The organism is Pseudomonas putida, from assembly GCF_028682175.1.
GTDB classification, from domain to species: domain Bacteria; phylum Pseudomonadota; class Gammaproteobacteria; order Pseudomonadales; family Pseudomonadaceae; genus Aquipseudomonas; species Aquipseudomonas putida_AD.
The window spans coordinates 57,089-284,550 of the sequence record NZ_JANHKS010000002.1 but is presented as its reverse complement, the minus strand read 5'-3'; the positions used below and the strand labels follow the sequence as shown (position 1 = coordinate 284,550).

The window sequence follows — 227,462 nt, the reverse complement described above, 5'->3', positions numbered from 1 at the left end:
TTAGCTGGTGCTCCCGCCGAAAGGGGCATGCATGGGATTGCCGACTTGATTACTGCGATAGTGTGCAGCACCCTTGAGGCCAGTGCAGCCGGATCAGACAGGCAGTTCATGTTGCTCGAAACGTTATCCCAGCAGAGGTGGGAATACCACTTGAACGCTTTCCAATCACGTCGCACAAGCTCCCCGTTTGATCTGGCCATCAATTCACTCAGTACGTCGTTGTCGACCACCTTGCCTTGGGCAAAGCCTACGAGTCCGTAGTGCAGGGCCTCGCTCGCAACTTCGATGCGCAGCAGAACACCTGTGACGCCAATGTCAAAAAATCTACCTACGTTCTGTAGTTTCAATGGCTTAGGCATGAACCAGCGGCTGCAAATTGCCTCGCTGTAGTCATGCCCGGCAAAATCAGCCGGAGCTGGCTTCGGCTCACAATGCGTCGACAGTGCAGCTTCCAGCGCCATGAAGAATTCGTGCAGTACCTTTCCTTTTGCGTGTGGAAGCGCCTGGGCGATGGCTTCGGCAGCCATCAGGTTATCCTGCTGAGTAATCAGATCAACCAATGCGTTGCGTGTGATGTGAGTCATCGTCCGTCCTGTGATTTTCTGGACCAGATTCTTGTACTGAATCAATGCGTGCACCAGTGCCGGTGTCTGGCTTGAAGCGTTGATGCACTGCTCAAGCCAGTCGAGGATGTGCTCCTGATAAGACATTCGACGGTACGGCACGCCGCAGTGGCTGGTTTCCAAGGCGCTCGTGCCCTTCTTGGTCAGGTACCACAAGTGCCAACTCTTCCCCGACGCTTTGCCAACTTCGCCGTAGCGCCAGAGCTGCTCCTTGCCGTCCAGGGCATCAATCTTGTTCTCAATCAGAATGAGGTGATCCCGCAGGCGAATCACGATGTCAACACGACCATATCCTGCAAACGCCTGCTCTTTGTAGACCTTGGCTTCAGCTATGGGACATTGGTGTTCAAAACCCATAGTCGACAGGAAAAGCTTTAGAAAGCATTCGCCCTGGCCGTGACGACCACGAGGATTCAACAGCTCTGCGATCATCGCAGAATGGGTGTTGACCTCGTCCCGTTCGATCCGGGTAATACTGAAAAGATTGAAAAGCTCACCACTGGCTGTGAGCCTGGCATTTGCGTCGCTAACCAGATCTGCAGATTGACCCAGCAGCGCTACCACTGTTTCTGCGCTTACTGGAACAGATTTCTCATCGGAGCCAGATGCTGAGCAAGTGCCGCTTTCCCGATTGAAGACAACCATGCGCTAATCCCTGCACTTAAAAAATGCGTCAGCATACCCACAGTGCTGGCAAAAGAAAGCTCTTGAGGAAAAGACTTGGCAATTTGCCACGTCGCTTGATGAAGGGGCATCGGCTGCTAGTCAGCGGTACTTGCCTTCCGTAGTTCAAAATTTGAGTAGCCCCCCGCGCATCCGTAGAATGTCGCCGCTCTAAAATCAAAGGACTGATCTCATGATTACTTGCCACGTCAAATACGTCATCGACCCCTATCAAGTCGCTGCCTTCGAACGCTATTCGCGCCAGTGGATCGGGATAGTGACTCGCCTGGGCGGCTACCATCACGGTTACTTCCTGCCGGCCGAAGGCGCCAACAACATTGCCTACTGCATGTTCAGCTTCGCCAGCCTGGCCGACTACGAACGCTACCGGCAGCAGTCGGCACAGGATGCTGAATGCGTGGGGCTGGTGGAGGAGGCGACTGAATTGAAGTTCATCGTCAGCTACGAGAGAAGCTTCCTGCGGCCTGTGCTTGAGTGACGGCTGACTGATCGGTGGCGCGCTGGCCCGGAATTACGCAGGCGCGCCCGGATCGGCCCTGCAGGCCCGGGCCAGCTCGATGAATGCCCTGACCGCTGCGGAAGGATTGCGGCGGTTCGGGTAGTACAGGCACAGCCGGTCTCTGGGCGGTGTCCAGTCATCGAGAATCCGCACGAACTCTCCGGCTGCCACTTCATCTTGAACGTCCTGTTCCATGAAAAAGCCAAGGCCGATGCCTTGGCGCACCACCGCCTTGACCACGCTGGACTCGTCCAGGGTCAAGGGCCCGCTCACATCGAGGCGGGTCACTTCTGAATCGCGTTCGAAATACCACGGAAAGATCGCCCCGTTCGGCAGCCGCACACGGATACATCGATGCTGGAGCAAGTCCGACGGCGTTCGCGGTGTGCCGTGTTTTTCGAAGTAGCCTGGTGAGCCGACCACGGCGTAGCGTTGCGGCGGTCCGAGGGGGATGACGATCACGTCGCTGGGCACCAGGCTTTCCGAGCGCACGCCGAAGTCGAAGCCGTCGGCGACGATGTCCACCAGCCGGCCTTCGGTGACCAGGTCAATGTGCACCTGTGGATGCTGCGCCAGGAACTCCACCACCAAGGGCAACAGCGCCGAGCGGGCAGCGCTGGCGAAGGCATTGATGCGCAACGTGCCCGAGGGCCCGGCATTGTGGGACCGTACGGCATCCAGTGCTGCGCGCAAGTCCTGCAGGGCAGGGCCTACCTGCTCCAGAAATACCCTGCCTGCTTCGGTGATGGCCACGCTGCGGGTCGTGCGGTTGAACAGCCGCGATTCCAGGCGCGCTTCCAGTTGGGCAATGGTGCTGCTCAGTGCGGTGGTCGAGACGTTGAGATCGATGGCAGCCCGCCGGAACGAGCCTCGGCGTGCGACTGCCAGTACCGCGTCCAGCTCACTTAAGCCCAGGCGTGCGAGCGACATGGATTGTCCTGAGATTCGGGATGGGTCATTAGGTTTTGTCCCAGTTGAACAAAGTATCACCCTGGCAGCAAGATCACTTCGACTTAATCCATGCAGGAAACAGCGAAATGAACCTTGATTTGAACGGCAAGCGATTCCTCGTCACCGGTGGCACCAAAGGCATCGGCAAGGCGGTGGTCGAACTGTTGGTGGCGGAAGGCGCAACGGTAATGACTGCAGCCCGGCAGGTGGACGTTCAACTGCCCGGCGCGCTGCTGGTAGCGGCGGATCTTTCCACCCTGGAAGGCTGCCACGCACTGGTGAGGGAGGTCGAAGAGCGACTGGGTGGGGTAGACGTCGTGATCCATGTTCTGGGCGGGTCGTCGGCACCCGGCGGTGGTTTCGCGGCGCTGGACGAGGAGCAGTGGCAAGCCGAGCTCAACCTGAACCTCTTGCCGGCGGTGCGCCTGGATCGCGCCTTGCTCCCGGGCATGTTGGCGCGCGGGGAAGGGGTCGTGATCCATGTGACCTCCATCCAGAGCCAGCTTCCGTTGCCGGAATCGACCACCGCCTACGCCGCAGCCAAGGGCGCGCTCTCGACCTACAGCAAGAGCCTGTCCAAAGAAGTCTCGCCCAAAGGTGTGCGCGTGGTCCGGGTTTCACCCGGCTGGGTCGAAACCGAAGCATCGGTCGCACTCGCCGAGCGGCTCGCGCAGCAAGCCGGAACGGACTATGAAGGCGGCAAGCAGATCGTCATGCAGGCACTGGGCGGCATCCCGCTGGGCCGTCCGGCGAAGCCGTTGGAGGTGGCCGAACTGATCGCGTTCCTGGCATCACCTCGGGCGGCATCTGTCACGGGCACTGAGTTCGTGATTGATGGCGGGACGGTGCCAACGGCCTAGCCGTCTCTTTTGCCGGAACCTTCAGCGCAACCCCTTCGCCTCGAACAACTCCACCAGCCACTCCACGAAAACCCTGACCCGGGCGCTGAGGTGGCGGTTGGGGGAGTAGACGATGTAGATCGGGTTGGGCTCCAGTGACCAGTCTTCCAGCAACCGGACCAGGGCGCCGGACTTGAAATGGGGTTCGGCCATGAACATCAGCGTCTGCAACACGCCCATGCCGGCCAGAGCAGCGGCGAGCAGGGCATTGGAGTCGTTCACCGAGACGAAGTAATTGGCGTCCACCGAGATGCGCTCGTCCCCTCTGACGAACTCCACGGGCAAGCGCCGACTGGTTCCGGCGAAAAAGTAGCGAACCATCTGATGATTGGTTTCCAGATCCTTTGGATGCGATGGCGTGCCATGGGTAGCAAGGTATCCGGGCGTCGCGCAGGTGACGGACGTGAGGCTGCCCAGGCGCCTGGCGATCAGCGAAGGATCACTCAAGGTGCCGCCACGGATGACGCAATCGACCCGGTCGCCGAGCAGGTCCACCGGCCTGTCGCTGACGCCAATGTCCAGTTGCAGCTCGGGGTAGCGTTGCTGGAAATTCGGCAGCGCGGGCAACACCAGCATCGTCGCCATGGTCGAACCCATGTCAACCCGCAAGCGACCATGGGGACGGGCCTGGGCGCTGACCAGATCCGACTCGGCCTCCAGCCACTGATCCACCACCCGCACCATGCGCTCGTAATAGGCGGTTCCATCGTTGGTAAGCGAGATGCGTCGCGTGGTGCGGTTGAGCAATTTCACCCGCAGATGACTTTCCAGCGACTGGATGTGCTTGGTGACGGTGTTGCGTGGAAGGTTCAGCGTTTGCGCCGCCTTGACGAAGCTGCCGGCTTCCACCACCTGGATAAAGGCTTTGACTGCCGTGAAGTAGTCCACGAGATGACCCATCCATCTAGATCAGGGCCGAAAGTATTAGCCCGTGTTTGGGAACAGTGGTGTCATTTTTAGCTAATTTATCCCGCATTGGCTATCTCATACATTGATCTCACCGAAACGAAGCCACCCATTCCGGTTGGCCCCAGGTGGAGATCAGACAGATGACTCAGCAACTTCAAGGCAAGGTGGCACTGGTAACCGGCGGCTCGCGTGGCATTGGTGCCGCCATTGCAAAACGTCTCGCGGCAGACGGCGCGCACGTCGCGTTCAGTTATGCAAAATCCCCTGAGCAGGCGCAAAACGTGGTCGCCGAGATCGAGCGTCATGGCGTACAGGCGCTGGCGGTTCAGGCCGACCAAGGCGACACGGCGCAAGTGACCGCGCTGGTCAAACAGGTCCATCAGCACTTCGGTCGCCTGGACATCCTGGTCAACAGCGCTGGCGTGTTCGTCACCGGCCCCGTGGGAGATCCCGATGCCGACATCGCGGCATTCGATCGCCAGCAAGCGGTCAACGTCGGCGGTGTCGTGACTGCTGTGCGCACTGCAGTCGGCCTGATGAACGATGGTGGACGCATCATTTCCATAGGCACGACGGGCGCCGACCGCGTGCCGTTCCCCGGCGCTGCCGATTACGTCGCGACCAAGGCCGCCGTGGCCGCTTACACCCGTGGCTGGGCCCGCGACCTGGGCCCGCGCAACATCACCGTGAACGTCATTCAGCCGGGTGCAATCAACACCGAGATGAACCCCGCAACCGCCGACCATGCGCCCTTCCTTGCAGGCTTGGCAGCCCTGGGGCGTTACGGTCAGCCGGAAGATATCGCCGTTGCCGTGTCCTTCCTGGCAGGCCCCGAGGCGTCGTACATCACCGGCGCCACCCTCAACGTCGATGGCGGCCAGAGCGCCTGATCGATCTTACATCCAGCGACCCGATCGGCACTGCCGCGCTCCATCCGTGCGGCAGTACTTACCTCCGGGATTCAGGTTCTCGCCAATTACGTTTTCAATCGCCGAGGCAGTCATGACTCAACGCATCCGGATTTACCAGCAAGGCACACCCGCAGTCCTTCACCACGAAACCTTTGACCTGGAGTCTCCTTCCCGTGAGCAGGTGGTGATACGCCACGAAGCCATCGGCGTGAATTTCGTTGATACGATGTTCAGGGACGGCACCTTCAAGGTCCCACTGCCGTTCAGCATGGGCGTGGAGGCAGCGGGCATCGTCGAGGCTGTCGGCTCGCGTGTGCAGCATTTGAAAGTGGGGGATCGCGTCGGTTATTTCTTCTCGTTCGGCGCCTACGCGGACCGGCGGGTGATCGATGCCAGTGCGCTGATCAAACTCCCCGACGACATCTCCAGCGAACAGGCCGCAGGGCTTCTGTCGAAAGGCCTGACGGCGTGGGCTTTGGTCAGGCAGGTGCATGGGGTTCAAGCCGGCGAAACCCTTGTCGTGCACGGCGCATCCGGTGGGGTGGGAAGCCTGCTTGCACGCTGGGCCAAATCCCTGGGCGCCACCGTCATCGCCACGGTCGGCTCAGCCGGCAAAGCCCGAATCGTCGAGGGCTGGGGGCTGGATCATGTGTTGCGTTCCGACGAGCCGGACCTGGCTGCGCGGATCAAGGCCGTGAACAGTGGGAGGGGCGTCGATGTGGTGTACGACCTGGTCGGTCGGCAGACGCTGGACGCGTCAATCAGCGCGTTGCGCGACGGCGGTGATCTCGTCCACGTCGGCAACGCCTCGGGCAGCGTCACCGCAGACACCGCACTGCTGGCCGCGCGGGGCATTCGCTACGTCCAGCCGTCAACGCCGCAATACGTCAACCCGCAGAATCAGGACAGGGCAGCCTCGGAGTTGTTCGAGCGCTTCCGCGAAGGGGCGCTGGGTCATCTGGAACTCACGCGGTATCGGCTGGAGGAGGCAGCGTTGGCTCATGAGGCCATGGCGGCACGTAAACACGTCGGGTCGATTGTGCTGGTGCCTTGAAGTCTTTGCGCGCTGGCTGGCAGTTGTGATGGTGATTCAGACCGTACGCCCCGTGCGCAGAAAGTCAGCCCATTTGCGCACCAGGTAGTTGTGTTCGTCCATCACCGAGTTCCACACGGCGATGTGGCCCATGCGTTGCGAGTAGGTGCCGCCTTCGCGTACTTGGCCTGGCTCGATGAGCGGCGCGTCATCGCTGCCCAGCAGGTGCTCGGAGGCGGGTTTTCCGTCGTACCAGTAATCCCACTCACTGGCTGCCAGGTGCTCCCTGACTCGCGCGGGGTTGGAGAGGTAAAAGCCCTGGCGCGCCATGACTGCACCGGGCCAGCCTGAGAGCCACCAGTTCAGATAGGCATAGGCCGCATCCTTGACACTGCCCTCGGCGCATCTGGACAGGGACAGCCCGCCAAACCATGCCCGATAGCCTTCCTTGGGTACGGCCAGACGGTACTCGATGCCTGCGCGGTGCAGTTGCATCAGTGTCGGCGACCAGAGACTCTGGATGTGGACGTCCGGGCCGAGCATGAGCTCTCCCGCTTCCCGGTCATCCGACCAGAACGCGGCAAAGTGGCCGCCGCGCCGGCGTGCAATCAGCACTCGGGCCAGCGTGTCGATCTCATCGAGCCTCAGATTTCCGACGTTATCGAATCTGGCGAGGCCAGCAGCCTGCACGGCAAGCGCGGCGTCCAGTGCGCCAATGGCGGCGTCGCTCTGCAGGGCGATGTGCCCGGCCCATGCGGGGTCCAGCAGCCATGACCAGCTCTCTGCCTTGCCGCTCAAGCCTGAGGGCAGGTATTCCGGGCGATAGGCGAAACTGTCGGCATTGTGGGTCAAGGGCAACATGCTGATGCGTTCGGTGGGTGTGCTGCCCAGGCTGTTGTCGTGCTGAACGTACAGCCTGTCACACGGCAGGCTGCCGGTGGCGAGCCTGTCCCCGGGATTCAGGCGACCGAGCTTGGGCAGGTCATTGATCTCATCCCACAGGGCGATGCGGGTGGTGTCTATGGGCTGGATAGCCCGTGCTGGCCAGACGAAATCGACGTTGTGGAACCACTGATCGTAGAGGTCGTAGCTCTGGGGGTGCATGACGGCGATGCGCTGCGCGGTCTGCATGTCATGGATCTGGTATTCCAGGCTGATGCCCAGATCCTCTTCGGCACGCTGACGAATGCATTCGAGCAAGGTAACCGAGGTGCCCAGTACCCTGAGCTTGATCTGAGAGGTCATGCAGCGATTCCAGTATTGCCAATGAATGCGTTGAAGGAGCGGCGAAGCAGATTCGTGTCCAGGTCCCGGACAATGAACACCAGCCGGGAGCAGCGTTCGTGGCTGGCGGGCCAGGCGCTCAGGTGAAGTGGCGCATGAAGCGTGTGTTGCACCCCATGGATGACGATGGGATGGGGTGAGTCGATCACATCGAGAATGCCTTTGACCCTGAGTATGCGATCGCCGTGGCATCTTAGCAGCATCGATAACCACACCCCAAAATCGACCCAGTCCAGCGGCGCGTCAAAGGTCAGGCAGCAGACCTCTGCGTTGCCGTGGCGTTGCTGGTTGACCGGGGAAAATAGCTGCCAGCCTTGCACTTCGTCTGCTGCCGAGGCGCCTCGCGCACCTTCCCCCAGTAGCATCTGATCGCCTTCGTGGATCTCATGGGTGAACGCCTGGGAGGCGGTCGGATTGAGTGCGCGCAGCCTTGATTGCAATACCTCGATGGCGGGAGCGTCCACCCGATCGGCCTTGCTCAGCAGCAGGCGATCGGCGGCGGTGACCTGGACCAGCCATTCGGGGTGAAGGCGTTGCTGCATCGACGCATGCTCGGCGTCTACCACCGTGATCAGCAGGGCGATGTGAAAGCGGCCGCGCAACTGAGGGTCGCGCAGCAGGGTTGAGAGAATAGGGGCCGGATTGGCCAGCCCGGTGGTCTCCAGCACCACCCGCTTGAACGCAGGCACTTCACCTCGTTCACGGCGGGCGTGAAGGTCGAGCAATGCCTGTTTGAGATCGCCTTGCACCGAACAACAGACGCAACCTCCCGGCAGCAGCACCGTGCCGGGCGCGACTTCCTCGACCAACAGATGGTCGATGCCGATGTCGCCAAACTCATTGATCAGAAGCGCGGTATCACCGAACGACTGGCCCGCCAGCAGACGGTTGAGCAGCGTGGTCTTGCCGCTGCCCAGGAATCCTGTGATGACACTGACCGGCAGGCTCATGCGGGGCGCTCCAAGGCTGTGAGGATCGTTTCGGCGAACGGATCGAGAGGACGCCCGATCAACAGCTCGGCCTGTTGCCACAGTTCTTCCAGACCGTTCGCCAGCGCCTGCCGCCCCGTCGCTCCCTGCAGAAGATACGAGGCGCCCTGGACGTCGGATACCGTCAGCCGGAAGGGCTTGAGTATCCGGTTGATTGCCTGAATCCTGCGCAGACGTTCTCGCCTGCGGGGCAGGGTTGCCATCAGAGGATCACTCCAGTGACTCTCTTCGCCGATCAAACCGCACAAGCCGCACATCGTGGTTCTCCTCAGGGCATGACGTCGCCGGAGTTGGGGCCCAAGGTCTGACCGACGAACAGATTGCCGCCCGGTTCGCTTGCCAACAGCACCGCGATGGGGGCGACCTCATGGGCTTTGCCGAAGCGGCCCAGGGGCAGTTCCTTGGCCTTGGCCTCTTTCCAGGCCTGGCTGATGCCATCCACCAGCGGGGTTTCGATAGGGCCGGGCGCGATTGCGTTGACCAGCACATTCTGTTTGCCCACTTCCAGCGCCAGCGACTTGGTGAACCCGATGACGCCGGCCTTGGCCGCTGCGTAATGGCACAACTCGGCGCCGCCCTTGATGCCCAGTTGCGAAGCCACGTTGATGATGCGCCCCCACTGCTGCGAGAGCATGTGGGGCAGGGCGCGCTGGCTGGCGATGAACACGCTGGTCAGGTCGATGCGCAGCATGTCGTCCCACATGGCCTGGGTCAGGTCGACACAGGGGGCCTGGGTCAGCATGCCGGCGTTGTTGACCAGAATGTCGATGCCCTCGTAACGGGCAACGCAGGCATCGACACCGGCACGGGCACCGTCGACCGTACCGACATCCGCCACGCATTCCTCAACGTCGACACCGAGGGCTCGGCATTGCTGCGCGGTGTTGGCGAGCCGCTGGGCATCGCGGTCGCACAAGACCAGGCGTGCGCCTGCTTCGGCATAGGCCAGGGCAATGGCGGCGCCGATGCCGCTGGCCGCGCCGGTGATCACGGCGCGGCGATTGTGTAGAGCTTTCATGAGCGGTTCCTATTCAGGCCAGCGGACGGTCAGGCCGCCGTCGATGATGATGCTTTGGCCGGTGATGTAGGTGGATTCGTCACTGGTCAGAAAACGCACCAGGTCGGCCACTTCCCGCGCCTTGCCAACCCGGCCAAGGGGAATGGCGCGGGCGGCCTGTGCCAGGCCCTCAGGCCCCAGGGAGTTCTTGGCATCCAGCGACTGCGGTGTTTCGATCAGCCCCGGGATCACGGCGTTGCAGCGAATACCGCGTCCGGCCAGCTCCACGGCCAGTGAGCGGCACAGGCCCGGCACGCCGGCTTTGGCGGCAGCGTAATGCGCGTGATCCTGCCAGCCATAGACACCGCCGGCGATGGAGGAAATGGCAACCAGCGAGCCGCCTTGCATGTGTCGCACGGCGGCTCTGAAGGTGCGCATCACGCCGGTCAGATCCACGTCGAGCATTTCGTTCCAGCGTTCATCGGTCATTTCCAGCAGCGGCGCCCGGCGCAGCAAGCCTGCGTTGGCCACCGCGCAGTCGAGGCGCCCGAAGTGTTCGATGGCGGCAGCCGCCAGCGCATCCAGCGAGGCGCTGTCGGTCACATCGGCTGCCAGCATCAGGCATTGTCCGCCGGCCGCTTCGACCAGGTGGCGGGTGTGCTCCGGGTCATGGGCGTCGCCCGCGAAGTAGCCGCCGACCACGCGTATCCCGCGCTCGGCGTAGGCCACGGCCAGCGCCTGGCCGATGCCGCTCGCCGCGCCGGTAATTAATGCGACAGGTGAGTGAGTTTTCATCTAGGTCTCTCCGATCATTTGACGCTGGAGGGTTCGACGTGGCGCGCAGCCAACATCACCACACCAGACAGGAAGCAAGGCAGTGCACCGAACCACAGGGCAGCGCTGTGCCATTGGCCGCCGGTGGACAGCACGCTGGTGATGCCCAGGCCTGCGAGGATGGCACCGACCGGCCCCATGGCATGCACGATGGCGCCGCCCGTTGCACGGATGCTGGTAGGGAAGCTTTCGCCCATGAAGAACAGCATGGCCGAATAAGGGCCTGTCAGGAAAAACAGCCCCAGGCTGTAGAGCGTGACCACGATCACCAGATCACTGGGCGCCTGAATCATCGCGAAGAACGCCAGGCCGCCCAGCATCCAGCCGATCGCGACAGTGTTGCGTCGGCCAATCCGGTCGCCTAGCCAGCCGTGGAACAGGTAGCCGATAAAGCCGACGAGGTTGGACAGCACCAGAATCCACAACGAATTCTCGAACGACAGGCCGTGGACACTCACGATCACCGAAGTACCCAGCACGCTGAATACCTGGATCGCCGACCAGTTGAGCAGGATCGCCAGGCTCAGGATCACCGTGGGCCGAAGGGCCGCGCCGCGGAAGGCTGCCGCCACACCGGCTTTGGCGTGGTCGTCGTAGTCAACGCCATACTCGCGAGCCAGGCCGCGGGCCTGCGCATCCTGACCGGCTTTGCGCAACTGCACGATGCGCTGGTGCACCTGGAATTGCGGGCTCTCCTTCAGTTTGCGAGCCAGTATCGCGATGATGAACGCAGGCACGGCGGCAAAGATGAAGCAGCCCTGCCAACCGATGCTCGGCAGCAACAACGCCGTCAGGCCCGCAGCGATGAGCGCGCCCACCGGCCAGCCGCTTTGCACCAGGCTGTAGACGAAGCCGCGACGCTTGATCAGTTTCGGATCGGTCGAAGCGGCGTAAATCTCCGTCAGGTACGTGGCGTTCACACCTTCCTCGGCATACCCAAGGCCTGCCACCGATCGCACGCCGATCAGCGCGCCTTTGCCCATGCCGGCGCACAGGGCGGTGAGCGCCGAGCACAACGCGGCGCCGCCGATGGTGAACATGATGCCGCCACGGCGACCGATACGGTCCACGACAGGCCCGATGGCAAAGGCGATCACCGCGCCTCCCGCCGCTACCCAGGTGGCGATTTCAGCCTGTTCGGCTTCGTTCCAGCTGAAGTGCCCGCCCATGACCGGCAGCAGCGTGCCGAACAGGATGAAATCGTAAACGGCAAAGACCCAGGCAAAAAATGCGATCCAGGTCGCGTAGGTCACGTCTTTGGTCGCCAGTTGCACGGGCTTCCAGTCAGCAGAATCCATCGATTGTGTCGGCGTTGTGATGTGCGTGGTCATAGGGGCAATCTCGCAGGAGGCGTCAGGTCAGCGCTGACGGGGATTACGTTTGAGGAAGTCGTCGGCAATTTCGTCCATGGTCACGAAGCGCACACCGTCGTGGGCTTTCATGTGGTCGATGAGCCGCTCCAGCATCATCAGCACTTGCGGGCGGCCGGAGACGTCGGGGTGAATGGTGATCGGGAACACCGCGTAGTCCATTTCGCGATAGACCCAGTCGAACTGGTCGCGCCACATTTGCTCGATGTCGCGCGGGTTCACGAACCCGTGGCTGTTCGGTGCCTTCTTGATGAACATCATTGGCGGCAGGTCGTCGAGGTACCAGTTGGCCGGAATCTCCACCAGATCGGTTTCCTGCCCGCGCACCAGAGGTTTCATCCAGGTGTCCGGGTGGGCGCTGTAGTCGATCTTGGTCCAGCTGTCCTTCACGCGTACGTAGTAAGGGGTGAAGTCGTTGTGCATCAGGCTGTGGTCGTACTTGATACCTTTTTTCAGCAGCAGCTCGTTGGTCACGTTGCTGAATTCCCACCAGGGCGCCACGTAGCCGGTCGGACGTTTGCCGGCCAGTTGGGTGATCAGTTCGATGGACTTGTCCAGGACGATTTCTTCCTGTTCAGGCGTCATCGCGATAGGGTTTTCGTGGCTGTAGCCGTGGATGCCGATCTCGTGTCCGGCATCGGCCACCGCTTTCATCTGCTCGGGGAAGGTTTCCACCGAGTGCCCGGGAATGAACCAGGTGGTGCGCAGGCCGTAGCGTTCGAACAGCTTGAGCAGACGCGGCGCGCCGACCTCGCCGGCGAACAGGCCACGGGAGATATCGTCCGGCGAATCTTCGCCGCCGTACGAGCCCAGCCAGCCAGCAACGGCGTCCACATCGACACCAATGGAAACCAGAATTTCTTTAGCCATGGATCAGTCCTCCAATACCCCGGGCGATACAGGTTCAAGGGCGAAAGCCGGGCCTTTCGTCCTCAGGCAGAAAAGGGTCAGGCCGCGCGTACCAGCGGCTCGATGGCCAACGCGGCGCGCAACAGGTAATCGTCCTGGCCGCTGGGCGCCGAAAGCAGAAGGCTGGTAGGCAAGCCTGTGGCGTCTGTGCCGTTGGGGAGGGCAACGCCTGGCATGTCGAGCAGGCTGCCTGGCATGGTCAGGCGCAGCGTGGCGAGATTGGTCTTGGCAAACAGGTCGTCATCGAGCAGCAGCGCAGCCATGAGGGGCGCTACGTGGGCCACCGTCGGCGTGATCAACAGCGCGCCATCAAGCTCGGCGGCGAGTTCGGCACGCAGCCGCTCCGATGCCTGGTAGAGGCGAATCTGCTTGAAGGCAGGGAAGTCCCGGGCGGCCTCCAGCCGACGTCGGACACGCGGGTCGAGCTGCTCAGCGTCGGGGCTGTCCAGCAATGCCTGGTGCAAGCAGAACGCTTCGGCGCTACCCGGCCAGCCCACCGTTTCAATGAGCTCCATGGCCCTGGCGAAGGCGGCTACCGGGCGATCTTCGATGACGGCGCCGGCCCGCTCCAGCCGCAGGAGGGCATTGGTGAGGTTGGTGCGAACGGCAGGTTCCAGCTGCAGGTTTGCAAGCAGTTGCGAGTCGACCCTGAGCCGTATGCCCCGCAGCGGCAGGCTCGGGTGTGCCGAGCCCCAGGCACTGCCAACCAGCAGGTTGTCGATGCAGATCACGTCTCGCACACTTTTGGCCAGTGGCCCCAGTGAGTCGAGCGATCGTGCCAGTGGATACACGCCATCGGACGGATAGCGAAGCCGGCTGCTTCGATAGCCGACCAGGCCATTGAAGGCTGCAGGCACGCGAATCGAGCCTGCGGTATCAGTCCCCATGGCGATGGGGACGATGTCTGCTGCGACAGCGATTGCAGAACCCGACGAAGATCCGCCCGGTGCCCGCTCGTTCCCGGGTTCGGCCCCCTGTAGCGGGGTGCCGAAATGCGGGTTCAGACCGAGCCCCGAATAGGCGAATTCGCTGAGGTTGGTCTTGCCCACATTGACCATGCCGGCCCGACTCAGGATGGCGACCAGCACGGCATCTTCACTGGCGGCAGCCGCATGTTTGCGCACCTTGGCGCCGGCGGTGGTGATGCAGCCGGACATGTCGAACAGGTCCTTCCAGGCGGTGGGCACCCCGTCCAGCGGTGACAGCGGTTCACCAGCCTGCCAGCGAGCCCTTGAAGCCAGAGCTTCCCGCCGGGCGCGGTCGCGGCTCATGGAAATGAAGGTCGCGGGAGATTTGTCAGCCCGTTCAAACGTCGACTCGACGATTTCCACCGGATCTGCCTTGCCCGTCGCATACAGCTGTGCCAACGCCAGAGCATCTGAGTACATGGTTGTTGCCTGCAATAATGTACATTTACGAAATAGGTACATTTATTGATAGGCACAGTTCATGCCATGTCACTCATTGATATGGGTGTTTTGCTTGGGGATGCTCAACCATGCGGCTGAAGGCGGGCAGAAGGTTGAGAAGTGGCGCGGCTGGGTATAAATGTATGTGTAACGAAAAGATCCATTCGTGGGCAGTTTGGTAACCTCGTGCACCATTTGGGGTCTTCGCGGGGTGACATTTGATGTGTGATACGGAGCTGCGCCGTTGTGAGAGAATTTGCGCCTTGTCTGTCCAGGATTTCACCCATGCTCGAAACCAGCTCTGAAGATCGTGGCGCTTCGCGATACGAGATGATTCGTAACGCTCTGCGTGAGGCGATACTTGGAGGGCTTGCGACGCCAGGCCTGGTCATCGTGGAAGCACCGCTGGCGCAGCTGTTCGGCACCAGCCGGGTACCTGTTCGGCAGGCATTGACGCTGCTCTTCGAAGAAGGACTGATCCGCCGCTTCGAGGGCAGGGGATACCTCATCGATCCTGGTAACCAGGGCGTCGCGCCTCAGCGTCTGACCGTGACCAGGGCGCTGCTCGGGCTGGAGCCATCGCTCGAACTGATCGACAACCGAGCGTTGAGCGAGCGCATCCACGATGAGTTGGCCAGCTGCGTCACCCGCTTCATGGTCTTTGGGCACTATCGCCTGGACGAGCAGCGAGCCGCTGACCAGTTGGGAGTGGGGCGCGCTGTGATTCGTGAAGCGCTGATGCGCTTGAAGGATCGTGGCCTGGTTGAAAAAGAGCCCTACGCCCAATGGCTCGCGGGCCCGCTCACGGCCCAGGCGGTCACCGAGGATTACGAGCTGCGCGCCTTGCTGGAGCCGGATGCGCTCAAGCAAGGGGCAGGGCAGCTTGATCGCGCTGAGCTGCAGGTGATGCTGGAGAGAATCGTCGCTGCCCAGCAGGCTGGCCCGTCGGTCAGCCGCGCTCAGATCGAGGCGATCGAGCAAGACTTGCATGTCACCTGCCTTGCGAATCTGAGAAATGGCCGCATGGCTTCCGTCATTCGACAAAGCCAGATTCCGATGAGTATCGGCAGGATCCTCCACGAAGCGCTCAACACCAGCACTGACGAGGCCATGTTGATCGAGCACAGGCTGGTCTTCGAGTCGTTGCTCTACGGCACGGGCGAGTCGGCGGCGATCAATCTCAGGGAACACCTGCTGCGCGCCTGCGAGAGAACGCTGCAACGCTTGAAGGTGCTTTCCGTTTTGCCTGAGCCTCCATTGCCCAGCTATCTCGAGCGGCTGGCATGAAGGAGTCGAGTGCGGGAAGCTGGCCTGATTTGCTGCCGTCTTCCCGCGATGGCGGGCTAGTATTCGTACGCTATTGACGGGGCGATGACGCTGCTTGCTCCGTCCCCTGCTTCAGCAATGTCGACAGCAGGGCTAAGCAATTGGTAGTAACGGGTGTGGAACTCGAACTCGCTGATCCTGCCTCCTATCTGCGCTTGCAATGCCATGCTCAGATGCCAGTCCCGCACATTTCGCAAGCTTTCCAATTGCCGCTTTGACCTCATATTCATGTTGTTTCGGCCTTCCTGTCCGAATGATCTGATTGCACGATCAATTCTTCGGGAGGGTGCCGATGGCAGCAATATACAAACGAAGGAATCCACAGCAGGTGGGTTGTCGATTGAAGGGAAATGCCGGTTAAAGCTGCAAAAGCCGATGAACAGCAGGCGGACTCGATGTCCGCCAGCGTGCATCGCTTGGCCAGGTAGTGATACTTACCGCCGCGCCACCGCGATCAATGCGGTAGATGGAATCGGCAGCACAGGATCGTCGCCCGCCATGGCCCTGACCTCGGCAACCACTGCCGCCTTCTCTGTGTCGGTCAGACTGGTCCAGTCGGGCGACATGCCAAACAGCGTCTCAGGGTTGTCGAGCGACGTTACCTCCAGCTGATAGGCATGCGTCACACTCTCGATGACCGGCTCGCGAAACCCGGCGGCGATCAGTTCGCGGGCGAAATCCAGTGGGTCGCTCAAGGCTTTCACCGCTTCGGGCATCGCCATGCCCTGGCGATCCGGGAAAAGCTTTCGCCGCACATTGCCCAACAGCAGAAACGTCGCCGCACCCCTCTCTTGCCACGTCGCGACAACGCCATGGCCCCCGATGGCCGTGACGCGATTCATCTCGGCCAGCCCCTTGCGCCAGTCAGGAAACATGATCACACCGAAGATCGAGAACGTCGCGTCGAAGCTTGCGTCTGGCAGATCGAGCGCCTGGCCGTCCATGACCCGGGCCTGCACATTGGCAAGCCCTGCGCTTTTCACACAGGCCACCATGCCGGCGGAAAAGTCCGTGGCCAGCACCTGTGCGCCGGTTCGTGCCGCAGCCAACGCAAGGGCACCGGTGCCGGTGGCCACATCGAGCACGCGGCTGTGCGGCGTCAGGGGGACTCGTGCGAGCGCTGCTTCTGCAAAATGCGCGGTGAAGGGGTGTGCGGTTTTCTGATAATGCTTTGCCGCGACGTCCCAGTGATCGGGATTCTCGAATTCGTGCATGGCCCTGGCCTCGATATTCATGTAACTTTAGAAGTATCATGAGTGCATGCTTTCTGCCAAGCAGCAAAATGTCAAGGAGCAAATGGTGCGCAACGACAGTCGTCTTTCGCGAATGCTACATATCCTGGTGCACATGGCGCGGCACGGTGGGCCAGTCACTTCCGAACGCATAGCCGCGATGCTGGGAACCAACCCGGTGGTCGTTCGCAGAACCATGTCGGGCCTTCGGGATGCAGGCTACGTTCGCTCGGAGAAGGGGCACGGTGGCGGCTGGGTCATCACCTGCGATCTTGAGCAGGTCACGCTACTGGACATCTACAACGCCGTGGGGCAGCCCACACTGTTCGCCATCGGCAACGAGCGCGCCAACCCCGACTGCATGATCGAGCAGGTCGTCAACCTGGCGGTGGAAGAGGCCTTGCGGGAAGCGGAGTCGGTGCTGGTGGAGCGGTTTCGCGCCGTCAGCCTGGCCGAACTCAATCGTCTGTTCGATGCGCGTCGTACTGCTGGCCACCGGGAGTGAGGCGAACCCTGAGTGATTGCCGCGCAAGCTGAGGTGCAGGATCGTACAAGAGCGACGAGCCCGGGTTCGGTAGGCTGAGGACTCCAACCAGAGAGGATCTGCCATGTCTGTATCACACCCGCAACGCACTGCCGCGCCCGTGAACCTCGCGCAAAAAGCCTCGATGATCGACCAGCAGTGGAGCCCGAGGGTCGTCGCGGAAATGAACGACTATCAGTTCAAGGTCGTGCGAATCGAAGGTGAGTTCATCTGGCATTCGCACCCGGAGACTGACGAAGCGTTCCTGGTGCTCGAAGGCGTCCTGCGCATCGATTTACCAGAGGGCTGCGCGTATGTGCGGCCCGGTGAGCTGTATGTCGTGCCACGTGGCGTGGAGCACAGGACAGCGGCTGAGGGGGAGGCGAAGGTGATGATGATTGAGCCGCGGGGCGTGCTCAATACTGGTCAGGAAGGGGGTGAGCGGACTGCGTTGAATGATGTCTGGATTTGAGTTGGAGCGGGGATGGTGGGTGTGCTGTGCCAGTTTTCCAGTGAAGAGTCATCAGCGAGTACCGGCAGGTTCAAATATAGGCATCCCCTATGCAACGTACTGGAAACACCCTGTTCATTCCCCTGTGTGACTGGCGCAACAATGCTCCGCGAAGCTCGGCTTCCGAAGCTCCGGGCATCGTGAACCTTCCAGCCGGCGGCCCTGGCCGCTGGTTCTTCCGCCCGACAGGAACCCCACCCCATGAAGCTTTGCTGGATTCATCCCACCGGTCGCAATGGCGCCCTTGAACCTTTGTGGAACACCATCCAGGAAACAGTCTGCGGCGCACTGGCGCAAGGCACGGAGCTTGATTTTCGCTTCCTTGAAAACAGCGGCGGTTTTACCCGTTCGTTGTATGCCGAGCATCTGAACTCGGTACTGATGGTTGAGGCGGCTATCAAGGCCCAATCCGATGGTTATGACGGGGTATTTCTCGGTTGCTGGAACGATCCTCTGTGGGAAGCGAGGGAAATGCTCGATATCCCGGTGGCATCGGTCGGCGAGCAGTCGATGCTGGCGGCGCTGGCGATGGGACAGCGGTACGCGGTAATCACCGTGTCTCAGAAAACCGCCGCCGCCATCGAGCGGGACATCATCGGCTATGGTCTGACCGAGCGTTGCATCCCCCGGCCAGTGCGCTCGATCCAGCCATTTTCGGATGCCCAACTGCTACTGGAGGCTACGCATTCGCCGGCCGAGCGCTTCATTCCAAGACTGGAAGCGGTCGCGCATCAATGCATCGCCGAGGGGGCGGACGTCATTCTGGTGGGCTGTGCCTATTACGGGCCGCTGTTGCGCCGTGCCGGTTATGGGCACATTCGGGGAACGCAAGTTCCCGTGGTGGATTCGTCAACGGTGGCGCTTAAATACCTTGAGGCCATGGTGGGTATCGCCCAGTGCACCGGGTTGATCAAGAGCGGTGCAAACCTGTTTGCCGGCATTGCACCGTCGTCCATTGCTCAGGCGCGCAAGGCGTTGGGTTTGTTGCCTGATCATTGAAAATGCAACGATCACAGCCTCGCGCCGCAGCCCGAGGCTGTGATCATGGGGCAGACGCTGGCGCTCAGGGCTTTGATGTCATGCAGCAAAATCTGCTCGTTGTCCGAGTAGTCCACGGGGCAATCGATCACGTGAACGCCGGGAGTTTGCAGGCACCAGGTGACCAGCGGAGCGAAACCCGCCGCGCTTTCTACCCGGTGGCCGTGGGCCCCGTAGCTCTGGGCGTAGCGCACGAAATCCGGGTTGCCATAGTCCAGACCAAAGTCATCGAAGCCCATCTGTTGCTGCTTCCAGCGGATCATGCCGTAGGCGTCATCGCGCAGGATGATGACGACCAGATTCATGTTGAGACGTACGGCGGTCTCTATTTCCTGGCTGTTCATCATGAACCCGCCGTCGCCGCACACTGCCACGATTGGCGTGTCGGGGTAGACCAGACGTGCTGCCATGGCTGAAGGCAGCCCCGCACCCATGGTCGCCAGGGCATTGTCCAATAGCACCGTATTCGGCATATAAGCCTTGTAGTTGCGGGCGAACCAGATCTTGTAGATGCCGTTGTCCAGGGCGAAGATGCCATCGGATGGCAGTACTGCGCGCAGGTCCGCCACGAGACGTTGCGGATACACCGGAAAGCGTGCGTCGTCACTGCCTTCTGCGACATGGGCCTCGTTAGCTTCGCGGATCGTCAGCAGACGCTGGAAATCCCAGGTGGGCTGAACCTCGATGCTTTCCTTGATTTGCCAGACGGCGTTGGCGATATCTCCCACCACTTCGATCTGCGGGAAGTAGACCGGATCGACCTCGGCGGAACGAAAGCCGATGTGCACCACTTCGGTCCCGCCACGGACCATGAAGAAGGGTGGTTTCTCGATCACGTCGTGGCCGATGTTGACGATCAGGTCGGCAGACTCCAGCGCACGGTGCACGAAATCACCCGCCGACAGCGCCGCATTGCCGAGAAAGCGCGGGTGACGCTCGTCCACTACACCTTTGCCCATCTGGGTCGTGATGAACGGAATTCCGGTTTTTTCGATCAGTTGACGCAAGACCCGCGCGGTCATTTTGCGGTTGGCGCCGGCACCGATGACCAGCACCGGGCTGCGCGCAGCCTGGAGCTTGGCGACGGCGGCCCTGATGGCTTTGTGTTCGGCTACGGGGCGACGGCTCAGGCTCGGGGCGATGGGCGTGCTCTCGGTGTACTCGGCTGCAATGTCCTCGGGTAACTCAAGGTGCACCGAGCCCGGCTTCTCTTCCTCGGCCAGCCGGATAGCCTCGCGGATGCGCGACGGGATGTTATCCGCGGACGCCAACTGATGGGTGTATTTGGTGAGCGGTGCCATCATGGCGCAGACGTCGAGAATCTGGAAACGGCCCTGCTTGGATTTCTTGATCGGTTTCTGGCCGGTAATCATCATCATCGGCATCCCACCCAGATACGCATAGGCACTGGCAGTGACCAGATTGGTCGCGCCGGGGCCTAGTGTGGACAGGCACACACCGGCCTTGCCGGTCAGGCGGCCATAAGTGGCTGCCATGAAGCCGGCAGGTTGCTCATGACGGGTCAGTACCAGCTTGATGGATGAGCGCGATAGTGAGTCCAGCAGGTCCAGGTTTTCTTCACCGGGAATACCGAATACGTATTCCACGCCTTCGTTCTCCAGACACTTCACAACTAACTCGGCAGCTTTGAGCATGGTGGGGTCAGCCTTTTTGCGGGTCAAAAAAAGGCCGCGACAGGGTCGCGGCCTCTGTGGTGAATCGCGAACGTTCAGTCAGCGACGATGGCGTAGGTTTCGATTTCGACTTTCTGCCATGGCCGCAGCATCGAATCCACCTGGATCAGGCTGCTGGCCGGGCGAATCCCGTCGAACACTTCGCTGTGGGCCTTGGCCACCAGCGTGGCATCGTTGATATCGCGCAGATAGACCACGGTGCGTACCACGTCCTCAACGCTCATCCGGGCTTCGGACAGGACGTTTTTGACTGTGGCCAGAATGGCCTGCGCCTGCTCATAGGCATTGCTGTGTTCGTAGTCGGGAGATGCGCAAGTGCCGGAAATGTGCAGATGGTTGCCCACCCGTACTGCACGGGAATAACCGAACACCGATTCATACTGGCCGCCCGAAGATATGTTTTGCCGCGTTGCTGTTTTGCTGGTCATGTCGTGTCTCATTTTGGGAGGGGTTTGCCGGTGGAATCCTTGACGAACAGGATCGCTATCAAACCGACCACGGCACCCACGATCAGGTACCAGGCCGGGATCATCTGATTGCCGGTGGTGGAGATCAGCCAGGTGTTGATGAGCGGGGCGGTGCCGCCGAAGAGCGACACGGCAAGGTTGTAGCTGATGGCCAGGGCGCTGTAGCGCACGCGAGCACCGAACAGAGAGGTCAGGGTCGCCGGCATCGCACCTTCGAAAAATAGCTGGGACAGTGTCAGCGTCAGCAAGGCTGCGAACAGGAACCCGACCTTGCCGGTATGCAGCAGCATGAAGCAGGGGAATGCCATCACGATCAGCAGTACACAGCCGCAGATAATCATGCGGTTACGGCCAAAACGATCAGACAGATGGCCGGAAACCGGAATCAGCACGAGCATGAACAGAGTGGCTGCCAGACCCAGGGCAAGGCTGAAGCTGTTGCTGTAGCCGAGCACGTTTTCCAGGTAACCGGGGATATAGCCAAGCACGATGTAGTAGGTGACGTTGAACACGGTTACCAGCCCCATGCACTTGAGCATCTGCGGCCACTCGCTGACCATCAGGCTGAAGAGACTGGTTTTCTCGCCAGAGGTCGACTTTTGCAACGCCTCATTCTTCTGGATTTCCTTGAACACCGGGGTTTCTTCCAGACCCAGTCGCAGATACAGCGCGATCAGGCCCAGCAAGCCCCCGATGGCAAACGGTACACGCCAGCCCCATTCGCTCATCGCTTGTTCACCCAGTGCGAGGGTAAACAGGCTGACGACGGCTCCGCCGATCAGGAAACCCGAGATGTTGCCGAACTCCAGCCAACTGGTGAAAAAGCCGCGGCGCTTGTCCGGGCTGTGCTCAGCGATGAAGGTGCAGGAACCGCCGTATTCGCCACCGGTAGAAAGACCCTGTAGCAGCCTCATGAGTACCAGGAGAATGGGCGCGAATATTCCGATGCTGGCATATCCGGGAATCAAGGCAATGGCGAACGTCGCGATGGCCATCAGCGAAATACTGAGGGACAGCGCGGTACGACGCCCGTATTTGTCGCCGATCGGGCCGAAGATCAGGCTGCCCAGTGGCCGGATCAGGAAGCCTGCGGCGAACGTGGCGTAGATCGCCATCAATTGAGTGGCGTGATTATCAGAGTGGAAGAACGTTTTGCCGATGATGCCTGCCAATGAGGAGTACAGCGCAAAGTCAAACCATTCGACCATGTTGCCGAGTGTTACCCCGATGACGGCTTTTGACAGGCGTTTACGTGATTGTTCGACTGGCGCATCGTCGGAAAACTCGGGAATGGCGCTAGCGTGTATTTGGCCCATGATATTGCCCTCTGGAATAATTGTAGTGAGGCAGCAGTCAATAGGAGGAGCAGGCCCACGTCTGGCGCGTGATGCCTGCGCTCAGGTCAGCGCATGAATACACCTCCGGCGATGCATAGCGATTCGCCAGTGATATAGGAAGGTTTGGCACTCAGTTGCCAGACCCACTCTGCGATTTCTTCAACGCGCGCCGCGCGTTTCAAGGGGATGGACTCGATGGCGGCTTGGATGCGCCCGCCGGCTCGGGTTCCTTCGGTGTCAACCCAGCCAGGTGCGAGAGCGTTCACCACGATGTTGTGGTCGGCCAGTTCGATGGCAAGCGAGCGTGTCATCGCCACGACTGCGGCTTTGGAGGCGCTGTACAGCAACTGATTCTTCGAGACGGTGAAGGCATCGACCGAGGCGAAAAACACGATGGCGCCACCGCCGGCCGCTTTCAGGTGACGGCTGCCGATGCGGGCGATATTCAATGAGCCTAGTACGTTGATGTCGAAAATCTTTCGGTACAACGACTCGCTGTAGCTGTCCAGGGACGAAGTGGGGAAGATCCCCGCCGCGTTGACCACCGCCCGCAGCGGCGCCTTGCCATCGAGGGCTGCGTCGATGGCGCTGGTCAGCGTTTCTTCGCGGGTAATGTCTCCGACGACGGGCGAGAACAGAGCGCTTGGGGCTTGCAGACTCGGCGTCACATCGACGGCGACGACGTGCCAGCCTTCATTCTGGAAACGCTGTGCAACAGCCTGGCCCATGCCCGAGGAGGTGCCGGTCACGATGACGCTAGAGTGAGGTGCATTGTTCATGATTGTCGTCCGATCAGGCGATTTCAGGGAGGGAGTGGGGCAGCAGGGCCAGTTCCATGACATCCAGTTGGCGCTGGGTGTCCTGGTAGTTGCTCAGCCATTCGCGTTTGACGATATCGATGCGCGACTCGGCCGGTTGCAGCTTGGCGAATTTGGCTGCCAGGCCTTTCATGCCGGCAGCGCGCAGCTTGAGGAAACGCATGACCAGCTTGGTCTGTTCGCAATACACCGGCCATTGGGGGCCACGGGGAGCGCCCAAGCCGATATAGAACAGGCCTTCCAGATTGTTGGGCAAGGTCATCGCCGCAGTGCGTAGCGGGACGCCCTCACGCCATTGCAGCAAGCGTTCGTCGAGGAACGGCAGGCGCGTGTTGAACCCTGTTGCCCAGACGATGGTGTCGTAGTCGCCCTGGCTGCCATCCGTGAAGGTCACAGTTTTCCCTTCGATGTGCTCGATGCCCGGGGCGACCTTGATGCGGCCGTGCTGGATCCAGTACAGCAACAGGGTGTTGACTACCGGTGGCTGGGCGTCGAGGTCGTAGGTTTCCGGTTCCGGCATGCCTGGGTAATTCTTGTGCGTGCCGACGGTGGCCATGATGAGCATGTTCATGACCATGTTCTGTTGCTCGGGCGGCAGTTGCCCGAGGAAGGGCAGTTCACCACGGGGTACGCCGAAAATGGTCTTGGGCTGGAACAGCTGGCCGCGACGGATGACGATGGTGGTGTCCAGACGGGCCTGTGCGGCATCCACTGCAAGGTCACAGCCTGAGTTGCCGAAGCCGACCACCAGGACCTTGCCTTTGACCTGCTGGACGTTGCGGTATTGGCCGGAATGAATGGATGTCCCGGTGAAGCCTCTGGCCACTTCCGGAATCTTGCAGTCCCACAGGTGGCCGTTGGCGACCAGTACCCCCGCGTAGCGCTTGCTGGTGCCGTCGGCGAGCGTCACCTGCCAGCCGCCTTCGCCGGTTTCACCCAGCGGAACGAGGCTGCGCACTTCAGTGTTGAAGGTGATTTTCTCACGCAGGCCGAAGGTGTCGGCGTAATCGTTCATGTACGCCTTGACCTGGTCGCGGCTCGGATACACCGGGTAATGCGCCGGCATCGGAAAACCGTCGAAGCAGGAGCTGCTCTTTGGGGTAATCAGGTGCAAGGCGTCGTAGTCGGTATTCCAGTGGCCGCCGATATTGCCGGACTTCTCGAAACAGTCCACGTGGAAACCAGCGTCGGTCATGGTCTTCAGTGCTGCCAGGCCTGCTGCCCCGGCGCCAATGATGCAATAGTGATTGGACATTATGACTCCCCATTCCTCGAACCTTGGAAGCGCCGTTGTCGGCGTCCGTGGCTGGAGTATCCGTCCGGGAAATGGACGGATGAATGGGCTAACCCATGTGTGTCCTATAGGTAACGCCTATGGCTAGAGGGATTCCAGATGGGCGTAGAGATTCTGGATGCGGCTCAAGTGGCTGCGCATCAGATTTATCAGCACACGGGTGGGGGGCGAAATAGGGGTGTCGTGCCGATGGATGAAGCCGAATACTTCGAAGATTGGCGGGGTAATGGGCACCCAGCCGAGGCGGTCGTTGAAGCCTAACTGGTGCAGGATGGGACGGGTCGCAATGACATCGCCAAGCCCGCGTGCCGCAAGTTCGAACCCGGTGATCTGATGTTCAACCTCGATGATCGGGTCCAGCACTTCGCCGCCCTTGGCAGCAAGTTGTGCCAACAATCGGCGGATCGGGTCGCCAGTGCTCCAGCGTGCCTCGGTCAGGATAAGCGGCGCAACGGCCAGGTCACTGATGCTCTTGGGACCCTGGAGCCGTTCAGGATCGGCGCTGATGTAGCCTACCTGGGCCGACCACACCGGTTCGCTGACTGCCAGGTTCTGTTGCTTGATGGGCAGCATTACCAGGCCCGCCTCAAGTTCGCCCTGGCTGACCAGTTCAGCGATTTCTGAAGAGTTGTAGCCCACGATCTTGATGCGCATGTCCGGGTGCTGCATTCGGAACTGTTCGATCAGGTCGGTCAGAAAATAATGGTGTGCCGTGCCGAAGGTGCCAAAACTCGCCACGCCGCCGGATAACTCCCGCACCGCTTGCACCGCTTCATAGCCCTGGCGCGCCGCCGTCACCATACCTTGTGCAAAAGGCTGCAAGCGCCGCCCGGCTTCGGTGAGGACCAGGCGGCGGTTAGTGCGGATGAACACATGGGTGCCGAGGTGTTCTTCCAGTCGCAGGATCTGCTCGGAAAGCGAGGGCTGGGAAATGTGCAAACTCTCGGCTGCCCTGGAAAACGTACCGTGCTCGATGGCGGCTAGAAAGTAGTGGAGTTGTTGCAGTGTCATAGAGCAGATCCGTCATCGATTATGAAATCAACATGACACAGTTTCGTGGTATCGCGAAGCGGGTCTGATCCGTGATGCAGGATATTCGCCTGAGAGGTTCAAATTTCGTTTTGTTGCTCCTGCGCAACACTTGGGCAAGGTACTGATCGGGTTTGACCGGCGCTGACAGCACCTCGGGCTTCGGCGCGCATCACCAGCCAGATCCCCACGGCGGAGACTGCCATCCCTGCCGCCATCTGCCACGACAGCGGCTCGCCGAACATCGCCCAGGCCCAGACCAGGGTGATCGGCGGGCTTAGGTAGAGCACGCTGGCGACGCGGGTCGCGCTGGACCGGCGCAGGCACACCCAGTACAGCCCGTACCCTCCGAGGGTGGACAGGGCCACGGTCCACAGCACGCTCAGCGCGAAGCCTGCGGTGGGGATGGGGGCCAGGCTGCCTTGGCTGCCTTCGATGGCTGCGAATGCAAAGCTTGAGACAAAACACTGGACCCAGAGATTGGGCAGCAGACCCATCGGCTCTGAACGGACGCGCTTTTGCCAGAGTGTCGCCACCGCCAGCGAGAACATGCCGGCCACCGGCAAGCCGTAGGCCCACAGCGGAGCGTCGCCCAGCACCAGCGCATCATGCGTGACCCATAGCACCCCGAGCAGGCCGACGATCAGGCCCAGCCAGACTTGCCGACCCAGGCGCTCACCCAACGCCAGCGCGGCCAGCACCGCCATGCCCAGCGGCAGCAAGTCTGCACACAACGCTGCAAGCCCGGCAGGCACTCCGAGTTCGATGCCCTTCGTCACCCCGGTCAGATACCCCGCCATCGCCAACAGCCCGATGCCTGCATTGGTCAGCAAGACGGAAAAGGGCGTCTGGCGCAGTGACCGGAAAACGACTGGCAACAACAGGACGCACACCAGGACGCAGCGCCAGAACACCACAAGGAGGGCGGGGGCGTAGTCGATGGAAAACCGCGCGCCGATGAACCCGGAACTCCAGGTCAGCAGCAACCCTGCCTCAAGCAAGGGCAGCGGCAGTGTCCGACGCCTGCTGTGGCGTGTGGGAGGGTTGTCTTGAATCGGAATGTGCTGGCTCATTCCCAGACACTACGGAACAGGCGTAGTCTAATAAATCAAAATATCATGCAGTACTTCTTCACAGGTATTGAACCATGACGGCGATCCTCGACATCGATCTCTTGCGTACCTTTCATGCGGTGGTGCGTATCGGCAAATTCAGCGCCGCGGCCGAACACCTGCATAAAAGCCCGGCGGCGGTCAGTGTGCACATTCAGCGCCTGGAGGCGGTGGCGGGCGGCCGGCTGCTGAACCGCGACAACCAGTCGATTTCGCTGACGCTGCTGGGCAAGCGCCTGCTGACCTCGACCGCCGAACTGTTGCGCAGCCACGATCAGGCGCTGGCCGACCTGCACGGGACCGACCTGGCAGGGCGCATCACGGTCGGCGTGCCTGACGAATACGCGGCCCACGTGATCCGGGATATCTTGCCGACGTTCAGCGCGGCCTGGCCAAACGTGGTACTCGAACTCAGGACCGGGCCGAGCCATGCGCTGCGCGAGCTGATCCTGCGTGGAAAATTGCAGACGGCGGTCATCGCTCAGTCCCAGGGCAATATCGGGCCCGACACTCAACTGCTGATGGCGACCACGCCGGTCTGGGTGGGGCCGTCGAGCGCCGCGTTGACGCAGCATGACCCCTTGCCGCTGGCGGTTCACGCGCTGCAATGCCCTTACCGTGAGGCCATGGTCCAATCGCTGAAGGCATCCGGACGCCGCTCGCGGATCGTCCTGGAAAGCCACTCCAATCAGGCGGTCAAGGCCTGTGTGGAAGCGGGGTTGGCCATCAGCGTGATCGACCGCGCCAAGGTCACCGAGCGCATGCAGATTCTCGAAGGGTTGCCGGTCATTCCTGACCACGACATCGTGTTCATGCGCAACCCGGCCTCCCGGGAGGATGAGGCTGTGGAGTTGCTGGCGCGTGAGATGCAGCGGTCGTTCCGGATGTAGGGGCACGGCGTCCCGACCTTTAGAAAAGGCCTTGCGGCCACCGCGAATCCGAGTCTTCCGCGATGGCCCGCCCCCCAGGAAAAGTGGGCGTCAAAGCCGTCTGCTGATGGCCTCGGCAATCATGATGGTGGTCACGTTGGTCGCGACCGAAGGGATCTCCGGCATGATCGACGCATCCACCACATGCAGGCCGCTGACTCCCCGCACGGCGCCGTTCTCGTCGACCACGGCGGCGGGGTCATCGCTGGCGCCCATGGGCACCGTGGAAGTCGGGTGAGCATAACCGTCCACCGATGCGATGATTGCCTGCTTCAACGCTTCATCGTCCTGAATCTCGGTCCCAGGGGTCATTTCGAATGCGACGGTGTCGCTGAAGGGCGCTGTCCTGCCAATGCGTCGGGACAGCTTGACGGCCTCCATCATGCGCCGCAGGTCGCTGGGGTCCTGGAAGAAGTTATAGCGGATGACGGGGGCCACTCGCGGATCGCGACTGGCCAGGCGCACCGAGCCGACGGACCTGGGCAAGGTGACGGCGCACGCCAGCACGATGGCGCCCCCGGTGGGGCTTTGCGCAGGGTCGAAGATGTGTGTCCCGGAGATGTGCAGATCCAGTGCGTCGCCTTGCGCCTCGCTTGAGCGCGTCCAGATGATCGCGCCGGCAGCCGGTGTCATCGAGTTGGTTTCCGGCTTCAGGGCGTACACGTTGTAATAGAAGGGATGCTCCTTGAGGGTTTTACCCACCGGCGCATCGACGACAAGCGGGATGCCCAGCTCGGCAAGGTGGGCCGCTGGGCCGATACCCGAACGCAGAAGAATGGCCGGGCTGCCGAATGCGCCTGCCGAGAGGATCACTCGCCGCGCCGACAGTGTCTGGCCATCGATGAGGCGTACGCCGGTGGCCTGCTGACCTTCGAACGTGACCAGGTCCACTTCTGCATTGCCCAGGATGGTCAGGTTCGGGCGACGGCGAATGTCGTCAGTCAGGTAGGCCATGCCGGTATTGATGCGTTGGCCGTCCACCACGTTCAGCGGGTAGGGCGAGACGCCGTTTTGCTCGGCGCCGTTGAAGTCGCTGATGCGCTTGAGGCCGGCCGCTTCAGAGGCGAGAGTGAACGCCTGCATCGACGGGGTATTTTCTTCCATGCTGCGTTGGCGGATCGGGAAAGGGCCCGAGCGCCCGTGCCAGGCGTCGTCTCCGCTGGGCGTGTTTTCAAGCGCCTTGTAGACCGGCAAGACGTCATCGAAGGACCAGCCCTTGATGCCTTTGCGCGTCCAGTTGTCGAAATCTGCAGCACGTGCACGCATGGCCACAGCGGCATTCACCGCCGAACTGCCCCCTAGCACCTTGCCGCGCAATGCGTTGACGTCGTGCCCCAGCCCCGCATGATCCGAGGTGTGGTAACCCCAGTCGTGTGCCGGATCACCGCCGACGCGATTGGCGTTGGCGAGCACGTCCGGGTACTCGGATGGGGCGTAGGCGTGCCCGGCCTCGAGCAGCAGGATCCTGCGTGAGGAGTCCGCGCTCAAGCGGTTGGCGAGCACTGCTCCGGCAGAGCCTCCGCCGACGATGATAACGTCGAATGTCTGATCCAGCGTCTGTTCAGTTGCCATGGTCTTTCTCCTTGTTTTCAGGGCGTTTGTTCTGATGGATGAATGAGGTCAGGCCGCGCTGAAGGCGCCGCGCAGAAAGCTGGCGGCACGATCAAGGGCGCTGGCGCTGCTGTGCAGATGGGCAAGGTCAAGCTGAAACACGTGATGCATGCCTTCCCAGATTTCCAGATCGACCTGCACGCCCGCGTTTCTCGCGCGCGCCGCGAACTGGCGTGAGTCATCCAGCAGGCGCTCGTCGGATCCGGCCTGGATCAGCAGCGGCGGCAGGCCTTCGAGAGAGGCAAACAGGGGCGAGGCTCGCGGATCCGCTGGATCGGCTCCAACCAGGTAGTGGCGGGCGCATTGCTTCAGATACTCATGGCCGATCAGCGGGTCTTCCACGTTCGGATCGGTCATGGAACTGCCACTGAAGGTCAGATCGACCCAGGGTGAAAACACCACGCCCGCCAGTGGCGCAATGGCTTCGGCAGATTGGGAAAGGGTGGCCAGTGTCGACAGCGCCAGGCCGCCTCCCGCTGAATCACCCACCAGTGCGATGCGTGAGTAGCCCTGATCGATCAGCCAGCGCCAGGCTGCCAGTGCGGCGTCGGTGGCCTGAAGGAACGTGTTTTCAGGGGCGAGCGGGTAATCGATGACCAGCGCTGCGGTGCGGGTCCGTCGGGCGATCTGGCTGACAAAACCGCGATAGGCAGCTGCGCTTCCTTGAACGTATCCGCCTCCATGCAGGTACAGCAGGACCTGGCCGGGCAGGGCGTCGGCGGGAGCCACCCACCAGCCACTCGCGCCTGGGGCATCGATGGCGTGCAGGGTCGTACCGGTCGCCAGTGGCGTGGCGCCGATGAAGGCGTCATAAACGGCTCTGGGCTCACCTGGAGTGGTCGCCCAGAACCGCGCGAACTGTTCCCGCAGGGCGTATTCACGCTGGCGCTCTTCAGGCGAAATGTGCAGCGTGGTGAAGCGTTCCGGGGCAAGGATGTGGGTCATGTTCGGTCACCTGCATGAAGTTGAGGGCAAAGGGTCCCCTGCACGCGGTCAGGAGGCCGCGCGGCGCGATTGCATTGCGATCAGGCGTGAATCAGGCGGGAATCTGTCCGAAACCGCCATTGGCGTACTTGGCGAGGGTTCGACGGATGTCTTCCTCGGTGCTCATCACCAGCGGGCCGCGTTTGATGAAGGGCTCGCCGATGGGTTTGCCTGCGATCAGCACGAAGTGGCACGCCTCGCCTGCACTCATCGCCAGTTCGATCCGGGAACCGGCGCTCACAGTGGTGGCGTGACCGGCAGCAATATTGCGTTCTTCGGTCTGGCAGTGAAGGACCAGGTTACCGTTGACTGCATAGATCCAGGCCTGCATCCCCTCGGGCAGCACATGAGTGAAGGCGCTGTTCGCTTGCAGAAAACCATCAAGCAGGGTCAGTGGCTCGGGTGTGCCTTCGGCGCCTGTTGACTCGCCACTGCGGCCCAGCACCACTCGCACACGATGCCCCGGCGCGTGAATCACAGGGACCTGCTCATCCGTGACGTGAAGGGTGCGCGCCGGTGCCTGCTTGAGATGAGCCGGCAGATTGACGAACAGTTGCAATGCGTGGACGCGGGCATTGGCCGCCGGGGTTTCTTCATGGGCCGCGCCGCTGGCGGCTGCCAGCCAGTAAAGATCACCGGCCTTGAGGGCCAGGTTATGACCCAGGGTGTCGCGGTTCAGAAAATCGCCCTGTGAATCTTCGAACAGCGCGGTCACCGCAGAGATACCGGCGTGCAGATGAGGCGCGAAGGTGGGGGCGGTCATCACGAAGTGGTCCACCATCAGCAGCGGATCCATGCGCGTGGCGAACATTGCTTCTGAAAAGTGCAGCGCTGTGAAGCCTTCACCGATTGTGTGAGTGACGCCCGAAACGACTGCGCCCAGTCGTTGATCAACGAGCATGTCGGGTTCAAGCGTGGCGATGTGATTCATGGTGCAGCCCTCTGATTGGCGTCGTGTCGAAGGCCAATCTAGAGGCGAACCCGGATCCCGAGAAGCCGTCGTTTTCGGGACTCAACGTCCAGCCTCATGGACGATCTACATCAGCACCTTTTTCGGAAACTCCCGGGCCAGATGGTCGAGGAAGGCGCGCACCGACGGCAGCAGCCCCTGCCGGCACGGAATGAGCGCCGTGATGGTGGAGTCCCCGGCAAGCCATTCCGGCAGCACCCGTCGCAAGGCCCCTGATCGCACCGCCGCCCGGCAGACATAACCCGGCAACGCCACAATGCCCAGGCCACTGATCGCGGCATGCTGCAAGCCGGTCATGTCGTCGCTCTGAAGCCGTGGTTCCAGGGGGATGACCACTTCCTCGCTGGCGTGATGGGCATGACGCAGGCGCCATACCGGGGCTACGCCCGACCGGGCCATGAACAATGCGGGATGTTTGTGCAGATCCTGAGGGGTCCGGGGCTCGCCGTTGGCGTCCAGATAAGCCGCCCCGCCGAACAGGAACCAGGGTGCCGGCGCCAGCGTGCGCTGCACCAGATCCGAGTCAGGCAATGGGCCGGAATGGGCACGCACCGCAACGTCGTAGTTCTCACCGACGATATCCACGGTGCGGTCTGCCGCATGGGACACGACGTTGACCTTGGGGTATTGAGCGAGGAAGTCAGCGATGATTTCCGACATCGCATACTGCATCGTCGCGTTGCCCGCCGTGCAACGAATGGTGCCGGTGGGTTCGGTCAGGCGGTGCCTGATCGTGCTTTCGGCAAGCTCCGCCTCGCGCAGCATGGCCACGGCGTGCTGGTAGAACTCCGCCCCGGCGTCCGTCATCCCGAATTTGCGAGAGGTGCGGTTGAGCAGGCGCACGCCCAGGTTGGTTTCCAGTTGCTGGATGCGGTGGCTGAGGGTGGATTTGGGAATCTGCAGGGTTCGACCGGCGGCGGTGAAGCCGCCCCGGTCGACCACATGGACAAAGAAAAAGAAGTCGTTGAGATCCAGCACTCGTCACCTCATCGTTCGTCTGGTTGGACGCTGAGGTGGGAGTGTGCCGGTAAATTGCGGGTTGTTCCAGAGACGTTATAGGGAGTTTCAGCCACGGTAGGCCGAGGCTATCTGCCCGACCAGCGTTGCCCATGGCATGTCCAGCGCGCCATAGACGGGCCCTGCTTCGGGTCTGCCGTTGTCCTTGAGGATCTCGACCATCAGGGTCGCGTAGTCCGACAGAATCACCCCTGCCTGCATCATGCGCAACAGGCCGACCTGGTGCTTGGTGTCGCTGAATGTCCCGGACGCATCGACTGCGACGTAGGCATCGTAACCCCGCGACACGGCGGTCATGGCCGGAAATGCGGCGCAGACCTCAAGCGAGATGCCAGCGAAGATCAGCTTCCTGCGCCCGGTGGCTTCGATGGCGCTGGCCACGCGGTCATCGTCGTAAGCGTTGACCGAGGAGCGGTCGATGATTTCGATGCCGGGCAGTGCCTCGACCAGTTCGGGGAAGGTCGGCCCCCACATGCTGTCCCGCGCCGTGGTGGTCACGACAATTGGCAGCTTCAGCGCCAGTGCCGCCTTGGCGAGCGCCACCACATTGTGCTTCAGCTCGCCAGTGGAGTAGTCACGAACGCCGGTCATCAGTCCCACCTGATGGTCGACCAGAACCAGGGCGGCGTTGTCGGCGGTGAGCGGTTCATAGGTGCGTAGGCTCATTTCATCATCCTCTTGAGTAGAAATGGTTTCATCCGGCGACCCCGTTTGTGGTCGTGGTGGAACAGAAGCTACGGCTTAAGGAACGCTCTCAGAAGCCCATGAAACCCGAACTCAGCTTCTAACCTGTTGGACGATCTCATCAGGCGGCAAATTTTCCGAACCTTTGCCAAGAGCCCCTGCCTTACCTGTAAGTCCCCATGGTGACTGGCAAGGAGAGCCTGATGACCAGCAATACCCGATCAAAACGGCAAGTCGAGAGTTTGCGTCGCATACGTGAGTGGCATCTGGAAAGTGCGCTGCGGGCCCAGATGGACGGGCGCGGTGACGAAAGCAGGTTTCATATGCACCACTACCGATTGCTGGGCCCGGCGGTAGAGCACAGCGAACCCGGGATCGCAGGACGTTCGACCCTGTCGGTCACGGGTTCGCGTGTCGATTGAACTGGGAGGCGTTGATCAGTTCTGCAACGCCTGCACCGAACCGCCATCGACCCGCAGGTTGCTGCCGTTGATGAACGAGGCGCGGTCCGACACCAACAATGCAATGGCCGCGGCGACTTCTTCCGGCTTGCCACGGCGCTTCTGCACAATGCCCGGACGTTCCTCATCGAGGAAGCTTTTGATCGCCTCATCGAACGACACGCCCATTTCCTGGGCCCGCTGTTTCATCATGCCGTCAGTCATGGGCGTTTCGATAAAGGCCGGGGCCACGGTGTTGCACATCACCCCATGGGCAGCTTCCTTGTACGACAGGTTCTTGATGAAGGCTGCCAGCGATGCCTTGGCGGTGTTGTAGACCGCTTCTTCCCAATAGGGCTGGGTGGCATTTTCCGAGGTGATGCACACGAAGCGGCCCCAGTTGCGGCTGCGCATGTCAGGAATCGTGGCGCGTGCAACTCGCACGGCTGAGAAGAAGTCAGTGTTCCAGGCTTCCAGATAGTCCTGGTCGGACAACTCCAGTGGGTCGCCCTTGGCCCCCGTGACGCCGGCCGTGTGGACCACGATGTCGATCTTGCCGAACTTCGCCCGGCCCTGGCTGACGACGCGTTCGACCTGATCTTGCCGGGTCATGTCGGCGGCGACGAAGAGGGCGTCTATGTTCAAGCCCGCATAGGCCTCTTCCAGCTTGTCCTGCTTGATGTCACTCAACACCAGCAGCACGCCATCTTCGCTCAGTTGCCTGGCAGTGGCCAGCCCGATCCCTCCGCTCGCACCCGTGATCAGCGCGACGCGGCCTTTGATTCCCAGATCCATAATCACCTCGTTGTTACTGATGGTGCCGACAGCTCGGCATGCAAGTGCCCAAGGGGCGCGTGTTCATTGATCGCCAGGTGCGATGCGCCTGGCGAAGGCAAGCATCAGCTTTGCCAGGGCCTGGGGTGTTTGCAGCGGCATCAGATGCCCGGCCTCGGGAATGACTTCCAGCTGACTGTGCGGGAAGGCTTCAAGCGTGGTTGCGCGTTGCTCGTCAGGGCCGGGCACTTGCTGGTCGGCCCCGCCGCAGATCAGCAGCACGGGATAATTCATCGTCCCCAGGCGGCTGCTCCAGTCTTCACGGCTGCCATGGTCAACCCAGGCGCGCCACGCGGCCAGGTTGACGTGCTCGGCATCGGCGATGGCGATTTCCCTGAGGTGATCGGAAAGCCGAACGGCGCTGGAGTCATCCACGAACGCCTCGGCGGCAGGCCGGCTTTTATCGTAGGCACGCTGTTCGTCACGCTCACTGTCAGTCATCGGCTGCGGGCCGGGAGGAGAGGGGGCGACCAGCACCAGGCCCCGCAGGTAGGCGGGATGTCGGGACGCCAGAACCACCGCGACCTTGCCTGTCATGGAGTGGCCCACCAATACGCAATCGGTCAGGCCCAACTCGCGGATTGAGCGATCCACATGGTCAGCCATCGCTTCCACGCTGTAGCCTTCAACGTGTGCCGCATCACCGAAACCTGGCGTGTCCAGTGCCACGCACAGATGCGTGCGGTCAAGGTAGGGAAGGGTTGGCGACCAGGTGCGATGCGAGCCACCCAGAAAATGCATGAGGACGAACGCCGGTGACCCATGACCTTGAATGCTATGCGGGAGCATGACGGTTACTCGTGGATGTTTGCTAGTTGAGCGATGCGAGACTGCCAAAGTTCAAACGGATCCACTCTTCTTGCGGGTCTTCTTCGCAGGCTTGTTTTCAGCAGCCCTGAGACGAATCCAGGTCGGCGCGTGATCGCTTGGATGCTCTTCGCCGCGGACCCAGGCGTCGACACCGGCATCCTGCAGACGAGGCGCCAGGGCTGGATTGAGCAGGAGGTGGTCGATGCGCAGGCCGGAGTTTTTCTGCCAGTGCTGACGGAAGTAATCCCAGAAGGTGTAGACGCGTTCGTCCGGATACAGGTGCCGCACCGAGTCGATCCAGCCTTGAGCCAGCAGGCGGCTGTAGCATTCCCGGCTCTCGGGCTGGAGCAGGGCGTCCTTGAGCCAGGAGCGCGGGTTGTAGATGTCTTCGTCCGTCGGCACCACGTTGAAGTCCCCGGCCAGCACGACAGGGTGTTCACTGGCGTGCAATGATTTCGCGTGCTCGATCAGGTGTTCGAACCAGCGCAGCTTGTAGTCGAATTTTGGCCCGGGCTGAGGGTTGCCGTTGGGCAGGTACAGGCAGGCGACAATCACGCCGTGGGCCGCTGCCTCGATGTAGCGCGCCTGGGTATCCGCCTCCTCGCCTGGCAAGCCCTTCTGGATCAGCAGGGGTTCGGAGTCACGGGCCAGGATGGCCACGCCGTTCCACGAGGTCTGGCCCAGGTGCACAGAGCCGTAGCCTGCGGCTTCGAGGTCGCTGGCCGGGAACGCCTTGTCGGGTGCCTTGAGCTCCTGCAAACAGACGATGTCAGGCTGCTCGCGGTCCAGCCACTGCAACAGATTGGGCAGGCGGGCGCCGATGCCGTTGACGTTGAACGTGGCGATCTTCAGGTTTTCCACTCTGCGCACCTTCGACTGGTCCGAGCCTATTTATCTGAGGGTTTGCGAGTGACGGAGTTCGCGATTTATCGCCGGCGTGAGTCTTGCCAGACAACGGCGGGAATCGGCGAGGCTGTCTAGGTCATTCGCCGTTGCACGCCAGGGCTGCGTGTATCAGTGTCAAATGGCTGAGCCCCTGGGGGAAATTCCCAAGGGGCAGGTTGGAATCGGGGTCGAGCATTTCCGCCATCACGCCATGGCTGGGCGTGATCCGTTTCAACAATGCCTCGAGTATGTGCTGGCCTTGTTCTCGCTGGCCCAGCAACGCGTAGGCTTCCACCAGCCAGAACGAGCAGGCGAGAAAACACCCTTCCTTTCCTTCGGCGCCGGTGTAGCGAAAGATCAACGGGCCCCGCGACAATTCCCGGGCGACTGCTTCGCGGGTGAGGATGACCCGGTCCACGCGTTCGAATCCAAACCGCGCAGCCAGCAGCACGGACGCATCGAGGCGGTCGGTATTGGCATACATGGTGTAGGACTGCTTGCGCTCGGACCAGCAGTGCTCGTCGATCCAGTCGCGAATCCTGTCGCGCTCCCTGGCCCAGCGCTGGGCTTTGCCGTCGGGAATCTGCCCAGCGTCGGCCAGTTTGCTTGCGCGGTCCAGGGCCACCCAGCAGCCGATCTTCGAGATGGTGTAATGGCGTTGTTCCGGCAACTCCCAGATGCCTGCGTCGGGCGTCTGCCATTCATCTGCGCACTGGTCGGCAAGGCTGTGCAGCAATTGCGCCGTGCCCTCGTCGAGCAGATGACCTTTGGCGACGAACAGCGAAGCGGTTTCGAGAATGTCTCCATACAGGCTCAGTTGCAGTTGATCGTACGCCGAGTTGCCGATCACGACAGGGCGGCTGTCCATGTAGCCTGACAGAGGAATTTCCTGAACGTCGTCCACTCGATCACCGTCGAGGGTGTAACACACATGCATGCGTGGCCCGTGCTTGCGAATCACCCCGATGAGCCAGGCGAATGCAGCCTTGGCCTCCTGCAGCGCGCCGACCCGCAGCAGGGCCTTGATCGTGTACGCCGCATCGCGCACCCAGGCATAGCGGTAATCGTAGTTACGGTCGGAGCCGATTTTTTCCGGTAGCGAGCTGGTTGCGGCGGCGGCGATAGCGCCGCTTGGGGAGTAGAGCAGCAGCTTCAGCGCAAGGGCTGAGCGTCGCACCTCGGTGGCGTAGGCGCCGGTGAAGTCCAGCGTTTTGGTCCAGTCGCGCCAGGCGCCGTCGCTCAAATCGATCCGGGCGTCGATCTGCTCCAGAGTGGGGACCGCGAACGGCTCATCCTCAGAGGCGAGCAGAGCCAGCGTCACCCGCCGCCCGGCGCCGACCGTGAAGCGTGCCCTCACCAGGCGATCGGTGTACTCGGTGATCTCAACCTCGGGGCTGGTGCGTAGCATCACCATCAAGGTAGCGATGTGAAATACCTTGCCGTGCTGAGTGTCCTGAATCCAGGGACTTGCAGTGTCGGCACGGGTGCCTGGCTTGAACACCAGATCAAACCCGACTTCGCCTTCGACGCCCTCCAGGCGCCGCGCCAATTCACTCCAGGGCAAGCGCCCGGCATTGCCGCTGTTGAGCGACTCCGTCAGACGCACACTTCCTGAAGCCGTGGTGAAGGTCGTGCAGGCAACGTTGCTGTCGGGCAGATAATCACGCTCGATGGTGAAGGCCTCGCGCGGCGTCAGGCTGAAAAAGCCGCCCTTGTCGGCACTCAACACCCGGTCAAACAGCGGTGGCGAGTCCATGTTGGGCGCGCACCACCAGTCAATGGAGCCATCGGTTGCCGACAGGGCGACGGATCGACCGTCACCCAGGGCAATGTACTGGTCTAGAGGTACGTAGCCATTCTCACGGGGCGAGATGGTGCGCTGGACACTCATGGAAGTGGGTTACCGCCGGTTACGCCGAACACTTCGCCAGTGATGTAGCTCGACTCCTGGTTGGCCAGCAGCACGTAGATCGGGGCGCATTCGGCGGGCTGACCCGGACGGCCCATAGGCGTCTCGGAGCCAAATGTGGGAATCTTCTCTTGAGGCTGGCCGCCACTGGGTTGCAACGGCGTCCAGAACGGGCCGGGCGCTACCGCATTGACGCGAATGCCCTGGCTGATGACCTGTTTTGCCAGCGCCTTGGTGAAGGCGACGATGGCTGATTTGGTCGGGGCGTAGTCCAGCAGCGTTTCCGAGGGCTGATAGGCCTGAATCGATGCCGTGTTGATGATGGTCGCGCCAGGCTTGAGCAAGGGCAGGGCAGCCTTGCAGATCCAGAACAGGGCGTAGACGTTGGTCTTGAATGTTTCATCGAACTGTTCAGTGGTGAGATCGGCGATGGATTTCTGCGCGATCTGCTTGCCGGCCACGTTGACCAGGATGTCCAGGCCGCCCAGGCCTTCCGATGCTTTGCTGACCAACTCTTTGCAGAACGCTTCACTTTTCAGGTCACCCGGGATGCACACCGCCTTGCGTCCTTCGGCTTCGATCAGAGCGACCACTTCCCGGGCGTCAGCTTCTTCTTCCGGCAAGTAGTTGAGGGCGATGTCGGCGCCTTCCCGGGCGTAGGCAATAGCGGCCGCGCGGCCTATGCCGGAGTCTGCCCCGGTGATCAGCGCTTTGCGACCTGCCAGCCTGCCAAACCCTTTGTAACTGGTTTCGCCATGGTCCGCGGCGGGCTGCATTTCATGCACCGTGCCTGGCGGGGTCTGGGGTTGCCTGGGGAATTCAGGTTGTGGGTATTGGGTCAGTGGGTTTTGCATCGTGAATTGGTTTTCGGTCGCCATTACGCATTCTCCTGCGAATCATTGAAGGATCTGATGGCGTTTGCGCCAACTTGAGTCCTAATGTCCGATGGGCCGCAATGGCAAAACGTTCAGTCTTTCTGCTTTCCGATCAGGAACCCGATCAGAACTGAACCCGGCACTCTACCTTTTGGCGGCCGCCTTCAATAACACGCGAGACAGCTGATCGATCGAATACGGCTTGTGCAGAAGCTCGAAGCCGGCTGACCCGTTCTGAGCAAGCACGTGGCTGTAGCCGGATGTCAGCACCACCGGCAGGCCGGGGTAGTGTTTGCGAAGTTCATGGGCCAGTTCGATGCCGCTCATGCCCGGCATGACGACGTCCGAGAACACCACATCAAACCGGTCTGCTCCGGCTTTCAGCTCATCCAGCGCCGCAAGCGCGGTGGCAGCGAGGACTGGCCGATACCCAAGCTCAGAGAGGGCCTGAACGGCAAAGGTGCCGACATCAGGGTTGTCCTCCACCACCAGCACAGAGGTGCCATGGCCCTCTTCAAGGGCTACGGGAGATTCCGGGGGTTGCGGGGCGGGGTGCTGCGCAGCGACTCGAGGAAGGTACAGGGTGAATGTGGTGCCATGGCCCACATCGCTGGCCACGGCGATTTCGCCGCCAGACTGCTTGGCAAAGCCGAACACCTGGCTCAGGCCCAGGCCTGTGCCTTCACCCACCCCTTTGGTGGTGTAGAAAGGCTCGAAGATCTGTTCCAGGTGCGTGACCGGAATGCCCGAACCCGTGTCGCTGATGGACACCGCCACAAACGGCCCTTCCAGCGCAGGGTGAAGCCTGACCGAGGGCATCGATTCCACAGCCCGGACGGCTATCGAAAGTTTGCCTTCTCCCAGCATCGCATCCCGTGCATTGGCGACCATGTTCACCAGCGCGGTATCGAACTGGTTGGGGTCGGCATCGACAAAGCAGGGCGAATCAGACAGCTCGATCAGGGTATCGATGCGTGAGCCAGTCAACGTCCCCATCATGCTGCTGATGGCCCGCACGTTGTCGCAGACACTGAATACTTCGGGTTGCAGGGCTTGTCTGCGGGCGAAGGCCAGCAACTGTCCGGTGAGCCTTGCGGCGCGATCCACCGTTTCCGAGATGGCCGTGACGTACCTGAGCCGTCGTTCATCCGTGAGGGCAGGCCGCATCAGAAGGTCGGTTGAAGACCGGATAACCGTCAGCAGGTTGTTGAAGTCGTGGGCGACGCCTCCCGTCAATTGGCCTACCGCCTCCATCTTCTGCGATTGGCGCAACGCCTCTGCCTGCTCGCGCTCTGTCGTCACGTGGCGGCCGGCTGCATAGACGAGCCCGTCTTCAAAGGTGCCTGTCCAGCTGAACCATTTGTAAGATCCGTCCTTGTGCCGCAGCCGGTATTCATAGGGCACGGTGAGCGGGGCGTGGAAGATACCCTGGAAGGCTGCAATGGTTGCCACCAGGTCCTCGGGATGGGTGTAGTCGGCGAAATTGGCGCCGAGCAGTTCCTGCTCCGACCATCCCAGTTGTTCGCTCCAGCGCGCGTTGACCGCCACCAGCTTGCCTTCGGGGGAGGCGATCACCAGAAGCTCCTGCGAGAGGCCCCAGGCGCGGTCCCGCTCTCTGGTGCGCGTGGCCAGGGCGGCTGCCTGTTCGCGCTCTGCGGTGATGTCCCGCGCAGTGCAATAGATCTTGCCGTCTTCCAGCACGGCGACCCATGCCAGCCAGCGGTAACCTCCGTCGCGGTGCCGGTAGCGGTTTTGAAACCGTGAGACTGGGCGTCCATTGGCCGCTGCAGACAGAATGCCTCGCGTCGCGGGCAGGTCGTCCGGGTGTACGAGCGAGAAAAGGTCCGTCTGGAGCTCTTCCGGCGACCACCCCAACACGATTGTCCAGGCGGGGTTGGCTGCTTCAATCCTTGCGTCAGCGCCGATCACTGACAGAAGATCAGGGCTCAGCAACCAGGTCCGGCTACGCTCCGTGGCGCGTTCATTGACCTTGCTCTCAAGGGTGGTGTTGAGTTCCCACAGGGCTTCCTGGCTGCGGCGCAGCCTCTGGTCTGAGCGGTGTCTTTCGATAGCGAGCGCGGCGGTTTGAGCAATTACCGAGATGGCTTCGATATCACCTGCCGTGGGCGCGCGGGGTTCAACGTAGTAGACGGCAAAGGTGCCAAGCACGGTGCCATCTGCCGCCTTGATCGGCATCGACCAGCAGGAGCGCAGGCCGTGGCACAGGGCGAGCTCCGCGTAACCTTCCCAGAGCGGATCGCAGGCGATGTCATTCACATACACCGGAGTGCCGCGTGCCGCTGCGGTACCGCAAGACCCGATCCCTTCACCGATCGCAATGCCATGGATGGCTTCGTTGTACACCGCCGGCAGACTCGGCGCGGCCCCGTGCAGCATGTACTGCCCGTCTTCGCTGAGAAAGAGAACCGAGGCCATCATGTTGGTGCTCTGCGCTTCCACGGCAAGTAGCAGCTCACTCAGGACGTCAGCGAGGGGAATGCCTGCAGCAATCTGGCCGAGAACTTTTCTCTCCCGCTCTACCAGAGCGGCAGGGGAGTAGATGCCCCCGATCAGACCTGAGTCGATGGAAGGCTTCGCGCCAGAATCTTCGAACACGGTAGAACTCTCGGGATGGGGACAATTTACGCTGAACCAGGGCATCAGCGCTTGTGGCTGGAACAATCTGCAACACTGACGCCGAAGCCCGCAGATCCGGACCCGTGTCACGTAAAGGTTTGGAAGTCGAGGCGAGGGTGGCCAAGTGACAGCTCGCTAGGCCATTTGAGCATTTGGGGCTCAAGTCGTTCCATGGAACTTACGACCGGCTGTTTGACGTCATTAACCTCTATGCCGACAATTCTCGCGAAACTATTGTTCGCCGTGCGAGCAATTTCCGACGAACCTCGAGGTCTGATGGCAATGCGCATAACGGGCAGATCATAACAGCAGGATTACGATGATTTCTGATGCAACGGGTTACGAGCCAATCACCGGTAAGGTGGTGATCGTGGAAGACGACGCGCTGATGCAAAGCATTCTCGTCGATATGTTCATGGATCTGGGTGCCGATTGTGAGGCATTCCTGACGGCCGATGATGCGCTGATCCATCTGATGCAATCCAGGACTGTGTGCGCGTTGCTAGTGACCGACTACACACTCCCTGGACAACTGGATGGCCGGGAGCTTGCTTGCATGGTCCGTCAGCGCTGGCCCGAGATGCCCGTAATCGTCACCACTGGCTATGGAAGCGAGGTAGGTAAGGATCTGCCGCCTGGCGTGGCGTTCCTGCAGAAGCCCTGGAGCATTGACCTCATGGTGAATACTGCCAGTGGCCTGATGTCGGGCTTCAGCACTCCTTGACCCTGTGGCTGAGCTACCGGTTAGGGTTCAAAGAACCCCGCCCGGGTTTGGCACATCGTGAAGACGTTCGTAAACACCATGACGCGACCACTATTCGTTGTAGTGGCACCTGTGTAGATTGAAGTCGATCTTATCGCCTCAGAACTCAATGCTGCGCCTGTTTCATCGCACAACGTATTGATTTCGCCGGTGCCACCCTCACAAACGTTTGTACCCTGGACCTTTCCATGCAAGACATGTCAGCTGACGAGACGGTTCGCGCGGCGTTACAGCTCTCTCATACCCGACTGCGCAAGCAACATGAATTGGTTGTCGAGTTCGGAGTCAAGTCGCTCAAGGCCGCCGATCTTGACGATTTGCTGACCCGTGCCTGTTCCACCGTTGCTCGTGGCATGAACACGCGCTTTGCCAAGATCCTGAAGCTGGTTCCTGAGGACGGGGATTTCCTGTTGGCCCACGGGGTGGGTTGGGATGAGTCCGATATCGGATCTGCGCGCGTGGGTGCAGATGAAGCAAGCCCGGCGGGCTACGCTTTTGCGACTGACCGCCCGGTGATATCCAACCATCTAGGCCTGGAACACAGGTTCAGAACGCCGTCCTTGCTCAAGAAATACGGGATCGAACGGGCCATCAACGTCCCGATCCGCGGTACTTCAGGTCCTTACGGAGTTTTGGAAGCGGACAGTCCCGACGGTGACGACTTCATCGAGACCGATCTTGTGTTCATGGAGGGGATCGCCAACGTCATCTCGATGGCGGTCGATCGGATGGCGGCCAATGAAGAGGCGCAGGGGCACCATCTCTATTCCGAGAGCATTCTCAACGCCAGTCCCGACTGCGTGAAGATCCTGTCGGCGCGAGGTGAGATCGAATTCTTCAACGAGACAGGCTTGTGCCAGATGGAGATCGACAGCTTCGATCGGATCTACGGCCAGCCTTGGGTGGATCTCTGGCCGGAGGAGTCTCAGCATACCGTCAGCGATGCGGTTCAGCGTGTATCGGCGGGAGAGTCCGTGCGTTTTGAGTCGTACTGCCCGACGGCAAAAGGACAGCCCAAGTGGTGGGACGTCACCGCCGCCCCGATTTTCGGGCAGTCTGGCGAAATCGAAAAGATCATCGCCGTCTCGCGAGACATCACCGAGCGGCGAAACCATGAAGCAGAACTGGCCTCCCTGATCGAGCAGCAGCACAACAAACTGACGAAAAGCGACCTCCATCTGGAGGAGATTCATCATCGGGTGAAGAACAGCCTGCATCTGGTTAATACTCTGTTGTTGCTTCAGGCCAACCTGGCCGTGGAGGAGGCGGTGAAAATCCAGCTTCAGACAGCGGCTGGGCGGGTGGTGACAATCGCGACTGTGCATGAACGGCTTTACCAGAGTGCCGATGTACAAAGCGTGAGCGCAGCGGAATATCTGCAAGCTTTGCTATGTGACATTGGCAAGGCGTTTGGGGAAAGGGAGATCGTGCTGCACGTTGATGCGTTCCCGTTGCCTCCTGAACGGATGGCCCCGTTGGGCCTGGTCATCTCCGAGCTGATCACCAACTCCCTTAAGTACGGCAAAGGCACTATCACCGTACGTGTGGAGGATGCGAAAGATCACGCGCTCATCGTGGTTTCGGATCAGGGCGACGGCTTTCCGGAGTCATACCCCAAACCCAGTGGTACCGGCTTGGGTATGAGGCTGGTGAAAAGCTATTCGGGCTACGGCAATGCGGCTGTTTCCGTGGACAGGCTGGTTGAGGTGAGCACGATCCGGGTCAGGTTCAAGCTCTGACAGGACGGCTGCCGGAGACTTGAGCCTGGCCTGGCGAGTCATGGGTCTACAACCCTTGATACCACTGCGCGTACGGCGTGTTCTTCACCATGTGCCTGTTCAGGTCTGGCGCTGCGTCATCCCACCAGACCGGCCCACGCTCTCCCAGCGCCACTTTGGCAGTCTGGACCGATGCGCGGGCGGTCTTCATTTCGTCCGGGTCATCTGAAGCCTTGGCGGCCTTCACCGCTCGCCTGGCGTCCATCAACTCGTTCACCAGACGTTGCCGCGTCTGCTCATCAAGCCCAGGGTTCGAGCAGCGCCACAGCCGGCCTTTGACGACGAAGTAACGGCCATCGGGCGTGACAGGATTCATGATCCGAACCTCGCAACAGAACGGGAACTAGGCATCGCCTGCCTGGGCCACGACCTTGATGTCTGTCAGGCCGACCCGCTCTGCCTGTTGCAAGATCTCCGCTGGCGTAGCGTCTGCATTGGGCATCATCAGGCTGTTTTCGCCATCGCCGAAATGCAGTTCCAACAGGTGCATTGCAGCATCGTGGACAGAGAGTTCCGGCTCATGCAGTTCGATGGAATGGGTGCGGGGTTCATCGTTGAATCGGTACTGCAGGCTGTAGGTGTGCATGGCAACGTCCGTGGTAAGAAAGGGGATGTTGAATAACCTGACTTGCTGGTCAGCTTTAAGTTCAAGAAATCCCTTTCGGACTGGAGAAACATTTCGCAACATTCCCGCGTGCCGGGAGTCGTAGCTGTAATCCCGACTTAAGGCCGCACATGAAAACACCTCGCCCCGCCGCACGCCTGAAACCCCTCAACGAACTTCGAAATCTCAAGATGGCCCGATCTGCCCATGCCTATGTCAGGGGCAGTACGGTGCAGTTCTACGACTGGCTGCACACGCAGTCCGGGCGACGTCTCCCCAGCGGCCCGCCAGTGTGGATCTGCGGCGATTGCCATGCCGGAAATCTTGGCCCCACGGGCGATCTGAAGGGCGGCATCGACATTCACATCCGTGATCTGGACCAGACGGTCATTGGAAACCCGGCCCACGACCTGGTGAGGCTCGGCCTGTCTTTGGCCACGGCTGCCAGGGGCTCGGACCTTCCCGGCGTCACCACCGCGCGCATACTTGAAGAAATGATGCGCGGCTACGAGATGGCGTTCGAGGAAAGCGTCGAGGAAGAGCCTCCACGGCCCGCTCAAGTGAAGGCCGGGATGCGCACGGCTGTTCGGCGTACCTGGAAGCATCTGGCCCAGGAACGCATCGAAAACACCAAGCCCACGTTCCCCCTTGGCAAGCATTTCTGGCCCCTGTCCAGAGCCGAGCGATCAGCGCTGCGTGAGCTGTGCGCCACCCATGACATTCACGCGCTGGTGACCTCGTTGAAAGGCCGCTCCCACCACGACAAAGTGGAGATGCTGGACTGTGCCTATTGGGTCAAAGGCTGCAGCTCGCTGGGCTTGCTGCGGTATGCAGTGCTCATCGGGATCGGCGAGGGCGAAGATCTTGAATACTGCCTGCTGGACGTGAAGCAGGCCGTCGCCGCCGCTGCGCCCCGTTCGCCACGCATCTCCATGCCTCGGGATAACGCCAGGCGGGTGGTGGAAGGTGCGCGACATTTGTCTCCGGGTCTGGGTAATCGCATGGTTGCCGCTCGCATGATGGAGAACGGCTTCTTCGTTCGCGAGCTGCTTCCCCAGGACATGAAGCTCGAGCTGGATCAGATCAGCCAGACGGAAGCGATCCAGGCGGCGGGCTACCTGTCCCGCGTCGTCGGCCATGCCCACGCCAGGCAGATGGATTTGAGCACCCGTGCGGCCTGGATCAGGGATCTGCAACTCAACCGCTCCCAGACGCTGGATGCGCCGTCATGGCTGTGGTCGAACGTTGTGCAGTTGGTGGGGAGTCACGAACAGGGTTATCTGGAACACTGTCGACGCTATGCCCTGGGTGCCTGAGTGGACGCCCCAAGGCCCGCCCACGGACTAGGGAGACGTGGGTCGCGCTGATACAATCGGGGACGCATCCTGCGCGTATGCGTCATCTCAACCCCGAAAAAAGATTTTTGTAAGGACTGATTTATGCAGTCGGCACTGGAAACAGTCGCTCTTTTTTGCCACAAGCTGGCGTATGAAACTGAAGATCAAAGCCCCATTCTGCGTGATGACTTGGTCATGGGCGACTACCAGAGCGATGTCTTCGAGCTGCTGCTGAAAAGGGGAGATGTCGAAGCCATCCAGCAGAAGGTCAACGAGTGCCTGCTCATGGCGCTTGAAGCAATGGGCGGCGCTGAAAAGCCACTCGGGCGTGAGCTGCAACGGCTGTCGGCAGGGTTTCACGCCGCCCGGACGCTGGACTCCATGACTGCTCCGCTGGACATGATCAAGGGGTATCTGCGAGAGGTGCTGTAGGAGGGGACAGTCCGGCAGCTTTTGCCTTGGGCCATGATAATGCCACTTTGAGACGTCGGCTGGCGTATGGCGGCGCTTTTGCACTATCCGTTCGCGCAGATTCGTGCAGTACGCCCGATATCGCTATCCAAGCCTTTCTGTAACCGGCTGAATTACTGCAGGAAATTCATATCCTCTCGCTGGCACGTCCGCTGCAACATATCTGGAGTTACCGGCAGGACAGGCATCCAGACCCGTTCGCTTACCGTGTTACCAGAGGAAATAAAATGAACGCCATCGACCTTCTCAAAGCCGACCACGAACGCGTCAAGTCCATCCTGACTCAGTTGAGCGAGTCCACGGAGCGGGGTGTGAAAAAACGCACTGATCTGCTCGCCAAGTTAGAGATGGAAATCACCATTCACACCAAGCTGGAGGAAGAGATTCTCTACCCCGCGTTCAAAGAGGCGGGTTCCAAAGAGCAGGACGTCATGTATTACGAGGCCAAGGAAGAGCACCGTACAGTTGACTCGCTCGTGCTTCCGGATCTCAAGAATACAGACCCGGCAACGCCAGAGTTTTCTGGTCGGGTGAAGGTGGTCAAAGAGTTGCTGGAGCACCATATCGAAGAAGAGGAAACCGAGATGTTTCCCCAGGCCAAAAAGCTGCTCGGCAATGCCAAACTGGATGAGCTGGGTGCGCAGATGGAAACCATGAAAGCCGATTACAAGAAAGCGTCGTTATCTGGACTGGCTGCATAAACCGGTGTCAACGCGCCCGGCTCATTGCCGGGCGTTTTTGCGTGTGTTTAGCACGCATTGACATATCGGTAAATCTCGATATCCTGAGCTCATGGAACTGGTCGAAATATTCAAAGCCCTCTCGAACCCGACGCGCCTGCAGATTCTCAAAGGCCTGAAGGATCCCGTAAAGAACTTCCCGCCTCAGGATGAAGGCGACGTTCTCACGGTGGGCGTGTGCGTGAGCAGTATTCAGGAAGGTATCGGGTTGTCGCAGTCCACGGTGTCGGGCTATCTGGCGACGCTGCAGCGGGCAGGGCTGGTCGAGGTTCGGCGCATCGGTCAGTGGACCTACTACAAGCGCAACGAAGCCACCATTGGCGCGCTTGCCGAAGTCATAGGGAAAGACCTGTAGTTTTTTTTAGCGCAATATATCGAGATATCTCGATATCCCTTATTCTAGATGCGAGGATTCACCATGAAAGCGATGGTACTGAAGTCATTTGGCGGGCCTGATTCGTTCGAGCTGTGCGACGTGCCCAAGCCTGTCCCTCAAGCCGGGCAGGTGCTGGTCCGGGTGCATGCCACCTCCATCAACCCGCTGGATTACCAGGTGCGACGCGGCGACTACCCTGACCTGGTACCGCTGCCGGCGATCACCGGGCACGACGTTTCGGGCGTGGTCGAAGCGGTCGGGCCGGGTGTGACGGCTTTCGTTCCAGGCGATGAAGTCTGGTACACCCCGCAGATATTCGAAGGGGCAGGCAGTTACGCCGAGTATCACGTGGCTGACCAGAGCATCGTCGCGAGAAAACCTGCGTCGCTCAGTCATCTTGAAGCAGCCAGCCTGAGCCTGGTGGGCGGCACGGTGTGGGAAGCGTTGATCGTGCGGGCGGCGTTGCGGGTAGGGGAGAGCGTTCTGATCCACGGCGGCGCGGGCGGGGTCGGGCATGTGGCGATCCAGTTGGCGAAAGCCATGGGCGCCAGGGTATTTACCACCGTGCGCGAGGCAAATGCCGAGTTCGTGCGTGGCCTGGGCGCCGATGGGGTCATCGACTATGAGAACGAGGATTACGTCGACGTGATCATGGCCAAAACCGATGGCCGTGGGGTTGATGTGGTGTTCGACACCATCGGCGGCAACACCCTGTCGCGCAGCCCCGACGCGCTTGCCCAACTGGGGCGCGTGGTGTCGATCGTGGACATCGCCCAGCCGCAGAATCTGGTTCAGGCCTGGGGCAAGAACGCGAGCTATCACTTCGTGTTTACCCGACAGAACCGCGGCAAGCTCGATGAACTCAGCGCACTGGTTGAGCGGGGGCAGTTGCGGCCACATGTGGGCGCCGTCTACTCGCTGGCCGACATCGCGCTGGCCCACGCCCGACTGGAAAGTTCCAACAACGGCCTGCGAGGCAAGATTGCGATTGCGGTCGAGCCATCGCTGATCCCTTGAGCCTTCACTCCCCCCGTTCACGTCATTGACGAGGCACACCATGATTTACGAAATCGCGCTGCTCCCTGTTCACAAGGATCGTATCGACGCATTCAGGAATGCCTTTGCCGAGGTCGCGCACCTGCTGACCCGGGCAGAAGGTTACGGCGGCCACATGCTGGCGCAGGGGATCGAGACTCCCGAGCAATTCAACCTGATCGTGCGCTGGCGCTCCCTCGAGGATCACACGCCGGGTTTTGAAGAGAGCGAAGACCATCGGTTGTTCATGCAGGGTCTTGAGAGCTTCTTTTCCCAGGAGCCGGTGGTCTATCACATCAATGGCAACGAGGACCTGTCAGGCTGGTCGATTCCTGGCGCCTAGCTCTTGAAGCTGAAGAGATGGATGAACGCGGAAAACCCGCCCAGCACTACCCACAATGTGGAGAAAATCCAGGGCGCGCGCATCGAGAACTTCAGCGCTTCGCGGTAGCCGCCCTCGTTGGATTCACGTTTGGCGAACAGCGGGGAATCGTCGTAGACATCGCTCATGCGTGGCTGGCTGGCCAACAGGTGACTCTGCTTGAGGTACCAGTGATCGATGATTTCGTACGCCGCCTTGATCCCTGACCAGGCATGCAGCGAAGTGATCAGTCCCAGCACCGAGAGCAGTACCGAAACCACCAGTGAGAAGAGGTTGCCCCAGTCGGGATTGACGTTGGCCATCGACGATGAATAGGCAATGACCAGGAACGACTGGGCACCCAGATAGGCGTTGGTGCGGCCGGAGAGCATGGTGGTTTCGTACTGGATTTCCTTGCGGTAGAAGTCCAGGCGATCCTTCAACGAGCCGAACATGATCGCGTCGTCGTCGGTCGGTGCGTCGAGGTTGGAGCCTTGGGTGATGATGTGACTCATGGAGCGTACGCCTTCATTCGAAAGTCCAACGTGACGGCAGGGGCGTCATGGGGCCTGCACAGGTTGCTCGATATGTAGGTGAGAGAGGGATGTCGCGGATTAATTCAACGAAGTTCGCCTTCAAAGACGGGTGGCTTCCTGTGTAGGAGCGCGCTTGCCCGCGACTGCGGTGTGTCTGCCAACGGTTCGTGGGCTGATGAAACGCTTTCGCGGGCAAGCGCGCTCCTACGGGCGGGGAGCTTGGTGGAGGGTTTCACTCAACAGTTCGGCAACCCGGTGTTCCACTGTCCCCTCGCTGCCACCTGCCTCGAATACTGCGCAACAGGCCGACGCACCGCCTTCGCTGGCACGGTTGACGGCGATGACGCTCCCAGGCCCGCCGCCTGTGTGGCCGGACAATATCATTCCGCTGGCAATCGGCCCGTGCATCAGGCCCAGGCCATAACCCGGTGCGACCCACGGCCGCCCAGGAATCGGGCCGCCCAAGGTTCGGGGCGTCTGCATCTGCCGGAGCAAGGCGATGAGGAGAAGGTCATGGGTGAAGAGTCGGTCCAGCCACAGGGCAGCTTGCGAAACAGGCCCGATCAGCAGGCCATGAAACACCCAGCCCGGGTCGTAGCTGGTGGTGAATCCCATATGCGCCGGTTGCAAATCCGCGGGCGTTTTTGCGAAGCGGACATTCGATATCTCCAGCGGCATCAGCACCCGTTGAGCGACGGCATCATCAAGTGTCAGCCCCGTCAGCCGCTCAATCAGCCGTCCGACGAGCATGTAGCCGACATTGGAATAGCGCCAACCGGTGCCGGGGCTATAGCGAAGCCGGCTGCCGTCCAGGCGCTCCATCATCTCACTGGCCGACCAGGCCGGCTCACCGTTGGCGACAGCGGCGTGATAGTCGCCCAGTTCGCCGTAGTCCGCCAGGCCCGCTTCATGCCTCAGTAACTGACGCAGTGTGAAAGGCTGGTCGGGCAGCAGATCGTCCAGTCCAATCAGCCCGTCCCGCACCAGCGTCAGCGCGGTGGCGGCCAGGACTGTCTTGGTGAAACTCCACCAGGGGACCGCCAGTTCGGGGTGACTGGATGTGGTGATCTGGCCATTCAATATGAGCGATGTGAACATGGTTTCCCTTGGGTTATCTGGCTAACTCTTCGCGTTCAGCGATGGTGCTTGTCATCTGCGCTGCATTCTCCAGGTTAGGTTGGCGATCCTGAGGCAGCCACGCCGGCAAGCCGGACTGCTACGGGATCGGGGTCGACTGCAAATTCCTGAAGCACCGAGTAACGATGTAGCAGCCGGGCTTGCCCGCGAGAGCGGTCTTGAAACCGCCCCCGCCAGCAAGCCGTGCTGCTACGGGACCGGGGCCAGACGCAAATTTCCGCGCATCAGATAGCCCGGCAACGCACTGTTGATGCGATGGTTGACCCGCCAATGCGCGGATTCGTGGATGATCAAACGAGGCGATATATCCATATGACGGCCTTGGGAAGTGACGGTGAAGGGTATCACTGGCGCGCGGATGTCACGTCACCGCCTACCGATTCCCGCGTAATCCAGGCGATGGCACACAACGCCATGCCTGCCGCATTCAGCGTGACCGGGTTGAACGCGTCGATCAGCATCGATGGCTGCATGGTCGCCACATCCACCAGCAGGCCCAGCAGGATGAGTGCGGTCAACGGTAAGGGCCAGTAGAGCCTGGGCAAGAACAGCAGCACTGCCGCCCACACCAATTCCATCGCGCCAGCTGCTTGCGATAACCACGCGGCACCTTCCAGGCCATGAGCCCGCAACAGTAATTGCTCGCCGGGGCTCAGGGCGATGAGCTTGGGCACCAGGCCATGGTAGGCAAACATGAAGGCGAGACTGCCGCGAGCCAGCCAGTGAACCTGGCGCAGGGCATTCACGATCCAGCCTTGAGAAAGCGCCGCTGATGGTCCGCTGTCGGCAACAGGCAGACGTCGTGTTTGCCGAACAGCCGATAGCGGTTCAGGGCAATGCGATCGTACGCCCAGTCTCGAAGGGCTCGCGGGACTACACGCAGCAGCCCAAGTATCCGCCATGCGGCAGGCAATTGCGCCACCACTTCGAAGAACGCCTCCGAGCGCACCCAGTAATGCCGGCCGCGAATCACCGCCATGGTGTCGAACGCATCCACTGGCAACCCTGCCCACGTCAGCAACGCTTGCCCTTCGGCCGACTGCACGCTGGCCAGGCGGACGCGATGATGCCGGTCATGCCGGATCAGAAATTTCGCCCAGCCATTGCACAGCTTGCAGACACCGTCGAACAGCACCACGGTTTCACCGGGGGCCAAAAGCGGTGCAGGGGTCGGGCGGATCAGAGAGGCGGGCATTGCGGGTGCTCTGCAAGGCGAGGATGCGGAGCATTGTAGGGCGGGGCGTCGTCCTGTTTCCAGTAACGGCCAGACAAAAAAAGGGCCTGAACCACCCGGCTCAGGCCCCCGCTTGTGTTCCCTGGTCTGCCTACTGCAACGCCTGCTTCCCGACGGGAACCGCACGCTCGACCACCGCCACGTCCTTGGCCACCGCCGGCGCGGTTTCGCGCATTTTCACGGCGCACAGTGTCGAGACCACGCCCAGCAGGCTGAACAGGATGGCCGGGCCCATCCAGCCGACCTGCGAGTACAACGCTGTGGCGATGAAGGGCAGGGTGCCTGCGACCAGCGAAGCGCAGTTGTAGCCCAGGGAAATCCCCGAGGAACGCACGTTGGCCGGGAACTGTTCGGTGAACCAGCTGGCTTCCACGGCGAAGATCGGGTCGTGGCTGAGGATCAGCGCCATGGCCACTGCGACGATGATCAGCGGCACGATCCCGGTATTGATCATCATGAACATCGGGATGCCGAACACGATGGTGAACAGCGAGCCGATCAGGAACACCGGCTTGCGACCGATGCGGTCACTCAGGGCGCCATAGAACAGGTGGCTGCCCAGGCCGATGGCCGAGCCGATCATGGTGCCCCAGAGCACGTTCTGCTTGGTGGCGATGCCCGAGAGCACCACGTAGGACAGCATGAAGCTGGTCGCCAGGTAGTAGCCGCCGGTTTCGGCCAGACGCAGGCCGGCGATCTGCAGCACCTTGCGCCAGTCTTCACGAATCACCTGCAACGCCGGCTGCTTGACCAGGGTGTTTTCAGCCTTGGCTTTTTCGAACTCCGGCGATTCACTGACGCTCATCCGAATCCACATACCCACGGCCACCATTACCACCGAGGCCAGGAACGGCGCGCGCCAGACCCAGTCACCTTCGAACAGCGCTGCCGACAGCAGGAACGCGCCGTTGGCCATCAGCAGACCCAGGGGAATGCCGATCTGCGGCACCGCACCGAAGAAGCCGCGACGATGGGCCGGTGCGTGTTCGCAGGCCATCAGCACCGCGCCACCCCACTCGGCACCGAAACCGATGCCCTGAATCATGCGCAACAGAATCAGCAATATCGGTGCGATGACCCCGGCTTGCGCGTAGGTGGGCAGCGCCCCGATCAGGACGGTCGCGCCGCCCATGGCCAGCAGCGACCAGAGCAACACGGTCTTGCGCCCCAGGCGGTCGCCGAAATGCCCGGCGAGGTAGCCACCCAAGGGGCGCATGAAGAAGCCCACGGCCATGGTCGCGAACGCCGCGAGGATGCCGACGATGGGCTCTGTGGTATGGAAGAACACCTGGCCAAACCAGCCTGCGGCGGCGGTGCCATAGATGAAGAAGTCGTAGCTTTCCACGGCCGAGCCGACCATGGAGGCGAAGGAAACTTTCCCCGCCTTGCTTTCTGTTTGTGCTGACGCCGTCGAGGATGTGCTCATGGCAAACTCCGAACTTTTATTGTTGTTGTAGCGGGCAGGTCCAGCGTGTGGATTCTGCCCTGAGTGTTGGAACGGACCTTTACAACTGTATCGGGCTTACTCCCAGGTTTCGATGACCCGGCTGTCGTCGCGCCTGCCCAGCCCTGCGTCAGACGCCTGACTGAAGCGAGCGTGAGCGATGTCGAGCAACGGCACCGCTGCATTGCAGCCCTGCGCGGCAGACGCCACCAGGCCGCTGTCCTTGACGAAGATATCGACCATGCTGGTGACCTGGGTGTCAGTGCCTTCGAGCATGCGCGGCCCGCGATCGGAGAGCATCCACGAACCTCCGGCGCCTTTTTGCACCAGATCCAGCACCCGCGCCGGGTCCAGGCCCAGCGAACGCGCCAGGCTCAACGCCTCGGCCGCCGCCACCAGGTGCACAGAGCACAGGTGCTGGTTCACCACTTTGATCGCCTGGCCGTCGCCGACGTCGGCGCCTGCATCACGCACTTCGCCCATGCTGCGCAGCACCGGTTCGACGCGCTCGACGGCGGCCTTGGGGCCCGAGGCGAAAATCAGCAGGCTGCCGGTACTTGCCCGCGCCACACCACCGGTGACCGGGGCGTCGACCACTTGCACGCCTTTTTCCAGCAGACGCACCGCCTGTTCACGCACCGCAGCCGGGCCGACGGTGCTCATCACCACCCAATGCTGACCGGGTTTGAGCTCGGTGCACTGGCTGACCAGTGCGTCCAGTTGCGCCGGGGTGGCGACCATCACCACCACCACGTCGGCATCGATGGCCGCGCGCCAGTCAGCGCTGGACTCGATGCCCTGGGCCTGCGCCAGGGCACGGTTGGCTTCACTCAGTTCGATGCCGACCACGCCGTGGCCCGCCTGCTGGATCTGCCGCGCCATGGGCAGGCCGATGGCGCCAAGACCGATAAATGCAACGTTCATCTTCACGCTCCTCATGCCAGCCACTGACGGATGTTCGCCGCCATGACCTGAGTGGAAATGCCATAGCGATCATGCAAGGTCGGCAGGGCGCCGGCGTCGAGGTAGGCATCGGGCAGGGCGATCTGCTGGAACGCCGGGCTGACCCGCGCCTTGAGCAGCGTCAGGGCCACGGCCTCGCTCAAACCGCCAACCGTGCTGTGGTTTTCCGCAACTACCACCAGCCGGCCACTGCGGCGGCACTGCTCGATGATGGTGGCTTCGTCCAGCGGCTTGATGGTCGGCACGTGAAGCACCGCGACGTCTGCGCTGCCATCGCCCAACAGCTCGGCGACTTCCAGGGCGCGCATGGTCATGATGCCGCTTGCGATAATCAAAACGTCCTTGCCATCGCGCAACAGCTTGGCCTTGCCCAGCTCGAACGTGTAGTCGTACTGGTCCAGCACCATCGGCACCTTGCCGCGCAGCAGGCGCATGTACACCGGGCCGTTGTATTCGGCGATGGCGATGACGGCCTGGGCGGTGTCCAGCGCGTCGCACGGGTCGATGACGGTCAGGCCCGGCACGGCACGCATCAGCGCCAGGTCGTCGGTGGCCTGGTGGCTGGGACCGTAACCGGTGGTCAGGCCTGGCAGCGCGGCGCAGATCTTCACGTTGAGGTTTTCTTCGGCGATCACCTGGTGGATGAAGTCATAGGCGCGGCGGGTGGCGAACACGGCGTAGGTGGTGGCGAAGGGGATCAGGCCCTCTTTGGCCATGCCGCCCGCAGCGGCCATCAGCAGTTGCTCGGCCATGCCCATCTGCAGGTGGCGCTCGGGGAATTCGCGGCCAAAGATGTGCAGGTCGGTGTACTTGGACAGGTCGGCGGTCATGCCGACAATGCGCGAATCCTTCTGTGCGGCAGCGACCAGCGCATGGCCGAACGGGGCGGTTTCGGTGCGCTGCCCTTCGCTGGCGATGGAGGCGATCATCGCGGAGGTGGTCAGGCGTGGTTTGTTCATGGTTGGCGTATCCATCTCAGCGTTTCTCCGATTCCAGATGGGACTGGTAGCTGGCATCCAGAACCTTGATCGCGGCCTGCCATTCATCTGGCTCGACGCGAATGAAGTGGTTCTTCTCGCGCACTTCCAGGAAGTCCACGCCTTTGCCCATCAGGGTGTCGAACAGGATCACGCGAGGCTTGGCTTCCTTGAGCGCAATGGCCTCATCGAAAGCAGCGATGACCGCCGCCAGGTCGTTGCCATCGACACGCTGCACATGCCAGCCGAACGCCTGCCATTTGTCGGCCAGGGGTTCGAAATCAAGAACCTCATGGGAGTTGCCGTCGGCCTGCTGTTTATTGAGATCGACCAGGGCAATCAGGTTGCCGAGCTTGTGGTGCGCCGCAGACATGGCCGCTTCCCAGGTCGAGCCTTCGTCCAGCTCGCCATCGGACATGGAGTTGAACACCCATGCCGGGTTGCCCTTCATGCGCAGGCCCAGCGCCATGCCGACGCCGATCGGCAGACCCTGACCCAGCGAGCCACCGGAGATTTCCATCCCTGGTGTGTAGCTCGCCATGCCGGACATCGGCAGGCGGCTGTCGTCGGAGCCGTAGGTCTCCAGTTCGCTTTCGGGAATGATTTGCGCCTCGATCAGCGCGGCGTAGAGGGCGATTGCGTAGTGCCCGTGGGACAGCAGGAAGCGGTCGCGGCCTTCCCAAAGAGGATCGTTGGGGCGCACCTTCATGGCATGGCAGTAAGCGGTGGCCAGCACATCGGCCCAACCCAGCGCCTGGCCGACGTAACCCTGACCCTGAACCTCGCCCATGCGCAGGGCGAAACGGCGAATGCGCCAGGCGTGGTGGGCCACACGTGCGAGCGGCTCCATGGCCACTTCGGCACCTTGAGAAATCATCGTCATCTGTAAGTCCTGCTTATTCTTGTTGAGAGGCAACCGGCAACCGGTGATCGGAATTGCACTGCTGACTGATGTTCTGAATTCATCAAACGCCCTGCATCCAACCTTCAATCAAGCTACCATCGGCAAATAAGCCCTTACAAAAGACATTTTTACAGCAATGACTGAACAGAATTCACTAATCCAGCAGCTTCGCCGGGTGCCGCTTTCATCACTGCGGGTGTTTGAATCGGCGGGCCGCTCTGGCTCGTTCATTCAGGCCGCGCAGGAGCTGGGGATTTCCTCCAGCGCGGTCAGCCACTCGATCCGCAAGCTGGAAGAATCCATCGACATTCAGTTGTTCGAACGCACCACCCGCGAGATCAACCTCACGGCCAAAGGCCGCCTGCTGATGGAGCATGTGCAGCGTGGGCTGGAGGAAATGCAGCGCGGTTTCGTCCTCGCCAAGACCGACGAACCGCCGCCGTTGCGCCTGCACACCGCGCCCAGTTTCGGCATGCAATGGCTGATGCCGCGGCTGCACCGATTCGTTCAGGCCTACCCGGCCATCGACCTGCGCTTTTCCGCCAGCACCGACTACGCGCAGTTCGAAAACGATGACTTCGACCTGGACATCGTCTACGGCGAACCGCGCTCAGCCCTCAACGAAAAAGTGCCCCTGGCCGTGGAGCACCTGACCCCGCTGTGCAGTCCGGAGTTGGCGAAAAGCATTCGCACGCCACAGGATTTATACGAGCACCGGCTGATCCAGTGCGACGTGCAGATGCTGCAATGGAAAGGCTGGTTCGAGGCCAACCACCTGATGTCGCCCCATCACTACGCCCTGCGCTTCGACCGCAGCATCATGGCCATTTCTGCCGCCACCAATGGCATGGGCGTGGTACTGGAATCGACCCTGCTGGCCCAGAGCGAACTGGAAAACGGCACCCTGGTCGCGCCGCTGCGGGCCGTGACCCACGACATTCAGTACATCGGCCACTACCTCGTCTACCCGAAACGGCGGACGAGGCATGAAGCGGCGGAGGTGTTCAAGAAGTGGCTGCTCGACGAACTGGGTGTGCGGCCTGCGGTGGCGGTTCAGGGGTGAACCGCACCGCAGGCAAGCGTCTCAACCCGGCTGCGCCGCCAGGCTATTACTCACATTGCGCCCCAGCACCAGCACCGTCACAAACCCACAGCCCACCAAGGCGGTCGCGAGGCTCATCAGCACCGAGGTGCCGAGCTGGTCGACGATCTGCCCGCCGAAGAAGGAGCCCAGGGCGATGATGACCTGGAACAGGGCGACGAACAGGGGCATGCCGCGTTCGACATCCTTGGGTGCTACGACGAACATCCAGATGCTGGCGCAGGCCGGGAAGGCGCCGAAGGCGAAGCCCCAGAGTGCGATGAGCATGGCAGCGCCGGTCATGCCGGTGGCGAAGTAGGGGAACAGGGCGGTGCTGACGCCGATCATCAGCGCCACCAGCAGCAGGGTATGGCGCACGCTGCGGTTGGCGGCGAAACCGGCGAAGATGTTGCCCGCGACCCCGGCCACGCCGTACAGCAGAAGCAGCGAGCCGATCGTTGGCCCATCGAAGCCTGAGCTGTGCTTGAAGAACGGAGCGACGTAGGTGTACGCGGCAAAGTGCGCCAGGCCGATGAGCAATACCGCGATCAGGCCGACCCGGGCCTGCGGGTTGATGAACAGCGCAGGCAGGTCACTGAAGCGAATGGCCTTGTCCGGATCCAGCCGCGGCAGCAGGAAAATCTGCGCCAGCAGCACCGGCACGCCCACCAGCGCGGTGACCAGGAACGTCATGCGCCAGCCCATCAGGCCGCTGAGCCAGGTGCCCACGGGCACGCCCAGCACGGTGGCCAGCGTCACGCCGATCATGATGATCGAGGTGGCCTGGGCGACACCCACACCCTTGGGCGCCAGCCGACCGCTGAGGGCGATGGCCGTGGCCCAGAAGCCGCCGATGCTGATGCCCAGCAGGATGCGGCCGAACAGCAACAGGTTGAAGTCGCTGGCATAGGCCACGACCGCGTTGGCGATGATCATGATCAGCGTCAGGCCGATCAGCAGATAGCGACGGTCCATGGCGCCGATACCCACTGAGAGCAACGGCGCGGCCAGCGCGGCCATGATGCCGGGCAGGGTCACCATCAGGCCGGCGTGACCTGCGCTGATGCCCAGGTCGCTGGCGACATCATTGAGTACGCCGACCGGCAGAAACTCGCTGGTGACCAGGGCAAAGGCACCCACGGCGACGGAGAGAATCGCCAGCCATTGCTGTTTGACGCTCTGTTGGTTGTGTTCGGGAGGCGTGTGCGGGGCGTGACGGGCGCTTGGCATAAGACTGGGTTCCAAGGAGAGATGTCGCCTGAAGGCAGGCGAGGGGAGCGGGGGATTGGCAGGCGATTATAGGAGCCGGTTTCGGCGAGTCCGCAGGCGAGCGGTTCGATAGTAAATATCAGTAGAAATGATAAGAGGTGCTGAATAGAGCGGTCGCCTGGACGCCGGGGGTAAGCAGGGCCCACCTCCGTCCCGTAGCAGCACGGCTTGCCGGCGGGGCGATTTCATGTACGCCGTCGTAGGCAGGCGTGCTCCTGAAGGGTTGAGGTCAGACCTACACCCCGCAGATATCCGTAGCAGTCCGGCTTGCCGGCGTCGGGGCTCTTGAAGACGCCCGCAGCGAGAGCTCGAAGGACTCAGGCCGTGCGGGCGACCATGCTGCTTTCAGCCGCCGGCGCGATGGGGATCATCGGTTTCCTGGTCATGCTCAGAATCACGATAGCCCCGGTCACCAACAATGCGCCTGCGATGGCGAATGCCCAGTTGTAGCTTCCAGTGGCCGTGATGACGTACCCCGTCACGATCGGCGCGAGCATGCCGAAGACATTCCCGCCCACCACGACGAACGCCATGGCGCGACCCACGTCCCCCGAGCTTGGCAGCAGGTCGTTGAGCAACGAGAAGTTGAGTGAGGTGGTCGAGGCGATGCCTGCCAGGGTCAGAGAAAAAATCAGCACCAGCATGGCAATGTCGTCTGCGAACGGGATCAGCAGGATGCAGCTTGCAACCAGCATGGTCAGCGCGATGACGTTGCGACGTTTGCCCGACGCAGCGCCGCTGCCGTTTTTCAGGTACTGGTCACTGAGCTTGCCGATCACGATGCACAACACTACGGCGGCAGCATAGGGAATGGCTGTGAACAGGCCGCTCTTGGCGATGGTCAGGTGCCGCACTTCCTGCAGGTAGCTAGGCAGCCAGGTCAGGAAAAGATACTGGGTGTAGACGTTGCAGCCCTGAGCGATGGCCAGGCCCCAGAGGGTTGGCGTCTTCAGCAGCTTTTTGAGGCCATAAGCGGCATTGGTGGCGTTACCGGCGGTGCTGGTAGCGCGTGTGGCGACGATATGTTCGCGCTCGCCCTGGGCGAGCCATTTAACCTGCTCAGGCTTGTCGTAGAAAAAATACCAGGCCACCAGCCAGACGAAGCCGATAGCGCCGGCGATCACGAAGGACATGCGCCAGCCAAACGCGGCAACCAGTGCAGCCAGAACCACCGAGCAGATGGCAGGGCCTGCGTAGGAGCCGCTGTTGAAGATGGCCGTGATGGTGCCGCGCTCTGTGCCGGGAATCCATTCACGTATGACCTTGGCGCCCACCGGGTTGCTGACCGATTCCCCCGCACCCATGACCAGGCGCGCGGTCAGCAGGCTGGCGAAGCTTGAGGCAGCACCGGTGAGGGCGGTCGCCAGGGACCAGATAAAGATGCCCAGGCCGCCGACGCGTTTGACCCCGTACTTGTCGATCAGCAGGCCGACCGGAATCAGAAAGAGCGCATAGCTCCAGATAAAGGAAGAGAACAGGTAGCCCATCCCCACGGATGTGAGGTGAAACTCTTCAGCGATGGGTTTGGCCGCAATGGAAAGCGCGATGCGATCCATGTAGTTGATCATGGCCAGGGAGAACAGGAAGACGGCTATCCAGCCTCTACGGTATGACATGTATTCACCATTATTGTGATTGTGGTGTGTGCGTAACCGGGCTTCAGGCATGGGGTGTTCAGGCGGACACGCATGCGGTGGCTCGTTTCTTGTGGCGAATGCAAAAATGAACTTTGTAACGATATAAGTCAATCTGTGTTTTGTGAAAGGCAGATAAAGCCGACGACCAACTTGAGGCATCAGTTGTAGATCGGCGGCCAGGAGGAAGCGCACGCGACCTGGACAGATCGCGTGACAGCTATAGAAGAAGTGGGGCAGGGATTATTCGAATAGAGCGGGGTCGACCTTGTGGCGTCTTGCCTGTTCCAGATGGCGTCGCATCTGGTCTGCAGCGGCCAGTCGGTCGCCTCGTTCCAGGCAATCAAGAATCGCGAGGTGCTCTTCGGCTTGTCCTTTACGAGGGGTACGTGAGCTGGCTTGGCGGTACTCGACAAGGCGTCGCAGTTGGTCAAGACGGCGGACGGTCTGCTGCAGGAAACGGTTTCCGGAACAAGCGGCCAAGGTCTCATGGAATTGAGAGTTGGCCTCGAAAAGCTCCTGAGGCGTCATGGTCAGATAACCGCCGTTGGCGATGAACTCTTGCTGCCGACGGCAAGCTGCCAGGGTTTCGCGGTCGATCTGGAAGCTGGGTGACAGAATCCCCGACGGCTCGATAGTGGCACGAAAGGAATAGCTTTCTTCGTAGGCCTCGACCGAATCGATCATGGGCAACAGTCGCCAGCCTTGACCTGCACGCTGCTCAACCCAGCCTTCCTGCTGGATCCGCGAGAGCACGGCGCGCAGGGCTGCCCTGGAAACATCGAACTGGCGCATGAACTCGATCTCGGTAAACAGCTCTGGGAGCTGCCTGCTCAGGCGCAGTTCGGCGAACTTGAGGTACAGCGGGTCGTCGGATTTCTCCATCACTTCCGATACCAGATCGCCCAGGTCATCGCTGGCGCGAGCCAGGAAGAAGCCACGGTTGCGGTCATAGGTCAGCATGCCTTTCTCGACCAGATGCCCCATGGCGAACTTGACCGGCGTGCGCGACACATTGAGCGCCGCGGCCAGTTGTGACTCTACCAGGTGATGGCCGACGGCGAAGCGTTCACGACGCACGTGAGAGACGATGTCACGCGCAATGCGTGCTTGCAGAGGGCTTAGAGGCATTGGATCGGGAACCGGAAAGAGCTGAACCAGAGGGCTGCCATTCTAGCGCGTCATGCCATGCAACGGCAGAGACCATTTCCGGTCTTTGCCGCTTTCTTCTCGCGCACCGCCGGCGCCTCAGCGCACCTGATACAACGGGAATGCGCCAAACAGCAGACCGCCGAGCAGCAAGCCAAAGCTCGCCAGAATGGCCCATTTGAGGGCGAAGCGCTGGTGGTCTCCCAGATCGACCTTGGCCAGCGCAACCAGCAGGTACAGCGAGGGCACCAGAGGGCTCAACAGATGAACAGGCTGGCCCACCACTGACGCACGTGCAATCTCCAGCGGCGTAATACCGTACTGCGCAGCGGTTTGTGCAATGACCGGCAGGATCCCGAAGTAGAAGGCATCGTTGGACATGAAGAAAGTGAAAGGCAGGCTGACGATCGCGGTAAATAACGCCAGGAACGGCCCGAAGCTTGGCGGGATCACGTACAGCAGGCTCTTGGCCATGGAGTCCACCATACCGGTGCCCGACAGGATCCCGGTGAAGATGCCGGCCGCGAAAATCACGGCAGTGACCGCCAGGACGTTGGCCGCGTGGGCTGCAATCCGCGCCTTCTGGTCTTCGATCTTCGGGTAGTTGAGCATGATGGCCAGGGCGAAACCGACCATGAACAGTATCTGGATCGGCATGGTGCCCAGGATCAGGCAGGTGATCAGGGTCAGGGTCAGAATCAGGTTTGGCCAGAACCTCTGTGGCCGGCGATTCCCGTCGCAATCCTCGGCAGAGCCGTTGCCCAGCGCCATGGGGCCGTTGTGAACATCATCGAGATGGATGATGCCCAGACGAGCGCGCTCCTTGCGTCCCAGGATCGCGGCGGTGAACACCAGGCAGGCGGCGCCGATCAGCATCCCCGGAATCATCGGCACGAAGATGTCCATCGCATCGACATGCAGCGCCGCAGCTGCACGGGCGGTGGGACCACCCCATGGCGAGATGTTCATGATCCCGCTGGCGATGTTGACCAGGCATGTCATGCCCAGAACGCTCATGCCCAGACGCTGGTAAAGCGGCAGGAACGCCGCGCACGCGATCATGTAGGTGGTGGAGCTGTCGCCGTCCAGGGACACCAGCATGGTCAGCACGGCGGTACCGACCAACACCTTTAGAGGGTCGCCCTTCACCAGCTTCAAGATGAAGCGCACCAGGCCGTCGAACAGCCCTGCGTCAATCATGATCCCGAAGTACAGGATCGAGAAGGTCAGCATGACCCCAGTTGGGGCCAGCGTTTTCACGCCGTCGAGCATCATCGCGCCCAGGCCGGCGTAGTGCCCGCCAATCAGGGCGAACAGGATGGGGATCAGGATCAGAGCAATCAACGCCGAGAGGCGCTTGGTCATGATCAGGTACATGAAACAGATGACCATCGAAAAGCCGAGGATTGTCAGCACGGTCGAACTCCCTTTTTTCGTGAATAGGTAGGGCGCCTTTCAGCCAGACGGTCTGCAAGGCAGCCGGCGTGATTCAGGACGAGACAGGCTCGGTGCGAATGGGAGGACGAACGGAGTTGGAGCGCGGGAGCTGGGTCATGGAGGGCCTCAATTTTCTTATGTTTATTGTTGTTCCAGTACCTGTCGGATGCATTGGCGGTGCATGTCGCGACCCATCGTTCAGGTACGTCCGATCTCAGTGGCTGAGTGAACCGGATGAATCAACATTGACCTATATCATTACAAAGTGCAATATCCGCCTCACAAAAACATTGCTTGTACAGCCTGTGAGGATTAGCCAATGCCTGAGTCAAAGGGTCAAACCGTTTCCGCTAACGGAATCGAGTACCGTGTCAGCGACATCCGCGGGGTCGTGACTGACCTGGGCGGTGATTACGCAAAGCTGCCCTACAGCTTGCGCATCCTCGCCGAGAACGTCTTGCGTGGAGAGGCGGACCCTGAAGCCGCGCTGAAGGTCATCTGCGCCCGATCCAGCGCGTTCGACATTCCTTTCCGCCCGGCCCGTGTGGTCCTGCAGGACCTGCTCGGTACGCCAGCGCTGGTCGATCTCGCGGGGCTGCGTGACGCAGTTGCCGAGAAAGGTGGCAACCCACGGCTGGTCAACCCGGTCACCCCGACTCATCTGGTAGTGGATCACTCGCTCAACGTGGAGCGTTGGGGCGATGCCAGTGCCCTGGCCGATAACGAAGCCATCGAGCGCGAACGCAACGCTGAACGTTTCCAGTTTCTCGACTGGTGCAACAAGGCGTTCAGCAACCTGTCGATCATTCCGTCGGGCAAAGGCATCCTTCACCAGATCAACCTGGAACGCCTGACCACTGTGGTAGGTACTCAGCGCCGTGATGGCAAGTTGTGGGCGTTCCCCGATACGCTGGTCGGCACTGACAGCCACACCACCATGATCAACGCCATTGGGGTGCTGGGTTGGGGGGTGGGAGGTATCGAGGCGGAGGCTGCGATGCTGGGTAAATCCCTGATGCTGCGCCTGCCCGAGATCGTGGGTGTGCGCCTGGAAGGCACGTTGCCTCAGGGCTATCTGGCAACCGACATCGCACTGGCGCTGACCGAGCTGCTGCGCAAGGCAGGTGTGATCGGCGCGTTTCTGGAGTTCTTCGGGCCCGGTGTTGCGCAGTTGTCCCTGGCTGACCGTGGCACCCTGTCCAACATGGCGCCTGAGTTCGGCGCGACTGCCGCGATGTTCGCGATTGACGATCGCACCCTGCATTATCTGCGCATGACCGGGCGTGGCGGCCAGATATCCGGCCTGACTGAAGCCTATGCCCGCGCCCAGGGCTTGTGGCATGACAGCCTTGGTGCTGCTGAGTACAACCGCGTGGTAACGCTGAATCTCAGCTCTGTGGCACGTTCGATTGCGGGGCCGAAGCAGCCACATCAGCGGATCGTATTGGGTCAAAAAGCTCCGGCGACCAACCTACCAGTTGGCTTGGACAACGGCTCGGTTGTGCTCGCCGCTATCACTAGCTGCACCAACACTTCCAATCCGCGCGGTGTGATCGCTGCCGGCCTGGTTGCTCGAAACGCACGCAAGCGTGGCTTGAAGCGTGCCCCTTGGGTCAAGACGTCCTTTGCACCGGGCTCGATGGTTGTTTCTGATTACCTTGAGCGTTCCGGGCTCAACGAAGATCTCGACGCATTAGGTTTCAACCTGGTCGGCTATGGCTGCACCACCTGTAACGGTATGTCGGGCCCGCTGCTCAGCCCTGAGATCGAAGAAGAGATCCGCACCCGCAAGCTGGAAACCGTGGCGGCGACGTCCGGTAATCGTAACTTCGAAGGCCGTGTTCACCCGTTGGCTCGCGAAGTATTCATCATGTCGCCGCCGCTGATCGTGGCTTACGCCATCGCCGGTACCTACCGGATCGATCCGGAAAAAGATGCGCTGGGTCTGGACGACAACGGCGTACCTGTCTACCTGCACGAGCTGTGGCCAAGTGATGAAGAACTGACTCGAATCGAGGCGGACAACCTGACCGCCGACCTGTTCGACAAGGCGTATGAAGACGTCCCTCGCGAAGCCGGCCTGATTGCCAGCGACCTGCGCGCTGGCGTCAGCGACCAGTACCCATGGCAAGCGAACAGCACCTATATCCGCAAACCTCCTTACTGGAGCGATGCGGCAACGGCCACCAATACGCGCAAAGACCTGAGCAACATGCGCGTTCTCGCCATGCTGTCGGACAACATCACCACCGACCACATTTCTCCATCGGGTGCGATTCTCCCCGAAAGTGATGCGGGGCAGTATTTGCAATCCCACGGCATCGCCGCGCCTGACTTCAATTCCTACGGCACACGTCGTGGCAACCACGAGGCAGCGCAGCGCGCCACGTTTGCCAGCCCTCGCCTGAAGAACGAGCTCCTCGAAGACGGTCGCGAAGGCCCTTGGACGCTGCTGCTGCCGGAGAAAGAAGTCACCACGATCTTCCAGGCTGCCGAAATCTACGCGGATCGCAAACAGTCCCTGATCGTTGTCGCCGGCAAAGAGTACGGCAGCGGCTCCTCCCGCGACTGGGCAGCCAAAGGCCCACGCCTGCTGGGTGTGCGCGTGGTAGTGGCTGAGAGCTTCGAGCGTATCCACCGTACCAACCTGGCGGGTCTCGGCATTCTCCCGCTGCAGTTCGAGCAGGGTGTTTCGCGTCAAAGCCTGGGTCTGAATGGGCGCGAAACCTTCAGCGTGGAAGGCATCACCGATGACTTCCAGCCAGGCGCCAAGGTCACTCTGGTCATCGAGCGCGAAAACGGCGAAACCGAGCGCGTCACTGTCGTGAGTCGTCTGGATACCTTCGAGGATGTTCGCTACTTCCGCAGCGGTGGTCTGTTGCCGCAGTTGCTGATCGAAAGCATGAAGAACGCATCCGCCCACTGACGCGGCGCTGATTTGTCACAGGAGATAACAAATGACTCAAAGACGTATTCCAGCCGTGTACATGCGTGGCGGCTCCAGCAAGGGCGTGTTCTTTCTCGACAAGGATCTGCCGCCTGCAGGCCAGGAGCGTGATGCCATCCTGCTCCGGGTGATCGGCAGCCCGGATGTCTACGGCAAGCAGATCGACGGAATGGGCGGTGCGACCTCCAGTACCAGCAAGGTCGTGGTTATCGGCAAATCGAGCCGTGAAGATTGCGACGTTGATTACCTGTTCGGGGCTCCGGCCATCGAGACCCCAGTGATCGACTGGTCGGGCAACTGTGGCAATCTGAGCTCGGCAGTCGGCCCATACGCCATCTCTGAATGTCTGGTAGATGCGCCTCGCGATGGCATCGCCGTCGTGCGGATCTGGCAGGCCAATATCCAGAAGCGCATCATTGCCCACATACCGATGCGCAACGGCGAGGTGCAGGAGGAAGGTGACTTCGTGCTCGACGGCGTGGCGTTCCCCGCTGCGGAAGTCGTGCTGGAGTTTCTCAAGCCTGGCGGCTCGGACGGCAGCATCCTGCCGACCGGCAACGCCATTGACGAACTGGACATTCCGGGCGTTGGCAATATGCCCGTCACCTTGTTGAACGCTGGCAACCCTACCATCTTCATTGACGCAGAAAGGGTAGGGCTCAAGGGCACTGAAACCCAGGAGCAAGTCAACGGCGACTCTGAACTGCTCGCCCGCTGCGAAACGATCCGCGCACACTGCACCGTTGCCATGGGTCTGGCCGCCAGTGCCGACGAGGCAACGCGCCTGCGCCCTCACACGCCCAAGCTGTGCTTTGTGGCCAGGCCTCAGGCCTATCAGGCTGCGGGCGGCAAGTTCGTTGAGCCGGGCGACATCGACGTCATCGCCCGCATATTGTCGATGGGCAAGCTGCACCACGCAATTACCGGCACCGGAGCAGTCGCGGTTGCCGTTGCGGCCGCGCTGAATGGGACGCTGGTGAACCGTATCGTTGGCGATATCGGGGAGCGTCAGGTTCGGATGGGGCATACCGCAGGCAGCGTCGCCGTAGGCGCAAAAACTGTGCTGGAAGATGGCGCCTGGACGGTGGACAAGGCCGTGATGAGCCGCAGCGCCCGGCGGTTGATGGAAGGCTGGGTGCTAATTCCTGAAGTCCTCTGATTCAGCCTGTGCTCATGCTGGGGGCGCCCGGCATGAGCCCATCGACCCCGCGGCACATGCTGCTTGAACCGGTGATGAATGCAAAATGACCCATGACATATCTTCGCAGACTCCTCGCTTCGCTTACGTTGGATCACGCACGACCCGGGAGCGAAACGCCCGTGGCGCAGGAATCACTGTGTACCGTTATGCACCGCAAACGGGTGCGTGCACATTGGTTCAGACGCTCAGTGATCTGGTGAACCCGTCGTTCTTGACCTTCGATCACTCGCAGTCCCATCTGTACTGCGTCCACGGTGATCTCAGCGAGGTAAGCTCATTCGCCATCGATGGGAAGACCGGTGAGTTGACCCATCTCAATACGGTAGGCACCCGGGGCAGGAATCCTGTTCATCTCAGCGTCGATCCTGCGGGCAGGTTCCTGGCCGTCGCCAACTACGCAACTGGCAGCTTCGCCGTCTTGCCGATTCAGGAGGGTGGCAGCCTCGGCGAGCTTGCCCACCTTGAGTCGCTGCCCGGAGAGCCAGGTCCGCATAAAGTGGAGCAAGGCAGCTCCCATCCACACATGATTCCGTTCGACCCGTCCGGACGATTCCTGGTCATCCCCGACAAAGGTCTGGATAGCGTCTTCGTCTATCGCGTGCAGCAGAACAACGCGCAGTACGGTGTCAGCCAGGTCAGTATGGTCAAGGCTCGGGAAGGTTCAGGCCCGCGTCATGTGGTGTTCACACCAACGGGCAAACACGCCTATGTGGTGAACGAACTCGACAGCAGCGTCACAGCCTACGCTTATGACTCAGAGCACGGTTCGCTCACGGCCAGGGAGATCGTTTCGACGCTGCCATCGGAATTCACCGGCGACAGTCGCGCCGCGGCGATAGTGATGGCGCCGTCCGGGAAATACCTCTACGTGTCGAACCGCGGCCATGACAGCGTGACGATCCTCGCGATCAAGGCTGATGGAGCACTGACCGTCACGGGTCATGCGTCGTCGCAAGGCCGCAAGCCGCGTTTCATGAGCCTGACCCCAGACGGCACGCGTCTGTTTGTCGCCAACGAAGAGGACGACACCATACTGAGCTTCAACGTTAACCCGCACTCGGGTGCGCTCACTTCCAGTGGTCAGGTCATCGAGACCGGCAGCCCGGTGTGCATGATTTTCAAGACCTGAAATTGCAAAGGAGCGATTCGCTGTGGAATTTGATCTTGCTGCCGTACGAAATGACATCGCTCCGCTTGGAGAGCTGCGGGTTGCAATCAATCTCGGTAATCCGGTGCTGGCACAGCGTGACGAAAGCACTGGAGCGCTTTCGGGCGTGTCGGTGGCGTTGGCAACAGCGCTCGCGCATGAGCTCGACATTGACCTGTGCATGACGGCGTATGATGCCGCCGGCAAAGTCTTCGCTGCGCTCGAAAAGCAGGCCTGGGATCTCGCATTCCTCGCTATTGAACCAGTCAGGGCTGAGAAAATCGCCTTTTCAAGTCCCTACGTCTGCATTGACGGCACCTACCTGGTAAAAAATGAGAGCCCATTCCACCGCGCCGCGGCTCTGGATGCGTTGGGTTGCCGAATCGCTGTGGGGAAGGGCGCTGCCTACGATTTGTTCCTGTCTCGTACGCTGAACAATGCCGAGCTGGTTAGAGCGCCCACTTCGGCCAGCGCCGTTGACACCTTTCTGGACCTTGGCCTGGATGCCGCAGCCGGTGTTCGCCAGCCGCTGGAACGCTTCGCCAGAACAACATCAGGCGTCAGGGTGCTGAACGACAACTTCACCGAAATCCGCCAGGCCATGGCTGTTCCAAAAGGCAGGAAGACGGCCGCCGGTTACGTTCAAGGTTTCATCAATCGATGTCTGCGTAGCGGCCTGGTCGCCAGCGCCCTGGACGGCAGTGGCGAACGTGATGCGCGGGTTGCACAACCCGGCTCGGAATGATTCAGCAAACGTTCAAAGCGGGTGACCACCGAAAAGACTACAAGCCCCCAGAACGGAGGCTCGTGGATAAAGGCCCGAATCAGTACTTCCAGGTCACCGACGCCGTGACGTTACGCGGCGCGCCGTAGTTGCTCGCCGTGCCGCTGTACAGCGACGTCAGGTATTTGCGGTCGGTGACGTTGTTGAGGTTCAGTGCGGTGCTCCAGTTGCGGTCGATGTCGTAGCTGGCCATCAGATCGACCAGGGCGTAGGCGTTCTGGCGGATCACGCTGATGTTGTCGTTCTGGATACCGCTCTGCCAACTGACGCGGGTTCCGACGCGGGCCTGCGGCATGCCGGGCAGGCGGTAGGTCGCCATGCCGTGGAAGCTGTGGGTCGGGACGTAGCGGCGGGTCTTGTCGCCATCGTCGTTTTCGATGTGCACATAGGTGTAGCCGGCCAGCAGGTCCAGGCCCGGCAGCGCTTCGCCCGAGGCTTCGAGCTCGATGCCGTGACTCTTGTAGTCGCCGGTGAAGTAGCGGAATTGCGAGCCGACCTGAATGAAGTCGGACGACGCCACGTTGCTCTGCTCGGTCTTGAATACTGCTGCGGTGAGGTTCAGGCGCTGGTCAAACATGGTGCCCTTGACGCCCGCTTCCAGACTCTTGCCTTCGAGTGGGTCGAGCACCTTGCCGTCCACGCCGACTGTGCCGAACTGCGGATTGTAGATCTGCGTCCAGCTGGTGTAGAGCGTCCAGTCCTGGTTCAGGTCATACACCAGGCCGGTGTACGGCGTGACCTTACCGTGCTCGCGCTGGGCGTGGTCGACGCCGTAGCTTTCGCCGCTGCCGTCGGTGCTGAGCATGCGTGCGCCGGCGATCCAGTGCAGGTCGTCGGCGAGGCTGAAGCGGGCGCCGGCGAACAGGCTCTTCTGCCGGTCAACGATGTTCTGGGTATTGATGTCGCTGGTAAAGAGGAATTGCGGCGGCGTTTCTGTGCCCGCCAGGATGCTGGCGAACGAGGTGTGGTAATAGCCCGTCTCGGCGGCATCGTACTCGCGCGCTTTCTGGTGCGTGCGGCCGTAGGTGGCGCCGAAGGTCAGCTCGTGATCACGCCCGAAGAGGCTGAACGGGCCGGAGACTTTCGCCTCGCCGATCAACTGGTGGGAGCGGCCGGAGGTCTGCGCCGCGAACGCCAGCGCATCGTCATCGGTGACGCTGGCGACGTAGAGCATGCTGGAGTTCTGGTATTCGGTGATGCCGGTGCCGGTCAGTGTGGCATTCCAGCCGTTGCCGAAATCATGCTTGAGTTCGGCAAACACACGCTGGGTATGGATGTTCCAGTAGCTCCATGGCTGGCCGACGTTGGAGCTGCGGCTTGAGTAATGGATTGGGTTGTTACTGGTGTCCACCAGCGGCAGGTTGCCCCAGGTGCTGCCGTTGGAATCGCTGTCGTGCTGCGAGAAACCTACGGTCAGGGTATCGGCATCGGACAGGTCGAATGCCAGCAGGCCGGCCGCGACGTTTTTCTCGTGGCTGTAGCGGTCCATCCACGAGTTGCCCTTGTCATGGGCGTAGATGAAGCGGCCGCGCACGTTGCCGGTTTCGGTCAGGGGACCTGAGACATCGACATCGATGCGACGGCTGTCCCACGAGCCGACGCTGGTGTCGATCTGCGCCTGGAACTCCCTGGTCGGACGCTTGCGCACGAAGTTGACCGTGGCCGACGGGTTGCCCGTTCCGCTCATCAAACCGTTGGCGCCGTGCAGGATGTCTATCTGCTCGTATTCGGCCATGTCCAGGTCACCGTTGAGGATGGTCTGGGTGAACGGCATGTTCATGCCATCGAATTCGAAGCTGTTGATTTCAAAGCCGCGGGAAGTGAATTCAGTGCGGTCGCTTTCGCTCTGCTCAACGGTCACCGAGGGCGCCGAGCGCAGGGCGTCCTTGACGCTGTTGGTCTTGTAATCGTTCATCTGCGCGCGGGTGATGGTGGTGATCGCCTGCGGCGTTTCCTTGTTGCTCAACCCCATCTTGGTGGTGCTGGTGGCCGGCTTTCCTACGTATCCCACGCTCTGCGCGTCGTCCTGAGCGGCAACGTCCTGGATCTCCGTTGCGGGAAGCGTCAGGTCATCGGCGGCTTGTGCCAACGGCAAAACGCTGACGGCACCGGCGAAGAGGAAACTGGCGGGAAAACGAAGATTCACGATCAAAACACCTGAAGAAGGAAAGATTTGCGCGATTCTGAATGAAAATGAGAATGATAACTAGATGTGTCGTTAACAATCTTTTGACATTTATTTCACATGTCATGTGGGTACAGGTTTGTATCCGAACCCACACAATCAGGCCGCTTCAGTTCGGTCGATGCGGTGTGGGTGCAGCACAGGTGCCGTAGTGGGTTATTGGTCAGGAATCGAAACCGATGCCCAAGGCATCGAAGCTCTTGAGCAACAGGTCGCGATGGCCGTCGCGGTCTTCGCGAGCCAGTGAGCGCTGCGCCATCTTCACGCCGACGTAGCGCAGCGGCTCGGGGGGAAAGCGAAAGGGTGGCGTGGAGGTCATCGCCAGCTCGGTGCGTTCGGTGCGCTCACCGGACAGCAAATCGAGCATGTTCTGCGCCGCAAAACGACTCGCCGATACGCCCTGGCCGGTAAAGCCCAAGGCATAGGCGACGCGGTCCTGGTGCTCGCAGCCAGTGAACAGCGTGGTACGGGCCGAGGTGTCGATGATGCCGCCCCAGGCATGGCTGAACGAGACGCCCTGCAAGGCCGGGAAGGCCTGGCGAAATTGCAGCGCCAGGCGATTGAAACTCTCGGGGCGCTGCGTCAGGTGTTCACCCCGGCGGCCGCCGAAGTGGTAAACCGCATCAAAGCCACCCCAGAGAATCCGGTTGTCTGCCGTCTTGCGCAGGTAATGAAACTGGTTGCCGGCGTCGGCGATACCATAGCGCCCCCGCCAGCCAATCGCGTGCAGTTGCGCATCGCTCAAGGGCTCGGTGACCAGCGCGTAGTCGTAAACCGGGATCACGCTTGAAGACAGTTGACCCAGCAATGGCGGGGCGATGTTGGTCGCCAGTGCCACTTTACCCGCGCGAGCCTGGGCCTCTGCGGTGCGGATCAACAGGCCGTCGTGTTCGGGGCGCAATTCAAGCACAGGGCTGTTTTCGAACAACAGCACCCCTTGCTCAAGGCAGACGCGGCGAAGCTCTGTCACCATCCTGACCGGGTTGAGCAGCGCGTAGTTGGGTTCGAACAGACCCGCCCCGTAAACGGGGGAGTCGAGGCGTTGGCTGAGGGCGTCTGCTTCAAGCCACTCACATTCGATGCCCAGGCGTGCGTAGTTGCGTTGCATCGAGCGCAACCCTTCGATTTGCCAGGGTTGGCTGGCCAGGTTGAGTTTGCCCTCCCGTTCGAACTCGACCTGCATGCCCAGGCGACGGATGTCATCGGCCATCTCGTCGAGGTTCTGCCGGCCAAGACGAATAAGCCGCTCGGCCTCCGCTGGCCAGCGCTTGAAGGCGTTGCCGACGCCGTGGGAAATGCTTGGCGCACAGAATCCACCATTGCGCCCGCTGGCTTCGGAGCCGCAACGTCGCGCTTCGATCACCGCGATACTGCGCGCCGGCCAGCGCTGACGAGCCAGCAGGGCAGTCCACAGGCCAGTGAACCCACCGCCAACCACCACCAGATCGAAAAGCGCAGCGCCGGTCATGGCGAGGCAGGGCGGGGGTTGTGAAACGCTGTCAATCCAGTAAGGTCTGGGTTGGGCATTGGCCAGCGAAGCGTGCAACTTGGGCGCGTTCATGGAAAGCTCCGGCGGTACGTCGGACGGTGATGACTCAAGGTTAACGCGAGCACAGCGGCGTAAAACTCCAGGCGGTTATGTGCGGGCACGCGCGGAAAACAGGAGAGATGGCGGGACGATGAGCAAGCCAGATGAATGTCAGAAACCCCGGACTTCCCTGGACCCGCAGCCGTTTCGGCAGGACCCGGCCAGCGCCGACACCCACGCGCTGATCCTGCGTTATCACCAGGCCTGGCAGCGTCGGGACATCGACACGCTGCTGACGCTGCTCGATCCGCAGGTCGAGTACAACGATTTCTTCCAGGGCCGCCGCATCGCGCCCCACGAGTTGCGTGAATACCTGCTGTCCAGCATGCCGGGGCAGGGCGATGAAACCCAGCACTACGTCGATCGCTTGCGCGTGGACGGCGACACGGCCTTCCTGCAGTACCAGGTAACGTTGCGCGGCACCCGGGGGCTGGTGTCGTTCCAGGCGTGCGAGGCGTTGACCGTGCGGGATGGGCGAGTGGTGCGGGTCAATGAGCATTCGCTGCTGGTGGGGCAGCACAACGGCGCGGCGCCACAATCTGCCTCGCGTGTGGCCTCCAGCCGCCTGGGTTTGTCTGCGCGCCAGTTGAGCGTCCTGGCCGGCGACCTGCTGCAATATTTCCAGACCCGACAGCCTTACCTGAACCCCGACCTAGACATGGCACAGGTGGCCGCCGCCACCGGCTACACGCGCAATCAGATCTCCTTCTTTCTCAATCAGGTACTGGGCTGCAGCTTCTACCAGCACATCAACCAGCTGCGCTTGCGCCACTTGCTGGGTCAATTGGAAAACGGCGCAGGCGCAACGAAAGTCGACGATCTGGCCCGCGCCGCAGGGTTTCGTTCGCTGTCGACGTTCTACAAGTGTTTCCGCGAGGAAACCGGGCTGTCTCCGAAGGCGTATCTGGAAGGCCGCTCAGCGCGTCTGGCTGAAGCCGGCAGGTCGTAAGCCATATCAGCTCTCCGCCAGATCCGCTTCCAGTTCCTCGAACACAGCCGTGACATCTGCCGGGCTGGATGGGCTGTCGAGTTGCAGCATTTCCAGGTTCAGAACCCAATGCAGTCCCGAGCCACGGGACGGTGGCACGGGAAGGATGACGTTGAGGTCCTCAAGGGCTGCTGCCAGCTTGCTGGTGAACGCCGAGCTCTTTCCGGTGACGCGGTAATACGCCGTGCCCATGCCCATGGGGACCGTGCCGCTAGGCACACCCTTGACGCTATTGGCCAAGGGGAACGGGCCGGCGTTGAAGTGTTTCCACAGGACGTCGAGGGTTTCATTCATCTCTTTGAGGGTGAAGCGTGGACCGTTCTCCACCTCCAGGCCGGTTGGAGTGAAGCGATAACGAAACGGGTTGCGGCGAGCCAGCGTCTGGCATTCGATCCAGGCGTCGATTACTGCGGCAGCTTGCGTCGAGGCACTCGCCGTGTGCTGGTTCAAGTCATAGCCGATCATGAACAATGCGGCTTCCAGCGCTCGCAGTCGCAAGGCGGGCGTCGCAAGAGACGGGTCGCTGGTGAACTGGCTGGCCTGGCCTGCGGGTGTGAGCAGTACAGCTTGCAGTATCCAGCTGGCCTTGAGATTCCACTGGGCGTGAAGCGGCCCGGAGCTGAGCTTCGGAAAGGTCAGCGCACCAGAAGACGGATTGCGGTCTTTCGGGGCAGGGTGGTTGGGCGTGGATTTGGCCGGTGCCCAAGGGAAACCCAGTTCGGCGGGTACAGCGGCCAACTGCCGGGCTTCGCAGAATTTTCTGACGGCCCAGCCCAGCGTGGCAGCGACTCGGCTGTCATAGATGACGAACCCCTCGCAGAGCAGCGAATAGACTTTGGTCATTCCCGCGTTGAAGCGAAGCTGGCGATCGGTCAGGACGGCGTCGGCCGTGTCTTGCGCATTGATCGCCGCCTGCACGGCCAGCAGGTCCGAGGCGAGCTTCTGGTTGGCGTTGAGCCAGCGCACGTTCCCGGCGACCACGCCGCCCCAGATCATGACGTCGGTGGCCGCGCTACGGGCAGCCTGATCGTCGGCGGGCGAGGTGAGTGCGGCATGCAGCGCTTTGCCGAGGGATGTCAGGGTCGCTGCGCTGTGGGCGAAGGTATGGCCGCCGCGATGACGCCAGTCGTACTGGACGTAGGCGTCATACAGGCTCTTGCATTGCCAGGCACCACTGCGACGATTGATGTAGCTGTGGGCGAAGGTCTCGCTGTCGAGGTTGTCGCTCAGCCAGGTCACGAATTGTTGCACCACTGGGAGAGCCAGATAAGACGACTTCTTCACTTCGTACATCCTTGAATGAATTGATTTTTTCCGCAGGTGACGACTGTACCTGCCGAATGTAGGTAATGCCATTTCGCTATTAACCAGCACAGCAGCGTTTAAAACCTTCGCGCAACAGGGCTTCAGGTCCACTGAAGTCGGAACACGTCTTGGGCAATGAGAAGCACGGCTGGGCGTTCAGCGGGAAGAGTCAGGGCCGGCGCTTGGAGCCTCGGCGATCATGGCGTCCAGCAGGGCGAGAAATTCGTCGACGTCGATTTCGACGAACTCCCCGCAGGAAGCGGCAATCATCTGCTCGGCAAATTCGGGACTGTATTCCAGGGGGTGATAGTCAGGGTCGGTGTCGTCGAGGGTCTTGAAACACCATTCGCCTTCCTGGACTTCACCGACCAGTCGGCCGAGTTCCTGCAGGCCCAGCAGCGCCGCGTGGTACTGCGCCTGGTCCAGAAAAGGAAAGTCCTGGTCCAGGGCCTGTTTGAGGCAGATGGCGGGTATGCCGCCGACGGCCAGTTCGACGATCTTTTCCTGCAGCGATTGCGTGGGGGGCGTTGCAGCACAGGCTTGACGATTCATGGATACTCCCGTGTGCTGGCGCCATTGAGCGGGTTTGCTTGCCAGCCAGAGCATAAAAACACCAGATAGGGACAGATCGTGTCCGCAACAGGATGACCGTGGAAAATAAATCAGAGTTGTATGATCGCCGTGATTGCCTGCGCAAGATTCTGGCCGATTACAAGGAAGCCCAGCCGACGCCCGTCATTCACAAGCGTCTTTGTGCCGCGTTGGGGCTGGAGCACCACATCCTCAAGACCACTCAACGAGACCTTGAGGCCCTTGAGCGTATTGGCGAAGTCAGGCAGGTCCGGCAGGACTCGGACCAGCGAGCCAATTTCTGGGTGTGGCTGGGGCCTGCCCTCGATCTGACCCTGTTGCCCACCGAGGCCGTGACCCTGTCAGCGATGCTGGATCATGCGGCGAGGCTCGGCATGCAGGCACCGGCGCAGGTTCTGCAGAAATTGCGTGCACATGTCGACAAGGTGATGAGCCGGGTGCCGTTTCGAAAGTTCGACTGGGCAAAACGCATCACCACCGGTACCCGTTTCACGGTGCTGAAGGCCGGGCAATTCGACCCTGCGCATGTCGATAGCATTCATGACGCGCTGTTTTTCAATCAGCCCCTGAAAGTCACCTATCTGCCCAGGGATGCAGGTGGCGTCGAATGTATTTACCACCTCAAGCCCCTGGCGCTTTCCTATCAGGATTCCAACATCTACCTGTCGGCCTACGTGCTGGAGGAAGAGTGGCCCGAAGGCTGCGAACCGCAACCGGGCGCCAGGCGAGGCAAGTACAGCAGCAATGGGCCTGGGACGTTCTGTGCACTGATGTTGCACCGAGTGGTGGCGATTGAAGACAGCAGCCTGTACATCCCGGACCCTGAAGACTTCGACGTCAATTCCCTTGAAGCGCAGCGGCATCTCATGACCATTCACGCCGATGAGCCCGTGGAACTCAGACTCAGGCTGGGCGCCAACCTGCACAACAGGCTCAGCGAAAACCCGCTGGCAGACCAGCAGGTCCTCATCCCACTGGCCGATGGCAAGTGGGAGCTGCGCTGCTCGATTCTCGACACCCAGGGCTTACGCCTGTTTTTGCTGGCCAACGCGGACGAGATCGAGGTGCTTGCGCCCCCCGTCATTCGTGCCCATGTGCGGGATGCCGTGCGCCAGGCCGCGCGTTTTTACGCCGAAGATCCGACCCCCTGACGGGGCAGATGACCATTCGCGCCAACAGCGCCAGGCTTGATGGCTCCCCTGATCTGCCGTCAAGTGCGGGCAGCAGGAAGCTTCAGCGCTCGCCGCGCACTTGCAATCGGTAGGCTATGGTTCAAGCGGGCGCACGCGTCCTGATGGTTGTGAATGGAAAATAAAAAAGGACAGGTCATGCATTCATCCGCTATTTCTCGTCCGGCCGCGCCTGGCCGTTCGCTGCTTCTTTCAATGGGCCTGCTTGCGGCGGGCATCTCCTCGGCCGCCCTGGCCGACGACTACCCACACGCGCAGGAACCCATCGGGACCGTGGAGCAGATCTATGACGGCGCCATGTTCCCGGATCTGGCGGTCAGTACCTACCGCAACATCGACCGGCTGTTTCCCACGCACCTGATCAAGGCCGGCAATCATCCCTATGCGCTGGCCCGATCAGACAAACAGTTGCCCAACGTTCGCTTCACCTTCGAAGACAAGAAGTACGATCTGTATGACTACGTCGCACTCAACAGCGTGACTGCGATGCTGGTGCTCAAGGACGGCAAGATCGTGTTCGAGAACTACCAGCGCGGCAACACCGAGAAGACCCGCTGGATGTCGATGTCGATGGCCAAGTCCATCACCTCGACGCTTGCGGGTGCCGCGATCAAGGACGGGCTTATCAAGGGTCTCGATGCGCAAGTGGTGGATTACGTCCCGCAACTCAAGGGCAGCGCCTACGAGGGCGTGACCCTGCGCAATGTGCTGATGATGTCTTCGGGGGTGAAGTGGAACGAGACCTACACCGATCCGGCGTCCGATCGCCGCGCGCTGTTGAACGCGCAGATATCCCAGACGCCTCATTCGGCCATGGCGTTGATGGCCAGTTTGCCGCGCGCGGCTGAGCCCGGCACGACTAACAACTACAGCACGGGTGAAACCCAGGTACTCGGTGAAATCGTTCGTGGCGCCGTGAAGATGCCGCTGGCCGATTACCTGTCGCAGAAGATCTGGCAGCCGTTCGGGATGGAGAGCGACGCCCGCTGGTGGCTCGATTCGCCCGATGGCGTGGAAATCGGTGGCAGCGGCATCAGCGCCACGCTGCGTGACTATGGACGCTTCGGGCTGTTCTTCATGAACGGCGGCAAGATCAACGACGCCTCGATCCTGCCCGAAGGCTGGGTCAGGGAAGCGACCCTGCCGACCACCCTGAAAAACGGCAAGTCCCTGGACTACGGCTACATGTGGTGGACGGCCTGGACCGAGCCGTCGGTGAAAGACGGTGCCTATGCAGCGATCGGTATCCAGGGCCAGAACATCTACCTCAACCCGGCCAATAACGTGGTGATTGTCACCTTCGGTGCCCAGCCCAAGCCCACGGATAAAGAGCCCGTGGACCCCATGGTGTTCTTCGATGCCGTGGTCGCTGCCTTGAAGTGACAGCGCGCCTGGCAGGGCGGTGGAAGGTCATACAGCTTCGCATCGCCCTGCCATGTGCTCACATCCTGAGCACATAATGCTGCCTTAACCCTGATCCGCTGTTATTGCCTCCACGCGATCCCCGATTTGTCAGGGCCGTTGTCAGTCATTACAGTGCTGCGATATGAAACGTTACCTGCGGTTCTGCCTCATTCTCATGCTCAGTCTCGCGCTTCCCCTCACCGGGATGGCGGGTGTTCAGGCGCCAACGGAACCCTGCCCGATGAAATCCATGGGCATGGCGATGATGGATGGCATGGGGATGGACTGCTGTAACGACAGCCACGACCTGAAAAACCCTGCCGATCATGGCAAGCCATGCAAGCCGGGCCAGGAGTGCAAGACCGGCGGCATGCTGGAAATCTCGGTGTTCAAACCGCCTGTGACTCCGCTGGTTCCGGTCGTGTTTTCGCTGGTCAGCGATGCTTCTGTTACCCAGCCTCTTTCCGGGGTGTGGCGACCGCCCCGCGCCTGATTCCTGTTCGACATTGAGCCCCGCTTCGCCAAGGCGAAGCGGACTGCCTGCGCGTGTCTGTTTTTCCCGCGCAGTGAATGAACTCAGGAATCAACAACATGAACGCCAAGTGCTATTGCACCGGCTGGCCTCTGGTGGCCGGTCTGGTGGCAAGCGTGATTGCATGGCCGGGTTTCGCTGCCACCCTGACGCTCGATGAAGCGTTACGGCTGGCAGACACTCAGGCGCCTTCGCTTGTCGCACGAGATGCCAACATCCAGGCCGCCAGCCGCGCGGCCATCCCCGCTGGAGAACTGCCCGACCCCAAGCTGCTGGCAGGCTTGCAGAACTACCCCGTGGGCGGTCCGGATCGCTGGAGCGTCAACGATGACTTCATGACCATGCAAATGGTCGGGGTCAGACAGGAAGTACCCAATCGCGACAAGCGCAACGCCCGGATCGAGGTCGCCAATGCGGCCGTTGAGCGGGCTGCGGCAGAGCGCCAGGTCGAGCGCCTCAACGTGCGTCAGTCGACAGCGATGGCGTGGATCAGCCGCTATTCGGTCGAACGCAAGGACGCGCTGTTTCAGGACTTCTACAAGGAAAACCGGCTGCTGGCCGACACCGTCAAGGCGCAGATCGCCGCCGGGCGCGCGCAGCCTGCCGATGCCGTGACGCCCAGGCAGGAAGCGGCGCTGCTCGCCGAGCAGCAGGATGACCTCAACCTCAAGCGAACCCAGGCTCGTGCGGCGCTCAAGCGCTGGATCGGCGCAGCAGGTGACGAGGAACCGGCGGGCAGCCTGCCGGACTGGCCCGTCGATGGAGCCGGCTATTCGCACTCCCTGCAGCACCATCCGGAGCTGGCGGCGTTTGCCCCGATGACGCGCCAGGCGCAGGCGAGGGTGAAGGAAGCCATCGCCGAGAAACGTCCGGACTGGAGTTGGGAGCTGGACTATCAGCACCGCAATCGTCAGTTCGGCGACATGGTCAGCGTGCAGTTCTCGTGGGATCTGCCGCTGTTTCCGGACTCCCGGCAAAACCCGAGGATCGCCGCCAGGCAAGCCGAACTCAGCCAGATCGAGGCGCAACGCGACGCCTTGTCCCGTGAGCACAGTGCCGAACTGGAAAGCGAACTGGCCGACTACCAGCGACTGAGCCGGGCGGTGCAGCGCAACCGTGAAAGCCTGGTGCCGCTGGCCGAGCAGAAGGTCGAACTGGGCCTTGCGAGCTATCGGGCCGGCAAAGGCGATCTGAATGCGGTCATCGCGGCCCGTCGTGAACTCATCGAGGCGCGACTCAAGCAGATCGACGTCGAGGAACAGCGAGCCCTGACCAGTGCCCGCCTGTATTTTGCCTATGGGGAGCCGCGTTCATGAACAAGCCGTGGAATGCAGTGGTGCTGGCGGGGTTGTCCCTGGCCGTGGGTCTGGGGCTGGGAGCAGCGGGGGGATACGGGTTCGCAGGCCAGCCGGACAGTGGTCTGTCATCACCCGAGGTTGCAAGTGCGCCGCAGGAATCGAAGCAGCGCCAGGCGCTGTACTGGTACGACCCCATGTACCCCCAGCAGAAGTTCGACAAGCCGGGCAAGTCGCCTTTCATGGACATGCAACTGGTGCCCCGATATGCCGAGGGCTCAGGGGATGCGGCTTCCGTGAGCATTGACCCCGGCCTGACCCAGAACCTTGGGTTGCGGCTGGGCGTGGTGTCCCGTGGCGTCGTTGATTCAACCCTCGACGTCACCGGGGTGCTGGGCTTCAACGAGCGCGATATCGCCGTGGTTCAGGCCCGCACCAACGGGTTTGTCGAGCGGGTCTACGCCCATGCCCCCGGTGATGTGGTGGCGGTGAATGCGCCGCTGGCCGATATCCTGGTGCCGGACTGGGCCGCTGCCCAGACCGAGTTCGTGGCGCTCAAGGCCCAGGGCGACGAAGCGCTGCTGAGCGCGGCGCGGCAACGGCTTCGTCTGACCGGCATGCCGGCGGCCTTGATCGCGCAGGTCGAGCGCAGCGGCAAGGTTCAGCCCTTGCTGACCCTCACCAGCCCCATGGGTGGTGTGCTGCAGGAGTTGGATCTGCGCGTCGGCATGACCCTGGCGACGGGGCAGACGCTGGCGCGCATCAACGGGCTGGACAGCGTCTGGCTGGCGGTGGCCGTCCCGGAATCCGAAGCCGGTGCCGTCGTGACCGGGCAAAGCGTTGAAGCCCGCCTGCCGGCGTTTCCGGGAAAGACCCTGGCTGGCAAGGTCAGTGCGGTTCTGCCGCAGACCAATCCGGACAGCCGCACCCTTCGCGTGCGGGTGGAACTGCCCAATCCGGACGGGCAACTCAGGCCCGGCCTGACGGCCCAGGTGCGCCTGCACCATCCCGGCGAGCAGAGCGTGCTGTGGGTGCCCAGCGAAGCGGTGATTCGTACCGGGCGCCGGGCGCTGGTCATGCTGGCGGAAGACGCAGGCAGGTATCGTCCGGTGGAAGTGCAGTTGGGGCAGGAGAGTGACGGCAGGACTGTCATCACCCAAGGCCTGGAGGAGGGGCAGAAGGTCGTTGCCTCCGGCCAGTTCCTGCTGGATTCGGAGGCCAGCCTCAAGGGCATCACCGCGCCGTCCCGTGACATGGGGGCCCGACCATGATTGCCGCGGTTATCAGATGGTCAGTCGCCAATCGCTTCCTGGTGCTGCTGGCGACGATGTTCGTGACCGCCTGGGGGCTCTGGTCGCTGAGCAATACGCCCATCGACGCACTGCCGGACCTTTCGGATGTGCAGGTGATCATCCGCACCCCCTATGCGGGGCAGGCGCCGCAGATCGTCGAGAATCAGGTGACCTATCCGTTGTCCACGACCATGCTTTCGGTGCCGGGGGCCAGGACGGTGCGGGGCTATTCGTTCTTCGGCGACAGTTTCGTCTACGTGTTGTTCGAGGACGGCACCGATCCGTACTGGGCCCGCTCGCGCGTGCTGGAATACCTGAGCCAGGTGCAGAGCCGGCTGCCAGCGAACGCCAAACCTGCGCTGGGCCCGGATGCCACCGGTGTCGGCTGGATTTTCCAGTATGCCCTGGTGGATCGCACCGGCGGCCATGACCTGGCGCAATTGCGTGCCCTGCAGGACTGGTTCCTCAAGTTCGAACTCAAGACCCTGCCCAACGTCGCCGAGGTCGCGACGGTCGGCGGCATGGTCAGGCAGTACCAGGTGCTGCTCGATCCCGTGCGGCTGGCCAGCCTCGGCATCACCCAGGCGGACGTCAGTGCGGCCATCGGCAAGGCCAACCGGGAAACGGGAGGCGCCGTGCTGGAGATGGCGGAAACCGAGTTCATCGTCAGGGCCTCCGGTTATCTGAAAACCCTCGATGATTTTCGCGCCATCCCGCTGAAAATCGGGGCGGATGGGGTGCCTGTCACCCTGGGTGATGTCGCCACGGTCCAGCTCGGGCCGGAAATGCGCCGTGGCATCAGCGAACTCGACGGCCAGGGTGAAACCGTGGGCGGCGTCGTGGTGCTGCGCAGCGGCAAGAACGCCCGGGAGACCATCGCGGCGGTCAAGGTCAAGCTTGAACAGCTCAAACGCAGCTTGCCGGCAGGGGTGGAGATTGTCACCACCTACGACCGCAGCAAGTTGATCGACCGCGCGGTGGAGAATCTCAGCCACAAGCTGATCGAGGAGTTCATCGTGGTCGCCCTGGTGTGCGGGGTTTTCCTGTGGCACCTGCGATCCTCGCTGGTGGCGATCATCTCCTTGCCGGTGGGCGTGTTGATTGCGTTTATCGTCATGCGCCATCAGGGGATCAACGCCAACATCATGTCGCTGGGCGGCATCGCCATCGCCATTGGTGCGATGGTCGATGCCGCCGTGGTGATGATCGAGAACGCACACAAGAAGGTTGAAGCCTGGCACCTCGCCCATCCCGGGCAGGTGTTGAAGGGGCCGGAGCATTGGCGGGTGATGACCGAAGCGGCAACCGAAGTCGGCCCCGCGCTGTTTTTCTGCCTGCTCATCATCACCTTGTCGTTCATTCCGGTGTTCACCCTTGAAGCCCAGGAAGGGCGGCTGTTCGGGCCGCTGGCGTTTACCAAGACCTACGCCATGGCGGCAGCGGCGGGCTTGTCCGTGACCCTGGTGCCGGTGCTGATGGGCTACTGGATTCGCGGGCGGCTTCCCGATGAGCAGCGCAACCCGCTGAACCGGTTGCTGGTCGGGATCTACCGGCCGGCGCTGGATACCGTCCTGAATCGTCCCAGGACGACTCTGCTGATCGCAGCCCTGGTGTTCGCCAGCGTGCTGTGGCCACTGTCGCGATTGGGCGGCGAGTTTCTTCCGCCGCTGGACGAAGGGGATCTGCTGTATATGCCGTCGGCGCTTCCAGGCCTGTCGGCGCAGAAGGCTGCGCAGTTGTTGCAACAGACGGATCGGTTGATCAAGACCATTCCCGAGGTCGAGCACGTTTCCGGCAAGGCCGGTCGCGCTGAAAGCGCCACGGACCCTGCACCGCTGGAGATGTTCGAAACCACCATTGCATTCAAGCCTCGGGAGCAATGGCGGCCGGGCATGACCCCGCAGAAACTGGTGGAAGAACTGGACCGCGTGGTGCGGGTTCCAGGGCTGACCAACATCTGGATTCCGCCGATCCGTAACCGCATCGACATGCTCGCCACCGGGATCAAGAGCCCCGTTGGCGTCAAGGTCGCGGGGACGGACCTGACCCAGATCGATGCCGCGACCCAGGCCGTGGAACGGGTGGCCAAGACCGTGCCCGGCGTCAGTTCGGCGCTGGCAGAACGGCTCACGGGCGGGCGCTACATCGACGTCGATATCGACCGCAAGGCAGCCGCGCGTTATGGGCTGAACATCGCCGACGTGCAATCCATCGTGTCCGGAGCCATTGGCGGGGAAAACGTCGGCGAAACCATTGAAGGGCTGGCGCGTTTCCCCATCAACCTGCGTTACCCGCGGGAATGGCGTGATTCGGTCGGCGCGCTTGAACAGTTGCCGATCTACACGCCTCAGGGCAGCCAGATCACCCTGGGCACGGTGGCGAAGATCAAGGTCACGGACGGCCCTCCCATGCTCAAGAGCGAGAACGCACGGCCTTCTGGCTGGGTGTACATCGATGTGCGCGGCAGGGACCTGGCTTCGGTGGTCGGCGATCTGCGCCAGGCCATCGGGCAGCAGGTCACCTTGCAGCCGGGGATGAGCCTGAGCTATTCGGGGCAGTTCGAGTTCCTTGAACGGGCCAATGCGCGGCTGAAGCTGGTCGTGCCGGCGACTCTGCTGATCATCTTCGTCCTGCTGTACCTGACCTTTTCCCGAGTCGATGAGGCGCTGCTGATCATGGCCACGCTCCCGTTCGCGCTCACCGGCGGGGCCTGGTTCCTCTATCTGCTCGGCTTCAACCTGTCGGTCGCCACGGGGGTTGGCTTCATTGCACTGGCCGGGGTTTCCGCCGAGTTCGGCGTGATCATGCTGCTGTACCTGAAGAATGCCTGGGCAGAGCGGCAAAGCCTGGGCGAGGGCTCGGAGTCAGGGCTGATCGAAGCGATTCGCCAGGGCGCCGTACAGCGTGTGCGGCCCAAGGCGATGACGGTGGCGGTCATTCTCGCCGGCCTGCTGCCGATCCTGTCCGGCAGCGGATCGGGCGGCGAAGTCATGAGCCGCATCGCCGCGCCGATGGTCGGCGGCATGGTCACTGCTCCGCTGCTTTCACTCTTCGTATTACCAGCCGCCTATCGCCTGATGCGCCGCAGGCAGCTGTCTGGCAATCACTCGTCCTGACGACGGGTGTAGTGCAGCAGGCGGTCGGTTTCGGTCTTGACCACCAGGTAGCACTCGCAACTCAGGCGCTCCAGTCGCGGACGGTCGAGCACCGTAATCTGTCCGCGGCTGTATTCGATGACGCCCTGGCGTTGCAGTTTACCCGCTGCTTCCGTCACGCCTTCGCGACGTACGCCGAGCATGTTGGCGATCAGTTCCTGCGTCATGTTCAGGCGATTGCCCTGCAGGCGATCCAGTGACAGCAGCAGCCAGCGGCACAGTTGCTGGTCGATGGAGTGGTGACGGTTGCACAGCGCGGTCTGCGACATCTGGGTGATCAGCGCCTGGGTATAGCGCAGCATCAGCAGGAGCAGATCGCCGTGGCGGTTGAACTCCTTCTTCAGTTTCTGCCCGGGAAGCCTGAACGCGACCCCCGCACTCTGCACCACGGCGCGGCTGGAGGTGCTCTCGCCACCCATGAACAGCGCGATTCCGATCAGCCCCTCATTGCCCACCACCGCGATTTCGGCGGACGAGCCGTTTTCCGTGACATGCAGCAGCGACACGATCGAGTCGGTGGGGAAATACACGTGGCGCAGGGTATCGCCCGGTTCATACAGCACATCGCCCAAGGCCAGTGGCACCTGCTCCAGATGAGGCGCCAGGCGCTTGAGGTCGTCCGCCGGGAGCGCGGCGAGCAGGTGGTTGTCGCTGGGCTGGGGTGGGGCAGGCATGGCAAGGCACCGTGATCAAGGATAGGGCGTACCGGGTCAGGGTACTCCCCTTGGACCCCGGCACTGTGGGCTTATCGTGATTCATCGACGGCCTGCACGTATTCCAGCGCCTGAGGTCGGGGCGATGGGGCGCGGCAATCGACCTGAATCCAGTGCTCACCGCGTTCGCCGTCGAGTGTCAGCACGTTGCTGTCCAGGGGCTGGCCGTCGCGGATCATCGAGGTCGAGAGCGCGCTGCCCTGGCGGATGTCGAAGTGATACAGGGCCTCGCCCAGCCGGTAGTACAGGATGAACCCCGGCCAGCCGGCCGGCAGCAGCGGTTCGAGGCTGAGCGTCGTGCCGACCCGCTGCACGCCCAGCAGCGACTCGACGATCAGGCGGTACATCCACCCGGCAGACCCGGTGTACCAGGTCCAGCCGCCGCGACCGGCATGGGGCGCGGTTCCGTAGACATCGGCGGCCATGACGTAGGGCTCGACCTTGTAGGTGTCGATCCGTCCATGGTTGGCAGGGTCGGCGGGGTTGATCAGGTTCAGCACCTCCCAGGCTTTGCCGGCATCACCCAGTTGAGCGAAGGCCATGCCTGCCCAGACCGCCGCATGGGTGTATTGACCGCCGTTTTCCCGCACGCCGGGCACGTAGCCCTTGATGTAGCCGGGCTCAAGATTGCCCTTGTCGAACGGAGGGTCAAGCAGCAACACGGCGCGGATGTCGCGTTTGATCAGGTGCTCGTCCAGTGACGCCATCGCCTGGCGCTGACGTGCGGGTGACGCCGCCCCCGACAGTACTGACCAGCTTTGCGCAATCGAGTCGATGCGGCATTCCTCGTTGCTCGCCGAGCCGAGCAACTGGCCGTCGTCGAACCAGGCGCGCCGGTACCAGGCGCCGTCCCAGGCGTTCTGGTCCAGGTGACGACGCAACAGGTGCGCCTGTTCGTTGCACCGTTTGGCGAACGCCTGATCGCCCTGCAGCCGTGCCGTTGCAGCGAACTGCTCCAGCACCTGATGACCGAAGAAACCCAGCCAGACACTTTCGCCTTCGCCCAGGTGACCCACGCGATTCATGCCGTCGTTCCAGTCGCCGCTGCCCATCAGCGGCAAACCGTGGCGACCGCGGCGCAGGCTGTGCTCGATGGCGCGTACGCAGTGCTGGTACAGCGTTTCGTGCAAGGCCGAAGTGCCCGGCAGGTCGTAGTAGGACTCCTCACCAAGCGCCAGCGGGCGACCTTCCAGATAGCTCGCCGTTTCGTTGAGTACCGCAACGTCGCCGGTCATCTCCACATAACGACTGGTGGCTGCGGCCAGCCACAGGAAATCGTCAGAACAGGCCGTGCGCACCCCGCGGTTCATCGGCGGGTGCCACCAGTGCTGCACGTCGCCATCGGCGTATTGATGCCCGGCGCACAGCAACAAGTGCGCGCGCACGGCGGCAGGGTCGGCATGAATCATCGCCATGCTGTCTTGCAACTGATCGCGAAAGCCAATGGCGCCGCCGGACTGGTAGTAACCGCTGCGTGCCTGGAAGCGGCAGGCAATGACCTGGTACATCAGCCAGCCATTGACCATGACGTCCACCGATGGGGCGCAGGTTTCGATGCGAATCACGCCCAGCACCGAGCGCCAGTGCTCGCGGACCTTCTGCAGTTCCGCTGCGGCGGCCTGGCTGCCCCTGAAGCGTTGCACCAGGTGGGTCGCGGCCTGGGTCGAGGTCTCTGCACCCAGGCGCAGGATGACTTCCCTGTTTTGCCCGTCCGCCAGCTCGACCGCCACTTGCAGCGCCGCGCAAGGGTCCAGGCCGGCACCGACCCGGCCCGATAACCCGGCATGGCCCATGGCGGCGGGCGCTGCCAGGGTTCCGCTACGGCCCAGGAATTCGGTGCGGTCGGCGCTGACGCCATGCTCGACGGTGTCGGTGTCGAAGAACGCCACCCTTTCTGAAAACTCCAGCGAATAGGCATTGCGGGCGAAGAGGGCGCCTGTCACCGGGTCCGACTGGGTCACTACGTGCATCGCCGACTTGCTGCGCAGATCGCCCAGCACCCATTCCACGTAGCCCGTGACCGACAGCGAGCGGGCGCGACCGGAGCGGTTGGTCAGCAGCAATCGGGAAAACTTGATGGGGGCGTCCAGCGCCACGTAGACCCACAGCTCGCTGTGAATGCCGTCTTCTTCATGTTCGAACACGCTATAGCCGAAGCCATGGCGGGTCCGGTACGGGCCGGCGCCGGGGCAGGGCTGTGGCGCTGGCGACCAGAAATGCCCGGTTTCTTCGTCGCGCAGGTAGATCGCTTCGCCGCTGCGATCGGTGACCGGGTCGTTGTGCCAGGGGCTCAGGCGAAACTCATGGGCGTTTTCCGCCCAGGTGTAGGCGCTGCCGGCCTGCGACACCACGGTGCCCAATTGCCCGTTGGCCAGCACGTTGACCCAGGGTGCGGGCGTCGGCTGGGACGCCAGGCCGGTAATGATGTATTCGCTGCCATCGGCACTGAAACCGCCGTAGGCATTGCTCAGCAGCAACGGCGAGTGGCTGGGCCTGACCGAGCTTGACGTTGCCTGGTGCTGCCGCGTTGCCACGAACGGTCCATGCACCGGTGAAACCCTGCGCCGATGCACCTGCTCGGCCAGGGTACCGAAGCCTTCGCTCAGCACCAGCCGCGCCACGGACAGGACCAGCACACGGTCTTCGGCGGAGATCTGCTGGGCGGGCCGCACGAAGATGCCGCCCGGACGATCCAGCAGGGTCGCCTCGCTGCCGGAGGTGATCAATCCCATGATCGCGTCCTGCAACTGCTGACGATAGCCCGCCTGATCCTCGTTCCAGATCAGCAAGTCCACCACCAGCCCCTTTTGCCTCCAATAGGCGTGGGCCTGCACCAGTTGCCGGACCAGCTCGATGTTGTCCAGGCTGTAGATCTGCAACAGCACGATGGGCAGGTCGCCGGAGATCGCCTGTCCCCAGAGCCCTGACTGGTTGCGGTGGTTGGCGACCAGCACGGCAGCGTCGGCGCGCATCGAGGTGTTGGCGTAGAGCAGGGAGGAGGCCATCTGTTCGAACAAACGGGCATCGGGCAAAGACGCATTGAGCTGGCGCAGCAGCACCTGGCTATGGGTCCAGGACAGGTCGAACACGCGATCGGCCAGATGACGGTCGCGGTATTTGTTGATCAGTGACAGACAGTCGTCGCGGCTGTCGGCGGCCCCGGTCACCAGGTCGATGGTTCCTTGCTGGCCGGGTTGCAGGGTGATCCGGCAGCGGATCGCGACCACCGGGTCGAGGACCGGGCCTGCGGTGTTCGACAGCTGCCCGCTGTCGGCGTCCAGTGCCGCTGGCGAGACCAGGCTGCGTCCCCGGCCAATGAACCGCATGCGATCGGTTTCATAGGAAATCTCGTCGATGTCGACGCCATGGGCCGCCAGTAGATGGCACATCCAGGGCGTCGGTTCATCGCTGGCGCGGGGCCTGCGGCTGCACAGGATGGCTTGCAGCGAGGGCAGCAGTTCGGTCTGTACGAACAGCTTGCTGAAGGCTGGGTGCATGGCGTCATTGCTTGGGCTGGCCAGCACCACTTCGGCGTAGGTGGTGATCTCCAGCGTCTTGGCGAAGGCGGCGCGGTTGGTGACGTGCAGGCGCCGCAGTTCGATGTCGTCCTCCGGCGAGACGACGATTTCCAGGTGGGTATCGAAATCCAGGTTGCGCGCCCTGAACTCGGCCCGGGAATCACTGAAAATGGTTTCGTGGCTTTCGGGCTGATGCAGCGTGGGCTGATAGGCCGCCGACCAGACCGTGGCGGTGTCGACGTCGCGCAGATAGCAGAACATGCCCCAGTTGTCCTGGGTGGTGTCTTCCTGCCAGCGGGTGACGGCCATGTCGTTGCGACGGCTGTAGCCACCGCCGCCACTGGTCAGCATCACGTGGTAGCGGCCGTTGGACAGCAACTGCACGGCGGGGCGTTTGCGGCCGGGGTCGGCGAACACCCTCAGGCCCGGGTCCTGGCCACCGTCGCCGAGCACCGGCGATTGCTCGGTTTTAAGGTACGGCGCGGCGGCTTTGGGCACCCGTTCCTGCAACAGCAACAGCGCCGATTGCAGCGCAGGATCTGCTGCGAAGCGCCGTTGCATGGGGTGGTCGAGCAGCAGGCTGGTCAAGGCCAGCAGGCTCATGCCCTGGTGGTGCGCCATGAACGACTGGACCACGGCGAACGGCTGGCTGCGTGGCAAGCGCGCCTCGGTGTAGTCCACCGCCTCGTACATCCCGAAACGCCCCGAGGCGCCCTGCAAGGTCAGGCGTTGCAGGTTTTTGCAGGCCGCGTTGGCATCGATCATCAGCGCCAGCGCGCTGGCGTAGGGGGCGATCACGATGTCGTCGCTCAGCCCGCGCTTGAGGCCCAGGCCCTGAACGCCAAAGGCGCGGTATTGATAGTTCAGGTGCGCATCGAGGGTGTAATACCCCGATTCCGACACGCCCCAGGGAATGCCCAGCGCCTTGCCGTGTTCGATCTGTACGGCCACGGCGGCACGGCAGGTCTGGTCCAGCAGGCTGCCGTCATAGTTGGGCATCACCAGCATCGGCATCAGGTATTCGAACATCGACCCGGACCACGAAAGCAGTGTCGGCACCCCTGCGTTTTCCCCCAGCAACCTGCCGAGGGTGAACCACGCGCGCTGGGGCGTCTGCCCCTGGGCGATGGTCACGTAGTTGGTCAGCCGCACCTCGGACGCCAACAGGTCGTAATAGCCGGTGTCGAGCCGGCGCTCGTCAGCGTTGTAGCCGATGACAAAGAGATCGCGCTGACTGTCGTAGAGCAACGAGAAGTCCATCTGCGCCATCTCGCCGGTCAGCGCGCTCAACCGGTCCAGTACCTTGAGCCGGTCCCTGGCACTGTTGCGCACCTGTTCGATATCGCTGAGCTGCTCGATATTCCACTCTGCGGTGTCCAGGCTTGCCAGCTGGCGCAGGGTAAAGGGCGTAAGCCTGGGTCCGGCCAAGGGCGTCGGGAGCCGGTATCGCTGCAGTTCGTCGGTCCAGTCGGTGCATTGGCTGACGAAGGCTTGCTGCCAATAGATGCTTTCCTCATCGCCCGCCAGTTCAGCGTCTGAAACCGTCATGCGGGCTGTGTGCAGCAGGTCGGCCAGGGTGTCCGCATCCGGCGTCTGCCCGGCGCGTTCAAGGGCTGTTCGCAGTTGACTGAGCGGGTCGGATTCATTGGCGTGCCGGGCCTGGATCAAGGTGTCCAGGGTGTCGCGCAGGCCGCTGAGCACGGCCAGTGGGCTCATCGGGGTGTCAGCGATCTGCCCGAGGCCAGTACCCAATGTCAGCAATACCCCGGCCAGGTTGCCGCTGTCGACGGTCGAGACATAGCGCGGCCGCAAAGGCTCGCGGGTTTGCGTGTCGTACCAGTTGTAGAAATGCTCCCGGTGCCGTTCGAGGCTGTGCATGCTGTCCAGGGAGGCGGCCAGCCGTGTCAGCAGGCGTTCGGTGCTGAGGTAGCCGAAGTCATGGGCGGCCAGATGCGCCAGCAACGACATGCCCATATTGGTCGGCGAGGTGCGATGAGCGATGGCCGCCTTCGGTGCTTCCTGCACGTTGTCGGGCGGGAGCCAGTTGTCCTGGGGACCGACGTACTGGTCGAAGAAGGCCCAGGTCCGACGAGCCAGCACGTGCAGAAAACGCAGGTCCTGCGCCGAGGGTTTGAACACTGATCCCTCGGCGGGCGAGCTGAGACGCCAGGCGATCCATGGACCCGCCAGCCACGCCAGCAGCAGGGGGCTTGCGATCAGCAGGGTCAGCGGAGTGTCGAGCAGCGCCGCGACTGTCAGCAGTGCCAGCGTCGGCGCGATCCACATCAGTCGATAGAAACCAGGCAGCCGGCTTTGCTTCATGCGCTCGACCTCCCGCGACGGTTGCCACTGCAACAGTAGGCGCCGGCTGAAACCGAGCCGCCACAGCGAGCGCAGGATGGCGTCGGTGCTGTACAGCATCTCGAACGGCAACCAGGCGAGTGTCAGGCAGACGCGGGCAAGCTCCTGTCCCAGGTCACCCATCAGCGCCAGAAGGTGCTGCCGGTAGGGCACGCCGGCCGGTGGCTGCATCAGCTCGGTGACGCTGCGAAGCAGCGGTTGAACCACCAGCAAGCCGACAACCGTCAGCGTCCAGCCCAGCGGTTCGCTGCTGGCCAGCCACGCCCAGCCCAGCATGGTCAGGGTGGAGAGCGGCTCCAGACTGCGCCTCAGGTTGTCGAGAATCTTCCAGCGCGCCATGACACTGAGCCGGTTGTGCACCCACTCGCCGGTCGCGTTGCGGGTCCAGGGCGCGACCCACGGCAACAACTGCCAGTCCCCGCGAATCCAGCGGTGCCGACGTTTGACATCGGCGCCGTAGCCCGAAGGATATTGCTCATACAGCTGTACGTCACTGAGCAGGCCGGAGCGCGCATAGCAGCCTTCGATCAGGTCGTGGCTGAGGATCTGGTTATTGGGCAGGCAGCCATCCAGCGCGCAGGTGAATGCATCCACGTCATAGATGCCCTTGCCGATGAACGAGCCCTGCTGGAACAGGTCCTGATACACATCGGACACCGCGCGGGTATAGGGGTCGACCCCGGCGTCGCTGCCAAACACTCGCGCGTAGGTCGAACGGGTGACGCTGGTCAGGCTGATACCCACCCGCGGCTGCAACACCGCGTAGCCGGCGATGATCTGTTTGCCCATGGCATCGAACAGCGGACGGTTCAGCGGGTGCATCATGGCGGCCACGCATTGCTGCGCGGCGTCACGGGGCAGCAGGGTGTCGGTGTCCAGTGTGATCACGTAGCGGGCGCTTTGCAGTGGGGTGATGTCCCCGACGATGGCGTTGAAACACTCCCGCCCACTGCCGCGCAGCAGCGCGTTGAGTTCGATCAGCTTGCCGCGCTTGCGCTCGTGGCCCATCCACACCCGTTCGCCCGGATTCCAGCGACGGGGCCGGTGCAGCAGGAAAAACCGGTCGGTGATGCCGTCGGCGTACTTGCGGTTGAGCAGGGTGATCGCCTCCGAGGCCCGGGCAATCAGCTCGGCGTCCTGAGGCAGGACTTCTTCAGCGGCGTCGAGCAAATCGCTGAGCAGGGCGAAATACAGGTTGCTGTCGCGGTTGGCGAGAAAACGCACCTCGAGGCCTTCCACCAGTTCATCGACATCGGCCAGGTTGGCAATCAGCGTGGGAATCACCACCAGGGTGCGGGCGTCGTCGGGGATGCCATGGGCGTAATCCATCTTGGGCAGCACGGAAGGCAGCAGGCTGAACGTCACCAGCCAGTTGATCAGGCTGATCGCCAGCCGGCTGACCATGATCAGGCACGGAACTGCCAGCACCAGCAGCGCGAGGTCCGGCATGCGGTCGCGGTGCGCGGACGCCAGCAACGGTCCGGCAAACACCAGTGTCAGCAGCGACACCGGGGCCAGGTAAAACATCAGCGGCGAGCGCTGCAACAGGCGTTTCCAGCGCTCATGGACCGGCACGCGAGCCTTGAGTGCGCGCTCCAGTACAGGTAGCCCGTCGCTGATCAGGTAATACCCGACATGCCGCGCCAGCACCTCACAGGAGACCGTCGCCGCCTGGGCCGTCGCAAGATCGATGGCCACCCGCGCCACTTGAGTTTCGGAATGCTGCGCAGTGCGCCGGGCCAGGCGTTCGATGACATGCCGGTAGCTGTCCCGGGTGCGGAAGTCCATGGTCCGGTAGACCGCTGCCGGGTCTTCGCACAGCGTCTGTTCGACGTGGCTCATCGACTCGACGAACTCGCGCCAGTCCGTCGCGGACAACAGGCGCAGGCTGCCGATGCTGTTGCTGATGGACACCTGGTCGGCGGCCTGCTGCTGGGCGTCGAGCTGAACCTGACGCTCGATGCTTGAGCCTTTTTCGCCCAGCATCTGCTCGATCCAGTTCAGCGGTAACGCCAGGGCTGCGCTCTGGCCCTGCAACCGGCGGGTGAATTCGGCGACGAAAGCCGCCGTCATCGGTGGGGTGGAGCGGGCCATGTCGGCCACGGTCAGCACCACGCTCTTGATGTCGCGCTCCGAGGTTTCGATCAGGCGCTCGGCCCAGTCGTCGGCCAGGTTGCGATCATCTGCGTTGGCCATCACCCGCGAAGCGACACGGCGCAGGTTCTCGATCAGCGCCAGGCGCAACATGATCGGCACCGCCCACAGCTCTCCAAGCGCCAGCGGCATGACGGTCTGATACGAGAAAATGAAGCGGCCCAGGCTCTGTTCGTCGACCCGTCCATCGCCGTGGGAAATCGTCTCCAGGGCGATGTCGTAGACCCGCGGCAGCCCGGCGGAAGGGCCGTTGATCAGGCGTGGCAACTCACGGCTGTAGCCTTTGGGCAGGTGGGTCCTGGCGGTGCGAATGTGTTCTTCGATCAGGAAGTAATTGTCCAGCAGCCACTCGGCTGCCGGGGTGACGCGACGGCTCGACACCTGAGCCTCGGACAGCGCCGTGCAACTGCGCTTGAGCAAGGCCTCGTTGTCATCGAGCCTGCTGAGCATCGAGTCGCGGGCCGACAGCGCCGTCAGTTGATGCTGTCCGGCCAGGGCGATGCCATGGCTGGCCATCTGATCGGCGCTGAACAGCTCGGAGCGCAGAATCGGCTCGTACTCAAACCCGGAGGCGGAAAACGAACCGTTCTGGTGGATCCCGGACAAGCGAGCAACCACTCCCCGTACGCGTGTCCATGTGCTAGTCATAAGGTCGTGAGCCTGAAGCGCGTGGCTCTCATCGCGCGAATGTTCAGAGGTGCGCCGATGTAGCCCTTCAGCGCCCAGCAGCGCCTTTAAGACGTGGCTTTCCAGCGCCGAGTATGGCTATCCGGGAACAGCTTCGTCTGTGCGCTGGCGAACATAGGGCAGAGCAGGCTCAAGGCGCCGGGATGTCGTTTCAGAAACGCCAGTCCTTCGCCTGAACCACCCGACAGAAGGGTCCTGCCAGTGTTGCGTTGTGGTGGGCGATGATGGCCTCTGCGCTCAGCGTCGGGGTGTCGGAGCAGGTGTGCCCGTCGGCGATCAGCACGGCATCGAACCCGCAATCGCGGGCGGCGCGGCAAGTGCTGTCGACGCAGTATTGGGTTTTCATGCCGGTCACGACGATGCCCTCGCAGCCGAGCTCACTGAGCTGGCTGGCCAGGTCTGTCTGAACGAAGGCGCTGGGGCGGGTTTTCTGGAAGATGCGTTCGTCGCCTGTCAGCTCCAGCTCTTGCACAAGCTCGGTGAGCGGGCTGCCCGGTTCGATCGGAGAACCTGCCGGGCCGACGTGGCGTGCGAGAAAAATCGGAGCGCCGCGCTCCCGTGCATCTCTCATGAGCGCGTTCAGGGCGTCGATCACCGCCTCGCCGCGCCAAGGCTTGTCAGGGCCGTGAACGAGTCCAACCTGCATGTCGAGAATCAGCAGAGCGTACATATGCGTTTCCTTGCATGGGTGCCAGCGAAAATCGGGGCAAAAAAAAGACCCGATCCATTGCTGGCGGGTCTTTGGGGTCCTGCGTTATCACTTCACGCAACCACCCGCGACCCGCCGATGGCGGTCGTGAAGGTGGTGGTCGAGGCGAAACCTTGGGTGTTCATGGTTTGACCTTAACCTCGACCGGAGAGTGCTGCAAGTGCGGGGAGTTGCGGCGGGCGCAGGATGGGTGTCCGGCCGCAAACCCGTAGGAGCGCGCTTGCCCGCGACTGGCCTTTTCGCCTGACAGAGATGTCGTGAATGCCAACGTCATCGCGGGCAAGCGCGCTCCTACAGGGGGCGCCTTTGAGATTGCGCCCGCGGGCAAGCCCGGCTGCTACGGGATTTGCGGCGGGCGCGGGATGGGAGTCCGGCCGCAAACCCCTAGGTGCGCGCTTGCCCGCGACTGGCCTTTTCGCCTGACAGAGATGTTATGAATGTACCAACGTCGTCGCGGGCAAGCGCGCTCCTACAGGGGGCGCCTTTGAGATTGCGCCCGCGGGCAAGCCCGGCTGCTCCGGGATTTGCGGCGGGCGCGGGATTGGTGTCCGGCCGCAAACCCGTAGGAGCGCGCTTGCCCGCGACTGGCCTTTTCGCCTGACAGAGATGTTGTGAATGTACCAACGCCATTGCGGGCAAGCGCGCTCCTACAGGGGGCGCCTTTGAGATTGCGCCCGCGGGCAAGCCTGGCTGCTACGGGATTTGCGGCGGGCGCGGGATGGGAGTCCGGCCGCAAACCCCTAGGTGCGCGCTTGCCCGCGACTGGCCTTTTCGCCTGACAGAGATGTCGTGAATGTACCAACGCCATCGCGGGCAAGCGCGCTCCTACAGGGGCGCTGCGAGACACGTTCGGTGCTGCACCTCCATCCCGTAGCAGCACGGCTTGCCGGCGGGGGCGGCTTCGAGGTCGCCGATGCAGGCAAGCCTGGCTCATCACTACTGCCCAACCCCCTCAACCACTCCCTTCAAACTCTCCTCGAAGCCAGTCAGCCACGTCCTGCACCCAGACGCTGGGCTCTTTTCCCGCCTGGGTCAGCAGGTGGTAGGTATAGCCGGTGATCGAAGGCCCAAAGGGTTGTATCAGGTGGCCGGCGGCAAGTTCTTCGGCGACTAATGCAAGGCTGAGCAGGGCGATACCCTGGCCGGCCACGGCGGCCTGGATGGCGTGCCCCTCATCCGAATAGCGCAACTGTCCATGAAGCGCTGTCCCCGACAGACCCGCCTGGTCCAGCCACTTCTGCCAGGTCGGGTTGTCGGCACTTTCCCTCGCCCATTCAAAGTGGATCAAGGGCACCGAGCCAAGCGCCGACAGGTCCCTGACCTGCAGTAACGGGTTGCTCACCGGGGCATATTCGTCAGTCAACATGGCCTGTGCGTTGAATCCGGGATAGGGGCCCCGCCCGTAGCGCAAAGCGATGTCGAACGTCTGGCCGGTCAGCTCGATGGCCCGGTCGCTGGCCTGAATCTGCAAATCAATATCAGGGTGCAATGCATGAAAACGGGAAATTCGAGGCATCAGCCACTTTGCGGTGAACGCATGGGTGGCAGTGATGGTGACACGCTTGCGCTGACTCGCCTGGGTGAGCTGCTGCAACACTGTCTCGAATGCATCAAAGCCCTGTTTCAGAACGGGATACAGCACTGAGCCTGCCTCGGTCAGCGTGACCTGGCGCACGGTCCGCACAAAGAGCTGAAGCTGGGTGTATTCCTCAAGTGCCCGTACGCGGTGGCTGATCGCAGTCGGCGTCACCGCCAACTCGTGAGCGGCCTGCTTGAAACTGCCGTGCCTGGCTGCCGCTTCGAAAGCGCGCAGTGATGAGAGAGGCGGTAATCGACGCATGGACCAACCAGTCAAGACAGATGATTTCAGATCATCTTATACCTGATTTCTTATCGTTTGCCCGCCTGGCGGTGCGAGATCAGTATTGCCGCTACCGGTCATCTGGTGATCTGAACTCACCCATGCCGTGTCATCTTTCTCACTCTGGAGCCAACCATGTTCGAACGTATCATCACCCAACCCGATCCCTACGAACCCTACCTGCTGTCGCAGGGCATCAAGTTTGGAAACCTCTTGTTCATCTCCGGGCAGGCCGGAAGTGGCTCCGATGGGCAGATCGTCGAAGGCGGATTTCTCGCCCAGGGTGAGCATGCCTTCGCCAACCTCAACCGGGCGTTGATTGCAGGTGGCTCGACCCTCGCCAACGTCATCAAGGTGACCATCTTCGTGACGGACATGGGGCACTTCGATGAAGTCGTCGAGCTGCGTCGCCGGTTTTTCTCCGCCCCGTATCCCGCTGATACCATCGCCGAGATCAAGGCGCTCTACGACCCTCGCGCCATGATCGAAATCGAGGCCATTGCGGTTGTGCAACCCACAGAGTGATGTGCCGCCACCGTCAGGGGCATAGAATGGCGCGACGTGATCATCCATTCCGTCGGGAGCTCTCATGCTGGACAGTCTCAGTGGCATCATGGCCTTTGTGCAGGTCGCTGAAACACGCAGCTTTACCGAGGCCGGCCGCCTGATGGAAATTTCGTCTTCGGCGGTCGGCAAGAGCGTGTCGCGCATGGAAGAGCGCCTGGGGGTGCGGCTGTTTCACCGCAGCACCCGCAGCGTCACCCTTACCGCCGAAGGCGAGCTGTTTCTGGCGCGTTGCAAACGCATCATTCAAGAGGCCGAGCAGGCGGAAATCGAGCTGTCGCAACTGGCCGACGAGCCGCGCGGCAAGTTGCGCATCAGCGTGCCGTTGCAGAACACGCTGATCTTCCCGCTGCTCACCGGTTTCATGCAGGCCTACCCGCAGATCGAGCTGGACGTGGACCTGTCGGACCGCATGGTGGACGTGATCGAAGAAGGCTTCGATGCCGTGGTGCGTACCGGCCAGCCGTCGGATTCGCGGCTGATGGCGCGCAAGCTGGGGGAATACAAGCTGGAACTGGTGGCATCGCCCGACTACCTGGCCCGCCGTGGCCGACCCACCCACCCGGATCAACTGCGCGACCATGCCTGCCTGCTGCACAAATTCCCGGCCAGCGGCTCCCTTGAACGCTGGCCGGTGCGCGATCCGGACGCCGACACTGACCCGGAACTGGGCCGGGTCATCGCCTGCACCACCACCGATGCGCTGACCCACATGGCGCTTGAAGGTCTGGGCATCGCCTGTCTGGCGGACTTTTCAACGATTCAGGCGTTGCGCGACGGCCATCTTGAGCGTGTGCTGCCGGAGTTTACCGACCACAGAGGATCGCTGTGGATGCTGTGGCCGTCGAGCCGCAATGCGACACCGAAGCTTCGGGTGTTGATCGACTACTTCAAGCAGCACATCGCAACGGTGGCGCAGCCTTGACGCGACGATGAGTCGCCGATTGCCAACCGCGCCACGCACATTCAGAGGGATTACAGCCCAATAGTCCGAATTGTTGTGACGGTTGGGCTGTTTATCTGGTTCGGGAAAAGCCTTGTACTGGCCGCCAGTGCCCAGGCCATGAAAGCGATGCTGACTTTCGGGCGGGCAAGCGTCTATTCCTTTTCCAAACGAGGCAATCATGTCCAAGCTCCATTCCCCGGTCACCATCGGCCCTTTCACCTTTTCCCACCGCGTCGTGCTGGCGCCGCTGACCCGCATGCGGGCCGAAGAGGGCGCACGCCCCGGTCCGCTGATGGCCGAATACTACGCACAGCGCGCTTCCGAAGGCGGCTTGCTGATTGGCGAGGCGACCATAGCCGCGCCCAACGGCAACGGCTATCTGGGCGCACCCGGCCTGTTCGATGACAGCCAGATCGCCGGCTGGAAACAGGTCACCGACGCCGTGCACGCCAAGGGCGCGAAGATCTTCCTGCAGCTCTACCATGCTGGTCGTCAGTCCAACAGCGAAGTGCAGCCCCACGGCAGCATTCCAGTCGGGCCGTCGGAAGTGCTCCACGGCGGCGTCGCTTACACCCAGGAAGGCTGGGTGCCGAACACACCCAACCGCGCGCTGACCGTCGAGGAAATCGCCGAGTTGGTCGAGAGTTTCCGCATGGCAGCCGAGCGTGGCGTCAAAGCCGGTTTCGACGGTGTCGAGCTGCACGGCGCCAACGGTTATCTGGTGGATCAGTTCCTTCAGGACAACAGCAACAAGCGCACCGACCAATACGGCGGCTCGTTCGAAAACCGCGCGCGGTTTCTGCTGGAAGTGACGAACGCACTGATTTCGGTCTGGGGTTCCAACCGCGTCGCCGTTCGCCTTGGCCCAAGCGGTACCTGGGGCGACATGGGCGATGCCGATCCTGAAGGCCTGTTCACCCACGTCGCTCGACAACTGGCGCCGCTGAACCTGGCGTACCTGCACCTGATCGAGCCACGCATCCTCGGCAACGTGGAGGATGAAAACGCAGACCCGGCCCCAGTGGCTGCGCAAATGATGCGCAAGCATTTCCCTGGCGTGATCATCGCGGCGGGCGGGTTCGACGGCGAAGCGGCTGAGGCGATCATCCGCGCCGGCGATGCGGATCTGGTGGCCTTCGGTCGTCACTTCATCGCCAACCCTGACCTGCCGGAGAGATTGCGTAAGCACTTGCCGTTGAACGCCTACGACCGTCCGACTTTCTTCGGCGGCACCGACGTCGGCTACATCGATTATCCGTTCTACGAAGAAGCCGCGGTGGTCTGACACCCCAGCGGTTGCACCGGGCCGACAGCGATCATTCGCTGTCGGCTTTTTTGTGGATGAAAGAAAAGCGCCGGGCAGCGGCCAGACAGCGCCCAATAAAAAGCCCGATGCTGAACATCGGGCGTTGAGGGGAGGGATGGGGGGGAGTCAGTTCACAAGGTCACTAAGCGCTTCTGCCTCAGCGCCGTACTCGGGAAAATCGTTGTAGTCCTGCGCTGTACCACCCCAGAACGCGTCCCGCACATAAGGGGTCAGGGGCCAGTCGTGGCGCAGGCGCTCGGGCAGGTCGGGGTTGGCGCTGAAGTGACGACCGAAGGCCACCAGGTCCGCAGCGCCGGATTGCACGATCGCTTCGGCGCCGCCGCGATCGAAGCCGCCGGCCGCGATGATCGGGCCGTCGAAGAACGGTCGCAGAAAGGCCGCTGCAACCGGCGGGCGATCAGGCTCGATCTCGTCGGTGCCCTTGATGCGCGGCTCGATGACGTGCAGGTACGCGAGTCCGTACTCGTTCAGCCGGCGCGTGAAGTATTCGAAAGTGGCTTGCGGGTTGCTGTCGGAAATCGAACCCCACTGGCCACTCGGCGACACGCGCACACCGACCCGATCCGCACCCTAGACCGACACCAGCGCGTCGAGCACCTGCAAGGGGAATCGCACGCGGCTTTCGATGGGGCCGCCGTATTCATCCGTGCGTTTGTTGGTGCCGTCCTGCAGGAAGGTGTCCAGCAGGTAGCCGTTGGCATTATGCAGTTCGACGCCGTCGAAGCCCGCATCCAGCGCCCGCTGCGCGCTTTGCCGATAACTCTCGACCAACGCCGGCAGCTCGTCCTTGTCGACAGCACGGTGAGGGGAGGCCGGCACCCAGCCGTCCTGGGTGAAGGCATTGGTTTCGAACGGCACCACCGACGGCGCAATCGGCGGCTTACCGTTGCTGAGGTCGCTGTGGGACTGGCGGCCATCGTGACCGAGTTGCAGAAATATCACCCCGCCCTTGGCGTGCACGGCCTCGACGATGGGTTTCCAGGCGTCCCGATGGGCATCGGTGTAGATGCCCGGCGCACCGAGGTAACCCCGGCTGTCCAGCGAAGGGTGTGTGGATTCGACGATCAGCAGGCCGCCCCGGGAGGCGCGTTGCTCGTAGTAGCGTTGCATCATCTGGCTCGGGCTGTCGTCGCGGTCTGCGCGCAGCCGGGTCATGGGCGCGTGCACCACGCGATGGCTCAGTGGGTACGGTCCGACGACCGCATTGGATAACAGTTTCAATGGCAATGAAGGGGCCAAGGGAAGATCTCCAGAAAGGAACAGGTATTCAGCGAAAAGGGGTTCAGAGGGCGAGCAGCGTCCGGCGGCCGGTTTGCGATGACGCCAGTACGCCGTCCAGAAGCGCGTGCATGCGCACGGCATCGTCAAAGGTCGCGGCGGCGTGGGTGCCTTCGGCAAGGTCCTGGGCGTACACGTGATACAGCTCGGCGAGTTCGAGCACCGAGGACGGCAGGTCCGCAGCGGCTGGCAGGCGTGAGTAGCTGGCCGGAATCGGCAGCACTTGCAGGGGCAGGTCATCGCCGTGTGCGCCCTCGATGACATAGTCATCGCCCACGTCGCCAAACGCCGAGACGTTGCTGATGCGCAAATCGCCTTCGTGGCCGGTGATGTCGATCTGCACCCCCGAGCCGTTGCGTTTGCCGCCTTCGACGTGAACCGAGAGCAGGGCGCCATCTTCCAGTTGCCCGGCGATGACCAGTTGATCCGGCGCGGTGCCGCTCAGTCGCTCACCGGTTTCCTTGATGGTGACGGTGTCGAACTGGTTGACCACCAGCGCGCTGACGTTGACCGGCCAGCCCATGGCGGTGAACAGCATGTCGAGGAAATGCCCGGCATAAATTGAAATCACGCTGGAGAAATTCTCGACCGGTACTGTCCAGCGCAGGGCGTTGGGGCGCAGGGCCTGGAAGTAATTCATGCTGACGTGGATGCGCACCGAACGCACCTTGCCGACATAGCCTTGTTGCAGCAGATCCTGCAGGTAGCGGTTGTGCGGCGCGTGGCGGCGTTGCAAGCCGACGAGGGTGCGCACCCCGGCCTGCTTCGCCAGGCAGGCCAGTTCCTGCGAGACGGCGGTGCTGGTGGTCAGCGGCCACTCGCAGTAGACGTTCTTCTTGGCGGCGATGGCCGCGCGCACCGCTTCTTCATGTTGCAGCGCGGTCGTCAGGACCACCACCAGATCGACTTCGGGGTGGTTGACCAACTCGTCCAGAGACTCGGCCACATGGGCAATGCCGAGCTTATCAGCGGCGACCTTGGCCCTGTCCAGACGCTGGCTGTACACCGCAGTGATTTGATATTGCGGCAACAGCGAGAGCACACGAACGTGACCGTGCATGGCCCAGTTGCCGATGCCGACCAGGCCGACTCGGATGGGAGAGGTAATAGCAAGCATGACAGACTCCATGGATTCAAGGGACAAGCCTTGAAGTCTAGGGAGCGGGGGAATGGGGAAAAACGGGCTGCCGATCCGATCATTGCGGACAAAAGCGCTTCAATGGGCGATGGCCAGCCGATCCGTCTAGTAAGCCACGTCCACCAGCAGCACTTCACTGCGTTGATGGGCGAACAGGTTGAGCAGCAATTCTTTATGAACAGCGGCGCCGTCCCCAACCCTCATGACTACGCCGTTCACCTCGATCTGCCCTGACGCCACAACCAGATACACCTTACGGTCCTTCGTCAACGCATATTCGGCGTGCCCAGCGGTATCGAGGGTGGCCGCAGCCAGGCGCGCATCAGCGCGAATGCGCAGCGCCTGGCAATCGCCGTCGAAGCCACTTGCCAGGATTTCCAACGTGCCACCGCAGATCTGCCTGGGAAACGGCCGCACGGCCCATTGCGTCGGCAACCCTTTGAGATCCGGGACGATGAATATTTGAAAAAAAGCGGTCTCCTGGTCCTCGTGGTTGTAATCGCTCTGCGTAAAACCCGTGCCGGCGCTCCTGACATGCACGTCACCTGCGACCGTGCGGTTTGTGTTGCCAAGGCTGTCCTGGTGGGTGATCGCACCTTGGCGCACATAGGTAATGATCTCCATCTCCGGGTGGCAATGGGGGGCAAGACTGGTCCGGGGGGCGACCCTGTTGTCATTCCAGGCTTTGATCCTCCCCCAGTTCATGCGTTTCGGGTCATGGTACTTACCGAATGAGAAATGATGGCGAGTATCCAGCCCTCCGTCGTGTCCGCTGCCCAGATCCGCAAACGTGCGCAGTTCAATCATGTGCTGACCTCAGACAGAATATTCAAGAGAGCGAAGGCTCACGGGCTCGATAATGAACATCGGTCAGGCCGATTGGGAAAAGCCGAATAATTGAATCAAACAGATCTGATTATTCGATTTTTAATCGCCCGGCCAGCCGCTGCCTGGCATACGCTCGCAGTGACGCAGGGAAAGCGTGGGGTTTGCGAAATGCAAACCCCACGTTCGCCGTTTCAAATGGGTGGTAAAGCATGGCGCCTGGTCGTTCAACCAACGCTACGCAGCGCTTTGTTCAAACCATCCTGACACTCAAGCAGCGCTGCCTTGATGGTGTCCAGTGCGGTCTGCAGGCGCCAGACAGGGCCGACCACGTCAATCGCATAACTGCCCTGGGGCGTCTGCAAACCTACCGCCACAGCCCCAACCCCGGTGGTGTGCTCGTCAAAGTCGTAGGCGAAACCCTCCTCGCGGATAAGCTTCAGCTGGGAAAGCAGCTGGCTCATCGTGGGTGTTTTGGGTGTCAACGCCTTGAGATCCGGCCCTACCAGCTTGATGACCGCCTCATCCGTCATTCTCGAAAGCAGGATCTTGCCACCTGACGTGGCGTAGATACTGAACATGTTGCCGGCCACAGGCGATACCCGCAGGGCCTGGCCGGACACGACTGAATGCAAAATCAGCAGGTTGTCGCCGTTGGCAGTTTCGAGCACCGCCGTTTCGCCTGTCATTTGCGCCAGCTTTTCCAGGAACGGGCGAGCCTGTTGAGTGATGTCGACATGGCTGTGGGAGGCGAGGCGCATCAGCGCCGGGCCGAGGCAAACGCCGCCAGCACCGTGCACCTCCAGTAGCTCTTCGATCACCAGGGCGTCGACCAGTCGCTGCACAGTGGAGCGGGGCAGTTCGATTCGCTTGGCGATCGCTCCCAGGCTCAACCCGTTCGGTTCGCTTTCCAGGCAGCGCAGGATCGCTGCGGCTCTGGTTATCACTTGTATGGCTGCGCGACCGGATAACGGACCTGTCATGTATCTTGCCTCTCGTATCGTTGAGCGGTACAGTGTACCGAAATAAAAATCTGTTTCTAAATTCTAGCGCAAGTTTTGCGCCGGGCCTGTTCTGACATCGATTCCAGGAGCCTAGTGTGTCGCCATCCGTAACCCCACCTGTTCCCACGCCGTTTGGTTGGCGCCTTGCCATTGGTCTGGTAGGGGTTCTGATTGCTGCGCTTTCATCCGGCATCAACGACCGGGTAACTGAAATCACCCTCACCGACACACTGGGTGTCATGGGCTTGGGTCATGACGAAGGCACCTGGGTCAGCACGGCCTATGCTGCCGCCGAGGTGTCGGCAATGTTGATCGCGCCGTGGCTGGCTATCACGTTTTCGATACGCCGCTTCGCCATTGTCGCCACCGCGGCGTTCGCGCTGCTGGGCGTCTTGATCCCGTTCGCCCCCGATCTGACGACACTGCTGGCGTTGCGCGTACTCCAAGGGCTTGCAGGTGGGTCATTGCCGCCGCTGCTGATGACTGTGGCCCTGCGGTTTCTGCCCTGGAACATCAAACTCTACGGCCTGTCAGCCTATGCGTTGACGGCCACGTTCGGTCCCAATCTGGCGATGCCACTGTCGGCGTTGTGGACAGAGCACAGCGATTGGCGCCTGGTGTTCTGGCAAATCGTTCCAGCGGGACTTGCAGGCGCGGCCCTGATTGCGTATGGCCTGCCCCAGGATCCGCTACGCCTGGAGCGTTTCAAGCAAGCGGACTGGAAGGGCGCACTGCTGGGCATGGGCTGGATTTCCATGCTGGTGGTCGCACTCACTCAGGGTGAGCGTCTCGATTGGCTGAACTCGCCCCTGATCGTGGTGCTGTTGCTGGGTGCGGCCGTGTGCCTGCCACTTTTCCTGCTGAATGAATGGTTCCACCCGTTGCCATTGTTCAAGCTTCAGTTGCTCGAGCGGCGAAATTTCGCCTACGGGATCATGACGTTGTGCCTGTTCGTTATCGTCGCAACCGCGGGTAGCGCGATTCCCGCAGCGTATCTGATCGAGATCCAGAACTACCGGCCTCAGCAGGTGATGCCCATTGCCCTGCTGATTGCGGTGCCTCAGTTGATCCTGGCCCCTCTGGTCGCCTTTGTGATCAATCGTCGCTGGGTTGATTCGCGTTACGTCCTGGCAGCAGGCCTATGCCTGTTGACGGTTGCCTGCATCGGCGGGTCGCTGGTGACCAGTGACTGGGTCCGCGAAGATTTCTACGCATTGCAGGCGCTTCATGCTTTCGCCCAGCCCATGGTGGTGGTGCCGCTACTGATGAATGCCACCGGCGTCATCGCGCCAATGGAAGGACCCTTCGCTTCTGCCATGGTCAACGCCCTGCGCGGCCTGGCAGCCGTCATCGCGGGCTCCGCAGTGGAGAACTTCCTCACCCAGAGAGAGCATTTCCACTCCAACATCCTGGTGAACGCATTTACCGCCCGCCAGCCGACCCTGGCGCAGCCATTGGATCAAGGGGCGATCATGGAACTGGCCGAACGGCTGCGCGAGCAAGCGTTCGTCTTGAGTTTCAGTGATGCATTTCTGGCGCTGTTGCTGGTCCTGGCGGCGCTTCTGCTGATTTTGCTGACCCTCCCTAAACGAGCCTACCCACCGCAACCACCGGTATCGCCATGAAACATAGAACTTCTCTTTCTCTCATCACAGCAGCCGTGGCGGTGTGCGCCATTTATGGCGGTTATCGTCTATTGAGCGACTCGACGGTAGAGACCACCGACGATGCTTACGTGCGTGCGGATTCGGTTTTCGTGGCTCCGCGTATTTCGGGTCAGGTGACAAGGGTCACTGTTGAAGACAACGAATTGGTCAAGACCGGTCAGTTGCTGGCAGAGCTCGACGACCGAGATTTCGTCGCAGCCAGAGCTGCGGCGGTGGCCGGTGTTCAAGCGGCTGAGGCGGAGCTGAAAAATCTGGGCGCCAACATCGAGCGTCAGGCTGCGGTGATTGACCAGGCCGCAGCGACGACTCGCTCCACGGCAGCTTCGCTGAAGTTCGCTCAAGCCAACGCGCAGCGTTATCTGAACCTGTCCAATTCGGGCGCGGGCACCCAGCAGGAGCGGCAGAAGGCGGAGTCGGATCTGTCGAGCCTGCAGGCAGGGCGTGATCGCGACGAGGCTTCCCGCATTGCTGCGCTCAGGGCGCTGGATGTCCTGAAGGCGCGGGTCGACGTTGCCAAGGCCACCTTGGCCAAAGAGCAGGCGGCGCTGCAGCAGGCAGACCTCAACCTGTCCTACACCAAAATCACTGCGCCGCAGGACGGTATGGTCGGACAGCGTTCGGTGCGAGTAGGCGCCTACGTCTCACAAGGGCGTCCATTGCTGGCCGTGGTCCCGTTGCACGAAGCGTTCCTGGTCGCTAATTTTCGTGAAACTCAGCTCAAACACATGCGCCAGAAACAGCGAGTCGATATCCGCGTCGACAGTTTTGCCGGCCATGCCTTCACCGGCTACGTCGAAAGCGTTGCGCCAGCCAGTGGCGTCTCGTTCTCGGAAATCGCACCGGACAACGCTACCGGTAACTTCACCAAAGTGACCCAGCGCATCCCGGTGAAGATCGTCTTCGATGAGAATCAGCCTGATCTGGACAGGCTGCGTGTCGGCATGTCGGTGGTGGTCAGCATCGACACTGCGCAGGAGCTGTGAAATGAAACGCGCATTGTTGATCCTGGCCATCGCCAGTGTGAGCGGCTGTACGGTCGGGCCTGATTTTGTCGGGCCGCAGACACCGTTGCCGGACAGCTGGGAATCGCCGGCACGGACCGGTACTGCCATCGGCGCGGTCGTTGATAGCCAGTGGTGGCAGCAACTGGGCGATGCACAACTGACGTCTCTGGTGGAACGTGCCGCGCAGTCGAACCTGGATGTGCGCACTGCGAGCAGTCGTCTGGAGCAAAGCCGCGTGCTGCGTCAGGTCACGGGGAGCCAGCAATATCCGGGCGTTAGTACCGGGGGTAGCTATCAACGCCAGCGCAGTAGCGCCGAAGGGCTTCTGGACCCTTCGAACCTCAACGGCAAGGCGCCCTATGAGCTGTGGAACGCCACCGTGGATGCCAGTTGGGAACTCGACTTGTGGGGGCATGTGCGGCGCAACGTCGAAATGGCCGATGCCGACGTCCAGTTGACCCAGTCCCAGCGCGACGGCGTGTTGTTGAGCATTGCCGCGGAAACCGCCACTGACTACATCCATCTGCGCGGTATCCAGGCCAGGCTGGTGGTGGCCCAACATAACCTGGACATCGCCAGGCAGAGCGCGCGGTTGACGCAAAACCGCTTCGACAACGGGGTCACCACGAATCTGGACACGGCCAACTCCGCCGCCCAGGTCGCGACGATCGAAGCCACCATTCCGGTGCTGCGCGCTCAGGAAGAAAAACTGATCAACGCATTGAGCTATCTGCTGGGCGAGCCTCCTCGGGCCCTCGGTACCGAACTGTCCACGGTCAAGGATATCCCTCATCCGGCGCCCGATGTCCCGGTCGGATTGCCATCGGAGCTTGCCCGACGGCGCCCGGACATCCAGCAGAGCGAAGCCGCATTGCATCGGGCAACGGCAGCCATTGGCGTTGCCAAGGCCGACTTCTACCCGCGGGTCAGCCTGGGTGCCAGCGTCGGCTTTCAAGCGTTGAACGGGTCGGACCTGGGGGCGTGGAATTCGCGCCAGTGGTCATACGGGCCGAGTCTGTATCTGCCGATTTTCCAGGGTGGACGCCTGACCGGCACGCTGGAACTACGCAAGCGCCAGGAGCAGGAGGCGGCTTTGAATTATCAGAAGGTCGTCCTGTCCGCATGGCATGAAGTGGACAACGCGATGAGCGATTACGCCGCAGAGCAAGAGCACCATTCGGCCCTTGAAGAAGCGGTTCGCCAGAACACTCTGGCCCTGAACACCGCTCGGGACCGCTACAACCAGGGCGCCACTGACTTCATCAACGTGCTTACCGTGCAGCGCGCGCTGTTGGCCACGCAAAGCGATCTGGTCGACAGCGCCACTGAGGCCGCAATCGACAGGGTGCGTTTGTATCGCGCGCTGGGAGGCGGCTGGCCAAGGACTTGACCCGGCACACGCCGGAATAGCTGAAGGAATGGCACTTGAACAGCTAAATGAATCCATTGAATCGATGTCACTTTGAGGCTCTATGAAAAGCACCGATATTCTAATCGCCGGGGCAGGGCCCACGGGTTTGTCCCTTGCGTTGCGCCTGGCGCGCATGGGCGTTGGCTTTCGGATCATCGACACCAACAGCGGCCCGGGGCAGGCGTCGCGTGCGATGGTGGTCCAGGCACGGACGCTTGAGTTCTATCAACAGCTTGGCCTTGCCGAGCAGATGATCGAGCGCGGGATTAAAATCGACAGCATCCACTACAGCGAAGAAGGCAAGGACATCGCCAGTCTACATTGGGGAGATGCGGGCAAAGACATTACGCCTTACCCCTTCGTGTTGTCGTTTCCGCAGGACGATCATGAACACTTCCTCGTCGAGCAACTCAGAGCACTGGGCGTTGAAGTGGAGCGAGGCGTTTCCTTGCAGCGCTTCGAGCAGCACTGGGATCATGTGCGTGTCACGCTGAGTCGCGATGGCGTAGAGGAGCTCTGTGAAGCCCGCTATATCTGTGGATGTGAAGGCGCACACAGTGTGGTGCGCAAACAACTGCAGGTCGGTTTCCCGGGCGGTACCTACAGCCAGCTGTTTTACGTGGCCGACGTGTCCGTGACGGGACCGCCGAGCACCAACGTCTACCTGCACAGCGCCAAGCATAACCTGGTGTTCATGGCCCCGGTTCGCAGCAGCGGGATGCAGCGTTTGATTGGTATCGTTCCACCCGAACTGGAAGGCCATGAAGGGCTCACCTTTGAGGATCTGCGGCCTTCGGTTGAAGCCATGCTGGGTATTACAGTGGGTAAAGCCAACTGGCTGTCCACATACCGCGTGCATCACCGCGTGGCGGAGCATTTGCGCGTCAATCGTGCCTTTCTGCTTGGCGACGCCGGCCATCTTCACAGCCCGGCTGGCGGTCAGGGCATGAATACCGGCATAGGCGATGCGGTAAACCTTGCCTGGAAGCTGGCAGACGTTGTCCAGGGCCGGGCCAGTGAAGACTTGCTCGATACCTATGAAACAGAGCGCATTGCGTTCGCTCACAAGCTGGTCGAAACCACTGACAAGGCGTTTGAGGGCATGGTAGGAGAGGGCTGGCGAAGCAAGTTCCTGCGCAACTGGATGATGCCTCACCTGGCGCCCGCGCTCAGTCATCTCGAGAGCTTTCGCAGGTCGTTGTTCCAGACGCTCTCGCAGACCCGGATCAAATACCGGGACAGTGCTATCAGTGAGGGGCATGCGGGGGATCTCCACGGCGGCGATCGCATGCCCTGGACCGGTGACAACTTCGGCCACGAGTTTTCGCTGGACTGGCACGTCCAGCATTTCGGCGAAACCAGTGCTGACTTCGCACGCGAGGCCGAGCGTCTGGGCTTGCCGGTTGTGAACCTCCCGTTCACCAAACGCGCGAAGATCAACGGCGTCAGTGAACGCGCAGTCTATCTGGTTCGCCCGGATGGCCACATCGCTCTGGTGCTCGCGCATCAGGACCCTGATGCATTGTCAGGCTTCCTGTCTCGCATCGGGCTCACCTTGGCGTAGGACTGCGTTGCAGCCTGGGGCGGGCGATCCTGACAGCAAGATCGCCCGCCCCTTTTCAGACTACCTGGCCAGCAATTCATCCAACTGACCGAACAGGGTTGTCAGTTGCCGGGCAGCCTCTTTGCAGTCTTCGCATGTCGTCAGGTGTTTGCCCAGCGCGACATGTTCCTCCTGCGCCAGCGGTCTGTCGCGCTCGTCACACACCAGCAGTGCGGCATCGCGGCAACTGATGGTGGGATCTGGATCGTTGGTCATAAAAACTCTCCCCAGCCTCTTACCACGCACTCACGCAGGCGCAGCCGCGCACGGTGCAAAATGACACGCAGGTTGCCGGGTGTCAGGCGCGTCTGCGCGACGATCTCATCGATGTCCATGCCCAGATATTCGCGCATCAAGAACAGCCTCGCGCTGTCTCCGGGCAGGGCGTGCATGCACAACTCAACCAGTTCCAGGGCTTGTTGATGCACGGCGTCGCCTTGAGGACATTGAGTGCTGATGAATCGAGCCGGGTTCCAGCTTCCGGCTTCGTTGAACATTCCCCCCTCGTCTGGATCCTGCAGGGCAGATTCCAGAGGCTGGAAGCGGTAGCTGCGACGGAAGATATCCGTGACCTTATGCCTCAGAATTCCCACCAGCCAGGCCCGCATCACCCCACGCCCGGTGAAGCTCTCAATGGATGCCATTGCGGCCAGCAAGGTTTCCTGCAAGGCATCCTCGGCATCGGCAGGATTTCCAAGCTGCAACAGCGCCAGATTCTCAAGAAACCGGCGATGTTCCAGCAGCTCCGGTGGCCATCCGGAGCCGTCAGGTGGCATAGGGGCGTGAGTGATCATCGCGTGCGTCGGGCTAGGGATACGCCGTAGGCTGCTGCGCGCGCCTTGAAGACGCTATCCTCGGGGTGGCCTTCGATCCCTCGGGGAAGTTGAGAGGGTGTGAAAACCAGACCTTCGCACGTGTGCGGGGGCGAGAGTGCGGAGATTTTCAAGCGCCCCAGTTCAATTGCCGCCTGGGCGTTTTCAGCCCAGAGTGCCGAGGGATCGATCAGTGAGTCACCCGGTCTTGCAGGCTGAATCAGTAATGTGAATTCCACCAGGCCTTTCTCAAGACGTGATTCCAGCTCGCCCTCGAGAATTTGTCGGGCAGGCTGGCTTCCTGTTCGCCATCCAGATATTCAGTACCAGCCATTGGCCGCATTTGCAGACGCCCCCACACGCTCTCGCCCACATCATTGGTAAAGCGCATGGCATGCGTCGCGAAGTAGGGTGTTGTGGCATAGGACGCAGGCGCCGGGTGTGAGGCCAGAAGTGCCGGCTGCAATCTCCCATCAGGAAATTGTGCCTCATATGCCCTGATTTTTTCGGGGTCAGGCTTTTTGGTTTCTGGATCTGGCGTACGGGCCTGGAGGAATTGTACGAATGATTCGGGCGTGGCGGCGAAAAACACCGGCTCAGAGATCATCAGTAAGTCGAAGGTTTCGTTTGCGCCCTGCAAGCGCATAGACAGGCCGCGTACCGAACGGCTTTTGTCCGAGATAGTGGGGTTGCCGCCACCGACAGACCACCGCACGATCGCTGTCGAGGCACGAGTGAAGAGGGGCGCACCCACATAGCGTGGCGCATCGACAGCAGGTACGAAAATGCCTTCGGCGCAAAAACCCTTCGCATGGGATGCACGTGTCTTCGGGTGGCGACCAAAGACGTTGTTCAGTGAGTCGATCAACAGTTGCGGCTCAGAAAAGGCCGATGCCGCAAGGGTGCTGCATGGGGTGTTCAAGAATGCTGGCCTCCGTCGGCCGAGAAGATTGATTCAAGCTGATTTCTGTAAAAACAGCTGCGTCGATCGAGCAGCTGCAGATACGTCGCTGGACGGAGGAGATTTGTTACAGACGAAAATGAAATTTTTCAGGCCCCGGGTGCCGCATCGGCAGTACTGATCATCGAACATGACGCTAGGGTTCGATGAATTTTTCCAGCAAGCGGCGAAACTCTTCGAATTCTTCTCGGCTGAAATGCTTCAACCTTGCATTGAGTACGGGAGGAACGATGTCGGGAATACGAGTGGCGACCTCCTGGCCTTTTTCTGTGAGCGTCAGATTGACGATGCGGCGGTCGTCACCGCTGCGCGAGCGCTCCAGCAAGCCCTTGTCTTCCAGCTTGTCCAGTGTCCTTGTCATCAGCCCGGTGTCGATGCCCAGCAGGGTCGACAGTTCAAACGGGGTTTTCGCCATGGCTCGGTGAAGCGATAGCAAAATCCCCATTTGCTGGCTAGAGATGTCGTATTCTTTCAATGCGGCGTCAATCTCGGCGGTCACCAGATTACGAGCCTTGGCCAGCGTGAACCCGACGCTCTGGGTGAGCATGAAATTTCGTTTGTTGTAGTGGTTCACGGTCCCTCCAGAGGTGGTGCAAATAGCGGGCAGTGCGCCGTTGGCCAGAGAAACTCCTCTTTGGCGTTGTACGCCTGGTCGAGCGCAGCCACTTTTCGTACAAAGCCTAGTGTGCACTAACGTTCGACGCTGATGCAGTCTGTTTCTGAGGATGCGTTATCCAGATGAGCGGAACGATTGCCACGAACACCACCGCAGACAACCAGAACATGTCATTGAGGCCCAGCATGGCAGCCTGCGCATTCATCTTTGTCTCGGCGAAGGCCAGCGCCTGGTTGACGCCCACGTTCAACTGGGTTTGCACCGAAGAAATGAACGCTGTGAACGTCGGATTGTAGACAGACATCTGCTCGGCGAGCCGCGCGTGATGCTCGATGGTCCGGTTGTTCCAGCCGGTGGTCAGCAGTGATGTACCCACCGCGCCGGCAAAAATACGGACGAAGTTCGACAAGCCTGCAGCTGCCGGGATTTTTTCCGCAGGCAGCCCCGAAAGAATGATGGCTGTGAGCGGTACGAAAAACAGCGCGGTCGGGATTCCCTGCAGCAGAGTCGGAAGTACCAGGGTGAAGGCATCAACGCCGGTGGTGTAATGGGAGCGCATGAAGAACACCCCTGCGAAGCCTATGAACGCAAGCGTCGCCAAGATTCTTGCGTCCGTCTTCGGCATGATCTTGCCCATCACCGGCGCCAGTATGACGGCGAATATCCCAAGGGGCGCGGTGACCAGGCCTGCGTCCACCGAACGATAGCCCAAATAGCCTTGAATCCATTGGGGAAGCAGCACCAGATTGCCAAAAAATATGGCGTAGGCCACCGATATCGCAAGGGTTCCGCCCAGGAAATTACGTTTGGCAAACAGGCGTAGGTCAATGATCGGCCGGTCATCGGTGAGCTCCCAAATCAAGAAAAACAGGAAGCTGACCAGGGCGAATATCCCGAGTGCGCAGATTAACGGTGAGCTGAACCAGTCCAGATCTTTACCTTTATCCAGCATGATCTGCAGCGATCCAACCCATGCAATCAACGAAATCAGGCCGACCAGATCGATTGGCAGTTTGCGCCCTGAGGTGTCCCGATCACGGTAGATCGCCCAGATGACGCCCGCCGCAAACAGCCCCACCGGAATATTCACGTAGAAAATCCATGACCAGCTGTAGCTGTCGGTGATCCAGCCGCCGAGGGCCGGGCCGGCGATAGGGCCGACGGTGGCCGTCATCGCCCAAAGCGAGAGGGCACTGGAGCTTTTATGCTTGGCGAATGTTCCCAGCAACAGTGCCTGGGACAAGGGTACGAGAGGTCCGGCAGCCACGCCTTGAAGCACTCTGGCGCCGAGCAGTACCGGAAGAGTGGGGGCGATGCCGCACATCCATGACGCGAAGGAGAACAGCAAGATGGCGGCCACAAAAAGACGCACCTGGCCCAGGCGCTGCGACAACCAGCCGGTGAGCGGGATTGAAATGGCGTTTGCCGCTGCGAACAGCGTGATGACCCAGGTGCCTTCATCCACCGACACCCCCAGATTGCCTGAGATGGTGGGGATGGCGACGTTCGCGATCGAGGAATCGAGCACATTCATGAACGTGGCAAGGGAAACTGCCAGCGCACCAAAGAAAAACTTCATTCCGGTCAGCGCGGGTAACGGGGAGGGCGCAGTTGCAGAGGGCATGGGGCCTCCAGGAGAACAGGTCATTTTATCTGACTAGTCAGATATATCGTTGGAAATACGCAACTCCCGGGATGAGGGGGTTGCAGTGATTAATTGACCATGATGTTATCTGACATGTCAGATATATCAAGCATGCCGATTCTTTTCCGGATCGAAGGTTGGGCTGGCATGCGGCGGGGTTCTGATACGCGATCAGTTCATGATGCTGAAGGGGGAATTCAGGCAGGCGTGGCGGCGCCGCGAGGTGAAGTCATGGTCCAAATGACCAAGCGCGGTCATTTTGACCTTTCTGCGATGGAGTCATTACGACTCAAGCATACTAACCTGTTGAATGCCATGGTAATTTATTCTGGCATGACTTCTGCTCTTCGAAGAGTACAGGCAACGTCATCACGACGAGCCTAAACAGGATGGGAGTAACCGCCATGTTTGATTTCTTCGTTGACCCCAGGAATGTGCTGCGTCTTTCGACCCGTATTTTGTGGACCGGATTAATCATGCTCCTGACCGGCATTGTCGGGGCGTACCTGATCGAGCTGCATGCGAACCTGATTGTCCTGGTCAGCATGCACGCCATGACCATTATTGGGCCAACCCTGCTCAAGATCGGGTACGTGATGCGCCTGCTTTCGCAACATAACCTTCGGTTGCAGCATGCCTGAGTGGCGTGGCTGTGACCGGTGTGGTTTGTTGGCCCCTGAGGCATTCATGAGCTAGCCCATACGAAGCATGGGAGCGCAACACCGAAGTACGTTACGTAATACAGGACGGTACGTTCAAGAACCTGGCGCTTCGATTGCGCCGCACCTTTCACCTGAAGGCTACGCTTGCCATCATTCAACACGGAACCCTGCCGCCATGCCCCTGCATATTTCGACCCCGCTGATTGAATCCCGCCCGATGAGTGCCTTGGCCAAGCGCAACATTCTGTTGAAGCTCGACGCCTTGCAGCCCTGCGGCTCATTCAAGCTGCGCGGGGTAGGGCATGCGTGCGAGGCCCATTATCGCCGGGGTGCAAGACGATTCATCTCATCGTCAGGTGGCAATGCCGGGTTGGCAGTTGCGTACGCCGGGCGTCTGCTGGGTGCATCGGTTGTCGTGGTGGTGCCAAACACCACATCGCAAAAGGCCAGAGAGCTTCTGGCGCTCGAAGGCGCAGAAGTCATTGTGCACGGGGATTCCTGGCAGGAGGCCAATGAACTGGCGCACACCCTGCTGGCAGCGGGTGATGCCTTTATCCACCCCTTCGACGACCCGCTGCTGTGGGCCGGCCATGCCAGCATGATCGATGAAGTGGCCCTCACGTCCTGCAAGCCGGATGCTGTTGTGTTGTCCGTGGGCGGCGGCGGATTGCTGTGCGGCGTTGCCGAGGGCATGGAACGCAACGGCTGGGGCCAGGTGCCCATCATCGCGGTGGAAACCCAAGGCGCAGCGTCGTTCCGCGCCGCTACCCTTGCCGGTCGGCCGGTGGAAATCGACGCCATCACGTCAGTCGCCACCTCCCTCGGGGCCAAGCGCGTCTGCGGGCAAGCCTATGAATATTTCAAATCCCGCCCTGTCGAAAGCGTCGTGATCAGCGACGCACAGGCTCTCGAGGCCTGTGATCGCTTTCTGACGGACCACCGCATTCTGGTTGAGCCTGCCTGTGGCGCGGCGCTGGCGCTGGGTTACACCCCAACCTTGCTCAAAGAGTACAAGAACGTGCTGATCGTGGTTTGCGGCGGGGCCACTGCGACCTACGCGCAGATTGGCGCCTGGCGAGCCGGGCTGTGAATGCCGGTTAGCTGAGGCTGGCTAGCTGATACTCGGCGATCAGTTTGTCCAGAAAGGTAAACAGCTTCTGGTTCATCTCATCCCAGTCGTTGGCGCGAAGCGCAGCGGGCTGTTGCACGAAGCGGTGCCGGGTGAGATTGGCCAGCTCCGTTTCAGAGGCGGCGATCAGAAGCTCCACGACTTCGCGGGTGAACTCCATGTGGCATTGGAAGCCGTACACCAGCTTGCTGTACTCGACGATCTGGCGAGGACAACCTTCGCTCCCTGCAAGAATGCGTGCTTGAGCGGTAAGGCCGGGCATGTCGCTGTGCCAATGACCCACTTCCAGTACATGCCCAAAATGAGCGACTTTGCTGTTGGTTTTGCCTTCGGCAGACTCGCATGTCAGGTTTCCCGAGAGTGGAAGGTGAGGGGTAAAAAGAGGTCGTGTGTTCTCTGGACAGAAAAGACACTTGTCGATATTAATGACACTGCGTGTCATGATCAAGGGCGTCGTTTTCCCAGGAACCGCGAAGGAGGCGTAGCGTGAGTGAAGAACAGGACAAAAAGATCCGCAATTTCCTATCCATTTCACTGCACGGATCCATTTCCAGGGCTTCGGAGTTCCTCGATATTTCGCAGCCGAGCTTGAGCCGTCAGTTGGCGAGCCTGGAGGCCTACATTGGCCAGCCGCTGTTCAAGCGTACCGGTCGAGGTCTCGTATTGACTGATGCAGGAACACAACTTGCCTCGGTCGCAGGACCCGCCTTCATGTCGGTTGATTCAGTGGTATCGCAATTGAGGGACGCCTACGGAGTGACCCAGGGCAATCTTCGTCTGGCGACGGTGCACACCCTGACGTATTACTTTCTGGGGGAGGCCGTCTCGCGCTTTGTGCATACCCACGAAGACGTGAACGTTTCTTTCATGGCGAGAAGCTCGACCGATGTAGTCAAACTGGTGGAAAACGGTACAGCCCAGCTTGGACTGGTCTACGACAGTGAAGTGGCCTCGGCAGAGTTGGCTTCCACCCATCTCTTCAACGAAAGGATGGCGATTGTCGCCAGGCAAGGTGATTCGCTTCTGCAGTCGCCGGTCAACCTGGTTGAAACCCCGTTGCGACTGGTCGTGTTCTCCACGGGTTACGCATTGCGCAGGATGCTCGACGTCAGTGGCTTTTCATACACCGTCACCGCAGAAGTCGAGACAGTGGATGCGATGCTCGAACTGGTTGCCGCAGGTGTAGGTGCCTGCATCCTTCCGGCGCTGATTCCCGACCGGGTACTCACGCAATACGGTCTGGCGCGATCACTTGATTACTCCCCCCGATTGGCCAGGAAAGTCGTCGCCATCCAGAGGACCGACTCGGCTCCCCGGGCGATGACGAGAGCTTTCCTCGACATGGCGATTCAGACTGCGCGCGGGCTGTACTGAAAAGCAGCTATAACCCTGGCCGCATCGCACCGGCACTGGTGCCAACCCTATTCTTGGGCCGTGGAAGCCCGAGAACAGGAGATGAGTCATGAACCAGAGCCTTCGCAGCAAAGAATACTTCGATCAGCGAGCCACTGAAGAAATGGGCCGCTTGCTCAAGACCAGGGACATGTCACAGAAGGAGCGGCTGGCCTATGCGGCGCGCATCCTCGCCATGACAGGTCAGGAAGCCGGGCTTGCAGGGCAGCTCACCGCCCGTTCGGAGCGGGAAGATACCTACTGGACCCTCCGTTTTGGCCTTGGGTTCGAGGAGGCCACCGCCGAAGACTTCATCGAGGTCGACCAGGACCTCAACACGGTCACCGGCGAAGGGATGGCAAACCCTGCCACACGCTTCCATCTGTGGGTCTACCGAAACCGCCCCGATGTGATGTCGATTATCCATACCCACTCGCCATGGGCCTCGGCCCTGGCCGCTGCACGTCAGCCACTGGTCATTTCGCAAATGGACATGACTCCCTTGTTCAATGATTGCGCCTTTCTCTCGGAATGGCCCGGTGTGCCGATTGCCGACCACGAAGGCACGCTGATATCCGAAGCCTTGGGCGGGATGAAATCGATCATCCTGGCTCACCACGGCTACCTGACCGCGGGCGTCTCTATCGAAGAAGCCACCTACCTCTCTGTGTATCTGGAACGCGCAGCGCGCATGCAGCTGCGTGCCAAAGCCTATGGGGACCTTACCCCGGTCGATCCAGTGCTGGCTCAAGAGGCACACGACTACCTCCTCAAGCCTTCAATCGTCCGCGCCACATTCGAGTACTGGTGCCGCCAGACCCACCGCGCGCCGGGTATGCCGGCCTTCACCTGACCGAACTCCTACGGATGCCCCACGCTCCCGGGCATGGGTAGCAAGCAGACGAGTCAGACAATAAACCTGAAACTGCGGGCCTGAAAAATGCCAAAAACAATGAGAGACGCAGAGTGTGCAACGCGGTCCGGACGTTCCCAGACCATAACGGCCGGGCTGGCCAGTCTGATGGGCACTACCATCGAGTGGTATGACTATTTCCTGTACGGGACAGCGGCAGCGCTGATCTTCAACAAGATCTTCTTTCCGGATTTCGACCCGGTAACCGGAACCCTCGCGGCATTCGCCACCTACGCGGTCGGGTTCTTCGCACGTCCGTTTGGCGGCATCGTGTTCGGACATTTCGGTGATCGGCTGGGGCGCAAGTCCATGTTGCTGATCACGCTGTTCATGATGGGCATACCCACCATCGTCATCGGCCTGATTCCTTCCTATGACAGCATTGGTTACTGGGCGGCGGTTCTGCTCGTTGTCATGCGATTGCTGCAAGGCATCGCGGTAGGGGGAGAGTGGGGAGGTGCTGTGCTCCTTGCGGTCGAACATGCTCCCGAGGGAAAGAAGGGACTGTTCGGCAGCCTTCCTCAAACCGGGGTAGCGCCAGGTCTCATCCTGTCTTCACTGGCCATGGGCGCGGTCGCGCAGATGCCGGAAGAGGACATGCTCAGTTGGGGCTGGAGAATTCCCTTCCTGGCGAGCGCAGCGCTGCTGTTGGTAGGCTGGTACATCCGCGAGAAGGTCTCGGAATCCCCGGATTTCGTGGCGGTGAAACATGAGCCGAAGTCAATTCCGCCCTTGAAGGCAGTGTTTCGTGATCATCGGGTAGAACTGCTGGCAGTCGCGGGAGCTCGACTTGCCGAAGTGACGTGGTTCTACACGGTCGCAACCTTCTCACTGGCCTACGCCACCAAGACATTGCTCGTGCCCAAGCAGACCGTGTTGTCGGCTGTCGTCTGGGGCGCCGCAGTTGCGATGTTCACCATGCCGATATGCGGGTGGCTGGCCGACAAGATGGGCCAGCGAAGAATGTTCGCTTATGGAACAGTCGGACTTATCATTTTCGCACCGGTGTTTTTCCTGCTTCTGCAGACTCAAGACGCTGCCTGGATCACGGTTGCCATGATCATTGCGATCGGTCTGGTCTATTCGCTGCTCTACGGCCCTGAGGGGGCGCTGTTCGCTGCTCAGTTCAAACCCGAAGTGCGTTACACCGGTATCTCGGTCGGGGTGCAGGTCTCCGGTGCAATCGGCGGTGGCTTGGCCCCGCTGGTGGCCACCTCGCTGCTCGCGTTCGGCAACGGCAACCCGCTGTACATCAGCGGTTACCTCATGGCGTTGGGCGTCTTAGCGCTTATCTCCGTGCGGGCGATGAAAAGCGTTTCACCGCCTCTGGAAGTGAAGAAGGGAGAGACGGTCAAGCCGTTCGCCGCGGAGCAGGCCAGTTAATTCGACGTCAGGGATTCAAGAGTCAGTCGCGTCGACAACGCACAGGTCAGGGAAGACCTTTCTGGCCTTGGCTTATCCCTTCCGTATCAAGCATTCGCTCGGGCGCTCGCATCCTGCCGCTCATCATCGATCCGCCGCCCGTCTTGGAATGCTCATGAACGAGCGTTACCCTCCAATGACTTCATCTCCCGCAGACTCAAACAAGAAGGGGGCGCCATGAGTTGTCTGATTTGCGCAGGCCACGCTGAAACCATCGAGAGCACAGAGGGTTGGGAAGAGCGTCGCTGCGCGGAGTGCGGCCGCTATCGCATGTCCCTGGCACTGGTGCTCAGCTTGATGGAGCCGGGGCAGATCTTCGACACCGAGAGAATGCGCAGCTGGCTAAAAGCGCAGCGGTGTGCCGTTTCAGTGCCGTCCATCGATGTCGACGAAGCGCTGTTGGCTGAGTAGAGCAGTCCGTGAAGTCACTGTCCGCTCTGGAGAGAGCAAGCCAATCGTTTGAGTGGAGTTTGGGCCCGTTAGTCTAAAGTCTCGGCGTATCGTCCCTGATATCGCCACTGGTAAGAAAAGCGTCATCTGCGCTGACTAGGTTGAAGTCTCACTTTGAGCTGAGACAACAACATGAACAATTCAGCCGCCCATGACACTGCCCATCTTTCACGCCCCAAACTCGATCATGCCCTGAGCCGGCGAAGTCTGGCGCTGTTCTTCGGCCTGCTGGTCGTCGGTGTGATCGTCAGCGGATGGGGCATCGTTCAGGACGTCGATGACGCCGGAGCCGTGGCCACTACCTGGCTGCCCTATGGCCTGCTGTGCCTGGCGCTGGTGATTGCGTTGGGCTTCGAATTCGTCAACGGTTTCCACGACACGGCCAACGCGGTGGCGACGGTGATCTACACCCACTCGCTGCCGGCGAACATCGCGGTGGTGTGGTCGGGCTTCTGCAACTTCAGCGGCGTGCTGGCTTCAAGCGGCGCGGTGGCCTTCAGCATCATTGCGCTGCTGCCTGTGGACATGATCCTCCAGGTCGGTTCGGCGAACGGTTTCGCGATGATCTTCGCGCTGCTGATCGCCGCCATCGTCTGGAACCTGGGCACCTGGTGGCTGGGGCTGCCGGCGTCTTCATCGCATACCCTGATCGGCTCGATCCTCGGCGTCGGGCTGGCCAATGCCTGGATGCAGGGCCGCTCTGCATCGGACAGCGTCGACTGGTCGCAGGTGTCCAAGGTGGCCTACGCGCTGTTGCTGTCGCCACTGGTGGGTTTGGTCTGCGCGGCGGGATTGCTGCTGCTCCTCAGGCTGCTGGTCAAACAGAAAGAGCTGTATCAGGAGCCCAAGGGCCAGAATCCGCCACCGCCCTGGATTCGCGGGCTGTTGATTCTGACATGCAGCGGGGTCTCCTTCGCCCACGGCTCCAACGATGGGCAGAAGGGCATGGGGCTGATCATGCTGATTCTGGTGGGCACCTTGCCGATGGCGTACGCGCTGGACCGCGCAGTGCCGGTGACCCAGACCACCCAGTTTGTGGCGGTCGCGCAGGTCACCCATCAGGGGCTGACCAACGAAGCCAAAGGGCGCCGCGTGGAGGATCCGCGCACGGCGCTGATGGAATACGTGCGCACCCGAAAAGCCAGCGAAGACACGATTCCTGCGCTGGCCGCCGTGACCGGGATCATCGCCGACGAGGTGAAGAACTACGGGACGCTGGCCAAGGTGCCCGCCCAGGCCATGACCAACGTGCGCAACGACATGTTCCTGACTTCGGAGAGCATCCGGCTGCTGGGCACCCAGCACCTTGATGACTTTTCCGCGGACACGCGCACCAACGTGGCCGAATTCAAACGCCAGATCGATGCGGCCACGCGCTTCATTCCGTTCTGGGTGAAGATCGCCGTGGCCATCGCGCTGGGGCTTGGCACCCTGGTGGGTTGGCGTCGCATCGTCATCACGGTTGGCGAGCGGATCGGCAAGGCGCACCTGACCTACGCCCAGGGCGCCAGCGCTGAACTGGTGACCATGGCAACCATTGGCGCAGCCGACGTGTTCGGCTTGCCGGTGTCCACCACCCATGTGCTCTCGTCGGGCGTCGCCGGCGCCATGGCCGCCAACGGCAGCGGCCTGCAAATGGCCACGGTGCGCAACCTGATTCTGGCGTGGGTGTTCACCCTGCCTGCCGCCATGGCGCTCTCGGCACTGCTGTTCTGGCTGTTCCATTCCATTTTCTGAGTGCCGAGCCATGAACGCCATCCAGTCCGCCGGATTCTCTAGCCTTGATGACGACGCCATCAAGGCCGCGCTGCGTGAAACCCTGTTTCTGCGAAACAAGATGACTGCCGCCCAAGCGCGGGTCGAGGACATGCACCTGCATCCCGTGCACCTGGCCAGCGCGCAAAACCTGCTCGCCTACCTGGCACTGCGTCGCCATGACATCAGGCCCTTGCAGCAGACCCTGTCCAGGCTCGGGCTGTCGTCGCTGGGGCGTTGCGAAGCCGATGCGCTGACCGCACTGGACCGGGTCATCGAGGTGCTGCAGCGGTTAAGCGCCGACTCGCAAACACCCTCTGCCACATCGCCACAGCTCAAAGACAACGCTGAGGAACCGCTGGAGGCCCACACCCAGGCGTTGTTCGGCGGGCAGCCTCCAGAGCGTGGCACCCGGATCATGGTCACCTTGCCCAGCGAGGCCGCCGCCGACTACGGGCAGGTCAAGGATATGTTGAACGCCGGGATGGACTGCGCGCGGATCAACTGTGCCCACGACACCGCGCAAGACTGGGCGCGGATGATCGAGCACGTGCACCGTGCATCGCGCGCGTTGAGCAAACCGTGCGCGGTGCTGATGGACCTGGCCGGGCCCAAGCTGCGCACCGGCCTGATCGATCCCGCGCCTGCGGTACTGCGCCTGCGGCCGAACCGTGACGTATTCGGTCGCGTGGTCACGCCCGCCCGGGTGTGGCTGCACCATGGCGAGCACATGCCCGCACAAGAGCAACAGGCCATCCAGGTGCCGCGCAAATGGCTTTGCAGTCTGCTTGTCGGCGATGTCATTGCCTTGAGCGACGCCCGCGAGTCCAGGCGTCGCATGCGCATTACCGAGGTGAGCGACAACGGTTGCTGGGCGGCGCTGGACAAGACTGCCTACCTGGTGCCCGGCGTGACCCTCAATCTGAAAAAGCGCAACGGCCGCAAGAAGTCGGCGCGAGTGCTCGACGTCTCGCGCAAGCCCGCGCAAAGCATCAAGCTGAAAGAAGGGGACATCCTGCTGCTGACCCGGGACGCGCGCAGCGGCCGCAGTGCCATGCTCGATCAATCAGGCCAGGTCAAGGCACCGGCAACCATCGGCTGTACGCTGCCCTCGGTGTTCGCTGACGTTAAAGTCGGCGAGCCGATCTGGTTCGACGACGGCAAGATCGGCGGGACCATCCAGACGGTCGAACCCGACGCGCTTCACGTCCTGATCAATCACGCCCCTGGCGGTGCGAAGCTCAAGAGCGACAAGGGCATCAACCTGCCCGACAGCGATCTCAAGCTGGAGGCGCTTTCTGCCAGCGACATCCAGGCGCTGGAGTTCGCCTGTAAAAACGCCGATGGGGTGCAGATGTCGTTCGTCAACAGCGGCGCGGACATCGAGTCACTGGCGGGCCATCTGATCCGCCTGGATGCATTGAACATGGCGGTCGTGCTGAAGATCGAAACCCGGCAGGCCTTCGACAACCTCGCCCAATTGCTGATCGCAGGCATGCAACTGCCCAGGCTCGGCGTGATGATCGCCCGTGGCGACCTGGCCATCGAAACCGGCTTTGAACGCACGGCCGAGCTGCAGGAAGAACTCCTGTGCATCTGCGAGGCCGCCCATGTGCCGGTCATCTGGGCCACGCAAGTGCTGGAAACGCTGGCCAAGACCGGCAGCCCGACCCGCGCCGAAATGACCGACGCCGCCACAGGCGCTCGCGCCGAATGTGTGATGCTGAACAAGGGCCCGCATATCCTGGAAGCCATTCGCTGCCTGGATAACGTGCTTGGGCGCATGCAGAGTCATCGGCGCAAGAAGGTGGATCTGATGCGAAGATTGGGAGTGGCGAATCTGCGGCCGGTGGGTTAGGGCGGGCGATTGCCGAGTCTTATCGAGTTCATGTGGCGAGCTCCTGTTGGAGTGTTCTCTCGTTGCAACTTCAGGTACTGGAGACTTCCCATAAACGATGGAGAGACGAATCTCAAGTTTGAAGAATTTCGCCGATACAGTCACGGATGCAACCGGTAGCGCAAGGCTCTAGAGCGGCGCTTTCCGGTGCATGTCAGGTCAGATCACTCGACATACGCGACAGTACGGAATTTTTTATGAAACGGATTGAAAGAGACTTCGTCACGCTATTCAACTACCTCTGGTACAAAGACTTTCCCGTAGATGAATCCGCAGGTTTGGCCAATCGTGCCAACTGGACAATCCACATGGGTCTGGTCGTTCGGCAATGCTCCAGCCTGCTTGGCGCACGGGCGCTTTTTGAATCTGGCGGGCGTACTGATGCAGTGGTGCAATACTCTGATAAAGACGTTCTGACCTACGTCGAGTGGGAGTGGAAACGCGCTCACACGGATATCAATGAAATCGAGAAGTTGCGCAGCAAGGCTGCGCAGGCAGTCTTCCAGACCTTCATCGGCTATAGCCGTGTCGAAGATGTTGCCAAGGCCCTTGAGCAGACATTGCAGACCTGGACCGACGCAGACAGCCCTTTGATCTATTTTCTTATCACCTACGAGGTGGTCAAAGGAAACCGTCACTTCAAAGACCTGGTGACCTACCAGTTCACGAAAAACCGCTACAAGAAAATACGCAGCCAGCCTGCGTTGCCCTGGATGGTCAATCGCAAGAAGTTTATCAATGCTGATGAGAACACCTGAGGCGTTCTTCTTTGGTTGACACCTCGTGTACACGACGGCCGATGATTTTTTCCCGCCGGGATGAACGGCCGTTCGTGAGCGACTAGGGGATCGAGAACGACCCATCTGGATACTGGCTGGATATGAACGCCACAAAAGCCCGAACCTTCGGGCTTTGCAGACGCCGCGACGTATGCAGCACCCAGAGTTCAGTCTCGTTGTTTGCAGCACCCCACGACACCAGCTCGCCTCTTGCCAGCGAAGCGCCAATGATCGATTGCGGCAACATCGCTGCACCTGCGCCAGCGACCACGGCGTCGCGCATTGCCAGCAGCGAAGACAGTCGCAGCACTGGCCTGGGCTCGACGCTCAACAGGCCATCATTGACCGACCATAGCGTTCCGTCCGTATAGGTCGTCATCACCACGGCAGGCACCCGGCCAGGTTTATCGGCGCACCCACTCGGAATCGGCACCGATGGCGCAGCCACCAGAACCATCCGGTCCCTCGCGAAGCATCGTCCCACCAGGGTGCTGTCACTGCTCGGATTGATTCGAATGGCAACATCGAATTGTTCGTCGACAAGATCGATGAAGCGATCTTCCGATACAGCCTCGATTTCCACGTCGGGATAGATGGCCTGGAATGCGGCCGCAAGCCTTCCGAGCGCGAGCTGCGAGAACAGCAACGGTGCAGCAATACGCAGTCGGCCCCGTGGCGCTGCGACGCCTTCTTTTGCCGCATCGACTGCTTCGCTGACTTCCCGCATCGGGCCTTCGATCCTGGCTATCAGGGCTTTCCCTGCTTCGGTCAATTCGAGACTGTGGCTGCCTCGCTCGATAAGCCTGACACCCAGCGCATCTTCAAGATCAGCCATGCGGCGCGACAGTGTCGCCTTGGATCGACCGCTGGCGCGGCTGGCTTTGCCAAAGCCTGCGTGGGTCGCAACCAACTGGAAGTCACTGAGGGCATTGAGGTCCATGTCGTCTCATTTATGGTACGAGGTGTATCGATTTTAGGCTCTTCATCCAGGATATGGAACCCCTTATCGTGAGGCCATGCACACGCAATACCGCAGTGTTGCTTGAACAACCTGACTATCACGAAGGAAATCATCATGACCATTCTTGTTACCGGCGCGACTGGCAATGTAGGCGGCCAGGTAGTTGAACAGCTCGTCAAGCGCGGTGCCGACGTCCGCGCACTCGTCCGTGACCCATCCAAAGCCAACTTCCCGGCGAGTGTCGAAATCGTTCAGGGGGACCTGCTCGACGTAGACTCATTGCGTAAAGCATTCGCTGGCGTCTCGACACTCTTTCTGCTGAACGCAGTGGTGGCAGACGAGTACACACAGGCAGTGATCGCCCTCAACATCGCCCGGGAAGCCGGCATCGAGCGCATCGTCTATCTGTCGGTGATTCACAGTGATCGCTTCGTGAACGTGCCGCATTTCGCAGGCAAGTACGGGGTCGAGCGGATGATTGAACACATGGGGCTCAACGCCACGATTCTGCGTCCCGCTTACTTCATGGATAACGATCACACGATCAAGGATGTAATCACCCGCTACGGCATCTACCCGATGCCAGTGGGCAGCAAAGGCCTGGCGATGATTGATACCCGGGACGTTGGCGAGGTTGCAGCCATCGAGTTGCTGCGTCGTGAACAGTCGTCTGTACCGTTGCCAATGGAACGGATCAATCTGGTAGGCCCTGACACCCTGACCGGCACGGACATTGCCGCTCTATGGACTCAGGCACTGGGCCGTCCAATCACCTATCCGGGTGAAGACACTGCCGCGTTTGAGCAAAGCTTGCGTCAGTTCATGCCCAACTGGATGGCCTATGACATGCGCATGATGAGCGAGCGTTTCATCACAGACGGCATGATTCCGGAAAAGGGTGACGTGGAACGTCTGACCCAGATGCTCGGGCGTCCACTTCACGCCTATCGCGAGCTCGCGGCTCAAATCGCTGCCTCGGTTTGAGGTCGCCCCACATTCGCAGGGGGGAGACGGCCGATGGTGTTGATGTTCGACACCATTGGCCGCTGTTCTGCGTAAAGCTCAACGGCTAACTGTGTTTCTTGCAAACGTTGTAAACCTGATTCTGGTCCATCGATTCCACGCGCTGCCCATAGCCTGTCATCAAAACCAGTTTGCGCTCGGTAATGCCAGTCGGTTGATAGGGCATACCCTGGGCATCGAGGTGGGGAAGGAAGCCGGCGGACGTCATCTGATCAATCAATTGCTTGCGAAGGGGAACGTTAATGAGTCCCCTGTTGTTGCCGGTTGTCAGGAATACCGGGCGATCAGCTTTCAATAACCACACTGGCTGTGCGCTGACATCACCCTTGAAAATGTACATGCAGTCGGTTGAAGAACTGGCGAACTCAGCCTGACGGACATAATGGCCTTTTTCATACCCCACAAGTGTGAGCAAGCCAGGCTGAACCAGCGCGAGAGCATCCACCGTGTCCACGCCTTCCTGTTGAATGCCATAGTCGAAATAGGACCATTTCAGAGGAAGCACGCCGGTGGGTGCATGCTCCAGCTTGAGGTCCTGCTTCATACGGGCCAGATCTTCAGGTGTTTGATAGGGTCCTGTACTGCTACAGGCTGCAATAAGCGCGGCGCAGCTTCCAGCGAGCAGGGCGTTCAGGCGTTTCATTGTCACTCTCCGTGTGTTGATGTCGGCGTTGCTGACTGAGCGGGGGGGAGGGATGCTATCAGAAATACTGCAGAGTTCGTGATGTGTGCTCGGAGGCTACTGCTGGCCGTCAGTTCTTCAGGTTTCGTGGCATTCGGTTGGCTGGGACGGCGGTGACTCCGGCTATGATAAGCGTTTATCAGAGAACGAAATCAATGAGCTGGCGGCGACAGCGAAAGCAGGCAATTTACAAGGGAGACGATTGTGAGGAGTAGCCTAGGCGTCACCCTTGGAGTCCTATGCCTCTTGAGTGGCGCGGTTTTTTACACGCTTCTGTTTAATCTCGAACCGCCCGGGTTTTGTGAAAATAAAGGGCGTGTCCTATCTGACATGGAGTTTACGAAAGCCGCCTTTAACATGCTTGCACTTCAGCGTCGTGACTACTTCGTTGATGTGGGAGACCCGTTGAAAGTCAGAAGAAAATTATACGATGAAAGATACTCCACATGGTCCTCAAACTTTAACGCAGAAAATTGCTGTGCGGTCATTAGGGAGAGCGGGTTTTGGCGACGACTTTTTGGTATGCAGACAGTTGTCGTCGAGATCTGGCCTCGGCCAGAAGCGGGTGACGAAAGAATCATGCAAACCTATGACGTCTGTGGATGGCTTGGATCATCAGATTCAGGCACGCCGGATTCATTGAAGAGGCCGATTAATGTTCTTGAGCAGGGATTGCAAGATCAGCTACGACTGACTCCAAACTGGAGTGAAAGAAATTACTGATCTTTGCCTTATTGATTAAGCAGGCCGACATTGATTAAACGACCGCTCCTGGCCCATCGCAAACTGTCTACCTGAGACGACCATGCTCAGTTATCTGTGGATCGGTGCAAACGATGTCGATGCGTCCGTAGCCTTCTACGACTCACTCTTCTACGTTGCCTACCTCAGAGATCCGACCGGTAACAAAGTCGCTGTGTTTTTCAACGGCTGACAGCCGAGGTTTCGGGCGGTTATCGGGTAAACGCGAAAGGGGAGCGCGACCATCAGTCTCGTTCCCCTTTTTGTGATCAGGCCTGCAGATACACCACATGAGTATGGGTGTATTCGTACAAGCCGTGCTTGCCGTCAGCGCCGCCAATCCCTGATTTGCGAACGCCTGCGTGGAAGCCTTGCATGGCCTCGAAATTCTCCCGGTTGATGTAGGTCTCGCCGAAATCGATCTCGCGAATCGCGTGCATGGCCTTGCTCAAATCCCGGGTGTACAGGGATGACGTCAGGCCGTATTCGCAGTCGTTGGCCAGCGCAATGGCTTCGTCGAGGTCATCGACGATCTGGATGGGCAGCACTGGCCCGAAGACTTCCTTGCGCATGATCTCCATGTCCGCACGGCAGCCTGCAAGGACTGTGGGTTGGTAATGAAAGCCCTGGCCGAGATCTGCGATGTCGCCGCCGGTGATGAGGGATGCGCCTTGCTCCCTGGCTTTCCTGACCTTGGCGGCGACGCTGTCCAGGCCCTGGCGATTGATCAACGGCCCCATCTCGACCGAGGCATCGGCAAGCGGGTCGCCATAACGAGTTGCGGCCATGGCAGCGCTGATCTTCTCGATGAACTGATCGGCTACCTGACGCTCCACGTAGACGCGCTCGGCGCAGTTGCAGACCTGGCCGGTGTTGATGATTCGCGAATCCCTGATCGCCTTGACGGCCAGATCCAGGTCAGCATCCGCCAACACGATGGCAGGCGCCTTGCCGCCCAGCTCGAGGTTGAGTTTGGTGATGTTGGGCGCCGCTGCGCTCATGATCCGGGCGCCGGTCTCAACGCTGCCGGTGAAGCTGATCAGGTTGACCTGCTCGTGCGCCGAGAGTGCAGCACCCACTCGTCCGTCGCCGCTGACCACATTGAACACACCAGGCGGAAGGTCGACTTCTGCAACCAGCCGCGCGAACTCGAAGCAGTTGTTGGGGGTTTCTTCACTGGGTTTGATGACGATGGTATTGCCTGTGACCAAGGCCGGCGCCATCTTGCGAGCGATCAGGAAAAACGGGAAGTTCCACGGCAGAATGCCTGCGACGACGCCCAGCGGCTTGCGAAACATGAAGATGTTCTCGCCTGGCCGGTCACTGGTGATGATTTCGCCCTCGATCCGTCGTGCCCACTCAGCCATGTAGTCGAGGTAGTCGGCGGTGAAGTTGACCTCCACTTCAGCAAGGCCCGAGGTCTTGCCTTGCTCCAGGGTGATGGTGCGGGCCAGGTGGGGAACGTTTTCCCGCAGCTTGTTGGCGATCTTGCGCAGGTAGCTTGCCCGGTCATTTGCGGGGCGCCGGGCCCAAGCTGATTGCGCGGCCCGGGCAGCGGCCAGGGCACGGTCGACCTGATCTGCATCGGAGGCAGGGACCTTGGCCAACAGGGCGCCGGTCGCCGGGTTCAGCACTTCGAAATGTTCCGAGGCCGATACGAACTGGCCGTTGATGTAGTTCTGATAGACGGGTACTGAGGACATGGTCTGGCTCCTTCCTGATCAATAGGTTCTGGATTCGCTGCGCTGCTCGGTTTCACGGTACCGGGCAAGGTTGGCCAGGGCGGCCTGGCGCATCAGGCTGATGTCGATTGCGACAGCGATGAACTGGCAACCCCAACTCTGATAACGACGAGCGTCCTCTTCGGCCGGGGCCAGGATTCCGCTGACCTTGCCGGCAGCGAGGGTGGCGTCGATCGCCTGCCTGATTTTTTCCTGCACCTCAGGATGGGACGGATTGCCGATGTGACCCAGACCGGTGGACAGGTCGGCCGGGCCGATGAAAACCGCATCCACACCCTCAACCGCTGCGATCTGCGCAACGTTTTCGACGCCGGTGCGTGACTCCACCTGCACGATCAGGCAGAGCTCTTCATGGGCAGTGTCGATGTAGTTGGGAACACCGTCCCAGCGAGTCGCGCGGGTCAATCCACCGCCGACCCCGCGAATGCCATGGGGCGGATAACGCGTCGCCCTGACCAGCGCTTGCGCCTGCTCAGGCGTCTCGACCATCGGAATCATCAGGTTCTGTGTGCCGATATCCAGCAGCTGCTTGATCAGTACCGGGTCGTGTCCGACCGCGCGCACGATGGGGGCGGTGGAATAGGGGGCCACCGCCTGCAACTGGGCCAGGATCGATGGCACGGTATTAGGGGCGTGTTCACCGTCAATCAGCATCCAGTCGTAACCGAAGCTTGCGGTGATTTCTGCGGCGTAGCCTGTGGCGAATCCCGCCCAGATGCCGTACAGCGGCTCGTTTTTGGCCAGCGCAGCCTTGAAAGTATTGCGGGGCAGTTTCATAGCGCAACGTCCTGTGGAATGAGATAGGTCGCGGTGGCGGCCCGCCGACACCTATGGATCGGCGAGCGCTGATCCGGTCAATGCTGGTAAGGGCGGTGCAGCTGGCATTCCGGATTCAAGGTCACGCCAAAGCCCGGCTGATCGAGCTTCGACAGACGCATGCGGCCGTTCTCTGGCACAGGCTCGCCCAGCAGTTGCGGGTGGAACATGGGGACTACCTGATCTGCCTTAGGCGCCATCATCAGGAATTCGGCGAAGGGGCTATTGGTGCGCGTGGCGACGAAATGGTAGCTGTACACCGATGAACCGTGCGGCACGACCATGGCGCTGTGCGCGTCGGCCAGCGCCGAGATCTTGATCAGTTCGGTGATGCCGCCGCACCAGCCGACATCGGGCTGGATGATGTCGCAGCAGCCCATCTCCAGCAGCATGCGAAAGCCCCAGCGGGTTGCCTCATGCTCACCGGTGGTCACGAGCATGCCAGTGGGCACGGCCTTCTTCAGCGCGGCGTAACCCCAGTAGTCGTCCGGCGACAGCGCTTCTTCGATCCATTTGAGGCCGAACTCTTGAGCACCGTGGGCCAGCCGCGTGGCGTAGTTGAGGTCCAGGCTCATCCAGCAGTCGAGCATCAGCCAGAAATCCTTGCCTACCCGCTCGCGCATTACGGCCAGCTCTTCAAGATTCTTGCGAAGGCCTTCTTCGCCCTCGGCTGGGCCATGGTGCAGCGGCAGCTTCCCGCCGATGAAGCCCATCTTCTGCGCCAGATCCGGACGTGCGCCGGTGGCATAAAACTGCAGTTCATCGCGCACTGCACCACCGAGCAACTGGTGTACCGGCTCCTTGCGCACTTTGCCGAGCAAATCCCAGAGCGCCAGGTCGATACCCGAGATGGTGTTGATGACCAGGCCTTTGCGGCCGTAGTACTGGGAGGCGAAGTACATCTGGTCCCAGATGCGCTCGATATCCGTGACCTTGGCGCCCTCCACGAAACGGGCCAGGTGCTTCTCGACGATGTAGGCCGCAGGTTCCCCGCCGGTGGTCACGGCAAAGCCGATGTTGCCCTCCGAATCCTCGACCTCGACGACCAGGGTGCCGAGCACGTTGATGCCGAAACTGCGACGACTCTGGCGATACTCCGGGTACTTGCTCATCGGCGTGGCGATGTGATCGTCGATCCAGTGACCGTCGCCTTGATCGTGATAGTCAGCGCCACCCCCACGAAGGACAAAGGCGCGAACATGTTTGATGGTTGGTGTGGTCATGGTTGATTCCTTTAGATCAGATCTGGAAGGTGGGTTGCTTGTGAGGCGTGGCGACGCGGGGAGGGCGAATGCCCATGACCAGCGCTGCAGAAATCAAGGTGGTGATGGCGAGCAGATAGAGGCCCGCGGCGGGAGACTGAAACGCGCCTTCAGCCCAGTTCTTGAGGATGGGCGCAATGAAGCCGCCCAGCGCCCCGAAGGAGTTGATCAGGGCGATGGCGCCTGCAGCGGCGGATCCTGCGAGGAAACTCCCCGGGAACGTCCAGAAGACAGGCTGGACTGCAATGAAACCGGACGCGGCGAAGCACAGCGCGAGAATGCCAATCAGCGGGCTTGCAAAGCTGACGGAGGCGGCGATCCCCAGCCCGGAAACCACCAGTGTCAGCGCGGCCACAGTGCGGCGCTGGCCGGTACGGTCGGCGATGGCCGGCACCTTCCAGGCAGCCAGCAGTGCGCACAGCCAGGGCAGGGCGCTGACAAGGCCCACCATCAGCCCGACCTTGGTACCCAGAAGACCTGCCACCTGGCTTGGCAGGTAGAACACCACGCCATAGACGCTTGCCTGTATCAGCAGATAGATCAGGCACAGGTAGAGCACCGCCGGCTGCATGAGCACTTTGAGCAGGCTGCCGTGGGCTTGTTTGTGGCTGTCCTCGGCATCCAGCACGGCCTGAAGTTGGCTGCGCTCCTGAGGGGTCAACCACTTCGCGTCGCTCGGCCGATTGTCCAGATAGAAGTACGCCCAGACGCCCACCGCAGTTGCCATCAGGCCTTCCACAGCGAACAGCCACTGCCAGCCGTGAGTCCCCAGCACACCATCGAGCTCAAGCAGCAAACCGGAGAGGGGACTGCCGAAGATGAAGGCCAGCGGAGCGCCGAAGTAGAAGAAGCCCATGGCCTTGCCGCGAGCAGCACTGGGGAACCAGTAGGTCAGATACAGGATGACGCCTGGAAAGAAGCCGGCTTCCGCGACCCCCAGCAGGAAGCGCAGTACGTAGAAGCTGGTTTCGGTGTGTGCGAACACCATGGCCGCCGATATCAGGCCCCATGTCACCATGATCCGACACATCCACAACCGGGCGCCGACCCTGTGCATGATCAGGTTGCTGGGGACTTCGAGTAACGCATAGCCGGCAAAGAAGACGCCCGCACCGAAGGCAAACGCAGCGTCGCCGATGCCGGTGTCGGCCTGGAATGCTTGCTTGGCAAAGCCCACGTTGGCCCGGTCCAGAAACGCCATGATGTACATCAGTAAGAGGAACGGCAGCAGCCGCCATGAAACCTTGGCCAGCAGGGATGTGGGGAGAGAGCTCACGTCAGTTTCCTTTTCTTGGAATTATTTGACTGCGTAGGGCTGACTCTACTGCGCGTCAGTGATGCGTGACCAATCGAATTAAGCTTATAGTTGATACCTTGAAGTTATCGATAGGAGCGAGGGTATGAGCGTCGAGCGGTCACCTCAGCAGTTGTTCAGCCGGTTGCGTTACAAGCATCTGCAGATGCTGGTCGTGCTGGGGTCGAGTCTGAATCTGCACCGGGCCTCACTGAGCATGAACATGTCCCAGCCGGCGGCGACACGCATGCTGCAGGAAATCGAGGACATGTTTGATTGCGAGCTCTTCGAGCGCTTGCCTCGGGGAATGCGACCTACGGCGCTGGGGCGCGAACTGTTGCGCTTTGCAGAAGCGGCGCTCAGTGGCCTGGATCGGGCCTCCGCGGACTTGGCTGCGCGCAAGCTGGGCGGATACGGTTACCTGTCGATCGGCACGATCATGGGCGCCGCTCCGGATCTGGTGATGAACGCGGTGGCCGAAATCAAGGCGCTTCATCCTCAACTGCGCATTCGAATCATGGGCGACACCAGCGACCAGGTCGTGCAATTGCTTGAGCAAGGGCGCGTGGACATTGCAGTCACGCGGCGCAGTCCGATCAATGACCGTGAACACTACGAGTTCGAGCCTTTGGGCAACGAGCGACTGATTGCCGTCGTTCACAGCGGCCATCCTTTGGCCAAACGTCGCAAACTGCAGTGGAAAGAGTTGGTGACGGATTGGCCATGGATCCTTCAACCCGAAACCAGTCCCGCACGGATCGCCATCGAGCAGGCATTGCAACGGCTTGAATTGCCAATGCCGGCCGACATCATCGAATGCAGTTCGGTGTATTCGATGCAGCAATTGGTGCAGCTCACGGACGCGCTGATGGTGCTTTCCGAGTCCGCGATGCGTGATTACTTGAAGATGGGACTGGTCAAGGCCTTGCCGGTAACCCTTGATGCACACATGGCACCGTTCGGTTTGTTGCGCCGCAAGGATGAGCCGGTGAGTCGCGAGTTGCAGCACTTCATTGACCTGTTGAGAAAGCGTGCCTTTGAGGCGCCTTGAGCAAATCGGTGCTACCGATACCAAACAGGTATCGCTCCTAAACAAAAATCGATTAGTCACGTATCGGATAGCCACCTACAGTCGCACCCAATAACAACAAATCTGGACGGACGCAGCATGACTGCAGAGCGTTACACGGGCCCTGTCATCGACAGCCATATCCATTTGTTCGATGCCTTGCGACCTGAAGGAATACCCTGGCCTCAGCCCGGCCACCCGCTTCATGGCGTCTCCCTTCCGCAAAACTACTGGGCACTTGCCAGCCAGCAGCAGATCATCGGTGCGATAGTGGTCGAAGCCAGCCCTTGGCGTCTGGACAATACCTGGTTGCTTGAGACCCTGCGCGATAGCCCAAAGATGCTGGGCTTTGTCGGCAACCTGTCGCCCTTCGATGCAGATTTTGACGATGACCTCAGCCTTCTTGAATCAGAACCGCTGTTCCTGGGATTGCGATACGGAAATCTCTGGGACAGGGATTTGCTGGAGGATCAAAGCCGCCCGGGGTTCATCGACGCCATGAAGCGGCTGGCGGCCAGCGGTCGAAGCCTGGACAGCGCCAATCCCGATCCACGCCTGATAAAGGCTTTGCTGCGTCTGAGCGACGCCGTACCCAACCTGCGGATTGTCGTGGACCACCTCCCGAATGCCGCAGTGCCTGAGCAGCAAATGGCGGATTTTCAGCGAGATGTGTTCGCGCTGGCCGAACGGCCCAACGTGTTTGCCAAGCTTGCGGAAATTCCTCAGCAGACCGGGCAGGGCGTTGTGAACGATCCTGCCTGGTACCGGGATCGCCTAGCCTATCTCTGGGAAGCCTTCGGTGAGGATCGGTGTTTCTTTGGCAGTGACTGGCCCAACAGTGATTCGATCACCGACTTTGCGAGCACGGTTGATCTGGTCAGGAGTTACATGGCCGACAAGACGGTTGAGGTTCAGGAAAAGTTTTTCCTGCGCAATGTCGCACAGGCCTATTCGCTACCTGATCTGAAGAGGGCGGGATAATGCCGGTCCGCGCCTTTCGCATGAACCTCAATCCCGGCCAGGCGGAGGAATACCGCAAGCGCCACGACGAGATCTGGCCAGAGTTGATCGACGCTCTGCGCATTGCCGGCGTGCGGGATTATCGAATCTTTCTTGACCCCGACTCGCTGGCGCTGTTCGCCGTGCTGACCCATGACGATGAGCATCTGCTCGATGAGTTACCCCGCCTTGCGGTGATGCAGCGCTGGTGGCAGCACATGCAGTCGATCATGCCCAGTCACCCTGACGCCTCACCCATCACTGTGGATCTGCTGCCCGTGTTCAGCCTGAATCGGGACTGAATACTTTGTCACGCCAATAACAAAAAAAGGGATAGTGAACGTGGAAATCATTCTGCTCGGCGTTTTGTTGCATTTCATTGGGGGATCAGCCTCCGGCAGCTTCTACATTCCGTACAAGAAAGTGCGAGGGTGGAAGTGGGAAAGCTACTGGATCACGGGTGGGCTGGCCTCCTGGCTCATCGTTCCGCTGATCGCCGCCCAACTCACCGTACCAGGCTTTGTCGACATTCTGCGCGAGGCGGACAGCGTCACGTTGTTCTGGACCTATGTGTTTGGCGTGCTGTGGGGGATCGGTGGACTGACGTTCGGCCTGACCATGCGTTACCTGGGCCTGTCACTCGGCATGTCCCTGGTCATGGGCCTGACCTCCGCTCTGGGGGCTCTGATGCCCGCGCTGTATCGCGATCTGTTCACCGATGCCAAGGCCGGCACGCTGAGTGAAATGGTGACCAGCTCAAGCGGTAACTGGGTGCTCTGGGGCGTTGCCGTCTCTCTGGTGGGAATCGCGCTGTGTGGTCGCGCGGGAGTGCTGAAGGAGCGAGAGGTCAGCGACGAGACCAAATTTGCCAGCATCAGTGAATTCTCCCTGAGCAAAGGCGCACTGGTTGCGGTGATCTCCGGCGTGCTGAGCGCCTGCTTCAGTTACGGCATCAGCGCGGGCCGCCCATTGGCAGAAGCTGCGGTGCAACACGGTGCCAACTCCTTGTTCCAGAACAACGTGACGTTCATGGTGATCATGTGGGGCGGGCTTACCACCAACGCCATCTGGTGCTTGTGGCTCAACAAACGCAATAACAGCTTCGGGGACTACGTGAACACGCAGACGCCTCTGCTGCGCAACTACTTGCTCGTCGCGTGCGCAGGAACCCTGTGGTTCCTGCAGTTCTTCTTTTACGGCATGGGTGAGACCAGGCTGCACAACGACGCCAGTTCATGGGTCTTGCACATGTCTTTCATCATCATCGTATCCAACTGCTGGGGGCTGTATTTCCGGGAATGGCAGGGCACCACGGCATCGAACAAAGGTGTGCTGGTCTCGGGTATCGCCGTGATCCTGGGCGCCATTGGTATGGTTGGTTATGGCAATTATCTGAGCTGAATCCTGACCGGACTCAGTCTTCGCTATCCAAGGAGTTTTCTATGTTACTGGCAGGCAAAACGGTCATCATCACTGGCGCTTCCCGCGGTATCGGTCGTGCCGCCGCGAAAGAGTGCGCAAGGCAAGGCGCTCGTGTGGTCATCGGGCACAGCGGCAGCGCGCAGGGCACTGAGGCAGCGCGCAGTCTGATCGAAGAAATAGCAGCATTCGATGGGCAAGCCGTTGAAGTGGGCAGCGATGCCGCCGATCCCGATACCGGAGATCGCCTGGTGGCCGGCGCACTCAAGGCTTTCGGCAGCGTCGATGTATTCGTCAACAACGCCGGCATCTGCCCCTTCCATTCATTCCTCGACATGCCGCGTGAGGTCTATCTCAAAACCGTGAACACCAACCTCAACGGTGCTTACTTCGCTGTTCAGGCTGCTGCGAATCAGATGAAGAAACAGGGCAAAGGCGGGGCGATCATCGCGGTCAGCTCCATCAGCGCACTGGTGGGCGGCGCCATGCAGACTCACTACACGCCAACCAAAGCCGGCCTGCATTCGTTGATGCAGTCCTGCGCCATTGCCCTAGGGCCTTACGGCATTCGCTGTAACTCCGTGCTGCCCGGCACCATTGCGACCGATATCAATAAAGAGGATCTCGCAGACGAGGAAAAGCTGGCCTACATGGAGTCCCGTACGCCACTGGGGCGTCTTGGCGAGCCTGATGACATCGCAGGCCCCATCGTGTTTCTGGCTTCCGATATGGCGAAGTACGTGACGGGCGCCTCGCTGTTGGTGGATGGCGGGTTGTTTGTCAATTTGCAGTAGTTTTTGTGCAAAACGCCCGAATTTCACCCCTGGAGAGAGGCTGGCGTGAGAGAAGACGCCCGCCCGCAGCCGTCGGCGTCAGGCGCCGACGGCATAAGCGTCTCAATTGGCGGGATGTTTCGGATTCCAGAGCCGCGCTTTGGTCGTCCTCTCGTAACCCTTGCCATGGGGGTAACCTACCAGCTCCATTTCCGAGCCCCAGGGTGAGAGGAAATGCACCCAGGTTTCGCCTTCGGTATCGCCAGCGGTCATGGTCATCGGCTCACCCAATACGGTGATGCCTTTGGACTTCAGGTAAGCGACGCCGGCCTTCACGTCATCGGTATAAAAAGCGACGTGCGAAGCGCCCAGGTCCTCTGCAAACGGCACCTGATCGCTGCTCGTCGAATGCGAGTATTCAAACAGCTCGATGTTCGACCCGGTTGAGCATCGCACCATCGAGATAGAGAGGCTTTTCGCCCGTGGTGCCACAGGGGTCTTGTGATCTGCGGCCAGGGACGCAGTCATGTCGAATGGCCCGATGTGGGTCACTGGTGTACACCCGAAGGTCGTGGCGAGGAATTGCTCCGCTTGGGCCAGATCCGGGACGTTGATGCCCACGTGATCGATACCGGCGGTCTTGATGCCCGGCACTTGTGCCCACGCTGTGAAACTGACTGACAACAACATGAATACTGCTGCAATGAACTTCATTCTGGGTTCCTGTTTTCGCTAATGGCCGTATGAGCCGAATCAGTTGTGGTCGAGAAAGACATGCATGCTCAGCAACTTGCCGTCACGCACGGTGAAGATGTCTTCGCCCCGCACCTTGTCGGGTTCGCCGGCTGGGCCAAAGCCCCAACGGACGCGACCGATGTCGTGGTTCCAGGCGATGGGCTCCGGCGAGAACCTGAAGCCTTCGTGCTGAGACTGAACCCGCTCGATCAATCGGTTGACTTCGCCAAAACCTCGGGCAATGGCGGCGTAATCGGCGACGGTGAAATCGTCGGTGTAGGTCGTCGCAAACTGCTGTAGACGAACTCGGTCATCGCGTTCGTTCCAGATCGCAAAATGCTGGTCGATCAGCCTCTGGGCAGCGGCGATGTGTTGTGCATCGGGGTTCATGGTGTGTGGGTCCTGAGAATGGGCGAACGGGGCAATCAGCACGGCGATAAACAGGCCGCCAAAGCGGATGAGTTTTTTCACATCGAACATTGGAAGCCTCCTGACGGCGGGCATCGCGTTGTCGGGCCAGAACGTCAGTTGCCGACAGGTCGTCGCGCAGCGCGTCTGGTCATGGCGCTACTCTAGACTCGGACCGATTGTCGAAAAAGCGCGTACAATGGAATGACTATTCACATACGTGGATAATCCGCTTACTGGTTTCGAGGTTGCAGCGTCATGGATCAGCTGTCGGCAATACGTGCCTTCGCCCGGGTTGTTGAAGCCGGAAACTTCACCCGAGCCGCTGCGTCACTGGATATGCCCAACGCCACGCTGAGCAAGCAGGTGCAGGAACTGGAGGCCTATCTGGGCGTACGCTTGCTGCAACGCACTACCAGGCGTGTCACGGTCACTCCCGAAGGACAGGATTACTACGCCAGGGCGATGCGGGTGTTGAGGGATCTGGAAGACATCGATTCGTCCTTCAACAGCGTCCGCAAAAGCCCGCGAGGGTATTTGCGTATCGATGTAGGTGGCTCGACAGCCCGGGATGTGCTGATTCCATTGCTCCCGGATTTCATGGCGCGCTACCCGGATATCCGTATGGATCTGGGGGTGTCTGATCGCTCGGTTGATCTGATTGGAGACAACGTGGATTGTGTGATTCGCGGCGGGCCGCTGGATGACTCATCCCTTGTAGCGCGGCAGATCGGGCAGGCACCCATGGTCACCTGTGCTACGCCGGCCTATCTCGAACAGCACGGCATCCCTGCCTCTCCACTTGACCTGAAAAACGGTCACAAGCTGATAGGCTACCTTTCGACGCGCACCGGGCGGGCGTTTCCATTTCGCTTTGAAAAGGACGGCGAGGGCACCGAAATCAATACCGGGTATTGCATCGGCATCAATGAAAGCAACGCGCACCTGGCTGCATGCGTCGCCGGGCTGGGTATCGCACAGACCTTCACTTACGGCGTCCAGGCCGCTTTGCGCGACGGGATTTTGGTGGAGATTCTCAAGGCATGGCGAACTCCGCCATACCCTTTTCAGGTGGTGTACCCCCACAACCGTCACATGACCCAGCGTTTACGGGTTTTCATCGACTGGCTGGCGGAACGCTTTCCAGCGAAGTTGCGCGGAATGGAACAGAGCTGACTCTCACCTGCGCGGTGTAGCAGGGGGGATAGCTATTCAGCAGGTAGATAACGTCCACTCAGCCATCCGCGGATATAAAACATGGAACCGCCTTCGCCAGCGCTCGCCTAATGGTCAGCGTGCGGATATTTCCGCAGGCCAAGTGCCAACCTGGCACATTCCGAGAGGTGTAACGTGGCTAAAGACGATAAGAAGAGCAAAGGTGACGCTTCGAAAGCCAGTAAGGATCTGAAGGATAAAAAGGCATCGCCTGCCAAGAAATCCGCTGCGGCTTCTGCGCTTTCAAAATCTTCCGAAAAGAAAGACAAGAAAGCCAGTGAACCGAAGAAATCTGCAAAGAAGGCGGATAGCAAACCAACGAAGGCCAAGAAATCCGAAAAATCAGACAAGCCTGCAAAGAAGAGTAAGTAACACCGTAATCAGCCAGGGCTACATGCCCTGGTTTCCAGCTGGCTTCAATCGTTGCTGAGAACTGGCGTTTTCGGAGGCAACAAATGATCAGACACCGTAGAACCAAGTGATGTCATTTTGATCTTATTCTGGAGTTCGTTGGCTCTCTCAGTTGGCTGTTCTCCAGGAAGTGTTTCGTGGCAAGACGCTTGTTCGAGGTGTGTGTTGTTCTGTGTGTGACCTTGCCCTTGTCGGGCTGTGCCTGGTTCTGGAAAGAGCCTCTGACCGGCGCCTACGGGGACGGATATCGCAGTGGATGTGACGCCCGGGAGCATGGCTACGGGTATGAGGCACGGGATGCTGATCGCCGAGCGCGTTTTCAAGAGCGTTACTGGGCGGGATGGGGTCGGGGCTTCAACTCCTGTATGTCGCCTTGGGAGAAGGAACGGCAAGAGAAGTTCTTGAACGGCGACAAGAAAAAATACTGCACCAAGCACCAGAAGAAGCGAGGCCATTGCGAGGATTGAACGCCTGGCAGTGGCACCGATCCGTTCTGGTGGGCAAGTTTCTCCAATGCGTAAGCGAACTTGCCCCGAGTATCAAGGAATGAGACGTTCCCTACGCAGTTGGTCAAACACGTTGAAGAATGCCTGGTCACTGGCTTGAAACTCCGTGAAGCCCATCGCCCGGCTCTTTGACATATCCGTTACCACTTCGATGGGCCGCCCCAGGTCAGCGTCGGTGTGCCATGGCGAAACCAGGCGCTTGATGTCGGATTCTTTCAGTCCGCGCTCGGCGGCAATCTGACTCCAGATCGCCTGGTCATCGGCCATCTGAGACTCAAGTGGCGAAGGGGCAGGGGGATACGCGGCGGGGTGCAGGCCGAAGTAGTCGGCAATCCTCGTCCACATCCATTTCCAACGAAAGATATCGCCGTTGGTGATGTTGAACGCCTGGTTCGCTGCTGCTGGGGTTTGAGCAGCCCAGAGCAGTTGCTTGGCCAACTGCTTCGCATCGGTCATGTCCGTGAGGCTGTCCCACTGGACTCGCGATCCCGGAAATACAAAGGGCCGGCCCGTCTGTTTGCAGATCGTGGCATAGACGGCCAGGGTGGTCGCCATATTCATCGCATTGCCGACGGCGACGCCAGTGACAGTGTGTGGGCGGTGCACGCTCCAGGTGAAGCCATCTTTCTTGGCAGCCGAGAACACTTCGTCCTCTTGGGCATAGTAGAAATTCTCGACGTCCAGGCGACCTTGCTCTTCACGGAAAGGCGTCTGCGGCAGTGTGCCCTTGCCGTAGGCTTCGAACGGGCCAAGGTAGTGCTTGAGCCCCGTCACCAAGGCCACATGGGCAACGCTTTTTGCGGGGCGTAACGCATCCAGGACGTTTCGAACCATCGCGGCGTTGACCCGAATGTTCTCAGCCTCTGTGGCCTGGCGCGACCAGGTCGTGATGAACACATGCGTGGGTTTCAGATCCTGCAGCGCGCGGCGTAAGGATTCCGGATCCTGCAGGTCCGCTGCAACAGGTATCACGCCTGAGGCTTGGGACGGGTGGCGGGAGAGGGCCGCAACCTGCCACTGGTTGTCGAGTAGTAGTTGAGTAACAGCGCTGCCGACAATGCCGCTGGCGCCTACAACGAGTGCGAGTTGGGTCATGGAGTTTCTCCTTGGGGTCCATAGCTGACAACCCGTCAGCCGACGAATTCCTTCGTTGCAGCGGCAGATTCCCGTTCGCAGTGGCGGAGCATGCCGGGTCTGGCGCCGCGTTCGAGCGCTTCAATTGTGCGATCGTCACACTGGCCTATCAGCACTCTGACCTGTTGCTTCTCGCCGATACTGCCCAGGCGATTTTCCGTGAACCCGGCGAAAGGCGACTCCAAAAGCAGCGTCTGACAGATAACCCAAGGAGGCGGCAACGGTCGCCACGCTGTCCCGGCTTGCATACAACCTGGAGGCGGCAACTTGCATGCGCCAGCGAGTCGAATACTCGACAGGAGGATGGCCCACCCGATGCTTGAACAGTGCTGCGAAGCTGGATCGCGACATGCAAGCGATCTGCGCCATCTGCGCCAGTGTCCAGGATTTCTCCGGGGCACCATGAATGGCGCGCATCACATTGGCGATGGCAGGGTCGCGCAGGCCTCCCAACCAGGCAAGGTCGGCGACGTCGGCAGTGCTGATGTGATGGCGCAGCCCATGGACGAAAATCAGACGAAGCAGGTCGTTGCACATGGCGTTGGCGCCTGGTTGCGCTGACTGCCATTCCCGGTCCAGTTCATCCAGCAACCAGGCAAACGACGAAGCGGCACTCGAGGCTGCATGGATGATGATCGCAGGCGGCAGCAACGACAGGAGCTGGCCGGCGCCGGCATTGATCAGGCTCACACTGCCACCCAGTAACTCCACATCGTCACCGGCACCCAGGGTGGCGAGTGTGCTGGACTGGGCGAAAGCATCGGACGCATTGACCGCATCGCCCTCCGGATCGTTCGCCAGAATGAACGGGGTGCGGGAAATCACGAAGCAGTCGCCCGCCCGCAATTGACGCGGCTGGCTGCCCTCGATACGCAGCCAGCACTGGCCACGTCGCACGACGTTGAATTTGAGTTCAATCGGACGAAAACGCAGGGCCCATTGTCCACCCGCTCGCAGGCGCACAGAACAGGCAGCGCGAAGCCCGGCCAGCGCGAGGACATCGGATAGGGGATCTGAAAGCGGATTTTGGATGATCACGACAGAAACCTGGATTATCTGAACTGTTTCGTCCAGCCATCTTAAAGAACAATGGGTGCCAAAGCCATGCAACGAAGAGCCCCTCATGACAACGCCTCAGAAACCTGTTCTTTCACCTTTTTCCGCCGCCAGTACCGCAACCGAGGTCATGGCCGGAGTGAATCTCGCCGGGCATCTCGCTGTTGTCACTGGTGGGTATTCCGGACTGGGGCTGGTCACTGCCAGAAGCCTCGCCCGCGTAGGTGCCCAGGTGATTGTCCCGGCCAGAGACCCTGATCGTGCGCGCAAGGCCTTGGCGGGGGAAGAGGGTATCTCTGTCCATGGGATGGATCTGATCGATGCCGATTCCATTCAGGCGTTCACCGCCCAGGTCGTGCGGCGCGGACAACCGCTCTCGTTGTTGATCAATTGCGCGGGCGTCATGGCCTCGCCCCTGGCACGAGATGTCGATGGGCACGAAAGCCAGTTCGCGATCAACCATCTGGGGCACTTCCGTCTGGTGTGCGGTCTGTGGCCAGCACTGGTTGCGGCTCGCGCTGCCCGGGTGGTTGCGGTGTCATCGCGAGGTCACCAGATCGCCGGTGTCGACTTCGATGACATCGACTTCATCCATCGTCCCTATGACAAATGGGCGGCGTATGGTCAGTCGAAAACCGCCAACGCACTGTTCGCGATGGGGCTCGACCAGCGCGGTTCTGGCCAGGGCGTGCGGGCTTTCTCCCTTCACCCCGGTCAGATTCTGACTGACCTGGGACGCCATCTGAGCAGCGCCGAGATCGCAGCATTTGATGTGTTTGATGAGCACGGCCAGCAAAAGGTCGTACCGGAGGTCGGCCTCAAGAACCTGGAGCAGGGAGCGGCAACGGGCTTGTGGTGCGCAACCAGTCCCGCCCTGAATGGCAAGGGCGGCGTCTACTGCGAAGACTGCAACATCGCGCCGGTCAACGACGCCGAATCAGGTCGCAAGGGAGTGGCAAGTTGGGCCGCCACTCCGGAATTCGCCGAGCGTCTCTGGAGCATTTCCGAAGAGTGGACGGGGATGTCGCTGTGAAGGGAATTCGGTGCGCCAGTGCCTTCCACAGCTCTGGACTCTGCGATCAAGTGGATGAGTCATGTGAGTGAATCCAGGGGCGGCTTTTGGCCGTTACCTGGCGCCAGCCCGCGCTTCTATCTGACGCAGTCAAGCCTGCTGGCCGAGGCTCTTTTCCATGATGATCGTGCGCTCGGCGCCGTGGAATGCGTCCCGCACCTTCACGAAGCCTAGAGAAAGGTAGAAGCCTTGCGCAGTGATCGAAGAGGGGAGACGCAGTCGTTCGATGCCGCTCTTCACCGCCACTGACTCGATAGCCGCCATCAGAAGACTCCCAATGCCTTGTCGCTGATAAGCAGGATCGACGAATACGCTGCGCACCGTATTTCCTGCAAGACTTGCAGTGGCCACGACATGGGTGTCGATGCACGCGACGTACACTTGGCGCAGGCTCATGAGTTTCAAGACTTGCGAGGGCGAAAAGCCTTGCACCACTTGCTCGATAACGTCCGGCGGGTAATCCTGGGCATTGGATTTTCGCAACGCGGCCTCGACGATCAGGCTGATCGCTGGTGCATCCGTGCTGTCGGCTTTCCTGATCAAGCAAGCCATTGGATACTCCTGGCCGATCTCAACGAGCTCGACGTCAGTCTAGGGTATCGAGGATCGCGCTGCGACTTTAAGGTTCTGGCCGATAGCTTACGGCCGCCCCTCCACTCACATCGCCAGTTCACTCTCCTTGATGTTCGCAATTGGCCCCAGAATCGACGCATCGAACCCTGACAGCGTACGGCCCTCGGCGAGGCGGTTCGGGTAGTCGGGGTTGGCCAGTGCTGCCTTGCCGATGGCCAGGATATCGACTCCGTCGTTCAGCACGGCGTTGGCGTGTTCTTCCTCATGCAGGCCGCCGTTGGCAAGCAGTACGACGCCGGGTGCATGGCGACGGGCCAAGGCAGCGAGGCTTTGGGTGGTGCTGGCGAAAGCGGGTTTCCATGCTTCGAATTCGGTCACGTGGATGTAGTCGACGCCGGCGTCCTTGAGCGAGCCGAAGATGATTTCGGCGTCGTGCTCACCGTTTGCCCATTTGTGTCCGAAGTCGTTGACCTTGCCTTGGGAGATGCGAACGCCGACGGGGACGCTACCTACCGCCCCACGGACGGCCTTGATCACTTCCAGAATCAAGCCGACCCGTTGTTGGGTGCTCCCGCCCCAGCGGTCGTTGCGTTGATTGCTGAAGTCGGTGAGGAACTGGTCGAGCAGGTAGCCGTTGGCGCCATGGATCTCGACGCCATCGAAGCCTGCATCCAGCATTGCGCGCTTGGCTGCCTGGGCGAACCCGGCGATGGCGTCGGCGATGTCTTCGTCGGTCATGGCAACGGGCACCGGGTACTGGCCCTCCCCGAAGTAGAAGCGCATTTGCTCGCCTTTCGGGCGGACTGCGGAGGGCGCTGCGGTGTGCTGGGTGAAGCGATTGCCCTGGCTCAGTGCCCCGGCATGCATGAGTTGCGCGAAAACAGCCGCTTCCTGAACGTGGATTCGGTCTGTGACTGTGCGCCATGCCTGGGCCTGTTCGGCGTCTGTCATGCCGGGCTGGAAGGGGTAGCCCTGGGAGAAGCGCTGGTCGGTGTAGATGCCTTCGGTGATGACCATGCCGAACCCGCCTTTGGCGAAGCGTTCGTAGTAGCGGACCATCGCGTCGGTCGCGACGCCGGTTTGCGTGGCGCTGACGCGAGTCATGGGGGCCACCGCCAGGCGGTTGCGCAGGGTGAGGTTCTTGATATCGAAAGGCGTTAGAATCGATGGGGTCGAATGGTTCATGGCTGCACCTCGTCTTCAAGCGTAGTGGGCGTAATTGCCTGTTGTTAGCGATACTACGGAGGTGCCAGGGCCAGACCAAGCCGGTCTGGGGTGAAGCCGGCATAACCTGAAAGGATATAATCATGCTGACAACCGACCTGCGTATTTTCCTGGCGGTCGCGACGGCGCGCAGCCTCTCGGACGCCTCGCGCAGGCTGGATGTGATGCCGATGCAGGTGTCGCGGCGCATCACTGCGCTGGAGCAGGAATTGGGCGTGCGGCTGTTTCAGCGCACCACCAGGGCGGTTTCGCTCACGGCCGAGGGCGAAGCGTTTCTTCCTTATGCCCATACCATGCTCGAGGCCGAAGAGAGTGCGCTGGAGGCGTTGCAGCCGTCGACGAGCCGAGTGACAGGGCTGTTGCGGGTGACAGCGCCCAGCGTCTTCGGACAATCCATTGTCTTGCCCATGCTGCCGCAACTGTTGCAGCAATACCCTGATCTGCGGGTCGAGCTCGACGTTTCGGACACCGTGGTCGATCTGGTGGGCCGCGGGTTCGACCTGGCGCTGCGGGTCGCGCCGTTGGCCGATTCCGAGCTGGTTGCCCGGCGGGTCGCGCCCAATCCTCGCGTGCTCTGTGCGGCCCCGCATTATCTGCGAGAACACGGCACGCCCGTCACGCTGGACGAGCTTGAACAGCACCAGTGCATCGTGCTTCAGGCCGTGCCGAGATGGCCGTTCGTGGTGAACGGCGAAATCGTCCGGCGGCGGGTGGAGGGGCGGGTGATGATCAGCAATGTGGGCGCAGTGCGCGATGCTGCCATCGAAGGGCTGGGCATTGCGATGCTGGCGTACTGGGACGTGTTGCCCCAGTTGCGGGACGGTTCGCTGGTGGAAATCCGCCTGGCCGACGGCGACATGGAGCAGTTGTCGGTCTGGGCCGTCACCCCGACCCGGCAGTATGTGCCTGCCAGGGTGAAGGTTTTCCTGCAGATGCTCGAAGCCGACATGACTGCGCGGCTTCAGAGCACCGTGTCGAAATCCTGAATGCCCGCTGCTGGTTCAGGCGGCGTGTTCAGCCAGCTTCAACTGCCGGGCAACGTCCTGCCTGAGCAGGTAGACCGAGACCGTGAGCAACACCAGATCCTTCAGAAGAAACGCGGCCACGATGGTCATCGCCGGGAAACCGCCGGCGCCTTCATGCCAGGCTCCGGGTGCGAACGGCATGATGGTGACGGTTCCGATGAAGGTGGCGCAGGAGCCGAGGGCGCCCAGTATCCCAAGCTTCCTGTTCCAGAAACCCAGGAAGATCAGCAGGCCAAAGGTCCATTCGGCTGTGCCCAGGAAGACACTGGTGCCTTTGACTCCCAGCACCGGAATGGTCCATGAAATCAGCGGGCCGTTGGTGATCAGCGGCAGCAGGTCGGTGATCTCGGCAACGAACCATTTGTCATAGCCAAACCAGACGAAGATGACCACCATCGCGGCGCGCAGCAGGTGGTAGTCGAGATCGCGCTTCATGAGGCCCGAGCGCCCGAGAACGTTGACCAGATAATTCATGCTTGAGTCCTCCCTGGCGCGGTGTGGGCGGCGGCGTGAGCGGCAGGCGCCGGGAACGGGGTGTGGGTACGTGACATTGGAAACTCCATCGAGTGTTAGGTATTCGTCAACGACGCCATGGTAGGGCGTCTCGGTAATACCCTTAAGCCTGTTAAATATCTAAAAGATGCTCCAAAGTCTCAAAGGCTCAGACAGGATCGACTACGGCTCTAACTGACGGGAAGCGGGCTCGGGAGTTTGAGGGGGCAAGTGCGCCGTCCATGGCAGCGACTCGTGAAGGGCGGCTTTACGGCTGTCAGCGGATCACTTCGATGATGCGCGCGGCGATGTGCGCGGCATGGGTTTCGAGTGCGAAGTGGCCGGTGTCCAGAAGCTCGACCACGGCCTGCGGGTTATCCCGTTTGAACGCCTCGGCGCCCGGGGGAATGAAAAAGGGGTCGTGCTTGCCCCAGATGACCAGCGTTGGGATCTTGTGCGCACGAAAGAACGCCTGAAACTTCGGGTACAGCTTCAGGTTGTTGGCGTAATCCAGAAACAGGTCCAGCTGGATGTCCTTGTTCCCGGGGCGTTCCATCAAGAGCGCATCCAGTGTGTAGCCTTCCGGCGCGATGAGTTCGGGCTGGTTGACCCCATGCACGTACTGCCAGCGCGTGCCTTCCAGGTTCAACACGGCATCGGCGATTACCTGCCGATTAGCCGCGGTGGGTTCAGCCCAATAGGCCCGGATCGGCGCCCAGGCATCACCCAACCCCTCCAGATATGCATTGCCGTTCTGGCTGACCAGCCCGGTGACCCGCTCCGGATGCTTGAGCGCGAGCCTCAGCCCGGTCGGTGCCCCGTAGTCGAAAACGTACATTGCGTAGCTCTTGAGTCCCAGGGCATCGACGAAGTCCGTCAGGGTCCTGGCCAGCCCGTCGAAGCTGTAGACGTAGTTTCTGGCCTCTGGCACTTCGGTGAAGCCGAAGCCCGGCAAGTCAGGGGCGATCACATGGAAGTGCGGGGCGAGCAGGGGGATCAACTGGCGGAACTGATGGGACGAGCTTGGAAAACCGTGAAGCAGGAGCAGGGTGGGCAGGGCGCGGTCGCCGGCTTCTCGATAGAACACCCTGACGCCGTCAGCGTATGCGAAGGCGTGGTTGATCACCGGCGTTGAAGCGTTTGCAGTACTCATGACGTGATCCTCTTGGCGTGTGCGGGGATAGGCAGATACAGCTGCGTACCTGAAGTTCGCACAGCTTGAGTAACCTGTCAAACCCATTTCAAGAGGTTATCGTTCCCTCTCCTGTTTTCAGCACTCGGGATCTTCGCCTGATGACTGCCCATCACACCGAGTCGGACTTCTTGCGCTCGCGGTGCGCCGCCGCCTTGGCGCGATTGCCGCACACCGCCATGCTGCACCACCGACGTTTCTTGCCGCGGGTGTGGTCGACGAACATCAGGGTACAACTGGCACCCTCACAGCTTTTGACGTCGGAAAAGTCCTCGTCGCAGATGAACGTCGCCAACTGCTCAGCGATAGGCAGCAGCAATGAATCCGGGGTTTTCCAGCGTCTGCGCGGCGCAAGGGTCAGCTTCGAGGCGTCCGTGTCGGTGACGGTTATCTGAGTAAAGCCTTCGTCCCTGGCCAGCAGGCGGTTGAGCGCAGCGAGGTCCTCCAGGGCCTGGGGCGACAGTGGCTGACCCCGGTGCGTCAAAACGAAATCCCTGAACCAGTCGCGCAGCGCCCTGGTTTGCCCGGCGACCATCTCCAGCTCACCGGGCATGGCCTCCTGGGCTATCTGCTGCAGGGTGTGTTCGCTGACCCAGCCTGCCTGGCGCAGCCAGTCGAGCAGTCCCTGCCCATCGCCAATCCAGTCAACGACCTCGTCCACCGGGGTAGCGATGGAATTGAGGAAATCCAGCGCCGGGGCGTCCGCGATGAACATCGCCGGACCGTGCAAATGGGTGCTCATCGTCTGCTCGCTATCTCTGGAAGTGTCGAAAAAGAGTAACCATTCAAAATGTGTTTGACAAGTTACTATGCCGTTACTAACCTCCAAGCCGGCAGTAGAGAGGTTACTCGGGCGGCGTCGATGACGACCCCAGTTGGCCTCCCTCTCACGCGACGTCTACCCAGCCAATCGGATCAGGTGCCTAAACGGCCTCTACAGGAGAATCTTATGAAAGCGATCGTTCTAGAGAAATTCGGCGGTCTGGACAGCCTGGTTTATCAAGACATCCCGGAGCCCACCGCCAAGGAAGGACACGTCGTGATTCAGATCAAGGCGTTCGGCATCAATCACGCCGAGATGCACATGCGCCGGGGTGAATGGGCGGAAGCGGCACCGGTCAGCGGCATCGAGTGCGTGGGCATCGTGAAGTCATGCCCCGGTGGCGAATTCCCGGTCGGGGCGAAGGTGGCTGCCTTGATGGGAGGGCTGGGCCGCACCATTAACGGCAGCTACGCGCAATACACTCGTGCACCGGTTTCCAACGTGGCCTTGATCGACGCCGATCTGCCGTGGGCCGAACTGGCGGCGATCCCGGAAACCTACGCCACGGCGTGGACCTGTCTTTTCCGCAATCTGGAGATCGAGAAGGGCCAGACCGTCCTCATTCGAGGTGCGACCTCATCGTTCGGCCAGGCCGCGGTGAAACTGGCGGTGAACGCAGGGGCGCGCGTGGTTGCCACGACTCGCAGCGAGAAACGCGCGCAGATGCTCAAGGACCTCGGCGCCGTGGCAGTGGAACTGGAAGGGCCGCAGCTGTCCGCCCGGATCAAGGGCGCGAAAACCTTCGATGCAGTACTCGATCTGGTGGGCAACAGCACGGTGATCGATTTGCTGGCGATCGTTCGCCGGGGCGGGCGCGTGTGCCTGGCAGGCTGGTTGGGCGGGCTTGAGCCCATCGCCGATTTCAACCCGCTGTTGCAGATGTCCAGTGGCGTCTATCTGACCTTCTTTGGAAGCTTCGTGTTCGGCACCGAGGGCTTCCCGCTGGCCGATGTGCCGCTGCAGGCCATTGCCCAGGAAGCAGCCGCCGGCAGGCTCGACGTCAAACCGACGCGAGTCTTCAAATTCGAGGAAATCCATGAGGCTCACCGCGTCATGGAGGCCAACGAAGCGGCCGGCAAAATGGTCGTGGTTGTCGATTGATCCCCCAACCCAAATGCGTTGAATGAGGAAATTGCGATGGTGAAGTCTGTAGCTATTGTCACGGGTGCAAGTCAGGGGATCGGTCGCGCCACAGCCCTACGCCTGGCCAGGGATTTTGAGGCACTGGTCCTGGTGGCGCGAAACCGCGAGAACCTGCAAGACACGGCCCGGCAGGTCGAGGCGATCGGTGCGCAAGCGCTGGTGCTGGACGCCGATGTTTCCGCACCGGGTGTGCCCTCGGAAGTGGTTGAGCAGACGCTGGCCCGGTTTGGCAGGATTGACGCCCTGTTGAACATCGCCGGGGCTGTGCCTCAGATCGATCTGTTCGAGATGACCGACGAGCAGTGGCACGACGGTACCGAGCTCAAGTTGCACGGCGCACGGCGGATGACGCTGGCGGCGTGGCCTGCGCTCAAGGCATCACGAGGTTCGGTGGTACTGATGTCCGGCAACTCGGCGGATACGCCAAAAGCCGGCTATGCAGCGGTCGCGACCATCAACGCTGCCATTGTGGCCTTGGCCAAGGCGTTCGCTGATCGCGGCATCCAGGAGGGCGTCCAGGTCAACAGTGTGTTGCCGGGTCCGGTGATGACGGGGCGTCGCCGTTCCTTTCTGGAGAAATGGGCACCTGCCAATGGCATGAGTGTTGAAGAAGCGACGATCAGGTTTCCGCAGAATGCCGGGATTTCAAGATTTGGCGAGCCTGAAGAGATCGCCGACCTGCTGGCGTTCCTGGTGTCGCCGTCTGCGAAATGGATGACCGGATCGGCGTTGCGGATCGACGGGGGAGAGGTGAAATCCGTCTGAGGTTGAGTGCACATCCTGCCTGACAAGCCAGGTGCCACCGAAACGGTGTGGCACCTGGCTTTTGCGTTCATGGTCCTTTCATGGAGTCGCGCCCGGGTGTCTGGACCTGCGAATGTCGCCTGGGGTCATGCCCATGCGTTGGGTGAAGGCACGCCGAAACGCGGCGACGGATTGATAGCCGACGGCTTCGGCAATTGCCTCGGTAGGCAGGGTAGTGGAGGTGAGTTCATTGGCCGCCATGGTCATGCGCACGTCGGTGAGGATGGCGTTCGCAGACTTGCCCACCTTGTCCTGGAAATGGCGAATCAGGGTCGCCCGGGACATGTTGCACAGATCCGCCAGCTCCGGCAGCGTCCAGGCCCGGGCCGGGTCGTTGAAGATCGCGGTCAGTGCGGGTGCCAGTCTTGGGTGGCCTGCCATCGCCAGCAGGCCCACCGGCGTGTCTGCCGATTCGCTGGCCAGGCGCAGGGTCATGGTGAACAGCGCGGTAGACAGGGCGTCCAGCATGGCATTGCCGCCCAGGCTTGCAACCAGTGACTCTTGCCGCATCACGGCGAGCAGATGAGTCAGTTGCGTGTGCGTCTGGGTGTCAGAGGGTTGGCTGGCCGTGCGGACGATCAACCGGCCCGGCAAATAGTCCCTGATGAAGCGGTCATGGGGTGGCCGGATCACGAAGCGGCCGCAGAGCATTTCCAGGGGCTCACCGCCGCCGGTGTTTTCACTGACCACCAGATTGAGCTCATCACGGTAGCTCGCCTGGGGCGGGCTGATCCCGCTGCCGTCATGCAATAGGTGTTCAGAGCCATGCAGCATCAGCAGCACGTCACCGGCCTGTAATCGTCGCGGCGCGCCAAGGCCCGGGGTTTCGAGAATGGCCGACCCGCGCATCACCACGTGATAGGGCATCTCTCCCGGTTCCGAGTCTTCATACACGACCTGCCACGGCGCCCCGTATGCGCACCGCAGTTCCAGGCGTCCTTTGACGGTAATCATCTCCAGCAGTCGGCTGAGCCAGTCCTGCTGGCGGGAAGAAGCGGTCATGACGATGTCCGGAATTGATACTTATGAGCACTATAGTGAGCGATTCGAGTCTCTACAAGATCATGGGTGCTGGATAAAGTGGAGCCATCTAACCCACCGAGCAGGAGTTTCACCATGAGCCGCATCGCAATCCCCGCTGTTGCAACTGCCACTGGCGCCACCGCTGACGTCTATGCCGAAGTCCGGAAAATCGCCGGCGGTACCGTGCCTAATCTGTTCGCCGCATTAGGCCATCTGGTGCCGAATGCACTGTCGGCTGTGCTCAACGCCGAGGGCGTGCTGGCCAACGGCAGCCTGAGCAAACAGGACCTGGAAACCATCAAGTTGCTGGTCAGCGAGCAGACCGGCTGTGACTACTGCGTTGCGGCCCATGTGATGTTGGGCAAGATGACCGGCCTGCCATCCCAGGTTCTGACCCAGATCCGCCAGGGCACCTCGACAGGGGACAGCAAGCGCGATGCCCTGGTCAGCTTCGTACTGAAGCTGCAGAAAACCAGCGGCACCCTGAGCGATGCCGATGTTGCTGCGATTCGCCAGGCGGGTTACAGCGATGCGCAACTGGCGGAAATCTCGCTGACGATCGCGCTGACCATCTTCACCAATACCTTCAACCGCATCAACGACACCGACATCGACATGCCGCCGGTGAAGTGAATCACTGACCGCGTCGAACCGGGCAGGCTGGGTATCCCCGTCGGGATGCCCAGACCCTCGCGTAATTATTTTTTCAGGCGGTGCATCCAGTTCTGCAACTGGCGGGTATTGGTAATGGGCGGCATGTGACTGCCCAGCCCAATGATCCTTCAGGAGCACTGCCCATGAACATCAAAACCTCCGTCTGCCTGCTCGCCTGCAGCCTCGCTATCGGCCTGCAGACTGCCCACGCCCAGTCCGCGCTGCCGGATGCGGTCAAAGTCCCTGATGGCCATCGGGTGATGCTTGAAACCGTCGGCGTCGGCGAAATCACGTATCAATGCCGCGACAAGACCGATGCCCCTGGCAAGACAGAATGGACCTTCGTGGGCCCCAAGGCCGTGCTCAACGACCGTGCCGGCAAACCCGTGGGTGACTACTTCGGCCCTCCGGCTACTTGGCAGGCCAAGGACGGTTCGAAAGTCACCGGCACCCAGTTGGCGGTGGCAAAAGCGGCTGACGGCGACTTGCCGTATCAACTGGTCAAAGCCAACCCGGTCGAAGGCACGGGCGCTATGCAAGGGGTCAGCTACATCCAGCGCGTGGCTACCCGTGGCGGCGTGGCCCCGGCGAGCGATTGCACCGCCCAGAACAAGGGCGCGCAGCAGATCGTCAAGTATCAGGCAGACTATCTGTTCTGGACGGCCAAGTGATACGCAATCAGGCAGACGCCGTTGCGATCGATCCTCTACGCTGTTGGGCAAGCACCCCGGTCAGATGACCGGGGCACCCCGTTTGAAACAAGGACACCGCACACGTTGAACGCGCCTGTAGTCCCCTTCGATTTCCACCGCTGTCTGGAGGCCTGTGCACAGGGCGACCGGAGAGCCTTGCAGGCGCTCTACGATCATGAGGGGGCACGTATGCTGGGTGTGGCCCGGCGCATCGCCCGCGACCACGCCACGGCAGAAGACGTCGTCCACGATGCCATGGTGCGCATCTGGACCCGCGCAGCCAGCTTCGATCCCGAGCGCGGTTCGGCCCGGGGCTGGATCTACAGCATCACCCGCCACCTGGCGCTGAATTCGATACGCGATACGCGGCGGGAAACCGAGCTGGATGAGTCCGGGATCGATACCGGCGTCGTGTTGCACGGGGGGCAGCACGATGCAGACCTGTGGTCAGGGTCGGCGAAGATCTACCGCTGCCTTGAGCAACTGCAACCCACACCGCAGCGCTGCATCCTGCACGCCTACGTGGACGGCTGCAGCCATGCCGAAATCGCCACCTTGCTGGGTGCGCCGCTGGGGACTGTCAAAGCCTGGATCAAGCGCAGCCTCAAGGCGCTGCGGGAGTGTCTGGAATGAAGCCCGAAGCCGCCGAAACACTGGACGCCCTCGCCGGAGAATATGTGCTGGGAACGCTGTCCCCCGAACAACATGCCGACCTGACCGAGCGCCTGCGCACCAACGCTGCACTGAGAGCCGCCGTGGATGCCTGGGAGGTTCGCCTGCTGGACCTCACCGAACTCGCCACGCCGGTGCCGCCCAGTGCCCGACTGTGGGGCCGTATCCAGCGCAGCCTTGACGAGTTTGCCGCAGCGCCCGCCCAACGTCAGGCAAGCTGGTGGCAGCGCCTGGGCCTGTGGCAGGGATTGAGTGCGGCGGGGTTTGCGGCAAGCCTGATGCTGGCGTTCATCCTGCTCAATGCCCCTGCGCCCACGACCCAATACCTGGTGGTGCTGGTGGCTCCGAACAGCCAGGCGCCCGGCTGGGTGGTACAGGCCAACGACAACCGAACCATCGAGCTGCTTCCGCTGGGGCAGGATTCGGTTCCCGATGGCATGGCGCTGCAATTCTGGACCAAAGGCGAGCGGTGGGGCGCCCCGGTTTCCCTGGGTCTGGTCAAGCCAGGCGCGCCTAACCGCGTTCCGTTGCAGAGCCTGCCGCCGCTTGAACCTGATCAGCTATTCGAACTGACCCTGGAGAAAGCCGGAGGGTCGCCAACCGGCCGGCCGACCGGCCCGATCCAGTTCATAGGCCGTGCGGTGAAGGTGATATGAGCCGGTGTCGGGGGTGCGGCTTGAGTAGCCCTGATGTAAGGTCGCGAACTCGGCGAGGATGCCGTTGTTGAAAGGCTGTGCGTTTCTGGCAGAGGCGTTATGTTGGGAGTGGCTGGTTATGGCAGGGAGCGGCCGGTCACCACAGGCTGCTATCGGCCACAAGCGGTCGTTCGATCGACACAATTGAGGCGTTTGTTGAAATCAACGGCGGCGGGTATGCGGGAAAATCACGACGGTCGAATGAGCTATACCAGGGGCCTCAGAAGGAGAAGAACTGTTGAAATGCGTGAGATTGAATATCAGGGAAGCTGACTAGGCATAGCCGTGGAGCGTACGGCAAAATGCCTTTAACTATTACACGGAGGTCTGCAATGAGCTTTCACACTGATGTTTGGGTCCAACCGTTGGACGGTGACTTGCTGGTACTGGACAGCGTGCGATCGGAGTTGATCGCATACCTGGACAGTAACGCCCTCAGCCAAGACGTTTACACCGACCTCGTCACCGCATGCACCGAGTCCAATGCGTACTTTTCGTTGGATAGCTGGTCAGTTCGTGCACTTTTTGAAGTGGTTGCACGCTTATTGCCGAAACTTAGTTTCACAGTCAAAGGCGTGGGCGAAGAGACGCGCGATATTTGGGTGCGAGAGTTTATGGACGGTCAAATCTCCTTTGAGGCAGGGCCGTTCAACGAAGACTGAACCAACGGTGGCAGCACGACCGGCCGAAATGAGGTGTCTGGAGTCACGATGGAGCCGGTCATGCTGCCTCGCGAGTAGCCGTTAAGATCATGAGCAATGTGGCTTTACCCACCGGCCGGCTGCTTCTGGCTGGTAGCTGGCGTACGGACATTTCGCGTGAGTGTGTAGATAATTGCCCCTTCTTAGCCATTCCGAATGCAAATGGAAAACGAAACCTCACTCGATGAATCCAGCTACCGCGCGGCATATCGTGTTGCTCAGCACCACGGTGCCGGGCCGCTGTCGGTTGATGGCTATCACCAGACAGTGGAACCTTGCGGTCGCGTCGCGGGTGGCTGGCTATTACGCTACATAGTCCATTGCAGTTTGGACATTGCTGTTGATGAGCAGGAGTCGTTCGCTGGCGCTGCGGGCTGTTTCGTTGCTGGCGATGGTGCAGTACGAGATTTATCGGGCCCGATGTTCATGGACACATTGTGCACGCTGGCATAGCTCGCACGTTAAATTCTGGCCGTAACGGTCTGGCGCCAGTGGCTGCTATCGACCCATTGCGGACGCTCAGTAACGCCATCAAGCGGGGAGTCGCATGGTTCACCCTGCGTTCGTCAGCCTTTATTCCAGGTGATGGTTCTCTCAAGCGAGAGAGTTGCGTCTGGCAGTGCGTTAGAACTCACCGACAAGCCTGCTGGTTCATCCTCTTTCTGATCGGGCCGAAGCCTGCTTGGCCATTGCCAGCGGCTCCAGGGGAATATGGATCTGGATCAGCGCCACCAGTTGGCTGATCTGATAGACGCAATCGGTCATGACATGCAGGCTGTTGTAATCGCCACTGATGACGGCGCGATCCATTAATCTTTTGGCCTGAGCTGAAAACGCCATCAAAGCATGTGTACGTTGGGTGATCTGATCGATGCAGGCTGCAAAACTCAATTCGTACCAGCGATCGTCCTGATTCAGCCTCAGCGCGTTGACGATCTGCCGTTGCAGTTGCATCGCGCCGCCCATGTCGCGAATCCGCTCATCAAGAAATGCCGAGCAATGCTCGGTGGCAACCCCGATGCGATGGAACAACTCCCGGACGTCGACAAAGCTCACATTGCGCAGCCTGATTTCCAGGCTGTGGACGTACTGGTGCAACTGGACGGTGGTCGTCAGGTGTTGCTGCAGCAACTCCAGCAGTGCGATACGTTCGCAGGTCTGGGCCGAATCCAGCGTGGCATGTCGGGTGGCCATAAGACCGAGAGAGTCGCTTGGCTGACGAGTGTTCCAACTGTCCATGACGAATGGCCCTCACAATCGATGTAAGCGTTGATCGAAATCTGGCGTGGGGAAACGATAAGTCAGTTTGCTTCGGGCCTCACTCCTACCTGAATACAGCTCAGCTATACCTTGGTGTGAACGGATTGCTGCCCAGCCTGCACGACGTTCGTCTCTGAACCACAAAGCATCAGCGGAACAGGCTGATGTTCTCGATCAACCAGTCAGATAATGAACGGGGCGGTTTGCCGGTCATCTGCTCGACCGTCAAGGTGATCTCCGACAGCGCCGATTCGTGATACATCAAGTCCATACCGCTCAGGAGATCGGCCATCAGCGCTGATGCGCCTTCTCTGATCAGCATTGCGCGATGCTCGGTGGCAGAGCGCTGATGGTAAGCAACCGGCCGCTGCAGCAGGCGGGTCAGCTCAGCGGCAATGTCTTGCATCGTCCAGGCGCGAGGCCCTGTCAGGTGATAAGCCCGCTGGGAGCGCGTGCTGACCTCTTCGAGCAAGGCGACCCTGGCGGTCTGCGCGACATCCCGGGTGTCGATGAAGTTGACTGCTCCGTTGCCTGCCGATCCGCCCCAGGTTCCATTCGCCACCTGAGCCCCGGCGCGTTTGAGTACGTCAGCGAAGGCCGTGGGCCGTAACACGGTAGATGCCACAGGCTGGATCGCCAGATGGGCCTCGATGCGCATGTGCCAGGCGAATGGGTTGAGCGGTGTCGCCGGCCCCATCGCCGAGAGCTTGACGATATGTGTCACGCCCGCCACGACAGCCGCGTCAATCAGTGCAATTTCATTTTCGACCTGGCGGTCTGAAGTGCCATGTGCCAGGAACAGCGTGTCGACGCCATCAAGTGCCTGGGGCAGTGTGTCCGCCTGGTCGAAGTCAATGCTCGCCACGTCGACTCCGGATGGAAACCGGGTTTTGGCCGGCGTTCGCGTTAGAGCGAGGAGGTTGACAGGGTCGTTGATCAGACTATTGATTAACTGCGCACCGACCCGGCCGGTGGCGCCCGAAATGGCGATGCGAGGCGTGTGTACGGCGGGAAGGTTGGACGGTGAAACAGTCATGGCGGCGATTTCCCAGGAGGAGGTCCGCCACATCGTGCCGTTGGGGATTTGAAAATAAAACGACGAAAAGCGTCGTGATTCCTGCCATGCGCCTGCTCGGATTTCAGTCGCGCACGGCCTCGATGTGAGGCCTGCGAGTGGGCGATATGCCCTGTACATACGCCATACCAAGGTGTGGGTTGCCTATGCGAACCGATAATGGCGCACCGCTCTCGCGCGCAAGATCATACGAACCAGTTCGAGCATTTTTCTTGCGCTGCCGTCTGGCGCCTTGATGACTCGGCACTGGCCATTCATCGGGGAATCCCATGAACACTGACACGTTGGAAAAAGTCGTTCTGATTCATACCCGCGAGTGTTTCTCCCAGACCTGTGGGCACCTGATGCAGGAATCGGTTGCACGTCTGAAAGCCTCCGATGGTTGTGTGTGCTGCCAACTGGATACCGCTGAGCGCCCTGTGGGGCGTTGGGCCATTCACTGCGCCTGGAATTCCATCGATGCGATGCGAGCCAGTTTCGAGTATCTGTTCCAACCTGCCGTCGACACGCTGATGGCCCATGACGCTTTGCTCTCCATACAAGTCTGTGACGCCGGCAGTGCTGGCGCTTCGCACAGCTGAACCTATCAATCTTCCTGACCTTGGGTTGGGCACTGTTGGCGCCCACCCCTGATGACTTTCGTTTACGACCCAAGAGAGGTAACGACTGTGTCTGACACTCCCAACACACCATCGAGCTCACGCAGGCAGGTGCTCAAGGTCGGCGCGACGGCGCTGGCTGCAGGTTCACTTTCAGCTATGGTCATGGGCGCAACCAGCGCCCAGGCCGCCACAGCGGCGACTCTCAAAGAAGGACGCAATGACATGACGAGCTTCACCACCTCAGACGGCACAGAAATTTTCTACAAGGACTGGGGTTCGGGGCAGCCCATCGTGTTTCACCATGGCTGGCCGCTCAGCTCCGATGACTGGGATGCTCAGATGCTGTTCTTCGTCTCCAAAGGCTATCGGGTCATTGCCCACGACCGTCGCGGTCATGGGCGCTCGACCCAGACCTCCACGGGCAACGACATGGACACTTACGCGGCAGACGTCGCTGCGCTGGTCACGCATCTCAAATTGAAGAATGTCGTACACATCGGTCACTCAACCGGTGGCGGCGAGGTGGCGCGCTACGTCGCTCAACATGGCGCGGGTCGGGTGGCCAAGGCGGTGTTGATTGGCGCTGTGCCGCCGATCATGGTCAAGTCGGCGAAGAACCCTGGCGGTCTGCCGATCGACGTCTTTGACGGGTTCCGGTCAGCACTCGCCGCCAACCGTGCGCAGTTTTACAAGGACGTGCCGGTGCCGTTCTATGGTTACAACCGGGAAGGCGCGAAGGTGTCCGAGGGCATCAAGGAAAACTGGTGGCGTCAGGGCATGATGGGCGGCGCCAAAGCCCACTACGACTGCATCAAGGCGTTTTCGGAAACCGACTTCACCGAGGACCTGAAAAAGATCAGCGTGCCGGTGCTGGTCCTGCACGGCGATGACGATCAGATCGTGCCAATTGCAGACTCAGCGGAGCTTTCGATCAAGCTTCTGAAAAATGGCACGCTGAAAGTCTACAAGGGCTACCCGCACGGCATGTGCACGACGCATCCGGAAGTCATCAACGAGGACCTTCTGGCCTTCATCAAAGCCTGATGCCCAAGACCCTTCATTGCCAGGCAGTGAAGGGCCTTTATCTGGCGTCTCACCGCGGCTGTCATAACGCAGGCAGCGTCAGCGTGACCTTCGCCCCAGACTGCCCATCACATCTGTTCGCCAGCTGAATCTCTCCACCCGCAGCTTCCACAATCGAACGGCATATCGGCAGACCCATGCCCATTCCCGTGGCCTTGGTAGTGAAGAAGCTTTCGAACAGCTTGCCTTCCAGCCCCGGCGCGATGCCTGGGCCGCTGTCGAGTACCTGAAGCCTGATTTCACCGCTGGGCAGGTGTTCGCTGCGTATAGTCAGCTCCCTTGAAGGGGAATCGGCAGACGCCATTGCCTGTGCGGCATTCATCAGCAGGTTGACGATCACTTGTTGCAGCAGCACCCGGTCGGCGCGCACCGCCGGCAATGAGACCGCCAGGTCAGTGGTCAGGCGCACGGCATGCTTGCGCAGTTCATGGTCGGTGAATTGCAGTGAGTCCTGAATGACGTCGTTGATCGCCACGTCCGACTCTTCCGCAGGTCGACGCAGAGCCATGCCGCGAATGCGCGTGATGACGTCGTCGGTGCGCTGGGCCTCATCGACGATCTGCATCAAGGCAATCTCCACTTCTTTCAAGTCAGGCTCGGGTCGCCGCAGCCAGCGCAGTGCAGCCTGGGCATACGTCGAAATAGAGGTAAGGGGTTGATTGATCTCATGGGTGATTGACGCACTCAACTCGCCCAGGATCGAAATGCGTGCCACGTGGGCCAGTTCGGTCTGCATGATCTCCAGCGCATGGCGCGCTGCAGCCAGTTCAGACAGATCGATGATGCCGATCAGGATTACCCCGCGCGCGATGTTCTCCCTGGAAAAACAGGCCGTGAACAGGCACTCGAATTCTTTGCCTTCAAGGGTTCTCAGGCGCGTGACTTCGATGTTGTTGGGGTGCCCCGCGAGGGATTTGACAACGCAACGGGCGTACACCTGGATACTCTCGTCGGGCCAGTAACGGTCGATGTTTCCGAGCATCTCGCTACGATCACCGCGACCGAACAGGCGGATGCTGTGATCGTTCAGGTCCACCACCTGAGTGCTGCGCATGAAGTCGCGCACCACCTCGGGGTGAGCCAGAAAATGCGCCTCCAGGTTGCGCACCCCGGCGTCGAGCAGGGTGCGGATTTTGGGGCCGACAGCGGTGAAGTCCAGCTCCCAGAACGACGCCGCCATGGCTTGAAACAGGTTGCGATAGCGGTACTCGCTGGCCTTCAGATGCTGTTCGGTTTCTTTGGCCAGCGAGATGTCATAGCCGGTTTCCAGGATGCCGACGGGATGACCGGCAGCATCTCGACGCAGCGACCATCGGGCATTCACTAATCGACGTGTCCCCGAGCCCGTAAGCCGGGAGAGCTCGCCTTCCCAATAGCCATCCGCCAACAGTCGGTCGTCTGCCGTGTCGTGTCCTTCGCGCTCGTGCCTACATTTGAGCAGCGTACGAGCGTGCGCCCCCAGCGCCGTATGTGAGGGCCAGCCGTAAAGCGCAGCCGATGCGGAGTTCCAGAAACAGATGGTTCCCTCCATGTCACGCACAAACACCGCGTCGTGAAAGCGCTCAAATACCTCGGCTTCGGCGAGGGTGATGGGTTGAGTCATTCGGCCGTCCTCACTGCGTATTCAGTCAGGCTTGGGGAAGTTGACGAGGATGTCATGGGTGCGCTTGGTCAGGTCCGCCGCTGGAATGATGCTGCGCTCCCATGACCAGAACGGCACGCAATCGAACGTCTGCCCGCATCATCCGGTCGTAGGCCTCGCTCGCCTGTTCCAGGGGAAACGTCTCTACCAGTGGATGGACACCCTGAAGGTTGGCGAAAGCCAGGGTCTGCTCGTTGTCAATCACCGTGCCGGTGAGGGCGCCGCTGACCGAGCGCGCGCCGAAGATCAGGTCAGTTGCGTTCACCGAAAGGGGTTCGTTGGGAACGGCGACCACGACCAATTGCCCCCGAGCCGACAGGCCTGGAATTGTCTCTGCCATGCCTTGTGCGGTTGGAGCAGTCCCGAGCACTACTTTCGCTCCGCCCAGCGAGCGTAAGACCTCGGCAACGTTTTCTTCGGTGGCGTCGATGTAGCGATGAGCCCCCAGCGACAGCGCCATTTCGGCCTTGCTGGCGCCTCGGGCGATGACCACGGTATGGAAACCCATCTTGCGGGCGAACTGCACACCCAGATGGCCCAGCCCGCCCAGACCATGGATCGCCACTACGTCACCCGCTTGCGCACCGGAGTTGCGCAAGGCGTTGAACGTGGTCAGGCCTGCGCAGAGCAGGGGCGCGGCAAGGGTGGCATCCAGCTCTTCGGGGACACGAACCAGTCCGCGCGCCTCGGCGATCATGATCTCGGCATAGCCACCGTCAACGGTCATGCCACTGATCACCGGGTTCTGGCAGGTCACTGGATCACCCTGGCGGCACGACGGACAAGTGCCGTCTTCGCCCGCCAGAAAGCCCACACCCACTCGCTGGCCAAGGGTCCAGCCCTGTACGCCGGCGCCGATGGCGTCGATGCGTCCAACGACTTCATGCCCCGGCACACGAGGAAACGGTACGCCTGCGAAGCCTTCCACGGTGGCGCTGTCAGAGTGGCAGACGCCGCAGGCTTCCACTTGGATTCGTACCTGGCCGGGGCCAGGCTCCGTAATCGGGCGCTCCACCAGTTCCAGTTTGCCGGGGGCGGTCGCCACGACGGCGCGATACGTTGCAGGCTTTGTCATAAATCACCTTGGTCGTGAAAAGTGTTGAACAGGCACACGGCCGCCGTCCCGCTCGCTCTGAGCACGACGTTTATGGCGCGGTTCTGGCGAAGAAGAGCGGTCCGTTGCTATCGATGAATCAGGGTGGGCCCGCGTTGCGGTGATTCGAACGCAGGCCCGGGCGATCAGAGGTCAGTCGTGGGCAGCCTCGACGAACGCGGCAATGTGCTTGGCCGCCGTGCGCGGGTATTGGAGCTGCGGGCCGTGGCCGGAACCGGGGAAAGTGACGATGTGCAGCGTCGGCAACTGATCGCTCAAGGCGTACCAGTTCTCGACGGGGAAGGCGATGTCGTGATCGGCGCCCAGATGCAGCACGGGCACCTCGGTATTTTTCAACACGTGCAACACTGCTTCGACCGGGAACACGGGGTTCTTGGGACCTTCGCCCAGTTGCGCGCCGGCCCACTCGTAAGGGACTTCCGGGCTCGGGTCTTCGCGCCTGGACGCCAGCCGGTTCCATGAACGCTCAGCGGCGGCCCGGCTGGAGGGCGAGGCGGGTTCGAAGAACAGGCTCACGAAATCTTCGAAGTTGTTATCTCGCTTGGCCAGTTCGTAGAACAGCTGTTCCCCAGGCTTGGCCAGAAGCCCTGGAGGGGTGGTTGCGATCAGCACCAGATGGCTGACCAACTGGGGCGCCTGGGCGAGGACGATCTGTGCGGCCACGCCGCCGATCGACCAGCCTCCCAGGACCACCTTGCCCAACTTCAGGGCCGTGATCAGCTCGATGGTGTCCTTGGCCAGCGAGGCAGGGTTATAGGTCCGCTCGCCGGTCGATCGCCCGAGGCCGGTGTAGTCGAAGACCGTGACTTGAAAACCCTGGTGCGCCAGCCCGTCCAGAAACGCCGGGTCCCAGGACTCCATCGTTCCTCGAAACCGCACGCAGAGTACCAAGGGGGTGCCGTGTCCAAAAGTGCGATAGGCCAGGGTTCTGCCGCCCACTTCAAGGTAGTGGGTCGCTGCATGAAAACTTACGGAGTGTTCAGTCATTGCGGTGTGCTCGTTGTGATGGAACGTTAAACGACCGATGTGATCAACACTTCAATCAATAAACTATGGGTGTGATCATTGGACTGCCATTACAGCGATCACGGGCGCAGGATGAATAGGACTCTCGTGCGTTTTCACCTAATGCGTATAAAGTGCGGATGCCTGTATTTTTAGTTGGCCAGCAGTTAGTCGCTACACCGGGTTAAACACGAGTAGGTTAAATTGATCTTACAAGCTGGCCTGTTCGCTTAGTTGCGCGTAGGATGCAACAGTAATCATCGCCCGATGACCTGTTTAATCCTCTTTTCGTGTCACCTGTGTCCGTTTTTATGTCGTTGGCTCATCGTGCATCGCGTTGACGGGAATTGAAACGACATTTAGGGTCATGTTTTCGGACATGACGCCGGACGGAGTGAAAATGCACAGAATCGGTTACTTCCTCACGGAAGGGTTTCAGGTCATGGCGCTGGGGACCCAGTCAGTGTTCGAATTTGCCAATGTGGTGGCCAAGGAACAGGTTTATCAGGTCACCAACTATTCGTTGACCGGCGGGGTGATCACCTCCTCGATCGGGGCGTCGGTCAACACCCTCAAGGCCAGCAGCGAGTCTCAGGCCGACACCTGGATGGTGTCCGGAATAGTGGATCCGCTGGCCCGCGACAGTACTGTTCAAGAGCTGGACTTCGTCAAGACCGCCGCCAGCCGCGCCCAGCGAGTCGGCGGGATGTGCACCGGCGCTTTCGTGCTGGCCGAGGCGGGGTTGCTCGAAGGTAAGCGCGTCACGACCCATTGGGCTTATGCCGGGGTGCTCCAGCAGCGCTTCCCGAACACTCTGGTCGAGCCGGACAGCATCTTCATCAATGACGGCTCCATCTGGACCTCCGCCGGCCTTTCGGCGGCGATGGACCTGGTGCTGGGAATGGTCGAAAAGGACTTGGGGCATGAGATTGCCAACCGCGTTGCGCGGGTTCTAGTCATGTATCACCGCCGCTCCGGGGGGCAGTCCCAGCATTCGGAAATGCTCAACATCGCGCCCCGTTCAGACCGGGTTCAGGCCGCGCTCGACCACGCCCGGGCCAACCTGACGGGCGATTTGAGCGCCGACGCCCTGGCGAAGATTGTCCACCTCAGCGAGCGGCAATTCAGGCGGGTATTTCTCGCGGAAACCGGCTTGTCACCGGCCAAGGCGGTGGAGCAACTACGCCTTGAAACTGCCCGGAACATGATTCAGCGCGGGCACCATTCACTGGAAATCATCGCCAGGGAGACGGGATTTCGTGACCGGCGCCACCTGCGCGAGGTATTTATCCGCAAGTTGGGAGTGTCCCCGCAATCGCTCAGGCGTGATGCCAGGGACGGACAAGATTGCGCTTCAGCCGCAAGCACTACCTAACCTTAGGTATGAATTGACCCGTTCACCCTGCGGGTACAAAGTTCACACCGACGTGTTGCCCGTAAGCCTAAGTAGCGTAGATGTTTATTATTGACGTCTGCGCTAATGTTTCGTCGTTGCAGGGTGCGCGTGAACTGTGACATCAACAGTGTCGCTAGATGGGGCGCAAGTCGCGAATTCGGCATACAGAAACGGGTGTTGGAAACAATCAACCCAGTCAACTTGAACCCTGTCGCCAGGGAGGCTGAATGTATCACTTAACTTCACCCAGCACCGCGCAAGTGAATGCGCCAGTTGTCTTGATTGTCGATGACGACTCGGTATTGAGCGGCTCGGTCGCCAGCCTGTTGAAGTCGGTCGGTTACGACACAAGGGCCTTTTCCGGCCCCGAGGACATGCTCGCCCATCCACTGGCGCGAAAGGCAGGGTGCCTCATTCTGGACGTCAGGCTGCAGGGCAGCAGCGGTTTCGATTTGCAGCAGCGGTTGGCGGAATCGGAGAACCGGGTGCCGATCATTTTCATGACCGGTCATGGCGACATCCCCATGTCTGTGCGAGCCATGAAGGCCGGTGCCGCCGATTTTCTCACCAAGCCATTCCGCTCTCAGGATCTGATCGACGCCGTGGCCGTTGCGGTGGCCAGCCACTCTGAGTTTGTCGAGAAACAGATTGAGATGGACGCCCTGCGCCAGCGCTTCGAATGCCTGACTCCCCGGGAGAAACAAGTCTTGGCGGGCGTGGTGAAGGGTCGGCTCAACAAGCAGATCGCAGGTGATCTGGCGGTCAGCGAGATCACGGTAAAACTGCACAGGGCCAACATGATGCGCAAACTAGGCGCCCGCAGCATCGCGGACGTGGTTCGGGCTGGCCATCAACTGGAGCTGTCGCAGTCCGGTTCGAAAAACTGACATCGCTCCATCAGGCGTACTCCATGCGCCCCCGCGAGGGGCGACTCTATCTGCTGTCCGCCTGACTGACGTCGCAGACACGTCCCAAGGCTCGGTATCGCGACTTTTCAGGTGACTTCATGGCCCAGGACCAACGTTTGCCAACGATTCCCAGTGTGCCCGGCGTCAGCGTAATGCAGGGCAGTGTGACGTTCTCCGGGCACTGGGACGGCACCTCGCTCACCCAAGGGGTTACACAGAACGGCGCGAAGCGCACGCTCGAGAACCTGGCGCCCTGGCGGGTGAAAAAAGCCAAGGAGCTAATGGTCGATCTCATGGCTCAAGGGTGCTCGATTGAAAAGGTTGCCAATGCCTGTGCCATCTCGCGCAGTCATTTCTCCCGCGCTTTCAAGAACGCCACGGGGCTGGCGCCCCACGACTGGTTTCGACGAGAACAGATTCGCAAGGCCCAGGCATTGCTGCGCACGCGAGAGCTGTCGATCTGTGTCGTGGCCCAGGAATGTGGGTTCTCGGACCAGTCTTATTTCACCCGGGTCTTCAGGCAGTTCAATGGAATCAGCCCCAGGCGCTGGCGGTTGCAGCATTGCGCGCAGGCGGCAGGCGTCTTCAGCGATGCATCCAACGAATGAGCGTCCGCCTCGCGGTGGCGGTCAACAGGCGGGCGTACGTGGCATCTGCATGCTCGTGTTCGTGGGCCCAGGATAATAAAAAGTGAATAACGTTACCCGTATTTCGATTGTCGATGATGACACATCGTGTCGACTGGCCCTGAGCAGCTTGGTGCGCTCACTGGGTTATGTGCCTTGCCTGTTTTCATGTGCCGAAGCGTTTCTGGCCTCAAGCGAAATCGATAGCACCGATTGCCTCATTTCCGATGTGCACATGCCTGGCATCGACGGTCTGGAGCTGCAGCGCACGCTGATCAGCAGTGGCCGATCCATCCCGATCATCTTCATCACCGCTTACCCCAAAGAGTCGCTGCGCAAGCGGGCGCTGGCGGCTGGGGCCGTGTGCTTCCTGAACAAACCCTACAACGCCCAGACCATCATCGATTGCATCCAGCGCATCGTGCCTCGCGACTGAGCCGCGGGCTGCCCGAAATTGGTCGTGCATGACTAACTGACTATACGTTGGTTTAGTGCATCTGTTACTTGGGTTAATTGTCGGCTGTGGGCGTGCGCGGTTAGCCTGTTCACCAGCGTTCAAATAGCCCGGCGTGTGTTTCGTTTGGGGCTACATGTTTCCCGGGTGGGATTTAGATGGGCTTGAGAGCATCGGACAAAAAACTGAGCCGATCACACATAACGGCCCGCTTTCTTCGCCGTACCATTTGACTGACTCAATTATCGGATGCAGGAAATCATGAAACATCAACCATCAGTTGTGAATGGGTTGCTTTTACGCGTCAGTCGCCTGGATAAAATCGGTATCCACCTGATTCGCATAGGCGTCGCTATTATATTTCTATGGATTGGCGCATTGAAGTTCGTGCCCTATGAGGCCGATAGTATTACCCCGTTCGTGGCAAACAATCCGGTGATGTCCCTGTTCTATGCGCACCCGGACCAGTACAAGGAACACCTCACCCATGAAGGTCAGCTAGATCCGGCCAAGCGTGAATGGCAGGCCGCCAATCACACCTATGCGTTTTCCAACGGATTGGGGACGGTTGAAATCCTCATTGGTGTGCTGGTGCTGTCCTACCTTTTTTCCCGCAGGCTTGGCATGGTCGGGTCGGTACTGGCATTCCTGACCCCGTGGGTCACGTTATCTTTTCTCATAACGACGCCTGAGGCGTGGGTGCAAAGCATGGGGGATGCCGAGTTCGGGTTTCCTTACTTGTCGGGCGGCGGAAGACTGGTGCTTAAAGATGTGCTGATGCTCGCTGGGGCCGTGGTCATGATTGCTGACTCTGCACGCCAGTTACTTGAGCAAAGAGCGACACGTGCTATGACTACTGCGTAGTAAGTCTGACAGTTACGCCATCTGTAGAGCGGGCTGCGATACATGTGAACTGCAGGTGTGCACAACTCAAACCGAAGCCGCCTTGAGTTCGATGTGCCCATCTGCGACTTCAAAACAAGTTTATGGGCATCAACTTTCATACCGAGGAGATCCAACCATGGCACGTTTCACTGCAATTGCGACCGATCAGGCCAGCGGCGCTACCGCTCAAGTGTACGCCGGTATCAAACAGGCTCTGGGGAAAGTTCCCAATGCTTACGCTGCTTTGGGAACGTTAGCCCCACAAGCGCTGACGGCGATGCTCTCGGCAGACAAGGGTTCTGGCAAGTGGTCCGCTGAGCAAAGCGGATCAGGAAACCGTGAAACTGACCATCAGCGAGTTGGCAGGTTGCGATTACTGTGTCGCCGCCCACAGCATGGTAGGCAAGATGGCAGGCCTAAGCCCGGAGACCCTGCGTCAGATTCGCCAGGGCAACGCCACTGGCGATGCCAAGCGTGATGTTCTGGTCAGCTTCGTACGCAGCCTCGCGCTCAAGCCTGGCACGTTGCCGGAAGAGGATGTCCAGGCACTGCAGGCCGCAGGCTACAGCGGCGAAGAAATCGTTCACATCGGGTTGGCGATCTCGGTGATTACCTTCACCAACGTGTTCAACCGCATCAACGACACGGTGGTCGATTTCCCCGTGCCTCAGTGACCTGTGACCCGGTGCTGTCATCGTCCAAAGGAGCTGCATCGTGAACCTCTTTGCCGAATTGAACGTTGCCGACCCCGATCTTGAAGCGGCGTGCCGAGCGTTTGCCGTACCCGAGCGGGTTTCTGCCTCGTGGAGTGAAGTGAGCTTTCTGGGTAAGGGATGGCAGGCGTCGCTGGACGTCGACGCGGAGCGCCTGGCTTTCTGGATGTATGGCAGCGGGCCGCTCATCCTGCTGATGCACGGCTGGTCCAGCCGGGGTTCTCACCTGATGGGGTTTGTAAAACCACTGGTTGCCGCAGGGTTCTCCGTTGCCATGTTCGATGCGCCGGGCCACGGCCACTCTGGTGCAGAGGTGTCGAGCGTGATTCACGCGGGCAAGGCAGCACTGAAACTGGCGAAGCATTTGGGCGATGTTCATGGGGTTATCGGCCATTCCGCAGGCTCAACTGCGGCGCTATGGGCCTTGAACAACGGGTTGTCGGCCCGGCGAAGCGTTCACGTTTGCGGGCCCAGTTCGATGACTTCTGTCGTGCTGGGGATTGCACGTGCCCACTGTCTTGACGATCGGCAAACAGCCGCTTTCTACAGCTGGGTGGAGGCGTTCATGGGAGCTACGCTGGCGTCTGTCGATCTTCCCGCACTGGGCATGGGGCTCGGACATTCAGGCTTGATCATCCATGATCGCGATGACCGGGTCGTGCCGGTCGCGCAATCGCGGGCGCTGCAGAAGGCGTGGGTGCATTCGACTCTGGTTGAAACCCACGGGCTCGGCCATCGACGCATCCTTGCCGACACAGACGTCATCGGGCGTGCAGTCGAATTCATGAACCTGACCGATCACGTGCTCGAAAGGCAGGGCTGAGCCTGCACCAGAATTTCTGCCCTGGGATCGGTTCCCAGGCACGCAGTAATTGTTCGCTCTTTTCCAGCTCCCGTGACTGTTGATCACCTCCGTCTACTTGGACGGATTCGCGGGAGCTGTTTTTTTTCCGGCATATCATCACGCGAATCGAAAGCTTTAGATCCCCTACGACGTGAGTACTCACTAGGGTGTGCTTCTGCATGCACTGGGGTCAATGCGCTCAATCATCGAAAAACATGCGAGCGTGCTGAACCCTGGCCTTCTCAGTGTCAGCTTGTGGCCGAAAGCGGACGCTCGTTCATCTTGCCTGAGCACCTGAACACCTGGTGCTCAGGTAAGAGCCGCCCTCGCCAGAACAGGCTCAGATCGAGCGCTGATTCATCCGTGCCGACAAGGCCTCGGCGCTCTCTTTCCGTTCGGAGTAGCGGTCAACCAGATAGTCCTCGCGGCCACGAACCAGCAGCGTGAATTTGACCAGTTCTTCCATCACATCGACTACACGGTCGTAGTACGGCGAAGGCTTCATTCGGTCTGCGTCATCGAATTCCAGATAGGCCTTGGGCACCGACGACTGGTTCGGGATGGTAACCATGCGCATCCACCGACCCAGAACACGCATCTGGTTCACGGTGTTGAAGGACTGCGAGCCGCCGCACACCTGCATCACCGCGAGGGTTTTGCCCTGGGTAGGCCGCACGGCGCCCATGGTTAAAGGAATCCAGTCGATCTGCGCCTTGAACACCGCAGACATCGCGCCGTGACGTTCCGGGGAGCACCACACCTGACCCTCTGACCACAGCACCAGATCGCGTAGCTCCTTCACCTTGGGGTGATCGGCCGGTGCGTCATCCGGCAAGGGTAGCCCTGATGGATCGAAGATCATCGTCTCGGCCCCCATGTGCTGGAGCAGACGTGCTGCCTCCAGCGTCAGCAGTCTGCTGAACGAACGCTCCCTGGTCGATCCATAGAGAAGAAGGATTCGTGGCTTGACGTTCGAAGCAACTGCAAGGCCCAGCTTGTCGGTGCTGGGCAAATCCATCAACGACAGATCAAGGGCCGGAAAGGTCTCGGCAGGGTCCGTATCGAATTCGCTCATCACAGTGCTCCAATCTGGTCCAGGGCCTGTTTCAGATCAGCACCCTGAAGTGTTTTCAGCTCCAGGGTGAAGAACGCGGAAAATCGCCTCTTGATGTGTTCAACCGTCGCATCGAATGCCGCCTGAACATCCTCATCGGTGCCCTGTGCCTCGGACGGGTCGCAAAGCCCCCAGTGGCTTTTTATGGCCGCGCCGAAATACACCGGGCAGGGCTCGCCGCCTGCCTTGTCGCACACGGTGATAACGACATCGGGTGGTGTGTCTGCGAAGGCTTCCGAGCCTTTGCTGTACAGGCCGGACGTGTCGATTCCCAATCCTTGCAGAGTGCTTACCGCACGCGGATTGAGCTTGCCGCTGGGGAAACTGCCCGAACTGATGGCGATGAACCCGTCCGGGGCCACATGATTGAACAACCCCTCGGACAGGACGCTACGGCAGCTATTGGCCGTACACATGAACAGGACTTTCATAAGCTGACTCCTACGCGCTGATGCTCAGGCGCACGGCAAGTACTGCCAGTTTCGCAAGAAGAATGGGAGAGGTGAGGACGCGGCCGACCGTGCCAGCGTGACCAGAAATATTGAGATTGCCCGCAGCATGTCAGTTCTCCAGAAGCACTTAGCAACAGGAAACCTGGCGTACCGGGCGACCTTCCATGGCAGCCAGGCGGCCCTGGTCATCACCTAGCCACGAACGGTTAGCTTCAAGCGTCGTTTGCAGTACATCCACTGCCCACTGAGGCAGTTCTGGATGAAGGCGGTAATAGATCCACTGCCCCTGACGGCGGTCCTCCAGCAGCCCGCAGGTACGCAACTGCGCAAGGTGTCGGGAGACTTTCGGTTGGTGATCGTCGAGCGCCCAGATCAGCTCGCAGACACATAGCTCGCCCTCGGCAGCGAGCATGAGCATGATCCGGGCGCGGGTTTCGTCACCGAGACATTTGAAGAACGTGTGGGGCTGAGTCGGCATGTCTGACCTGTATATTCGTTTCTGCGTATATACGAATCTACAGATGTATTTCTTCCATGGGAAGGCCTGTTTCGGTTTTGGTGGTTCGCGTAGCGGGGGCGAGGGTCCGCTTTCGAACCGACAGACCGTCCAACGTTGATCTACTGTGATGTGAGGTTGGCGGAACAGCCTGATTCACGCCGTGCTCATCATTTTCCAGGAAGGGCTTTGATGCTGAGACGTTATTTGATGACGATAGTTATGCTTTTTGGCATTGAATGCCTGTTCGTGGTCGACAAGCTGATATCGGCCAGGTGGCCCGAACAGTTGGAGGTGGTTGTCGGGACCTTTTCCGTGAAAAGTGGAGGGCGGGATGAGTACTTGTCGATCTCCAATGAGCAGGGGACCATCGTTCTCAGTTGCTCACTGGGTATCACTGGCACGACGCGATGTTTTTCAGAAGAGCAGCTTCGAGCTTTGACCGGTAAGCGTGTAACGGCTCACTGGTATCGTCAGTCGGTTTATGGCGGGATCAGGAACAACAAGCTGGTTGCACTCGATGACGGCGCGAACGTCATACGTGATCCAGAAAGGACCAGATCCCTGGATCGATCCAACATAAAAAGCTCGGCTATTGTTGGCGGCGTAATTGTAGGCCTTATGTGTCTGGTGTGGGTTGTGATTGTATTGCGACTGAAAGGTCGGCATGACGTCGCCAATAGCGGAGGGTGAAGCTCGGGCTCAGAGTCAGTATGTGCGCTAGCCAGCTTGGGAGTGCTGTGGACTGCGATGGCAATTCAGACACCAGACAACCCCCGTTACGAGGAGTGCGATGGCCGCCATCTCGTAGGTATCGGGTAACCGCTGTTCCCATAGAAAACCGAAAACCAGCGCCGCCAGCGTCTCGATCACCAGCACTTGCCCGCTGAGCGCCAGCGGCAGAAGTCGGCTTGCCTGATTCCAGCACGCGCCACCCACGACCGAAGAGAGAAGGGCCACTCCACCTGACACCAGGAAGAAGTGCAGCCATTCGCCGCTGCCATGGGTCTCTGCCTGAAAAGCCAGGACTGGCACCGCCAAAAGCAGCGACTGAGCGCCCGTCATGACCCCCGTCAGCAGGGCCCAGTCATGGGAGGAAATGCTGGCGACCTGCACCAGCCGCCGGGCATTGCTCACGGCGAACCAACTCCACGTCACCAAGGCACCCGTGGCGCATAGAATCCCGCCGATGCTTGTCGAGGTGTCAGGCGTGTCGCCATCGATCAGAGCGTGCCAACTGATGAGCACGACTCCAGCCAATGCGCAGCACAGCGAGGGTAGCAGCCTGGGGAGCGGGACCGCGTTTGCGTCATGCCGACCTGCCAACGTTACCAGCACCGGGATGAGCCCGACGATCAGAGACGTCGTCGCAACACCCACTAGCTGCACACCGGTGCCCACCAGCGCGTAATAAGCGATATTGCCGATCAGGCTGAGCCAGAAGAGTGACTTCCAGTCAGCCCAGACAAGATTTGCGCATACCCGCCGCCAGCGGGGCATGAGCAGAGCCGCCGAAATCGTGCCGTAGCAGAGAAATCTGAGCACCGCGAATTGCAGGCCGCTCAAACCTTGAGTGAGCTGCGGTCCAAGAAAGATCACTCCCCAACACAGCCCCGCGCAAACCCCGTAAACAATGCCCTTCAACAGCGACCGATCAACGAACATTTCACCCGCGCTCCAAAAACTGAAGCGTGAAGTCTGATGCGCGGGACTTGGGGAGTATTGTCAGTAACTGTGGGATTTTTTACCCGGACTGTTTTTGCGTCTTGCGATAGGCAGCCGGGGTGGTGGCGCTTATACGTTGCATCGCTCGGGTCAGCGAAGCCTGGTCGCAAAAACCTGCGCGCAGGGCGATCTCGGCTATCGGCAGGGAGGTGCCACGCAACCATCGTTGAGCTTCCTGGATGCGTAATTGCGTCAACCAGGCTTGAGGACTCATCGCGAACATCTGCCTGAATCGCTGGTGCATCTGGCTCATGCTCATGTTCGCGGCCTGGGCCATGGCTTCGTTGCTCCAGTTCGCCCCCGGATTGGCCCGCAGGCGGGCAATCAACTGCTCCATAGGGGATGGAGAACTGAAAGTGTCAGCGCCCAATGAAGAAAGAAGCAGCGAGCCCAACTGTGCAGCGCCGAAGGCCAGTTGCTCATTGCCTATCAGCTCGGCGAACTCGATCAAGCGCCGCGTTGCAGGGGAAATAGGCAGGTATGTCTTCTGAGCCAGCCGCCCCATCTGGAGCGTCTCCAGCAGCTTCGGCGCACAGTCCAGCACCAGAAAGCGGCTGCCTGCATGACTGAGCTGGGAGTGTACCGAGCCTGGGGTGACAACCGCTGCCAATGACTGATCAATGCACCCGCCACGCCCGTCCACGTCAATTTCCATCTGGCCACGAACCGGCAGGACCAACTGAGCATGGTCATGGGAGTGCTGACGGTTTTCCCGCTCATAGCTGCGGATTTCGAGGTTCAGGAGCATGGGTGCATCTTTCGAGGTAGTCTGGACGTGGGGGATTCTAACACTCGTTTGGAGTATCGACGGGGTGGTCGGGGTTGCAGTGGCTGCTATCGATCCAGAGCGGACATTGGACGGTCTAGTTCATTCGCGTAGTGTGCTGTTGTAGTTCTCAGTGACAGCTCGAGTATTCGCTTATTTTAGTGGTGCTTTCGAGGAAACTCTTCGTTCATGCCGTTGTGGATCTATTGAGCGGTTGTTACCAAGAAAACTCGTGGGTGGATCCTCGAAGCTGAACCAGTTGAGAACGCAGATTTTGATGGTCAAATTTTACGGCCATTGGGCAGTATCGACGCTAGATTGGATGTCTGGGCTTTGGTAGCGAGTCGATTCGAATTAGACATCTTTTGTGGGTGGTTCATGCGCGAATCCATCGAGGAAGTCACGGTTTCGCCCCAATGATGCGAATGCTCGGTGACCTTGGCATCTCTCTTTACGTTGACATTTATGCTCCGTAAGACGAGGAGTAACGTCGGTTTGCGCAAAAAATTCGTTCGTTCACTATGCGGGCGGCGAGAGCGCGCCGGGCTTGAGAGGAGTGGCCGCTCTTGGCCGGTTGCAGCCGGTCAAGAAACCCTACGCTTGCTCGCTTGCGGACATTGGATGGTATGCTGCATGCGACGGATTTAGTCGGATAAATGCCGTCAACGCCCTGCCTCGAAAGGAATCGAAAGTTTGATCAAGATGAGACATGAAAAATCCCTTAGCGGCACATTTGCCATCGCTGGATTCGTTTACGGCATAATTTTATTTTTTTCTGTGCTGGTTTGGTTTTTACCCGAGCGTGAGCAGGTTATCGCACATTTTCGCGTGTACATGGTTCCAACGATCATCTTCGGTTTCACGGGCAAACTCATTCATGAAAAGGGCAGTGGTAATGCCGAGAAAGTCGGGAAATATCTGTTGTCACTGGCCGCTCTGAGTTGCGGCGCTTTTTTCGGCCTGTTTATCCATACTTTTTTCACCGGAAAATAAATCTTTGCACGCGTACTTGATCCTTTGTTCGCTCGTAAGCAAGCTTGGTGAGGAGTACGGGTTCGGCGCGGTCTGCTGAGGGGCAGCTATCGACCCGAAGCGGACCGTGGCGATTGACAGTGGCTGCTACGATCCCACTTGAGATCTGCACAATCTGCGATTTATGAATTACTACGATGAAACCTGCTTTGCCAGTGTTTATCTGGAAGACAGCTACGTCCTTGCGATTGAAGAGGGCGTATCAACCTTGTCATTTGCAATGGAGTTGGTGCTGCTCGAATCACATCCCCTCTATGTGAAACCAGCAGATGGGGAAGCGTACTGCTATTGGAATGCACACATTCATTTCTGCCTGACCCAGCGCGTTCTTTGGCATGAAAGGAGTGTTTTGGTATCTAGGGATGCGAACGGTGACACCGATTTAGGCAATGTAGACGTATTCAGGATAGAAGGTGCCACTTACCACCTGAAAGGGGACTGGGGTTCGGTATCGGTTACCTGCGGCACCGTAGTGGTTGATTACGAAGGCAGTCCCCACACCTAAAACAACGTGCCGGATGATGGTAGATCGACCAAGGGCTGCTTCTGTCCGCTAGCAGCCAGTCAGGGCAGGGCGTCTTTCCCCCGCCTTGCCCTGCTAACACCTCCCAGCCGTTCAGGATCTGCAACGTACGTGGAGGATCCAGATCGAACTGCCCTGAACGCTACGAAGGGTCACTCGACAGACCTCAGGTTAAGGAAGCGACACGCCAGTGGTCGTCGCCAGCATGTCTGCGCGGTTCAGAAGCTTCCTTTCAACGTCACCATATAGTTGCGCGGATCACCGTAATAGTTGCTGCCGGTGCGGTTACCGATGGTGGCGTAGTACGTGCGGTCAAACAGGTTGTTGCCGTTGAGCGCCACGCTCCAGTGATCGTCGATGCGGTATTGCAGGCGCGCGTTCCACAAGGCGTATCCGGCCTGTTCGGTCTTGAAGCCGCTGGCCAGGCGCGAGATTTCGCTCTGGGCGGTGACGCCGCCGCCCACGGTCCAGCGGTTCAGGTCGCCGTCGAGCTGGTAGTCGCTCCACAGGCGCAGCGAGTGGCGTGGAATAAGCGTGTTGTAGGTGGTGCCGTTGCTCACGGCGACGTTGAGGTTGTCCACCGGGCTCAAGGTTTCGGTGGTGGTGTAGGTGTAGCCCGCACTGACCTGCAAGCGATCGATAGGCGAACCGTTGAGTTCCAGCTCCACACCCTGGGCGCGGATCTTGCCGCTGTCGACCGAGCATGAATCGCAGATCGTGGCATCGTCGACAGCAACGGCGGCGTGTTCCTGATAAGTCCGGAACAGGTTCGCCGAACCGTTGAGCGCGCCGTCGAACCACTCGCCCTTGATCCCCAGTTCGTAGTTCTTGCCGGTCTTGGGGTCCAGCACCTTGCCGCTGGCGTCGATGTCGGACTGGGGTTGGAACACGTCGGCATAGCTGGCGTACAGGGTCAGGTTCTGCGTGATGTCCAGCAGCACGCCAGCGAACGGTGTGACCTGGCCAGTCTCCCGACGCTCGTCAGTGGGCGCGACGCCAAAGGCGTGGCTGTCGTTGGTGTAGTGCCAGTCACTGGCCCGTGCGCCCAGCACCAGGGTCAGCGGCTCGGCCAGTTTCAGACGCAGATTGCCGTAGACGCCCTGTTGCTTGACCGTGGTCTTGGCCGGGTAGGGCGCACCGCCGCGGTAGCTGTTGTCGACGATGTAGCTGTCGCTGGGCTGGACGAAGTGCGTCGGGTTGAACACGTCCTCACGCTGCGGCATGAAGGCCAGCGCCCAGACGTCATGGCTGTGGGAATAGCTGGTGTTGGCGCCCACGGTCAGTTGATGCTCAAGGCCGAAGGCGCGGAATTTGCCATCCAGGTAGCCATCGAAGCCGTAGTCAACCGAGTCGTAGTCGAACAACGCGCCGATGGACTGGATCGACGAAGACGTCGCGCCCGGCGCTACCGTGCCGACCCCGACGCCTTGCACGTACTTCATGTTTTGCTGGTTGTGGGTCCAGGTTCCGGCCAGGCGGGCGTTCCAGTCATCGTTGAGGCGGTGTTTGATGTCGGCGAAAACGGTGGTGCGCTCGCTGTCCCAGTGGTTCCAGCTGGCGCCCAGGCAGGTCGAACGTTTGAGTCTGATGTCCGAACCGTCGCTGTAGCTGGGCAGGCCGCCGAAGCAGGGCGTGGCCTGCAGCTTTTCATAGGCCAGGCCGAAGCCTGCGGTGGTGTCGTCGCTGAAGTCATAGTCCAGTGCGCCGTAGGCGACCTGATCCTCGCGCTTGCCGTAGTCGTAGAAGTAGTGGCGACTTTGTTCGCCGACGATCGCCCGGCCACGCAGGGTACCGGCTTCGTTGAGCGGGCCACCGACGTCAATTTGGCTGCGGTAGTTGTCCCAGGTCCCGCCGGACAGTGTGAAGGTGGTGGTTGGAGTGCTCTGGCCGCGTTTGCGCACCAGATTCACTGCGCCGGCCGGGGTACCTGCGCCTTGCATCATGCCTGCGGCACCGCGCAGAAATTCAACGTGGTCGTAGAACGCCGTGTCGCTGCTGAAACTGTTGGCCTGCACGTAGTTGCCGCCGACGTCCAGCGGCACGCCGTCGTACTGGAACGGCGCGTCCATCCTGAACCCGCGAGAGAAAAAGTAGCTGCCGCCCATGGGTGAGCCGGTGACGGTCACGCCCGGCGTCTGCCCCAGCACCTGCTCGATGGTATTGAGGTTTTGGTCATCCATACGCTTGCGGGTGATGACGGTCACCGATTGCGGCGTTTCCTTGATGCTGTGCTCGCCTTTACCCAGGGTGATCGCACCGGTGGTGTAGGAGCCTGTGCCCTCGGTGACCGAGCCCAGCCGGGCGTTGATGGTGGTCGCACCCAACTCCATGGCGGAGAATTCTGCCACTTGCAGTCGGTATTCATTGTTACCGATCCTCTGCGCCGTGAGCCCGGTACCGGCCAGCAGCACCGTCAGCCCGGCGTTGATTTCATAGCGGCCATGCAGGCCCTGGCTGTTGCGTCCCTGTGCCATCTCGCTCAGGCCCACCAGATAGATGCCTGATTCAGCGGCGAAGCGCGACAGTACGTTACTGAGCGGGCCGGAGGGGATGTCGTACTCGCGGGTTGCCGTTTCAGCGGCCAGGGCCATGGCGCTGGGCAACGAGCAGGCGGCGAAGGTCAGCAGGGAGGCGCACAGGCCCAGGGGGGCGCAACGGGGACGGTAAAACATCGGTTCCTTGTCCTCAAGACGATGAGTTGGGTAGGGATTCACTCCTAAACCCGGCGAGGCACTGAAAAGCGGAACCGTATTTGAAGAAAAATTCAGGGCGCACTGTTTTTGGCACTGATCGTGGTCCACCAGGGCATGCGCCGTTCAACGGTGATCGGCAGAGACGAGGCGAGGATGGACAGCGCGGCGTCGACATCACGCAACGGCAGGGTGCCGAATACATTCAACTGCGCCACCGCAGGGTCGATTGAGATGTGGCCGAACTGATAGCGCGACAGTTCGTCGAGTACCTGGCCCAGGGGAATGTCCTGAGCCAGCAATAGGCCCCCGGACCACGCCCGCCTTGCAAGGTCTGCCGGGGCCGTCGGTGGTAACGGACCCACTGTGACGGTCTGTCGCTGACCCGCCGGAATGACCCGATGTTCGCTGCTGTCGGGACGGCTGACTTCAACTGCGCCTTTGAAAACCGTGAGATCGGTTTCCTGGTCGCGCAATCGGACGCTGAATTCGGTGCCCAGCGCCTGGAAGCGACCTTGTGCGGTACTGACGATAAAGGGCCGCTCGGCATCGTGTGCAGTATCGATCAGAATCTCGCCCATGAGCAGGTGCACCAGGCGTTTGCTGCCGGAGAAGTCCATATCAAAGGCCGTCGTGGTGTTTAGCCACACGCGGCTACCATCGGGCAACTGCACGTTCCTCAGTTCGCCAATGCCGCTGCGGTAATCGGCGATCAGGCTGGTACTCCAGGTGGGCAGCGGCGTCAGGCGCCAGGTCGACCAGAAAGCACCGATGCCGGCGAGCAAACCGAGACTACGCAACACGGCGCGGCGTCTAACGCGCTGATGCGCCATTAGCAGATCGTCGGCAGCGCGACGGCGGTCCGGCAACTTCCGCAATGGATCGAAGCGCAGGCTGATGGATTGCACGGCTTCCCATGCCTCACGATGGGCTGGCTCGGCCTCGATCCATCGACGCCAGGCTTCTTGCTGCGCCGGATCGACTTCGCCACAGCGTAATTCGGCATACCACTCGGCGGCCTGCTCCATGACCTTGAACCCAGACTGGGCAGGCATCAGTAGGGTGTCTCGGCGCAGAGCGCCGTCGCCTCGGACGCCGCCTGCAGTTGCAGGCAGCCCAGCATCGCCCGCGCCACGTACTTGCGTACCATGCGATCGGACACGCCCAGTTGCGTTGCCACTTCACGGTCAGTCATCTGACACACCACCGCCAGTACAAACGCCTGCGCGGCTTTGGCGGGCAGCTCGATCAGCATCTGCCCGACCTCCTGCAAGGCTTGCAATACGGCCGCACTCTGTTCTGCCGACGGCGCGTAGCGCTCTGGTTGAGCGGCCAGGGTGTCGAGCCATGCTTGCTCGATCTCTCGCCTCTGCCAGAGGTTGATGCAGATGCCATTCGCGATCTTGCGAAGATAGCCGCGAGCAGCCAGTGCGTTATCGAAAACAGGCTGCACAGGCTTGAGCAGCAGTCTCAGGAAGGTGTCCTGTGCCAAGTCCGCCGCATCGACACTTGACCCCAGACGCCAGCTCAGCCAGTGACGTAACCAGGCATTGTGCTCAGCATAAAGGTGCTCGACAGACGCAGAAGGCGGGTTCGGCATTGATTTGACTTACCTGAGAAACACTATCGAAAGAGAACTTATCTCACTTGGGTCGGATTATTGAGAGTTTGATACTGAAATGCAATTAGTTCATCTTTCGAGTGCCGCCCTATCATGCCGCCTTCATCTCAGCGCAGCTTCTCCAGCATCCCGTAGTACCACATGCCTGCCGCCAGCAGCGGGTTGCCCAGCATATTGCCCATCGGCACGCGCAGGTGCTTGCAGGCGGCGAAGGTGTCGAACTGTTCGAGGGTGCCGGTCAGGGCCTCGGCCATGATTTCGCCCATGATGTGGCTGGTCGCCACGCCGTGTCCGGAGTAGCCCTGGCAATACCAGACGTTGGGCGAAAGTTTGCCCAACTGCGGGATGCGATTGACGACGATGCCCATGGCGCAGCTCCACTGAAAATCAATCCGCACGCCCTTGAGCGCCGGGAAGGTGCCTTCGATGCAGGGCCGCAGCTCGCCCTCGATGTCCCGTGAATCCTTGCCCGAATAGTTGGCTCCGCCACCGAACAGCAGGCGCTTGTCGGCAGTCAGGCGGTAGTAGTCGAGCACGAACCGGCAGTCGTACACCGCCAGGTCCTGCGGGTTGATCTGCTCGGCCAGTTCGCCCAGTGGCTCGGTGGTGACGATGCCGCCCATGGCCGGGAAAATCTTGCCGCCGAGCCTGGGTTTTTCCAGCTTGTGATAGACGTCGCCGGCCAGCATCACCTGACGCGCTTCGACTCGACCGTGGGCGGTGACGACGGCCGGGCGCGGGCCGTGGACGATCTCCAGCACCTCTGAGTTTTCGAAGATCAGCGCGCCCAGGCTGCGAGCCGCGCGCGCTTCGCCCAGGCACAGGTTGAGCGGATGCAGGTGCAGGTTGCGCAAGTTCTTCAGGGCGCCCTGATACAGCGGGCTTTGCAGGTGTTCGGCGATGCCCTGACGGTCGAGCAACTGCACCTGGTCGCCCATGCCACGGCGCTCTGCCTCGGCCTTGAAGCTGCGCAGCTCCTCCATGTGCGAAGGCTTCATCGCGGTGTGCAGATGGCCGCGTTTGAGATCGCAGGCGATGCCGTAGCGCTGAACCCGCTGCTCGATGATCTGATGCCCGCGCCAGCGCAGGTGCCAGATGAAGTCGTCGACCTCGGCGCCCAGATGCTTGCCCATCTGCTTGCGCATGGCCTCGTCGCCCGAAAGGCTGCCGGTGACCTGGCCACCGTTGCGCCCACTCGCGCCCCAGCCGATGCGGTGGGTTTCAATGATCGCGACCTTCAGGCCGCGCTCCGCCAGCTCCACTGCAGTGGCGACGCCGGTAAAACCGCCGCCGATGATCGCCACATCGACCTCTACCGTGCCGTGCAACTGCGGGTATTCGCTGAGGTCATTCAAGGTTGCGCTGTAGTAGGACGGCGCCCGCTGGGCCCGCCCGGAATGCGTTGCTGTGTTCATGGTTCCACCTTGTTCGAATCTTTGGAGTCAGGCCTGATGCAGGTACCAGCGCCAGTCCTGTTCGCTGACTTCAGCCATGAACTGGCGGTACTCGGCACGCTTGACCTTCAGGTACACGCCGAAAAAACCGTCGCCGAGGGCTTCCCGCGCCCATTCCGAGCGCTCAAGGGCGTCGAGGGCGGTGAGCCAGTCGGTGGGCAGGTGCTCGGTGGCCTGGGCGTAACCGTTGCCTTCGACCGGCGCGCCCGGATCGAGCTGCTCGCGGATGCCGTGATGGCTGGCGGCAAGGATCGCTGCCGCAGCAAGATAGGGGTTGGCATCGGCGCCGCAGATACGGTGCTCGACATGCCGGCTGTTGGCCGGACCGCCCGGTACGCGCAGGCTGACGGTGCGGTTGTCGACACCCCAGGTTGGCGCCAACGGGGCGTAGCTGTTGGCCTGAAAACGCCGGAACGAGTTGGCGTTGGGGCAGAACAACAACAGCGAATCACGCAGGTGGCGCAGCATGCCCGCCACTGCCTGACGCAGCAGTGGCGTCCCGGCCTTGTCGTCGCTGGCGAACAGGTTGTTGCCCTCGCTGTCGGCCAGGCTCAGGTGCATGTGCATCCCGGTCCCCGCCAGATTCGCGAAGGGCTTGGCCATGAAGCAGGCCTGCATGCCGTGGGCATGCGCCACGCCCTTGACCAGGCGCTTGTAGCGCACGGCCTGGTCCATCGCTCCCAGCGCATCGCCATGTTCCAGGGTGATCTCCACCTGGCCCGGCGCATATTCCGAGATCGCGGTGCGCGCCGGGATACCCTGGGCCTTGCACGCGGCATAGAGGTCGGCGAGGAAGGGTTCAATCTGCTCAAGCTCGCGCAGGCCATAGACCTGAGTCGTGCGCGGCCGTCCACCGTCGTTGTCCAGTGCCGGTTGTGGACGGCCGTGGGCATCGCGCTGCTGATCGAGCAGGTAGAACTCCAGTTCGCAGGCCATCACCGGATAGAAGCCGTCGGCCTTGAGCGCTTCGATGGTGCGCAGCAACACATGGCGCGGATCGGCGACGCTGGCCGGCAGCCCCTCGGTGGGGTGCATGCTGACCTGCACCGCAGCCGTCGCAATCCGCCGCCAGGGCAGGCGTACCAGGCTGCCATCGAGCGGGTAGGCGCGGCAGTCGATGTCACCCACATCCCACACCAGCCCTGAGTTCTCCACGTCGTCGCCATTCATGGTCAAGCCCAGAATGGTGCTGGGCAGGGGCCGGCCGGTCTGGTACACGGCCAACAGTTCGTCGCGGTGCAACAGCTTGCCCCGCGGCACGCCGTTGGCGTCGAGGATGAACAGCTCGAACAGTTCGATATCGGGGTTTTCACTGAGGAAACGGGTTGCCTGTTCTACAGATGCAAAGTGCATGTCGAATTCGCTCGCGCACAGAGGCGCACAGGACCACCGTTGGGTTACGGGCGGTCGAGGAGGGGACGGCAAAGATGCCGATGCGTGTCAGTGGACAGCGAGCGAGAGATCCGGCGGACGGGCATGGCGGCAATGCCACAGCGCCCAGAAGGCGAGAATGATATGGACAAGGGGATTTGCGCCCGCCAGTGCCTTGGCTTTCGGCATTGCGGAATGGGATGGAGCGGGCGCGATGATCTGACGGGAAATCATCCTCCGATGCTCACACGGGGCGCGGGATGGGAGCAAGCATAGAACTGATGATCTTTAGGTTGGCCGTGGCTAAACATTCAGCTTTCCAGAGTGAAGAAGGCTGTACGTCCCGCATATAGGGCAGAGTGTCTGTCGCGCCTACCCAAACCGGGTCTCCTTAAGCCCCTTCAAGAACGTATAGGACGCATGATTCAGCGTCTCCCTGGGTTGGGTAATCACGCTCACCGAGCGCTTGATGCTGCGGTCTTCCAGGGGCAGGAAACTCAGGTTTCCGCTGGCCCCCGAACGGCTCAGCAACTCCGGGAGCAAGGTGATGCCCATGCCCTGGGCGACCAGGGCCAGAAGGGAGTTGGTGTTTCTGACGCTCAGGGTCGACTGGTCACGAATGTGGCGGAATTCGGCGGCGGTGATGTCGGCGCCCAAACCGCTGTTGATGAAGTTGTGCCCTTGCAGGTCGCTCCAGCGCACTGGCCGGCCCAGTTGATTGAGCCTGCTGTCGCTGCTGCACACGACGCAGAATGCATCTGAGAAGAGGTGTTCCTGTTCGATGTTGGGAATGATCGCGGGCACGGTCGCAATGCCGATATCCACCTCGCCGCTGAGCACCGCCTGCACCACGCGCGCCGAATCCATGTCGCGGATGTCCAGGTGGAACTGCGGGTGGCGGTCATGGAATTGCGCAAGGATCGGCGGCAGCAGGGTGATGGCGAAGGAGGGCACTGCCGCGACCCGCACCAGCCCGGTTTCGGCCTTGGCGTAGGCCTTGATGGTGCCGATGGTGTGCTCGAAGTGCGCCAGTTCACGTTGCGCCTCGAGCAATACGAAACGTCCCAGCGGGCTGAGCTGGTTCTTGCGCTCGCCCTCGAACAGCGAACCGCCCAGTTCCTCTTCCAGCTGCTTGAGCGACAGGGATACCGCCGCTGGCGTGCGGTGCAGGCGTTGGGCGGCCTGGGACAGGTTCTGGCTGGTGGCGACCGCGACGAAGAACTGCAAATTGGAGATCTTGATACTCATGGCACGCCCTGGTGATGGGGGGGATTTCCGCTTAAATAATACTTAACAAGCGTTAAATTATATTAGATTTACTTAAATTGTCACCGGCTCATAATTCTCTCAAACCACACCGAGGCGCCGTCCCGCCGAGTGTGCCGCTCAGGAGAGTTTCATGAGTCAGATACAGTGCAACTACATCGCCGGCCAGTGGCTTGCAGGCGTCAACGAGATTGAAAATCGCAGCCCTTCGGACACCAACGATCTGATTGGCATGTACGCCCAGGCCTCCAGGGCGCAACTGGACAGTGCGGTTGCCGCCGCCCACGACGCGCAGAAAGTCTGGGCTCGCAGCGGGATCGAACAGCGCTACAAGGTGCTGATGAGCATCGGAGAGGAGCTGATCAAGCGCGCCGAGGAAATCGGCCAGGTACTGTCCCGTGAAGAGGGCAAGCCCCACGCTGAGGGCCGTGGCGAGGTGTATCGCGCCGGGCAATTCTTCACTTACTACGCTGCCGAAACCCTGCGCCAGTTGGGCCACACGGCCGATTCAGTGCGCGATGGCATCGAGATCGATATCCGTCGCGAGCCGGTGGGTGTGGTGGCGATCATCTCGCCGTGGAATTTCCCCATGGCCACCTCCTGCTGGAAGATCGCCCCGGCGCTGGCGTTCGGCAATGCCGTAGTCTGGAAGCCCGCCAACCTGACCCCGGCCAGCGCGGTGATTCTGGCGGAAATCATCTCCCGTCAGGACCTGCCCAAGGGCCTGTTCAATCTGGTAATGGGCGCAGGGGCCGAGATCGGTCAGGCGCTGATCGAACATCCCGGCGTCGGCGCCATTTCGTTCACCGGTTCCGTGGATGTGGGCAAGGGCATCGCCGCTTCGGCGGCGGCCAATCTGACCAAGGTCCAACTGGAGATGGGCTCCAAGAACGCCCTGGCGGTGATGGACGATGCCAACCTGGACCTGGCCGTGAGCTGCGCGGTGAACGGCGCCTTTGGTGGCACCGGACAGAAATGCACGGCGTCGTCGCGGCTGATCGTGCACGCGGACATTCATGACGCCTTTGTCGAGAAGCTGCTTGCGGCGACAGAAGCGCTGAAGGTCGGTCATGCCCTGGAAACCGGCACCCAGCTCGGCCCGGTGGCCAGTGAGGCGCAGTTGCAGGCCAACCTGTCGAACATCCGTCTGGGCCGTGAGGAAGGCGCCGAACTGTTGACCGGCGGCCAGCGCCTTGAGCGGTCCACGCCAGGGTTCTACCAGGCACCGGCGCTGTTCATCGGTGGCCATAACAGTATGCGCATCAATCGCGAAGAGCTGTTCGGGCCGATTGCCTGTGTGATCAAGGCTGGCAGTTACGACGAGGCGCTGAGCCTGGTCAACGACACACGGTTCGGCCTGACCGCCGGCATCATGACCCGCTCGCTGGCCCGCGCCACTCACTTCCGGCGCAACGCCCGGGTCGGCTGCGTGATGGTCAACTTGCCCACCGCAGGCACCGACTACCACGTGCCTTTCGGCGGGCGCGGGGACTCAAGCTACGGCCCCCGAGAACAAGGCCGCTCGGCCGTCGAGTTCTACACCCACGTCAAGACCGGCTACATCGCCGCAGGAGCACCGCTATGAGCCTGGCGCAGACATTCGATGCCCGTGGGCCGCGGATCGACGGCATGCAGTACGACAACTGGTCGGAGAAAATCTTCCAGCAGATGCGCGCCGGCGGTGTCGACGCGGTGCACGTGACCATCGCCTACCACGAGAACTTTCGCGAGATGGTCGCCAACATCGAAGCCTGGAACCAACGATTCCAGCGCTACGGGCACCTGATCCTGCACGGCAAATGGGCCAGTGACATCGCCCTGGCGCGGCAGACCGGGCGCACGGCGATCTTCTTCGGCTTCCAGAATCCGTCGCCGATCGAAGATGACATCGGCCTTGTCGAGGTGGTGCATAGCCTCGGCGCGCGCTTCATGCAGCTGACCTACAACAACCAGTCGCTGCTGGCGACCGGGTGTTACGAGCAGAACGATCCGGGCCTGACCCGCATGGGCAAGCAGGTGATCCGCGAGATGAACCGGGTAGGGCTGGTGGTGGACATGTCCCACTCGGCCGAACGCTCGACCCTGGAAGCCATCGAGCTTTCCCGGCGCCCGATCGCCATTACCCACGCCAACCCCGGCTTCTGGCATGCGGCCCTGCGCAATAAATCGGACGCGGTGCTCAAGGCGCTGGGGGAGAGCGGCGGCATGTTCGGCTTCTCGTTGTACCCCCATCACCTCAAGGACAAGAGCGACTGCACGGTGCAGAGCTTCTGCGAAATGATCGCGCGCTGCGCTGACCTGATGGGCGTCGAGCATCTGGGCATCGGCTCGGACCTCTGCCAAGACCAGCCCAACAGCGTGGTGGACTGGATGCGCGTGGGGCGCTGGACCCTGGAAGTCGATTACGGCGAAGGCTCCAAGGCGCAGCCGGGGTTTCCCGACCAGCCGCAGTGGTTCCGTGATAACCGCGACTTTCACAACATCGAGTCGGGGCTGCACGCCGTTGGCTTCAGCGCAGCCGACACCGCCGCGATCATGGGCGGCAACTGGCTGCGGTTCTTCGAGGAGAGCTTCACCCCGGCGCAGCAGCAGGTTCAGGCACCTGCCCAATCCTGCGCTTCGTCATGCGGGATCGCGGTCTGAGGTTCCCGCGCATTGACAGTTTGACCTGACGCAAGCCCTGCCAAGGGCATCGCAAAGCACCAAGAACAATAAACGCACCCATAACAATTATCAGCGAATGCCATCACTTTGCGGAGGCACTATGGAAATCCCTGGCGAAATCAACGCGGGAATCAAGACAGCTGCACGGCACAACAGCCCGGCAGATGCGCTCGACTGGTCGATATTCTGGATCAGCGGCGGATTCTTCCTGCTGTTCCTGGTCATTGCCCTGATCGACCTGGACACGCTTTCTTCACTGATCGGCACCGCCTTTTCCTGGAGCACACGATTCTTCGGGTTGTATTGGCAGGTCCTGATGCTGGCGACCTTTGCCGCCAGCCTGTACATCGGCTACAGCCGTCTGGGGCGGGTTCGTCTGGGTGGCGTGACGCACAGACCGAGCATCAGCACTTTCAACTGGGTGTCGATGATCATGTGCGCTCTGCTGGCCGGTGGTGGCGCATTCTGGGCGGCCGCTGAGCCCATGATGCATTTCATCACGCCGCCGCCTTACTTTGGCGTAGTGGCGAAAACCGCCCCTGCGGGCGTGGCGGCCTTGTCACAATCGTTCCTGCACTGGGGCTTCATGGCATGGGCCGTGCTCGGCAGCCTGCTGACCGTGGTCTACATGTACCTGCATCACGAAAAGAACCTGCCATTGATGCCACGCACCTTGCTCTATCCGTTGCTGGGCAAGCGTGCACTTAAGGGCCCGATTGCCGTGTTCGCTGACGCCTCGGCGATCATCGCGGTGGTCGCCGGTACCATCGGCCCGGTGGGGTTTCTGGGCTTGCAGATCTCCTTTGTGCTGCATTCGGTGTGGGGTGTGCCGAACACCATCATGGTCCAGTCGATGGTGATCCTCGCCGTGACGGTGATCTACACCCTGTCCTGTGTGATCGGGCTGGGCGGGCTGCGCCTGGTGAGCAAGGTGCATGTGTGGCTGATGCTGGGCCTGGCGGCGTTCCTGTTCATCTTCGGTCCGACGCTGTTTCTTTCCGAGACCTTCGCCCAGAGCCTGGCGCTGCACGTCACCCGCTTCTTCCAGACGGCCATGTACCGCGACGACAGTTCATGGCTCAATGGCTGGACGCTGTTCTACTGGGGCTGGTTCATCGGTTACGCGCCGATGATGGGCATCTACGTGGCCAAGGTGTCTCGTGGCCGGACCATTCGCGAAGTGATTACCCTGATGTCCGTGGCCGCACCGGTGATTACCATGATCTGGTTCACGCTTGTGGGTGGCACCGGGATCGGCGTGGAGCTGCAGTCCCCCGGCAGTGTGATCAGCCATGGCGTGCAGCCCGAAGCGCTGTTGCTCGGCGTTGCCCAGTCGATGCCCATGCCGAACCTGATTTCTGCGCTGTTTCTGTTTCTCAGCTTCTTCTCGGTGGTGACCAGCGCCGGCTCGATGTCCTACACGGTGGCCATGGCGGTCAGCCGCGGCGAAGGTGAATCGCCGGCCTGGCTGCGGGTGTTCTGGGGCGCAGGCATGGGCCTGGTCGGGGCCACCCTGATCACGCTCGGCCAGGGTGGCGTGAGTGCGTTGCAGTCGTTCATCGTGATCACGGCTGTCCCGGTTTCCCTGCTGATTCTGCCGTCGGTCTGGGATGCGATCCGTATTGCCAGGCAGATGGCCCGCGAGCAGGGAGTGAACTGAATGAACATGCGATCACCGTCCACCGTCATGAAAGCTTCGCGACTGGGCGCCTTCCACCAATCCCGTTTGTCGTTCATGCGCCAGTTGCTGCGCCGCCTGAAGGCCGAGCGCTGGCAGTTTCAGCGTTCGGTATGGACGGTCGACAATCAGGGCGTAGGGCGAGCCGTGTACACCGCGACCGGTCCGCAACGCAGCTACAGCCTCGTGGCCTTCGCCCATGACCTGGACCCGGCGCTGCGCTCGGACCGGGTCATCGCCACGGCCTGGGATGCGACTTTTGCGCTGTTTGACGGAATTCCCGATGCCGATGATCTGGCGCGGCTGGAAGCCAACGTGCCACGCCAGGAAGCCGGGCGTGTTTCGTCCCGAGAACTGTGCATGGCACGGGCCAACCGCTCGGTGCGGCTGTTCGACCATGTCGTGCAGGCTCTATCCGAAGGTCACCAGCCGGAGCGCGAGGCCATCGATGAAGTGGGCTATCTGATGCGCACCACTGCGGTCTATGGCAGTGGCAAGTTCGGAGCCGCAGACCGCGAAAGCATCGCTGACCGGGCGGAGCTCGCGGCACCGTTTCAGGCCGAAATGCTCACTGTGTATCTGATCCGCGCCTTTACCCTCGATCTGGTGGAGCACTTGGCCCGGGTCCGCGCACCGCAGCGTGCCGTGGCGCTGGCACCGGAGTTGCGCCGCCGCTTTGGCATCGGCAACTCCACAGGTCTGGGCATGGCGCCGTTTCTGCTCAACCACCCGGTGCTGTTGAACAACTGGGTCAGCGCACGGGAGACCGCGTTGCAACGGGTTCGCGGGGTGCAGCGAGCCAGTGCCGAGGAACGCCGGGTGTTTGCCGACTACCTGAAGCGGGCCCAGGCCAGCGTCAGAAACTGGCACAGCGAACACGAGCTGCAACGCGCACGCATCCTGCAGTTGCAGGAGGATCTGTCGTGGGTTCAACGCCAGCTGGACGACGGGATGCTGGATCAGCCCGCGCCCTGGGATGGGCTCTATCGATGGGCTGAGTCCGCGCTGTCGCTGGAGGCGCAGGAGTGCCTGGTGTCGTTGCTGCTGGAGCCTTACGCCGATCTGGTGGACGAGCTGGGCGAGGGCATGCACGCGGACGAGCAGCAGAGTTTCGTGATCGACGGTGGCATGAGCGTAGGGCAGTTGCGGGACATCCTGCGGGCGCACTACAGCTGGGTTGCCGGTATCGATTTTTCCCGCGAGAGCAGCCAGGCGCTGTTCTGGTACGTGTCCGAAGAAAAGCTCGAACCTCGAATCGGTCAGCGCTTCAACGAGCCGGGGCAGGAGCTTGAACAGCCCTTGGCCGTGGCCCGGGACATCCGCCGCTTGCAGGCTGCGTTGGCCGGTTATGGGGATGAACAACGGCTGGCGGGGTTCCTGCTCCAGCATCCGGAACATCGTCATGCGGTGCGCAGGGCACAGCTGGCGCCGGCGTTCCCCTACGCAGACATTCAGGACAACCTGATCGATGAGGCCCTGCTGCCGATCGACCTGCTGCGCTGCAAGCTGTCGTTTTTCGGCGCCACGCACTTTGATCCGCGCTCGGATCGCTGGGTGCGAATCACCCTGTATCAGGGTGCGCCGTTCCCCCATGAACTGGCGACCCTGCCGGCGGACGACTGGTCCTGCCCGCGTCTCGACCTTGAGGAGCAGCATCGTGAATGCCTCGTTGAATGAAATCGAAAACCTCTGCAAGAAGGCTGCTCGCGGTGCGGGATTGTCCTGGGGGCTGGCTGAAGAGGCCGGCAAGGCCGCACGCTGGCTCAGCGGCAACGGCCTGGACGGACCGCAGCTGCTGGCTGCGCAATTGCGTCAGGACGATGGTCGCGCGTATTCGCAACTGATCCCTGACATCGGCGCCGCTCGTTGGGCGTCGGAGCACGGCGCGATGTGCCCGCTGATCGCCGGGGTGACGCTGAGCGACCATGCATACCTGTTACGCGAAAAGGGCGAGATTCTGCTGGGCAACGTGAGTCACCCGCGGTTGCTGATGCCTTTTGCCAGCGCCAGTGCCAAGCAGTTGGGCGTGGTGCTGCGAGTGGCATGGCAGGGCTGCGTGCTTGAGTTTTCACCGAACGGGGAGTGGCTGCTGATAGGGGGTGAGAGCTTCGACAGCCAGCAGGTCGAAAGCGTCAGTTGCCGGTGCATCGCGACGGCCAGTGATTTTGGACAGACGCCGAAGCGCTCGATCCCGACCCTCGCCACCAGCGTGCATGACTACCTCGACAGCCTGGCAGCGCGCACCTACGTGCCTGCCTCTGAAGCCTCGCGCCTGACAGGTGCTGGGGCTGGCGCGAGCGACAACATCTGATACTTCCTCATCTGACCGAGAGCATTGCAATGTTGGAAACGATCCAGAAAATCGGCACCACCCCACGTTTCAGCGAAGCTGCCATTTACAACCAGACCGTTTACCTGTCGGGCAAGGTGTCGCAAATCGTCGACGGCGATATTCAGGCCCAGACCGCTGATGTGCTGGAACAGATCGATCAGGCCCTGGAACGGGCTGGCAGCGACAAGGGCCAGTTGCTAAGCGCACAGATCTGGCTCAAGGACATGGCCGATTATGCGGCGATGAACCAGCTTTGGGACGCCTGGCTCGATGGCGTGCAGGCACCTGTCCGCGCGTGCGTAGCGGCGCCTATGGCCAAGGAGCATTATCGTATTGAAATCATGGTGATCGCAGGGATGCCGCGCCGGTGAGCTGAAACACGACGCTGTGTAGCAGTCCGGCTTGCCGGCGTCAGCGATTCCGAGTGCGCAATCGCCGGCAAGCCGGACTGCCGATCCCCGTAGGAGCGCGCTTGCCCGCGACCGCGTCAGGTCCGGCGCCGCGACGTTGAATGACCCACCGCCGTCGCGGGCAAGCGCGCTCCTACAGGTTTGTGGCGGGTTCGAAAGGCCGTAGCAGCCGGGCTTGCCCGCGGGGACGTACTTGAAATCGCCCCTGGCACCGACCGCGCAGCCCGTCAGCCCAGATCAGCTTCGATGATGATCATTTCCCGGCTGGACGCCCGCAGGGCCAATACCTTGGCCTGCTGATAGGCGGAATCGTCGTAGCACGCCTTGGCCTGGGCATAGCTGGGAAATTCGACGATGACGACACGGCGTGTATCGCGGGTTTCGATGAACGTCTGGGCGTTGGGTGCCTTGAGCCTTGCGCTGTATTTCTCTGCGATGGGCGCCCAGAGCCTGCCGTACTCCTGCTGAGCTTCGGTATCCGTCACGTCCGAGCCAAAAATGATCCAGTAGCCTTTCATCGAGTGTCCTCATTCTGATTGTTTGTCGAGAGCGTAGTCATTGCAGCGTGCTGGCGAGCGATGCTCACGGGCCGACTTGATGTTGACCACCAGCAGCCCGACCAATGAAAGCACCGCACCCAGGATAAAACCGTCGCTGGTGGTCTCATCCAGCAGCCACATGCCGATCAGCACCCCGAACAGCGGCGTCATGAACGCCATCACCCCAAGGCGCGCGGCCAGATAGCGCCTGAGCATCCAGAACCAGATCAGGTAACTGGCAAACGCTACCACCAGTGTCTGAAACACCAGGCTCGCCCAGGCTACCCCGTTAAGCACCATGCCGGCCTTGCCCGTGATGAATGCAACGGGCAGCAACACCAACGATGCGCCCATGAGCTGGTAGTACAGGGTCTGCGTGGCCGGGGCTTCGCTGAGCTTGCTGGTGCGTACGGCCACTGTGGTCATGCCCCAGGCCGCGCCTGCGCACAACCCCATCGCATCGCCCAGCAAGCCTTGTAATAGCGGGGCGGCGTCTTGTGTGTCACCCCGTGGTGCAAGAAAGGTGATGGCGATGCCGATGAACGCCAGCGCGATACCCAGCCATTGTCGAGGCCCGAGGCGTTCGTCAGGCAAGCGGATGTGCAGCCCGATGGCGGCGAACAGCGGCGCCGTGTAGAGAAAAACTGCCATGTGCGACGCTGTCGTGCGCAACAGACCTTCGGCAATGAACAGAAACTCTGCGGCGAACAGCAGCCCGACGATCAGGCCGGAGCGACACCAGAGCCCCGGCAACCAGGCTTCACCCACGATTTTTCGGCCGACGAGCCAGACCAGACCTGCCGCAATCGCCGAGCGCAAGCCCACCTGCATCATCGGGTCCACATCGCCGGCAATGGCCTTGATGGCGACCTGTTGCGCGCCCCAGGCCAGGCACAGCAGGGTCATGATCAGCATCGCCGGGCCATCCACTGGTTTTCTCACGTGCACACTCATTCTCTGTCAATTCTCGATAATCCATTGTCTCGGCTACGCAGGCGCGTTACAAATCATCTGTCTTGACGCTATGGAAGAGAAAAACTGCATCATGCGCGCGGATACTCCCCTGAAGGCCATCGCCTGTTTCGATGCCGTGATGCGCACGGGCAGCGCCACACTGGCCGCTGAAGTGCTCTTCGTCACCCCTGGCGCCATAGGCCAGCAACTTCGCAAGCTGGAGCAATGGCTGGGCATTCCGTTGTTCGTGCGCAGCGTGCGCAAGCTGCAACCGACCGAAGAGGCACTGCGCTACTGGCAGCAAGTCAGGCCGGCGCTGGAGCAGATCGATGAAGCCAGCGCATCGCTGCAGGGCAGAGGCGCCCTGCAGGTGTCGCTCTCCATGCCGCCTGCGTTTGCCAACACCTGGTTCGCCCGGCGCATGGCCGATCTCACCCAGGCACTGCCTGATTTGCAGCTGCGGATCAATGCCGCAGAGAAGGCCGTCGATGTCGTGAGCGGCCCCTACGATCTGGCGGTTCGACACTTTGACGGCAAGACGGACACGCTGCACGCATCGCTGTTGCTGCGCGATGAGGTGAGCGTCTTTTGCAGCCCGCAGTACCGTGATCGCCTGCCGCTGCGCGGGGTTGAGGATGTGCAACAGGCAACGCTGCTGCACATCACCTCACACGCCAACTGGTCGCGCTGGCTGGCGGATGCAGGGGTCGAATCGAACGGCAAGAAAAGCGGCCTGCGCTTTGACCAGTCGGAGCTGGCCATCGACGCCGCCCGGCGCGGACAAGGGCTGGTACTGACCAGCCCCTGGTTGGTGGAAGATGATCTGGAACAGGGCCGGCTGGTGCAGGTGTTCACCCAGCCGCTGCGCACGGGCAAGGGGTACTATCTGGTTCACGGCAAAGAGAAAACCCTCAGCCCCGGCGCTCAGCAACTGCATGAGTGGATCGTTTCAATGAGCGAGCAGTGCATCACTTGAGCCCGGCGTACACCAGCTTGACGAAGTGATCCGGCCCGATCACGAAATGGCCCCATTTCTGGTCAAAGGTTGCAGTGGGTTTCGCAGCGATCACCTCATCCAGTGATTTGCCCTGGTGTTTGAGTTCAGCGACGTTATCGCGCACCTGTACCAGCATGTCGCGAAACTCGATCACTTGCGCGCGGGTACCCACCGGGCCATGGCCGGGAATCACGATGGTGTGCGCAGTGGTACGTTCGATGGCCTTGTTCGCCCACTGGATGGCGGCGTCGATGCTGCCTCCGTCGTCGTTATCGATAAATGGATAACCCGCATTCCAGAAGGTGTCGCCCATCGCCAGGACATCGGCTTTTTCGAAATAGACCCACAGGTCGCCGTCCGTATGTCCGGGGCCGAAGTGCTCGACCTTGATCTTACTGCCGGCGAACGTGAACTCCTTCAGGTCATCGACCAGCAGTGTCGGGCGTGCCCCAAGCGGAACAGGCTCGAAGGTCCAGTTCCAGTCGTTGACGTGGGTGGTGCTCGACAGGTGATGCAGGGTGTTGGCCTGCGCCACGATGGTCGCACCAGCGGCATGCATTGCGGCATTGCCGTCGACGTGGTCCCAATGCCAGTGGGTATTGACCACGTACTTGACCGGTGCAGGACTGATCTGGAGCAACGCGGCCTTGACCTTGTCAGCGGATTTGCTGATACCCGCGTCGACCAGGAACTTGCCCTGTTTGCCGGACAGCACCACGATATTGGCGCCTGAACCTTCCAGCACACTGATGCCATCGCGCAGGGTTTCGGTGACGATGGCGCCATCCGCTCGATGCAGATAATGATTGCCGGCGCCGGTATGAAAGTAGTCGTCGGGAGCCGACTGTTCATCGGCGTGGGTCAGGTTCGAAGTGCAGAGGCAGGTAGCGGCGATCAGTGCTGTCATGGGTAAGCGGAAGCACCGCTTCAGCGCGTGCCCTTGAAGAGAGTTCATGTCGTTTTGCTCGATTACGGGTGAGAAGTACGCGGTCGTTTGGTGCTCAGAAACCATGCAGCGAAGCGAAGGCTTCAATCGGTGCCTTGGGCATCTGTGGACGCTGCTGTGCCCATTGCGGATCGCCAAAGCCAATCGCCATGCTGCAAACCACCATTTCCTCGGCAGCCAGGGGCAGGTGATCGCGGATCACCAGGTGGTAGCGCGAGAGAAATTCCTGGGTGCAGGTATCCAGGCCTCGGGCCTTGGCCGCGAGCATGATGTTCTGGATGAACATGCCCAGGTCCAGCCAGCTGCCTTTCTCCAGGCGGCGGTCGATGGTGAAGATCAAGGCAACCGGAGCATCGAAAAAACGGCAGTTGCGGGTGGTCTGCTCCGCCCGTGCGGCAACGTCATCGGCGGCAATGTTCAAAGAGCCGTAGAAGAGCGAGCCGAATTCGCGTCGGCGGGAGGCAAAGGGCTCCGGCAGTGGATCCGGAAAGTAGCTGAACTCGGACCGATGGGCGCCTGGAGCGGTGGCGTGCACGTCGCTGAGGGCTGCGGTCAGCGCGTCTTTCACCGCGCCGGTGGTGACGTAGGCCCGCCATGGCTGCACGTTTGCGCCGGTGCCTGCGTAGCGTGCCGCATCGAGAATGCCTCGAATGGTCTCAACGTCGACTGCACGATCTACATAGAAGCGGTTGGCAAAACGACTCTTCATGATCCGCTCGACTTCGGACACTTCATTCGTCGCAGGCGCGGGATGGTTTGTCATGGTTCAGATCCGACTGGTTGATGATTTCTGTGCCGCCAACCTACGCTGCGCGGATGATGTCCAGAAGTGAACTTTCTACACTCTGAAAATGCACATCGTGCATGTGCGCATATGTGCTTCGCCTGCGCGATGTATGCACATCGTGCATTGCGGTGTTGCTGAAATTGCACTTCTTGTTTGCCAACCCACCCCGTAAGAATGCTCTCGGCACGCAATAACTTGCCTATTTCATTCTTACGTGCGGAAGCATCACTTATGACTTTCAACCGACACTCGGATACTGGCCGGTTAGCTGGCCTGGGTATCAAGATTCCCGACAGCTCACTGGCGCGCGAGATCACGCAATATGTTTGCGATTGTGAGAGTGAGCTGCTGTTCAGGCACTCGTGTCGCGTCTACTGCTGGGGCGCCAGGCTGGGCGTGCAAAGGCAGTTGAATTTCGACCCGGAGCTGCTTTACGCAGCGGCCATGTTCCATGACGTGGGATTGACCCAGCCTTACCACAACAGCGACCTGCGTTTTGAAGTGGATGGCGCCAATGCCGCTCGTGACTTCCTGCGCGGGCATGGCATCTCTGCAGCCGATACCGAGAAGGTCTGGAATGCCGTTGCGTTGCACACCACTCCCGGCATTGCGGAACACATGGGCCCGGAGATCGCGCTGACGCAGGCAGGGGCGGGTATGGATGTGGCAGGGCGCGGTTTCGAACGCTTCACGGATGAGGAGCGCGCCGCCGTTCTGGATGTGTTTCCCCGTGAGGCCGATTTTGCGCAGCAGATGATCGATGTGTTCTACGACGGCATGAAACTCCGGCCTGCGACCACCTTTGGCACCTTCAACGATGACTTCCTTGCCTACAAGAATCCGGACTTTCAACGGGTCAATCTTTGCAGCCTGATGCTGTGCTCTCACTGGACGAAGTAACCAGATCGTCCGCAACTCTTTGATTGCCTACCGGTGCTGGCGCGAGTTCGCGCGGCACTGCCGGGTTTTGGCTGTATTCCTACAACAATAAGAGATTTTTTCCATGGCACATCACGACGCACTTGAAGTCGCTGCAACGGCGCCAGTGAACCGGTTCCATTACGGTCTGCTGTTCTGGTGTTCTTTCATCATGCTGTTTGACGGCTATGACCTGGTCATTTACGGATCGGTCGTGCCTCACCTGATGGAACAATGGTCTCTACCCGCCGTGCAGGCAGGCTGGATGGGAAGTGCCGCACTGTTCGGAATGATGTTCGGTGCGTTGACCCTCGGCCCGCTGGCTGACCGTTTCGGGCGGCGCAAGGTCATCCTGGTCGCGATTGGCCTGGGCAGCCTGACAGCGCTTGCCAACGCCTTCGCGTGGGATGCCTGGAGCTTCGCGGTGCTGCGGTTCGTGACTGGCATCGGACTGGGTGGAACCATCCCCAATATCGTCGCACTCATCAACGACATGGCGCCCAGGGCCCGTCGCAACATCATGACCACCATCATGCTGGGCTGCTATTCCTTGGGCGCGCTGCTGTCGGCGTTGGTGGCGCTGCTGGTGCTGGCTCGGTTCGGATGGCGTTCGACCTTCATCATCGCGGGCCTGCCGCTGCTGACGTTGCCCTGGATGTACGGTTACCTGCCCGAATCGCTGCCTTATCTGGTCAGGCGCGACAAGGCTTCGGCAATTGCGCTGTTGCGCCGGATCAAGCCGTCCCTGGACGTAGCGAGTGTGCGCTGGCCGGTCGTGGATGCCCCGCAGGTGGGCGGTAGCGTCCAGGGCTTGTTCACCGAGGGCCGCGGGCTGCGTACGTTGGCGCTGTGGATCGGCTTCGCCATGTGCCTGCTGATGGTCTATGGCCTCAATACCTGGTTGCCGAAGATCATGGTCGCGGGCGGATACCCTTTGGTGTCCGGGCTGAAATTTCTCGTCACCATGAACCTGGGCGCGACAGTGGGGGCGCTGGGCGGAGGCTGGCTGGCCGACCGTTGGGGAGCCAAGCCGACGTTGTTGATTCTGTTGCTGCTGTCAGTGATTTCCCTTGGGGTGCTGGGGCTCAAGCCGGGCCCGGTGATGCTCTACGTCGTGCTGCTGATTGCAGGGGCAGCGACGCTCGGCAGCCTGGCGGTGATTCACGGATTTGCGGCGCAGCAATACCCCACCGATATTCGGGCAACCGGCATCAGCTGGTGCTCGGCGATGGGGCGCCTGGGCGGGATTGCGGGACCTGCGCTAGGTGGATTGATGCTGAGCATGAACCTGTCACTGCAACTCAATTTCGTGTTGTGTGCGGTGCCGGGGGTAATTGGGTTTCTGGCGGTGGCGGCGGTCATCGAGCGCCGCGACCGGGGGCCGGGGCTGGTTCAGCTGCACGACTTGAATGCTTGAAAGAGGGTTGATTTGAGAGAGCCGTCAGATGAATCTGGCGGCTTTTTATGGTCTGGACGCAGATACGTATTGAGGGGATGGCGGCGCCCGTGCCGGGCGCCGCCCTCACTTAAAACAGCACGCCTAGACGCACGAAACCGGTGTAGTCGAACTTGTAACCACCACGCACTTCCAGATCACGGTTGATCTCGGTGTACAGATGAATATTCTTGCGCAACCAATAGCCGATTCCCGCACGGGCGCGCAGATAGTCGGTGCGTCGGCCGGTGGGTTCGCCGTCAAGCGTCGACTCTCCGCCCCAGGTGCGTGCAATCCCCAGCGATGTGGTGACTTTGTTGTCGAAGCTGTAGCTCACCCACGGCTGGAAGTTGAACGTCGGGTCCTGCTTGAGACGGCGATTGTCGGCGCCGGACTGGTTATTGTCGCCGTACCAGGTCACATCCTGGTTGAGCTCCAGCCGCCATGGGCCCCAGGCCTGGGAGTAAGCCGCCACGACGGCGTGAGCGTAACGGTTGTTGCCCATGTTCAATGACTGCTTGCTGTCATAGGCGCCTGTGGGAAACAGCATGTATCCGGTAAAGGACAGGTAGCGCTTGTGCTCGGGGTCGTCGATCGGCCAGAAGGTTGCCGCGATGTAGGGGTCGGACAAGCCGCTCTCATGGCCGATTTTCCGGCCGTTGAAGGTCAGGTCCTGGCTGCCGAAGGGCAACCCGAACTGAAGCTGTACGCGGTGTTGTGCGACCTCGAACATATGAAACAGCCTGACCAGGCCCATGCGGGTTTTCAGCTCCGTGCCCTTGCTGACCGCGTGGCCGTGCTCCGGTTGAAACTCGCCGGCCTTGCCACCGCCCAGATAGAGCAAGGCCAGATTACTTCCGGCAGGGATCGGGATATAGGCACCAGGGGATGCATCGACGGCGTAGGCGTTGTTGGCGCACACAGCGCCCAGAGCCAGAGAAAGGGTAAAGCCGGCGCGCAGGCCAGGCCTGCACGCGCATTGGGAAGTGTGCATGAAAGTACCTTATTGTTGTTATTGAAGTTGGCAGTGCAACGAAGTTGTTTATCGGTTGAGCACCTCCCATAGTGCGGGCAGGAAAACTTCCTGAACCAGGATGTGTTGGTGTTTGCGGCTGAATATGGAGTGTCGTTGCCAATGGTTTTCTGGCGCGCGGCACAGGTGTATTTCGCTGCGTGACCAGGGTGTATCGCCGAACAGCAGTTGCCCCAGTGGGACACTGCCCCGTTGTAACGGGGCCGCTGCGTCCTCGCTGCCGTTGGCGGCAACCATCACTGAGCGGGCGAAGATCAGAGGCTGGCCCAAACCCGTCAGGTGAACCTCGCGGATCCAGCCTGCTGCACCCCGTGGCTGGCCCAGCAGTTGGCATTCGTCTGCCGACAACGTCCCGGGCTCCTCGCGCAAGGTGACGACGGCGAAGGACGGGCCGGCGATTTCAACCAGCCGGCGGGTCAGCGATCCTCGGTCCAGCAACCAGTCGGCGCAGATCGCGTCCAGCCCCGGGACGGGCTCAGCCTTGCGCCTTGATGTCATAGGAAATGCGGCCTGCAGGCAGGAAGAAGAAGGCGATCAAGGCGCCGTTCTTGACCTCCGGGTAGTGGTGGCTGCCTGGCGACGGTGCCGTCCAGCCAGCGCCTTGCCAGCCCAGCGGCCCGGCCAGCACCGCGTCCTTGTCCAGGGGAATGACCATGTTCAGCTCGCCATAGGGGTGGCTGTGGTAGTCGCCACGGAAGGTGCGCTGGGTGTTGTCCAGTTCGAAGCCTTTGCTGTCCATGTACACCGCCGTGATGCTGAAATAGAAGGTTTCAGCACAAGGTTCACAGAGTCGACTGCGGCGATAATGGGGCCCTGCGATTTCGATGTTGGCCGCCCAGCCCTCGGCGACGCCTTCGATGACCAGGTCAGCGATGCGTCGATAGGTCTCGCTGTCCGGGCCGTAATGACGGTTGAGCCATTTTTCGATATCGGCGCTTGCGGTCTTGTCTTTTATCGTTGCCAGAAACTCGATGCACAGCTCAATCAGTTGATCGCGCTTTTCCATCTGCCAATCCTCACGGGTTTAATTAATCAATAATTTCCCATAGTTGCGAACAGGCAAAAAACGATCATTCTGCAGAGTCGTATTGCACGCTGTTCATATGGCCTGGGCCTTTGAATATCAGCTTGCAATCGATTGAACCTTGGATTCCAATTCACGGCACAATTGTTCGTACCGACCGCACCTTAATGTGACTGATACCTGATGATTGCTTTCGACAAGCTGGATCTGAACTTGATAAGAGTGTTCGACGCGGTCATGCAGGAGCGCAGTGTGCTGCGTGCCAGCCAGCGTCTGCATCTGAGTCAGTCAGCGGTCAGCCACGCCTTGTCACGGCTGCGTGAAGGCCTGGGTCAGGAGATTTTCGTGCGCACGGCAAAGGGCATGACGCCCACCAGTTTCGCCATCGAAATCAGCGGCCCGTTGCGTGACGCGCTCAACAACATGAGCAACGCCCTGGCGCAGGCCGCCTCGGCGTTCGAACCCCATAGCGTCAGCCGTTCATTCACCCTGGCTGCCAACGACTACATCTGCGCGACCTTGCTGCCGCAACTCAACCGGCAGTTGGCTCAGGCCGCGCCAGACATCGATCTCATCATCACCCCATCGACCCGCCTGGACCTGGCCGAGCAGATCGATCTGGGGTGCATCGACGTGGCCATTGGCGCGTATCGCAGCGTGCCTGACCGGCTGCGCACGATACCGTTGCTGTCGCAGGAGGAAGTGCTGTTGTGCAGCCGTCAGCACCCCCTTGGCACGGGCGCAGTGACGCTGCAGGACCTGGTCAGGTACCCGCTGGCGGTGGTGTCGCTGGGCGGGGATGGCGAGGGCGCGCTCAGTGGCTACATTCTGGAGCGAGGGCTCGCCCGACAGGCGCAGATGTATGATCGCAATGCGCTGGAACAGGCCCTGGCACAGGCCGGGTTATCGGTACGCAGACAGATTGTGCTGCCTCATTTCCTGGCACTCCCAATGCTGCTCGAAGACAGTGAGCTTGTGGCAATCATGCCGCTGCCACTGGCCCGAACCTTCGCCCGAACCCTGGGATTTGTGGTCAAGCCACTGCCTTACCCCGTGGCGCGGCAACAGGTGGACATGGTCTGGCACAGCAGCAACGACAACGACCCGGCCCATCGCTGGCTGCATGGCCAGATCAGCGCGGCGGCCAATGCAATCGTCAATCAGCAAAGCTGATCTCCCCGTAGCAGCACGGCTTGCCGGCGGAGCGGTATGTCAGGCGATATCTTCGTCATAGACACATCGCCTCGCCGGCAAGCCGTGCTGCTACCCGTGGACCGAGTGTTGAATCAGCCCTGGCGCACAGCGCGGCAGCACTTGACCAGTGCCTCACCCACGGCTTTGACTTCGCCGGCAACAGTCTCGTTGTTCAACTGGTTGTTGTCGCCGAACGCCTGATAGGCCTGGCCCAAGGTAAAGCTCTGAGGAATGACCAATGCGCAAAGTTTCTCCAACACGCCGCGCATCGCCAACATCGAGCGGATGCCGCCCATGGGCCCCGGCGATGCGGAGATCACCGCCGCCGGGGTATTGGCGAACAGCGCCATGCCAGAGCGCACTTGCGCAATCGGACGGCTCATCCAGTCGATGGTGTTCTTCAACAGCGCAGGATAGCCACCGTTGTAGTCAGGTGACGCGACCAGCAGCGCATCGTGTTCGCTGAACAACGCTTGCAGGCGCCTGGCGTGATCGGGAACGCCCAGTTCCTTCTCAAGGTCGCTGTCGTAGAACGGCAAAGGGTAATCCCTCAGTGAAACCACAGTGACTTCCGCTCCCGCTGCCAATGCGCCTTGCACGGCGACATTCAGGAGTTTCTGATTCACGGAACCTACACGCGCACTGCCACACATGGCCAGGATTCTGACTGCCATCTTGATGTACACCTCATGTTGCGGTTGAAGAAACGCAGAAGACGGGGACGGTGAAGTGTTCCCGTGATTACTGATCGAAGCCGATGAATCGCGCCAGCTCTTCGGACCGTGCGCGGGGCATGCGCAGCGAGTTGAGCAGCGCGTTGTCGTCGGCATAGCCCAGCGACATGCCGCACACGATCTCCTGCCCGTCGTCCAGATGCAGGAAGTCTCCGATCAGGTTTTGAAAGCGAGCGAAGGAGACTTGAGGGCAGGTCGCAAGGCCCCGGGCCTGAGCGCTGAGCATCAGGGTCTGTAGGAAAATGCCGTAGTCGACCCAGCTGTATTTTTTCAGGTTCGAATCGATGGTGAAGATCAGTCCCACCGGTGCGCCGAAGAATTCGAAGTTCAATCCGCTGACTCGTGCTCTTGCGCCAGCATCGCATTTGTCGACCTGGTGCAATCCATAGAACAGCGCTCCGAACAGCTCCTGACGCTGGCGGTATCGTTGCCCAAGATCACTTGGAAAATGGGTCAGCTGTTCCGAATGGGGGTCGTTGTGTGCGGCCATCAGCAAAGCGCTCAGTGCCTGCTTCGGCTCGCCGGTCAGTACATGGACATTCCAGGGCTGAATATTGGAATTGCTCGGGGCAAGGCGCGCGATGTCGAGGATCTCGCTGATCAGGGTCTTGGGCACAGGCGTTGGCAAAAATGCACGAACTGCCCGACGTGAAGTGACCAGTGAATCAAATTCAAGCACACGCGAACTCATAGCAGACCCCACCACACGAACTGTCTTGTAATTAGTCAGGCGAGTGTTGCACAGCGTCCGAGGGAACAGCAGTGAAGTCTATGCAGCCTGAAAGTGTATGGCGTGCAGGTGGGTTTTCAGGGTTTTTCATCGGGGTGCGGTGTGTCACTGATCGAGCCTTGAGGCCCCGTCCGTCGAATCAAGTGCACTTACCCTTCGGGCATTTCCTCTGAATGATAGGCGCGGGTGTTCTGCGTCACTGATGGGAGAGTTGCCATGTCTATCGACCACAACGGGCCAGATGCCGCGTACCCAGGCCCAGACGAGAAATCATTCGATACCGGCCAGGAGTCGGGCCTTGAGCAGGCCAGTAGCGAACCCAAACAGGGCAGCGGCGAGCGGCCTGAAGACTGGAATCCTCCGCCGGGCAATCCTGGGTCCGATCAGGATGCGCAAACCGGTCGCGACAATGGTGGCGCCGGGGCAGGAGAGAAGGAGGGCGTCGATGACGAGTTGGGGTTTGACCCTGACTCACCGGATCTTGCCGATCCGCAGATCGACCCGCCGCATCCGGCGCGTACCAGCAACGATCCTTGATGTGGGAGTGGGTTAGGGATTGTTGCGCCACGTCCGAGGTGTGCGCAAAATCGCGCGATATCCCCGTAGCAGTCCGGCTTGCCGGCGATGGCGATCTTGAGTCCGCCCCCGCCGGCAAGCCGTGCTGCTACGGAACGGCAGCCATGCCCAGATTCCGCGAGCACCCCGACCCCCGTAGCAGCCGGGCTTGCCCGCGGGAGCGATCCTGAGGTCGCCGACGCCGACAAGCCGGACTGCTACGCGAGCGTGGTGGTCCGCCAGGTCCGCGCGGTCATTCCTCGGACGGAGTTACAGCCTCAGGCGCTGCTTCAGCCGCCAGCTTCAAACGGTCGGCCTTGCTGATGTAGGTCGATTTGCGCTTGGGCGCGAGTTTGGCGCTGGCTTTTTTTGCGTGGGCCTTGAGCAGTTGCTTGATTTTCTTCTGACGGTTCATGGTTTTCGATTCGAGGCAATGGTGCGTGCGCGGGCCTGCCAGAATACTGAGAAGGCCGGGTGAACACCACTCGTGTTAACGTTCGGGCTCATCCCGTCGAGACCCCGCACCATGTCCATCGCCGACAATATTCTGGCCTTTACCCTGGCCGCCACCGTGCTGACCCTCACTCCTGGCCTGGACACCGCGCTGGTGTTGCGCACCGCGACGGTGGAGGGCAGGGTTCAGGCTTTTCGGGCGGCACTGGGTATCAATGCCGGGTGCCTGTTGTGGGGGGCGGCGGTCGCTTTCGGACTGGGTGCGTTGATCGCGGTGTCCGAGCTTGCCTTCAATGTGCTGAAATTCTGCGGCGCGGGCTATCTCGCCTGGCTGGGGCTGAACATGCTGTGGCGCCCCCGTCGTTCGCTGGCTGCCGAGGCGACTGCCGCAAAGCCGGACGCAAACTGGTTCATGAAAGGGATGCTGGGCAATCTGCTCAATCCCAAGATCGGGATTTTCTACGTGTCCTTTCTGCCTCAATTCATTCCGCAGGGTCAGCCGCTGGTGGCCTGGACCTTCGGTCTGGTGAGCATTCATGTGGTGCTTGGGTTGCTCTGGTCGCTGGCGCTGATCGCCGCCTCGCAGCCTCTTGCCGGTGTACTGCGCAGTCCGCAGGTCATTACCTGGATGGACCGCGCCACGGGCATGATCTTCGTGCTGTTCGCGGCGCGTCTGGCGTTCAGCAAGCGCTGAATGCAGGGCGATTGCCCGGCCGGAGCCGGGCAACCGTTTCGTCAGCCCAGGTGATGGGTTTCGGCCAGCCCGAACACCGGGGTCGGCAGCCCTTCGAAGCGTGCCTTGAGTTGCAGCGCCAGGTACAGCGAGTAATGCCGTGACTGGTGCAGGTTGCCGCCGTGGAACCACAGATTCTGCTGTTGCGTGGGCTTCCACATGTTGCGCAGCTCACCCACGTACGGTCCTGGGTCCTTGGTGGTGCCCGAACCCAGCCCCCAGCAGCGGCCCACCTTGTCGGCGACTTCCTGGGAGATCAGCTTCGCCGCCCAGCCATTCATCGAGCCGTAGCCGGTGGCATAGACGATCAGGTCAGCCGGCAGGCGGGTGCCATCGTTGAGCACCACGGCGTCGGCTTCGATGCGCTCCACGCCAAGCCCCGGCGCGCTCTTGAGCTTGATGGTGCCGTCCGCGATCAATTGCGAGGCGCCGACGTCGATGTAATAGCCCGAGCCACGGCGCACGTACTTCATGAACAGCCCCGATTCGTCATCGCCGAAATCGAGCATGAAACCGGCCTTGCTCAGGCCCTCGTAGAAGTCCTTGTCACGCTCCTTGATGGCGTCGAATACCGGCTGGTGGAAGCTGGGCATGACCTTGTACGGAATCGAGGCAAACAGCATGTCGGCCTTGTCGGTGGTCAGCCCGCTTTCCACGGCGTCTTCTGAATACAGCCCGCCGAACACCAGGTCCATCAGGCTGTCGGAGCGCACGATGTGGGTCGAGGAGCGCTGGACCATGGTCACCTCTGCGCCGTTCTCTACCAGGTCCGCGCAGATGTCGTGGGCCGAGTTGTTGGCGCCGATGACCACCGCGCGCTTGCCGCGCCAGGCATCGCCACCGGGGTGGCGGCTGGAATGATGCTGCTGGCCCTTGAAGCTTTCGGCGCCCGGATAGCTCGGCACGTTGGCAACGCCGGACATGCCGGTGGCAAGGATCAACTGGGTCGGGTGCAGGGTCAGTCGCTCGCCGTTGCGCTGGACTTCCACGGTCCAGGTGCCGCTTTGCTCGTCGAAGCTGGCGCCGATGCACTCGGTGCGGGTCCAGTAGTTGAGCTCCATGACTTTGCTGTACATCTCCAGCCAGTCGCCGATCTGGTCCTTGGGCGTGAACACCGGCCAGTGATCGGGGAAGGGCAGGTAGGGCATGTGGTCGTACCAGACCGGGTCGTGCAGGCACAGCGACTTGTAGCGGCCGCGCCATTGATCGCCGGGGCGCTCGGCCTTGTCGATGATCAGGGTAGGCACGCCCATGCGCTTGAGCCGTGCCGCCAGGCCCAAGCCGCCTTGGCCGCCGCCGACGATCAGGCAATAGGGCTGGGTGGTGATGCCCAGCGAGGCTTCTTCATCGCGGCGGCGCTCAGCCCAGTTGCGTTTGTCAGGGTGGCCATGGCCGTGGGTGGCCCCAAGCGGGCGGCGGCGGCCGTTGGGTTCCTCGAACCCCTTGAGTTCACGCATGGTGGTCAACAGCGTCCAGCACAGGCCGTCCTTGAGGCGCACGTAGCCCTTGCCGCGAGCGGTATCGGTTTCCAGGCTGATCCAGCCTTCGAGCACGCCGTTGTCCAGCGTGGCGTCGCCTTCGACTTTCCAGCTCTGGGGGCGAGTCTGTTCAAGGCGGGTTTCGAGCATGTCCCGGATGGCGGGCTTGCCTTCCAGAGTGACCAGGTTCCAACTGAACAGCAGCAGGTCTCGCCAGTAGCACTCTTCACTGAACAGGCCGAGGGTGGCATCCAGATCGCCCTGGCCGAGCGATTGCTCCAGGCGTTCGAGCCAGTCGGTGAGCTGGGCAGTGGGGTTCTGCAGCGGGGTTTCAATCGCGACATTCATGGGGCTTCTCCCTGTTTTTTGTTTTTGTGGCGACAGGGCTGTCAGCAAGGGCCGGGCCATCTCGCTGAAAGGCGCTTTGTAGAGGGCGTGCGAGCCGATCTGCCAGACGACGGCGGGGATGCCGCCGGCGTGAATGTCACGAATTCGGGAATGGCGCAGGACAAATTGTCACCCCTGCAGCGCTGGTGACGATAACCGACCGGTAATGCGCCCATGCCGCGGCATTTGTTCTAAGCTGCCCATTCAAGTTGTGTCGCAATCGCAGCGGAGAACAAGAACAATGACATCTGCCTTGATCAGCGCCCATGCCCAGCAGGTGCTGCAAGCGGTGCATGGCTCGGCCCAGACGCAGGGCCATGGTCCGATGGCCGACGCCGCCATCACCCGCTCATGGCGCCGATGCCTGGACCAGCACCAGCTCGATCCGGCCAGCCAGCGTGCGCCCAATGTGGTCGAACACCCGCGCTTGCAGGATCACCGTGCGCCGCTGGAACACATCATTGCCGTGGCCCGCTGGCAGATGAGCAGCCTGCATCAGCAGCTGGGTGGCGACGGCCATGTGGTGCTGCTGACCGACGCCCAGGGCGTGGTGATCGACAGTGTGTTCAACGAGGCCGAGCGGGTGGATTTCCAGCGCGCCGGGCTGTGGATGGGCGCGATGTGGAGCGAGGACATCGAAGGCACCAATGGCGTGGGCACCTGCCTGGTGGAACGTCAGCATGTGACGATCCGCCGGGATGAACATTTCCGTGGCCGTCACGCGGGCCTGACCTGCTCGGCAAGCCCCATCTTCGACGCGCGCGGCGAACTGCTGGCGGTGCTCAACCTGTCCAGCGCCCGTGAAGAGCACAGCCTGCACCAGCGCTTCCAGGCCATGGCCTTGACCAATCTTTCCGCCAAGCTGATCGAAAACTGTTTTTTCCTCGGTCACGAGCCCCATCGCTATCTGTTGCGGTTTCACCCCGAGGCGCGGTTCGTCGGGTTGTTGGGGGAGGGCTTGTTGAGTTTTGACGACACTGCGCGGATCTGTTCGGTCAATCAGGCGGCGCTGGATCTGTTGGGGCTGGCCCGTGAGCAGTTGGTTGGACAACCCTTGACGCTGCTGCTCGAATCGCCCCTTGAGCAGTTGCTCGCCCAGGCCAGCCCGCAGCCAGGCCTGTGCTGGCCGCTGCGCCTGGCTGACGGGCGCCTGTTCTATGGCCAGTTGCGCGAGCCGGTTCGCACCCCCGCAAGACCTGCGGCCGAGCTGCCAAAAATCCTCGACACCCGAGTGTGCCTCGAAGACCCGCGTCTGCAGCGCGGACTGTCCCGCGCATTGCGGGTGCTGGAGCGGGACGTGCCGGTGTTCCTGCATGGCGAAACCGGCACCGGCAAGGAGGCGTTCGCCGCAGCGCTGCACCGCGCCAGCTCCCGGGCGCGTCAGCCGTTTGTAGCGATCAATTGCGCGGCCATTCCCGAGACACTGATCGAGAGCGAACTGTTCGGCTATCGCGGCGGCAGTTTCACCGGGGCGCGAAAGGAGGGCATGGTCGGCAAGCTCGAGCAGGCCCATGGCGGCATCCTGTTTCTCGACGAAATCGGCGACATGCCCCTGGCCCTGCAAACCCGTTTGCTGCGGGTGCTGGAAGAGCGTCAGGTGGTGCCCCTGGGCAGCGCAACGGCCCGTGCGGTGGATGTGCGGCTGATCAGCGCCAGCCATCAGGACCTGCAAGCCAGCGTGGCCGAAGGGCGTTTTCGTGAAGACCTGTTTTACCGGCTGGGCGGGTTCACCGTGCAACTGCCGCCCCTGCGTGAACGCTCGGACAAAGGCAGCCTGCTCGATCTGTTGCTGCGTGAAGAGGCGGCGGGCAGCGCGATCACCCTGGAGCCGGGCGTGCGCGAGCATCTGTTGGCACAACCCTGGCCTGGCAACGTGCGCCAACTGCGCACCTGTCTGCGCACTCTCGTGGCACTGGCATGGGAAGGGCGCGTCAGCCTCGAAGACGTCGTCGAACTGCTGCCGGGAGCAACTACGCCGCGTACATTGGGGGAGGATCCGCTCGGCACTTCAGAGCGACAGACCCTGTTGACGCTGATCGACGAGGAGCACTGGCACATCGGCCGGGTGGCCGAGCGTCTGGGAATCAGCCGCAATACCTTGTATCGCAAACTCAAGCAGCACGGCATTGCCCGGCAGGGATCGGCCCACGGCCAATAGCCTCACGGCCTGTTCTGCCAGCCGGATGAGCCCCGCCAGACATCGGCGGGGCCCGGTCGCGTCAGCTCAGGGCGACCTTGGGAAAGTCCACAGGGATATCCAGGGCGACGTTGATGTAGTTGGTGAACAGGTTCAGCGCGATATGCGCCATGATCTCCACGACCTGCTCATCGCTGAAGCCGGCGTCGCGCAGGCCGGTGACGTCCTGACCGGTAATCTGTGCGCGCTGTTCGACCACTTTCAGGGCGAAGGTCAGAGCGGCAGCAGTCTTGGCATCGTTAGCCTTGCCGACCTGCGCAGCGGACATTTCAGCGGACGTCGCACCGGCTTTCTGGCCGAGCACGGTGTGGGCCGCCAGGCAGTATTCGCAGCGGTTGCGATTGGCGATGGCCACGGCGATCTGCTCGCCGAGCTTGGCGCCCAGCGTGCCTTTGCCCAGTGCGCCGAAAGCAGCCCACATGCTCTGCAGGGCCACCGGAGAGTTGGACACGGCCTTGAACATGTTCGGCGTAGCGCCGAATGCCTGGTGGATCTGGGCCAGGATCGGCTGGCTGGCGGCAGGGGCGTTTTGGGTCTGAAGGTTTACACGGGACATATCGATCTCCTGAGAAGTGGGTGCTGTGTGATACAGCGTGGCCAGTCTAGGAAAAGTTGCTGTATGATTGGGATCAATACATTCACTAAACATACCCTTTAGTACAAATGCAGACACTGCCCCCACTGGATCGACTGTCAGGCATCCTCGAACGCTTTCGGGTTCAGGCTCAGCTCCATCACTCGGGTGCCCTGTGCGGAGTCACGACCTTTGCCGCGAGTGAAGGGTATGGCTACCTGCATGTCCTGCGCCGTGGCGAGTTGCAGGTGAGCCACCCGGGCGACCGTCGCGGGCTGGGCTTGCTGCGATTCGATGAGCCGACGCTGCTGCTGTACCCACGGCCCTTGACCCATCGCTTTCACAATCCGCCCCAAGAGGGTTCGGACTTCACCTGCGCGCGGCTGAGCTTCGATGGCGGCGCCTACAATCCCCTGGCCCGGGCGTTGCCAGCGCTGGTGGCGATACCCCTGGCCCGGGTACCGGGGCTGGAGATGGCCCTTGAGTTGTTGTTCTCAGAGACCGATCAACTGCGCTGCGGCCAGCGACTGCTGGTGGACCGCATCTTCGAGGTGGTGGTGATCCAGTTGATGCGCTGGTTGCTCGACCACCCGCAGGAAGCCGGGGTGCAACCGGGCTTCATCACCGGGCTGTCGGACCCGCGCCTGGCCCGCGCCCTTGTGGCCATGCATGACGCACCGGGGCAGAACTGGTCGCTGGAGCGCATGGCCGGCTGTGCGGGGATGTCGCGCACGGCCTTCGCCAATCGCTTTCGCGAGGTGGTCGGGCAGACACCTGCGGATTATCTGGGTGACTGGCGCATGGCATTGGCCCAGGGGCGACTGCGCGCCGGGCAGCCGATCAAGTTGCTGGCTGAGGAACTGGGCTACGCCAACCCCTCGGCGCTGTCGCGGGCATTCGCGGCCAAGGTGGGGATGTCGCCACGGGAGTGGCTGGCCAAGGCGGCGCAAGAGGCCGACGTCTGAGGAGGTTGCGATGAAACAACTGCTGATCATCGGCATCGGTGCAGGGAATCCTGAATACATCACGATTCAAGCGGTCAAGGCGCTCAACCGGGCCGATGTGGTTTTCCTGATGGACAAGGGCTCGGACAAGGTCAAGCTCAACGACCTGCGCAGGGACATCTGCGAGCGCTACATCGAGCACGGCAATTATCGGATCGTCGAGGCGCTGAATCCCGAGCGGCGGCGCGAGGCTGCGGATTACCGGCGGGCGGTTGATGATCTGAACGCGCAAAAGCAGCAGACCTTCGAGCGTCTGATTGCCGAAGAACTGGCCGATGGGGAGTGCGGGGCCTTTCTGGTGTGGGGCGACCCGTCGCTGTACGACAGCACCATCCGCATTGTGGATGCGATCATCGAGCAAGGCCGGCACGACATTGCCTACGAGGTCATCCCCGGCATCACCAGCGTTCAGGCGCTCACGGCCCGGCACCGCGTACCGCTCAACAGTATCGGGCAATCGGTCGAGATCACCACCGGGCGGCGTGTGGCCAAGGGCCTGACCGGAGATGCCGAGAGCGTGGTGGTGATGCTGGACGCCGAGAACAGTTGGCAGACCCTGGTGGATCAGGACCTGAATATCTATTGGGGGGCGTACCTGGGGACGCCGGATGAGATCCTGATTGCCGGCAGGTTGAAGGACGTCGCCGACCAGATTCAGCGCGAACGCAGCGCGGCTCGGCAGCGGCATGGCTGGATCATGGATACCTATTTGCTCAAGCGAAGAGATTAGGCAACCCCCGTAGCAGTCCGGCTCGCCGGCGTCGGCGCCCTCAAGATCGCCCCCGCGGGCAAGCCCGGCTGCTACGGGTTTGGTGTCGAACATAGAATTTGCGTGCACCCCATGCTTCGTAGCAGCCGGGCTTGCCCGCGGGGACGGGCTTGAGGGCACTATTGCGGTTGGGTCAGGCGCGTTTGCACAGTCGCCAGATCAGCAGCGCCGCCAGTAGCTGGCTGATGGCGTAGAAGGTAAACAGGCCTTGGGCCGTCCACTGGGCGTCGATCAGCAAGCCGGCTGCAGCGGGGGAGACAATTGAGCCGAGGCGCCCGGCCGCCAGCACCAGACCCACGCCGCGGGTGCGGATGGCAGTGGAAAACGCCCGTGGCGCCAGGGTGAACAGCCCGGCAATCGCGCCGTACAGCAACATCCCGCTGCAAAACCCCACCGCGCCCCCGAGCCAGCCCAGGCGGGTGGCGGGCACGATCAAGCCCATCAAGATCGCATCCAGTAACACAAACCCCAACAACAGCCTGCCAACACCGATCCGGTTGCCGGCAAAACCCATCGCCAGCGCACCCAACATGCCGCCACCACTCAGCAACATGCCGCCTGCCGCGCCGTCCTTTTCGGAAAAGCCACTCTGAATCAGCAGCGTCGGCGTCCAGCTGGTCACGAAGTAGAAACTGAACATGATCAGAAACAGCGCCGTCGCCAAGGGCACCGTCAGTTGCCACTGGCCCGGGGCGAAAAGTTGCCGGTAGTTCATCGACACCGAAGCAGGCCCTGAGCCGCGCTGACGGCGGGTGCCGAGCGCAAGAAATGCCTCGGACTCACGCAACCACAACACCCCGGCCAGCCAGCCGCCCAAGGTAATGCAGCCACCCGCCAGAAACACATAGCGCCAGCCTTCAGTGTCATTGAGCGTGTGAGCCAGCATGCCGCCCACGCTTGCGCCCAGCCCGAATCCCACCGACTGCAGGGCCACGGCAAGGCTGCGTCGCTCGGGGCTTGCATGTTCATGGGCCAGCACGTTGGCCCCCACCACGACTGCCCCGACGCCAAGCCCCGTCAGGCCACGCAGCAGCATCAACGAGTACAGGTTCTCGCTCCAGAACGACAACAGCATGCACAGCCCGCTGAGCAGCAACCCCGCCAGCAACATCGGCCGGCGCCCATGACGGTCGGCAGCAGGCGCGGCGAACATCGACCCGCAGGCCATGCCCACCAGGCTTGCACTGAGCAGCACCCCAAGCTGCGAGCCGCTGAGCCCCCATTGCGCCGAGACGCTGTTGGCCGTGAACGCCATCGCCATGACGTCCAGCCCGTTGATGACGTTGAACAGCATGCAGAGGCTGACGATCGCCCACTGAAACGCCGACATGGAGATGGGGTTGATCCCTTCGCGCACCAATCACTTACTCTTGTTGTTGTGGCCTGTTCCATTGGCAGGTCCCGCTCGGGCAACCGCCACCTTCGCACGGCGCGCATGGTATCAATACTTGGCGCGCTGGCGTGTGTGTCATGAATGGCGATTGACGTTATTTCCAGCTTCTGGATATCTTGTCCAGATGAAAAAACACACCCCCGAACAACACGCCCTCATCGAACAGCTCGGCCACATCGCCAAGGGCCTGAGCGAGACCTTCAGCCCGTTCTGCGAAGTGGTGCTGCACGATCTGCGCGACCCTCAACATGCGATCCTGGCGATTCACAACAACCTTTCCGGGCGCAGCGAAGGCGACCCTGCCACAGAACTGGGCCTGGCGCGGATTGCCGACCCGGCCTATCCCCAGGTGATCGCCAATTACCCGAACCGCTTCAGCGATGGCCGACAGGTGAAAAGCACTTCGATTGGCATCAAGGACTCCACCGGCAAGTACGTTGCGGCGCTGTGCATGAACGTCGATCTCTCGGTTTTCCGGGGGCTGCAGGGCATGCTTGACCAGTTCAGTGCCTTTGGCGAAGACCGTCCCGAAGAAACGCTGGAGGTGGGCAGCGCAGAGCTGATTCGTGGCCGCATCGACCAGTTTTCCGCACGCCTGGCCACCACGCCGCGGGCGCTCAAGGCGGCGGACCGGCGTGTGCTGATGCAGGAATTGCGCGAGGCCGGGCTGCTGGACATCCGCCGCTCGATGGAAACCGTGGCTGCGTACCTGGGGGTTTCCCGGGCGACGGTCTACAACGACGCCCGGTAAGGTTCAGGTTGGCTCAGGGCAGGGCGCTGACCTGTGCCAGCGCTTCGATTTCCACCAGATAGCCATGGTGCAATTCCGGCACCGGCACCACCACCCGGGCCGGACGATGGTTGCCCAGGCGCTGGGCATAGACCCGGTCGAACTCCGGCCAATGCTCCACGCCCGCCACGTACACCGTGACCTTGACCAGATCCTCCACCGAACAGCCGGCCGCCTCCAGAATGGCCAGCAGATTGTCGAGCACCAGCCCCACCTGTTGGGTGAACGGCGCGTCGAGGTGATGGCGCCCGTCGGGGCTGACCGGCAGTTGACCTGAAATGTGCAGCGAACCTTGATGGATGACTGCCTGCGAGTAATGCCCGGCGGGTGGTGAGGCGCGCTCGGTGGTGACCATGTACATGTTGTCGTTCCTGACCCCGGCGTTCACGAGGTCAGCAACGCCGCGTAGCGTTCGATATCGACGTTGCCGCCGGTGATGATCACGCCCACGCGCTTGCCCCGCAGTTGCTCCTTCATCTTGCGTACCGCCGCAAGCCCCAGGCAGCCGGTGGGCTCGACCACTATCTTCATGCGCTGGGCGAAGAACTTCATGGCCGCTACCAGTTCAGCGTCGGACACCGTGACAATGTCGGTCACCCCGGCCTGAATGATCGGAAAGGTGTAGCGCCCCAGGTGCTGGGTCTGGGCGCCATCGGCCAGGGTGGCGGGGGTATCGATGTGGACGATTTCGCCCTTGCGCAGCGATTGCAGGCCATCGTCTCCCGCCTCAGGCTCAACGCCATACAGCAGGCAATCCGGGGCCAGGGCGCGGGTGGACAGCGTCGTTCCCGAGAGCATGCCACCGCCGCCGAGCCCGACGAACAGCGCGTCCAGAGGGCCGGTGCTTTCCAGCAATTCCTTGGCGGCAGTGCCTTGTCCTGCCAGCACATCGGGGTGATCGTACGGGGGAATCATGGTCATCCCGTGTTCCAGCGCCAGGGCCCGGCCGATGGCTTCGCGGTCCTGGGTGTAGCGGTCATAGAACACCACCGTCGCGCCGTAGCCCTGGGTCGCCGCGACTTTGGCCGCCGGTGCGTCGTTGGGCATGACGATGGTGGCCGGCATCTTCAGCAGCGCTGCCGCCAGTGCAATACCCTGGGCGTGGTTGCCCGAAGAGAAGGCCACCACACCGCCCTTGCGTTGCTGATCATCGAACCGGGACAGGGTGTTGAACGCACCGCGAAACTTGAACGAGCCGGTGCGCTGCAGGTTTTCACACTTGAAGAACAGCTGCGCGCCGATTTCCTCGTCAATGGTGCGGGAGGTCAGGACCGGGGTCTGGTGCGCGTGACCTTCGATGCGCGCGGCCGCGTCCTGAACGTCTTTGAAAGTGGGTAGAGACAGTGAGTCCACAGCGATCTCCTCGGGTGCAGAGTGAATGGCGTTGCAAGACACATTATCCACATTTAGACGTTGTGTAAATTGGCGGGCGACAACTGTGATCCGCCCGGGCTTTTCCGGGGTATCATTGAGCCTCGATCAACGTCCCAGCCCGCCTGCACGGGGGACCTCTCAAGAGCCGCATACCTGATGCTATCCGCCGAGTTGAAATCCTTCCACATGGTTGCTCGCCTGGGCAGCATCACCCAGGCGGCGAAGAAGCTCGGCTTGAGCCAGCCCACCGTCACCACACAGATTCGCAACCTCGAAGCGCAATACGGGGTCGAGCTGTTTTACCGCGGCGGTCGTCGCCTGACGGTCAGCGAGGAGGGCGCCCGCCTGCTGCCGATGGTGCAGAAACTGCTGCAGCAGGAGGCTGATATCGAGTTCTTCCTGCGTAACAGTGGGCAGATGCAGGGCTGCCTGAGGATCGCGGCGACGGCGCCGTACTACGTGCTGGATCTGGTCCGGCGTTTTCGAGAGCGCTTCCCGCAGATCCAGGTGACCCTGGAAATCGGCAACTCGCAGCAAGTGGTCGAGGCGCTGGAGGAGTACCGGGTGGATCTGGCCGCGTCTTCGCAACTGGAGGACGACGGGCGATTCACCCAGTTGGTGCTTGGCCACGATCCTCTGGTGCTGGCGGTGCATCGCAGCCACCCGTTGGCGGTTCATTCGCGGCTGTCGCCTGCGGCCTTGGCCGGGCATTGCCTGCTGATGCGCGAGACCGGCTCCACGACGCGGATGCTCACCGAGCAGATGCTGCGCGCAGCAGGTGTGGCGCCTGGGCCAATGCTGGAGATTGGCAGCCGCGAGTCGATCCGTGAAGCGGTGCTGCGCAACATCGGCATCAGCGTGATTGGCCGCCATGAGGTGCCGGACAACCCGGATCTGCGCGTGGTTACCCTGGACGATGCGCCGATGATCCCCGAATACCTCTACTGTCTGCGCGAGCGTCGCCAGGCACGCCTGCCAGCGGCGTTCCTGAGCATTGCCCGGGAAACCTGCTAGCCCCGCCGTTTCACATCACAAAAATGCTGATACCACTATCGGCAGCTTTTGCCTTTTTGCCACGAAGCCTTCGCAAGCGGCGCTCAGGATAACCCTCGTTTTCTATCAAGCGAGGTTACCCCCATGGCCACTGTCGATCTGCAATTGCGCGACATTCATAAAGGCTTCGGCACGTTCAAGGCGCTGGACGGCGTGTCGCTGGATATCGCGGCGGGGGAACTGGTCTGCCTGCTGGGCCCGTCGGGCTGCGGCAAGACCACCTTGCTGCGCTGCATCGCGGGCCTGGAGCATCAGGATCAGGGACGCATTCACTTTTCCGGGCGTGATGTCTCGACCTTGCCGCCACAGGCCCGGGACTACGGCATCCTGTTCCAGTCCTACGCGCTGTTTCCCAACCTGACCGTCGGCCAGAACATCGCCTACGGTCTGTCGGGGCAGGGGCGCGAGGCCATTCGTGCGCGGGTTGCCGAAATGCTCGAACTGGTCGGTCTCGGTTCAAGCACCCACAAATACCCGGCGCAGCTCTCCGGCGGCCAACAGCAGCGCGTTGCCCTGGCGCGTGCCCTGGCGCCCAGCCCGTCACTGCTGTTGCTCGACGAGCCGATGTCGGCCCTCGATGCGCGGGTACGTGAGCATCTGTGCACCGAGCTGCGCGCCTTGCAGCGCCAGCTCGGGATCACCGCCCTGATGGTGACCCACAACCAGGATGAAGCCATGTTGATGGCTGACCGCATTGCGGTCATGAATCACGGGCGGGTGGAGCAGTACGCGACACCGCAGCAGATCTACGACAAACCCGCGACCCCCTTCGTCGCCGAGTTCGTGGGCCAGGGCAACTGGCTGCCGTGCCATCGCGAGGGCAGCCAGGCCCGCGTGGGGCAGATCAGCCTGCGCCTGGCCCAGGCCGGCGGCAATGCCCAGGGCCGTCTGTTCTGCCGCCCCGAGGCGGTGATGATCAACCCCCAGGCGCAACAGGAAAACCAGTTTGCGGCGCGCATGCACGAGATGACCTTTCTCGGCAATCGCTGCCGGGTGAGCTTTGAACTCGATGACTTGCCGGGCCACGCGCTGCTGGCCGAGATGGCGCCGGAAGCCATGCCGCTGTTGCAGGGCAACCGGATTCGGGTCGCCATGCCCCCGCACAGCCTGCAGGTGTTCGTCTGATGGAACAGGTAAGCACCCTGTCGGCGCAGGCGACAAGCACTCGCCGATCCGAAGACCTGACCGACCGCCTGTTCATTCAGGGCTGCCAATGGCTGATGCTGGTTTTGCTGGTGCTGGCCGTGGTCCTGCCGCTGCTGGCCATGATCTGGCGCGGGCTTGCCGGTGATGCGCAGCAAGGTGGGGGACTGGCTGCGGCGGCGCAGCTGTTCGGCGGTGCCAACTTTCGCTGGCTGCTGGGCAACAGCCTGACCAGCGCCATGACCGTGGTGCTGATCGTCGTGCCACTGGCCTACGGTTTCGCCTATGCGCTGCAGCGCACCTGTATCCCGGGCAAGGGCGTGTGGCGTGGCATCTCGTTGCTGCCGCTGCTGGCGCCGTCGATGCTGCCGGGGATCGCGCTGATCTACCTGTTCGGCAACCAGGGGCTGCTGCGGGGCTGGGTCGCGGACAACATCTATGGTTTCTGGGGCATCGTGCTGGGTCAGGCAATCTACACCTTTCCCCATGCCTTGATGGTCCTGCTCAGCGCGCTGGCACTGGCCGACGCAAGGCTGTTCGATGCGGCGTCGAGCATGGGTGCTTCTTCGTGGCGAGCCTTTCGCAGCATCACCTGGCCGAGCAGCCGCCAGGGCGTGTTCGCGGCCGGCTGCCTGGTGTTCACCCTGTGCGTTACCGATTTCGGCGTGCCGGTGGTGGTCGGTGGTGACTATCAGGTGTTGGCCCTGGAAGCGTACAAGGCGGTGCTCGGCCAGCAACAGTTCGGCCGCGGCGCGCTGATCGGTATGTTCCTGCTGCTGCCGGCACTGCTCAGTTTCGCGGTGGACTTGTGGTTGCGCCGTCGCCAGCGCGATGCGATGAGTGGCCGTGCGCAGATCTATCATCCCAAGCCTCACCGCCGTCGCGACGCAGGCTTCCTGCTGCTGGTCGCCCTGGTCAGTGCGGCGTTGCTCGGGGTGTTTGGGATGGCGGTGTATTCGTCGCTGGTCAAGTTCTGGCCGTACGACCTGTCCCTGTCGCTGAACAACTACGGTTTCTCCGAATTGCCTGGCGGTTGGCTCGCCTACCGCAACAGCCTGCTGCTGGCCGGTGCCTGCGCGCTGTTCGGCGGTGCGCTGATCTTCACCGGCAGCTACCTGCTGGAGAAGACCCGCCAGACTCGCCTGACCCAGGTATTGCGCCTGCTCTGCTTCATCCCCATGGCGGTGCCAGGGCTGGTGCTGGGTCTGGGCTACGTGTTCTTTTTCAACCTGCCGGCCAATCCGCTGCACGCGCTGTACGGAAGCATGACGCTGCTGGTGATCTGCACCGTGGCGCACCTGCTGACCACCGCGCAAATGACCACCGCCACTGCGCTGCGCCAACTCGACGGCGAGTTCGAGGCGGCAGCGCTGTCGCTCAAGGTGCCGATGTACCGCCACTTCCTGCGTGTGACCTTGCCCATTTGCCTGCCCGCACTGCTGGACATCATCCGCTACCTGTTCGTGTCGGCCATGACCACGGTGTCGGCGGTGATCTTCCTCTACAGCCCGGACACGGTGCTGGCGTCGGTTGCCGTGCTGAACATGGACGACGCCGGCAACGTCGGCGGTGCCGCCGCCATGTCCACCCTGATCCTGCTCACATCCGCCGGCGTCTCGCTGCTGCTCGCCCAGGTTTCGCGCGGCTTGCTCAAGCGTTCCCAGGCCTGGCGCGTGGCGCCCGGTCATTGATGCGCTAACCCGGCACGAACTCTCTGATCGTCTTCTCAATCAAGCCCATTTCCCCACAGGAGCTCTCCCATGTTCAAACCCGTTGTCGTGCTTACCAGCCTGCTTGCCGCCATGACCCTGCAAGCCCAGGCAGCCACTGAACTGACCGTCTACACCGCGCTGGAAGTCGAGCAGCTCAAGCCTTATCAGGAGGCGTTCGAGAAGCAGAACCCCGACATCCGCATCAAGTGGGTGCGCGACTCCACCGGCATCGTCACGGCCAAGCTGATGGCCGAGAAAGACCGTCCCCAGGCTGACGTGGTCTGGGGCCTGGCGGCATCCAGCCTGGCGATCCTGGACAAGCAGGGCATGCTCGACGCTTATGCGCCCAAGAACCTGGATCAGATCAGGGCCAACTACCGCGACAGCGCCAACCCGCCGTCCTGGGTCGGCATGGACGTCTGGGCCGCGAGCATCTGCTTCAACACCGTCGAGGCGCAGAAGCAGGGTCTGCCCAAGCCAACCAAGTGGGAAGACCTGGCCGATCCGGTCTACAAGGGCAAGATCATCATGCCTAACCCGGCGTCCTCCGGGACCGGCTACCTGGACGTCAGCGCCTGGTTGCAGACCTTTGGCGAAGACGGCGGCTGGGCCTACATGGACAAGCTGCACCAGAACATCGGCCAGTACACCCACTCCGGCTCCAAGCCCTGCAAGCAGGCGGCGGCGGGTGAGTTCCCGATCGGTATTTCCTTCGAGTACCCGGCCGTGCAGCTCAAGCGCAAGGGCGCGCCACTGGACATCGTGCTGCCCAAGGAAGGCCTGGGCTGGGAGATCGAGGCCACTGGCATCATCAAAGGGACTGCCCATCTGGATGCCGCCAAGAAGCTTGCAGACTTCTCCGCCAGCCGCGAGGCCATGAACCTCTACAAGACCAACTTCGCGGTGCTGGCCCAGCCTGGCCTGGCCGAGCCATTCCAGGAGCTGCCGGCCGACTACGAACAGCGCCTGATCAAGAACGACTTCAACTGGGCCTCGGAGAACCGCGACCGCATCCTCGCCGAATGGCGCAAGCGCTATGACGGCAAGTCCGAGCCCGTGAGCAAGTGATCAACGGGCGTCACCCGTCATCCGGGTGACGCCCTGATCTATCCCGCCGCTGTGGCGGTTCTCTTTCAGTTCAGGAGTTTCTCAATGAGTCAGCACGACTGTGACTTGCTGATCGTCGGCGCGGGCATTCTGGGGCTTGCCCATGCCTGGGCGGGTGTTCGCCGTGGTCTGAAGGTGCGGGTCTTCGAGCGCAGCGACCGGCCCCTGGGCGCTTCGATCCGTAACTTCGGCCAGGCATTGGTCACCGGCCAGGCGCCGGGGCCAATGCTTGACCTGGCGCGCCAATCCCACGGTTTGTGGGGCGAACTGGCCGACGCTGCCGGTCTGGCCTTGAAAAAACAGGGTTCGCTGATCTTTGCACGCAGCGAGGCCGAAGAAGCGATGCTTGAGGCGTTCTGCAGAGGTCGCGCCCGCGAGCAGGGCTATCGCGTCGAACTGCTGCGCGACGCTGCGTTGCAGGACTTGTACGATGGCCGCTTCGTGCACCATCGCGCCGCCTTGCACGGCCTGGATGACCAGCAGCTGTTTTCTCGCGAGGCGCTGCCGCAGATCGTCGATTACCTGCGTGGGCTGGGGGTCGAGTTCCACTTTTCGACCCTGGTCAGGGATATCGAAGCAGGTGCTGCGTTGACCACGGCTGGCCGCTTCGAGGCACGGCATGTGGTGGTCTGCTCGGGGCACGATTACCAGACGCTGCTGGCCGAGCAGATAGCGACGTTGAAGCCTTCGGTGTGCCGCTTGCAGATGCTGCGCGCTCGCCTGGAGCAACCTCTGGACCTGCAGCATTCGGTACTCACGGGCTTGAGCTGTGTCCATTACGGCGCGTTCTCCGACCTGCCGGAGGCCGAGGCGATCCGCACGCAGATTCGGCGCGACACCCCTGAACTGGAAGCCCATGGCATCCATTTGCTGGCAAGCCCCACGCCCTACGGCGAACTGATCATTGGCGACTCCCATCACTACGGCAACGACGCCGAGCCGTTCAACGACGAAGCCGTAGACCGTCTGATGATCGACCTGGCCGAACACACCCTGGGTGGGCGGCTCCAGGTGCTGGAACGCTGGCAAGGGGTGTATGGCAGCCGTGGGCCGGGGCCGTTCAGTGTCTTGCAGGTCGGTGATGCCGTGACTGCGGTACTGATGCACACCGGGCTTGGCATGAGTGTCGGCCTGGGGCTGGGCGAGCGCACGGTGGCGGCGCTGCTGGGGGAGGGGCGCTGGCCGGACGCGGTGTCGGGGTAGGGTGTGGCTGAGTGCGGTTGAGTGCACCGTGAGGATTTATTACCGGCACCGGGAGCATCCGTGAACTAAGCTGCGGGATCGTGCGAGGCGCATTTTCGACGGTACGCGCAAGATGCCTCCCGGGTTGGCCATCCCTGAAGCAAGGGCTGCCAATCAACGACGTACCACCTGCATCGGGTCGATGACCAAGGACGTCAGAGGTTGCGTATGTTCAAGCGTCACTCGGGCTGGTTCATGTCGCTCCTGATCACGGTCTGCCTGCCCCCCGGCGTCGCGCTCGGAGCCGAGGGCTGCAATCACCTGACGGCCACCGGCAACGCTGAATATCCCCCGTACCTGTGGCGCGATCCGCAGAATCCGCAACGGTTGATCGGTGCCAACGCCGAGTTGCTCAAGCAGTTGGGCACCCGGCTGGGGCTCGACATCGACGTGGTGTATGCCGGCCCCTGGTCGCGGGCACAGGAAGAGGTGCGGGCAGGGCGCATCGACATGCTGGCCGGGTATTTCCTCACCCAGGCGCGCCAGCAGGTGGTGGATTTCATCGATCCGCCGTTTCTGGTGACCTCCAGCCGGGTCTGGGTGCGGCGCGACGAAACGCTGGTCTACCGGGGCTGGAACGACCTGATCGGGCACAGCGGCGGCACCCTGGTCAACAACAGCAACGGCCAGGGCTTCGACGATTTTGCCCGGGCCAATCTGTCCCTCGAAGCCGTGCCGACCGCCACCCAGGCTTTCCAGAAGCTGATCCTCAAGCGCAATGACTACGTGATCTTCGAGTACTACCCCGGCATGGCGCTGGCCCGCACGCTGGGCATCGAGGACGTGGTGCAGGCCCTGGAGCCGCCAGTGAGTAGCGAAGGGCTCTATCTGGCGCTGTCGCGCAGTTCGACCTGCATGACTACGGCGCTGCGTGAGCGGGTTGCCGCGCAGATGCAGGAAATCGTCTCGGGTCCCGTGCCACAGGCGCTGTTGAAGGCGAATCTGGAACTCTGGAGTTCGCAACAGCGCCAGGCGGTGAAACCCTGAGTGCTATCCGTGTTCAGAAAGGGCGGCCTGGTTGACGGCGTCTTCCATTGCCCTGATCCAGGGCTCATCGCCGACGCTTTGTGCCAGCAATCGCGCGCCCAGCATGGCGGCGAACAGCACCATGGCCTTGTTCTGGTCCGGGATCGCTGGCGGGTTGTCGGTGCTTGCCGGGGCCATGGCATCGAGAAAGCTGTCGAACAGGGTTTTCGTGCCTGAAACGTAGGCGTCGGCACAGGCCTGGTCCACTTCGCCTGTGGCCACGGAGCCTGCGAACATCAGCATCGGGCAGTGCAGGGGGGATGAGCGGTTGTGCAGGTACTGGCGCACCATCGCTGTGCCTGGGTGTTCCAACTGGCTGTCGGCGCGCTGGCGAACCTGCTGCCAGCCCCCTCTGGACTGATCGAAGGCCAGGGCGAAGGCTTCGGCCACCAACGCATCCTTGGACTCGAAATGCTTGTAGAAGCCGCCGACGGTCATGTCGTTCGCCGCCATGATCTGCGCCACGGAAACGTTCTCCACCCCTGATTCCCGAAACATCCGGCAGGCGGTCTCGACGATGCTGGCGCGATTCTCCTGCGCTTTTTCCTTTGAAGAACGTCCCACGATGCACTCCCGCATTTGATATTTCTGAGCGCTTGCTGAAATAGATTATGTCGATTATCTTAATTTCTCAACAGGTATTGCCTGTCTCGTCTGATCCCTTTCCCAAGGAGTTGCCCATGCCACTGGTACGAATCGACATCATCAAACAGAACGACCCGGCTCACCTGCAGAAGATCGGGCAGGTCGTCTACAACTGCATGAAGGAGACCATCAACGTTCCGGACCATGACAACTTTCAGGTGCTGACCGAACACGAGCGCGACCGCCTGGTGTATGACCCGCAGTACCTGGGGATCCAGCGTTCGGATGGCCAGGTGTTCATCCAGATCACCCTCAACGAAGGGCGCACAGTGGATCAGAAGAAAGCCCTGTACCACGCCATTGCCCATCGTCTGAAGGAAGTTGCGGGGGTGAGGCTGGAAGATGTTTTCATCAGCCTGGTGGAAGTGCGCAAGGAGAACTGGTCATTCGGCAACGGCGTGGCGCAATACGCGACCTGACTCGATGCATCCCGTAGGAGCGCGCTTGCCCGCGACGGCGGTGTCATTGGCGCAAGAGATGTGGCGTCTGTCCCGGCCTCATCGCGAGCAAGCTCACTCCTACAGGTTAGCGGCGTCTTCAGGTCATGCACAGGACCTGTAGGAGTGAGCTCGCTCGCGATAGGGCCGTATCAGGCGATAGAGATGTGTGGCATTTACCACCGCCGTCGCGGGCAAGCGCGCTCCTACAGCGTTGGTCACTGGCGCGCGGGGTTTCACTGGGCGACGATCAGCTCGATGGTCAGCCCGGGGGCGAGGCTGACCCAGAGCTGGCGATCACTGAGCTCGTCGCTTTCGCTGATCTGGAAGGCGATTCCGTGGCTGCGCAGGCGGTTGATGATAGCGTCCCACTGGTTCAGGTCATCGATGCGCAGGGCGATGTGGTCGATGCGCGGGGTCACGCGCGCAGCGGGCAGGCCGCCGGTGGCCTGGGTGAGGTGTATCAGGGGGCGGTCCTGATGATAGAGCCAGGCGCCCGGCACGCCGAACCCTGGCCGTGGGCCGAGGGTCAAGCCCAGTATCTGCGTGAAAAAACCGACAGTCTTGTCGAGCTCCGGGGTGACGATGTTGGCGTGATCCAGATGCATGTGCGTGCCTAGGTTGTTGAATGAAGTCGCGCCATTCTGCAAAACCGCCAGGCATTTGATAATTGACCTGGCGATTGATGGATTATCAAATTAACTGGAAAAATCCCGCTGTTAACCCAATCAGACCGATCAGTTTAAATACTGTTCGCCCCACCTGCCTGCTCAAACCGCTCACGCAAGAAATCCAGCAGCGCCCGCACCCGTGGCGCCAGGTAGCGACTGCGGGGATACAGCGCATACACCGGCGCTTCGGCGGTTTGCCACTCCGGCATGACCCGAACCAGGCGGCCTGCTGCCAGATCGGCGCGGATGTCCCAGATCGATTTAAGCGCGATGCCGTGGCCGTCGATTGCCCACTGCCGCGCCAGCGCGCCGTCATTAGTCTCGCGGGCGGCTTCCAGCGGCACCTTGAAAACGATCATTTCATCTTCACTTTGCAGCCGCCACTCGCTGGCCCATCCCGATTGCCCCGACACGATGTGCTCGAAATCAGCCAGTTGCCGTGGATGCAAAGGCGTGCCCCTGCGTTGCAGATAACCCGGTGCGGCGCACAGCACGCGGTGGTTGTCGGCCAGTTGCCGGGCAATCAGCGAGCTGTCCGGCGGCACACCGAAACGGATCAGCAGATCGACATCGTCGGCGATCAGGTGTGACAGCGAATCTGACAGCAGCAGGGCGGGCACCACCCCGGGATAGCGCGCCGTGAACTCATCAAGCCATGGATTGAGCACGTGACGCCCGAAGTCCGATGTGGCCGAGAGACGGATCTTCCCGCGAATTTCCTTCTTCTCCGCCGACAATGCAGCCCGCGCATCGTCCAGCGCCTGCAAGGCCTGACGGCAATGTTGCAGGTACAGCCGCCCCTCATCGGTCAGCCTCAATTGGCGCGTGGTGCGTTCGAACAGGCGGGTAGACAGCGAAGCCTCCAGCTTGAGCAGTCGGGCACTGGCCGCGGCCGGCGACAGCCCCAGCTTGCGGCCGGCGGCGGAGAGTCCGCCCAGTTGCGCAGCCTCGACGAACAGGCGTATGGCTTCCAGGTTGTCCATGATTATTCCGCTATTTTTGAAAATCCATCAAAGACTAGCCAAATTATCAAAACCTGTACCTGATTGCAGACTGAGCCCATCACCTCTCACTCGCTCAGGAAACCCACCATGACAACGCCTTCTTCGTTATTCACCCCCATCCAGTTCGCCGGCCTGAACGCCGCTCACCGCGTCGTGATGGCGCCCATGACCCGCGCTCGCAGCAGCCAGCCCGGCGATGTGCCCAACGCGCTGAATGCTCAGTACTACGCCCAGCGCGCTTCGGCGGCATTGATCGTCACCGAAGCGAGCCAGATCTCGCCTCAAGGCAAGGGCTACTCATTCACCCCCGGCATCTACAGCGATGCCCAGGTCGAAGGCTGGCGTGGCGTGACCCAGGCGGTACACGCCGAAGGCGGGCGGATTTTCCTGCAACTGTGGCATGTGGGGCGTATGTCCCACCCCGATTTCCATCAGGGCGAGCTGCCGGTGGCGCCGTCGGCGGTGCCGTTTGAAGGGCAAATCTGGAAAGTCGACCCGGTCACAGGGCTCGGCGCCATGGTCGATTGCCCGACGCCCCGGGAACTGAGCCGCAACGAGATCGCGCAGATCGTCGATGACTTCCGTCAGGCCGCCCGCCGCGCCATCGACGCCGGTTTCGACGGTGTGGAAGTGCACGGCGCCAACGGTTACCTGATCGACCAGTTCCTGCGCACCACCTCCAACACCCGCACCGACGAATACGGTGGTTCGCGCAGCAATCGCCTGCGCTTTCTGCGGGAAGTGATCGATGCGATCAGCAACGAAATCGGAGCCGAGCGCACCGCGATTCGCCTGGCGCCGTTCCTGACCGCCCGTGGGATGGACTGCCCGGACATTCTGCCGACCATTCTTGAAGCCGCGCAGTATCTGCAGGAAAAGGGCATCGGCTACCTGCACCTGGTCGAAGCCGACTGGGACGATGCGCCAGTGTTCACCGAGTCGTTCCGCCAGGCGCTGCGGGAACGCTTCACCCGTCCGATCATCGTTGCCGGCAACTATGACCGCGCCCGCGCCGAGTGGGTGATTGCAAAGGGCTATGCGGACCTGGTGGCATTCGGCAGGGCCTTCGTCGGTAACCCTGACCTGCCGAAGCGTCTCCAACATGACCTGCCGCTGACGTCCCTGGACCCTGCCACCTTGTTCGGCGGCAACGCCCAGGGTTACAGCGACTATCCTGCCGCCGCCACCGCCCAGGCCTGAGGCGCACATCCTGGCAGCGTACTGCGGTGCGCTACTATTCCACCGCTTCGGCCACCCCTTGATCCTCACCCAGAAACCCGCCGCTCTGGTGCTGCCAGAGCCGCGCATACACGCCGTTCTTCTCCAGCAACTGGGCGTGGGTGCCCTGTTCGATGATCCGCCCGTCATCCATGACGATCAGCCGATCCATCGCCGCAATGGTCGACAAGCGGTGGGCGATGGCGATCACCGTCTTGCCCTGCATCATCTCATCCAGGCTTTCCTGAATCGCCACTTCCACTTCCGAATCCAGCGCGCTGGTGGCTTCGTCCAGCAGCAGGATCGGCGCGTTCTTGAGCATCACCCGGGCGATGGCGACACGTTGACGCTGGCCACCGGAGAGCTTGATGCCGCGCTCGCCGACCAGGGTGTCATAGCCGCTGTTGCCTTGCTTGTCGGTCAGTTGCGCGATGAAGCCATCGGCCTGGGCATTGGCGGCGGCGCTGCGGATCTGCGCATCGGTGGCGTCGGGCCGGCCGTAGGCGATGTTGTCGCGGATCGAGCGGTGCAGCAGCGAAGTGTCCTGGGTGACCATGCCGATGGCGCCGCGCAGGCTGTCCTGGGTCACGTGGGCGATGTCCTGGCCGTCGATGCGGATCTGCCCGCTGTTGACGTCGTAGAAACGCAGCAGCAGGTTGATGAGTGTGGACTTGCCCGCGCCGGAGCGGCCCACCAGACCGATTTTCTCCCCCGGCTGGATGCTCAGGCTCAGGTCGTTGAGCACCTGGCGTTCGCCGTTGTAGTTGAAGCTGACCTTGTCGAAGGTCACCGCGCCGCCGGTGGTCTTGAGTTCGGTGGCGTCAGCGGCATCCTGCACTTTGGGGCCGCGGGTCAGGGTCGCCATGCCGTCCTGGACGGTGCCGATGTTCTCGAACAGCGAGGTCATCTGCCACATGATCCAGTGCGACATGCCGTTGATGCGCAGCGCCATGGCGGTGATCGCCGCGACCGCACCGGTACCGACTTCGCCCTGATGCCACAGCCACAGCGCGTAGCCACCAGCGCCCATGATCAGCGCGACCACCAGTGCCTGATTGACGATTTCGAACTGGCTGACCAGACGCATCTGGCGAAAGCCGGTCTGTTTGAAATCTTCCATCGCGGCACGGGCGAAATGCGCCTCGCGCTTGGAGTGGGAGAACAGTTTTACCGTGGTGATGTTGGTGTAGGCATCCGACACGCGCCCGGTCATCGAAGAGCGTGCATTGGCCTGCTCCTGTCCAACCTGCCCCAGACGCGGCACGAAGTACCACATGGCCACGCCAAACAGGGCGATCCAGGCCAAAAACGGCAGCATCAGTTTCAGGGCAAAGCCGCCCGCCAGCGCGATGATTGCGATGAAATACACGCCGATACCGGGTGCGATTTCGATCACGGTGAACAGCACTTCGCGCACCGCGAGGGCAGTCTGCATGACCTTGGTGGTCACCCGGCCGGAGAATTCGTCGGAAAAGAACGACAGGCTCTGGCGCAGCATCAGCCGGTGGAAATCCCAGCGCAGGCGCAGCGGCAGGTTGATCGCCAGCACTTGGTGCTGAACCATGGTACGCAGTGCAACCAGCAAGACGCTGGTCAGCAGGACCAGGCCGATGCCCCACAACACGCGGCTTTCCTGGCCGCCTGAATCGCCGCCGTTCTGCCACGCCGAAAGCAGGTCGACGACTTGTCCGAGGAAGGAAAACAGCCAGGCTTCGTAGATCGACACCCCGGCGCTGAGCAGTGCCAGTGCGAGGATATAACCCCGGGCGCCACGGGTGCAGGCCCAGAGGAAACGGGCCAGGCCGACGGGGGGCGGTGGCACCTCGTCAGGCGGAAAAGGGTCGAGCCAACGCTCAAACACACGAATCATACGGGTCTCCATAACCATCAAGTCATGGGGATTCTGCCATCTATCGGGTGGCTTGAGGGGATCAATGGCAAGGGCGCGTGCTGTCGGCCAGTGGCAGGCCTGTGATACGGCAGGCAGTTTGCGCCCTGTACGCTGACCAGATCAGCCAGCGTGGATGCGGCACTATTGCCCTTTGGTGCGGCTGCTGTCTTGCGAGCCTTCGCCGCCTGAGGTCTTGCTGCCGAAGCCCGAATTGCCGCCGCTACCGGCTTCGCCACCGGAACCTGGCAGGGCAGTGCCCTTGGTGGCCTGGCCGTTGGTGCCTTCGGGGCTGGATGATTTATCCGTCGAGGTGGATTTGCCGCTCGACGTCGATGCCGAGTTGCTCATGCCGCTGGAGGTGCTGCCTGGCGTGGTTTCAGCCATTACCGGCATTGCCAGTACACAGGTCAGGCCAGTCATGGCCATCAAGCAGGTCAGTTTCTTGTTCATTGGAATGACGCCTCATCGTTGGAAAAAACGGAGCAGGGCGATGGCGTCTTCGCCGATCGCAATATCCTTGTGACTGGCCGGCGCAGCGGAAAGGTTTGAAAAAATGCCGAATCTGCGATGAACGGTTGCAGCACTTCATGAATGAATGGAATGAGCCCGCGACTATTTATCGTTTGTCTTGCCCGGCAGCCCTCGCTTGAATGGACGCACTTTCACCAGGAACTGCGACAGGCCATGAATCAGGACTGCATCAGCCAATCGATCAACATCGTCCACCCCGTGGAACTGACCCATGGCCGCAACGCGCAGGTCTGGGATACCCACGGCAAGCGCTACATCGACTTCATTGCCGGTATCGGCGTGCTCAACCTGGGCCACTGCAACACCGCTGTGGTCGAGGCGATTCGCGAGCAGGCCGGGCGCATGGTCCACGCCGCGTTCAATGCCGTGCCCCACGATCAATACGGCGCGTACATGCGCGCCCTGGCGGGGTTCATTCCGGTCAGCTACCCGGTGTCCGGCATGCTCACCAACAGCGGCGCGGAAGCGGCGGAAAACGCCCTGAAGATCATTCGCGCCGCCACCGGCCGCGGCGCTGTCGTGGCCTTTGACGGTGGCTTTCATGGCCGCACCCTGGCGACCCTGAACCTCAACGGCAAGGTCGCGCCGTACAAACAGAAGGTCGGCAGCCTGCCGGGGCCGGTGTTTCACCTGCCATATCCGAGCGTCGACACCGGCGTCACCGCCGAGCAAGGGCTCAAGGCGCTGGAGCGGCTGATCAGCGTGGAGATCGATGTCGAGGAAATCGGTGCGATCTTCGTCGAGTCGGTGCAGGGTGAAGGTGGTTTCCTTGCCCTGGACGCCGATTTTGCCAAATCCCTGCGCGGGTTCTGTGATCGCCACGGCATCGTGCTGGTCATCGACGAGGTGCAGTCCGGGTTTGGTCGCACCGGCGAGCGCTTCGGTTTCACCCGCCTGGGGATCGAGCCCGACCTGTTGTTGCTCGGCAAGAGCATGGCCGGCGGGGTGCCGCTGGGTGCGGTGGTCGGTCGCCGGGAGCTGCTCGACACCTTGCCCAAGGGCGGGCTGGGCGGCACCTATTCCGGCAACCCGCTGGCCTGCGCTGCAGGGCTGGCAACGCTTGCGCAGATGACCGATGAAAACCTCTCGCGCTGGGGCGAGGAGCAAGGGCAGGCGATCGCCCGCTATCATGCTCGCTGGAAAGAACGCTTCACCTGTGTCGGGCGCCTGAGCGGTGTCGGCGCGATGCGCGGGCTGGAGCTGGTCAACCCTGACGGCAGCCCGGCGCCGCAACACCTTTCGGCGATT

General features: G+C 61.2%; 213 protein-coding genes and 3 pseudogenes (2 of these 216 running past the window's edge). 102 read left to right on the top strand and 114 right to left on the bottom strand.

Annotation, left to right across the window (positions count from 1 at the left end; genetic code table 11):
• On the bottom strand, positions 1-1,268 hold the 5' portion of the coding sequence (locus tag NPS29_RS02905) for a PD-(D/E)XK nuclease family protein (protein ID WP_274130578.1). 40 nt of this gene lie to the left of the window's left edge; 1,268 of the gene's 1,308 nt are visible here — the first part of the coding sequence; the start codon lies at positions 1,266-1,268; its stop codon lies off the left edge, out of view.
• 211 nt (positions 1,269-1,479) lie between these two features.
• On the opposite strand from NPS29_RS02905, the gene NPS29_RS02900 reads away from it, so the two are divergent.
• Positions 1,480-1,785, top strand: coding sequence for an NIPSNAP family protein (locus tag NPS29_RS02900; RefSeq protein WP_274130576.1), 306 nt, complete (start codon positions 1,480-1,482; stop codon positions 1,783-1,785).
• A 33-nt stretch (positions 1,786-1,818) separates the two neighbouring features.
• Here the strand turns inward: NPS29_RS02900 and NPS29_RS02895 are convergent, their stop codons facing one another.
• The gene (locus tag NPS29_RS02895) at positions 1,819-2,736 is read right to left on the bottom strand and encodes a LysR family transcriptional regulator (RefSeq protein WP_274130575.1); all 918 of its coding nucleotides are present in this window, start codon (positions 2,734-2,736) and stop codon (positions 1,819-1,821) included.
• 107 nt (positions 2,737-2,843) lie between these two features.
• On the opposite strand from NPS29_RS02895, the gene NPS29_RS02890 reads away from it, so the two are divergent.
• Positions 2,844-3,617 (top strand): SDR family oxidoreductase, encoded by a 774-nt coding sequence (locus tag NPS29_RS02890; RefSeq protein ID WP_274130574.1) that lies wholly within the window; start codon positions 2,844-2,846, stop codon positions 3,615-3,617.
• Positions 3,618-3,638: 21 nt separating this feature from the next.
• Here NPS29_RS02890 and NPS29_RS02885 read toward each other — a convergent pair whose 3' ends face one another.
• The gene (locus NPS29_RS02885; RefSeq protein ID WP_274130609.1) at positions 3,639-4,544 is read right to left on the bottom strand and encodes a LysR family transcriptional regulator; all 906 of its coding nucleotides are present in this window, start codon (positions 4,542-4,544) and stop codon (positions 3,639-3,641) included.
• Positions 4,545-4,705: 161 nt separating this feature from the next.
• Between NPS29_RS02885 and NPS29_RS02880 the strand changes: the two genes are divergently transcribed.
• Entirely contained in the window at positions 4,706-5,455 is a 750-nt protein-coding gene (locus NPS29_RS02880; RefSeq protein ID WP_274130573.1) for an SDR family NAD(P)-dependent oxidoreductase, read from the top strand.
• 112 nt (positions 5,456-5,567) lie between these two features.
• Positions 5,568-6,530: a quinone oxidoreductase family protein gene (locus NPS29_RS02875; protein ID WP_274130572.1), complete on the top strand. Its 963-nt coding sequence runs from the start codon at positions 5,568-5,570 to the stop codon at positions 6,528-6,530.
• A 36-nt stretch (positions 6,531-6,566) separates the two neighbouring features.
• Here NPS29_RS02875 and NPS29_RS02870 read toward each other — a convergent pair whose 3' ends face one another.
• The 8 genes from NPS29_RS02870 to NPS29_RS02835 all read right to left on the bottom strand — a co-directional run bounded on the left by NPS29_RS02870 (position 6,567) and on the right by NPS29_RS02835 (position 14,280).
• Positions 6,567-7,754 (bottom strand): ABC transporter substrate-binding protein, encoded by a 1,188-nt coding sequence (locus tag NPS29_RS02870; protein ID WP_274130571.1) that lies wholly within the window; start codon positions 7,752-7,754, stop codon positions 6,567-6,569.
• Positions 7,751-8,743 carry a CobW family GTP-binding protein gene (locus NPS29_RS02865; protein WP_274130570.1) on the bottom strand — a complete coding sequence of 331 codons (993 nt, stop codon included), beginning with the start codon at positions 8,741-8,743 and terminating at the stop codon, positions 7,751-7,753. The genes NPS29_RS02870 and NPS29_RS02865 overlap by 4 nt, the downstream gene beginning before the upstream one ends.
• Positions 8,740-9,039: a hypothetical protein gene (locus tag NPS29_RS02860; protein ID WP_274130569.1), complete on the bottom strand. Its 300-nt coding sequence runs from the start codon at positions 9,037-9,039 to the stop codon at positions 8,740-8,742. The genes NPS29_RS02865 and NPS29_RS02860 overlap by 4 nt, the downstream gene beginning before the upstream one ends.
• 11 nt (positions 9,040-9,050) lie before the next feature.
• Entirely contained in the window at positions 9,051-9,800 is a 750-nt protein-coding gene (locus NPS29_RS02855; RefSeq protein WP_274130568.1) for an SDR family NAD(P)-dependent oxidoreductase, read from the bottom strand.
• A 9-nt stretch (positions 9,801-9,809) separates the two neighbouring features.
• Positions 9,810-10,574: an SDR family NAD(P)-dependent oxidoreductase gene (locus tag NPS29_RS02850; RefSeq protein ID WP_274130567.1), complete on the bottom strand. Its 765-nt coding sequence runs from the start codon at positions 10,572-10,574 to the stop codon at positions 9,810-9,812.
• A gap of 14 nt (positions 10,575-10,588) precedes the next feature.
• A complete protein-coding gene (locus NPS29_RS02845) occupies positions 10,589-11,911 on the bottom strand; it encodes an MFS transporter (protein ID WP_274130566.1) in 1,323 nt (440 codons plus the stop codon).
• Between the two features lie 60 nt (positions 11,912-11,971).
• Positions 11,972-12,853, bottom strand: a complete 882-nt coding sequence (locus NPS29_RS02840) for a polysaccharide deacetylase family protein (RefSeq protein ID WP_274130565.1) — start codon at positions 12,851-12,853, stop codon at positions 11,972-11,974.
• 77 nt (positions 12,854-12,930) lie between these two features.
• On the bottom strand, positions 12,931-14,280 hold the full coding sequence (locus NPS29_RS02835) for an amidase (protein ID WP_274130564.1): 1,350 nt from the start codon (positions 14,278-14,280) through the stop codon (positions 12,931-12,933).
• 306 nt (positions 14,281-14,586) lie between these two features.
• Here NPS29_RS02835 and NPS29_RS02830 point away from each other — a divergent pair, with 306 nt between their 5' ends.
• On the top strand, positions 14,587-15,588 hold the full coding sequence (locus tag NPS29_RS02830) for a GntR family transcriptional regulator (RefSeq protein ID WP_274130563.1): 1,002 nt from the start codon (positions 14,587-14,589) through the stop codon (positions 15,586-15,588).
• 473 nt (positions 15,589-16,061) lie between these two features.
• On the opposite strand, the gene NPS29_RS02825 is transcribed toward NPS29_RS02830, so the two are convergent.
• Positions 16,062-16,841 carry a class I SAM-dependent methyltransferase gene (locus NPS29_RS02825; protein WP_274130562.1) on the bottom strand — a complete coding sequence of 260 codons (780 nt, stop codon included), beginning with the start codon at positions 16,839-16,841 and terminating at the stop codon, positions 16,062-16,064.
• Between the two features lie 85 nt (positions 16,842-16,926).
• On the opposite strand from NPS29_RS02825, the gene NPS29_RS02820 reads away from it, so the two are divergent.
• From NPS29_RS02820 to NPS29_RS02810, 3 genes are all read left to right on the top strand, one after another.
• The gene (locus NPS29_RS02820) at positions 16,927-17,364 is read left to right on the top strand and encodes an Rrf2 family transcriptional regulator (protein WP_274130561.1); all 438 of its coding nucleotides are present in this window, start codon (positions 16,927-16,929) and stop codon (positions 17,362-17,364) included.
• 103 nt (positions 17,365-17,467) lie between these two features.
• On the top strand, positions 17,468-17,854 hold the full coding sequence (locus NPS29_RS02815; RefSeq protein WP_274130560.1) for a cupin domain-containing protein: 387 nt from the start codon (positions 17,468-17,470) through the stop codon (positions 17,852-17,854).
• 240 nt (positions 17,855-18,094) lie between these two features.
• On the top strand, positions 18,095-18,892 hold the full coding sequence (locus tag NPS29_RS02810) for an aspartate/glutamate racemase family protein (protein WP_274130559.1): 798 nt from the start codon (positions 18,095-18,097) through the stop codon (positions 18,890-18,892).
• Positions 18,893-18,903: 11 nt separating this feature from the next.
• On the opposite strand, the gene NPS29_RS02805 is transcribed toward NPS29_RS02810, so the two are convergent.
• The 7 genes from NPS29_RS02805 to NPS29_RS02775 all read right to left on the bottom strand — a co-directional run bounded on the left by NPS29_RS02805 (position 18,904) and on the right by NPS29_RS02775 (position 26,643).
• Entirely contained in the window at positions 18,904-20,586 is a 1,683-nt protein-coding gene (locus NPS29_RS02805; protein ID WP_274130558.1) for an acetolactate synthase large subunit, read from the bottom strand.
• A gap of 74 nt (positions 20,587-20,660) precedes the next feature.
• Positions 20,661-21,053, bottom strand: coding sequence for a Rid family hydrolase (locus NPS29_RS02800; RefSeq protein WP_274130557.1), 393 nt, complete (start codon positions 21,051-21,053; stop codon positions 20,661-20,663).
• 8 nt (positions 21,054-21,061) lie between these two features.
• Positions 21,062-22,408 (bottom strand): MFS transporter, encoded by a 1,347-nt coding sequence (locus NPS29_RS02795; protein ID WP_274130556.1) that lies wholly within the window; start codon positions 22,406-22,408, stop codon positions 21,062-21,064.
• Between the two features lie 86 nt (positions 22,409-22,494).
• Positions 22,495-23,208: an SDR family NAD(P)-dependent oxidoreductase gene (locus tag NPS29_RS02790; protein ID WP_274130555.1), complete on the bottom strand. Its 714-nt coding sequence runs from the start codon at positions 23,206-23,208 to the stop codon at positions 22,495-22,497.
• Between the two features lie 13 nt (positions 23,209-23,221).
• Entirely contained in the window at positions 23,222-24,502 is a 1,281-nt protein-coding gene (locus tag NPS29_RS02785) for a flavin-containing monooxygenase (RefSeq protein ID WP_274130554.1), read from the bottom strand.
• A 123-nt stretch (positions 24,503-24,625) separates the two neighbouring features.
• Entirely contained in the window at positions 24,626-25,552 is a 927-nt protein-coding gene (locus tag NPS29_RS02780) for a LysR family transcriptional regulator (protein ID WP_274130553.1), read from the bottom strand.
• Between the two features lie 98 nt (positions 25,553-25,650).
• Entirely contained in the window at positions 25,651-26,643 is a 993-nt protein-coding gene (locus NPS29_RS02775; protein ID WP_274130552.1) for a DMT family transporter, read from the bottom strand.
• A 74-nt stretch (positions 26,644-26,717) separates the two neighbouring features.
• On the opposite strand from NPS29_RS02775, the gene NPS29_RS02770 reads away from it, so the two are divergent.
• Positions 26,718-27,572: a LysR family transcriptional regulator gene (locus NPS29_RS02770; RefSeq protein WP_274130551.1), complete on the top strand. Its 855-nt coding sequence runs from the start codon at positions 26,718-26,720 to the stop codon at positions 27,570-27,572.
• Between the two features lie 90 nt (positions 27,573-27,662).
• On the opposite strand, the gene NPS29_RS02765 is transcribed toward NPS29_RS02770, so the two are convergent.
• The 5 genes from NPS29_RS02765 to NPS29_RS02745 all read right to left on the bottom strand — a co-directional run bounded on the left by NPS29_RS02765 (position 27,663) and on the right by NPS29_RS02745 (position 32,859).
• On the bottom strand, positions 27,663-29,183 hold the full coding sequence (locus NPS29_RS02765; RefSeq protein ID WP_274130550.1) for a GMC family oxidoreductase: 1,521 nt from the start codon (positions 29,181-29,183) through the stop codon (positions 27,663-27,665).
• Between the two features lie 48 nt (positions 29,184-29,231).
• Positions 29,232-30,167 carry an alpha/beta hydrolase gene (locus NPS29_RS02760; protein WP_274130549.1) on the bottom strand — a complete coding sequence of 312 codons (936 nt, stop codon included), beginning with the start codon at positions 30,165-30,167 and terminating at the stop codon, positions 29,232-29,234.
• Between the two features lie 91 nt (positions 30,168-30,258).
• Positions 30,259-31,137, bottom strand: a complete 879-nt coding sequence (locus NPS29_RS02755) for a pirin family protein (RefSeq protein WP_274130548.1) — start codon at positions 31,135-31,137, stop codon at positions 30,259-30,261.
• A gap of 105 nt (positions 31,138-31,242) precedes the next feature.
• Positions 31,243-32,154, bottom strand: coding sequence for a LysR substrate-binding domain-containing protein (locus tag NPS29_RS02750; RefSeq protein ID WP_274130547.1), 912 nt, complete (start codon positions 32,152-32,154; stop codon positions 31,243-31,245).
• A gap of 87 nt (positions 32,155-32,241) precedes the next feature.
• Positions 32,242-32,859 carry an isochorismatase family protein gene (locus NPS29_RS02745; RefSeq protein ID WP_274130546.1) on the bottom strand — a complete coding sequence of 206 codons (618 nt, stop codon included), beginning with the start codon at positions 32,857-32,859 and terminating at the stop codon, positions 32,242-32,244.
• A gap of 221 nt (positions 32,860-33,080) precedes the next feature.
• Between NPS29_RS02745 and NPS29_RS02740 the strand changes: the two genes are divergently transcribed.
• Positions 33,081-33,299: a hypothetical protein gene (locus tag NPS29_RS02740; RefSeq protein WP_274130545.1), complete on the top strand. Its 219-nt coding sequence runs from the start codon at positions 33,081-33,083 to the stop codon at positions 33,297-33,299.
• 15 nt (positions 33,300-33,314) lie between these two features.
• Here NPS29_RS02740 and NPS29_RS02735 read toward each other — a convergent pair whose 3' ends face one another.
• The 6 genes from NPS29_RS02735 to NPS29_RS02710 form a co-directional block, all read right to left on the bottom strand.
• Positions 33,315-34,112 carry an SDR family NAD(P)-dependent oxidoreductase gene (locus NPS29_RS02735; RefSeq protein ID WP_274130544.1) on the bottom strand — a complete coding sequence of 266 codons (798 nt, stop codon included), beginning with the start codon at positions 34,110-34,112 and terminating at the stop codon, positions 33,315-33,317.
• Positions 34,113-34,175: 63 nt separating this feature from the next.
• Positions 34,176-34,940 carry an alpha/beta fold hydrolase gene (locus tag NPS29_RS02730; protein WP_274130543.1) on the bottom strand — a complete coding sequence of 255 codons (765 nt, stop codon included), beginning with the start codon at positions 34,938-34,940 and terminating at the stop codon, positions 34,176-34,178.
• A 51-nt stretch (positions 34,941-34,991) separates the two neighbouring features.
• The gene (gene xth, locus NPS29_RS02725) at positions 34,992-35,822 is read right to left on the bottom strand and encodes an exodeoxyribonuclease III (protein ID WP_274130542.1); all 831 of its coding nucleotides are present in this window, start codon (positions 35,820-35,822) and stop codon (positions 34,992-34,994) included.
• Positions 35,823-35,943: 121 nt separating this feature from the next.
• Positions 35,944-37,737: a glycoside hydrolase family 15 protein gene (locus NPS29_RS02720; protein ID WP_274130541.1), complete on the bottom strand. Its 1,794-nt coding sequence runs from the start codon at positions 37,735-37,737 to the stop codon at positions 35,944-35,946.
• Positions 37,734-38,633, bottom strand: coding sequence for an SDR family oxidoreductase (locus tag NPS29_RS02715; RefSeq protein ID WP_274130540.1), 900 nt, complete (start codon positions 38,631-38,633; stop codon positions 37,734-37,736). The genes NPS29_RS02720 and NPS29_RS02715 overlap by 4 nt, the downstream gene beginning before the upstream one ends.
• A gap of 141 nt (positions 38,634-38,774) precedes the next feature.
• Complete coding sequence (locus NPS29_RS02710; RefSeq protein WP_274130539.1) at positions 38,775-41,246, bottom strand: PAS domain-containing protein; 2,472 nt, start codon at positions 41,244-41,246, stop codon at positions 38,775-38,777.
• A 340-nt stretch (positions 41,247-41,586) separates the two neighbouring features.
• Here NPS29_RS02710 and NPS29_RS02705 point away from each other — a divergent pair, with 340 nt between their 5' ends.
• Both NPS29_RS02705 and NPS29_RS02700 read left to right on the top strand, forming a co-directional pair.
• On the top strand, positions 41,587-41,991 hold the full coding sequence (locus NPS29_RS02705) for a response regulator (RefSeq protein ID WP_274130538.1): 405 nt from the start codon (positions 41,587-41,589) through the stop codon (positions 41,989-41,991).
• A 227-nt stretch (positions 41,992-42,218) separates the two neighbouring features.
• Positions 42,219-43,769, top strand: a complete 1,551-nt coding sequence (locus NPS29_RS02700; RefSeq protein WP_274130537.1) for a sensor histidine kinase — start codon at positions 42,219-42,221, stop codon at positions 43,767-43,769.
• A gap of 46 nt (positions 43,770-43,815) precedes the next feature.
• Here NPS29_RS02700 and NPS29_RS02695 read toward each other — a convergent pair whose 3' ends face one another.
• Both NPS29_RS02695 and NPS29_RS02690 read right to left on the bottom strand, forming a co-directional pair.
• Complete coding sequence (locus NPS29_RS02695; RefSeq protein ID WP_274130536.1) at positions 43,816-44,124, bottom strand: hypothetical protein; 309 nt, start codon at positions 44,122-44,124, stop codon at positions 43,816-43,818.
• 27 nt (positions 44,125-44,151) lie between these two features.
• Positions 44,152-44,394 carry a hypothetical protein gene (locus tag NPS29_RS02690; protein WP_274130535.1) on the bottom strand — a complete coding sequence of 81 codons (243 nt, stop codon included), beginning with the start codon at positions 44,392-44,394 and terminating at the stop codon, positions 44,152-44,154.
• 149 nt (positions 44,395-44,543) lie between these two features.
• Between NPS29_RS02690 and NPS29_RS02685 the strand changes: the two genes are divergently transcribed.
• The 6 genes from NPS29_RS02685 (at position 44,544) to NPS29_RS02660 (ending at position 48,714) form a co-directional block, all read left to right on the top strand.
• Positions 44,544-45,728 carry a DUF2252 domain-containing protein gene (locus NPS29_RS02685; protein WP_274130533.1) on the top strand — a complete coding sequence of 395 codons (1,185 nt, stop codon included), beginning with the start codon at positions 44,544-44,546 and terminating at the stop codon, positions 45,726-45,728.
• Between the two features lie 123 nt (positions 45,729-45,851).
• Positions 45,852-46,181: a hypothetical protein gene (locus NPS29_RS02680; RefSeq protein WP_274130532.1), complete on the top strand. Its 330-nt coding sequence runs from the start codon at positions 45,852-45,854 to the stop codon at positions 46,179-46,181.
• 266 nt (positions 46,182-46,447) lie between these two features.
• Complete coding sequence (locus NPS29_RS02675) at positions 46,448-46,921, top strand: hemerythrin domain-containing protein (protein WP_274130530.1); 474 nt, start codon at positions 46,448-46,450, stop codon at positions 46,919-46,921.
• Between the two features lie 91 nt (positions 46,922-47,012).
• Positions 47,013-47,315 (top strand): ArsR/SmtB family transcription factor, encoded by a 303-nt coding sequence (locus NPS29_RS02670; RefSeq protein WP_274130529.1) that lies wholly within the window; start codon positions 47,013-47,015, stop codon positions 47,313-47,315.
• A gap of 63 nt (positions 47,316-47,378) precedes the next feature.
• Positions 47,379-48,353: a zinc-dependent alcohol dehydrogenase family protein gene (locus NPS29_RS02665; protein ID WP_274130528.1), complete on the top strand. Its 975-nt coding sequence runs from the start codon at positions 47,379-47,381 to the stop codon at positions 48,351-48,353.
• Positions 48,354-48,393: 40 nt separating this feature from the next.
• The gene (locus tag NPS29_RS02660) at positions 48,394-48,714 is read left to right on the top strand and encodes an antibiotic biosynthesis monooxygenase family protein (RefSeq protein ID WP_274130527.1); all 321 of its coding nucleotides are present in this window, start codon (positions 48,394-48,396) and stop codon (positions 48,712-48,714) included.
• Here NPS29_RS02660 and NPS29_RS02655 read toward each other — a convergent pair.
• The 8 genes from NPS29_RS02655 to NPS29_RS02615 form a co-directional block, all read right to left on the bottom strand.
• Complete coding sequence (locus NPS29_RS02655) at positions 48,711-49,247, bottom strand: hypothetical protein (RefSeq protein WP_274130526.1); 537 nt, start codon at positions 49,245-49,247, stop codon at positions 48,711-48,713. The genes NPS29_RS02660 and NPS29_RS02655 overlap by 4 nt on opposite strands.
• A 225-nt stretch (positions 49,248-49,472) precedes the next feature.
• Entirely contained in the window at positions 49,473-50,366 is an 894-nt protein-coding gene (locus NPS29_RS02650; protein WP_274130525.1) for a serine hydrolase domain-containing protein, read from the bottom strand.
• 383 nt (positions 50,367-50,749) lie between these two features.
• The gene (locus NPS29_RS02640; protein ID WP_274130524.1) at positions 50,750-51,151 is read right to left on the bottom strand and encodes a DoxX-like family protein; all 402 of its coding nucleotides are present in this window, start codon (positions 51,149-51,151) and stop codon (positions 50,750-50,752) included.
• Entirely contained in the window at positions 51,148-51,600 is a 453-nt protein-coding gene (locus NPS29_RS02635; RefSeq protein WP_274130523.1) for a thiol-disulfide oxidoreductase DCC family protein, read from the bottom strand. Before NPS29_RS02635 ends, NPS29_RS02640 begins: the two co-directional genes overlap by 4 nt.
• Positions 51,601-51,730: 130 nt before the next feature.
• Positions 51,731-53,065, bottom strand: a complete 1,335-nt coding sequence (locus NPS29_RS02630) for an MFS transporter (RefSeq protein WP_274130522.1) — start codon at positions 53,063-53,065, stop codon at positions 51,731-51,733.
• Between the two features lie 96 nt (positions 53,066-53,161).
• Positions 53,162-54,007, bottom strand: a complete 846-nt coding sequence (locus tag NPS29_RS02625) for an NAD(P)-dependent oxidoreductase (RefSeq protein ID WP_274130521.1) — start codon at positions 54,005-54,007, stop codon at positions 53,162-53,164.
• 11 nt (positions 54,008-54,018) lie between these two features.
• Positions 54,019-55,020: a transketolase family protein gene (locus NPS29_RS02620; protein ID WP_274130520.1), complete on the bottom strand. Its 1,002-nt coding sequence runs from the start codon at positions 55,018-55,020 to the stop codon at positions 54,019-54,021.
• A gap of 1 nt (position 55,021) precedes the next feature.
• Positions 55,022-55,900: a transketolase gene (locus NPS29_RS02615; RefSeq protein WP_425312426.1), complete on the bottom strand. Its 879-nt coding sequence runs from the start codon at positions 55,898-55,900 to the stop codon at positions 55,022-55,024.
• Between the two features lie 163 nt (positions 55,901-56,063).
• Here NPS29_RS02615 and NPS29_RS02610 point away from each other — a divergent pair, with 163 nt between their 5' ends.
• Positions 56,064-56,990 (top strand): LysR substrate-binding domain-containing protein, encoded by a 927-nt coding sequence (locus NPS29_RS02610; RefSeq protein ID WP_274130519.1) that lies wholly within the window; start codon positions 56,064-56,066, stop codon positions 56,988-56,990.
• A gap of 21 nt (positions 56,991-57,011) precedes the next feature.
• Here the strand turns inward: NPS29_RS02610 and NPS29_RS02605 are convergent, their stop codons facing one another.
• From NPS29_RS02605 to NPS29_RS02590, 4 genes and pseudogenes are all read right to left on the bottom strand, one after another.
• Entirely contained in the window at positions 57,012-58,238 is a 1,227-nt protein-coding gene (locus tag NPS29_RS02605) for an MFS transporter (protein ID WP_274130518.1), read from the bottom strand.
• Positions 58,239-58,594: 356 nt separating this feature from the next.
• Positions 58,595-59,893, bottom strand: coding sequence for an MFS transporter (locus NPS29_RS02600; protein WP_274130517.1), 1,299 nt, complete (start codon positions 59,891-59,893; stop codon positions 58,595-58,597).
• A gap of 261 nt (positions 59,894-60,154) precedes the next feature.
• The gene (locus NPS29_RS02595) at positions 60,155-61,042 is read right to left on the bottom strand and encodes a GntR family transcriptional regulator (protein WP_274130516.1); all 888 of its coding nucleotides are present in this window, start codon (positions 61,040-61,042) and stop codon (positions 60,155-60,157) included.
• A 117-nt stretch (positions 61,043-61,159) separates the two neighbouring features.
• Positions 61,160-62,482, bottom strand: a pseudogene (locus NPS29_RS02590) (CitMHS family transporter); the annotation flags it as partial.
• A gap of 334 nt (positions 62,483-62,816) precedes the next feature.
• On the opposite strand from NPS29_RS02590, the gene NPS29_RS02585 reads away from it, so the two are divergent.
• From NPS29_RS02585 to NPS29_RS02570, 4 genes are all read left to right on the top strand, one after another.
• Positions 62,817-65,423: an aconitate hydratase gene (locus NPS29_RS02585; protein WP_274130514.1), complete on the top strand. Its 2,607-nt coding sequence runs from the start codon at positions 62,817-62,819 to the stop codon at positions 65,421-65,423.
• A 31-nt stretch (positions 65,424-65,454) separates the two neighbouring features.
• The gene (gene prpF / locus NPS29_RS02580) at positions 65,455-66,603 is read left to right on the top strand and encodes a 2-methylaconitate cis-trans isomerase PrpF (protein WP_274130513.1); all 1,149 of its coding nucleotides are present in this window, start codon (positions 65,455-65,457) and stop codon (positions 66,601-66,603) included.
• Between the two features lie 85 nt (positions 66,604-66,688).
• Entirely contained in the window at positions 66,689-67,774 is a 1,086-nt protein-coding gene (locus NPS29_RS02575) for a lactonase family protein (RefSeq protein WP_274130512.1), read from the top strand.
• Positions 67,775-67,796: 22 nt separating this feature from the next.
• Positions 67,797-68,537: a transporter substrate-binding domain-containing protein gene (locus NPS29_RS02570; RefSeq protein ID WP_274130511.1), complete on the top strand. Its 741-nt coding sequence runs from the start codon at positions 67,797-67,799 to the stop codon at positions 68,535-68,537.
• A gap of 79 nt (positions 68,538-68,616) precedes the next feature.
• On the opposite strand, the gene NPS29_RS02565 is transcribed toward NPS29_RS02570, so the two are convergent.
• Positions 68,617-70,722, bottom strand: a complete 2,106-nt coding sequence (locus NPS29_RS02565) for a TonB-dependent siderophore receptor (RefSeq protein WP_274130510.1) — start codon at positions 70,720-70,722, stop codon at positions 68,617-68,619.
• A gap of 202 nt (positions 70,723-70,924) precedes the next feature.
• The gene (locus NPS29_RS02560; protein WP_274130509.1) at positions 70,925-72,322 is read right to left on the bottom strand and encodes an NAD(P)/FAD-dependent oxidoreductase; all 1,398 of its coding nucleotides are present in this window, start codon (positions 72,320-72,322) and stop codon (positions 70,925-70,927) included.
• 118 nt (positions 72,323-72,440) lie between these two features.
• On the opposite strand from NPS29_RS02560, the gene NPS29_RS02555 reads away from it, so the two are divergent.
• Positions 72,441-73,298 (top strand): nuclear transport factor 2 family protein, encoded by an 858-nt coding sequence (locus NPS29_RS02555; protein ID WP_274130508.1) that lies wholly within the window; start codon positions 72,441-72,443, stop codon positions 73,296-73,298.
• A gap of 6 nt (positions 73,299-73,304) precedes the next feature.
• Here the strand turns inward: NPS29_RS02555 and NPS29_RS02550 are convergent, their stop codons facing one another.
• On the bottom strand, positions 73,305-74,621 hold the full coding sequence (locus NPS29_RS02550; protein WP_274130507.1) for a hypothetical protein: 1,317 nt from the start codon (positions 74,619-74,621) through the stop codon (positions 73,305-73,307).
• A gap of 177 nt (positions 74,622-74,798) precedes the next feature.
• A complete protein-coding gene (locus NPS29_RS02545) occupies positions 74,799-75,194 on the bottom strand; it encodes a hypothetical protein (protein ID WP_274130506.1) in 396 nt (131 codons plus the stop codon).
• A gap of 98 nt (positions 75,195-75,292) precedes the next feature.
• Here NPS29_RS02545 and NPS29_RS02540 point away from each other — a divergent pair, with 98 nt between their 5' ends.
• From NPS29_RS02540 to NPS29_RS02515, 6 genes are all read left to right on the top strand, one after another.
• Positions 75,293-76,384: a helix-turn-helix transcriptional regulator gene (locus NPS29_RS02540; protein ID WP_274130505.1), complete on the top strand. Its 1,092-nt coding sequence runs from the start codon at positions 75,293-75,295 to the stop codon at positions 76,382-76,384.
• Between the two features lie 177 nt (positions 76,385-76,561).
• Entirely contained in the window at positions 76,562-77,806 is a 1,245-nt protein-coding gene (locus NPS29_RS02535) for a serine hydrolase domain-containing protein (protein ID WP_274130504.1), read from the top strand.
• Between the two features lie 163 nt (positions 77,807-77,969).
• Positions 77,970-78,320 (top strand): hypothetical protein, encoded by a 351-nt coding sequence (locus NPS29_RS02530; protein ID WP_274130503.1) that lies wholly within the window; start codon positions 77,970-77,972, stop codon positions 78,318-78,320.
• 98 nt (positions 78,321-78,418) lie between these two features.
• Positions 78,419-79,675 (top strand): TolC family protein, encoded by a 1,257-nt coding sequence (locus NPS29_RS02525; protein WP_274130502.1) that lies wholly within the window; start codon positions 78,419-78,421, stop codon positions 79,673-79,675.
• Positions 79,672-80,925, top strand: a complete 1,254-nt coding sequence (locus NPS29_RS02520; protein WP_274130501.1) for an efflux RND transporter periplasmic adaptor subunit — start codon at positions 79,672-79,674, stop codon at positions 80,923-80,925. The genes NPS29_RS02525 and NPS29_RS02520 overlap by 4 nt, the downstream gene beginning before the upstream one ends.
• Positions 80,922-84,062: an efflux RND transporter permease subunit gene (locus tag NPS29_RS02515; protein ID WP_274130500.1), complete on the top strand. Its 3,141-nt coding sequence runs from the start codon at positions 80,922-80,924 to the stop codon at positions 84,060-84,062. Before NPS29_RS02520 ends, NPS29_RS02515 begins: the two co-directional genes overlap by 4 nt.
• Here NPS29_RS02515 and NPS29_RS02510 read toward each other — a convergent pair.
• The 4 genes from NPS29_RS02510 to NPS29_RS02495 form a co-directional block, all read right to left on the bottom strand.
• Positions 84,050-84,775, bottom strand: coding sequence for a Crp/Fnr family transcriptional regulator (locus NPS29_RS02510; RefSeq protein ID WP_274130499.1), 726 nt, complete (start codon positions 84,773-84,775; stop codon positions 84,050-84,052). The two genes, NPS29_RS02515 and NPS29_RS02510, sit on opposite strands and share 13 nt — an antisense overlap.
• 71 nt (positions 84,776-84,846) lie before the next feature.
• Entirely contained in the window at positions 84,847-93,495 is an 8,649-nt protein-coding gene (locus NPS29_RS02505) for a GH36-type glycosyl hydrolase domain-containing protein (protein ID WP_274130498.1), read from the bottom strand.
• Positions 93,496-93,685: 190 nt separating this feature from the next.
• Positions 93,686-94,204 (bottom strand): cysteine hydrolase family protein, encoded by a 519-nt coding sequence (locus NPS29_RS02500; RefSeq protein ID WP_274130497.1) that lies wholly within the window; start codon positions 94,202-94,204, stop codon positions 93,686-93,688.
• A 991-nt stretch (positions 94,205-95,195) separates the two neighbouring features.
• A complete protein-coding gene (locus NPS29_RS02495) occupies positions 95,196-96,083 on the bottom strand; it encodes a LysR substrate-binding domain-containing protein (protein ID WP_274130605.1) in 888 nt (295 codons plus the stop codon).
• Between the two features lie 156 nt (positions 96,084-96,239).
• Here NPS29_RS02495 and NPS29_RS02490 point away from each other — a divergent pair, with 156 nt between their 5' ends.
• The 3 genes from NPS29_RS02490 (at position 96,240) to NPS29_RS02480 (ending at position 98,899) form a co-directional block, all read left to right on the top strand.
• The gene (locus NPS29_RS02490; protein WP_274130496.1) at positions 96,240-96,629 is read left to right on the top strand and encodes a RidA family protein; all 390 of its coding nucleotides are present in this window, start codon (positions 96,240-96,242) and stop codon (positions 96,627-96,629) included.
• A 67-nt stretch (positions 96,630-96,696) separates the two neighbouring features.
• The gene (locus NPS29_RS02485; RefSeq protein ID WP_274130603.1) at positions 96,697-97,593 is read left to right on the top strand and encodes a LysR family transcriptional regulator; all 897 of its coding nucleotides are present in this window, start codon (positions 96,697-96,699) and stop codon (positions 97,591-97,593) included.
• Between the two features lie 199 nt (positions 97,594-97,792).
• A complete protein-coding gene (locus NPS29_RS02480) occupies positions 97,793-98,899 on the top strand; it encodes an alkene reductase (RefSeq protein WP_274130495.1) in 1,107 nt (368 codons plus the stop codon).
• A gap of 147 nt (positions 98,900-99,046) precedes the next feature.
• Here NPS29_RS02480 and NPS29_RS02475 read toward each other — a convergent pair.
• From NPS29_RS02475 to NPS29_RS02460, 4 genes and pseudogenes are all read right to left on the bottom strand, one after another.
• Positions 99,047-100,162 (bottom strand): annotated as a pseudogene (locus tag NPS29_RS02475) (alkene reductase).
• Positions 100,163-100,223: 61 nt separating this feature from the next.
• Positions 100,224-101,336 carry a Gfo/Idh/MocA family protein gene (locus NPS29_RS02470; RefSeq protein WP_274130494.1) on the bottom strand — a complete coding sequence of 371 codons (1,113 nt, stop codon included), beginning with the start codon at positions 101,334-101,336 and terminating at the stop codon, positions 100,224-100,226.
• A gap of 126 nt (positions 101,337-101,462) precedes the next feature.
• Positions 101,463-102,164 carry a pirin family protein gene (locus NPS29_RS02465; RefSeq protein ID WP_274130493.1) on the bottom strand — a complete coding sequence of 234 codons (702 nt, stop codon included), beginning with the start codon at positions 102,162-102,164 and terminating at the stop codon, positions 101,463-101,465.
• 245 nt (positions 102,165-102,409) lie between these two features.
• Positions 102,410-103,165: an IclR family transcriptional regulator gene (locus NPS29_RS02460; protein ID WP_274130492.1), complete on the bottom strand. Its 756-nt coding sequence runs from the start codon at positions 103,163-103,165 to the stop codon at positions 102,410-102,412.
• 116 nt (positions 103,166-103,281) lie between these two features.
• Between NPS29_RS02460 and NPS29_RS02455 the strand changes: the two genes are divergently transcribed.
• The 4 genes from NPS29_RS02455 to NPS29_RS02440 all read left to right on the top strand — a co-directional run bounded on the left by NPS29_RS02455 (position 103,282) and on the right by NPS29_RS02440 (position 108,832).
• Positions 103,282-104,811 carry an MFS transporter gene (locus NPS29_RS02455; RefSeq protein WP_274130491.1) on the top strand — a complete coding sequence of 510 codons (1,530 nt, stop codon included), beginning with the start codon at positions 103,282-103,284 and terminating at the stop codon, positions 104,809-104,811.
• A complete protein-coding gene (locus NPS29_RS02450; RefSeq protein ID WP_274130490.1) occupies positions 104,808-105,836 on the top strand; it encodes an HlyD family secretion protein in 1,029 nt (342 codons plus the stop codon). Before NPS29_RS02455 ends, NPS29_RS02450 begins: the two co-directional genes overlap by 4 nt.
• 1 nt (position 105,837) lies before the next feature.
• Positions 105,838-107,247, top strand: coding sequence for an efflux transporter outer membrane subunit (locus tag NPS29_RS02445; RefSeq protein WP_274130489.1), 1,410 nt, complete (start codon positions 105,838-105,840; stop codon positions 107,245-107,247).
• Between the two features lie 82 nt (positions 107,248-107,329).
• Positions 107,330-108,832, top strand: coding sequence for an FAD-dependent monooxygenase (locus NPS29_RS02440; RefSeq protein WP_274130488.1), 1,503 nt, complete (start codon positions 107,330-107,332; stop codon positions 108,830-108,832).
• A gap of 60 nt (positions 108,833-108,892) precedes the next feature.
• Here NPS29_RS02440 and NPS29_RS02435 read toward each other — a convergent pair whose 3' ends face one another.
• The 5 genes from NPS29_RS02435 to NPS29_RS02415 all read right to left on the bottom strand — a co-directional run bounded on the left by NPS29_RS02435 (position 108,893) and on the right by NPS29_RS02415 (position 112,884).
• Positions 108,893-109,087: a hypothetical protein gene (locus NPS29_RS02435; protein ID WP_274130487.1), complete on the bottom strand. Its 195-nt coding sequence runs from the start codon at positions 109,085-109,087 to the stop codon at positions 108,893-108,895.
• Positions 109,084-109,665: a sigma-70 family RNA polymerase sigma factor gene (locus NPS29_RS02430; protein ID WP_274130486.1), complete on the bottom strand. Its 582-nt coding sequence runs from the start codon at positions 109,663-109,665 to the stop codon at positions 109,084-109,086. The genes NPS29_RS02435 and NPS29_RS02430 overlap by 4 nt, the downstream gene beginning before the upstream one ends.
• A 238-nt stretch (positions 109,666-109,903) precedes the next feature.
• Positions 109,904-110,605 (bottom strand): catalase, encoded by a 702-nt coding sequence (locus tag NPS29_RS02425; RefSeq protein ID WP_274130485.1) that lies wholly within the window; start codon positions 110,603-110,605, stop codon positions 109,904-109,906.
• A 175-nt stretch (positions 110,606-110,780) separates the two neighbouring features.
• Complete coding sequence (locus NPS29_RS02420; RefSeq protein ID WP_274130484.1) at positions 110,781-111,218, bottom strand: MarR family winged helix-turn-helix transcriptional regulator; 438 nt, start codon at positions 111,216-111,218, stop codon at positions 110,781-110,783.
• A gap of 106 nt (positions 111,219-111,324) precedes the next feature.
• The gene (locus tag NPS29_RS02415; protein ID WP_274130483.1) at positions 111,325-112,884 is read right to left on the bottom strand and encodes a DHA2 family efflux MFS transporter permease subunit; all 1,560 of its coding nucleotides are present in this window, start codon (positions 112,882-112,884) and stop codon (positions 111,325-111,327) included.
• 425 nt (positions 112,885-113,309) lie between these two features.
• On the opposite strand from NPS29_RS02415, the gene NPS29_RS02410 reads away from it, so the two are divergent.
• The 3 genes and pseudogenes from NPS29_RS02410 to NPS29_RS02400 all read left to right on the top strand — a co-directional run bounded on the left by NPS29_RS02410 (position 113,310) and on the right by NPS29_RS02400 (position 114,657).
• A complete protein-coding gene (locus NPS29_RS02410) occupies positions 113,310-113,546 on the top strand; it encodes a transmembrane sensor/regulator PpyR (RefSeq protein WP_274130482.1) in 237 nt (78 codons plus the stop codon).
• Positions 113,547-113,620: 74 nt separating this feature from the next.
• A pseudogene (locus NPS29_RS02405) lies at positions 113,621-113,770 on the top strand (hypothetical protein); the annotation flags it as partial.
• Positions 113,743-114,657 carry a pyridoxal-phosphate dependent enzyme gene (locus tag NPS29_RS02400; protein WP_274130481.1) on the top strand — a complete coding sequence of 305 codons (915 nt, stop codon included), beginning with the start codon at positions 113,743-113,745 and terminating at the stop codon, positions 114,655-114,657. The pseudogene NPS29_RS02405 and the gene NPS29_RS02400, both read left to right, overlap by 28 nt.
• Before the next feature lie 7 nt (positions 114,658-114,664).
• On the opposite strand, the gene NPS29_RS02395 is transcribed toward NPS29_RS02400, so the two are convergent.
• Positions 114,665-115,138: a hypothetical protein gene (locus NPS29_RS02395; protein WP_274130480.1), complete on the bottom strand. Its 474-nt coding sequence runs from the start codon at positions 115,136-115,138 to the stop codon at positions 114,665-114,667.
• 44 nt (positions 115,139-115,182) lie between these two features.
• On the opposite strand from NPS29_RS02395, the gene NPS29_RS02390 reads away from it, so the two are divergent.
• The 7 genes from NPS29_RS02390 (at position 115,183) to NPS29_RS02360 (ending at position 123,283) form a co-directional block, all read left to right on the top strand.
• Positions 115,183-116,070: a LysR family transcriptional regulator gene (locus NPS29_RS02390; protein ID WP_274130479.1), complete on the top strand. Its 888-nt coding sequence runs from the start codon at positions 115,183-115,185 to the stop codon at positions 116,068-116,070.
• A gap of 88 nt (positions 116,071-116,158) precedes the next feature.
• Positions 116,159-116,941, top strand: coding sequence for an aldolase (locus tag NPS29_RS02385; protein WP_274130478.1), 783 nt, complete (start codon positions 116,159-116,161; stop codon positions 116,939-116,941).
• Between the two features lie 168 nt (positions 116,942-117,109).
• The gene (locus tag NPS29_RS02380) at positions 117,110-118,384 is read left to right on the top strand and encodes an MFS transporter (protein WP_274130477.1); all 1,275 of its coding nucleotides are present in this window, start codon (positions 117,110-117,112) and stop codon (positions 118,382-118,384) included.
• Between the two features lie 216 nt (positions 118,385-118,600).
• Entirely contained in the window at positions 118,601-118,834 is a 234-nt protein-coding gene (locus NPS29_RS02375; RefSeq protein ID WP_274130476.1) for a hypothetical protein, read from the top strand.
• Between the two features lie 171 nt (positions 118,835-119,005).
• Positions 119,006-120,610 carry an inorganic phosphate transporter gene (locus tag NPS29_RS02370; RefSeq protein ID WP_274130475.1) on the top strand — a complete coding sequence of 535 codons (1,605 nt, stop codon included), beginning with the start codon at positions 119,006-119,008 and terminating at the stop codon, positions 120,608-120,610.
• Between the two features lie 10 nt (positions 120,611-120,620).
• A complete protein-coding gene (locus NPS29_RS02365) occupies positions 120,621-122,486 on the top strand; it encodes a pyruvate kinase (RefSeq protein WP_274130474.1) in 1,866 nt (621 codons plus the stop codon).
• A 236-nt stretch (positions 122,487-122,722) separates the two neighbouring features.
• Complete coding sequence (locus NPS29_RS02360) at positions 122,723-123,283, top strand: hypothetical protein (protein ID WP_274130473.1); 561 nt, start codon at positions 122,723-122,725, stop codon at positions 123,281-123,283.
• 82 nt (positions 123,284-123,365) lie between these two features.
• Here the strand turns inward: NPS29_RS02360 and NPS29_RS02355 are convergent, their stop codons facing one another.
• Positions 123,366-124,244 carry a LysR family transcriptional regulator gene (locus tag NPS29_RS02355; protein ID WP_274130472.1) on the bottom strand — a complete coding sequence of 293 codons (879 nt, stop codon included), beginning with the start codon at positions 124,242-124,244 and terminating at the stop codon, positions 123,366-123,368.
• A 135-nt stretch (positions 124,245-124,379) separates the two neighbouring features.
• Between NPS29_RS02355 and NPS29_RS02350 the strand changes: the two genes are divergently transcribed.
• Entirely contained in the window at positions 124,380-125,249 is an 870-nt protein-coding gene (locus tag NPS29_RS02350) for an SDR family oxidoreductase (RefSeq protein ID WP_274130471.1), read from the top strand.
• 85 nt (positions 125,250-125,334) lie between these two features.
• Here the strand turns inward: NPS29_RS02350 and NPS29_RS02345 are convergent, their stop codons facing one another.
• The 5 genes from NPS29_RS02345 to NPS29_RS02325 form a co-directional block, all read right to left on the bottom strand.
• Entirely contained in the window at positions 125,335-125,931 is a 597-nt protein-coding gene (locus NPS29_RS02345) for a hypothetical protein (protein ID WP_274130470.1), read from the bottom strand.
• 1,049 nt (positions 125,932-126,980) lie between these two features.
• Positions 126,981-128,414, bottom strand: coding sequence for an aldehyde dehydrogenase (gene aldA, locus NPS29_RS02340; protein ID WP_274130469.1), 1,434 nt, complete (start codon positions 128,412-128,414; stop codon positions 126,981-126,983).
• An 18-nt stretch (positions 128,415-128,432) separates the two neighbouring features.
• Entirely contained in the window at positions 128,433-129,230 is a 798-nt protein-coding gene (locus NPS29_RS02335; protein WP_274130468.1) for an HpcH/HpaI aldolase family protein, read from the bottom strand.
• Positions 129,231-129,307: 77 nt separating this feature from the next.
• A complete protein-coding gene (rhmD, locus tag NPS29_RS02330) occupies positions 129,308-130,492 on the bottom strand; it encodes an L-rhamnonate dehydratase (RefSeq protein WP_274130467.1) in 1,185 nt (394 codons plus the stop codon).
• A gap of 16 nt (positions 130,493-130,508) precedes the next feature.
• Positions 130,509-131,807 (bottom strand): MFS transporter, encoded by a 1,299-nt coding sequence (locus NPS29_RS02325; protein ID WP_274130466.1) that lies wholly within the window; start codon positions 131,805-131,807, stop codon positions 130,509-130,511.
• Between the two features lie 124 nt (positions 131,808-131,931).
• Here NPS29_RS02325 and NPS29_RS02320 point away from each other — a divergent pair, with 124 nt between their 5' ends.
• The 5 genes from NPS29_RS02320 (at position 131,932) to NPS29_RS02300 (ending at position 136,106) form a co-directional block, all read left to right on the top strand.
• A complete protein-coding gene (locus NPS29_RS02320; protein ID WP_274130465.1) occupies positions 131,932-132,876 on the top strand; it encodes a LysR family transcriptional regulator in 945 nt (314 codons plus the stop codon).
• 117 nt (positions 132,877-132,993) lie between these two features.
• Positions 132,994-133,875, top strand: coding sequence for an amidohydrolase family protein (locus tag NPS29_RS02315; protein ID WP_274130464.1), 882 nt, complete (start codon positions 132,994-132,996; stop codon positions 133,873-133,875).
• Entirely contained in the window at positions 133,875-134,195 is a 321-nt protein-coding gene (gene rhaM / locus NPS29_RS02310) for an L-rhamnose mutarotase (RefSeq protein WP_274130463.1), read from the top strand. The genes NPS29_RS02315 and rhaM overlap by 1 nt, the downstream gene beginning before the upstream one ends.
• A 40-nt stretch (positions 134,196-134,235) precedes the next feature.
• A complete protein-coding gene (gene rhaT, locus NPS29_RS02305) occupies positions 134,236-135,294 on the top strand; it encodes an L-rhamnose/proton symporter RhaT (RefSeq protein WP_274130462.1) in 1,059 nt (352 codons plus the stop codon).
• A gap of 41 nt (positions 135,295-135,335) precedes the next feature.
• Entirely contained in the window at positions 135,336-136,106 is a 771-nt protein-coding gene (locus NPS29_RS02300) for an SDR family NAD(P)-dependent oxidoreductase (protein WP_274130461.1), read from the top strand.
• Positions 136,107-136,208: 102 nt separating this feature from the next.
• On the opposite strand, the gene NPS29_RS02295 is transcribed toward NPS29_RS02300, so the two are convergent.
• The gene (locus tag NPS29_RS02295) at positions 136,209-136,799 is read right to left on the bottom strand and encodes a VOC family protein (protein WP_274130460.1); all 591 of its coding nucleotides are present in this window, start codon (positions 136,797-136,799) and stop codon (positions 136,209-136,211) included.
• Between the two features lie 39 nt (positions 136,800-136,838).
• Positions 136,839-137,300 carry a nuclear transport factor 2 family protein gene (locus NPS29_RS02290; RefSeq protein WP_274130459.1) on the bottom strand — a complete coding sequence of 154 codons (462 nt, stop codon included), beginning with the start codon at positions 137,298-137,300 and terminating at the stop codon, positions 136,839-136,841.
• Positions 137,301-137,486: 186 nt separating this feature from the next.
• Here NPS29_RS02290 and NPS29_RS02285 point away from each other — a divergent pair, with 186 nt between their 5' ends.
• Together NPS29_RS02285 and NPS29_RS02280 are read left to right on the top strand one after the other, a co-directional pair.
• The gene (locus NPS29_RS02285; RefSeq protein ID WP_274130458.1) at positions 137,487-138,404 is read left to right on the top strand and encodes a LysR family transcriptional regulator; all 918 of its coding nucleotides are present in this window, start codon (positions 137,487-137,489) and stop codon (positions 138,402-138,404) included.
• 174 nt (positions 138,405-138,578) lie between these two features.
• Positions 138,579-138,815, top strand: coding sequence for a hypothetical protein (locus tag NPS29_RS02280; protein WP_274130457.1), 237 nt, complete (start codon positions 138,579-138,581; stop codon positions 138,813-138,815).
• Between the two features lie 578 nt (positions 138,816-139,393).
• On the opposite strand, the gene NPS29_RS02275 is transcribed toward NPS29_RS02280, so the two are convergent.
• Positions 139,394-140,455 (bottom strand): SDR family oxidoreductase, encoded by a 1,062-nt coding sequence (locus NPS29_RS02275; protein ID WP_274130456.1) that lies wholly within the window; start codon positions 140,453-140,455, stop codon positions 139,394-139,396.
• 135 nt (positions 140,456-140,590) lie between these two features.
• Positions 140,591-141,619 (bottom strand): AraC family transcriptional regulator, encoded by a 1,029-nt coding sequence (locus NPS29_RS02270; protein ID WP_274130455.1) that lies wholly within the window; start codon positions 141,617-141,619, stop codon positions 140,591-140,593.
• Between NPS29_RS02270 and NPS29_RS02265 the strand changes: the two genes are divergently transcribed.
• Positions 141,618-142,583: an oxidoreductase gene (locus NPS29_RS02265; RefSeq protein WP_274130454.1), complete on the top strand. Its 966-nt coding sequence runs from the start codon at positions 141,618-141,620 to the stop codon at positions 142,581-142,583. The genes NPS29_RS02270 and NPS29_RS02265 overlap by 2 nt on opposite strands.
• Positions 142,584-142,712: 129 nt before the next feature.
• Here NPS29_RS02265 and NPS29_RS02260 read toward each other — a convergent pair whose 3' ends face one another.
• Complete coding sequence (locus tag NPS29_RS02260; RefSeq protein WP_274130453.1) at positions 142,713-143,174, bottom strand: GNAT family N-acetyltransferase; 462 nt, start codon at positions 143,172-143,174, stop codon at positions 142,713-142,715.
• A 105-nt stretch (positions 143,175-143,279) separates the two neighbouring features.
• The gene (locus tag NPS29_RS02255) at positions 143,280-144,380 is read right to left on the bottom strand and encodes an NADH:flavin oxidoreductase (RefSeq protein ID WP_274130451.1); all 1,101 of its coding nucleotides are present in this window, start codon (positions 144,378-144,380) and stop codon (positions 143,280-143,282) included.
• A 122-nt stretch (positions 144,381-144,502) separates the two neighbouring features.
• On the opposite strand from NPS29_RS02255, the gene NPS29_RS02250 reads away from it, so the two are divergent.
• Positions 144,503-145,405, top strand: coding sequence for a LysR family transcriptional regulator (locus NPS29_RS02250; RefSeq protein WP_274130449.1), 903 nt, complete (start codon positions 144,503-144,505; stop codon positions 145,403-145,405).
• 15 nt (positions 145,406-145,420) lie between these two features.
• Here NPS29_RS02250 and NPS29_RS02245 read toward each other — a convergent pair whose 3' ends face one another.
• The 3 genes from NPS29_RS02245 to NPS29_RS02235 all read right to left on the bottom strand — a co-directional run bounded on the left by NPS29_RS02245 (position 145,421) and on the right by NPS29_RS02235 (position 147,870).
• Positions 145,421-145,918, bottom strand: coding sequence for a YkgB family protein (locus tag NPS29_RS02245; protein WP_274130448.1), 498 nt, complete (start codon positions 145,916-145,918; stop codon positions 145,421-145,423).
• A 295-nt stretch (positions 145,919-146,213) separates the two neighbouring features.
• Positions 146,214-147,089, bottom strand: coding sequence for an alpha/beta fold hydrolase (locus tag NPS29_RS02240; protein ID WP_274130447.1), 876 nt, complete (start codon positions 147,087-147,089; stop codon positions 146,214-146,216).
• 151 nt (positions 147,090-147,240) lie between these two features.
• Positions 147,241-147,870, bottom strand: coding sequence for a CGNR zinc finger domain-containing protein (locus NPS29_RS02235; protein WP_274130446.1), 630 nt, complete (start codon positions 147,868-147,870; stop codon positions 147,241-147,243).
• 207 nt (positions 147,871-148,077) lie between these two features.
• Between NPS29_RS02235 and NPS29_RS02230 the strand changes: the two genes are divergently transcribed.
• Together NPS29_RS02230 and NPS29_RS02225 are read left to right on the top strand one after the other, a co-directional pair.
• Entirely contained in the window at positions 148,078-149,052 is a 975-nt protein-coding gene (locus tag NPS29_RS02230) for a zinc-binding alcohol dehydrogenase family protein (protein WP_274130445.1), read from the top strand.
• A 36-nt stretch (positions 149,053-149,088) separates the two neighbouring features.
• Positions 149,089-149,859 carry an SDR family oxidoreductase gene (locus NPS29_RS02225; protein ID WP_274130443.1) on the top strand — a complete coding sequence of 257 codons (771 nt, stop codon included), beginning with the start codon at positions 149,089-149,091 and terminating at the stop codon, positions 149,857-149,859.
• 78 nt (positions 149,860-149,937) lie between these two features.
• Here the strand turns inward: NPS29_RS02225 and NPS29_RS02220 are convergent, their stop codons facing one another.
• Entirely contained in the window at positions 149,938-150,900 is a 963-nt protein-coding gene (locus NPS29_RS02220; protein ID WP_274130442.1) for a cupin domain-containing protein, read from the bottom strand.
• 114 nt (positions 150,901-151,014) lie between these two features.
• Here NPS29_RS02220 and NPS29_RS02215 point away from each other — a divergent pair, with 114 nt between their 5' ends.
• The 6 genes from NPS29_RS02215 (at position 151,015) to NPS29_RS02190 (ending at position 154,788) form a co-directional block, all read left to right on the top strand.
• On the top strand, positions 151,015-151,554 hold the full coding sequence (locus NPS29_RS02215; RefSeq protein ID WP_274130441.1) for a carboxymuconolactone decarboxylase family protein: 540 nt from the start codon (positions 151,015-151,017) through the stop codon (positions 151,552-151,554).
• Positions 151,555-151,718: 164 nt separating this feature from the next.
• Entirely contained in the window at positions 151,719-152,246 is a 528-nt protein-coding gene (locus NPS29_RS02210; RefSeq protein WP_274130440.1) for a DUF3455 domain-containing protein, read from the top strand.
• A gap of 105 nt (positions 152,247-152,351) precedes the next feature.
• Positions 152,352-152,900, top strand: coding sequence for a sigma-70 family RNA polymerase sigma factor (locus NPS29_RS02205; RefSeq protein WP_274130439.1), 549 nt, complete (start codon positions 152,352-152,354; stop codon positions 152,898-152,900).
• Positions 152,897-153,595, top strand: a complete 699-nt coding sequence (locus tag NPS29_RS02200; protein WP_274130438.1) for an anti-sigma factor — start codon at positions 152,897-152,899, stop codon at positions 153,593-153,595. Before NPS29_RS02205 ends, NPS29_RS02200 begins: the two co-directional genes overlap by 4 nt.
• 371 nt (positions 153,596-153,966) lie before the next feature.
• Positions 153,967-154,296 (top strand): hypothetical protein, encoded by a 330-nt coding sequence (locus NPS29_RS02195; RefSeq protein WP_274130437.1) that lies wholly within the window; start codon positions 153,967-153,969, stop codon positions 154,294-154,296.
• 201 nt (positions 154,297-154,497) lie between these two features.
• Positions 154,498-154,788, top strand: a complete 291-nt coding sequence (locus NPS29_RS02190) for a hypothetical protein (RefSeq protein WP_274130436.1) — start codon at positions 154,498-154,500, stop codon at positions 154,786-154,788.
• A gap of 198 nt (positions 154,789-154,986) precedes the next feature.
• Here the strand turns inward: NPS29_RS02190 and NPS29_RS02185 are convergent, their stop codons facing one another.
• Both NPS29_RS02185 and NPS29_RS02180 read right to left on the bottom strand, forming a co-directional pair.
• Positions 154,987-155,574 (bottom strand): hypothetical protein, encoded by a 588-nt coding sequence (locus NPS29_RS02185; protein ID WP_274130435.1) that lies wholly within the window; start codon positions 155,572-155,574, stop codon positions 154,987-154,989.
• Positions 155,575-155,743: 169 nt separating this feature from the next.
• Positions 155,744-156,631, bottom strand: coding sequence for an NAD(P)H-binding protein (locus NPS29_RS02180; RefSeq protein WP_274130434.1), 888 nt, complete (start codon positions 156,629-156,631; stop codon positions 155,744-155,746).
• 308 nt (positions 156,632-156,939) lie between these two features.
• Here NPS29_RS02180 and NPS29_RS02175 point away from each other — a divergent pair, with 308 nt between their 5' ends.
• Both NPS29_RS02175 and NPS29_RS02170 read left to right on the top strand, forming a co-directional pair.
• Complete coding sequence (locus tag NPS29_RS02175; protein ID WP_274130433.1) at positions 156,940-157,251, top strand: hypothetical protein; 312 nt, start codon at positions 156,940-156,942, stop codon at positions 157,249-157,251.
• A gap of 243 nt (positions 157,252-157,494) precedes the next feature.
• The gene (locus NPS29_RS02170) at positions 157,495-158,316 is read left to right on the top strand and encodes an alpha/beta fold hydrolase (RefSeq protein ID WP_274130602.1); all 822 of its coding nucleotides are present in this window, start codon (positions 157,495-157,497) and stop codon (positions 158,314-158,316) included.
• A gap of 61 nt (positions 158,317-158,377) precedes the next feature.
• Here NPS29_RS02170 and NPS29_RS02165 read toward each other — a convergent pair whose 3' ends face one another.
• From NPS29_RS02165 to NPS29_RS02155, 3 genes are all read right to left on the bottom strand, one after another.
• Complete coding sequence (locus NPS29_RS02165; protein ID WP_274130432.1) at positions 158,378-159,958, bottom strand: PAS domain-containing sensor histidine kinase; 1,581 nt, start codon at positions 159,956-159,958, stop codon at positions 158,378-158,380.
• A gap of 52 nt (positions 159,959-160,010) precedes the next feature.
• Positions 160,011-161,072 (bottom strand): alcohol dehydrogenase catalytic domain-containing protein, encoded by a 1,062-nt coding sequence (locus tag NPS29_RS02160; RefSeq protein WP_274130431.1) that lies wholly within the window; start codon positions 161,070-161,072, stop codon positions 160,011-160,013.
• Between the two features lie 171 nt (positions 161,073-161,243).
• Positions 161,244-162,098 (bottom strand): alpha/beta fold hydrolase, encoded by an 855-nt coding sequence (locus tag NPS29_RS02155; RefSeq protein ID WP_274130430.1) that lies wholly within the window; start codon positions 162,096-162,098, stop codon positions 161,244-161,246.
• A gap of 418 nt (positions 162,099-162,516) precedes the next feature.
• On the opposite strand from NPS29_RS02155, the gene NPS29_RS02150 reads away from it, so the two are divergent.
• The 7 genes from NPS29_RS02150 to NPS29_RS02120 all read left to right on the top strand — a co-directional run bounded on the left by NPS29_RS02150 (position 162,517) and on the right by NPS29_RS02120 (position 167,921).
• A complete protein-coding gene (locus NPS29_RS02150; protein ID WP_274130429.1) occupies positions 162,517-163,491 on the top strand; it encodes a GlxA family transcriptional regulator in 975 nt (324 codons plus the stop codon).
• Positions 163,492-163,739: 248 nt separating this feature from the next.
• The gene (locus tag NPS29_RS02145; protein ID WP_274130428.1) at positions 163,740-164,399 is read left to right on the top strand and encodes a response regulator transcription factor; all 660 of its coding nucleotides are present in this window, start codon (positions 163,740-163,742) and stop codon (positions 164,397-164,399) included.
• Positions 164,400-164,518: 119 nt separating this feature from the next.
• Complete coding sequence (locus tag NPS29_RS02140; protein WP_274130427.1) at positions 164,519-165,028, top strand: helix-turn-helix domain-containing protein; 510 nt, start codon at positions 164,519-164,521, stop codon at positions 165,026-165,028.
• An 82-nt stretch (positions 165,029-165,110) separates the two neighbouring features.
• Positions 165,111-165,482 carry a response regulator transcription factor gene (locus NPS29_RS02135; protein ID WP_274130426.1) on the top strand — a complete coding sequence of 124 codons (372 nt, stop codon included), beginning with the start codon at positions 165,111-165,113 and terminating at the stop codon, positions 165,480-165,482.
• A gap of 279 nt (positions 165,483-165,761) precedes the next feature.
• Entirely contained in the window at positions 165,762-166,364 is a 603-nt protein-coding gene (gene rclC / locus NPS29_RS02130) for a reactive chlorine resistance membrane protein RclC (RefSeq protein WP_274130425.1), read from the top strand.
• Between the two features lie 359 nt (positions 166,365-166,723).
• Positions 166,724-167,059: a carboxymuconolactone decarboxylase family protein gene (locus NPS29_RS02125; protein ID WP_274130424.1), complete on the top strand. Its 336-nt coding sequence runs from the start codon at positions 166,724-166,726 to the stop codon at positions 167,057-167,059.
• Between the two features lie 40 nt (positions 167,060-167,099).
• Positions 167,100-167,921 (top strand): alpha/beta hydrolase, encoded by an 822-nt coding sequence (locus NPS29_RS02120; RefSeq protein ID WP_274130423.1) that lies wholly within the window; start codon positions 167,100-167,102, stop codon positions 167,919-167,921.
• A 361-nt stretch (positions 167,922-168,282) separates the two neighbouring features.
• Here the strand turns inward: NPS29_RS02120 and arsH are convergent, their stop codons facing one another.
• From arsH to NPS29_RS02105, 3 genes are all read right to left on the bottom strand, one after another.
• Positions 168,283-169,017: an arsenical resistance protein ArsH gene (gene arsH, locus NPS29_RS02115; protein ID WP_274130421.1), complete on the bottom strand. Its 735-nt coding sequence runs from the start codon at positions 169,015-169,017 to the stop codon at positions 168,283-168,285.
• Positions 169,017-169,487: an arsenate reductase ArsC gene (locus NPS29_RS02110; RefSeq protein ID WP_274130420.1), complete on the bottom strand. Its 471-nt coding sequence runs from the start codon at positions 169,485-169,487 to the stop codon at positions 169,017-169,019. The genes arsH and NPS29_RS02110 overlap by 1 nt, the downstream gene beginning before the upstream one ends.
• A gap of 148 nt (positions 169,488-169,635) precedes the next feature.
• On the bottom strand, positions 169,636-169,986 hold the full coding sequence (locus NPS29_RS02105) for a metalloregulator ArsR/SmtB family transcription factor (RefSeq protein WP_274130419.1): 351 nt from the start codon (positions 169,984-169,986) through the stop codon (positions 169,636-169,638).
• 210 nt (positions 169,987-170,196) lie between these two features.
• On the opposite strand from NPS29_RS02105, the gene NPS29_RS02100 reads away from it, so the two are divergent.
• Positions 170,197-170,697, top strand: coding sequence for a hypothetical protein (locus tag NPS29_RS02100; protein ID WP_274130418.1), 501 nt, complete (start codon positions 170,197-170,199; stop codon positions 170,695-170,697).
• A 27-nt stretch (positions 170,698-170,724) separates the two neighbouring features.
• On the opposite strand, the gene NPS29_RS02095 is transcribed toward NPS29_RS02100, so the two are convergent.
• Positions 170,725-171,669, bottom strand: coding sequence for a DMT family transporter (locus NPS29_RS02095; RefSeq protein WP_274130417.1), 945 nt, complete (start codon positions 171,667-171,669; stop codon positions 170,725-170,727).
• A 79-nt stretch (positions 171,670-171,748) separates the two neighbouring features.
• A complete protein-coding gene (locus tag NPS29_RS02090) occupies positions 171,749-172,477 on the bottom strand; it encodes a helix-turn-helix domain-containing protein (RefSeq protein WP_274130416.1) in 729 nt (242 codons plus the stop codon).
• 711 nt (positions 172,478-173,188) lie between these two features.
• On the opposite strand from NPS29_RS02090, the gene NPS29_RS02085 reads away from it, so the two are divergent.
• Positions 173,189-173,488 (top strand): hypothetical protein, encoded by a 300-nt coding sequence (locus NPS29_RS02085; protein WP_274130415.1) that lies wholly within the window; start codon positions 173,189-173,191, stop codon positions 173,486-173,488.
• A gap of 163 nt (positions 173,489-173,651) precedes the next feature.
• The gene (locus tag NPS29_RS02080; RefSeq protein WP_274130414.1) at positions 173,652-174,032 is read left to right on the top strand and encodes a hypothetical protein; all 381 of its coding nucleotides are present in this window, start codon (positions 173,652-173,654) and stop codon (positions 174,030-174,032) included.
• 236 nt (positions 174,033-174,268) lie between these two features.
• Here the strand turns inward: NPS29_RS02080 and NPS29_RS02075 are convergent, their stop codons facing one another.
• The 6 genes from NPS29_RS02075 to NPS29_RS02050 form a co-directional block, all read right to left on the bottom strand.
• On the bottom strand, positions 174,269-176,722 hold the full coding sequence (locus NPS29_RS02075; protein ID WP_274130413.1) for a TonB-dependent siderophore receptor: 2,454 nt from the start codon (positions 176,720-176,722) through the stop codon (positions 174,269-174,271).
• Between the two features lie 92 nt (positions 176,723-176,814).
• Positions 176,815-177,768 carry a FecR domain-containing protein gene (locus NPS29_RS02070; RefSeq protein ID WP_274130411.1) on the bottom strand — a complete coding sequence of 318 codons (954 nt, stop codon included), beginning with the start codon at positions 177,766-177,768 and terminating at the stop codon, positions 176,815-176,817.
• Positions 177,769-177,794: 26 nt separating this feature from the next.
• Positions 177,795-178,340 (bottom strand): sigma-70 family RNA polymerase sigma factor, encoded by a 546-nt coding sequence (locus NPS29_RS02065; RefSeq protein WP_274130410.1) that lies wholly within the window; start codon positions 178,338-178,340, stop codon positions 177,795-177,797.
• Positions 178,341-178,468: 128 nt separating this feature from the next.
• On the bottom strand, positions 178,469-179,776 hold the full coding sequence (locus tag NPS29_RS02060) for an NAD(P)/FAD-dependent oxidoreductase (RefSeq protein WP_274130409.1): 1,308 nt from the start codon (positions 179,774-179,776) through the stop codon (positions 178,469-178,471).
• 27 nt (positions 179,777-179,803) lie between these two features.
• A complete protein-coding gene (locus NPS29_RS02055) occupies positions 179,804-181,168 on the bottom strand; it encodes a glutamine synthetase family protein (protein ID WP_274130408.1) in 1,365 nt (454 codons plus the stop codon).
• A 390-nt stretch (positions 181,169-181,558) separates the two neighbouring features.
• Complete coding sequence (locus NPS29_RS02050) at positions 181,559-182,434, bottom strand: LysR family transcriptional regulator (protein ID WP_274130407.1); 876 nt, start codon at positions 182,432-182,434, stop codon at positions 181,559-181,561.
• Positions 182,435-182,585: 151 nt separating this feature from the next.
• Between NPS29_RS02050 and NPS29_RS02045 the strand changes: the two genes are divergently transcribed.
• The 6 genes from NPS29_RS02045 (at position 182,586) to NPS29_RS02020 (ending at position 189,497) form a co-directional block, all read left to right on the top strand.
• Entirely contained in the window at positions 182,586-184,037 is a 1,452-nt protein-coding gene (locus NPS29_RS02045; RefSeq protein WP_274130406.1) for an aldehyde dehydrogenase family protein, read from the top strand.
• Positions 184,034-185,095, top strand: coding sequence for a membrane dipeptidase (locus tag NPS29_RS02040; protein ID WP_274130405.1), 1,062 nt, complete (start codon positions 184,034-184,036; stop codon positions 185,093-185,095). Before NPS29_RS02045 ends, NPS29_RS02040 begins: the two co-directional genes overlap by 4 nt.
• Before the next feature lie 121 nt (positions 185,096-185,216).
• Complete coding sequence (locus tag NPS29_RS02035) at positions 185,217-186,776, top strand: BCCT family transporter (protein ID WP_274130404.1); 1,560 nt, start codon at positions 185,217-185,219, stop codon at positions 186,774-186,776.
• Positions 186,777-188,471 carry a hypothetical protein gene (locus NPS29_RS02030; RefSeq protein WP_274130403.1) on the top strand — a complete coding sequence of 565 codons (1,695 nt, stop codon included), beginning with the start codon at positions 186,777-186,779 and terminating at the stop codon, positions 188,469-188,471.
• A complete protein-coding gene (locus NPS29_RS02025) occupies positions 188,452-189,105 on the top strand; it encodes a DUF3726 domain-containing protein (RefSeq protein ID WP_274130402.1) in 654 nt (217 codons plus the stop codon). The genes NPS29_RS02030 and NPS29_RS02025 overlap by 20 nt, the downstream gene beginning before the upstream one ends.
• Before the next feature lie 29 nt (positions 189,106-189,134).
• Positions 189,135-189,497 (top strand): RidA family protein, encoded by a 363-nt coding sequence (locus tag NPS29_RS02020; RefSeq protein WP_274130401.1) that lies wholly within the window; start codon positions 189,135-189,137, stop codon positions 189,495-189,497.
• A gap of 266 nt (positions 189,498-189,763) precedes the next feature.
• On the opposite strand, the gene NPS29_RS02015 is transcribed toward NPS29_RS02020, so the two are convergent.
• Entirely contained in the window at positions 189,764-190,054 is a 291-nt protein-coding gene (locus NPS29_RS02015) for a DUF1330 domain-containing protein (protein WP_274130400.1), read from the bottom strand.
• 9 nt (positions 190,055-190,063) lie between these two features.
• The gene (locus tag NPS29_RS02010) at positions 190,064-191,023 is read right to left on the bottom strand and encodes a DMT family transporter (protein ID WP_274130399.1); all 960 of its coding nucleotides are present in this window, start codon (positions 191,021-191,023) and stop codon (positions 190,064-190,066) included.
• A 97-nt stretch (positions 191,024-191,120) separates the two neighbouring features.
• Here NPS29_RS02010 and NPS29_RS02005 point away from each other — a divergent pair, with 97 nt between their 5' ends.
• A complete protein-coding gene (locus tag NPS29_RS02005; RefSeq protein WP_274130398.1) occupies positions 191,121-192,005 on the top strand; it encodes a LysR substrate-binding domain-containing protein in 885 nt (294 codons plus the stop codon).
• Here NPS29_RS02005 and NPS29_RS02000 read toward each other — a convergent pair.
• Together NPS29_RS02000 and NPS29_RS01995 are read right to left on the bottom strand one after the other, a co-directional pair.
• Positions 191,998-192,933: an MBL fold metallo-hydrolase gene (locus NPS29_RS02000; RefSeq protein ID WP_274130397.1), complete on the bottom strand. Its 936-nt coding sequence runs from the start codon at positions 192,931-192,933 to the stop codon at positions 191,998-192,000. The two genes, NPS29_RS02005 and NPS29_RS02000, sit on opposite strands and share 8 nt — an antisense overlap.
• 94 nt (positions 192,934-193,027) lie before the next feature.
• The gene (locus NPS29_RS01995) at positions 193,028-193,735 is read right to left on the bottom strand and encodes a nitroreductase (protein WP_274130396.1); all 708 of its coding nucleotides are present in this window, start codon (positions 193,733-193,735) and stop codon (positions 193,028-193,030) included.
• A 219-nt stretch (positions 193,736-193,954) separates the two neighbouring features.
• Here NPS29_RS01995 and NPS29_RS01990 point away from each other — a divergent pair, with 219 nt between their 5' ends.
• Positions 193,955-194,659, top strand: coding sequence for an HD domain-containing protein (locus NPS29_RS01990; protein WP_274130394.1), 705 nt, complete (start codon positions 193,955-193,957; stop codon positions 194,657-194,659).
• A gap of 103 nt (positions 194,660-194,762) precedes the next feature.
• A complete protein-coding gene (locus tag NPS29_RS01985; protein WP_274130393.1) occupies positions 194,763-196,094 on the top strand; it encodes an MFS transporter in 1,332 nt (443 codons plus the stop codon).
• A gap of 109 nt (positions 196,095-196,203) precedes the next feature.
• Here the strand turns inward: NPS29_RS01985 and NPS29_RS01980 are convergent, their stop codons facing one another.
• Genes NPS29_RS01980 through NPS29_RS01970 form a run of 3 tightly spaced genes read right to left on the bottom strand, consistent with a single transcriptional unit; the run spans position 196,204 to position 198,151 of the window.
• Positions 196,204-197,106: a transporter gene (locus NPS29_RS01980; RefSeq protein ID WP_274130392.1), complete on the bottom strand. Its 903-nt coding sequence runs from the start codon at positions 197,104-197,106 to the stop codon at positions 196,204-196,206.
• A gap of 48 nt (positions 197,107-197,154) precedes the next feature.
• Entirely contained in the window at positions 197,155-197,643 is a 489-nt protein-coding gene (locus NPS29_RS01975; protein WP_274130391.1) for a chorismate--pyruvate lyase family protein, read from the bottom strand.
• Positions 197,621-198,151 carry a DUF4863 family protein gene (locus NPS29_RS01970; protein ID WP_274130390.1) on the bottom strand — a complete coding sequence of 177 codons (531 nt, stop codon included), beginning with the start codon at positions 198,149-198,151 and terminating at the stop codon, positions 197,621-197,623. Before NPS29_RS01970 ends, NPS29_RS01975 begins: the two co-directional genes overlap by 23 nt.
• A gap of 201 nt (positions 198,152-198,352) precedes the next feature.
• Between NPS29_RS01970 and NPS29_RS01965 the strand changes: the two genes are divergently transcribed.
• A complete protein-coding gene (locus NPS29_RS01965) occupies positions 198,353-199,342 on the top strand; it encodes a LysR substrate-binding domain-containing protein (protein ID WP_274130389.1) in 990 nt (329 codons plus the stop codon).
• Between the two features lie 113 nt (positions 199,343-199,455).
• Here NPS29_RS01965 and NPS29_RS01960 read toward each other — a convergent pair whose 3' ends face one another.
• Positions 199,456-200,037: an NADPH-dependent FMN reductase gene (locus tag NPS29_RS01960; RefSeq protein WP_274130388.1), complete on the bottom strand. Its 582-nt coding sequence runs from the start codon at positions 200,035-200,037 to the stop codon at positions 199,456-199,458.
• Positions 200,038-200,104: 67 nt separating this feature from the next.
• Positions 200,105-200,776 (bottom strand): nitroreductase, encoded by a 672-nt coding sequence (locus tag NPS29_RS01955; protein ID WP_274130387.1) that lies wholly within the window; start codon positions 200,774-200,776, stop codon positions 200,105-200,107.
• A gap of 267 nt (positions 200,777-201,043) precedes the next feature.
• On the opposite strand from NPS29_RS01955, the gene NPS29_RS28785 reads away from it, so the two are divergent.
• On the top strand, positions 201,044-201,364 hold the full coding sequence (locus tag NPS29_RS28785) for a DUF6021 family protein (RefSeq protein ID WP_400779825.1): 321 nt from the start codon (positions 201,044-201,046) through the stop codon (positions 201,362-201,364).
• 271 nt (positions 201,365-201,635) lie between these two features.
• On the opposite strand, the gene NPS29_RS01945 is transcribed toward NPS29_RS28785, so the two are convergent.
• Positions 201,636-201,797 (bottom strand): DUF2986 domain-containing protein, encoded by a 162-nt coding sequence (locus NPS29_RS01945; RefSeq protein ID WP_274130385.1) that lies wholly within the window; start codon positions 201,795-201,797, stop codon positions 201,636-201,638.
• 111 nt (positions 201,798-201,908) lie between these two features.
• On the opposite strand from NPS29_RS01945, the gene NPS29_RS01940 reads away from it, so the two are divergent.
• Positions 201,909-202,529 (top strand): LysE family translocator, encoded by a 621-nt coding sequence (locus tag NPS29_RS01940; protein WP_274130384.1) that lies wholly within the window; start codon positions 201,909-201,911, stop codon positions 202,527-202,529.
• Positions 202,530-202,570: 41 nt separating this feature from the next.
• On the opposite strand, the gene NPS29_RS01935 is transcribed toward NPS29_RS01940, so the two are convergent.
• Entirely contained in the window at positions 202,571-204,394 is a 1,824-nt protein-coding gene (locus NPS29_RS01935; protein ID WP_274130383.1) for an NAD(P)/FAD-dependent oxidoreductase, read from the bottom strand.
• 280 nt (positions 204,395-204,674) lie between these two features.
• Between NPS29_RS01935 and NPS29_RS01930 the strand changes: the two genes are divergently transcribed.
• The gene (locus tag NPS29_RS01930) at positions 204,675-206,591 is read left to right on the top strand and encodes a sigma-54-dependent Fis family transcriptional regulator (RefSeq protein WP_274130382.1); all 1,917 of its coding nucleotides are present in this window, start codon (positions 204,675-204,677) and stop codon (positions 206,589-206,591) included.
• A 61-nt stretch (positions 206,592-206,652) separates the two neighbouring features.
• Here the strand turns inward: NPS29_RS01930 and NPS29_RS01925 are convergent, their stop codons facing one another.
• Positions 206,653-207,186: a carboxymuconolactone decarboxylase family protein gene (locus NPS29_RS01925; protein ID WP_274130381.1), complete on the bottom strand. Its 534-nt coding sequence runs from the start codon at positions 207,184-207,186 to the stop codon at positions 206,653-206,655.
• A gap of 107 nt (positions 207,187-207,293) precedes the next feature.
• On the opposite strand from NPS29_RS01925, the gene NPS29_RS01920 reads away from it, so the two are divergent.
• Both NPS29_RS01920 and cobF read left to right on the top strand, forming a co-directional pair.
• Positions 207,294-208,169 carry an AraC family transcriptional regulator gene (locus NPS29_RS01920; RefSeq protein ID WP_274130380.1) on the top strand — a complete coding sequence of 292 codons (876 nt, stop codon included), beginning with the start codon at positions 207,294-207,296 and terminating at the stop codon, positions 208,167-208,169.
• Positions 208,170-208,179: 10 nt separating this feature from the next.
• Positions 208,180-208,938, top strand: a complete 759-nt coding sequence (cobF, locus tag NPS29_RS01915) for a precorrin-6A synthase (deacetylating) (RefSeq protein ID WP_274130379.1) — start codon at positions 208,180-208,182, stop codon at positions 208,936-208,938.
• A gap of 172 nt (positions 208,939-209,110) precedes the next feature.
• Here cobF and NPS29_RS01910 read toward each other — a convergent pair whose 3' ends face one another.
• Positions 209,111-210,334, bottom strand: a complete 1,224-nt coding sequence (locus NPS29_RS01910; RefSeq protein WP_274130377.1) for an MFS transporter — start codon at positions 210,332-210,334, stop codon at positions 209,111-209,113.
• Positions 210,335-210,494: 160 nt separating this feature from the next.
• Here NPS29_RS01910 and NPS29_RS01905 point away from each other — a divergent pair, with 160 nt between their 5' ends.
• The gene (locus NPS29_RS01905) at positions 210,495-211,121 is read left to right on the top strand and encodes a helix-turn-helix transcriptional regulator (RefSeq protein ID WP_274130376.1); all 627 of its coding nucleotides are present in this window, start codon (positions 210,495-210,497) and stop codon (positions 211,119-211,121) included.
• Between the two features lie 13 nt (positions 211,122-211,134).
• Here NPS29_RS01905 and NPS29_RS01900 read toward each other — a convergent pair whose 3' ends face one another.
• Both NPS29_RS01900 and NPS29_RS01895 read right to left on the bottom strand, forming a co-directional pair.
• A complete protein-coding gene (locus NPS29_RS01900) occupies positions 211,135-211,521 on the bottom strand; it encodes a RidA family protein (protein ID WP_274130375.1) in 387 nt (128 codons plus the stop codon).
• 23 nt (positions 211,522-211,544) lie between these two features.
• Positions 211,545-212,504, bottom strand: a complete 960-nt coding sequence (locus NPS29_RS01895; protein ID WP_274130601.1) for a threo-3-hydroxy-L-aspartate ammonia-lyase — start codon at positions 212,502-212,504, stop codon at positions 211,545-211,547.
• A 186-nt stretch (positions 212,505-212,690) separates the two neighbouring features.
• On the opposite strand from NPS29_RS01895, the gene NPS29_RS01890 reads away from it, so the two are divergent.
• The 6 genes from NPS29_RS01890 (at position 212,691) to NPS29_RS01865 (ending at position 219,778) form a co-directional block, all read left to right on the top strand.
• The gene (locus tag NPS29_RS01890; RefSeq protein ID WP_274130374.1) at positions 212,691-213,548 is read left to right on the top strand and encodes a LysR family transcriptional regulator; all 858 of its coding nucleotides are present in this window, start codon (positions 212,691-212,693) and stop codon (positions 213,546-213,548) included.
• 123 nt (positions 213,549-213,671) lie between these two features.
• On the top strand, positions 213,672-214,712 hold the full coding sequence (locus NPS29_RS01885; protein WP_274130373.1) for a putative 2-aminoethylphosphonate ABC transporter ATP-binding protein: 1,041 nt from the start codon (positions 213,672-213,674) through the stop codon (positions 214,710-214,712).
• A complete protein-coding gene (locus NPS29_RS01880; RefSeq protein WP_274130372.1) occupies positions 214,712-216,421 on the top strand; it encodes a putative 2-aminoethylphosphonate ABC transporter permease subunit in 1,710 nt (569 codons plus the stop codon). The genes NPS29_RS01885 and NPS29_RS01880 overlap by 1 nt, the downstream gene beginning before the upstream one ends.
• 69 nt (positions 216,422-216,490) lie before the next feature.
• Positions 216,491-217,510, top strand: a complete 1,020-nt coding sequence (locus tag NPS29_RS01875; protein ID WP_274130371.1) for a putative 2-aminoethylphosphonate ABC transporter substrate-binding protein — start codon at positions 216,491-216,493, stop codon at positions 217,508-217,510.
• Positions 217,511-217,594: 84 nt separating this feature from the next.
• On the top strand, positions 217,595-218,752 hold the full coding sequence (locus tag NPS29_RS01870) for a TIGR03364 family FAD-dependent oxidoreductase (protein ID WP_274130370.1): 1,158 nt from the start codon (positions 217,595-217,597) through the stop codon (positions 218,750-218,752).
• Positions 218,753-218,959: 207 nt separating this feature from the next.
• Positions 218,960-219,778, top strand: coding sequence for a substrate-binding periplasmic protein (locus NPS29_RS01865; protein WP_274130369.1), 819 nt, complete (start codon positions 218,960-218,962; stop codon positions 219,776-219,778).
• Positions 219,779-219,781: 3 nt separating this feature from the next.
• On the opposite strand, the gene NPS29_RS01860 is transcribed toward NPS29_RS01865, so the two are convergent.
• Positions 219,782-220,381, bottom strand: a complete 600-nt coding sequence (locus tag NPS29_RS01860) for a TetR/AcrR family transcriptional regulator (RefSeq protein ID WP_274130368.1) — start codon at positions 220,379-220,381, stop codon at positions 219,782-219,784.
• A 116-nt stretch (positions 220,382-220,497) separates the two neighbouring features.
• On the opposite strand from NPS29_RS01860, the gene NPS29_RS01855 reads away from it, so the two are divergent.
• Complete coding sequence (locus NPS29_RS01855; protein WP_274130367.1) at positions 220,498-220,881, top strand: tautomerase family protein; 384 nt, start codon at positions 220,498-220,500, stop codon at positions 220,879-220,881.
• A 254-nt stretch (positions 220,882-221,135) separates the two neighbouring features.
• On the opposite strand, the gene NPS29_RS01850 is transcribed toward NPS29_RS01855, so the two are convergent.
• Both NPS29_RS01850 and NPS29_RS01845 read right to left on the bottom strand, forming a co-directional pair.
• Positions 221,136-221,507, bottom strand: coding sequence for a VOC family protein (locus NPS29_RS01850; RefSeq protein WP_274130366.1), 372 nt, complete (start codon positions 221,505-221,507; stop codon positions 221,136-221,138).
• Positions 221,508-221,641: 134 nt separating this feature from the next.
• Complete coding sequence (locus NPS29_RS01845; RefSeq protein WP_274130365.1) at positions 221,642-222,553, bottom strand: LysR family transcriptional regulator; 912 nt, start codon at positions 222,551-222,553, stop codon at positions 221,642-221,644.
• A gap of 108 nt (positions 222,554-222,661) precedes the next feature.
• Between NPS29_RS01845 and NPS29_RS01840 the strand changes: the two genes are divergently transcribed.
• Positions 222,662-223,774, top strand: a complete 1,113-nt coding sequence (locus NPS29_RS01840; protein ID WP_274130364.1) for an alkene reductase — start codon at positions 222,662-222,664, stop codon at positions 223,772-223,774.
• A 34-nt stretch (positions 223,775-223,808) separates the two neighbouring features.
• On the opposite strand, the gene NPS29_RS01835 is transcribed toward NPS29_RS01840, so the two are convergent.
• Positions 223,809-225,662 (bottom strand): ABC transporter ATP-binding protein, encoded by a 1,854-nt coding sequence (locus NPS29_RS01835; protein ID WP_274130363.1) that lies wholly within the window; start codon positions 225,660-225,662, stop codon positions 223,809-223,811.
• Positions 225,663-225,824: 162 nt separating this feature from the next.
• The gene (locus NPS29_RS01830) at positions 225,825-226,133 is read right to left on the bottom strand and encodes a hypothetical protein (protein WP_274130361.1); all 309 of its coding nucleotides are present in this window, start codon (positions 226,131-226,133) and stop codon (positions 225,825-225,827) included.
• Between the two features lie 234 nt (positions 226,134-226,367).
• On the opposite strand from NPS29_RS01830, the gene NPS29_RS01825 reads away from it, so the two are divergent.
• Positions 226,368-227,462, top strand: partial view of a 2-aminoadipate transaminase gene (locus NPS29_RS01825; RefSeq protein ID WP_274130359.1) — the 5' portion only. It continues 150 nt past the right edge of the window; 1,095 of the gene's 1,245 nt are visible here — the first part of the coding sequence; it begins with the start codon at positions 226,368-226,370; its stop codon lies off the right edge, out of view.

Excerpts from the sequence above, each read along its gene's own strand:
- NPS29_RS02900 (WP_274130576.1), top strand. The coding sequence starts at position 1,480 with ATGATTACTTGCCACGTCAAATACGTCATCGACCCCTATCAAGTCGCT.
- NPS29_RS02895 (WP_274130575.1), bottom strand. The coding sequence starts at position 2,736 with ATGTCGCTCGCACGCCTGGGCTTAAGTGAGCTGGACGCGGTACTGGCA.
- NPS29_RS02890 (WP_274130574.1), top strand. The coding sequence starts at position 2,844 with ATGAACCTTGATTTGAACGGCAAGCGATTCCTCGTCACCGGTGGCACC.
- NPS29_RS02880 (WP_274130573.1), top strand. The coding sequence starts at position 4,706 with ATGACTCAGCAACTTCAAGGCAAGGTGGCACTGGTAACCGGCGGCTCG.
- NPS29_RS02875 (WP_274130572.1), top strand. The coding sequence starts at position 5,568 with ATGACTCAACGCATCCGGATTTACCAGCAAGGCACACCCGCAGTCCTT.
- NPS29_RS02870 (WP_274130571.1), bottom strand. The coding sequence starts at position 7,754 with ATGACCTCTCAGATCAAGCTCAGGGTACTGGGCACCTCGGTTACCTTG.
- NPS29_RS02865 (WP_274130570.1), bottom strand. The coding sequence starts at position 8,743 with ATGAGCCTGCCGGTCAGTGTCATCACAGGATTCCTGGGCAGCGGCAAG.
- NPS29_RS02860 (WP_274130569.1), bottom strand. The coding sequence starts at position 9,039 with ATGTGCGGCTTGTGCGGTTTGATCGGCGAAGAGAGTCACTGGAGTGAT.
- NPS29_RS02855 (WP_274130568.1), bottom strand. The coding sequence starts at position 9,800 with ATGAAAGCTCTACACAATCGCCGCGCCGTGATCACCGGCGCGGCCAGC.
- NPS29_RS02850 (WP_274130567.1), bottom strand. The coding sequence starts at position 10,574 with ATGAAAACTCACTCACCTGTCGCATTAATTACCGGCGCGGCGAGCGGC.
- NPS29_RS02845 (WP_274130566.1), bottom strand. The coding sequence starts at position 11,911 with ATGGATTCTGCTGACTGGAAGCCCGTGCAACTGGCGACCAAAGACGTG.
- NPS29_RS02840 (WP_274130565.1), bottom strand. The coding sequence starts at position 12,853 with ATGGCTAAAGAAATTCTGGTTTCCATTGGTGTCGATGTGGACGCCGTT.
- NPS29_RS02835 (WP_274130564.1), bottom strand. The coding sequence starts at position 14,280 with ATGTACTCAGATGCTCTGGCGTTGGCACAGCTGTATGCGACGGGCAAG.
- NPS29_RS02830 (WP_274130563.1), top strand. The coding sequence starts at position 14,587 with ATGCTCGAAACCAGCTCTGAAGATCGTGGCGCTTCGCGATACGAGATG.
- NPS29_RS02825 (WP_274130562.1), bottom strand. The coding sequence starts at position 16,841 with ATGCACGAATTCGAGAATCCCGATCACTGGGACGTCGCGGCAAAGCAT.
- NPS29_RS02815 (WP_274130560.1), top strand. The coding sequence starts at position 17,468 with ATGTCTGTATCACACCCGCAACGCACTGCCGCGCCCGTGAACCTCGCG.
- NPS29_RS02810 (WP_274130559.1), top strand. The coding sequence starts at position 18,095 with ATGAAGCTTTGCTGGATTCATCCCACCGGTCGCAATGGCGCCCTTGAA.
- NPS29_RS02805 (WP_274130558.1), bottom strand. The coding sequence starts at position 20,586 with ATGCTCAAAGCTGCCGAGTTAGTTGTGAAGTGTCTGGAGAACGAAGGC.
- NPS29_RS02800 (WP_274130557.1), bottom strand. The coding sequence starts at position 21,053 with ATGACCAGCAAAACAGCAACGCGGCAAAACATATCTTCGGGCGGCCAG.
- NPS29_RS02795 (WP_274130556.1), bottom strand. The coding sequence starts at position 22,408 with ATGGGCCAAATACACGCTAGCGCCATTCCCGAGTTTTCCGACGATGCG.
- NPS29_RS02790 (WP_274130555.1), bottom strand. The coding sequence starts at position 23,208 with ATGAACAATGCACCTCACTCTAGCGTCATCGTGACCGGCACCTCCTCG.
- NPS29_RS02785 (WP_274130554.1), bottom strand. The coding sequence starts at position 24,502 with ATGTCCAATCACTATTGCATCATTGGCGCCGGGGCAGCAGGCCTGGCA.
- NPS29_RS02780 (WP_274130553.1), bottom strand. The coding sequence starts at position 25,552 with ATGACACTGCAACAACTCCACTACTTTCTAGCCGCCATCGAGCACGGT.
- NPS29_RS02775 (WP_274130552.1), bottom strand. The coding sequence starts at position 26,643 with ATGAGCCAGCACATTCCGATTCAAGACAACCCTCCCACACGCCACAGC.
- NPS29_RS02770 (WP_274130551.1), top strand. The coding sequence starts at position 26,718 with ATGACGGCGATCCTCGACATCGATCTCTTGCGTACCTTTCATGCGGTG.
- NPS29_RS02765 (WP_274130550.1), bottom strand. The coding sequence starts at position 29,183 with ATGGCAACTGAACAGACGCTGGATCAGACATTCGACGTTATCATCGTC.
- NPS29_RS02760 (WP_274130549.1), bottom strand. The coding sequence starts at position 30,167 with ATGACCCACATCCTTGCCCCGGAACGCTTCACCACGCTGCACATTTCG.
- NPS29_RS02755 (WP_274130548.1), bottom strand. The coding sequence starts at position 31,137 with ATGAATCACATCGCCACGCTTGAACCCGACATGCTCGTTGATCAACGA.
- NPS29_RS02745 (WP_274130546.1), bottom strand. The coding sequence starts at position 32,859 with ATGAGCCTACGCACCTATGAACCGCTCACCGCCGACAACGCCGCCCTG.
- NPS29_RS02740 (WP_274130545.1), top strand. The coding sequence starts at position 33,081 with ATGACCAGCAATACCCGATCAAAACGGCAAGTCGAGAGTTTGCGTCGC.
- NPS29_RS02735 (WP_274130544.1), bottom strand. The coding sequence starts at position 34,112 with ATGGATCTGGGAATCAAAGGCCGCGTCGCGCTGATCACGGGTGCGAGC.
- NPS29_RS02730 (WP_274130543.1), bottom strand. The coding sequence starts at position 34,940 with ATGCTCCCGCATAGCATTCAAGGTCATGGGTCACCGGCGTTCGTCCTC.
- NPS29_RS02720 (WP_274130541.1), bottom strand. The coding sequence starts at position 37,737 with ATGAGTGTCCAGCGCACCATCTCGCCCCGTGAGAATGGCTACGTACCT.
- NPS29_RS02715 (WP_274130540.1), bottom strand. The coding sequence starts at position 38,633 with ATGGCGACCGAAAACCAATTCACGATGCAAAACCCACTGACCCAATAC.
- NPS29_RS02705 (WP_274130538.1), top strand. The coding sequence starts at position 41,587 with ATGATTTCTGATGCAACGGGTTACGAGCCAATCACCGGTAAGGTGGTG.
- NPS29_RS02700 (WP_274130537.1), top strand. The coding sequence starts at position 42,219 with ATGCAAGACATGTCAGCTGACGAGACGGTTCGCGCGGCGTTACAGCTC.
- NPS29_RS02695 (WP_274130536.1), bottom strand. The coding sequence starts at position 44,124 with ATGAATCCTGTCACGCCCGATGGCCGTTACTTCGTCGTCAAAGGCCGG.
- NPS29_RS02690 (WP_274130535.1), bottom strand. The coding sequence starts at position 44,394 with ATGCACACCTACAGCCTGCAGTACCGATTCAACGATGAACCCCGCACC.
- NPS29_RS02685 (WP_274130533.1), top strand. The coding sequence starts at position 44,544 with ATGAAAACACCTCGCCCCGCCGCACGCCTGAAACCCCTCAACGAACTT.
- NPS29_RS02680 (WP_274130532.1), top strand. The coding sequence starts at position 45,852 with ATGCAGTCGGCACTGGAAACAGTCGCTCTTTTTTGCCACAAGCTGGCG.
- NPS29_RS02675 (WP_274130530.1), top strand. The coding sequence starts at position 46,448 with ATGAACGCCATCGACCTTCTCAAAGCCGACCACGAACGCGTCAAGTCC.
- NPS29_RS02670 (WP_274130529.1), top strand. The coding sequence starts at position 47,013 with ATGGAACTGGTCGAAATATTCAAAGCCCTCTCGAACCCGACGCGCCTG.
- NPS29_RS02665 (WP_274130528.1), top strand. The coding sequence starts at position 47,379 with ATGAAAGCGATGGTACTGAAGTCATTTGGCGGGCCTGATTCGTTCGAG.
- NPS29_RS02660 (WP_274130527.1), top strand. The coding sequence starts at position 48,394 with ATGATTTACGAAATCGCGCTGCTCCCTGTTCACAAGGATCGTATCGAC.
- NPS29_RS02655 (WP_274130526.1), bottom strand. The coding sequence starts at position 49,247 with ATGAGTCACATCATCACCCAAGGCTCCAACCTCGACGCACCGACCGAC.
- NPS29_RS02650 (WP_274130525.1), bottom strand. The coding sequence starts at position 50,366 with ATGTTCACATCGCTCATATTGAATGGCCAGATCACCACATCCAGTCAC.
- NPS29_RS02635 (WP_274130523.1), bottom strand. The coding sequence starts at position 51,600 with ATGCCCGCCTCTCTGATCCGCCCGACCCCTGCACCGCTTTTGGCCCCC.
- NPS29_RS02630 (WP_274130522.1), bottom strand. The coding sequence starts at position 53,065 with ATGAGCACATCCTCGACGGCGTCAGCACAAACAGAAAGCAAGGCGGGG.
- NPS29_RS02625 (WP_274130521.1), bottom strand. The coding sequence starts at position 54,007 with ATGAACGTTGCATTTATCGGTCTTGGCGCCATCGGCCTGCCCATGGCG.
- NPS29_RS02620 (WP_274130520.1), bottom strand. The coding sequence starts at position 55,020 with ATGGATACGCCAACCATGAACAAACCACGCCTGACCACCTCCGCGATG.
- NPS29_RS02615 (WP_425312426.1), bottom strand. The coding sequence starts at position 55,900 with ATGATTTCTCAAGGTGCCGAAGTGGCCATGGAGCCGCTCGCACGTGTG.
- NPS29_RS02610 (WP_274130519.1), top strand. The coding sequence starts at position 56,064 with ATGACTGAACAGAATTCACTAATCCAGCAGCTTCGCCGGGTGCCGCTT.
- NPS29_RS02605 (WP_274130518.1), bottom strand. The coding sequence starts at position 58,238 with ATGCCAAGCGCCCGTCACGCCCCGCACACGCCTCCCGAACACAACCAA.
- NPS29_RS02600 (WP_274130517.1), bottom strand. The coding sequence starts at position 59,893 with ATGTCATACCGTAGAGGCTGGATAGCCGTCTTCCTGTTCTCCCTGGCC.
- NPS29_RS02595 (WP_274130516.1), bottom strand. The coding sequence starts at position 61,042 with ATGCCTCTAAGCCCTCTGCAAGCACGCATTGCGCGTGACATCGTCTCT.
- NPS29_RS02585 (WP_274130514.1), top strand. The coding sequence starts at position 62,817 with ATGCCTGAGTCAAAGGGTCAAACCGTTTCCGCTAACGGAATCGAGTAC.
- prpF (WP_274130513.1), top strand. The coding sequence starts at position 65,455 with ATGACTCAAAGACGTATTCCAGCCGTGTACATGCGTGGCGGCTCCAGC.
- NPS29_RS02575 (WP_274130512.1), top strand. The coding sequence starts at position 66,689 with ATGACCCATGACATATCTTCGCAGACTCCTCGCTTCGCTTACGTTGGA.
- NPS29_RS02560 (WP_274130509.1), bottom strand. The coding sequence starts at position 72,322 with ATGAACGCGCCCAAGTTGCACGCTTCGCTGGCCAATGCCCAACCCAGA.
- NPS29_RS02555 (WP_274130508.1), top strand. The coding sequence starts at position 72,441 with ATGAGCAAGCCAGATGAATGTCAGAAACCCCGGACTTCCCTGGACCCG.
- NPS29_RS02545 (WP_274130506.1), bottom strand. The coding sequence starts at position 75,194 with ATGAATCGTCAAGCCTGTGCTGCAACGCCCCCCACGCAATCGCTGCAG.
- NPS29_RS02535 (WP_274130504.1), top strand. The coding sequence starts at position 76,562 with ATGCATTCATCCGCTATTTCTCGTCCGGCCGCGCCTGGCCGTTCGCTG.
- NPS29_RS02530 (WP_274130503.1), top strand. The coding sequence starts at position 77,970 with ATGAAACGTTACCTGCGGTTCTGCCTCATTCTCATGCTCAGTCTCGCG.
- NPS29_RS02525 (WP_274130502.1), top strand. The coding sequence starts at position 78,419 with ATGAACGCCAAGTGCTATTGCACCGGCTGGCCTCTGGTGGCCGGTCTG.
- NPS29_RS02520 (WP_274130501.1), top strand. The coding sequence starts at position 79,672 with ATGAACAAGCCGTGGAATGCAGTGGTGCTGGCGGGGTTGTCCCTGGCC.
- NPS29_RS02515 (WP_274130500.1), top strand. The coding sequence starts at position 80,922 with ATGATTGCCGCGGTTATCAGATGGTCAGTCGCCAATCGCTTCCTGGTG.
- NPS29_RS02510 (WP_274130499.1), bottom strand. The coding sequence starts at position 84,775 with ATGCCTGCCCCACCCCAGCCCAGCGACAACCACCTGCTCGCCGCGCTC.
- NPS29_RS02505 (WP_274130498.1), bottom strand. The coding sequence starts at position 93,495 with ATGACTAGCACATGGACACGCGTACGGGGAGTGGTTGCTCGCTTGTCC.
- NPS29_RS02500 (WP_274130497.1), bottom strand. The coding sequence starts at position 94,204 with ATGTACGCTCTGCTGATTCTCGACATGCAGGTTGGACTCGTTCACGGC.
- NPS29_RS02495 (WP_274130605.1), bottom strand. The coding sequence starts at position 96,083 with ATGCGTCGATTACCGCCTCTCTCATCACTGCGCGCTTTCGAAGCGGCA.
- NPS29_RS02490 (WP_274130496.1), top strand. The coding sequence starts at position 96,240 with ATGTTCGAACGTATCATCACCCAACCCGATCCCTACGAACCCTACCTG.
- NPS29_RS02480 (WP_274130495.1), top strand. The coding sequence starts at position 97,793 with ATGTCCAAGCTCCATTCCCCGGTCACCATCGGCCCTTTCACCTTTTCC.
- NPS29_RS02470 (WP_274130494.1), bottom strand. The coding sequence starts at position 101,336 with ATGCTTGCTATTACCTCTCCCATCCGAGTCGGCCTGGTCGGCATCGGC.
- NPS29_RS02465 (WP_274130493.1), bottom strand. The coding sequence starts at position 102,164 with ATGATTGAACTGCGCACGTTTGCGGATCTGGGCAGCGGACACGACGGA.
- NPS29_RS02460 (WP_274130492.1), bottom strand. The coding sequence starts at position 103,165 with ATGACAGGTCCGTTATCCGGTCGCGCAGCCATACAAGTGATAACCAGA.
- NPS29_RS02450 (WP_274130490.1), top strand. The coding sequence starts at position 104,808 with ATGAAACATAGAACTTCTCTTTCTCTCATCACAGCAGCCGTGGCGGTG.
- NPS29_RS02445 (WP_274130489.1), top strand. The coding sequence starts at position 105,838 with ATGAAACGCGCATTGTTGATCCTGGCCATCGCCAGTGTGAGCGGCTGT.
- NPS29_RS02440 (WP_274130488.1), top strand. The coding sequence starts at position 107,330 with ATGAAAAGCACCGATATTCTAATCGCCGGGGCAGGGCCCACGGGTTTG.
- NPS29_RS02435 (WP_274130487.1), bottom strand. The coding sequence starts at position 109,087 with ATGACCAACGATCCAGATCCCACCATCAGTTGCCGCGATGCCGCACTG.
- NPS29_RS02430 (WP_274130486.1), bottom strand. The coding sequence starts at position 109,665 with ATGATCACTCACGCCCCTATGCCACCTGACGGCTCCGGATGGCCACCG.
- NPS29_RS02415 (WP_274130483.1), bottom strand. The coding sequence starts at position 112,884 with ATGCCCTCTGCAACTGCGCCCTCCCCGTTACCCGCGCTGACCGGAATG.
- NPS29_RS02410 (WP_274130482.1), top strand. The coding sequence starts at position 113,310 with ATGTTTGATTTCTTCGTTGACCCCAGGAATGTGCTGCGTCTTTCGACC.
- NPS29_RS02400 (WP_274130481.1), top strand. The coding sequence starts at position 113,743 with ATGCCCCTGCATATTTCGACCCCGCTGATTGAATCCCGCCCGATGAGT.
- NPS29_RS02395 (WP_274130480.1), bottom strand. The coding sequence starts at position 115,138 with ATGACACGCAGTGTCATTAATATCGACAAGTGTCTTTTCTGTCCAGAG.
- NPS29_RS02385 (WP_274130478.1), top strand. The coding sequence starts at position 116,159 with ATGAACCAGAGCCTTCGCAGCAAAGAATACTTCGATCAGCGAGCCACT.
- NPS29_RS02380 (WP_274130477.1), top strand. The coding sequence starts at position 117,110 with ATGGGCACTACCATCGAGTGGTATGACTATTTCCTGTACGGGACAGCG.
- NPS29_RS02375 (WP_274130476.1), top strand. The coding sequence starts at position 118,601 with ATGAGTTGTCTGATTTGCGCAGGCCACGCTGAAACCATCGAGAGCACA.
- NPS29_RS02370 (WP_274130475.1), top strand. The coding sequence starts at position 119,006 with ATGAACAATTCAGCCGCCCATGACACTGCCCATCTTTCACGCCCCAAA.
- NPS29_RS02365 (WP_274130474.1), top strand. The coding sequence starts at position 120,621 with ATGAACGCCATCCAGTCCGCCGGATTCTCTAGCCTTGATGACGACGCC.
- NPS29_RS02360 (WP_274130473.1), top strand. The coding sequence starts at position 122,723 with ATGAAACGGATTGAAAGAGACTTCGTCACGCTATTCAACTACCTCTGG.
- NPS29_RS02355 (WP_274130472.1), bottom strand. The coding sequence starts at position 124,244 with ATGGACCTCAATGCCCTCAGTGACTTCCAGTTGGTTGCGACCCACGCA.
- NPS29_RS02350 (WP_274130471.1), top strand. The coding sequence starts at position 124,380 with ATGACCATTCTTGTTACCGGCGCGACTGGCAATGTAGGCGGCCAGGTA.
- NPS29_RS02345 (WP_274130470.1), bottom strand. The coding sequence starts at position 125,931 with ATGAAACGCCTGAACGCCCTGCTCGCTGGAAGCTGCGCCGCGCTTATT.
- aldA (WP_274130469.1), bottom strand. The coding sequence starts at position 128,414 with ATGTCCTCAGTACCCGTCTATCAGAACTACATCAACGGCCAGTTCGTA.
- NPS29_RS02335 (WP_274130468.1), bottom strand. The coding sequence starts at position 129,230 with ATGAAACTGCCCCGCAATACTTTCAAGGCTGCGCTGGCCAAAAACGAG.
- rhmD (WP_274130467.1), bottom strand. The coding sequence starts at position 130,492 with ATGACCACACCAACCATCAAACATGTTCGCGCCTTTGTCCTTCGTGGG.
- NPS29_RS02320 (WP_274130465.1), top strand. The coding sequence starts at position 131,932 with ATGAGCGTCGAGCGGTCACCTCAGCAGTTGTTCAGCCGGTTGCGTTAC.
- NPS29_RS02315 (WP_274130464.1), top strand. The coding sequence starts at position 132,994 with ATGACTGCAGAGCGTTACACGGGCCCTGTCATCGACAGCCATATCCAT.
- rhaM (WP_274130463.1), top strand. The coding sequence starts at position 133,875 with ATGCCGGTCCGCGCCTTTCGCATGAACCTCAATCCCGGCCAGGCGGAG.
- NPS29_RS02300 (WP_274130461.1), top strand. The coding sequence starts at position 135,336 with ATGTTACTGGCAGGCAAAACGGTCATCATCACTGGCGCTTCCCGCGGT.
- NPS29_RS02295 (WP_274130460.1), bottom strand. The coding sequence starts at position 136,799 with ATGAAGTTCATTGCAGCAGTATTCATGTTGTTGTCAGTCAGTTTCACA.
- NPS29_RS02290 (WP_274130459.1), bottom strand. The coding sequence starts at position 137,300 with ATGTTCGATGTGAAAAAACTCATCCGCTTTGGCGGCCTGTTTATCGCC.
- NPS29_RS02285 (WP_274130458.1), top strand. The coding sequence starts at position 137,487 with ATGGATCAGCTGTCGGCAATACGTGCCTTCGCCCGGGTTGTTGAAGCC.
- NPS29_RS02275 (WP_274130456.1), bottom strand. The coding sequence starts at position 140,455 with ATGACCCAACTCGCACTCGTTGTAGGCGCCAGCGGCATTGTCGGCAGC.
- NPS29_RS02265 (WP_274130454.1), top strand. The coding sequence starts at position 141,618 with ATGACAACGCCTCAGAAACCTGTTCTTTCACCTTTTTCCGCCGCCAGT.
- NPS29_RS02270 (WP_274130455.1), bottom strand. The coding sequence starts at position 141,619 with ATGAGGGGCTCTTCGTTGCATGGCTTTGGCACCCATTGTTCTTTAAGA.
- NPS29_RS02260 (WP_274130453.1), bottom strand. The coding sequence starts at position 143,174 with ATGGCTTGCTTGATCAGGAAAGCCGACAGCACGGATGCACCAGCGATC.
- NPS29_RS02255 (WP_274130451.1), bottom strand. The coding sequence starts at position 144,380 with ATGAACCATTCGACCCCATCGATTCTAACGCCTTTCGATATCAAGAAC.
- NPS29_RS02250 (WP_274130449.1), top strand. The coding sequence starts at position 144,503 with ATGCTGACAACCGACCTGCGTATTTTCCTGGCGGTCGCGACGGCGCGC.
- NPS29_RS02245 (WP_274130448.1), bottom strand. The coding sequence starts at position 145,918 with ATGAATTATCTGGTCAACGTTCTCGGGCGCTCGGGCCTCATGAAGCGC.
- NPS29_RS02240 (WP_274130447.1), bottom strand. The coding sequence starts at position 147,089 with ATGAGTACTGCAAACGCTTCAACGCCGGTGATCAACCACGCCTTCGCA.
- NPS29_RS02235 (WP_274130446.1), bottom strand. The coding sequence starts at position 147,870 with ATGAGCACCCATTTGCACGGTCCGGCGATGTTCATCGCGGACGCCCCG.
- NPS29_RS02230 (WP_274130445.1), top strand. The coding sequence starts at position 148,078 with ATGAAAGCGATCGTTCTAGAGAAATTCGGCGGTCTGGACAGCCTGGTT.
- NPS29_RS02225 (WP_274130443.1), top strand. The coding sequence starts at position 149,089 with ATGGTGAAGTCTGTAGCTATTGTCACGGGTGCAAGTCAGGGGATCGGT.
- NPS29_RS02220 (WP_274130442.1), bottom strand. The coding sequence starts at position 150,900 with ATGACCGCTTCTTCCCGCCAGCAGGACTGGCTCAGCCGACTGCTGGAG.
- NPS29_RS02215 (WP_274130441.1), top strand. The coding sequence starts at position 151,015 with ATGAGCCGCATCGCAATCCCCGCTGTTGCAACTGCCACTGGCGCCACC.
- NPS29_RS02210 (WP_274130440.1), top strand. The coding sequence starts at position 151,719 with ATGAACATCAAAACCTCCGTCTGCCTGCTCGCCTGCAGCCTCGCTATC.
- NPS29_RS02200 (WP_274130438.1), top strand. The coding sequence starts at position 152,897 with ATGAAGCCCGAAGCCGCCGAAACACTGGACGCCCTCGCCGGAGAATAT.
- NPS29_RS02195 (WP_274130437.1), top strand. The coding sequence starts at position 153,967 with ATGAGCTTTCACACTGATGTTTGGGTCCAACCGTTGGACGGTGACTTG.
- NPS29_RS02190 (WP_274130436.1), top strand. The coding sequence starts at position 154,498 with ATGGAAAACGAAACCTCACTCGATGAATCCAGCTACCGCGCGGCATAT.
- NPS29_RS02185 (WP_274130435.1), bottom strand. The coding sequence starts at position 155,574 with ATGGACAGTTGGAACACTCGTCAGCCAAGCGACTCTCTCGGTCTTATG.
- NPS29_RS02180 (WP_274130434.1), bottom strand. The coding sequence starts at position 156,631 with ATGACTGTTTCACCGTCCAACCTTCCCGCCGTACACACGCCTCGCATC.
- NPS29_RS02175 (WP_274130433.1), top strand. The coding sequence starts at position 156,940 with ATGAACACTGACACGTTGGAAAAAGTCGTTCTGATTCATACCCGCGAG.
- NPS29_RS02170 (WP_274130602.1), top strand. The coding sequence starts at position 157,495 with ATGACGAGCTTCACCACCTCAGACGGCACAGAAATTTTCTACAAGGAC.
- NPS29_RS02165 (WP_274130432.1), bottom strand. The coding sequence starts at position 159,958 with ATGACTCAACCCATCACCCTCGCCGAAGCCGAGGTATTTGAGCGCTTT.
- NPS29_RS02160 (WP_274130431.1), bottom strand. The coding sequence starts at position 161,072 with ATGACAAAGCCTGCAACGTATCGCGCCGTCGTGGCGACCGCCCCCGGC.
- NPS29_RS02155 (WP_274130430.1), bottom strand. The coding sequence starts at position 162,098 with ATGACTGAACACTCCGTAAGTTTTCATGCAGCGACCCACTACCTTGAA.
- NPS29_RS02150 (WP_274130429.1), top strand. The coding sequence starts at position 162,517 with ATGCACAGAATCGGTTACTTCCTCACGGAAGGGTTTCAGGTCATGGCG.
- NPS29_RS02145 (WP_274130428.1), top strand. The coding sequence starts at position 163,740 with ATGTATCACTTAACTTCACCCAGCACCGCGCAAGTGAATGCGCCAGTT.
- NPS29_RS02140 (WP_274130427.1), top strand. The coding sequence starts at position 164,519 with ATGGCCCAGGACCAACGTTTGCCAACGATTCCCAGTGTGCCCGGCGTC.
- rclC (WP_274130425.1), top strand. The coding sequence starts at position 165,762 with ATGAAACATCAACCATCAGTTGTGAATGGGTTGCTTTTACGCGTCAGT.
- arsH (WP_274130421.1), bottom strand. The coding sequence starts at position 169,017 with ATGAGCGAATTCGATACGGACCCTGCCGAGACCTTTCCGGCCCTTGAT.
- NPS29_RS02110 (WP_274130420.1), bottom strand. The coding sequence starts at position 169,487 with ATGAAAGTCCTGTTCATGTGTACGGCCAATAGCTGCCGTAGCGTCCTG.
- NPS29_RS02105 (WP_274130419.1), bottom strand. The coding sequence starts at position 169,986 with ATGCCGACTCAGCCCCACACGTTCTTCAAATGTCTCGGTGACGAAACC.
- NPS29_RS02100 (WP_274130418.1), top strand. The coding sequence starts at position 170,197 with ATGCTGAGACGTTATTTGATGACGATAGTTATGCTTTTTGGCATTGAA.
- NPS29_RS02095 (WP_274130417.1), bottom strand. The coding sequence starts at position 171,669 with ATGTTCGTTGATCGGTCGCTGTTGAAGGGCATTGTTTACGGGGTTTGC.
- NPS29_RS02090 (WP_274130416.1), bottom strand. The coding sequence starts at position 172,477 with ATGCTCCTGAACCTCGAAATCCGCAGCTATGAGCGGGAAAACCGTCAG.
- NPS29_RS02080 (WP_274130414.1), top strand. The coding sequence starts at position 173,652 with ATGAATTACTACGATGAAACCTGCTTTGCCAGTGTTTATCTGGAAGAC.
- NPS29_RS02075 (WP_274130413.1), bottom strand. The coding sequence starts at position 176,722 with ATGTTTTACCGTCCCCGTTGCGCCCCCCTGGGCCTGTGCGCCTCCCTG.
- NPS29_RS02070 (WP_274130411.1), bottom strand. The coding sequence starts at position 177,768 with ATGGAGCAGGCCGCCGAGTGGTATGCCGAATTACGCTGTGGCGAAGTC.
- NPS29_RS02065 (WP_274130410.1), bottom strand. The coding sequence starts at position 178,340 with ATGCCGAACCCGCCTTCTGCGTCTGTCGAGCACCTTTATGCTGAGCAC.
- NPS29_RS02060 (WP_274130409.1), bottom strand. The coding sequence starts at position 179,776 with ATGAACACAGCAACGCATTCCGGGCGGGCCCAGCGGGCGCCGTCCTAC.
- NPS29_RS02055 (WP_274130408.1), bottom strand. The coding sequence starts at position 181,168 with ATGCACTTTGCATCTGTAGAACAGGCAACCCGTTTCCTCAGTGAAAAC.
- NPS29_RS02050 (WP_274130407.1), bottom strand. The coding sequence starts at position 182,434 with ATGAGTATCAAGATCTCCAATTTGCAGTTCTTCGTCGCGGTCGCCACC.
- NPS29_RS02045 (WP_274130406.1), top strand. The coding sequence starts at position 182,586 with ATGAGTCAGATACAGTGCAACTACATCGCCGGCCAGTGGCTTGCAGGC.
- NPS29_RS02040 (WP_274130405.1), top strand. The coding sequence starts at position 184,034 with ATGAGCCTGGCGCAGACATTCGATGCCCGTGGGCCGCGGATCGACGGC.
- NPS29_RS02035 (WP_274130404.1), top strand. The coding sequence starts at position 185,217 with ATGGAAATCCCTGGCGAAATCAACGCGGGAATCAAGACAGCTGCACGG.
- NPS29_RS02030 (WP_274130403.1), top strand. The coding sequence starts at position 186,777 with ATGAACATGCGATCACCGTCCACCGTCATGAAAGCTTCGCGACTGGGC.
- NPS29_RS02020 (WP_274130401.1), top strand. The coding sequence starts at position 189,135 with ATGTTGGAAACGATCCAGAAAATCGGCACCACCCCACGTTTCAGCGAA.
- NPS29_RS02015 (WP_274130400.1), bottom strand. The coding sequence starts at position 190,054 with ATGAAAGGCTACTGGATCATTTTTGGCTCGGACGTGACGGATACCGAA.
- NPS29_RS02005 (WP_274130398.1), top strand. The coding sequence starts at position 191,121 with ATGCGCGCGGATACTCCCCTGAAGGCCATCGCCTGTTTCGATGCCGTG.
- NPS29_RS02000 (WP_274130397.1), bottom strand. The coding sequence starts at position 192,933 with ATGACAGCACTGATCGCCGCTACCTGCCTCTGCACTTCGAACCTGACC.
- NPS29_RS01995 (WP_274130396.1), bottom strand. The coding sequence starts at position 193,735 with ATGACAAACCATCCCGCGCCTGCGACGAATGAAGTGTCCGAAGTCGAG.
- NPS29_RS01985 (WP_274130393.1), top strand. The coding sequence starts at position 194,763 with ATGGCACATCACGACGCACTTGAAGTCGCTGCAACGGCGCCAGTGAAC.
- NPS29_RS01980 (WP_274130392.1), bottom strand. The coding sequence starts at position 197,106 with ATGCACACTTCCCAATGCGCGTGCAGGCCTGGCCTGCGCGCCGGCTTT.
- NPS29_RS01975 (WP_274130391.1), bottom strand. The coding sequence starts at position 197,643 with ATGACATCAAGGCGCAAGGCTGAGCCCGTCCCGGGGCTGGACGCGATC.
- NPS29_RS01970 (WP_274130390.1), bottom strand. The coding sequence starts at position 198,151 with ATGGAAAAGCGCGATCAACTGATTGAGCTGTGCATCGAGTTTCTGGCA.
- NPS29_RS01965 (WP_274130389.1), top strand. The coding sequence starts at position 198,353 with ATGATTGCTTTCGACAAGCTGGATCTGAACTTGATAAGAGTGTTCGAC.
- NPS29_RS01960 (WP_274130388.1), bottom strand. The coding sequence starts at position 200,037 with ATGGCAGTCAGAATCCTGGCCATGTGTGGCAGTGCGCGTGTAGGTTCC.
- NPS29_RS28785 (WP_400779825.1), top strand. The coding sequence starts at position 201,044 with ATGTCTATCGACCACAACGGGCCAGATGCCGCGTACCCAGGCCCAGAC.
- NPS29_RS01945 (WP_274130385.1), bottom strand. The coding sequence starts at position 201,797 with ATGAACCGTCAGAAGAAAATCAAGCAACTGCTCAAGGCCCACGCAAAA.
- NPS29_RS01940 (WP_274130384.1), top strand. The coding sequence starts at position 201,909 with ATGTCCATCGCCGACAATATTCTGGCCTTTACCCTGGCCGCCACCGTG.
- NPS29_RS01935 (WP_274130383.1), bottom strand. The coding sequence starts at position 204,394 with ATGAATGTCGCGATTGAAACCCCGCTGCAGAACCCCACTGCCCAGCTC.
- NPS29_RS01930 (WP_274130382.1), top strand. The coding sequence starts at position 204,675 with ATGACATCTGCCTTGATCAGCGCCCATGCCCAGCAGGTGCTGCAAGCG.
- NPS29_RS01925 (WP_274130381.1), bottom strand. The coding sequence starts at position 207,186 with ATGTCCCGTGTAAACCTTCAGACCCAAAACGCCCCTGCCGCCAGCCAG.
- NPS29_RS01920 (WP_274130380.1), top strand. The coding sequence starts at position 207,294 with ATGCAGACACTGCCCCCACTGGATCGACTGTCAGGCATCCTCGAACGC.
- cobF (WP_274130379.1), top strand. The coding sequence starts at position 208,180 with ATGAAACAACTGCTGATCATCGGCATCGGTGCAGGGAATCCTGAATAC.
- NPS29_RS01905 (WP_274130376.1), top strand. The coding sequence starts at position 210,495 with ATGAAAAAACACACCCCCGAACAACACGCCCTCATCGAACAGCTCGGC.
- NPS29_RS01900 (WP_274130375.1), bottom strand. The coding sequence starts at position 211,521 with ATGTACATGGTCACCACCGAGCGCGCCTCACCACCCGCCGGGCATTAC.
- NPS29_RS01890 (WP_274130374.1), top strand. The coding sequence starts at position 212,691 with ATGCTATCCGCCGAGTTGAAATCCTTCCACATGGTTGCTCGCCTGGGC.
- NPS29_RS01885 (WP_274130373.1), top strand. The coding sequence starts at position 213,672 with ATGGCCACTGTCGATCTGCAATTGCGCGACATTCATAAAGGCTTCGGC.
- NPS29_RS01880 (WP_274130372.1), top strand. The coding sequence starts at position 214,712 with ATGGAACAGGTAAGCACCCTGTCGGCGCAGGCGACAAGCACTCGCCGA.
- NPS29_RS01875 (WP_274130371.1), top strand. The coding sequence starts at position 216,491 with ATGTTCAAACCCGTTGTCGTGCTTACCAGCCTGCTTGCCGCCATGACC.
- NPS29_RS01870 (WP_274130370.1), top strand. The coding sequence starts at position 217,595 with ATGAGTCAGCACGACTGTGACTTGCTGATCGTCGGCGCGGGCATTCTG.
- NPS29_RS01865 (WP_274130369.1), top strand. The coding sequence starts at position 218,960 with ATGTTCAAGCGTCACTCGGGCTGGTTCATGTCGCTCCTGATCACGGTC.
- NPS29_RS01855 (WP_274130367.1), top strand. The coding sequence starts at position 220,498 with ATGCCACTGGTACGAATCGACATCATCAAACAGAACGACCCGGCTCAC.
- NPS29_RS01850 (WP_274130366.1), bottom strand. The coding sequence starts at position 221,507 with ATGCATCTGGATCACGCCAACATCGTCACCCCGGAGCTCGACAAGACT.
- NPS29_RS01845 (WP_274130365.1), bottom strand. The coding sequence starts at position 222,553 with ATGGACAACCTGGAAGCCATACGCCTGTTCGTCGAGGCTGCGCAACTG.
- NPS29_RS01840 (WP_274130364.1), top strand. The coding sequence starts at position 222,662 with ATGACAACGCCTTCTTCGTTATTCACCCCCATCCAGTTCGCCGGCCTG.
- NPS29_RS01835 (WP_274130363.1), bottom strand. The coding sequence starts at position 225,662 with ATGATTCGTGTGTTTGAGCGTTGGCTCGACCCTTTTCCGCCTGACGAG.
- NPS29_RS01830 (WP_274130361.1), bottom strand. The coding sequence starts at position 226,133 with ATGAACAAGAAACTGACCTGCTTGATGGCCATGACTGGCCTGACCTGT.